The sequence below is a fragment of the Microbacterium sp. NPDC055357 genome, assembly GCF_053644835.1.
This window is the reverse complement of sequence record NZ_JBSHLZ010000001.1, coordinates 232,769-422,959: the sequence shown is the minus strand read 5'-3', so window position 1 is coordinate 422,959 and position 190,191 is coordinate 232,769. Positions and strand designations below refer to the sequence as shown.

Here is a 190,191-nt window from a genome sequence, read left to right as displayed (position 1 = left end):
CGAGCCGCACACCTGTGGAGCCGTTCCTTCGTCGACTTGCGCCCAATGCCGGCGACACGCCGCGCGCGAGCGACAAAGGCCGCAAGTCAACGAACAGGGTCGACCCCCGGCATCCGCCTCGCGCGTGACCGCCACCCCGCGCGCTGCGCGCCCATCGGCCTTCCCCCGCTCCACGAGCCGCACACCTGTGGAGCCGTTCCTTCGTCGACTTGCGCCCAATGCCGGCGACACGCCGAGCGCGAGCGACAAAGGCCGCAAGTCAACGAACGGGGTCGGGCCCCGACGAAACCCGGGCCCGACGAAACCACGGCCCGACGAAACCACGGCCCGGCGAAGCCCCAGAGCGGCGAAGAGCGGATGCCGGGAGGTCAGACCCCGTACACGGTGTGGTCGACGACGTGCATCGCGCGCGCGGCATCCGTGATGCTGCCCGACAGCGACGGGTACACCGTGAACACGCGCGAGACCTGGTCGATCGTCAGGCGGCGCTCGACGGCGATCGCGATCGGGTAGATGAGCTCGGATGCCCGGGGTCCGACGATCACGCCGCCCACCACGCTGCCCGACCCCTGGCGTGCGATGAGCTTGACGAAGCCGTCCTTGATGCCCATCATCTTCGCCCGCGGGTTCGCGGCGAGCGGCAGCTTGTGCACGACGGCGGCGATGCGTCCGTCGATGATGTCCTTCTCCTGCCACCCGACCGTCGCGATCTCGGGCGCGGTGAAGATGTTCGAGGCGATCCGGCGACGCTCCAACGGGATCACGACGTCGCCGAGGGCGTGGAAGACCGCCGTCCGGCCCTGCATCGAGGCGACCGAGGCGAGCGGCACGAACGTCGTGCAGTCCCCCGCGGCGTAGATGTTCGGCACCGAGGTGCGCGCGACGCGGTTGACCTGGATGTGCCCCGAATCGGTCATCTGCACGCCGGCCTGCTCGAGTCCGATGCCCGCGGTGTTGGGCACCGACCCGACCGCCATGAGGCAGTGGCTGCCCTCGACGGTGCGTCCGTCGCTGAGGGTCACGACGACGCGGTCGCCGAGGTTCTCGACCCGGTCGGCGCGGGACTTCGACAGCAGCGTCATTCCGCCCCGCTTGAACACGCGCTCGAGCACCGCCGCGGCATCCGTGTCCTCACCGGGAAGAACCTGGTCGCGACTCGAGACGAGCGTGACCTCGGCCCCGAGGTTCATGTACGCACCGGCGAACTCGGCGCCGGTGACCCCCGAGCCCACGACGATGAGGTGCTCGGGGAGCGCCTTCATGTCGTACAGCTGCGTCCACGTCAGGATGCGCTCGCCATCGGGCTTGGCGTTCGGCAGCTCGCGCGGCGATGCTCCCACCGAGACGACGAGCGTGTCGGCCTCGATGCGGTCGAAGTCGGTGCCGTCGCGATCGGTCGACACGATCACGGCGTTCTCGCCCTCGAGGCGGCCGTGCCCCGAGATGAGGCGCACGCCCGCTTCGACGAGCGCGGCGCGCATGTCGTCGGACTGTTGCCGTGCGAGTGACAGCAGCCGCTTGTTGACGGCGCGCATGTTGATCGCGATCTCGGGCTTGAGCGGTCTGCCGTCGCCGCCTTTGGCGAACAGCTGCACGCCGAGGTCGCTCGCTCCGGCGATCGCGACGGCGGCGTCGGCGGTCGCGATGAGCGACTTCGACGGCACGACGTCGGTGATGACGGCCGACCCGCCGATGCCCGCGCGTTCGACGAGGGTCACCTGGGCGCCGAGCTGCGCCGCGGCGAGCGCCGCCTCATATCCCCCGGGGCCGCCGCCGATGATCGCGACGGACTGGGTGCGCTCGAAGCTCAAGGACATGGCATCCATTCTTCCCGACGGATGCCGCCCCCACGACCGGGGCGACACTCCGGCCGCATTCGTGTATGGCGACCACGCGCTCGCGTTCCTAGAGTGGGGGCATGTCAGAGACCACCGCCAATCCCCTCGACGACCCGACGGCCGACCCGTTCGCCGTCGCCGCCGAGGCAGCCGCAGACATCGCCCGGATCACCGGCGTCGAGCGGCACGACATCGCCCTGACGCTCGGAAGCGGCTGGGGCAAGGCCGCCGAACTCATCGGCGAGACGACGGCCACCTTCCCCGCGACCGAGGTGACGGGCTTCAGCAGGCCGGCACTCGAAGGGCACGTGGGCACCCTCCGCAGCGTCCGCACCGCGAAGGGCCGCAACGTGCTCGTGATCGGCGCGCGCACCCATTTCTACGAGGGACACGGCGTGCGCCGCGTCGTGCACAGCGTGCGCACGGCGGCGGCGACGGGCGCGCACACGATGGTGCTCACCAACGGCGCGGGCGGCATCCGCCACACGTGGACCCCGGGCCAGCCCGTGCTCATCAGCGACCACATCAACCTCACGGGCGCCTCGCCGCTCGAGGGGGCGACCTTCATCGACCTGACCGACCTGTATTCGATGCGCCTGCGCGACCTCGCGCTCTCGGTCGACCCGACGCTCGACGAGGGCGTGTACTGCCAGTTCCGCGGGCCGCAGTACGAGACACCCGCCGAAGTGCGCATGGCCAAGACGATCGGCGGACACATCGTCGGCATGTCGACGGCGCTCGAGGCGATCGCGGCGCGGCAGGCGGGCATGGAGATCCTCGGCCTCTCGCTCATCACGAACATGGCGGCCGGCATCCAGACCACCCCGCTCAGCCATCAGGAGGTCATCGAGGCCGGCCGTGCGGCCGAACCCGTCATCTCGTCGCTGCTGGCCCGTATCGTCGGGGCGCTGTGAGCGGCGCGGAACCCGACCTGGTCGCCTCACAGGCGGCGGGGACGGATGCCGCACCCGGCCTCGACGACGCGCTGCGCGCGCGTGCCGCCTCCTGGCTCGCGCAGGATCCCGACGGCGAGACCCGCGGCGAGCTGCGGGCGCTCCTGGCCGCCGCGGACGAGGGTGACCCGGCCGCCGCGGCGTCGCTCACCGACCGGTTCTCGACGCGCCTGGCCTTCGGCACGGCGGGTCTGCGCGGCCGACTGGGCGCGGGCAGCAACCGCATGAACCGCGTGCTCGTGGGGCAGGCGGCCGCCGGGTTCGCGGCGTACCTGCGCGAGAAGGCCGGCGCCGACGACACGCCCACGGTCGTCATCGGCTACGACGGGCGGCGCAATTCCGATGTGTTCGCGCGCGATTCCGCCGAGATCTTCGCCGGCGCCGGTCTGCGGGTCATCCTGCTGCCCCGGCTGCTGCCGACCCCCGTGCTGGCCTTCGCCGTGCGGTACTTCGACGCGGCGGCGGGCGTCATGGTGACGGCATCCCACAACCCGCCCGATGACAACGGCTACAAGGTGTACCTCGGCGGTGCTGACGGCGGCTCGCAGATCGTCGCGCCCGCCGACGCCGAGATCGCGGCGCACATCCAGCGCGTCGCCGACGAGGGCGACCTCGCCGCGATCCCCCGCTCGCTCGCCTACGCGACGGCGCCCGAGGCGGTCATCGACGAGTACGTCGCCGCGACGGCGGCGGTCGCCCCCGCGGGGCCGGGCGCCGACGGGTTCTCGTGGGTGTACACCGCGATGCACGGCGTCGGATGGCAGACCTTCGCGCGCGTCCTCGGCGATGCCGGATACCCCCTGCCGACGCTCGTCGAGGCCCAGACCGAGCCCGACGGCGCGTTCCCGACCGTGTCGTTCCCCAACCCCGAAGAGCCCGGCGCGATGGACCTCGCGTTCGAGAGCGCCCGCGCTGCGGGTGCCGAGCTCGTGGTCGCGAACGACCCCGACGCCGACCGACTCGCGGTCGCGATCCCGGATGCTGCGGCCGAAGGCGGCTGGCGGCGCTTGAGCGGGAACCAGGTCGGACTGCTGCTGGGGTGGCGCGCCGCGCGGCTCGCGGCGGGCACCGACGGTGCATCCCTCGCCTGCTCGCTCGTGTCCTCGCCCGGGCTCGCGGCGGTCGCCGAGCATTACGGGCTCGACTTTCACGCGACCCTGACGGGGTTCAAGTGGATCTCGCGCGCGCCGGGCATGGTCTTCGGGTTCGAGGAGGCGCTCGGGTACCTCGTCAACCCCGAGACGGTGCGCGACAAGGACGGCATCTCGGCCGCCGTCGCGATCCTGGGGCTCGCGACCGACGCGCGCGAGGAGGGTCGCTCGCTCGTCGACCTGCTCGACGAGTTCGACGCGACCTTCGGGTCGTTCGCGAGCGACCAGATCGCGGTGCGCGTCGACGACGTGTCCACGATCGCGCGCATCATGGGGGCGCTGCGGACGGAGCATCCGGCCGCGATCGGCGACGTCGCCGTGGAGCGCATCGACGACCTGCTCGCGGGCGTGGACGGACTGCCCCCGGGCGACGTGCTGCGCCTGTGGCTGACCGACGGCTCGCGCGTGCTCGTGCGCCCGAGCGGCACCGAGCCCAAGCTCAAGCTCTACCTCGACGTGCGCGGCGATTCGCCCGACGACGCGCGGGCCCGCATCGCGGCCCTCGCCGCGGGCGCGCGCGCCCTGCTCGACGCCCTCGACTGATCGCGCGGGCGCTGCGCGCTGCGCGCTGCGCGCCCGTCGGCGTCAGCGCGGGCTCCGGCGCGCCCCTCGGCGTCAGCGCGGGCTCCGGCGCGCCCGTCGGCGTTCGCGCGGGCTCCGGCGCGCCCGTCGGCACACTCCCCTTCGTCGACTTGCGCCCAATGCCGACGACACGCCGGGCGCGAGCGACAAACGCCGCAAGTCAACGGAGGGGGTCGGGCCGCGACGACCTTGGATCGGCGAAGAGCGGATGCCGGCACGGCCCGCCCCGGCACGGCCCACTTTGACCGCGAGACCGCAACGGCGCGCCGAGACTGCGGGGTTCAACCGCAGTCTCGGCGGTCGGGTGCAGTCTCGCGGCCAAAAGCGGATGCTGCGTGTCCGGAGTGCGTGTTATCGTGCCACCCGGTCTGCACGCGAGGCTGCGACGAGGAGGCACCGGATGAGCGACGACATGACGACGTCGGACGCGCCCGCGGCATCCGATCATCCACGCTGGCTGCGCAACGTCATCCTGTTCCTCGGCGGGCAGACCTTCAGCCTGTTCGGCTCGATGCTCGTGCAGTACACCGTCTTCTGGTACCTGACGATCACATACCAGTCCGGGCTCATCATGACCCTCGCGGCGGTGTTCGGCTTTCTGCCGCAGGCGGTCGTGTCGATCTTCGGCGGCGTCTGGGCCGACCGTCACAACCGCAAGTTCCTCATCATGGGCGCCGACGGCGCCATCGCCCTGTCGACGCTCGCGCTCGCCCTCATCATGTTGAGCGGCTACGACGCGGTGTGGCTGATCTTCCTCACGATGGCGATCCGTTCGGCGGGCGCCGGCATCCAGACGCCGGCCGTGTCGGCGCTGATCCCCCAGATCGTGCCGATGCGCAACCTGATGCGGGTGAACGGCATCAACGGGTCGATCCAGTCGGCGATGGCGCTGCTCGCCCCGGCGGTCGGCGGCGCGCTGTACGCGTGGGCGTCGGTCGTCTACGGAGGCACGGCGGCATCGCTCATCCCGATCTTCTTCATCGACGTCGTGACGGCCGCCCTCGGCATCGGGCTGCTCGCGTTCATCCCGGTGAAGGCCGTGCGCCGCGCCGCCGACGCGAACACCGGATACTTCGCCGATCTCGCAGACGGCGTGCGCTACATCGCCCATCACGCCTTCGTGCGCTGGCTGCTCATCGTCTTCGCGATCATCTTCCTGCTCACCGTCGCTCCCTCCAACCTCACGCCGCTCATGCTCGTGCGCTCGTTCCCCGCGGGCGAAGCGCAGGACGTCGTCAACCTCGCGATCCTCGAAGTGTCGTTCAGCGTGGGGATGGTGCTGGGCGGCATCGTCGTCGCCTCGTTCTTCGCCCACCGCAGTCGGATCGGGATGATCGTCGTCTCGTCGCTCGTCTTCGGGGCGCTGTCGATCGGACTCGGCCTGTCGTTCAACATCTGGCTGTTCTTCGGCTTCATGTTCCTCGTCGGACTCGCCGTGCCGTTCTTCTCGACCCCGTCCATGACGCTGCTGCAAGAGACCGTCGAGCCGGAGCGTCAAGGCCGCGTGTTCGGGTTCGTCGGCATCGTCATGGCCGTGGCGATGCCGCTCGGCATGGTCGTGTTCGGTCCGCTCGCCGACATCATGCCGATCGAGACGCTGCTCGTCGTCGCGGGCGTACTGACCTTCATCGTGATCGGGCTCGCGATCGGCCTGCCGGCGGGGCAGCGGGCCATCCAGGCCGCACGCCAAGCGGCCGGCGCCGGCTCTCCCGCCGCGGGGGCCGCTGCCGTCGACGCCGCCATGCACGACGACGAGGGCTGAGCTCGTCCCGTTCCACCCCGGGGTTCGGGGCGGATTCTCTCCGCGACATGCCGACGACGGCGGCGCGTCACGACCGGGATGCGCCCCACACCGGGGAGCGCCGCCGCGGTGCGGCATCCGGTTATCCACAGGGGATCAGAGACGGACGCGAGTTCGCGCATGCTGATGCGGTGGACGAAGACATCGCACTGATGCGATCCGACGAACTCGCCGCCCAAGGATTCGGGCCCGCGCGGCGCCGAGACCTGCTGCAGGACGACATCATCATGCGCGTGCGCAGCGGCGTCTTCACTTTTACTGAGCAATGGGATGCCGCGTGGCCCGAGCAACGGATCCTGATGCGAGCCCGTGCTCTCGCGCTGACCTCGAAGCGTCCGCCCGTCTTTTCGCATGAGACGGCTGCGGCGATGCACGGTCTTCCGCTGTACTCACCGGATGCAACGCGCGTGCACGTGATCGCGCCGTCCGAGCGACCGGGTGCGGCCCGCGATGTCGTGCGCCATCGCGGTGATCTGCGCGACGACGAGATCGTCGAGGTCGGAGAGTTGCGATGTACTTCGCTGGTGCGGACCGTGGCGGACGTGGCACGCACCGCATCGTTCGAAGCCGCGGTGACCGTCACGGACGCCGCGCTGCGACTGGCGGTCGCCGAGGACCCACTCGCTGAAGCCGAGGCCCGCACGCTCATCCGCGAAACGTTCCGCCGCAGCGCGCACGGGCAATCGCGCGCCGAACGCGTTCTGCGCTTCGCTGATCCGCGCGCTCAGCGCCCCGGCGAGAGCGTCAGCCGCATTCGACTCGTCGAACTCGGATTCGCCGTTCCCGATCTGCAGGTGGCGATACCTGGACCGCACAGCGACAGCACCTACTACGTCGACTTCGGTCTCGATGATGTGAATGCCCTCGGAGAGTTCGACGGGCGGATCAAGTATGTCGATGGGCGTTTCACTCTCGGCCGGAACCCCGCCGAGGTCCTCGAAGAGGAGAAGCAACGCGAGGACTGGATCCGCGGCATCCGGCAGTGTCCCTTCGTGCGCTGGGGCTGGCCACACATCGGCTCGGCCCCGAAGCTCGGGTCGCGGCTCGCTTCGTTCGGCGTTCATCCTCCGCGCTGAGCTCGAGTCGCGGCATCCGTCGGCGCGCTGTCGGGGACAGTGCGGCGGACGCGAGCAGGCGAGGCCTCCGCTGCCCGGCGATCGCCCGCGCCGCCGGGCGCGGGTTTGGGGCGCATTCCCACCGCGACACGCCGGACACCCCGGCGTGTCGACACCACAACCCGCCCCAAACCCGACCGACAACGCCGCTGCCGACCGCCCCCGCACCCGGCCCCACCCCGCACCACCACCGGGCACGGGTTTGGGGCGCATTCCCACCGCGACACGCCGGACGCCCCGGCGTGTCGACACCACAACCCGCCCCAAACCCGACCGACAACGCCGCTGCCGGCCGCCCCCAGTCCCACCCCGCACCACCACCGGGCACGGGTTTGGGGCGCATTCCCACCGCGACACGCCGGACGCCCCGGCGTGTCGTCACCACAACCCGCCCCAAACCCGAAGTGGCCACGCAAAGGAGCGGGCGCGGGCCCTCACAGCCCGAAGCACGCGCGGGTCACCCGCACACGACGGCGACCAGCTCGTCGAAGAAGGGCCACCCACCCACGACGGCGACCGGCTCGTCGAGGAAGGGTCACCCACCCACGACCGCGAGCAACCCGACGAACCCACCCTCACCCGTCGACGACGGCGACCAGCTCGTCGAGGAACGCGGCGAAGTCGGTGCTGCGGCGCACGATGCGCTGCACCGACTCGCGCTCGCTGAACACCTCGACGAACTGCTCGAACACCGTCTGGAACGCCTCGCGGTCGGTCTCGGAGAACGCCACGAGGGCGACGACCTGCACGCGGCCTTCGCCCCACGGGATCGACGGGTCGGCGATGCCGATCGCGATCGCCGTGCGCGTCGCGGTCATCCCCAGCGCGTGGGGTACCGCGAGTGCGTCGGTGAACGCCGTCGACGAGAGCTCCTCGCGCTGGATCGCCCGCTCGACGTAGTCGTCGTCGATGACGCCCTGGTGCACGAGCAGTGACCCCAGCCGCCGGATCACCGAGTCCGAGGACCCGCCCTCGAGCCCGTGCACGAACGCCTCGGGCGAGAAGTACCGCGACAGCTCCTCCCGCAGCCGGGCGAGCCGGCGCCCCCGCCGGATCCGCCCCGCGGCCGCCTGCACGCGCTCGACGTCGGCGCCCGTGAGGAAGGGCTGGATCCGTACGACGCGGTCCCCCAGGGCCGGCGAGTCGATCGTCGTGAGCACGAGGTCGGTGTCGATCGAGGCCCAATCCGGGTCGACGCGCGTCTCGACGCCGACGACCTCGATCGCCTGCCCCAGGGAGCGGTCCACCGACGAGCGCAGCAGTTCGTGCAGCTCGTAATAGCCGGGGCACACGATCGTCGCCGTCAGCAGCTGATCGGCACGGCGGCTGCGCTCGAGGCGCCCGCCGACGTGCATCGCGATGTAGGCGATCTCGTCGTCGAGCAGCGGGATGTCCAGGCGCTCGTGCAGCCCCGACGCGATGTAGACGGCGACCTCGAAGATCATCGGATACGTCGACTTCAGCGACCGCGTGAGCGGATTGCGCGACCACGCCTGCTCGCGCGCGCGGTGTCGCAGGTTCTGCACGTGCAGCGCGAGCCGCAGGATGAAGTCCTCGTGCGCGATGTCGACGAGGAATTCGGATGCCGCGGCCTCGACCACCGCCCGCACGGCTTCCTCGACCTCGGGCTCGAGGCGCGAGCGCGCCTCCGCACCCGGCTCACCCGCACCGGGCGCGACGACGCGCGTGAGCACGAGGGTCGCGAGGTGCTGCACGTCGCCCGCGCCGAGCGTCACGCCGAGGTGCTGTTCGGACAGCGCCGCCAGGATGTCCGCGACCTCCTGCTGCGCGGGGCGCTCCCCCACCCCGCCCTCGAGTCCGCGGTCGCGCGAGACGCGGTCGGCGGCGATCGCGATGTGCATGACGACGTCGGCGATGCCGAACTCGTTGACGAAGTAGCCCAGCGCGCCGAGCCGCGTGACGAGCTCGGTCTTGAACGGGCCGAACGCGCGCGCGCCGACGGAGCCCTCGCCGAGGGTGCGCCGCAGGGCTTCGAGGTCGAACGACCCCGCCTCCATCTCATCGTGCGCGAGCCGCGACAGCAGGCGCCGCTGCGCCATCTCGGTGCCCCGCAGTCGCGCCTGCGACGCCGAGCGCTCGAGCGTCAGCTCGGTGCCGCCGAGCAGTCCGCGCACGCGCGCGAGGTCGGCATCGAGGGTCGCGGGGCTCACGTGCAGCGCGTCGGCGGTCGCGAAGACCTCGATCCCGTCCGATGAATCCAGCAGCGCCCGCACGAGCGTGTGCAGCCGGTCGCGGGGCGCGTCGACGCCACCCGTCGCGCGCAGTGCGGTTGCGGCATCCGGTCCCGCGCGATACCCGTGCGGCCCCGATTCGACGGCGGCGCCCACGGGCACGCGCGCGTTGAGCGCCGTGACGTACGAACGGATGCTGCGCGGGGTGACCCCGAGCGCATCGGCGAGGCTCGCGGCGGTCGCCCACTCGCCGTCGCGCGCGAGCAGACCGAGCAGGCGATCCTGTCGCGCTCTGGTCACGGTGCTCCTTCGATGGGCGGTCCGCGCCCAGTCAACCACGCGCCCCGTGGCTCGTTTCCGCCCCCGCGGAAGAACGAGTGGTTGTCGCTTCCCAGCGTTTTCACAAGAATGGCGTCAGGGAGGGCGGGTCGATGAGGATCCTCGTGGTCTGCGGTGCGGGTGCGTCGAGCACCTTCGTCGCGCAACGGCTGAGGCACGCCGCACACGACCGCGGCTTCGATTTCACCGCCTTCGCGGGCACCGAGCAATCGCTGCCGATCGATCTCGACGCCGCCGACGTCGTGCTCGTGGGCCCGCACCTCGAGCACGACCTCGATCGCATCGAGATGGATGCCGCCTACCGCGGAACCACCGTCGTGCTGCTGCCGTCGGACATCTTCACCGATCTCGACGGCACACGCACGCTGCAGATCGTCCGTGCCGCGGTCGGAGACTCCGGGGGGAACGTCTCCGACCGCGGGCAGCTGCCCGCACCCATCGCACCGCACGAGAGAGAAGAGAGACAGACCATGCCATCCATCACCAGGACGGTCCGAATCGGGTCGTCGCACGGACTTCACGCTCGTCCGGCGAAGATGTTCGCGCAAGCGGCGAAGGACGCGGGGATCCCCATCACGATCGCGAAGGATGCCGGGGGCCCGGTCAACGCCGCGAGCATCCTCGGCGTCATCGCCCTGGGCATCGAACAGGGCGACTACATCACCCTCACCGCCGACGGCGACAACGCCGAATCCACCCTCGATCGGCTCGCCGAGCTGCTCGCGACCGACCACGACGCGGAGTAGGACCATGGCAGAACTTCGCGGAGTGGGAATCGGGCTGGGCGTCGCCCAGGGGATCGTCGCGCGCATGGCGGAGCCGTCACCCGCGCCGAGCGACGCCCCCAGCGAGCGCAGCACCGAAGAAGAGACGACACGCGTACGAGAAGCCGTCGCGGCCGTCGCGCGCGAGCTCGAGGCACGCGGCGCGCAGGCGGGCGGCGCGGCGCAGGACGTGCTCGAGGCGCAGGCGATGATGGCGGAGGACCCGACGCTCGAGTCCGAGATCGACGCGCGGATCGCCGACGGCAAGACGAGCGAATTCGCCGTGCACGACGCGTTCGCGTCGTTCCGCGACCAGCTCGTCGCGATGGGCGGCTACCTCGGCGAGCGTGCCGCCGACCTCGACGACGTCGCGCAGCGCGTCATCGCGCGGCTGCGCGGCGTGCCCGCGCCGGGTGTGCCCGACCCGGGGCATCCGTTCGTGCTCGTGGCGAAAGACCTCGCGCCGGCCGACACGGCCCTGCTCGACCTCGACAAGGTGCTCGCCCTCATCACGACCGAGGGCGGACCGACCTCGCACACCGCGATCCTCGCCCGCGAGAAGTCGATCGTCGCGATCGTCGGCGCCGTGGGCGCGAAGGACCTCGCCGACGGCGAGACGGTGATCGTGGATGCCGCCGCCGGCGTCGTCACGACGGATCCGACCGGCGACGAGCTCGTGCGGGCGCAGCATCGAGCTGACGCGCGTGCCGCGGCGGCATCCGCCCCCATCACCGACGGAGCCCTCGCCGACGGCACCGCGATCCCACTCCTCGCGAACCTCGGCAACCCCGAGGGCGCGGCCGAGGCCGTCGCGCTCGGCGCCGAGGGCGTGGGACTCTTCCGCACCGAGTTCCTGTTCCTGAGCTCGAACCAGGCGCCGACGGTCGGGCAGCAGCGCGAGGCGTACACGAAGCTCCTGGCGGGCTTCCCGGGCAAGAAGGTCGTCGTCCGCGTGCTCGACGCGGGCGCCGACAAGCCGCTCGCGTTCCTCAACGACGCGCACGAAGACAACCCCGCCCTCGGCCTGCGCGGCATCCGCGCGCTCCGCGCGAGCGAGGACATCCTGCGCGAGCAGCTGACCGCCCTGGCCGAAGCGGATGCCGCCACCGACGCCGACCTGTGGGTCATGGCGCCCATGATCGCGACCGTCGAGGAGACGCGGTACTTCGTCGACGTCGCCCGCGACTACGGCATCAAGACGGCGGGCGTCATGGTCGAGGTGCCGTCGTCGGCGCTGCTGGCCGACCGGGTGCTCGCCCACGCCGACTTCGCCTCGATCGGCACGAACGACCTGACGCAGTACACCCTGGCGGCCGACCGCCTGCTCGGCTCGGTCGCGGCGTTCCAGGACCCGTGGCATCCGGCTGTGCTGCGGCTCATCCGCGAGGTCGGCGACGCCGGCCGGATGACCGGCAAGCCCGTCGGGATCTGCGGCGAGGCCGCCGCCGACCCGCTGCTGGCCGTCGTGCTCGTCGGTCTCGGCGCGACATCGCTGTCGATGGCTCCGACCGCGCTCGCGGATGTGCGCGCGGCGCTGCTGCAGTACACGTCGGACGATGCCCGCGACATCGCCGAATCCGCCCTCGCCGCAAGCGACGCGGCATCCGCACGAACCGCGGCCCAGACGGCCGCGACCCGGAAGAAGGAGACACAGTCATGACAACGGCGTCGACGCCTGCAAAGGCTGCCGGGGGCGCACGCGTAGGCGTGCAGCGCTTCGGCACGTTCCTGTCCGGCATGATCATGCCGAACATCCCGGCCCTGATCGCGTGGGGCATCTTCACGATGTTCTTCATCGAGAAGGGATTCACCCCCAATGCCGACCTGGCGACGATCGTCGGGCCGTTCATCCACTACCTGCTGCCGCTGGTCATCGGCTACACGGGCGGCTACATCGTCTACAAGCAGCGCGGCGGCGTCGTCGGCATCATTGCGACGATGGGTGCGATCGCCGGCTCCGACCTGCTGATCGCCCAGATCAACGCCGACCTTCCCGCCGACAACCAGCTCGGCCAGGTGCACATGTTCATCGGCGCGATGATCATGGGGCCGCTCGCCGCCTTCACGATGCGCTGGCTGGACAGCCTGTGGGACGGCAAGATCCGCTCGGGCTTCGAGATGCTCGTCAACATGTTCTCCGCGGGCATCTGGGGCTTCGTCATGGCCATCGTCGGGTTCTACCCGATCGCGTGGATGGTCAACGGCCTCATGACGGTGCTGAGCAATGCGGTCAACTGGCTCGTCGAACTGAACCTGCTGCCGCTCACGAGCATCCTGATCGAACCGGCGAAGGTGCTGTTCCTCAACAACGCCATCAACCACGGCGTGCTCACCCCGCTCGGCATCACCGAGTCCGAAGCCGACGGCAAGTCGATCCTGTTCCTGCTCGAGGCCAATCCCGGTCCGGGACTCGGACTGCTGCTGGCCTTCGCGTTCTTCGGCCTGGGCGCGGCTCGTGCCTCGGCGCCCGGTGCGGCGATCATCCAGTTCGCCGGTGGCATCCACGAGGTGTACTTCCCGTACGCCCTGATGAAGCCGACCCTCATCCTGGCGCTCATCGCCGGCGGTGCCACGGGTGTCACGACGAACATGCTCCTCGGCGGCGGGTTGGTCTTCCCAGCCGCACCGGGCAGCATCTTCGCCGTCAGCGCGGCCGCCGTCGGTGCGGGCGTGCCGAACCTGCTCGTCGTGCTGCTGTCCGTGCTGCTGGCAGCGACGGTCACCTTCCTCGTGGCATCCGTCATCCTGCGGGCGTCGCGCAAGCGGGACCTGCTCGCCGAGGCGGACCAGTTCTCGACGGCGGTGTCCAAGACGGCGGCGAACAAGGGCAAGTCCTCCGCCGCACTCGATGCCCTGCGCGCATCGGACGGCAAGGACCCCGAGACGATCCGCGACGCGCAGGAAGCCGTGGACAAGCTCGAGACCGAGGCCGAGACGGGCGGACAGCTCGATGGCGGCGTCGTCGCGACGAAGCCGGTCACGAGCATCGTCTTCGCATGCGACGCGGGCATGGGCTCGTCGGCGATGGGCGCGAGCGTACTGCGCAACAAGATGAAGAAGGCCGGGGTCGAGGGCATCACCGTCGTCAACAAGGCGATCGCGAACCTCGACGACAGCGCCGACCTCGTCATCACGCAGAACCAGCTGACCGAGCGTGCGCGCAAGCAGGTGCCGGACGCGATGCACGTGTCGGTCGACAACTTCATGAACTCCCCCAAGTACGACGAAGTCGTGGACCTGGTGCGCGACCAGCATCAGGATGGGGAGTAACCGCTGAGACCGCTGCAGGATCGGGCCGGCGCGATGCCCCCGGTCCTGCAGCCTCGGCGCGCGGCATCCGTCAATCGAAGAAGGGCAAGCGAAATGGCACGTGACGTACTGAGCCTCGGCCAGGTCAGGATCCACACCGGCAGCGCGACGCGCGAAGAGGCGATGAAGGAAGCCGCCGACATCCTCGAGTCGGCGGGTGCCGTCACCGGCGCCTACTTCGACGCGATGCAGCAGCGCGAGCAGACGGTGTCGACCTACATGGGCAACGAGCTCGCGATCCCGCACGGCACGAACGAGACGAAGGACGAGATCCTCGATTCGGCCCTGTCGGTCGTGCGCTACGACGGTGGCGTCGACTGGGGCGGCGAGCCCGTGACGTTCGTCGTGGGCATCGCCGGCAAGGGCGACGAGCACCTCGAGATCCTGTCGCAGATCGCGATCCTGTTCTCCGAAGAGGACGACGTCGCCAAGCTCCGGGCCGCGCAGACACCCGAGGAGCTCTACGCCCTCGTGTCGGCGGCGGGCGTGTGATGAAGGCCGTCCACTTCGGAGCGGGCAACATCGGGCGCGGCTTCATCGGCCTGCTGATGCACGAGGCGGGGTACGAGCTGGTGTTCTCCGACGTCGCCGCGCCGCTCGTCGACGCGATCAACGCCGTCTCGGAGTACACCGTGCACGAGGCCGGCGACGGCGGGCGGGACACCGTCGTGACGGGGTTCCGTGCGGTCAACAGCGCGGAGCACGCCGACGAGGTCATCGAGGAGATCGCCGGTGCGAACATCGTCACGACGGCCGTCGGGCCGAACGTGCTGAAATTCGTCGCGCCGCTCGTGCTGTCCGGACTCGCGCTGCGCGATCCGTCGTCGCCGCCGCTGCAGATCATGGCGTGCGAGAACGCGATCAACGCGACCGACATCCTGCGCGACGAGATCCGCGAGCAGGCGGGCGACGCGTGGGATGCCATCTCCGGCCGCGCCGTGTTCGCCAACACGGCGGTCGACCGCATCGTCCCCGGACAGGCCGCGGGCACCGGCGTCAACGTGACGGTCGAGCCGTTCTTCGAGTGGGCGATCGAGCGTCCGCCGTTCGGTGACGCCGTGCCGGACATCCCGGGGGCGCATTTCGTCGACGACCTCACGCCGTACATCGAGCGCAAGCTGTTCACGGTCAACACCGGGCACGCCACGACGGCGTACTTCGGCGCGCAGGCCGGGGTCGAGAAGATCTCGGACGCCCTGGCCGACCCCGGGATCGCCGCGAAGGTCGAAGCGGCGCTCGAAGAGACGTCGGCGCTCCTGGTCGACAAGCACGGCCTCGATCCGGCGGTGCAGGCCCAGTACCGTGCGACGATCCTCGGGCGGTTCCGCAACCCCGCCCTGCCCGACACCGTGTGGCGCGTCGGCCGCCAGCCGCTGCGCAAGCTGTCCCGGCACGAGCGGTTCGTGGGACCGGCGGCCGAGGCCGCCGAGCGCGGTCTCGCCGTCGACGCGCTGGTCGCCGCGATGGGGGCGGCGCTCGAGTTCGACGATGCCGAAGACGCGCAGTCGGTCGATCTGCAGCGCCGGCTGCGCGAGCAGGATGCCGCGACCGTCACCGCGTCGGTCACGGGCCTCGAGCCGCAGCATCCGCTCTTCGCGCGCGTGCAGGAGGTCGTCGCGGCGCGCCAGGCCGACCTCACCTGACCCGCTCTCTCCTCGCGCGGGCCCGCACGGTCCCCCCGCGCGCGCTGTCGCGCGCCCTCCCCCGCTTCCGTTTCCCGTTTCCGTTTCCCGTTGACGTTTCCCGTTGACTTTTCCCGTTGACTTTTCCCGTTGACGTTTCCCGTTGACTTGCGCCCTCTGCGCGCGGCACGCCGCGCGCTTCGCGCACAAGGCGCAAGTCGGCGGGAAGACGCACGCCACCACCGCGCACGCCACAAGGCGCTAGCGACAACGGCGGACGCCACAGGGCGCTACCACCTCGGCGCACCCCACAGGGCGCCACTTGCGGCCTGTGCACGCGACACGCCGGGCGTTTCGCGCACAAGGCGCAAGTCGGCGAGAGGAGGGCCGAGGCACCGGCGGGAGGAGGGCCGAGGTACCGGCGGGACGACGGCCGAGGGACGGGCGCGGAGCGGCGCGAAGCGGTCACCCGCGGAACGTAGACTTCTCCGCCGTGACCTTCGTCCTCGCGTGCGCCGCGGCATTCGTCGCCGCCGTCATCCAACGCATCACGGGGCTGGGGTTCGTCCTCGTGCTCATCGGTCCCATCGTGCTCGTCTACGGCCCGGTCGAAGGCGTCACGATCGGCGTGCTGCTCGCGCTCGTGGCATCCCTCAGCGCCGTGCCGATCGTGTGGCGGCAGGTGCAGTGGCGACGCACGTGGTGGCTCATCTGGCCGGGCCTTCTCATGGCCCCGCTCGGGGCCTTCCTCGTCCTGGCGCTCCCTGAGCCGGCTCTGCTCCTGCTCATCGCGGCGATGGCGTACTTCGCCCTCATCGCGGGATGGATCCCCGCGCTGTCGGCATCGCTGCGCGGCCGCAGCGGCGCCGCCGTCGCAGGAGCCGCGGGCGGTTTCATGCACGTCGCGAGCGGGCTGTCCGGTCCCGCCCTGGCCGCCTACGCCGTCGGCGACAAATGGCCCCAGCGCAGCTTCTCGGCGAGCGTGCAGGTCGTCTTCGTCGCGTTCAGCGCTGTTTCCGTCATGCTCCGCGGCATCCCGGTCTCTCCTCTTTCCGAGGTCGGGCTGCTCGTCGTGGCGACGGTCGCCGGCATCCTGGCGGGCACCGTGCTCACGCGCTTCGTGCCGCCGCGCCCCGCGCGGATCGCGATGCTCGCGATCGCCTGGGCGGGCGCGACGGTCGTACTGGTTCGCGGGGTGCTGTCGCTCATGAGCGGGATGCCCGGCTGACAGCACCCACCCTTCCTCGCGCGACTTGCGCCCAATGCGCGACGCGCCAGGCGTGTCGCGCGCACAGGGCGCAAGTCAACAGGAGGACGGACGAGCGCGGCGAGAGCGGCGAGAGCGAGAGCGGCGAGAGCGAGAGCGGCGAGAGCGAGAGCGGCGAGAGCGAGAGCGGCGAGCGCGGCGAGCGCGGCGAGCGCGGCGAGCGCGGCGAGAGCGCGGCCTCCTCGCGCGACTTGCGCCCAATGCGCGACGCGCCAGGCGTGTCCCGCGCACAGGGCGCAAGTCAACGGGCGGACGGCGAGCGCGGCGAGAGCACGGGCGGACGGCAAGCGCGGCGAGAGCACGGGCGGACGGATAAGCGCGGGCGGACGGACGAGCCCGACGAGCCCGACGCGACGACCGAGCCCCGTCAGAGGCCCTGCCAGGCGGGCTTGTTCGCCCACGCGGAGCGGTAGTACTCGGCGAAGCGCAACCCGGCCGCGGCGGCCTCGTCGACGATGATCGTCGTGTGACCGTGCACCTGCACGGCAGAGGCGGGGTTGCTCGCCGACACGGGGCCCTCGACGGCACCGGCGACCGCCTCGGCCTTCGCCTCGCCGAACGCGAGCAGGAACAGGTGCCGCGCATCGAGGATCGTGCCGATGCCCTGCGTGATGCAATGAAGGGGCACGTCGTCGGGCGAGTCGAAGAAGCGCGCATTGTCGGCGCGCGTCGCCGCTGTCAGCGTCTTGATGCGGGTGCGGGATGCCAGCGAGCTGCCCGGCTCGTTGAAGCCGATGTGCCCCGTGCGCCCGATGCCGAGGATCTGCACGTCGACGCCCCCGGCCGCCGCGATCGCGGCGTCGTACTCGTGCCCCGCCGCCTGGATGCTGGACGCACCGTCCCCCGGCACGACGACGAGCTCGGGAGTCAGGCCGAGCGGCCCGACGACCTCGCGCGTGATGACGGCGCGGTAGCTCTCGGGATGCCCTGGCGGCAATCCGACGTACTCGTCCAGCGCGAAACCGCGCACCCGGGTGACGTCGATGCCCTCCTCGGCGATGATCCGTGCCAGCGCCCCGTAGACGGCCAGCGGCGTGGAGCCCGTCGCGAGCCCCAGCACGGCGTCGGGCTTCGACGCGATCAGGTCCGCGATCGCGCGCGCGACGATCTCGCCCGCGTGCTGCTGCGACGGGACGATGAGTACCTCAGCCATGTCAAATCTCCATGTGAGGGCGCGCCACACGCCCGGTCGTCCTCTCGGGCCGAAGCCCGCACCATCCGCGACAGACCGCCTCGAAACCCGAAGAGCGGATGCCGCGGGCCGGTCAGCGGCTGAAGCCCTCGCCGATGATCTCGATGAGCTCCTCGCGCTCTTCGACGGCGAGGAAGGCCGCCGCGGCGGCGTTCAGCTGGAAAGCCTCGACGTCTTCGAGGGAGTACTCGAAGGTCTCTACGAGGTGCGCGAGCTCGCGCGTGAGCGACGTGCCGCTCATCGTGCGGTTGTCGACGTTGACCGTCACGGCGAAGCCGAGCTGGTAGAGCAGATCGAACGGGTGGTCCTCGAGGCTGCGGCCCCACGCCGCGCTCGCCCCCGTCTGCAGGTTCGACGACGGGGACAGTTCGAGCGGGATCTCGCGATCGCGCACCCAGCGCGCGAGGTCGCCGAAGCGCACGAACACCTCGTCGCCCTCGCTCGAGACGAGCTCGAGGTCTTCGGCGATCCGCACGCCGTGACCGAGCCGCAGCGCCCGTCCGTCGAGCAGCGCACCGCGGATCGAGTCGAGACCTGCCGCTTCGCCCGCGTGCACCGTGACAGGGAAGAACTCCCCCGCGAGATAGTCGAACGCGGCGCGGTGGCCCGATGCCGGGTAGCCGTCTTCGGGGCCGGCCATGTCGAAACCGACGACTCCGCGCTCGCGCCAGCGCACCGCGAGTTCGGCGGTCTCGAGCGAACGGTCGTTCTGGCGCATCGCGCTGAGCAGCTGGCCGACGCGGATGTCGTGACCGCGGCCCTCGGCGGCATCCTCACCCTCTTCGATGCCCTCCTGCACGGCAGACACGGCCTCGTCGGGCGTGAGCCCACGGGCGAGGTGCTGCTCGGGCGCCCAGCGCATCTCGCCGTACACGACGCCGTCCGAGGCGAGGTCCTCGACGAACTCCCGCGCGACGCGGGTCAGCCCTTCGCGCGTCTGCATGACCGCGGTCGTCACCTCGAACATCTTGAGGTACTCCACGAGCGAACCGGCCTCACTGCGCGCGGCGAACCACTCCGCGAGATCGCCGGCGTCGGTCTCGGGCACGTCGATCCCGTGCTCATCGGCGAGGTCGACGATCGTCGCGGCCCGGACGCCCCCGTCGAGGTGGTCGTGCAGCGACACCTTCGGCAGGCGGCGGATCGAGACGCCCTGGACGACGGCGTCGCCGTTCTGGTCGATGGGCATGGCGTGGACTCCTCGGGTCGTGCGGCGGGTTCGGTTCGGATCGGGATGCCGGTGGCTCACGCCGTGATGCGCTCGAAGACGAGCGGCGTGCGCGCGGGGGGTTCGAGCGCGATCTGCCAGGCTCCGTCGACGGCTTCGAGCGCGCGGTCGAAGCGCGACGCGTCGTGGCCCAGCAGCGTGAAGAGGGGCTGGCCGGCGGCGACCTCATCGCCGGGCTTGACGTGCAGGTCGATGCCCGCCGCGTGCAGCACGGGGTCCTCGGCGCGCGCGCGACCGGCGCCGAGCCGCCACGCGGCGATCCCGAACGGCAGCGCCTCGATGCGCGCGACGAAGCCGGCCTCGGGAGCGGTGACGGTGTGCGTCTCGTTCGGCTGCGGCAGCGCGGCATCCGGATCGCCGTCCTGTGCGCGGATCATGGCGCGCCACGTGTCCATCGCACGGCCGTCCTGCAGCGCCCGCTCGACGTCGGCGTCGGGCTGTCCGGCGAGGGCGAGCATCTCGCGCGCGAGCGCCACCGTGAGCTCGACGACATCGGCGGGACCGCCGCCGGCGAGCACCTCGACCGATTCGCGCACTTCGTTGGCGTTGCCGATCGCGAGGCCGAGGGGCGTGTTCATGTCGGTCAGCAGCGCCGTCGTCGCAACGCCCGAGTCGGTGCCGAGCGCGACCATCGTGCGGGCGAGTTCGCGCGCCCGATCGACGTCGCGCATGAACGCGCCCGAGCCGAACTTGACGTCGAGCACGAGCGAATCGGTGCCCTCGGCGATCTTCTTCGACATGATGCTCGACGCGATGAGCGGGATCGCCTCGACCGTGCCGGTGACATCGCGGAGCGCGTAGAGCTTCTTGTCGGCGGGGGCGAGACCCGACCCGGCGGCGCAGATGACGGCGCCGACGTCGGCGAGCTGCGCGAGCATCTCTTCGTTCGAGAGCGCCGCACGCCATCCCGGAATGGACTCGAGCTTGTCGAGCGTGCCGCCCGTGTGGCCGAGGCCGCGGCCGGACAGCTGCGGGACGGCGACGCCGAACGACGCCACGAGCGGAGCGAGCGGCAGCGTGATCTTGTCGCCGACACCGCCCGTCGAGTGCTTGTCGACCGTGGGCTTTCCGAGGCCCGCGAAGCTCATGCGCTCACCGGAGTCGATCATGGCGTCGGTGAGCACGCGGATCTCGTCGCGCGTCATGCCGTTGAGCAGGATCGCCATCGCGAACGACGCCATCTGCGCATCGGCGACGTAGCCGCGCGTGTACGCGTCGACCATCCAGCGCAGCGCGTCTTCGGGCACAGCGCCGCCGTCGCGCTTGGCCCGGATGACGTCGACCGCGTCGTGCGCCTCGACTGCGGGGCGCGACCCTTCGACAGGCTCAGGGACCGAGGCGGCAGGCTCAGGGACCGAGGCGACAGCCTCAGGGACCGCGGGGGTGGGGGTCATCGGGCCACCGCCTCGAGGTCGCGGGGGCCGAACGCGTCGGGCAGCACTTCGTCGATCGTGCGGATGCCGGACACCGTCTCCAGCAGCATCCCGGGAAGGGCGAATTCGTACAGCAGCTGCCGGCAGCGTCCGCACGGCATGATCGTCTCGCCCTCGCCGTTGACGCACACGAAGGCGACGAGCTGGCCGCCGCCGGACATCTGCAAGTCGCTCACGAGTCCGCACTCGGCGCACAGGCCCACGCCGTACGACGCGTTCTCGACGTTGCATCCCTGCACGATGCGGCCGTCCGACACGAGCGCCGCCGCCCCCACCTTGTAGCGGGAGTAGGGCGCGTAAGCGCGCTGCATCGCCTCGGTCGCGACGGCGCGCAGTTCGTCCCAGTCGATATCGGTCACGTGTGTCTCATCCCTTGATGTACGGTTTGCCCGCCGCGGCGGGGCCTCGGATCTGTCCCGCGAACCCGGCGACCGCGAGGATCGTCACGAGGTAGGGCAGCATGAGCATGAACTCGCTCGGGATCGGGGTCTTCAGCACGGTCAGCAGGTTCTGCAGGTTCGTCGCGAATCCGAACAGCAGCGCGGCGAGCGTCGCGCGGATCGGATCCCACCGTCCGAAGATGACGGCCGCGAGGGCGATGAAGCCCAGGCCCGCCGTCATCTCCTTGCCGAACTGCGGCACCGAGACGAGCGTGAAATACGCGCCGCCGATGCCGGCGATCGCGCCCGCGAGCGTGAGGTTCCAGAACCGCGACGGGTTGACCTTGATGCCGACCGTGTCGGCCGCCTGCGGGTGCTCGCCGACCGCGCGCAGGCGCAGTCCCCACCGCGTGCGGTACATGGCCCACGCGACGAGGGCGACGACGACGTACATGAGGTAGACGATGAACGTCTGGTTGAACAGGACCGGTCCGATGATGGGGATCTCGCTGAGGAGCGGGATCTCGATGCGTGTGAACCGGATCGGCGTGTTGAGCGCGGCGGTGTTCGGCACGAGCAGGACGCCGTACAGGAACCCGGTCAGTCCCGTCACGAGCACGTTCAGCACGACGCCGACGATGACCTGCTCGACGAGGTACTTGATGGCGAAGGCGCCGAGCACGGCCGCGACGAGCATGCCGCCGATCATCGCGCCGATCAGGCCCACGAAGGGGTTGCCGGTCATACTCGACAGCAGAGCCGCGCTGAACGCGCCGAGCAGCAGCTGCGCCTCGATCGCGACGTTGACGACGCCGACGCGCTCTCCGATGACGCCGCCGAGGGCGCCGAAGACGAGCGGCACCGAGAGCGACACGGCGCCGAACAGCAGCCCGGTCACGGGCACGAGCCCGCCCGCCGACGCCCAGGTCAGGAAGGCGAACACGGCGAGCACGCCGTAGGCGATGGCCAGCCACACGCTCGAGCGCCGGTAGCCGTAGGCGTCCCAGATCGACCAGAGCGTCAACAGCACGAGCACGACGAACACGCCCCAGCACGTCGCCGCCGTCGGCACGCCCACGTTGGGCAGCGCGATCGACGAGCCCGGGTCGCCGAGGCGGAAGGTGCTCGTCCCGTCACGGGGAACGAGGAGGAACAGCAGACCGAGCAGCACCGTGACGGTCACGAGCGTGATGGCGAACTTCAGGTGCCGCACGCGCACACTGGTGAGCTCGATCGTGCCGCCGGCGAGATCCTGCGTCGTCGCGGTCATGCCGTCACCGCCTTCTTGGCCGCCTTGGCTCTCGCCTTCGCGGCCTTCTCGGCGTCGGTCTTGGGGAGGAAGAAGATCGTGCGGATCAGCGGCGGGGCCGCGATGAACAGCACGATGAGCGACTGCACGACCAGCACGATGTCGACGGGGATGCCCTGCGAGGCCTGCATCGTGAAGCTGCCCGCCTTCAGCGCTCCGAACAGGATGCCGGCGGCGAAGACCCCCCACGCACGGCTGCGGCCGAGGAGGGCGACCGTGATGGCGTCGAAGCCGATGCCCGCGTCGATCAGACCGTCGAAGCCGCTCGTCACGGCCCCCTGGATCTGGTTCATGCCGGCAAGGCCCGCGAGACCGCCCGCGAAGAGCATCGCGTAGATGTACATGCGCTGCACCGAGATGCCCGATGCGAGCGCCGCGTGCGGGTTCTCGCCGACGGCGCGCAGGCGGAAGCCGAGCGATGACCGCTCGACGAGCCACCACACGAACGCCGTCGCGGCGATCACGATGACGAAGCCCCAGTCCAGCAGCGGGAACCGCGGCCCGAGCAGTTCGGGGAACTGGGCCGTGACCGGCGTCGGGTCTGAGATCGGCTGATCTCCGGCCGCGCGCTGCAGCACGCCCGGCGTGCGGACCATCCACGTCACGAGATAGAACGCGACGTAGTTGAGCATGATCGTGAGGATGACCTCGTGCGCGCCCGTCTTGGCCTTCAGGATGCCGACGATGCCACCCCAGATCGCGCCACCGGCGATACCCGCCGCGAGTGTCAGCGGGATGTGCACGGCCGCCGGCAGGTCGAGGTGGAAGGTCAGCAGCGCCGCCGTCGCCGCACCGATGAGGATCTGACCGCGGCCGCCGATGTTGAACAGGCCGACCCGGAACGCCAGGGCGACCCCGAGCCCCGCCGCGATGAGCGGCGCGGCGAACCCGAGGGTGTTCGTGAGCGGCCGGATCGCGGTCAGGAAGTCGTCGGCGCGCGCGTTGTAGATCGATCCGCGGAAGAGCGCCTCGTACCCGCCGTACACGGAGTTCCACACCGCGGCGAGCATGTCACCGGGGCGGGCGAAGAAGTAGCCGGCCGTGGCCTGCACCTCGCGGTTCGTGACCGCCATGAGGATGCCGCCGACGATCATCGCGACGACGATCGCGAGGATCGTCGTGACGGCGCTGCCGCGCAGCAGCTCTTTGATGAAGACGTTCTGCCTCGGCGGCGGCTCGATCTCGGGGGTTCCCGTGAGAGGACCGGATGCCGCGGGCAGCTGTTCCGCCGGCATCCCCTTGAGCTGCTCGGGGCCCGATCCCGGGGTCTGACCGGTCATGCCGCCACCCCCTCGGGCATCTCGCCCGCCATCATGAGCCCCAGCACGTCGCGCGGTGTGTCACCGGGCACGATGCCGATGATGCGGCCGCGGTACATCACCGCGATGCGGTCGGCGAGGGCTGCGACCTCGTCGAGCTCGGTCGAGACGACGACGACCGGGATCCCGGCATCCCTCGTCTCGACGATGCGCCGGTGGATGAACTCGATCGAGCCGACGTCGACGCCGCGCGTGGGCTGTGCCGCGATCAGCAGCGACAGCTCGCGGCTCATCTCGCGCGCGATGACGACCTTCTGCTGATTGCCGCCCGAGAGCGTTCCGGCGGGAGTGTGGGTGCCCTGGGTGCGGATGTCGTACTCGGTGATGCGCGCGCGGGCGAAGTCGTCGAGCACCCCCCGGCGGATCGTGCCTGCCGAGACGAACTCGGGATCGCTCGACCGGTCGAGGATGAGGTTCTCGGCGACCGAGAACGTGCCGACGAGGCCGTCTTCCGTGCGATCCTCGGGTACGAATCCCACACCCTGATCGAGGATGCCGCGCACGCTCTTGCCCGCGAGTTCCGTGCCGTTCAGGGTGATCGAACCGGTCACGCCGGGAGCCAGGCCCACGAGGGCCTCGATCAGCTCGGTCTGGCCGTTGCCCTGCACACCGGCGATCGCGAGGATCTCGCCGGGCCGCGCGTGGAAGCTCACATCGTCGACGACGACGGTGCCGTCGGGCGTCACGACCCGCAGATCCCGCACGTTCAGGCCGCCGTCCCCGATCCGGGGCGGATCCTTCTGGACCGTGAGCTCGACGGCGCGGCCGACCATGAGCGAGGCGAGCTCGGCGTTGGTCGCCGTCGGCGACGCTTCGCCGACGACCTTGCCGAGGCGGATGACGGTGATGCGATCCGCGACGGCGCGCACTTCGCGCAGCTTGTGGGTGATGAACACGATCGACGTGCCCTCGTCGCGCAGCTGCCGCATGATCGCCATGAGCTCGTCGGTCTCCTGCGGCGTGAGCACGGCCGTGGGCTCGTCGAACACGAGTACGCGCGCGTCGCGCGAGAGAGCTTTGATGAGCTCGACACGCTGCTGGACGCCGACCGGCAGGTCGCCCACGAGCGCATCGGGATCGACGTCGAACCCGAAACGCGCGGCGACGTCGCGCACGTGCTGACGAGCCTTGTTCAGATCGAGCGCGCCGACCCTGTTGGTGTTCTCGTGTCCGAGCATGACGTTCTCGGCGACGGTGAAGACGGGGATGAGCATGAAGTGCTGGTGGACCATGCCGATGCCGGCCGCCATCGCGTCGCCCGGTCCCCGGAAGTGCTGCACGACGTCATCGAGCAGGATCTCGCCCTCGTCGGCCTGATAGAGGCCGTACAGCACGTTCATCAGGGTGGACTTGCCGGCCCCGTTCTCACCGAGGAGCGCGTGGATCTCGCCGGGCTCGACCACGAGATCGATGTGGTCGTTCGCGACGAGGCTGCCGAACCGCTTGGTGATGCCGCGGAGTTCGAGCTTCATACTGTGCACCTTATCTAGTCGTCCCGCCGGCCTGGAAGAAGCGCCCGGAAAGAACAGCGGCCGGGTGGACGAAGCATCCACCCGGCCGCTGTGCGGTACTGGCGTGCGCTCAGCCGCCGATGGGCGACGCGGGCGAGGTCACCTCGAGCTCACCCGAGATGATCTGCTCGCGCAGCGCGTCGAGCTCGTCGAGCAGGCCGTCGGGCAGCTGCGACTCGAACGAGCCGAAGCCGGACAGGCCCACGCCCTCGTTCTCGAGCGTTCCCACGTAGGGGGTGGCGTCGAAGTCGCCGGCTGCCGCCTGGATCGTGGCGTCGTACACCGACTGGTCGATGCGCTTGAGGATCGACACGAGCACCATGTCGGCGACGCTCGGGTCGGCGACCGCGAGGTCGGAGTCGACACCGAGCATGACGACGTCGCCGCCGCCGTCGCTGATGGCCGCTGCCGCGCTCTGATAGACGGGGCCGCCGACCGGCAGGATCACATCGACGCCCTGGTCGAGGATGCCCTGAGCGGTCTGCTTCGCGCCGTCGTTCGCGGCGAAGCCGCCCGTGAACGCGCCGTCCTGCGCTGCGACGTCCCACCCGAAGGTCGCGACATCGACGCTCTTGTCCTCGTTGTACTTCTCGACGCCGTCGACGAAGCCGTCCATGAAGATCGTGACGGGCGGGATCGGGATGCCGCCGAACGTGCCGACCTTGTCGACGCCCGCGGCGTTCGACCACGCCGCTGCGGCGTAGCCGCCGAGGTACGCGGCCTGGACCGTGTCGAACAGGAGGGGCTTGATGTTGGGGGCGTCGGTCGTGCCGTCGCCGTCCGCGTCGGCCCAGTCGTCGATGATGGCGTACTCGAGGTCGGGGTTCGCCGTCGCCGAGGCGATCGTGTCGGCCGACAGCTTGAAGCCCACGGACACGATGAAGGTGCAGCCTTCCGCGACGAGGTTCTCGAGGTTCGGGGCGTAGTCGTTGGCGGAGTTGGACTCGACCTCGATCGCCTCGACGCCGAGTTCGGCCGCGGCGCGGTCCATGCCCTCCTTGGCCGACTGGTTGAACGACTTGTCGTTCCAGCCGCCTTCGTCGGAGATGAGGCAGGGCGTGAAGCCCTCGGTGGCCTCGGGGGCTTCCGTGCCGTCTCCCCCGGCTTCGGGCGCGGCGCCGCAACCGGCGAGGACGAGGGCGATGCCGGCTGCTGCAGCGAGGCCGCCCAGCTTCTTGGTGCGTGAGATGGTCAACTCAGCCTCCACATCCTTAGCCCCGCGTCTCTCGCGGGGACGGTAAAGATTACCCACGCCGACGGCGTCGGAACATAGCCCTGAGGGCTCTCGACGCCGAAAGGTTATGAAGACGCAACCCGTCGGCGACGACGCAGGTCAGAGGACGTCGCCGCGGCCGGTCAGTTTCAGGGCGTCGACGACGCCCTTGACGCGCTGCGCGTGCTCGGTCGTCGTGACCAGGAGCGCGTCTTCGGTGTCGACGATGACGATGTCCTTCACGCCGATCACACTGATGACGCGGGGCGTCTGACTCACGACGATTCCGCTCGAGGTGTCCGACAGGATCCGCGCGTTCTCGCCGAGGATCGCGAGGTTGTCTTTGCGCCCGCCCGAGTTGAGCTTGGACAGGCTCGCGAAGTCGCCCACGTCGTCCCAGTCGAAATGGCCGGGGATGACGGCGAGCCGCCCCTTGGCGGCGGCGGGCTCGGCGACGGCGTAGTCGATCGCGATCTTCTCGAGGGTCGGCCACACGCGGTCGACGACCGGGCCGCGCGCATCGCGGTCGTCCCACGCCTCGGCGAGTTCGAGAAGTCCCGCGTGCAGGGCCGGGCGGTTCGCCTCGATCTCGGCCAGCAGGACATCGGCGCGCGTGATGAACATGCCCGCGTTCCACAGGTACGAGCGCTCGGCGAAGTACTGCTTGGCCGTCTCGAGATCGGGCTTCTCGACGAAGCTGTCCACGAGTGCAGCCTCGGGCGCGCCGTCGATGATGAGCCCGTCGCCCTTCTTTATATAGCCGAAGCCCACCGACGGCTCGCTGGGCTGGATGCCGATCGTCGCGATGTATCCCTCGCGTGCCGTCGCGACCGCCTGGCGCACCGCCCAGTCGAACAGGTGCGGCACGCGGATGACGTGATCGGCGGCGAACGATCCGATCAGCACATCGGGCTCACGGCGGGCCAGCACGGCGGCGGCCAGCCCGATCGCGGCGGTGGAATCGCGCGGCTCGGATTCGAGGAAGACGTTCCGATCCGGGATGCCGGGAAGGTCGGCCTCGACGGCCGCGCGGTGCGCGCGTCCTGTCACGACCGCGATCCGGTCGGCGCCGGCGATCGGCTCGAGCCGGTCCCACGTCGCCCGCAGCAGCGAGTGCCCCGCGCCGGTGAGGTCGTGCAGGAACTTCGGCGCCTCGGCACGAGACAGCGGCCACAGCCTGCTGCCGATGCCGCCGGCGGGGATCACGGCGTAGAAGTCGGCGATGGGCTCCGTCATGCGCTCCAGGCTATCCGGGTCGCGGGCTAAGGGTGTCCTACGTCGCCACCTCCTCTCGAGCGGCAATAGGATGGTCGGAGCGCCCGCGTGACGCCGGTGATCCGTTCGGCAGCGAAGGATCATCCGGGGCATCGATTCCGCCCCCACTCGAGATCGATCCAGGGAGGACGGCCGTGTCGGCACCAGCCCGCGAGACACCGTCGATATCAGAGACGACTTCTCGCGTCCCACGGGGGACGCTCTACCGAGGCAACGAAGGCATGTGGTCGTGGGTGCTTCACCGCATCACCGGCATCGCACTGTTCTTCTTCCTGCTCGTGCACGTGCTCGACACCGCGCTCATCCGCGTGTCGCCCGACGCGTACGACGCCGTCATCGGCACCTACAAGAACCCGGTCATGGCACTCGGCGAGGTCGCCCTCGTCGGCGCCGTCGCCTATCACGCCTACAACGGCCTGCGCATCATCCTCGTCGACTTCTGGTCGTGGGCGACGCGCCACCAGCGTCAGCTGTGGTGGGGCGTCCTCGGGCTCTGGCTCGTCACGATGCTCGGCTTCACACCGCGACACCTCATGCTCGCGTTCGGAGGGGGGCACTGATGACCACCGCAATCGCCGACCCTCGCGCACCGCGCGCCACCGTCCGCCGCAAGGGGCCGAACCTCGAGAAGGCCGGCTGGATCTACATGCGCGTCTCGGGCGTGCTGCTCGTCGTCCTGATCTTCGGGCACCTGTTCGTCAACCTCATGCTCGGCGAGGGCATCCACGGGCTCGACTTCGCGTTCATCGCGGGCAAGTTCGCCACGCCGTTCTGGCAGTGGTGGGACGTCCTGATGCTGTGGCTCGCGCTCATCCACGGCGCGAACGGCATGCGCACGATCGTCAACGACTACGTGACCCATCAGACGACCCGTCGCGTGCTCGTGTGGGCGCTGTGGCTGTCGGCGGGATTCCTCATCGTCCTCGGCACGCTCGTCGTGTTCACGTTCGACCCGTGCATCCCCAACCTGAGCGACGGAAGCGTGCTCGCAGAGTTCTGCAGCACCCAGCCCTGAGCCGGCTGCACCCGTTCTCCACGCATCCAGACAGCAGAGGCATCCATCACGTGAGTACCCAGACCACTGACAGCTACGTCAAGGACGGCGTCCACTACCACGAGTTCGACATCGTGATCGTGGGCGCGGGCGGCGCCGGCATGCGCGCCGCCATCGAAGCGGGCCCGGGTGCCCGCACGGCGGTCATCACGAAGCTGTACCCGACGCGTTCGCACACCGGCGCGGCGCAGGGCGGCATGGCCGCGGCGCTCGCGAACGTCGAAGAGGACTCGTGGGAGTGGCACACATTCGACACCGTCAAGGGCGGCGACTACCTCGTCGACCAGGACGCCGCCGAGATCCTCGCGAAAGAGGCCATCGACGCCGTCATCGACCTCGAGAACATGGGCCTGCCGTTCAACCGCACCCCCGAGGGCAAGATCGACCAGCGCCGATTCGGCGGTCACACGGCCGACCACGGCAAGACCCCCGTGCGCCGCGCGTGCTACGCCGCCGACCGCACGGGCCACATGATCCTGCAGACGCTCTTCCAGAACTGCGTCAGGCTCGGCATCAACTTCTTCAACGAGTTCTACGTCCTCGACCTGATCACGGTGAAGGATGCCGCCGGCGCGACGCAGATCGCCGGTGTCGTGGCATACGACCTCGCTACGGGTGAACTGCACGTCTTCCACACGAAGGCGGTCATCTTCGCGACGGGCGGCTTCGGCAAGATCTTCAAGACGACCTCCAACGCCCACACCCTCACGGGCGACGGCGTCGGGATCGTCTGGCGCAAGGGCCTCCCGCTGGAGGACATGGAGTTCTTCCAGTTCCACCCGACGGGCCTGGCCGGTCTCGGCATCCTGCTCACCGAGGGCGCGCGCGGCGAGGGCGCGATCCTGCGCAACGCGTCGGGCGAGCGGTTCATGGAGCGCTACGCCCCGACCATCAAGGACCTGGCCCCCCGCGACATCGTCAGCCGCTGCATGGTGCAAGAGGTCGCCGAAGGCCGCGGGGCAGGACCCGAGAAGGATTACGTGCTGCTGGACTGCACGCACCTGGGCGCCGAGGTCCTCGAGACGAAGCTTCCCGACATCACCGAGTTCGCCCGCACCTACCTCGGCGTCGATCCCGTCGTCGAGCCCGTGCCCGTCATGCCGACGGCGCACTACGCGATGGGCGGCATCCCGACGAACGTCGATGCCGAGGTGCTCAGCGACAACACGACGGTCGTCCCCGGCCTCTATGCCGCCGGCGAGTGCGCGTGCGTCTCGGTGCACGGCTCCAACCGTCTCGGGACGAACTCGCTGCTCGACATCAACGTCTTCGGCAAGCGCGCCGGCCGCAACGCCGTCGAGTACGTCAAGTCCGCTGAATTCGTGCCGATGCCCGAGGATCCGGCGAAGGAGGTCCGCGAGATGATCGAGGGCCTGCGCAACAACCCCGGAACCGAGCGCATCGCGGTGCTCCGCCGCACGCTGCAGGAGGAGATGGACCGCAAGGCCCAGGTCTTCCGCACCGAGGAGTCCCTCACCGAGGTTCTCGGCACGATCGAGGAACTGCGCGAGCGCTACCGGAACATCCACGTCGACGACAAGGGCAAGCGGTTCAACACCGACCTGCTCGAGGCCGTCGAGCTCGGCTTCCTCCTCGACATCGCCGAGGTCGTCGTCGTGACCGCGCGCAACCGCAAGGAGAGCCGCGGCGGACACATGCGCGACGACTACCCGAAGCGCGACGACGAGAACTACATGCAGCACACGATGTCGTACCTGACGGGCGACCCGCACTCGTCGAACGCCGACGACCACATCACGTTGGATTGGAAGCCGGTCGTGATCACCCGGTACCAGCCGATGGAGAGGAAGTACTGACGTGACCAGCGCCACTGACGTCATCGAACGCACCGATGCCGACGCGCAGGAGATCGCGCAGAACGCGGCCGAGGACACCGGCATCCAGTCGTTCCTGGTGACCTTCATCATCCGCCGCTTCGATCCCGAGGTCGACGAAGAGCCGCGCTGGGTGGATTACGACGTCGAGCTGTACTCGACCGACCGCGTGCTCGACGCCCTGCACAAGATCAAGTGGGAGGTCGACGGTTCGCTGACCTTCCGCCGCTCGTGCGCGCACGGGATCTGCGGGTCCGACGCGATGCGCATCAACGGGCGCAACCGGCTCGCGTGCAAGACCCTCATCAAGGACCTCGACATCTCGCAGCCGATCTATGTCGAGGCGATCAAGGGCCTGCCGCTCGAGAAGGACCTCATCGTCGACATGGAGCCGTTCTTCGCGTCGTACCGCGAAGTGCAGCCGTTCCTCATCCCGGGCACGAAGGCCGAGCCCGGCAAGGAGCGCATCCAGTCGATCGTGGACCGTGAAGTGTTCGACGACACCACCAAGTGCATCCTGTGCGCCGCGTGCACGTCCTCGTGCCCCGTCTTCTGGACCGACGGGCAGTACTTCGGGCCGGCTGCGATCGTCAACGCGCACCGCTTCATCTTCGACTCGCGCGACGACGCGGGCGACGTGCGCCTGGACATCCTCAACGACAAGGAGGGCGTGTGGCGGTGCCGCACGACCTTCAACTGCACCGAGGCGTGCCCTCGCGGCATCGAGGTCACCAAGGCGATCGCCGAGGTCAAGCAGGCCGTCCTGCGCGGCGGTTCCTGAGCAGATCCCGCGTGCGACCGCATCGAGAGCGAACCGTAGCCCGCGCATGCCCTCGCTAAGGTGATGAGGGTGTCTTCGAGTCACCCGCAGCCGTCCGCCGACGACGACGTGCGCGCCGCCGAGGAGTCGCTGCGCGAGCGGTGGGAGGCGACGCAGGAGAATCTGCGCGAGCGCTTCGACACGCCGATCAACAAGGCGACGGCGATCACGAGACGCACGCTCGGCTGGTTCCCCGTGCGGGTGTGGCGGCACTTCCTGCAGCACAACGGCTTCGTCCTCGCGGCGGGCGTGAGCTATCAGGCGCTGTTCGCGATCTTCGCCGCGATCTATGTCGCCTTCGCGATCACCGGACTGTGGCTCGGCGCGAGCGAAGCGGCCATCAACGGCCTCATCGCCGTCATCAACGGCTACATCCCCGGTCTCATCTCGGATACCCCGGACCGGGGCCTGTTCACGACCGCTCAGGTCACCGAGATCGCCAGGACGAGCGCGAGCGTGCTCGGCGTCACCGGACTCATCGCCCTCGGCGCCCTCATCTGGACCGCGATCGGCTTCGTCACGTTCGCCCGCCGCGCCGTGCGCGACATCTTCGGCATCCGCCCCGACAGCCGGAACTACGCGCTGCTGAAGGCCCGCGACCTGGTCGCGGCGGTCATCTTCGGGGTGGCGCTCCTGCTCGGATCCGCGGCGACGTCGATCGGCACCTGGGCGCTCAGCCTCGTCTTCGACCTGTTCGGGGTCGGCACCCACACGATCTGGTACCAGCTCGGCGTGCGGCTCGCCTCGATCGTCGTCTCGTTCGTGCTCTACACCGGTGCCCTCGCCGCACTCGTGAAGTTCCTCACGGGGACGTCGCTGCGCTGGCGGCAGATCTGGCCAGGTGCTCTGCTCGGCGGCGGCGCCGTGACGCTGCTCCAGGTGGGCGCCGGGCTGCTGCTCAGCTATACGCCGCGCAACCCGCTGCTGGCGACCTTCGCCATCTTCGTGGGTCTGCTGCTGTGGTTCCGCATCATCGGCGCGATCATCCTCGTCGCGTCGGCCTGGATGGCGGTCTCGGCGAAGGACGAGAACGAGCCGCTGCTGCACCAGACCGAGGCGGAGCGCCTCGTCGAGGAGCACCGCGCCCTCCTCATCGCCGCGCGGGTGCAGCTGCGCTCGGCGCGGGAGGCCCGGACGGGAGCTCCCTGGTACCGCGCCTGGATCGCGGACCGCGCCGTGCGCGAGGCGAAGACGAAGCTCGCGGAACTCGAAGCCTCGCCTCCCCCGGCACCGCGACGGGGCTCGCTGTTCGAGTGACGGGCGTGTCCGCGCCCGCGGATAGGCTGGCGGGCGTGCCTCGCCGAATCCGCATCGCCTCTGTCAACGTCAACGGGATCCGCGCGGCGGCGCGCAAGGGGATGCTCGAATGGCTCGATCGGGCCGATGTCGACATCATGGCGCTGCAAGAGGTCCGGGCGCCCCGCGAAGAGCTCGTGAAGGCCCTGCCCGGCTGGCGCATCGTCAACGACGAAGCGCTCGCGAAGGGTCGCGCCGGCGTCGCCGTGGCATCCCGCACCGACGCGGTCGATGTGCGCCGCGTGCTCGGCGACGACCCCTTGCTCGATTCGGCCGGCCGCTGGATCGAGGTCGACTTCGACGTCGACGGCGAGCGCCTCGCCGTCGTGAGCGCCTATGTGCCGACGGGTGAGGCCGAGACCCCGAAGCAGGATGCCAAGTGGGCGTTCCTCGACGCGATGGAACGCCGGCTGCCCCGTCTCGCCGCCGAGACCCCGCTCGCGCTCATCATGGGCGACCTGAACGTCGGCCACCGCGAGCTCGACATCCGCAACTGGCGCGGCAACGTCAAGAAGTCCGGCTTCCTGCCGCGCGAGCGCGCGTACTTCGACCGCTTCCTGGGCGAGGTCGGTGCCGATGTGACCGGCGTGGACGGGTCGGCGGGCCCGGGGCTCGGCTGGGTCGACATCGGCCGGCGCGCCGCCGGCGACGTCGACGGGCCGTACACGTGGTGGTCGAACCGCGGCAAGGCCTTCGACAACGACACCGGCTGGCGCATCGACTACCACCTCGCGACGCCGGGCCTCGCCGAACGCGTCAGCGACTATCACGTCGTGCGCGCCCCCTCCTGGGACACGCGCTGGAGCGACCACGCCCCCGTCGTCGCCGACTACGCGCTGGGGCGCTGACCCGCCAGGCGCATCCAGGTCTCGACGACCGTATCGGGATTGAGCGACATCGACTCGATCCCCTGGTCGAGCAGCCACTCCGCGAGGTCGGGGTGATCCGACGGCCCCTGCCCGCAGATGCCGATGTACTTGCCGCGGCGCGTGCACGCCTCGATCGCCATCGCGAGCATCTTGCGCACGGCCGGGTCGCGCTCGTCGAACGTGCTCGCGATGAGAGACGAGTCGCGGTCGAGCCCGAGCGTGAGCTGCGTCATGTCGTTGGAGCCGATCGAGAAGCCGTCGAAGACGTCGAGGAACTCATCGGCCAGCAGCGCGTTCGACGGAACTTCGCACATCATGACGACCTCGAGGCCGTTCTGCCCCCGCACGAGACCGTTCTCGGCGAGCAGGTCGACGACCGCCTGCCCTTCGGCGACGGTCCGCACGAACGGGATCATGAGCTTGACGTTCGTCAGCCCCATCTCGTCGCGCACGTAGCGCATCGCCTCGCACTCCATGTCGAAGCACTCCCGGAAGTCAGGCGAGACGTAGCGGGATGCCCCACGCCACCCGAGCATCGGGTTCTCCTCGTGCGGCTCGAAGCGCTCCCCGCCGATGAGGTTGGCGTACTCGTTCGATTTGAAGTCGCTCATCCGCACGATGACCGGTTCGGGAGCGAACGCCGCCGCGATCATCGCGACGCCCTCGGCGACGCGCTCGACGAAGAAGTCCCTCGGTGAGGGGTAGGCCGCGATGCGGTCGCCGATCTCGGTCTTGAGGTCGGCGGGAAGCGACTCGTACGCGAGCAGCGCGCGCGGGTGGATGCCGATCTGCCGGTTGATGATGAACTCGAGCCGGGCGAGCCCGACGCCCCGGTTCGGGAGCTTCGCGAACGAGAACGCCTGATCGGGCGTGCCCACGTTCATCATGATCTTGACGGGCAGCTCGGGCATCGCGTCGAGGTGGGTCTCCTCCTCATCGAACGCGAGAGCACCCTCGTACACGAAGCCGTCGTCGCCCTCGGCGCACGACACCGTGACGGATGCACCGTCGGCGAGCCGCCGTGTCGCATCGCCCGCGCCGACGACGGCGGGGATCCCCAGCTCGCGCGCGATGATCGCGGCGTGGCACGTGCGTCCGCCCCGGTCCGTCACGATCGCCGAGGCCTTCTTCATGATCGGCTCCCAGTCCGGGTCGGTCATGTCTGCCACGAGCACGTCGCCGGCCTGGAACTGCTCCATGTGCGCGATGTCGCGGAGCACTCGCACGGGGCCGGCGCCGATCTTCTGCCCGATCGCGCGACCGGTCACGATCACATCCGAGCGTTCGCGCAGCACGAATCGGCGCATGACGTTGCCGTCGGCGCGTGAGACGACCGTCTCAGGCCGCGCCTGCACGATGAACAGCTCACCGGTGATGCCGTCCTTGGCCCACTCGATGTCCATCGGACGGCCGTAGTGCTCTTCGATCGTGAGGGCCTGGCGGCCGAGCTCCTCGACCTCGGCGTCGGTGAGGCACAGGCGCCGGCGGTCGGCTTCGGGCACGTTCTCGAAAGCCGTCGTGCCGCCGACCTCGGTGCCCGAGGTGTAGCGCATCGCGATCGCCTTCTCGCCGACCTGTCGCTTGAGGATCGCGGGGCGCCCGGCCCGCAGGGCGGGCTTGTAGACGTAGAACTCGTCGGGGTTGACGGCCCCCTGCACGACGGCTTCACCGAGCCCGTAAGCGCCCGTGACGAAGACGGCACGGTCGAAGCCGGACTCGGTGTCGACCGTGAACATCACGCCCGACGCCGCGACGTCGGAGCGGACCATGCGCTGCACCCCGGCCGACAGGGCGACGTCGTGATGGTCGAAGCCGTGGTGCACGCGGTACGCGATCGCGCGGTCGTTGTACAGCGACGCGAACACGTGCGAGATGGCCGTGAGCACGTTGTCGATGCCCCCGATGTTGAGGAACGTCTCCTGCTGGCCCGCGAACGAGGCATCCGGAAGATCTTCGGCCGTCGCACTGGAGCGCACCGCCCAGGTGACGCGGTCGGGCTCGGGGTCGCCCGCGAGCAGCTGGTCGTAGGCGGCACGGATGTCGCGCTCGAGGTCGGCCGGGAACGGCTGCGCCTCGATCCAGCTGCGCACCTCGGATCCGACGCGGGAGAGCCCCGCGACATCGTCGACGTCGACCGCCTCGACGGCGGTGCGGATGCGGTCGGCCAGACCGTCGTGCGCGAGGAAGGCGCGATACGCGTCGGAGGTCGTCGCGAACCCGCCGGGAACCTTGACGCCCGCCTCGGACAGGTGCGACACCATCTCGCCGAGCGAGGCGTTCTTGCCGCCGACCTGCGGCAGGTCGGACATGCCGATGTCTTGGAACCAGAGGATGCTGCTCATTCGATGACCTCTCGGGGTTTGTCAGGCACCACGCAGTCTCATGGTCTGCATGATGACGGCGGACATCTCCTCGACGCTCTTCGTCGCGGAGTTGAGGAAGGGGACGCGATTGCGTCGGTACAGGTCTTCGGCGCGGCGCAGCTCGAGCGTGCACTGCTCGAGGCTCGCGTAGTGCGAGCCGGGACGACGCTCGTGCCGCACCTGGCTGAGCCGCAGCGGCGTCGTCGTGAGCCCGAAGCACCGCTCGGCGTACGGCGCGACGGTGCGCGGAAGGCCCTCGGTCGGGTAGTCGTCGTCGGTGATCGGGTAGTTCGCGACGAGCAGGCCGTACTGCAGCGCGAGGTACATCGTGGTGGGGGTCTTGCCGCACCGGCTGGGCGCGATGAGGATGACGTCGGCCAGATCGAGCGCCCGCATCGACTGCCCGTCGTCGTGCTCGATCGCGTATTCGACGGCGCGCATGCGCGCGAAGTACCGGTGCATGTCGCCGACCGCGTGGTACTGGCCGAGCTGCTCGGACGCCGTTGTTCCCAGGGCGCGCTCGAGCTCGGTCAGATGCCCCGCGAGCAGGTCGATCATGACGGCCCGGGCCTCGGCGAGCACGGCGCGCAGCGGCGCCTGCTTGACCGTCGTGAACAGCAGCGGCGAGGCGCCGCGTTCGGCCGCGGCGTCGATGTCGGCGGCGACGGCGCGAGCGCCCTCGAGGGTGTCGACGAACGGGATGGTGTGCCGCTCGAACTCGACGCCGGGGAAGTTGGCGAGCAGGGCGCTGCCGACCGTCTCGGCCGTGATGCCCGTCGAGTCCGAGACGAAGTAGACGGCGCGCCGCGCGAGCGGCACGGGGCCGGTCGTCGGCGCGACGGACGCGGCCGGGTCGATGATGTCGGGGTCGATCACGCTGCTCCTCTGCGCGCGGACAGGGCCGACGCGGGCGCCGACGGGCCCAGCGTAGGGGTCGGACCAGCGGATTCGGCGGACTTTCCGACATCCTCTCTGTCAAGAACCTCGCTTCTTTCCTCACCCTCAAGAACCGCTGCCGCTCCCCCACCACCCCCTGGGGTTTGGGGCGGATTCCCGCCGCGACGCGCCGAAGGGCGCGGCGTGTCTCCAGGGAAATCCGCCCCAAACCCTTCGAGAGCACGACGAGGTGCGGCGCCAGGGAGGGGGCGGCACCAGGGAGGGGGCGGCACCGGGGGTGCAGGGGGTCGGCACCAGGGAGGGGGCGGCGCCGGGCGTGCAGGGGGTCGGCACCAGGGAGAGGGCGGCACCGGGGAGAGCGGCGCCGGGCGTGCAGGGGGTGCCGCCGGGGGCCGCCGAGTGGGCCGGGGGGAGCGCCGAGCGTGCACGGGGGGCACCAGGGAGGGGGCGGCCCCCGGGGAGGGGGCGGCGCCGGGCGCCCGGGGGCCGCCGAGTGGGTCGGGGGGCACCGCCGCGGGGCCGGGGCGCGGCATCCGTTCGCCGTAGGATCGAGGGATGAGCAAACCGCGCCTGTATTCCGGCATGCAGCCCTCCGCCGACTCCCTGCAGATCGGCAACTACATCGGGGCCCTCATGCAATGGCGCGACCTGCAGGAGTCGTACGACGCGGTGTTCTCGGTCGTCGACCTGCACGCCCTGACGCAGCCCAACGATCCGGCCGAGCTGCGCGAGAAGACCCGGCGCACGGCCGCCCAGTACATCGCCGCCGGTATCGAGCCGTCCAAGTCGACGCTGTATGTGCAGTCGCAGGTCCCGGCGCACGCCGAGCTGCAGTGGGTGCTGTCGACGATCACGGGGTTCGGCGAGGCCGGACGCATGACGCAGTTCAAGGACAAGACCTCACGCTACGGCTCGGACGCGACCTCGGTCGGACTCTTCACCTACCCCGTGTTGATGGCCGCCGACATCCTGCTCTACCAGACCGACATCGTGCCCGTCGGCGACGACCAGAAGCAGCACGTCGAGCTCACCCGCGACCTCGCCGAGCGATTCAACGCGCGCTTCGGCGAGACCTTCCGCGTGCCGGTGCCGGTCATCCAGCGCGACACCGCGCGGATCTACGACCTGCAGAACCCGACCGCGAAGATGTCCAAGTCGGCCGAGTCGGATGCCGGTGTTCTGTGGCTGCTGGATGACCCGGCGGCATCCGCGAAGAAGATCATGCGGGCGGTGACCGACTCCGAAGGGTCGGTCCGCTACGACCGCGAGAACAAGCCGGGCGTGTCGAATCTGCTCGTCATCTACGCCGCGCTGACGGGCCGTCAGATCCCGGCGATCGAGGACGAGTACGCCGGCCGCGGCTACGGCGACTTCAAGAAAGGCCTCGCCGAGGTCGTCGTCGGTGAGTTCGGCCCCGTGCGGCAGCGTGCGCTCGACCTGCTCGCCGACCCCGCCGAACTCGACCGCGTGCTCGCCGCCAACGCCGCGAAGGCCGAGACCGTCGCGAACGCGACGCTCGACGCCGTGTACGACCGCGTGGGTCTGCTCCGCCGCCGCTGAGCGGTTTCGGGGCTGGGCCGCCGGTGTCTGGCGGCGTCTGACCGTGGGGTGGGCCGTGCACAACTCCTCATAGGAAGTGCCGCGAGGCCCCTGAAGCGGCCGAACCGGATTTCCGTGAGGAGTTGTGCACAGTCGGGCGTCCGCTGAGCGCGCCGCGAAGCGCGGACATGACCTCGTCGGGCCGGTACAAGATGTCCTCGGCCAGGAGTCGGAGCGTGACGAAGCCGGCCTGAGCCGCAGCGAAGTCGCGGCGGCGGTCATCGCGCTGCTGCTTCCAACTCGAGTGGAAGGCTTTGCTGTCGCACTCGACGATGAGCCATCCGTCGACGAGCAGATCGACGCGGCCGACGCGGTGGATCTCGACCTGCGCGACACACGAGCTGCCGAGCCGGCGCAGCATGAGCCGCACGAGTGTCTCCGGCCCCGACTCCGCCAGGGGGTCAAGGAACGGGCGGATCGCGCGATACCGCGCGGGCAGAAGACTGAGCACGTCGGCGATCTCCGCCTCCTCCACGAGGCCGAGGTGCCACGCGCTGTCGAGCGTCGCTATGGCGGCGGGGATGGGCTGGCACCGGCAGGCCTGTGCGAGCGCCCCGACGACGACCGGGTTGGCGACGACATCGTCGTCGAGCGACCGCCAGTGCCGGACAACCCCTTTCGGCACGGCGCCGAGCCGACTGGATCCCACCGGTACGACGATGTGCAGCGCAGGACGCTCGAGCACGAACACACCCAGATCGGCCAGGAGCGAGATGCAGTCGGGCTTGCCGCCCAGGCGTGCGGCGCGGACGACGTCGGATGCGGCGTGCGACTCGAGGTACCGCCCCTTGCGGACGCGGATCAGGTCACCGGCGCGCACAGCGCGGTCGATGCCGCGTCGACTCATGCCCGACGCGCGCAGTTCAGCGTAGGTGTGCTGTTGTGGATCCATGCCGACCACCGTCGTCCGTCCGCGGGCGGCCCCGAGGCCCGCACCCGGATTCTCTGGACAACCCGAGCGGCAGCGGGCCTGAGGAGGAAGCGTGCACAACTCCTCCTGAGCGAACGACCGCGCGGCCAAACCGAGCATGCCGACGCCGCCGTGAGGAGTTGTGCACGCGACCGCGCGCGTAGGAAGAACGTGCACGCGGCCGCACGCGTAGGAACAGCGCGCACGCGGCCGCGCGCGTCGGAAGAACGTGCACGCGGCCGCACGCGTAGGAAGAACGTGCACGCGACCGCGCGCGTCGGAAGAACGTGCACAACTCCTCCTGAGCGGACGACCAGGCAGTCAAACCGGGCAGACCGGCGCCGCCGTGAGGAGTTGTGCACGCGGCCGCGCGGGTAAGGTAACCGGGTGGAACCCGTCGTCCTTCACACCGCGCGGCTCGAGCTGTCGCTGCCGACGCCCGACGACGTCGACGCCATCTACGAGGCCTGCCAGGACCTGGACACGCAGCGGTACACCACGGTTCCCTCTCCGTACGAGCGCCGCCACGCCGAGGAGTTCGTCCCGCGCGTCGCCGCGGACTGGGCCGGCGGCGCGCACGTCACCTGGGCGATGCGCGAGGGTGCGACGCTCGCCGGCATGATCGGGCTCTACCGCCTCGACGGCAAGGGCAACGGTGAGCTCGGCTACTGGGTGTCGCCAGGGTCGCGCGGCCGGGGGCTCCTCACCGAAGCCGCCCGCGCCGTCATCGACTGGGGATTCGCGCCCGGCGGTGCCGGACTCGTGCGCATCGAATGGAACGCCGCCGTCGGCAACATCGGCTCCGCACGCGCGGCCCGCACGCTCGGCTTCCGCTACGAGGGCCTACGCCGACGCGCGCTGGTCAACTCCCTCGGCCGCGACGACGGGTGGATGGCCGGGCTCCTCGTCGACGACGACCGCGCTCCGCAGCCCTGGCGGATCCTCGACGGTGTCGGCGGTGCGTGACAGGATGTCGGCATGCCCGAGATGCCCGAGGTGCAGGGGCTCGTCGACTTTCTGCGCGACCGCCTGACCGGACGCACGATCACGAAGGCCACCGTCGCGAACATCGCGGCGCTCAAAACGTACGATCCGCCGATCACGGCGCTCGTCACCGGCGAAGTGACGGATGCCGCACGTCACGGCAAGTTCATCGATCTGTCGACGTCGGGCCCGCACCTGGTGTTCCATCTCGCGAAGGCCGGCTGGCTGCGCTGGTACGACGCACTGCCGGGCACCGTCGTCCGCCCGGGCAAGACGCCCATCGCGCTGCGCGTCGGGTTCGACGACGGGTCGGGCTTCGACCTCACCGAGGCGGGCACGAAGAAGTCCCTCGCCGTTTACGTCGTGCGCGACCCGGCCGACGTGCCGGGCATCGCACGGCTCGGCCCCGACCCGCTCGATCCCGGCTTCGATCGCGCGACGTTCGGCGCACTGCTCGAGGGGCGCCGCACGCAGATCAAGGGCCTGCTGCGCGACCAGTCGGTCATCGCCGGAGTCGGCAACGCGTACTCCGACGAGATTCTGCACGCGGCGCGCATGTCGCCGTACGCTCTCGCCTCGAACCTCACACCCGATGACATCGACCGTCTTTTCGGCGCGATGCAGTCAACCCTCGCCGACGCGCTGGCCGAAGCGTCGGGCAAGCCGCCCGCCGACCTGAAAGACGCCAAGCGACGCGGGATGCACGTGCACGGCCGCCGCGGAGAGCGCTGCCCCGTCTGCGGCGACGAGGTGCGCAGCGTCTTCTTCGCCGACAACTCGCTCGAATACTGCGCGACGTGTCAGACCGGCGGCAAGATCCTCGCCGACCGTCGGCTCTCCCGCTTGCTGAAGTAGACGCGACCCGGGTCAATGCTGCGCAGCAGCGTTGAGGCGGGTCGCGTCTAGGTCGAGTAGACCGCCGCAGGCGGTCGTATCGAGACCTCAGCCGCCCCGCGTCTCGATACGCCGCTCCGCGGCTACTCGACGAACGGAACGGCACGGCGCTCGCGTCTCGATACGCCGCTCAGCGATTCCTCGACGACCGGGAACGGCGCGGCGACCACGTCTCGATACGCCGCTGCGCGGCTACTCGACGACCGGAAAGCCACGCCGCTCCCCTCGAGATACGCCGCGTCGCGGCTCCTCCACGGCCGGGAAAGGCGGCGCCTCAGCCCGCGGTCGTGCCCATCAGCACGCGCGCGTCGTCGTCGACCCACTCGAGCGACTTCGTCACGGCCTTCTTCCATTGGCGGTAGCGACGGCGGCGTTCGTCCTCGCCCATGCGCGGCTCGAACCGGGCGTCCTCGCGCCAGTGTGCGCGCAGCTCGTCGCGCGACGACCACACGCCCGTCGCGAGGCCTGCCGCGTAGGCAGCGCCGAGCGCGGTCGTCTCGATGACCTCGGGCCTGACCACCGGCATCCCGAGGATGTCCGCCTGGAACTGCATGAGCATGTCGTTTCGGGTCATGCCTCCGTCCACGCGCAACTCCGTCAGCTGTCGCCCTGCGTCGGCCACGACCGCCTCGATCACGTCGCGCGACTGGAACGCCGTCGACTCGAGCGCCGCGCGGGCGATGTGGGCCTTGTCGACGTAGCGCGTGAGACCGACGAGGGCCCCGCGCGCATCGGGCCGCCAGTACGGGGCGAACAACCCCGAGAACGCCGGCACGAAATAGGCGCCGCCGTTGTCGTCGACCGTGCTCGCGAGCGTCTCGATCTCTTCGGAGCGGCGGATGATCCCGAGGTTGTCGCGCAGCCACTGCACGAGCGACCCGGTCACGGCGATCGATCCCTCGAGTGCGTAGCGCGCCGGCTCGTCGCCGCACCGGTAGGCGACCGTCGTGATCAGGCCATGGCGCGACCGCACGATGTCGGTGCCCGTGCTGACGAGCAGGAAGTTCCCCGTGCCGTACGTGTTCTTCGACTCGCCCGCGTCGAACGCGGTCTGCCCGAACGTCGCCGCCTGCTGGTCGCCGAGGATCCCCGCAATCGGGATGCCGCGGGCCACACCGGGAAGCCGCACCTCGCCGACGACCTCGGACGACGAGCGGATCTCGGGCATCATCGCCCGCGGAATCCCCCACACGGCGAGCATGTCGTCGGACCAGTCCAGGGTGCGCAGGTCCATGAGCAGCGTGCGGCTCGCGTTCGTGACGTCGGTCACGTGGATCGCACCGCCGTCGCTGCCGCCCGTGAGGTTCCAGATGACCCACGTATCGGGGGTGCCGAAGAGCAGATGCCCTGCCTCCGCTGCTTCGCGCGCTCCCGCGACGTTGTCGAGGATCCACGCGATCTTCGACGCCGAGAAGTAGGTCGCCAGCGGCAGTCCCGTGACATCGGAGAACCGGTCGATCCCGCCGTCGGCGGCGAAAGCGTCGACGCGCGGCTGCGTGCGGGTGTCCTGCCAGACGAGCGCGTTGTGCACGGGGCGGCCGGTGCGCCGATCCCACACGATCGCCGTCTCACGCTGGTTCGTGACCCCGACCCCCGCGACGTCGACCGCGGCTTCGGCGAGCGCGGCCGAGACGACCCACTCCGTGTTGGTCCAGATCTCCACGGGGTCGTGCTCGACGCGGCCCGCACGCGGCAGGATCTGCTCGTGCTCACGCTGCGCGGTCGAGACGATGCGGCCCTCATCGTCGAACACGATGGCACGCGTCGAGGTCGTGCCCTGATCGATCGCCAGGATGTGGCGGCTCACGTCGTCCTCCTCGTCACGTGCGTCCGCCCGCGGACGCACGGCTCAGGGTATCGCGGCACGCGATCAGGTCCGCGCGGTGGAAGAAGAGGGATGCCACGTCGGATCGGCCGCGTGCACGCGCGCGAGCGCGCGGTCGATCTCACCGCGTCGGGTCGCGGCATCCCACCCGAGAACAGGGGCGATGGCATCGGCGATCTCGGTCGCTGACGCCTCGGTCACCGCGCCCGTGAAGGCGAGGCTCGTGCGGCGCTGCAGCACGTCGTCGAGGTGCGTGACCTGCTCGCTGCGGACGAGGTGCCGCAGCTCGCCCGTGCTGTAGCCCGCGGCGGTCTCGAGGGGCCGGTCATCGGGGTCGGACACGATCGCCTCGATGACGTCGGCGGCGACCGTGCCGTAGCGGTCGAGCAGCACGGCGGCTCGGGCTGTGCCGAGCCCCGATTCGTTGAGCTCGATCCACTGGTGCCGCGCGCGTTCGGTCGTCGGGAAGTTGCGTCCGCCGCCGATCGGCCGCCCCTTCGTCGAGCGCCGGCGAGGGTGCGCGAGCAGTTCGAGCGCGCGGTCGGCGAGGTGCTCCGCCGAGGCGCGGAACGTCGTCCACTTTCCGCCGACGAGGCTGAGCACGCGCGGCCCGGCGTCGCCCGCGAGCGGGGCCGACTCGATGCGGTAGTCGCGCGACACGAAGCCGGGAGCGAGGTCGCCGTGCCCGGGCAGCGGTCGCACCCCCGAGAACCGGTACACAATGGCCGACCGGTCGACGGTGACGCCCGGAAGCACGTGTGCGATGAGGTCGAAGAAGTAGTCGACCTCCTCTTCCGTGCACACGATCGGGTCGGCCATGTCGTGCTCGAGGTCGGTCGTGCCGACGAGCACGCGCCCCTTGAGGGGGTAGATGAGCACGATCCGGCCGTCGCTGTGCTCGAAGAAGAGTTCGCGCCCACCGGTCGCGGCGAGCAGCTCCGGGTCGTCGATCACGATGTGCGAGCCCTTCGTGCCGCCCATGTAGGTCGTCGGGTCGCCCAGCGCGAGGTTGGTGATGTCGGTCCACGGTCCGGACGCGTTCACGATGACGGATGCCGCGAACGCGACCTCGTCGCCGGATTCGACGTCGCGCAACACGACCCGCTCACCGTCGGCGCCGACGGCCGCGGTGTAGTTCGCGGAGCGGGCCCGGTCGCCCCCGGCGTCGCGTCCGTCGCGGAGCAGGTCGAGGGCGAGCCGCTCGGGGTCGTGCAGCGACGCGTCCCAGTAGGTCGCCGTGTAGCGCACGTCGGGATTGAGCTGCGGCAGTTCGGCCAGCGAGCGCTTCCGGCCCCGGAAGGTGTGACGCGGGACGCGTCCGCCGCTGCGCGAGAACGAGTCGTAGATGACGAGTCCGATCTTGATGAGCACGGCTCCGCGCTCGCTCGCCTTGCCGGCGCCGTGCCGCAGGAATCGCAGCGGCGCGCTCAGGATGCCGGAGAACGTCGAGTAGATCGGGATCGTGGTCTGCAGCGGTCGGACGTAGTGCGGCGCAATGCGCAGGAGGGCGTTGCGCTCGGTGACGGCTTCGTGCACGAGCCGGAACTCGCCGTTCTCGAGGTACCGGATGCCGCCGTGGATCATGTGCGACGAGGCCGCGGAGGCGCCGCTGACGAAATCGCCGCGGTCGACGAGGGCGACATCGACCCCCTGCAGCGCGAGGTCTCGGAACGTCGCGATCCCGTTCACGCCGCCGCCGATGATGAGGACGTCGGCGTACGGCCGCTCGGCCAGCTCGTCGAATCCGCGCTGCTGCATGATCCCTCCCGTGCCCTGTGTGGCCTCCATCCTCCCACCGCTGAGCGTTGTTGCATCCGGATTGCACACACGTGCACAATCGGGGGATGGACGATCCCGCCGACTCCCGTACGGCGCAGCGCGCGCTCACCGCCGCGCACCTCTACTACGTGCAGCACCGCACCATGGAGGCCATCGCCACGGAGCTGGCGACCTCGCGCTCCACGGTGTCGCGTCTGCTCTCGCACGCGCGCGCGACGGGCATCGTCGACATCCGCATCCGCTCCCCCTTCGCCGCGCCGAGGCTGCTCGAAGAGCACCTCGCCGAGCGCTACGGCATCGTCGCCCACGTCGTGCCGGTTCCCGATGACGCGAGCGACGTCGAGCGGCTCGAGCGGGTCGCGGTCGCCGGCGCGCACCTGGTCGGCGAGCTCGTCCAGCCCGATATGACGATCGGGGTCGCGTGGGGTGCGACGACGGCGGCGATGAGCCGCCGGCTCGTGCGCAAGGGCGTGCACGGCACGACGTTCGTCCAGCTGAACGGGTCGGGCAACACCCACACGACCGGCCTGCTGTACGCGAGCGAGATCCTCAGCCGGTTCGCGGCGGCCTACGGCGGCAACGCCCAGCAGTTCCCCGTGCCGGCGTTCTTCGACGAAGCCGCGACGAAGCGCGCCATGTGGCGAGAGCGCAGCACCCGCCGCATCCTCGCGATCCAAGCCGCCATGGACCTCATCGTCTTCAGCACCGGGTCAGCCGACTCGCGCGTGCCGAGTCACGTGTACTCGGGCGGCTATCTCGAGCCCGACGATCTGACCGAGCTCGAGACGGAGCGGGTGGCCGGCGACGTCGCCACGGTGTTCTTCCGTGCCGACGGCTCGAGCGACCGCATCGCGCTCAACGACCGGGCGACGGGGCCGCCCCTCGACGTGCTGCGGCGCATCAAGCGGCGCCTGTGCGTCGCGTCGGGCGAGTCCAAGCTCGCCAGCATCCGTGGTGCGCTCGCCGCGCACCTCGTGACGGACCTCGTGATCGACGAGGCGACGGCACGGGCGCTCGCGGGCTGATGGAGGCACCGGGAATGGATGGGTGCCCGTGGCGTTGACTACACTCGTGAGCATCGACGTGCTCCGGGGTCGGTGAGAATCCGAACCGGCGGTGACAGTCCGCGAGTCGTGGCTCGCATCCGTGAGGATGCCGCGCCACGGCCGATCCGGTGGAAATCCGGAACCGACGGTGATGCGGGGAAACCCGCTAGTCCGGATGGGAGGCAGCACGTGAGGTGAACCGGTATCCGGTACGCCTCGCCTACCCGTCTATCTGGGACCCGTCGATCAGAAACCCTGACGAGCGGTGGGACGGATGACGGCGAACGACGCGGAGCGCGCGGCCATGAGGCGGGCCCTCGAGCTCGCGCTGCGCGGCCCCCGCGGGATCAACCCGCAGGTGGGGGCCGTGATCCTGTCGCCGGTGGGCGATGTGCTCTCGGAGGGATTCCACGACGGGGCCGGTACGCGTCACGCCGAAGTCGACGCGCTCGCCGCGCTCGCTCCCGGTGCCGCGAGCGGTGCGACCGCCGTCGTGACCCTCGAGCCGTGCAATCACACCGGACGCACCGGACCGTGCGCGCAGGCCCTCATCGACGCCGGTGTCTCACGCGTCGTCTACGCCGTCGCCGATCCGGGCGAGATGTCCGGGGGCGGCGCCGAACGGCTGCGCGCGGCGGGCGTCGACGTCGGCGCGGGGCTGCTCGCCGACGAGGCGACGCGGCTGCTCGAGTCGTGGCTGACGACGCAGCGTCTCGGCCGCCCGCACGTGACGGTGAAGTGGGCGCAGAGCCTCGACGGCCGCGCGGCGGCCGACGACGGCACGAGCCAGTGGATCACGGGCCCGGACGCACGCGCCGACGTGCACGCGCGCCGGTCCCACGCCGACGCGATCGTCGTCGGAACCGGCACGGCCCTCGCCGACGACCCCGCACTCACCGCCCGGCGGCGTGACGGTTCCCTCTACGAACACCAGCCGCGTCCCGTCGTGCTCGGCACGCGCGCCATCCCGGCGCAGGCGGCCGTGCACCGGCATCCGCTCCCGGTCCTGCAGCGCGACGGCCGCGACCTCGGCGACGTGCTCGCCGAACTGCGCGAACTCGGCGTGCACCGTGTCTTCGTCGAGGGCGGCCCCACACTCGCGAGCGCCTTCGTGCGGGCGGGCCTGGCCGACGAGATCCTCGCCTACATCGCGCCGGTGCTGCTGGGCGGCGGGCGACTCGCGCTCGGCGACATCGGCGTTGCGACGATCGCCGACGCGCGACGACTCACGGTCCACTCGGTCGAGACCCTCGGCGACGATCTGCTCGTCGTCGCGGCCCTCCGGCAGGTTCCGGGGCCCACCCCGACAGGAAAGCACGAGGAAGGAGACAGCTGATGTTCACGGGAATCGTCGAAGAGATCGGCGAGGTCACGGCGGTCACGCCCTCGGGAGACGGCGTGCGCCTCACGGTCCGCGGTCCCCAGAGCGTGTCGGATGCCGCACACGGCGACTCGATCGCGGTGAGCGGCGTATGCCTCACGGTCATCGACCAGGGCGAGGACTGGTTCACGGCGGACGTCATGAAGCAGACGCTCGACATGTCCACGCTCGACGGCGTCGCCCCGGGCAGGACCGTCAACCTCGAGCGCGCGACCGCCGCGGGCGGCCGACTGGGCGGCCACATCGTGCAGGGTCACATCGACGGCACGGGCGACGTGCTCGAGGTGTGGCCGGGCGAGCAGTGGCGCGTCGTGCGGATCGGGCTGCCTGCCCATCTCGCTGCGCTCGTCGTCGACAAGGGGTCGATCGCGGTCGACGGCATCTCGCTCACGGTGAGCGGGGCGTCCGACCCTTCGGCAGGCTCAGGGACCGGTGCGGGCTCAGGGACCGGGCACTGGTTCGAGGTGTCGCTCATTCCCGAGACGCTCGCGGCGACGACGCTCGGCGAGCGCGTCGCGGGCGACCGCGTCAACCTCGAGACCGACATCCTGGCCCGCCACGTGCAGCGCCTACTCGCTTTCGCCGCTCCGACTCCCGGCGCCGCTCCGACGGAAGGAGGCTCGCTGTGAGCCTGTCCACGATCCCCGACGCCCTCGCCGCTCTCGCGAAGGGCCGCCCAGTCATCGTCGCCGACGATGAGAATCGCGAGAACGAGGGCGACATCGTACTGTCGGCCGAACTGGCCACCCCCGAATGGCTCGCCTGGACGGTGCGCTGGTCGAGCGGGTTCATCTGCGCGCCGATGCCCACCGAGTGGGCCGACCGGCTCGACCTGCCGCCCATGGTCGCCGTGAACGAGGACTCGCGCTCCACGGCCTACACCGTGAGCGTCGACGCCGCCGATCGCGTATCCACCGGGATCAGCGCCACCGACCGCGCGCACACCCTCAATGTGCTCGCCGATCCGGAGTCTCAGCCCTCGAGCGTCATCCGGCCGGGGCACATCCTGCCGCTGCGCGCCGTGGACGGCGGAGTCCGCGAGCGCGCGGGACACACCGAAGCGGCCGTCGAGCTCATGCGGCTCGCCGGTCTGCAGCCGGTCGGAGCGATCGGCGAGGTCGTCGCCGAAGACGGCAGCATGATGCGCCTTCCGGAGCTCATCGAGCTCGGCGCGCGCGACGACGTGCCGGTCGTCACGATCGAGCAGCTCATCGACTATCTGAACGAGCACGAACCGCTCGATCCCGAGGCGCCGGTCGTCCACCGCCGCCGGGTCAGCCTGCGTGCCGAGTCGCACGTGCCGACCTCGCACGGCGACCTGCGCTTCCTCGCATACAAGGACCGGACGACCGGCACCGACCACATCGCGATCGTCTCGGGCGACCTGACCGAAGCCGCACCGCTCGTGCGCGTGCACTCCGAATGCCTGACCGGTGAGGCGTTCGGCTCGCTCAAGTGCGAATGCGGCCCCCAGCTGTCGGCCGCTCTCGGCATGATCGCGAAGGACGGCGGCGTCGTCGTCTACATGCGCGGGCATGAGGGTCGCGGCATCGGTCTCATCAACAAGCTGCGCGCCTACAGCCTGCAGGAGGGCGGCATGGACACCGTCGACGCCAATCTGGCGCTGGGTCTGCCCGCCGATGCGCGCGACTACGCCGCGGCCGCCGGCATCCTGGCCGACCTGGGGGTCGACAAGGTCCGCCTGCTGACGAACAACATCGACAAGACCGCGCAGCTGCGCGCGCTCGGCCTCGACGTCGTCGAGCAGGTGCCGCTCATCGTCGGCGTCGGACCGAACAACCACCAGTACCTCGAGACGAAACGAGACCGCATGGGTCACATCATCGACGACACCGAACTGCGAGAGGCGCTCGCCGACCTGCACGACGGGTCCGACCGATGAGCCGCGAGGGCGCCCCGCAGACGAGCGAGCCGATCGACGCGAGCGGGATCGAGGTCGTCGTCGTCGCGGGAACGTGGCATGAGGTCATCAGCGAGGGACTCATCGCCGGTGCGCAGCGTCTGCTCGAGGCATCCGGTGCGACGTGGCGACTCGTGCGGGTGCCGGGCTCGTTCGAACTGCCCGTCACGGCGAAGGCCGCTCTGGACGCCGGCGCCGACGCCGTCGTCGCGCTCGGTGTGATCATCCGCGGGGGCACGCCCCACTTCGAGTACGTCTCGGCTGCGGCGACCGACGGGCTGACGCGCGTCGCGCTGGACACGGGAAAGCCCGTCGGGTTCGGGCTGCTGACCCTCGACGACGAGCAGCAGGGCCTGGATCGCGCGGGGCTCGAGGGCTCGCGAGAGGACAAGGGCCACGAAGCGGCCGACGCGGCCCTGCGCACGGCGCTCGTGCTGCGCGCACTTCGACAGGCTCAGTGACCGGAAGCGGCACGGCGACCGACAGCCACGCAGTGACCGGAAGCGGCTCGGCGACCGCCACGAAGTGAGGCCGTCCTTGCTGGCGCGACACGCCCGGGAGCCCTAGCGTGTCGGCATGGAGACCCTCCGCCTCATCGTCTTGTTCCTGCACATCACCGGCTTCGCCCTGATTTTCGGAGGGTGGGCCGTCGAAGCGTTCTCACGACGTTTCCAGATCAACCGGGTCATGAACATCGGTCTGATCCTGGCCGCCCTCGCGGGCCTCGCCCTCGCCGCCCCGTGGGGCCTCTCGTATGACCTGAACTACACGAAGATCGGCATCAAGCTGGTCGTGCTCCTCGTCGTCGGGGCGCTCGTGGGCATCGGTGGCGCCCGGGCGCGCAAGGGCAAGGGCTCCGTTGCGCCCGGCCTGTTCTGGGCGATCGGCATCCTCACTCTCGCGAACGCCGCCATCGCCGTCATCTGGCGCTGACACACCGGACGATTTCGGATGCCGCGGGCTCGAGCCCGCGGCATCCGTCGTTTCCGGCGTGACGCACGGGGCAGAAGCGGCGCGAACCGGCCTCGGATGACCGGTCGATCCTGCACACCGCACACGCAGTGACCTGAACCGCCTCTCGCACGAAGTACGGTCGAAGGTGACCGCATCACGAACGAGGTAGACGCATGTCCTCCGACGCACCTTCACGCCGCGCGCGTCCGACGCGCCGCTCACTCCGCGTGAAAGACGACGGCCCGCGCGCCAGCTTCGGGCAGCTGCTCCCCTACCTCTTCGAGCACAAGCGCACCCTCATCGTCGTGTCGATCCTGAGCGTCTTCGGCTCGGTCACGATGCTCGTGCAGCCGCTGCTGGTCGGGCAGGTCATCGACCGCGTGCAGCGCAGCCTCGACCTCGGCGTGCTGCTGTGGGCGCTCGTCGGCTTCGTCGTCGTGTCGTCGCTCATCACGGCTTGGCAGCACTACCTGCTGCAGCGCACGGGCACCGCCGTCGTCTACTCCAGTCGACGCAAGCTCATCGCGCGCATCTTCCACCTGCCGATCAGCGAGTTCGACGCCCGTCGCACGGGCGATCTCGTCTCGCGCGTCGGCAGCGACACGACGCTGCTCTACGCCGCGCTCACCCAGGGCCTCGCCGATGCGATCGGCAACGCTCTGCTCTTCGCCGGCGCCCTCATCGCGATGGCCGTCATCGACGTCGTGCTGCTGGCGATCATCGTGGTCGTCATCGGCGTCTCGGTCATCGGCGTCGTGGCCCTCAGCGGCAAGATCCGCACGGCTTCGACCGAGCAGCAGGAGAAGGTCGGCGAGCTCGCATCGGGAGTCGAACGAGCCGTGGGTTCGATCCGCACGGTGCGTGCGTCGGGTGCGACCGACCGCGAGGTGGCATCCGTCTCGGAACGTGCGTCGGACGCCTACCGCGTCGGCGTCCGCATCGCGAAGATCTCCGCCCTCGTCGTGCCGATCGCCGGCATCGCCCTGCAGGTCTCGCTGCTCGTCGTGATCGGGTTCGGCGGGTTCCGCGTCGCGACGGGCGCGATCACCATCGCGAGCCTCGTGATGTTCATCATGTTCCTGTTCATGCTGATCGCTCCGCTCGGGTCGTTCTTCGGCGCGATCACCTCGGTCAACCAGGCCCTGGGCGCGCTCGGTCGCATCCAGGAGGTGCTCGAGCTGCCGATCGAATCGCAGCACGACGCCGAGATCGCGGCGCGAGTGCCCCACACAGCCGCACCCCGCACCTCGGCGGCGATCGAATTCCGCGACGTGCACTTCCGCTACCCCGAGGCCGTCGTCCAGGCCCGGCGCAAGGCCGAGTCCGAGGCCATCGCCGTGCTCGAGAGCGCGCACGTCGACACCTCGGTGCTCGCAGAGTCCGAGACGACGGATGCCGCGGGCGATGTGCTGCGCGGAGTCTCGTTCTCGGTGCCGCGCGGCGCGCGTGTCGCCCTCGTGGGGCCATCGGGTGCAGGCAAGAGCACGACGCTGGCGCTCATCGAGCGGTTCTACGACCCCACCGCCGGCGCCATCCTGCTCGACGGCGTCGACGTGCGCGAGATCGACCGCGACGCCCTGCGCGCGCAGCTCGGCTACGTCGAGCAGGATGCACCGACCCTCGCCGGCACGATCGGCGACAACCTGCGTCTGGCCTCACCCGACGCAACCGACGCGGCGTGCGAAGCGGTGCTGCGCGCCGTGAACCTCGGCGACGTGCTCGACCGCAATCCGCTCGGACTCGACGCGCCCGTTGGCGAAGCGGGCGTCATGCTCTCGGGCGGCGAGCGCCAGCGCCTCGCGATCGCGCGCGCGCTGCTCGCCGCTCCCCCCATCCTGCTGCTCGACGAGTCGACGTCCTCGCTCGACGGGCTCAACGAGCAGCGCATGCGCGAGGCGATCGACGCCGTCGCACAGGACCGCACGCTCATCGTCATCGCCCACCGTCTGTCGACGGTCGTGGACAGCGACCACATCGTCGTGCTCGAGCACGGTCGCGTGGTCGGCCAGGGCACGCACTCCGAGCTCGTCGCCTCGACACCGCTGTACCGCGACCTCGCGAAGCACCAGCTGCTCGTGTGACGCGACTTCATTAAAGTGCAGATACCTGCAGTAGAGTGAAGCCCGACGAGGACGTCCTCGTCCACCGATCGGTGTCAGCCGCCGGAAGGATCACCATGGCCATGCAGTTCTCCCCCGCGTGGGATTTCATCGTTGTGGGTGCCGGTTCTGCCGGCGCTGCATTCGCCGCCCGCCGCGCGGACAAGGGCGATCGTGTGCTGCTGCTCGAGGTGGGCCCCGACTACCGCTCCGGTGAGATGCACGAAGCGTGGCGTTCCCCGAACCCCCTGCAGTCCCTCATGCGCCCTGAGGTGAGCGAGTCCTTCGTCCACAAGGACCTGATGGCCACGCGCACCGCCACGCAAGAGCCGCGACTGTACTGGCGTGGGCGCGGACTCGGTGGCAGCTCCGCCATCAACGGCCAGATCGCGATCCGGCCGCCGATGCAGGACTTCGCCGATTGGTCGGCCGAGGGATGCACCGGCTGGTCGCCCGAGGACGTGCTCCCCTACTTCGCTCGCCTCGAAAACGATGCCCAGTACGGTGACGTCGACTACCACGGCGATTCGGGCCCCATCCCTGTCTACCGGATGCCTCGCGAACAGTGGGGCATGATCGACAACGCGCTCGCTGAATCTGCTCTCGCGATGGGCTTCCCCTGGACGGACGACATCAACGCCCCCGATGCCACCGGTGTCGCGCCGTATCCGATCAACTCCCGCGAGCAGCGACGCGTGACCACGAATGACGCCTATCTCGAGCCTCGGCGCGACAACCCGAACCTCGTCATCCGGGGCGGTGCTCTCGTGGATCGCGTGCTCTTCGATGGCGGGCGCGCGTACGGCGTCAGCATCGTCTCCGAGGACGGCGTCGGTCGTTACGAAGAGCATGCCGCACAGGTCGTGCTGTCGGCAGGAGCGATCCACACTCCGTCGATCCTCATCCGCTCCGGTGTGGGCCCCCAAGCCACGCTCGACAAGCTCGACATCGAACCGGTCTCGATCCTGCCGGTCGGCGAGAACCTCCAAGACCACGCCATGATCGGCGCTGGTCTCTTCCACGCCGATGTCCCCGAGCGTCCCGGCCCGCACGACCGCCATACGAACTGCGTCGTGCGGTACGACAGCGGCGATCCGGATGGCAAGCCGAACGACATGATCCTCGTCGCAACCAACCACGACGTGCTCGCGATGGAGCATTCGACCGTCGACACCGGTCATGGCGCGATCGGCGTCTGGTTGAACTCGTCGTATTCGCGGGGTTCTGTCGAGGTCGTCTCCACCGACCCGTTTGCGCAGCCCATCGTCAGCGAGAACATGCTGAGCGACGAGCGCGACCTCCGCCGCCTCCGCGAGGGGGCCCGCCTGCTGGTCCAACTCGTGCAGCATCCTTCGGTTCAGCGCATCTCGCGCGACGCCACCGAAGAGACCAACGCAGAGTTGTTCGCGGCAGCATCGGCTGACGACGCCACCCTCGACGCCTACCTCCTGGCCAATGCGGCTGACACGCAGCACGGGACGAGCACGTGTCGCATGGGATCGGACGACGATATGAACGCGGTCGTGGACACGTCGTGCCGAGTGCGCGGGGTGACGGGCCTGCGCGTCATCGACGCATCGATCTTTCCGTCCTGCCCGCGCTCGAACACCCATCTGGCCACGGTCATGGTGGGCGAGCTCATGGCAGACCGCATCGACAACGATTGAAGGAACGCGAACATGGACGATCTCCAGCACTTCATCGGCGGCGCATGGACGCCCTCCACGTCGGATGAGCGTCTGCGCGCCGTCGACCCGACCTCGGGCGAAGTCGTCGCCACCTTCCCCATCGGGAGCGAAGCCGATGTCGACCTGGCGGTGGCCGCGGCCCGCGCAGCACAGCCCGCTTGGGCTGCGCTCACGATGACGGAGCGCATCGCGCACCTCGAACGCTTCATCGACGCCGTTGCCGAGCGCGTCGACTCCATGGCCGAATGGGAGCGGCGCGAGATGGGCAAGCCTGTCGCCATCGGCGCCCAGTTCATCGCCGGCTCGATCGCCGGATTCCGCGCGGCGCTCGTCGCAGCGGCGGACTATCCGCTCGAGGAGAACATCTCCTCTCCGGCCGGTACCACCGTGATCCGGCGGGAAGCGCGCGGAGTGATCGCCGAGGTCACGCCGTGGAACTTCACGGTCGCTCAGATCCTGGGGGGCCTCGCTCCCCTCTTGGTGGCCGGGAACACGGTGATCGTGAAGCCGTCCGAGAAGTCGACCCCTTCCGCGGTAGACCTCTTCCTCGCCAACAACCTCCCGGCCGGCGTGCTGAATCTCCTCTTGGGCGACGGTCGCGTCGGTGGGCCGCTGACGGCACACGCGGGCATCGACGGGGTGCTGTTCACCGGATCGGTCGCGACGGGACGCAAGGTCGCCACGGCTGCGGGCGCCAACCTCAACCCCGTGACTCTGGAGCTGGGCGGCAAGGACGCGGCGGTCGTCGATGCCGGCGTCGACATCGTTCAGGTAGCGCAGGATGTCGCGCTCGGCGCGTTCCTCAACACCGGCCAGATCTGCGCCTCCATCGAGCGCCTGTACGTGCACGACGAGATCGCCGACGATTTCCTCGAGGCGTTCCTCGCCGCGTCCGACGCGTTCGCGCCGGGTGGGGCGATGGAGATGGGGCCGATGATCGACGATGAGCAGCGCGGTATCGTGCACAGCCACGTCCAGGATGCCGTCAGCCGCGGTGCACGCATCGTGCGCGGCGGCGAGCTGCCGGATGGTCCCGGGACGTTCTACCCGGTCACCGTCGTCGAGGATGTCACGCGCGACATGCTCCTCGAGTCGTCCGAGACCTTCGGACCCGTCGTGGCGCTCACGCGCGTCGCTTCGTTCGAGGAGGGTCTGCGTCGCGCCGCCGACTCGGACTACGGACTGGCAGCCACCGTGTACTCCCGCGACGATGCGCACATCCGCGCAGCACACGCCCTGCCGGTCGGCTACGTCTGGATCAACGGATGGCAGGGCAGTGCCGGCATTCGGCTTGCCGAGCCGCACGGCGTCAGCGGAATGGGCGTCTCCGGGAACACCCGTTCCTTCGACAACTCCACGCGTGTGCGCACGGTGTTCATCCCGGCGTCCACTCCACGCGCATGAGCACGGTGCTGCTGCGCGGGGGCCGACTTTTCGTCGACGAGACCATCGTCACCGGTGACCTGCTCGTCGAGAACGGTCTCATCACGGCGATCGGCGACGTCGACGCGCCCGACGACGTCGCCGAGATCGTCGACCTCGCGGGGCGCACGGTGCTTCCGGGTCTCATCGACTGCCACGTGCACTCGCTGTTCGACGGGATGGACGAAACAGCTCGGCTCAACGAGCCGTATTCCCTGCCCTATGTCCGGGCGGCGCGGGTTCTGCACGACACCCTGTCCCGCGGGATCACTACCGTCCGTGACGCGGGCGGTGCGGACCTCGGCATCAAGCGCGCCGTCCAGAGCGGGCTGATCGACGGTCCGGACATGCAGATCGCCGTCACGATCCTCGGTGAGACCGGCGGGCACTCCGACGGCACCACACCCGCGGGCCTGTGCAACCATCTCCTGCCCGCGACTCCGGGCCGCCCCCGGGGCGTCGTCGACGGCAAGCGCGAGATGCGCAAGCGGGTACGAGAACTCGTGCGCTCCGGCGCCGACGTCATCAAGATCTGCACGACCGGCGGGGTTCTCTCCCCTTCGGACAGCCCGAAGCACAGCCAGTTCACTCCCGGCGAGATCCGCGCGTGCGTCTCGGAAGCGGCGTCGACGGAGCGGTTCGTGATGGCGCACGCTCAGGGTCGAGAAGGCATCCTCAACGCGCTGCGCGCCGGCGTGCGCTCGATCGAGCACGGCATCTATGCCGACGACGAGTGCTTCGACGAGATGAAGGCGGCAGGAGCATGGCTCGTGCCCACCCTCATCGCACCTGTCGGCCTGCTCCGCGCGATCGACCGCGGTGCGCAGGTCTCCCCCGCGGTCAAGGCCAAGGCCGAATCCGTCGTAGCGGTGCACGAGGCGATGTTGACCGCTGCTGTCAGGGCGGGCGTGCGCATCGCGTTCGGCTCGGACGCCGGTGTCTTTCCGCACGCCGAGAGCCTGGATGAGCTCGCGCTCATGGAGCGTTCGGGGATGACCCCCGGTCAGGTGCTGGATGCCGCGACCCGATCGAGCGCAGAACTGCTCGGCCTGTCCGACCGCGGACGCCTCGCTCCGGGCCTGCGTGCAGACTTGACCATCGTCGAGGGCGACCCTCTCGACTTCGACGACTACGGGACACGCATGTACGCCGTGTATACCGAGGGCCGTCGACGCCGCTGAGCGCGCACGAAGCGAGGGCCTCTGCCGATATGCATCGGTGGAGGCCCTCGTTCTGGAATCAGGCTTCCGTGAGCGGAAGGTGCTCTGCCCACCAGTCCAGGATCGCTTGGAACCGCTGCACGCGGTGCCGCGGACGGCCGTTACGACTGAGTCCGTGGTTCTCTCCGGGGAACACCAGGAACGATGTCGGCACACCGTTCCGACGCAGACGGTCGTGATAGCGCTCCGCCGCCTCGATGGGGCACCGGAGGTCCTTTTCGGAGTGGATCACCAGCGTCGGGGTGCGAACGTCGTCGACGCGCGCCATCGGGCTCTGCGCGCGCAGCTCGGACGCATCCGTCCCGAGGTACTCGTGCCCGAAGAACCAGCCGATGTCGCTCGTACCGGCGAACGAGAGCGGATCCAGGAAGCCGCGCTCCACGATCGCCCCGCGGAAACGATGGTCGTGCGCGACGATCCATGCCGTCATGTAGCCGCCGTACGAGCCGCCCATGATCCCTGTGCGCCCGGCATCCAGTTCGTCGAACTCGTCGAGCGCCCCGTCGAAGAACGCCAGGATGTCATCGCGGTCGACCGTGCCGAATCCGCCGATCACGGCACGGGCGTGCGCCTCTCCGTAGCTCGACGACCCGCGGGGGTTGCACATCACGACGGCGTATCCGGCCGCGGCATACACCTGCGCTTCGTCGAAGTAGGCCCCGGTGTACTGGGCGAACGGACCACCGTGGATCATGAGCAGTGCCGGATGCGGACCATCGCCCTCGGGAAGCAGGACCCAGCCGTGCACCGGCGTGCCATCGGGCGAGGTGTAGACGCGCTCCTGCGGAACGACGACGCCGCACTGCCGAAGCGCCGCCGAAACGTCCGTTCGCCGCACGAGGGTTCCGTCGTGCAGTGTCGCGACTTCCTCGAGCGAGTCCGGACCCGCCACGGCGACAGCGATCGTCTCGCCGCCTGCGGAGATTCCCTTCACGTCGTGAGCGCCCGCGGTCAGCACCGTCAGAGCCCCGTCGTCCGCGACGCGCACCGCCTGGATGCTGCCGCGCGCCCGCGTGAGAGTGAGCACCCCGTCACCGACCGGATCCGCGATCAGGGGCGTGCCCGGCTCACCCGCGTCGATCGCATCGACATCGACGAGGCGTGTGAGACCGGATCCGTCCTGCTTCCCGCGGTACACGCTCGCCTGGCGACCGACGAAGTCCGTCCCGCTCTCACCGAGTTCGGCGCCCAGGAGCCAGATCGCACCCGCGTGCGGGAGCAGACCCGTGACCTGCAGATGACGGTCCTCGGGAACGATGACGACCGGCCGTGCCGGTGAGTCGCCGGCGGGCACCGACTCGACAGCCGTGGCGAGGGACGCGCCATCGACGACGACATACAGCACCGAGGTCCCGTCCTCGGCGAAGACGGGCAGATCGTGATGGCGAGCGCCCTCGGTCAGCCTGCACGCGTCGGGCACGAGGGGAGCGGCGAGCTCACCATGTCCGTCGATGTCGTACCCGTCGGCGGGCAGTTCTTCCACCCGGGGCGCCGGCCCGTCGGAATCGACCGCGACGACGAACACGTGAGCGGGTCTGTCGAAGTCGTACCCCACTCCGTCGGCGCGGTACTTGAGCGATTCGATGCGGCGCGCGGGCTCGGAGTCCGGCGAAACTCCGTCCGCGGTGCCGTAGCGTCCGGTGGCGGGCACGCGCGCAGTGAACACGACACGGCGCGAGTCCGGCGCCCAGGAGAACCGCTCGACGCCCAAGGGCTGATCGGTGACAGCGAAGGACTCTCCCCCCTGCAGCGGCATGACGTGCAGCTGCGGCCGCCCACCCGCGGAGCGCAGGAACGCGAGGAGTGTGCCGTCCGGAGAAACCGCCGGCACCAGATCACGGGTTCCTCGTGTGAGGCGTCGAGCTGCGCCCCCGGCGGCGGACACCACCCATAGCTGGGAGGTGTACGCGTCGGCGAGCAGGCTCGGGCGCTCGCGCGCGTAGATGATCTGAGCACCATCCGGCGTCACGCTGAGAGCCGCGACGCGGTGGGCATCGACGAGATCGAGAGGCTTCATCCTGCTCCTGATGTCTGCGGCGGTCTGCCGCGTCAGACGTCACCGAGGAACGCACCGTAGGGGTCGGGCACGCTGGCGACGAGGTTCCTGGTGTACTCGGACTTCGGGTTGTCCAGCAGGTCGATGCCACCGGACTCGACGACGCGTCCGCTCTGCAGGACGACGATCGAATCGCACATGTACCGAGCGATCTCGAGATCGTGCGTCACGAACACGAACGTCCTGCCCTGCGCGTGAAGGCTCCGCATGAGGTCGAGGACCTCAGCCTGCACGGATGCATCCAGCGCGGACGTGACCTCGTCGGCGACGATGACGGACGGGTCGACGGCAAGTGCGCGTGCGATCGCGATGCGCTGGCGCTGTCCGCCGGAGAATTCGTGCGGATATCGCCCCGCGGCGTCTGCCGGCAATGACACGAGCGCGAGCAGCTCGGCGATCCGCGCTTCGCTCCCCCGCGTGTTGAGCTGACCGGGCCGCAGCGCTTCGGCGATCGTGTCGCCGATTCGGCGGCGCGGATTGAGTGAGCCGTAGGGATCCTGGGGCACCATCTGCACGTCGCGCCGCAGACGCCTGCGCTCCGCCCCCCGGGCATGCGTCCGATCGACACCGCGTACCAGCACGTGGCCGCTCTGCGCCACGAGCTGGCCCGTGATCACTTTCGCCAGCGTGGACTTTCCCGAGCCGGACTCTCCGACGAGCGCCAGGCTGCCTCCTTCGGGAAGCGTCAGCGAGACGCCGTGAAGGATCGCCGGTCCGCGCCTTCCGCTGTACCCCGCGACGAGGTCGTCGACAACGATCAGCCCGTCACTCATCCTCGGCCCCCACACTCGCGCGTCGTTCACGCAGTGACGCATCCAGCAGTTGACGCGTATACGGATGCGCCGTGCGCCCCGCGCGCAGATCTGCCACGGTGATCTCCTCGACCACCTCGCCGTCCCGCATGACCAGCACCCGGTCGCACATCGCGGCGACCACGTCGATGTCGTGAGAGATGAGCAGGATCGCGGTGCCGTGCGTGCGGTTGACCTGACGGAGGATCCGCAGGACCTCGGCTTGCACGGTGACATCGAGGGCAGTGGTCGGCTCATCCGCGATGAGCAGGCGCGGCTCCGTGAGGATGCTCATCGCGATCATCGCGCGCTGCCGCATCCCACCGGACAGCTCGTGCGGATACTGCCGCAAGCGCTTCTCGGGTTCGCTGATGCGCACTTCGCGAAGCCGTTCGACGGCGATGCGGCGCGCTTCTGCCCGCGAGAGCCCCTGATGGAACCTGATGGATTCGATGAGCTGCGGACCGAGCTTGCGCGCGGGATTGAAGCAACTCGTCGGGTCTTGGAAGACGACCCCGACCTTCAGCGCGAGATCTGTCGGAGCGATGACGTCCGGGCCCAGTTCGTGTCCCGCGATGGCGAGGCGATCCGCGGTCCAGCCGAGTCCGTCCGGCGTCAGCTGTGCCGCCGTCATCGCGGTGAGGCTCTTACCCGAACCGGACTCGCCGACGATGCCGACGATCTCGCCCTGTGCGACCGAGAACGAAACGCCGTGCACGAGCTCCTTGGCGGGAACCGAGGTCGTCGCGATGCGCAGTCCTTCGATCACTGCCACATCGTCGCCGGGCATGTGCGCCGGCTGCGCGGTCAGTCGCGGGCGCGTTCGGGCGACGCGGCGACCCGTGCCTCGAAGGCGCGGGTCGTTCAACCGGGCGAGACCGTCGCCGACGAGTCCTGCGGCAAGACCCGTGAGCACGATTCCCAGCGCCGGACCGACGAACTCGGCCGGACTCGAATAGATGCTCTTGAGACCTGCCGCGAGCATCGTGCCCCAGTCGTACTCGGGCGCTTGCACGCCGAGTCCGATGAAGCTGAGCCCGGACATCGACACGAGAGAGCTGGCGAGCGCTGAAGACATGAGCACCAGCAGCGCCGAGCCGATGCCGGGCAGGACATGCCGGATGAGCAGCAGCGGTGCGGGGACACCGAGCATCCGCGCCGTCACCGTGTAGTCACGCGCGGTCACCGAGTTGGCGAGGGTGAACGTCAGGCGCGCGAACTGCGGGCTGAAGGCGAGTCCCACGGCCAGAACGACGGCTGTGGTTCCCGGCCGCATGATCGCCGTCACCGCGAGCGCGATGATGATCGGAGGCCACGCGATCAGCAGTTCGATGAGCCGAGTGCCCCACCACGTCAGGCGCGGACCGGAGAGGGCGACTGCAGCACCCAGGAGCCCGCCGATGAGAACGGCGATAGCGGTCGCCGCGATCGCCATGAGGAGCGACAGGCGCGCAGCGACGAGGGTGCGCAGCAGAACGTCCCTGCCGTGCGCGTCGGTTCCCAACCAGTGCTCGGCCGACGGTCCCGCGCGCAGCGGCCCGGTCGTGTCCGCCGCAGCGTCTGCCCAGATCATCGGTGCGACGACGGCGAGGACGGCCATCGCCGCGAGGATGACGAGACCGATCGTCAGGCCCGCGCCGAGGGTGCGGCCGCGTATGCGCATCACAGACCCCGCTTCTGCATGACGCGTGGATCGAGGATTCCGAGAATCACATCGATCACGAGTGTGGTCAGCACCGCGAGCACGCCGAGCGTGAGGATGATGCCCTGGATGGTCGGGTAGTCGCTCTTGGAGATCGCCTGGACGACCTCTGTGCCGAGCCCGGGCAGGTTGAAGACGTTCTCGGTGATCACCGCGCCGCCGAGGAGCGAGATGATCAGGAGTCCGCCGAGAGTGAGCGAGCTGGTCACGACGTTGGGGAGCACGTGGAAGAGCACAAGTCGCCGTTGCGGCAGGCGCTTGGCACGCGCGGCCATCATGTATTCCTGTGTCATGACCGACCGTGTCTCGTTGCGCACGATGCGGGCCATCACCGCCGCCGCCGCGAGACCGACCGCGAGCGAAGGCATGATGTAGCCGGCGATGCCCCCGCCGCCCTGGATCGGGAGGACCCGCAACCACAGCCCCAGAACGAGGATGAGCGCGGTGCCCATGATGTACTCGGGGATCGCGCCGACGAAGCTCATCGCCGCACTGAAAACCCCGCCTTCGCGTGAGCGGCGCGCCTGTGCCATCCCCACAGCCAGACCGAGCGGGATGCCGAACACGAGGACGACGATGACACCGCCGAACGTCAGTGCGGCCGTGACAGGCAGGCGCTGACCGATCATGTCGGCGACCGGCATGTTCGTGCGGAACGACTGTCCGAGGTCGCCGGTGAGAAGTCCGCCGAAGTAGTCCAGCAGCTGGCTGTACCAGGGCAGGTTCAGGCCCAGTTGCTCACGCACACGCTCGAGCTGATCGGGAGTCGCGTTGAGTCCGAGGACCGCCACCGCGGGGTCACCCGGCACGAGCCGGACGACCAGGAATGCGAGGAGGGCCAGTGCCACCAGCACCATCACCGAGGACAGCAGCCGTCCGGCGATGTAACGAGGCCAGGCGCCGGATCCGCGGCGCACCCGGGTCCGGACCGCGACCGTCGATTCTCCGGCCCCCGCACCCGCGGGGACCGGAGCGATGTCGAGCGTCACGCTGGGGTCACCCGGCGCTGACCATGATCGTCGCGGGAAGCACGGCGCCGAGGTTGGTCAGTGCGCTGACTCCCGGTGCGGTGACCACCGTGGTGGGAATCGTTGCAATCGGCAGCACGCTGTGGTCGGCGAAGAGGCTCTCCTGGAACTGCGTGACGGCAGCGCACTGAGCGTCCCCTTCGAGCGTGTGGGATTCGGCCAGCAGCGCATCGGCCGTGGGGTTCACGATCGACGAGAGATTCTGACCGTCCGGCACGGGCGGGCCGGAGAAGTATGCCCCGGTGTACGCGACCGAGCCGGCGATGTTCAGGAACTTCAGGACGGAGACGTCCCAGGTGTCGGGCTTGGTGAACAGCGTGGTCGCCCAGTCTCCGGGAGCCTGGTTGTCGAGGGTCACCTCGGCGCCCGCCTCGGTGAGGGCGTTGAGCAGGTAGTCGCCCGCGGGAGAGTCGGTCGTACCGAGAATGCGGATCGCGACGCCGTCGAGTGTCTCAGCGGCAGCCGCAGCATCCGTCTCGGGAAGGAGCGATCCGACGCTCGCGTCGTAGCAGCGGTAGTCCGGCGAGCCGAGGTTGTCCAGAATCTCGCCCTGGCCGTAGCTCTGGATCTCATTGAAGCGGTCGCGGTCGATCGTCTGCATGATCGCCTTGCGAACAGCGGAGTCCTCGGTGCTCGATCCCCCGAGGTGGTTGAGCATCAGGAAGCTGTGCGCCTGCGCGGTGGGCGTGAGCGTGTAGTCACCATTTTCGAACCGCTTCCATTCCTCACCCGGGAAGTCGGCGATCTGCAGGTCGCCGGTGTCGAGGAGGTTCGCTGCGGTGCTGGGGTCGGTGACGACCTGGACCTCGAGGGTCGTCGGGCGCTCTCCCTCACCGACACCGCTGTATGCCGGCATCCACTCGTAGTCATCGCGCGCCGTGAACGTGTAGCTGGACCCGGCGACCTGGTCGCTGACGACGAAGGGTCCGGTTCCGAAGGTCTCGGTTGCGAGCTTCGCGGGATCTTCGAGACCCGCCGCGCACACGATGCCCGTCGAGGACAGCGTGAACCCGGCGAGGAGGTCCGCGTAGTCCTTCGTGCTCTCCACCGTCACGACGTCGCCGTCGGCGGTGATCGTCAGCTCGCCCCCCCCGGAGACCGCGCCGGCGAGCGGCGCGGCGGTTTCCGGCGCGAAGAAGCGCGTGATCGAATCGGCGACCTGCTGAGCCGTCAGGTCGGAGCCGTCCGAGCACATGACGCCGGATCGGATCGTGAAAGCGACCGAGCGCGGCGTGACCTCCCACTCGTCGGCGAGGCCGCCGATGATCCCGTCGCCGTCGCGGACGACGAGCGTGTCGTAGGCGGCGGTGTGGACGACGCTGTCATAGACCGTGCTGCCGGCCGCAGGGTCGAGGTTGACGGGTGCGCCGCTGATCTGGACCGCGACCTCGTCTCGCACCTGGCCGGCGTCACCGGGCGTCGACCCGGCGCAACTCGTCAGCGCCAGACCCATCACGGTCGCCATCCCGGCGACCAACGCGACTTTGCCTCTCATCACGGCACCACTCTCTTCGTCGAGATGATGGACCGCGACGGGCCCATCAATCTACTGGCAGTCCGTTCAATATAGTGCAGATCACCAGTGGTGTGGTACGCGACCGCTCGGGTCTCAGAAATTCGGCGGTGCGATCGCTTGCACGAGGTGCACCTCGAGGTCTCCTGTGTTCTCGTACCAGTGTTCCTCGGAAGAGGGAAAAGTGATGGCGTCGCCGTCTTCCAGCGTGTAGCGGACCCCACTCACATGCACATCGAGCCGACCGCGCAGCACCAGGAGGCATTCTTCGCCGTCTCCTTCGTGCTGGTACGGCGAATCACGGTTCGTCCAGCCCGGCGCCACGAGCCCCGTGACCATGGCCAGCTTGCCATGCAGGTCGGGCGTCAACACCTCGAAGGTGATGTCCGCGTCGAAGTTGAGGAAGACCCGCCGAGAGTGCTTGCGCACGACGCGCTCGCGGGCACCATCCGTGCGCGTGAAGAAGTCGGAGATGGGAACGTCCAGTGCGCGGGAGAGCTTGAGGAGCGTGATGTACGAAGGGTTGCCGTTGCCGCGTTCGATCTGGCTGAGCAGCCCACTGCTGACCTCGGCGGCCGCCGAAAGCGCGGCTATCGTGGTGCCCCTGCTGCGACGCAGAGCGCCGATGCGACGGCCGAGCTCCTTCGTCGAGGACTTCTCCCTCGGACTTTCCCCGATGATCTCCCGCACTGGACGCCCTTCCCACTTCGCTGTGGGACGAGTGTAGCCATCGCCGTCTCCCCGCTCGCCCCGACCAGACATAGACAGACGGATGCCCCGACCCCCGCGGCGCGGGCGTGTCGGGGCATCCGTCAGGTTGGTCAGGCGCGCTGCAGGCGGTAGCGCAGCGCGGCGAGCTCTGCCCACAGCGGCGCGGGCACCCGGCCCTCGAAGGTCTGGTAGAACTCCTCGGTGAGGTCGGCCTCCTTCGCCCACGACGCGCGGTCGATCGCGAAGAGCTCGTCGAGGTCTTCCTGCGGCACGTCGATGCCGTCGAGGTTGAGATCCGACGTGCGCGGAAGGCGCCCGATCGGGCTGTCGACGGCGGGGACGTCGCCTTCGATGCGGCGGATGATCCAGTCGATGACGCGGGAGTTGTCGCCGAAACCGGGCCACAGGAAGCGCCCGTCCGAGCCCTTGCGGAACCAGTTCACCTGGAAGATCCGCGGCGCGCGGTCGAAGCGCAGCTTCTGCCCGACCTTGAGCCAGTGTCCGAAGTAGTCGGCCATGTTGTAGCCGCAGAACGGCAGCATGGCGAACGGGTCGCGGCGCAGCTCGCCGACCGTGCCCTCGGCGGCCGCCGTGCGCTCGGACGACACGTTCGAGCCCATGAAGACGCCGTGCGTCCAGTCGGTCGCCTCGACGACGAGCGGCACGTTCGTCGCGCGGCGCCCGCCGAACAGGATCGCATCCAGCGGCACACCCTCGGGTGCATCCCAGTCCGAGGCGATCTGCGGGCACTGGGCCGCCGCCACGGTGAAGCGCGAGTTGGGGTGGGCGGCGGGACGACCGGATGCCGGTGTCCAGGGCTCGCCCTGCCAGTCGGTCAGCTCGGCGGGAGCCTCGTCGGTCAGACCCTCCCACCAGACGTCGCCGTCGGGCCGCAGCGCGACGTTCGTGAAGATCGTGTTGCCCCACAGCGTCTCGACGGCGGTGACGTTGGTCGACTCGCCCGTGCCCGGTGCGACGCCGAAGAAGCCGGCCTCGGGGTTGATCGCCCACAGACGCCCGTCCTCACCGGGACGCAGCCATGCGATGTCGTCGCCGAGAGTCTCGACGCGCCAGCCCGGGATCGTGGGGCGCAGCATCGCGAGGTTGGTCTTGCCGCACGCCGACGGGAACGCCGCCGCGACGTGGTACGCCTTGCCCTCGGGCGAGATGACGCGGATGAGCAGCATGTGCTCGGCGAGCCAGCCCTCGTCGCGGCCGATGACCGAGGCGATGCGCAGCGCGAAGCACTTCTTCGCCAGGATCGCGTTGCCGCCGTATCCCGAGCCGAACGACCACACCTCGAGCGTGTCGGGGAAGTGCACGATGTACTTCTCGTCGTTGCAGGGCCACGCGACGTCCTGCTCACCCTCCGCGAGCGGGGCGCCGACCGTGTGTACGGTCTTGACCCACGGCGCGCCGTTCGCGATCTCGCGCAGCACGTCGTCGCCGACGCGGGTCATGATCTCGATGGATGCCACGGCATAGGCGCTGTCGGTGACCTGAACGCCGATGTGCGACAGCGGACCGCCGACCGCGCCCATCGAGAACGGCACGACGTACATCGTGCGACCGGTCATCGAGCCGTCGAAGAGGGGGGTGATCGTCGCGCGGATCTCGTCGGGGGCGGCCCAGTTGTTGGTCGGGCCGGCGTCTTCCTCGCGCTCGGAGGCGATGAAGGTGCGCCCCTCGGTGCGGGCGACGTCGCTCGGGTGCGACCGGGCGAGGTACGATCCGGGACGCCATTCCGGGTTGAGCTTGATGAGCTGACCGTCGTCGACCATCTTCCGCAGCAGCGCGTCGTTCTCGGACCGCGAGCCGTCGACCCAGTGGATGCGGTCGGGCTTCGTCAGAGCCGCGATCTCGTCGACCCACGCCTCGAGGTCGGCCATACCCGGTCCGGACACCGCCGGGCGAGCGCCGGAGCCCGATTCGGGGGCGGCGACGGTGCGGATGCTGCCGGTGGCGGGTCGCGTGGAGATGTCGGCCAGAGCCATGGGGAGGTCCTCTCGGTCGGCGGCACGGGAAAACGCGTGCACGACCACTCTCGTCGTATTCGCGCGCACTTTCCGCGTTCCAGGCTGACAAATTCTGCGATTCTTTCGATACCATCAAGGAATGGCGCCCTCCCCTCTCGAACTGTCCACCCTCGGTCATCGCATCCGCCACCAGCGGGTGAGCGAGGGACTCACGCTCGACGAACTGGGCGAGATCGTCGGGATCGCCGGGAGCCAGCTCAGCCTCATCGAGAACGGCAAACGCGAGCCGAAGCTGTCCGTGCTGCAGGCCATCGCATCCGCGACCCAGGTCGAGGTCGCCGACCTGCTCTCGAACGAGCCGCCCAACCGGCGTGCGGCCCTCGAGATCGAGCTCGACCGCGCTCAGTCCAGTTCGGTGTTCCGCCAGCTCGGCGTCGCCCCCGTCAAAGTGACGAAGGGCATGGCCGACGAGACGATCGAATCGGTCCTCGGCCTCCACCGCGAACTGCAGCGTCGTGAGAGCGAGGCGATCGCGACACCCGAAGAGGCCCGACGCGCCAACACCGAACTGCGCTTGAAGATGCGGCGGATCGACAACTACCTGCCCGACATCGAGAAGCTCGCCGAGAAGCAGCTGCGGGCCGCGGGGCACGTCTCCGGCGCCCTGACACACCGCACGGTCAGCCTCATGGCCGAAAGGCTCGGTTTCGAGCTCATCTACGTCAACGATCTGCCGCACTCCGCGCGCTCGGTCACCGATCTCGAGAACGGGCGCATCTACCTGCCGCCCGCATCGATCCCCGGCGGGCACGGCCTGCGCTCGATGGCGCTGCAGGCGATGGCGCATCGACTGCTCGGTCACGTGCGCCCCACCGACTACGCCGACTTCCTGCAGCAGCGACTCGAGATCAACTACTACGCGGCCTGCTGCCTCATGCCCGAAACGGCATCGGTCGCGTTCCTGCAGCAGGCCAAGAAAGACCGAAACCTCGCCGTCGAGGACTTCCGCGACGCGTTCGGTGTGACCCACGAAGCGGCCGGGATGCGGCTCACCAACCTCGCGACCCACCATCTGGGCATCAAGCTGCATTTCCTGCGCGTCGACGGGGTGGGCACGATCTCGCGCGTCTACGAGAACGACGATCTGCCGCTGCCCATGGACGTCACCGGCGCCGTCGACGGCCAGATCGCGTGCCGCAAGTTCTCGGCGCGCGCCGCCTTCTCGGAGCAGAACCGCACGACCGAGCACTACCAGTACACCGACACCCCCGCCGGCACCTACTGGTGCTCGACTCAGATCGGCTCGACGTCCGACGGCGAGTTCTCGATCACGGTCGGCGTGCCCTTCGACGACGCGCGCTGGTTCCGGGGGCGTGAGACCCAGAAGCGTGGTGTGTCGACGTGCCCGGGCGAGTCCTGCTGCCGCCGCGCGCCGGCGGATGTCGCCGAGCGGTGGGCGGGCAAGGCCTGGCCGAGCGCGCGCGTGCACATGCAGATGTTCTCGCCGCTCCCCCGCGGAGCCTTCCCCGGAGTCGACGACAACGAGGTGTACGCCTTCCTCGATCGGCACGCCTGAGCCGCGGCATCCGGCACCGCGCCGCGGCGCGTGCGACGGTGCTCGGATGCGCGGGCGCGCTCAGCTCTCGACGGTGACCTCGACGCGGGGCGGGAGCACCGTGGGGTGGGTTCCGGCCATCTGCTCGACGACGCGCACGACCTGCGTCGAGTAGCCGAACTCGTTGTCGTACCAGACATAGAGGATGAGGTTCGTCTCGTCGGCGATCGTCGCGAGCCCGTCGACGATGCCCGCACGGTGCGACCCGACGAAGTCGGTCGACACGACCTCGGGCGACTCGACGTAGTCGATCTGCTGGCGCAGCTTGGAGTGCAGCGACGCGCGGCGCAGGTAGTCGTTGACCTCGTCCTTGTTCGTGGGGCGCTCGAGCGTCAGGTTGAGCACGGCGAGCGAGACGTTGGGGGTGGGCACGCGGATCGCCGAGCCGGTGAGCTTGCCCTCGAGCTGCGGCAGCGCCTTCGCGACGGCCTTGGCTGCGCCGGTCTCGGTGATGACCATGTTGAGCACGGCCGAGCGTCCGCGGCGGTCGCCCTTGTGGAAGTTGTCGATGAGGTTCTGGTCGTTCGTGAACGAGTGCACCGTCTCGACGTGTCCGCGCACGACGCCGTAGGCCTCATCGATCGCCTTGAGGACGGGGGTGATCGCGTTCGTCGTGCACGACGCGGCCGACAGGATGCGGTCCTCGGCGGTCATCGTGTCGTTGTTGATGCCGTAGACGATGTTCTTGATCGGGGTCTTACCCGGTGCCGTCAGCAGGACGCGCGCGACGCCGGTCGAGCGCAGGTGCTGCGAGAGGCCCTCTTCGTCGCGCCAGCGTCCGGTGTTGTCGACGACGATCGCGTCACGGATGCCGTACGAGGTGTAGTCGATCGCGGCGGGGTCATCGGCGTAGATGACCTGGATGCGCGTGCCGTTCGCGATGATCTGCTGCGCGTCTTCGTCGACCGTGACGGTGCCGTCGAACGGCCCGTGCACGGAGTCGCGCAGCAGCAGGCTCGCGCGCTTGACGAGGTCATTCGAGCCGCCCTTGCGCACGACGACGGCGCGCAGGCGCAGGCCCCGTCCGCCGCCCTGGTGCGCGACGAGGATGCGCGCGAGCAGGCGCCCGATACGGCCGAACCCGTACAGGACGACGTCGGTGCCGCCGGCCGGGTAGGCATCGGCGTCGAGCACGTCGGCGAGCTCACCGGCCAGGTACTCCTCGAGGTCGACGCCCGATTCGTCGTGTCCGACGATGAGGCGCGCGACGTCGAGCGACGCGGGGCCAGGCGCGACCGCGCGCAGGCCCTCGAGCACGCGCAGCGTCTCGTCGAGGGGGATGGCGGCGTGGCCCAGCTGCTCGACACGCTCGTGCGCCTCGATGATGCCGGTGACCGACAGGTTGATGAGACGGTGTCCGTGCAGAGACGTCACGACGCCTCGATCGCGGTAGAGCGCGCCGATGTGCGGGATCATCCGCTCGGCGACCTGCTCGAGCGCGACCCAGGCCGCGCGGTCTTCGTCGTACGTGGGCATGCGTGCTCCTCTGCGCGCCGGGGCTGTGGCGCCCCGCGGCGCTGCGTCTGGGGGAAGTGGGCGGTCGAGTCGACCGCGACCATTCTAGGAGGCCGCCGTGAAGGAATCCCGGGGCTCGAGCCGTTGCGGCGCGTCAAGATCTGCCCTTCTTTCCGCGCCGTCAACGTCGCGGGATCAGAACGAGCCGACCACCAACGCCACGACGTCAGAACGGGTTGGGCGTCAGCGTGTACTTCGTCTGCAGGTACTCGTGGATGCCCTCGGCACCGCCCTCGCGCCCCAGGCCCGACATCTTCCAGCCTCCGAACGGCGCCGCGGCATTCGACACGACACCGACGTTGAGCCCCATCATGCCGGTCTCCAGACGCTCGATCATGCGCTGGCCGCGGGCGAGATTCTCGGTGAAGACGTACGAGACGAGTCCGTATTCGGTGTCGTTCGCGAGCCGCACGGCGTCGTCCTCCGTGTCGAACGGGATGATCGCGAGCACAGGTCCGAAGATCTCCTCACGCAGGATCTCGCTGCCCGCCTGCACGTCGCTGATGACGGTCGGCTGGTAGAAGGTTCCGTCGCCGTCGATCCGCGCGCCGCCGGTACGCAGCGTCGCTCCTCGGCCGACGGCATCCGTCACGAGCTCTTCCGCCTTCGCGACAGCCTTGTCGTCGATGAGCGGACCGATCTGGACGCCCTCCTCGGTGCCGCGCCCGATCGTCATGCCCTGCACGCGCTCGGTGACCCGCGCGGCGAACTCGTCGGCGATCGAGCGGTGCACGATGAAGCGGTTCGCGGCCGTGCAGGCCTGGCCGATGTTGCGGAACTTCGCCAGGAGCGCTCCTTCGACCGCCTTGTCGAGGTCGGCGTCGTCGAACACGACGAAGGGGGCGTTGCCGCCGAGCTCCATCGACGTGCGCAGCACGCCTTCGGCCGCCTGCTCGAGCAGGCGCTGGCCGACCGGGGTCGATCCCGTGAACGACAGCTTGCGCAAGCGCGGGTCGCGGATGATGGGTTCCGAGACAGCCCCGGACGACGCCGTCGCAATGACGTTGACCACTCCCGCGGGCACGCCGGCGTCTTCGAGCAGCTGCGCGAAGTAGAGGGTCGTGAGCGGCGTGAGCGCGGCGGGCTTGATGACGACGGTGCAGCCGGCGGCGAGCGCGGGCGCGATCTTGCGCGTCGCCATCGCGAGAGGGAAGTTCCACGGCGTGATGAGGTAGCAGGGGCCGACGGGATGCTGCGACACGATCATGCGGCCCGTGCCCTCGGGGTTCGCCCCGTAACGGCCCTGCACGCGCACGGTCTCCTCGCTGAACCAGCGCAGGAACTCACCGCCGTATGCGACCTCTCCGCGGGCCTCGGCGAGCGGCTTGCCCATCTCGATCGTCATGAGCAGCGCGAACTCTTCCTTGCGCTCCTGCAGCAGGTCGAACGCGCGCCGCAGGATCTCGGCGCGTTCCCGCGACGGGGTCGCCGCCCAGGCGGGGAACGCATCGACCGCTGCGTCGAGCGCGGCCATGCCGTCGGCGGCTCCCGCACTCGCGATCGTCTTGACGACGTCGCCGGTCGCGGGGTCGAACACGTCGAGCGTGCGCCCGTCCGCAGCCGCACGCCACTCTCCCCCGATGAACAGTCCGTCCTCGACGGATGCCAGCAGCTCGGTCTCGCGGTTCTCGCTCACGGGGACTCCCTCGTCATGTCCGGGATGCCGCAGCACGCAGCATCCTCAAATCGTATACGATCCTGGGGTTTGCTGTCCTATTGTCACCCGGACGGGTGGGTGAGGGCGATGTCCTGCGTGTACAGAACCCGGAGGAGACCCTCCGCCGGGGCGAATCCGTCAGAAGCTCTCGACGAAGCGCACATCCATGCCGGTGAGCCGGTCGGGGACGCCGTCGAAGGCGGCCGCGCGGGCATCGGAGGCACGGTACTCCGTCTCGAGCGCGAGGAAGGCCGCTTCGTCGCCCTCGGCGCTGACCGCCCAGATGAACTCGTTCGTCTCGCGGATGCCGTAGGCGAACTCGATCGTGAACCCCGCCGCGGGGCGCACGACCTTCATCGTCGCCTGCCACCACGCGACGAAGTCGTCGTACTGTCCGTCGACAAGGGAGTACCGGCGCAACTGGGTCGTCTTCATCCCTCCATCATGCCCGCGCCATGACCGCGAGACTGCCGCCATGCCCGGCGCCCTCCCCGCGCGACTGCCGCGATGCCCGCGCCATGACCGCGAGACTGCAACGGGGCGCCGAAACAGCGGGGTGACCCCGCAGTCTCGGCAGGCCGTTGCAGTCTCGCGGTCGAAGGGTGCGTCGCGCGGTCGAAGGGTGCGTCGCGCGGTCGAAGGGTGCGTCGCGCGGTCGAAGGGTGCGTCGCGCGGGCGAAGGGTGCGTCGAGCGGGCGGAGGGAGCCGGCGGGAGCGACCTATACTCGAACCGTCCGGCGGCGTCGCAGCCGCCCGGTGCTCGAAAAATGAGCACGCAGCCGTCCCGGCAGGGTCTGGGCGCGCGAGACACATACGGCCTCGATCCGTCGTCCCTGCTCTCGGGAGTTCTCATGCCCACCGTCTCCGCCCATGTCGCCGTGACCCTCGCCCGCCACATCGATCACGTCTTCGGTGTCATGGGCAATGGAAACGCCTGGTTCCTCGACGCCCTCGTGTGCGACACCCCCGCCGGATATACGGCCGTCCGCCACGAAGCGGGTGCGGTCGTCGCCGCGGATGCATTCCACCGCGCGTCCGGTCGCCTCGCCGCCGCGACCGCGACGTACGGCGCCGGCTTCACCAACACGCTGACGGCGCTCGCCGAAGCCGTGCAGGCCCACGTGCCGCTCGTGCTCGTGGTCGGCGACGAGCCGACGTCGGGCCCGCGCCCGTGGGACGTCGACCAGATCGCCCTCGCCTCGGCGGTCGGCGCGCGCACGTACACGGTCGGCAGAGCGGATGCCGCCGCCACGACCGTCATCGCGATCGAGCACGCCCTCACCTATCGCGTGCCGACCGTGCTCGCGATCCCCTACGACGTCGCGACTCTCGACGCGGGGCCTGTGCCCGACACCCTCGATCCGCGCCTGCCCGAGCCCCTGCAGCCGAGCCCTTTCGCGCGCGAGAGCGTCATCGAGCTCGCGCGCGCTCTCGCCGCTGCGCGCCGACCGTTCCTGCTCGCCGGGCGCGGGGCGTGGGTCTCGGGAGCGGGCGACGCCCTCGGCGCGCTCGCCGAGGCCACGGGAGCGATCACGGCCGGCACGGCGCTCGGACGCGGAGTGTTCCCCGCCACGGAGTTCGACCTCGGCGTGACGGGCGGCTTCGGCGCCGAGGGGGCCATGGAGCTCATCCGCGATGCCGACGTCGCCGTCGTGTTCGGTGCATCCCTCAATCAGTTCACGATGCGCTTCGGCGAGCTCTTCTCACCCGCCACGCGCGTCGTGCAGGTCGACGTCGCGCCCACCGCGACGCATCCGCACGTCGGCGGATACATCCGAGGAGACGCCCGCGTCGTCGCCGAGGCGCTCAACACCGAGCTCGCCGCGCTCGCTGCGACGTCGTCGGGGTGGCGCGAATCGGTCGACATCGCCCGGCTGCGCACGCAGGAGCCCGGCGACGGCGTCGCGGCGGACGGCCGCCTCGACCCGCGCAGCGTCGCGGCCCGTATCGGCGAGCTGCTGCCCGAGGATCGGGTCGTCGTCTCGGACGGCGGGCACTTCATCGGGTGGGCGAACATGTACTGGCCCGTCGCCTCACCCGACCGGATGATGATGGTCGGCACGGCGTACCAGTCGATCGGCCTCGGCTTCCCCTCGGTTCCGGGGGCGGCGCTGGCCCGGCCCGAGGCGACCGTCGTGCTCACGACGGGCGACGGAGGCGGGCTCATGGCACTCGCCGACCTCGAGTCGGCCGTGCGCGTCGCGGGCGGGCGCGGCCTCACGGTCGTGTGGAACGACGCCGCGTACGGCGCCGAGGTGAATCTGTACGGCCTCAAGGGGGTCGCGACGGGTCCCATGATGATCCCCGACGTCGACTTCGCCGGTCTGGCCCGCGCCGTCGGCGCCGAGGGCGTCGTGGTGCGCGAACTCGCGGATCTCGACCGCCTCGCCTCGTGGACCGCCGAGGACCCCGCGACCCGCCCCCACCTGCTGCTGGACGTGCGCATCTCGGGCGCCGTCGTCGCCCCGTACCAGCAGGAGATCATCCGCGTGAACTCCTGACCCCCGCGCCGACTCCTGACCCGCGCCGACTCCTGACCCCCGCGTGAACTTGACGCCGCACGGTCATGACCCCCGCGCGGCCATGACCGCGAGACTGCAACGGCACGCCGAGACCGTGGGGTTCACCCGCTCTCTCGACCTCCCGTTGCAGTCTCGCGGTCAGAGGGAGAGTGAGGCGGATGCCGCGGCGCGGCGCAGATCGCGGATGGCCGAGCGGGTGTCGGTGCGGCGCGTGCAGAGGTACACGTGGCACTCGCCCGCGTCGACGATGGGACGGTACACGACCCCCGGATGCTGCAGGCGAGTCGCCACGGACGCGGCGGTCATCAGCAGGTGCCCCTCGAAAGCGACCTGGTTGAGTGCTTCCTCCATCGTCTCGACCCAGGCGCCGTAGCGCACCGGCACGCCGCTCGGCCGAGGATCGACGACCCAGAACCGCGTCCACTCGCGCGCCGCGCCGGAGGCGCCGAGAAGGGAATAGCCGTCGAGATCGGCGAGGGTGACCTGGGCGAGGTGCGCCAGCGGCGAATCGACGGGAACCCCCACGACGCGCGGCTCGACGTGCACGGGGATCATGTCGAGCCCGTCCGTGCCGGCATACGGCGGACGGGCGAGTGAGGCATCGAGATCGCCCGCGACGAGGCGACTCACCTGCTCGCCCCACCCGACCTGCAGGAGGCGGATGCGGATGTCCGGGCGTGCCCGGCGATACGTCCCGAGGAACCCCGCGTCGGGCCCTGCGGGGTAGCCGTTGATGAAGCCGATGCGCAGCTCGGGATCCACCGTCTCGCCCATCGCGAGGCGAGCATGGGTGAGCGAGACGGAGGCATGCTCCATGAACCGCTCCCCCGCCGCCGTGAGCCGCACAGGCTTCGTGCCGCGCTCGACGAGTACGAGACCGACGGCGCTCTCCAGTCGCTGGATCTGCTGGGTCATCGCGGGCGGCGTGATGTGCAGGCGTTCCGCGGCGCGCGTGAACGTCCCCTCCTCCATCAGCACGGAGAGAGAGTGCACGAGGTTGAGATTCAAGAACTCCGTCATTGCAGCCTTCCGGACCCACGGCATGAAGGTCGGGCTTAATCCGGGGTCGGACTCACCAATGTACAGCTCGGCGCACCTCTGAAAAGGTCGGATTCACGGCGACGATGCCGGGATCTCCCTCGTCGCTTCGTCCAGCGAAAGGGATCAGATGATTTCGTCCACCACGAGGCCTGCAGCGGCTGTCGTCACCGGCGCCGCCTCGGGAATCGGCCGCGCGATCGCCGACCTCGTCATCGAGCGCGGCGGCCGCGTACTCGGCTTCGACACCGATGCGGCCGGGCTCGACGCGGCGGCCGCCGCCCACGGCGACTCCTTCGTGCCGTTCACTGGCAGCGTCGCCTCGGCGGCCGACAGCGAGGCGGCGATCGAGCGGGCCGAAGCCGCCTTCGGCGAGATCGACAGCCTCTTCAACGTCGCCGGCACGATCCGCGCGGCAGCGATCGTCGACCTCGCCGAGCCCGAATGGGACATGACCGTCGACGTCGTCCTGCGCGGCACGTTCCTGTGCACGAAGTTCGCCGCGCGCAGCATGATCAGGGCGGAGCGCGGCGGGGCCATCGTCAACATCTCGTCTGTCAACGCGCACCTGCCGATCTGGGGCGGCAGCGCCTATGCCGCCGCGAAGTCGGGGGTCGAGATGTTCGGGCGCAACGCGGCGCTCGAACTGGGACGTTACGGCATCCGAGTCAACACGATCCTTCCTGGCCTCGTCGATACGCCGATGGCGGCGTTCATCATCCAGAACGAGGGCATCATGACCGAGTTCGATGCGAACGCAATCCTCAAGCGACCCGCCCAGCCGCGCGAGCTCGCCGAGCCCGCCGTCTTCCTCGCGAGCGATGCCGCGAGCTATGTCACCGGTGCGACCCTGACGGTCGACGGCGGCTACGAGATCGGCGGCTATCCCGACCTCAGCGCACACCTGGGCTGAACTTCACCACCCACCCGAAAGGAAACGCAATGACGATCACCACCCCACCCGCCGCCGAACCGCGCACCTCGTACGAATTCGAATTCGCACACCAGATGGATGACATCGACGCGCTCATCGACACCGAGACGAACCCCGCCCGCCGCCGCATCCTCATCAACTACCGCCGTCACGGGATGCTGGAGGTCTCCGGCCGCTACGACGAGCTGCTCGCCGAGAACATGACCGTCCGCCACCCGAAGTACCGCATCTTCGAAGGCGGTGCGGGCGTCATCCTGGACGGGATGCAGCAGGTGCGCGACTTCTACGCGATGCTCGCCGACATGGACATGCTCGTCATGTGGACCGGCCGGCAGAAGATGGCCGTGGCCGAGTGGGGCTTCGCGGGCGAAGCGGAGTTCAGCCAGTTCGTGCCGGGCAAGCTGCTCGGCGACAACGTGTTCGCCTCGGCCGGCGACGAGTCGGCCGCGAGCTCGGAGTACGACCCCGACGGCTGGTATCTCGTGCGCCGAACGCTCGCATTCGCGTGGATGTACGACGAGAATCAGCTCATGATCGGCGAGCACGTCTACGAGGACACGGAGTCGAAGGTCGTCACCCAGGTGTCGGCCGACGAGGTCATCACGGCCGCGCGCGCCGCCGAACTGCTGGCCGGGATCATCGACAAGTACCCGCTGGGCGGATGACCTCGAACCGGTGGACCCCGCGGATGACCGGGGTCCACCGGTTTCCTCTGAGAAACGGAACCCGATGTCGACGACGACAACGATGCATCCCGAGACCGACGCCCTCGACCCCGAGGAGCGGATGTCACGGGAGGAGATCCAGGAGCTGCAGCTCGCACGGCTGCAGGAGACCGTGCGCCACGCCTACGCGAACGTCCCCCTCTACACCCGCAAGCTCGACGGAGTGGGGGTGAGCCCCGACGACATCCGGTCGCTCGACGACCTCGCGCGCCTGCCCTTCACGACGAAGGAGGATCTGCGGGAAACCTACCCCTTCGGCATGTTCGCCGTTCCGATGGCCGAGGTGCGCCGCATCCATGCATCATCGGGAACGACGGGGCGGCCGACGGTCGTCGGATACACGCAGCGCGACCTCGACCACTGGGCGACCCTCGTCGCGCGCTCGCTGCGGGCGAGCGGTGTGCGGGCCGGGATGAAGGTGCACAACGCGTACGGGTACGGCCTGTTCACGGGCGGGCTCGGTGCGCACGCCGGCATCGAGCGGCTCGGGGCGACGGTCATCCCGATGTCGGGCGGTCAGACGGCGCGTCAGGTGCAGCTCATCCGCGACTTCGAGCCCGACGCGATCATGTGCACACCGAGCTATCTGCTCACGATCGCCGACGCGATGGAGGCGGCGGGCATCGATCCGCGCGCGACGAGCCTGCGCGTGGCGATCCTCGGCGCCGAGCCGTGGACGAACGAGATGCGTGTCGAGCTCGAACGTCGCCTCGACCTCGACGCGGTCGACATCTACGGACTCAGCGAGGTCATGGGACCGGGTGTCGGCAACGAATGCGTCGAGACGAAGGACGGCCCACACCTGTGGGAGGACCACTTCATCCCCGAGATCATCGACCCGGACGGTGCGCCGCTCGCCGACGGCGAACGGGGCGAGCTCGTCTTCACGTCGCTCACGAAAGAGGCCTTCCCCGTGCTGCGCTACCGCACGCGCGACCTGACACGCCTGCTTCCCGGGACGGCCCGGCCCGGAATGCGCCGGATGGAGAAGATCACCGGGCGCAACGACGACATGATCATCCTGCGCGGCGTCAACATCTTCCCGACGCAGATCGAGGAGCTCGTGCTCGGCATCGAGACGCTCACGCCGCACTTCATCATCGAACTGACGCGAGAAGGGCGGCTCGATGCCATGACGGTGCGCATCGAGCGATCGCCGCACCTGGACCGGACCGTCTGCGAAGCGGCGACGGAAGTTCTCGCGGAGCGCATCAAGATCCACATCGGGTCGAGCGTCGCCGTCCGGCTCGAAGAGCCCGGCGCGTTGCCGCGCAGCGAGGGCAAGTACCAGCGCGTCTACGACAACCGCTGACGCGCCGCCCGCCGGCCGACCCGCGGGTCACGCGCACGGACCGGCGAGACTGCAACGGGAGGCCGAGACAGCGGGGTTTACCCACGGTCTCGGCCTCCCGTTGCAGTCTCGCGGTCAAGCGCGGTCAGGAGCGGTCAGGCGCGGTCAGGACATCGAGCGGGCGAAGAACGCGGCGAGCTCGGAGGTCGCGGTGAGCGGAAGCACGGCGGCGACGTACTGGTCGGGGCGCACCACGACCACGACGCCGTCGCGCGAGAGACCGCGCTCGGCGAAGATGTCGACGGTGTTCCACCGGGCGGGCCCGGCGGCGAACACCTTCTCCCAGTCGGTCAGCGCGAGCGGACCCGACTGCGGACGGAAGATCCCCGGCACGGTCGACAGGTCGACCTCGTCGTAGGACTGCGGGTAGATCGCCTTGACGTCGAAGACCGCGTCGAGGTCGGCACCCTCGGGCGTGTGCCGCCGCACGGGCGAGTCCTCAGCACTGGCCATCCACTCACCCCATTCGGCGAGCGCCGTGCCCGCGGCATCCGCGAAGGCGTACACGCGCCAGCGACCGTCGGCCGTCGCGTGGTGCCCGAGGTGCACGGCGTTGCCGTCGCACACGAGCGTCACGGGAGCGGACTTGAAGCGCTTGCCGAGCGGGAAACCCGTCGCGAGCCCCTGGTGCGCGGCATCCCCGACGATCGAGGACTCGTCGTACTGCGTCATGAACCCCGACGGGAACTCCGCCGTCGCGAGGTAGTGGGTCGCCAGGTCCTGAGGGTCGGAGATCTCCTCGGGCTTGCGCGCCATGAGCGCCGACCACTCGCGGTCGAAGTCGATGAGCTGCTGGGCGACGGGCTGACGCTCGGCCGAGTACGTCGACAGCAGATCGACGCCGCTGCGGCCCGTGAGCACCGAGCCGAGCTTCCAGCCGAGGTTGAAGCCGTCCTGCATCGAGACGTTCATGCCCTGGCCGGCCTTCGCGCTGTGCGTGTGGCACGCGTCGCCCGTGAGGAAGACCCGGGGTGCGCGATCGGAGCCCACCTCGACGTCGTCGAACTTGTCGGTCACGCGGTGCCCGACCTCGTAGACGCTCGACCAGGCGACCTCTTTCACGTCGAGCGTGTAGGGGTGCAGGATGTCGTTCGCCCGTTGGATGACCTCTTCGACGGGTGTCTGGCGCACGCGGTGGTTGTCGTCTTCGGCGACCTCACCGAGGTCGACGTAGATGCGGCTCAGGTAGCCGCCCTCGCGCGGGATGTGCAGGATGTTGCCGGCGGCCGAGTTGATCGCGCACTTCGTGCGCCAGTCGGGGAAGTCGGTGTTCACGAGCACATCCATGACACCCCACGCGTGGGCGGAGATGCCGCCGATGTGCTTGCGCCCGATCGCCTCGCGCACCCCGCTGCGCGCGCCGTCGCTGCCGACGACGTATTTCGCACGGATCGTGCGCTCCTGCCCCGCGCGCTCACCCCCGACGAACTTCACGCGCACCTCGACGGGGTACTCCCCCTCGTCGTGCACCGTGAGACCGAGGAACTCGACGCCGTAGTCGGGCACGATGCGCCCTGGACCGTGCGCCGCCGCTTCGGCGAAGTAGTCCAGCACGCGCGCCTGGTTGACGATGAGGTGCGGGAACTCGCTGATGTCGTACGCGTAGTCCTCGGTCCGCGACGTGCGGATGATGTTCTTCGGGTTCTCGGGATCGGCGTTCCAGAAGTTCATGTAGCCGATGTTGTACGCCTCGGCGATGATCCGCTCGGCGAAGCCGAACGCCTGGAACGTCTCGACGCTCCGCGGCTGGATGCCGTCGGCCTGACCGAGCGGCAGCCTCCCTTCGCGGCGCTCGATGATGCGCGTCGCGACGTCGGGGAACTGCGACATCTGCGCCGCCAGGAGCATTCCGGCCGGGCCCGACCCGACGATGAGCACATCCATCTCGTCGGGAAGGTCGGCCGGTCGGTCGAGGCCGATCCCGGCGGCCGGCTGCACGCGCGGATCCTTCGAGACATAGCCGTGGTGATGGAACTGCATGGGTCCTCCTCGCTGTCGTCAGGCTACGGGTCGGCTCACGCCTTGGACAGCCCGTAGATCGGGCTGACCGACTGCTCTTCCTCGTGGTCGGGTCCGAGCGGAATGCCCGAGCGGTCGCGCAGCAGCAGCGTCGCGATGAGCCCGATGACCGTCATGCCGGCCAGGTACCAGGTGACCGAGTCTGTCGTGCCGGTCGTCTGCACGAGCCACTGGGCGATCGTCGGTGCGAAGGCGCCACCGGCGATCGCGCCGATCGCGTACGAGATCGACACACCCGAGAAGCGGATGCTGGCGGGGAAGAGCTCGGAGTAGAGAGCCGCCTGCGGGCCATAGGTGAAGCCGAGGCCGATCGTGAGGATCGCCAGGCCCGCGAAGAGCAGTCCGACGTTGCCCGTGTTGACGAGCGGGAAGAGCGCGAACACGCCGCCCAGCTGCAGGACCCAGCCGATGAGGTACGTCGTGCGGCGGCCGATCTTGTCGGCGATCCAGCCGGCGAACAGCGTCGAGAGCAGCCACGTGACGGCCGAGCCGGTGACAGCCCACAGCACGGGACCGCGCTCGAGCTGCAGCGGACCCTCGGGGTTCGTCGCGTAGCCCTGGATGTAGCCGCCGGTCGTCATGTAGCCGACGGCGTTGTTGCCCGCGAAGACGAGTGCGGCGATGATCACGAGCAGCAGGTGGCGCTTGAACAGCTGCACGATCGGCATCTGCGCCTTCTCCTTGCGCTCGGCGAGCTCGGTGAACACCGGGCTCTCCTCGACCTTGCGACGCACGTAGTAGCCGATGACGATCAGCACGATGCTGAGCAGGAACGGGATGCGCCATCCCCACTCGAGGAACGCGTCACCGGGCGCGATGATCGCCATGAGCGCCATGATGCCCGAGGCCAGCAGGAGGCCGAGCGGCACGCCGATCTGCGGAGCGGCGCCGAAGATGCCACGACGGGTCCGGGGTGCGTGCTCGACCGCCATGAGCACGGCACCGCCCCACTCGCCACCGGCCGAGATTCCCTGCAGGATGCGCAGCAGGATGAGCAGGATCGGAGCGGCGATGCCGATCATCTCGAACGTGGGAAGGACACCGATCAGGGTCGTCGCCGCGCCCATCAGGATGAGGGTGACCATCAGCACGAACTTGCGGCCGTACTTGTCGCCGAAGTGTCCCGCGAGGAACGCGCCGAGCGGGCGGAACAAGAAGCTCACGCCGACGGTCGCGAACGAGATCAGCAGGCTGTTCGCACCGAGGCCCTCGAAGAAGAGCTGGCCGAAGACGAGGCCCGCCGCCGAGGCGTAGACGAAGAAGTCGTACCACTCGACGGTCGTGCCGACGACCGTCGCGAAGACGACGCGTCGGCGGTCTTTGTGTGACGCGATGGTGCCGGTGGGGGTGAAGCCCCCGGCGCGGTCCTGTTCTGGTGTGCTCATCGTCGATGCTCCCGTGTGACGTCGATGTCGGGCAAGGATCCTCGCTTGCCCCTTTCCGACGAATCATATACGATTTCGGATACGACGCAAGAGCGAGGGAGCTCATGACTGACAACATCGCACGCGGAACCCGGAACGAAGACCCCCGGTTCGCCGCGTTGCCCGTCCGCCCGGGCAAGATCATCGCCATTCACCTCAGCTACGCCTCACGCGCGGATCAGCGGGGTCGGCGCCCCGCGCACCCGTCCTATTTCTTCAAGGCGTCCAGCTCGGTCGCCGCGAGCGGCGGCACGGTCGAGCGCCCCGCGGGCACGGAGCTGCTCGCGTTCGAGGCTGAGATCGCGCTCGTGATCGGCGCCCCCGCGCGTCGCGTCTCGATCGACGAGGCCTGGGACCACGTCGCCTTCGTCACGGCGGCCAACGACCTCGGCGTCTACGACCTGCGCGCGAACGACAAGGGCTCCAACGTCCGCTCGAAGGGCGGCGACGGCTTCACGCCCATCGGTCCCGACCGGATCGACGCGCGCGCCGTGACGCCCGATGCCCTCCGTGTCCGCGCGTGGGTCAACGGCGAGATCGCGCAGGATGACACGAGCGCCGGGATGATCTTCCCCCTGACGCAGCTCGTCGCCGACCTGTCGCAGCACTTCACGCTCGAAACGGGCGATGTCATCCTGACCGGAACGCCGGCCGGATCTTCCGTCATCGAGCCCGGCGACGTCGTCGAGATCGAGGTGGACGCGCCCGACGCGGGGCTCACGACCGGTCGCCTGGTCACGACGGTCGTCGCGGGTGACATGCCGTTCGACGCCGAGCTCGGTTCGCTGCCGGCCGTCGACGACACGCAGCGCGCCGAGGCGTGGGGTTCGCGCGAAGCCGCGGGCCTGCCGCCCGCCGATGCCCCCACCCTCTCGCCCGAACTCCGCGCCAAGCTCGAGCGCGTGCCCGTCGCGGGCCTCTCGCAGCAGCTGCGCAAGCGTGGGCTCAACAACGTCACGATCGACGGCGTGCGGCCCCTGCATCCCGAGGCCAAGATCGTCGGCACGGCCAAGACCCTGCGGTTCGTCCCGAGCCGCGAAGACCTCTTCAAGAGCCACGGCGGCGGATACAACGCGCAGAAGCGCACGTTCGACGCCGTCCGTGACGGCGAGGTCATCGTCATCGAGGCGCGCGGCGAGAGCGGCTCGGGCACACTCGGCGACATCCTCGCGATCCGCGCCCATGCCCAAGGGGCAGCCGGCATCGTGACCGACGGCGGCGTGCGCGACATCGACGCCGTCACGGCGGTCGGCATCCCCGTCTACACGACCGGCGCGCACCCGGCCGTGCTCGGCCGCAAGCACGTGCCGTGGGACCACGACATCACGATCGGATGCGGCGGCACGACCGTGCAGCCGGGCGATGTCATCGTCGGCGACGCGGACGGAGTCATCGTGATCCCTCCCGCCCTGGCCGAAGAGGTCGCCGACGCGGCGCTCGCGCAGGAGGACGAAGATGCGTGGGTCGCCGCGCGCGTCGCGGAGGGACACCCCATTGAGGGCCTCTTCCCGATGAACGCCGAGTGGCGCGCACGGTACGACGCGGCGGTGAGCGGATCGTGACGCTCCGAGAGGCGTCGGCGAGCCGTCAGGAGACGACGGGGCTGCAGGAAGCGCAGCCCAGCAAGTCGCAGCTGGCGTACCGGTGGATCAAGGAGCGCATCGCCAGCCAGGAGTTCACGCCCGGCTACCGCCTCGTGCTCAGCACGATCGCCGGTGAGCTGGACATGAGCGTCGTGCCCGTGCGCGAGGCGATCCGCCACCTCGAGGCCGAGGGCCTCGTGATGTTCGAGCGCAACGTCGGCGCACGCGTCTCGATGGTCGACGACTCGCAGTACCGGTACAGCATGCACGCGCTGTCGATCCTCGAGGGTGCGGCGACGGCGTTGTCGGCGCGCAGCCTGAGTGTCCAGGACATCCGCCAGGCACGGTCGATCAACGAGCTCATGATCGAGACGCTCGACCATTTCGATCCGCGCGCCTTCACGCGACTCAACCAGGATTTCCACACCGTCCTGTTCTCGACGTGCCCCAATCCGCGCATGACCGATCTCGTGCGCGGCGAATGGGCGCGCCTGGGCCACCTGCGCGATTCGACGTTCAGCTTCGTCCCCGGCCGCGCGGCGCAATCCGTCCGCGAGCACGAGGACATCCTCCACCTCATCGAGACGGGTGCCCCGCTCGACGAGATCGAGAAGACCGCGCGGCGCCACCGCTCGGCCACCCTCGACGCATACATGACACACGAACACCCCGACGAGAGCCTCGGGCTCCCGGCATTCTGACCCCCTCCCGCGAAGGAGCAATCCCATGACCGACACCGTCACGCGCCACGTCCCCACCGACCTGCCCGACCGCATCCAGCACTACATCGACGGCGAGTTCGTCGACTCGGGAGACGGCGACACCTTCGATGTGCTCGACCCCGTCTCGAACGAGGTCTACGTGCAGGCCGCCTCGGGCAAGAAGGCCGACATCGACCGCGCCGTCGCCGCCGCCGACCGCGCATTCCGCGAAGGACCCTGGCCGCGGATGCTGCCGCGCGAGCGGTCGCGGATCCTGCACCGCATCGCCGACCTGGTCGAGTCCCGCGATGCGCGACTCGCCGAGCTGGAATCGTTCGACTCCGGGCTGCCGATCACGCAGGCCCTCGGACAGGCGAGGCGGGCGGCCGAGAACTTCCGGTTCTTCGCCGACCTGATCGTCGCGCAGGCCGACGACACCTACAAAATGCCGGGCCGCCAGATCAACTACGTCAACCGCAAGCCGATCGGCGTCGCGGGGCTCATCACCCCCTGGAACACGCCGTTCATGCTCGAGTCCTGGAAGCTGGGACCCGCTCTCGCCACCGGCAACACCGTCGTGCTGAAGCCCGCGGAGTTCACGCCCCTGTCGGCATCACTGTGGGCCGGAATCTTCGAAGAGGCCGGACTCCCGAAGGGCGTGTTCAACCTCGTCAACGGGCTCGGCGAAGAGGCCGGCGACGCGCTGGTGAAGCACCCCGACGTGCCGCTCATCTCGTTCACGGGCGAGAGCAGCACGGGGCAGCTGATCTTCGGCAACGCCGCGCCGTACCTCAAGGGGCTGTCGATGGAGCTGGGCGGCAAATCCCCCGCCGTGGTCTTCGCCGATGCCGACCTCGACGCCGCGATCGACGCGACGATCTTCGGTGTGTTCTCGCTCAACGGCGAGCGCTGCACGGCAGGCAGCCGCATCCTCGTGCAGCGCGAGGTGTACGACGAGTTCGTCGAGCGGTACGCCGCGCAGGCGAAGCGCGTCGTCGTGGGCTACCCGCACGAGCCCGAGACCGAGGTGGGGGCGCTCGTGCACCCCGAGCACTTCGACAAGGTCATGTCCTACATCGAGATCGGCAAGTCCGAGGGCCGGCTCGTCGCCGGCGGCGGCCGCCCCGAGGGCTTCGACACGGGCAACTTCGTCGCTCCGACGGTGTTCGCCGACGTGGCATCCGATGCCCGCATCTTCCAGGAGGAGATCTTCGGGCCGGTCGTCGCGATCACGCCGTTCGACACCGACGAGGAGGCGCTCGAACTCGCGAACGGTGTGAGGTACGGCCTCGCGGCCTACGTCTGGACGAACGACCTCAAGCGCGCACACAACTTCGCGCAGGCGATCGAGGCCGGCATGGTCTGGCTCAATTCCAACAATGTGCGGGATCTGCGCACGCCGTTCGGCGGCGTCAAGGCCTCGGGCCTCGGCCATGAAGGCGGCTACCGCTCGATCGATTTCTACACCGACCAGCAGGCCGTGCACATCACGCTCGGCAAGGTGCACAACCCGACGTTCGGCAAGCAGTCGCCGAAAGCCGAGATCACCGAGGCGTCCGAAGACGCCGAGTCCTGACATCCGACACGACAAGCAAGGAAGCTGACATGACCCACCGTGACGACATGACCCTGACCTCCTCGGGCTTCTTCGTGAGCCAGGAGGCGCCGATCCACTCCGACGATCCCGTCCCGACCCCCTCCGCGCCGGCGCCCGACATCCTGCGGTGCGCCTACATGGAGCTCGTCGTGACCGACCTCGCCGCTTCGCGCGACTTCTATGTCGACGTGCTCGGCCTCACCGTGACGGCCGAGGACGACGACGCCGTCTACCTGCGCTCGCTCGAGGAGTTCATCCACCACAACCTCGTGCTGCGCCAGGGCCCCGTCGCCGCCGTCGCCGCGTTCTCGTACCGCGTGCGCACGCCGGAGGACCTCGACAAGGCGGTCGCGTTCTACGAAGAGCTCGGCTGCGACGTGCGCCGCAATCCCGAGGGCTTCACGAAGGGCATCGGCGACTCCGTGCGGGTCACCGATCCGCTGGGCTTCCCGTACGAGTTCTTCCACGACGTCGAGCACGTCGAGCGGCTCGCCTGGCGCTACGACCTGTACACGCCCGGTGCGCTCGTGCGGCTGGACCACTTCAACCAGGTGACCCCCGACGTGCCGCGTGCCGTGAAGTTCATGCAGGACCTCGGCTTCCGCGTCACGGAGGACATCCAGGACGAAGAGGGCACGGTCTACGCGGCATGGATGCGTCGCAAGCCGACCGTGCACGACACCGCCATGACCGGCGGAGACGGCCCTCGCATGCACCACGTCGCCTTCTCGACGCACGAGAAGCACAACATCCTCGCCATCTGCGACAAGCTCGGCGCCCTGCGGCAGTCGGATCGCATCGAACGCGGACCGGGCCGGCACGGAGTCTCGAACGCGTTCTACCTCTACCTGCGCGACCCCGACGGGCACCGCGTCGAGATCTACACGCAGGACTACTACACCGGCGACCCCGACAACCCCGTCGTGACGTGGGACGTGCACGACAACCAGCGCCGCGACTTCTGGGGCAACCCCGTCGTTCCGTCGTGGTACACCGAGGCGTCGCTCGTGCTCGACCTCGACGGCAATCCGCAGCCGCTGGTCGCGCGCGAGGAAGAGAGCGAGATGGCAGCGACGATCGGCGCCGACGGGTTCTCCTACACGCGACGCGACGAGGGCGAGGAGTCGATGCCCGATTACAAGAAGGGCGAGTTCAAGCTGGGCAACCAGCTCTGAGCCCCACCAGTCCGGTCGCTGAGCCTTGCCGAAGCGTCGACCCTTCGGCAAGCTCAGGGACCACCAAGCTCAGGGACCACCCTTCGGCAAGCTCAGGGACCACCAAGCCCAGGGACCACCCTTCGGCAAGCTCAGGGACCACCAAGCCCAGGGACCACCAAGCTCAGGGACCACCAAGCTCAGGGACCGGTGGAGAGACCAGTGGACGCGATGAACACCAAGGAGGACGGATGCTGGACCCAGAAGTGATCGCCGCGATCGCGGACGAACTCGCCGAAGCAGATCGCACGCACGGCGTGATCCCGCGGATCACGGCGCGCTACCCCGACGCGACGATCGAGGATTCCTACGCGATCCAGGGCGTGTGGCGTGACAAGAGCATCGCGGCCGGGCGCCGCCTCGTGGGCCGCAAGATCGGACTGACGTCGAAGGCCATGCAGGATGCCACCGGCATCACCGAGCCCGATTACGGCGTCATGTTCGACGACACCGTGTATGCGACGGGCGCGGACATCCCCGCTGACCACTTCTCGAACATCCGCATCGAGGTCGAGCTCGCGTTCGTGCTGAAAGAGCCGCTCGCGGGCCCGGACTGCACGCTCGAGGACGCGCTCGCCGCGATCGACTACGCCGTGCCCGCGCTCGAAGTGCTGAACTCGCACATCGAGATGGAGGGGCGCACGATCGTCGATACGATCGCCGACAACGCCGCGTACGGCGCCATGGTGCTCGGCGACGTGCACAAGCGCCCCGACGAGATCGACCTGCGCTGGGTGCCGGGCGTGCTCGCGCGCAACGGCGAGATCATCGAGACGGGTGTCGCGATGGGCGTGCTCGGGCACCCCGCGACGGGCGTCGCGTGGCTCGCGAACAAGTTCCACCAGCACGGCGCGCGTCTCGAGGCGGGCGAGATCATCCTCGCGGGATCGTTCACGCGCCCGATGTGGGTGTCGCGCGGCGACGAGGTGCGCTGCGACTACGGACCGATGGGAGTCATCGAATGCCGCTTCGTCTGACACCGACCTTCCGCGACCGGCTCGGCGAAGCCACGCGCCCGCTCGCGGGCATGTGGATCTGCTCGGGCTCGCCGCTGGTCGCCGAGATCGGCGCCGGCTCTGGCCTGGACTGGCTGCTGATCGACATGGAGCATTCCCCCAACGGGCTCGAATCCGTACTCGCGCAGCTGCATGCCGTGTCGGCGTACCCGGCGACTCCCGTCGTGCGGGTGCCGATCGGCGACGTCGTGACGATCAAGCAGGTGCTCGACCTCGGTGCGCAGAACCTTCTGGTGCCGATGATCTCGTCGGCCGACGAAGCCCGCGAGGTCGTCGAGGCCGTGCGGTATCCGCCACGCGGCCGACGGGGCGTCGGGTCGGCGCTCGCGCGCTCGGCCCGCTGGAACCGCATCGACGACTACCTCGCGAACGCTGACGACCACGTCTCGCTGTACGTGCAGATCGAGACGGCGGCCGGTGTCGACGCCGCTGCCGGGATCGCGGCGGTCGACGGGGTGGACGGCGTCTTCGTGGGCCCGAGCGACCTCGCGGCATCCATGGGTCTTCTCGGACAGCAGACGCATCCCGACGTCGTCGCCGGTGTGCACCGCGCGTTCGAGGCGGTGAACGCCGCCGGAAAGCCCGTCGGCGTCAACGCCTTCGACCCGGGCGCCGCCCAGTCCTACCTCGATGCGGGCGCCGCTTTCGTGTTGGTCGGCGCCGACGTGGCGCTGCTCGCTCGCGGATCCGAAGCCCTCGCCGCACGGTGGAGCGCGGGCGGCGAAGGGGAGCGCGCCTCGTACTGAAGCCTCTTCCACTGACCCCACGGTTCCGATATCGTCCGGGGCATGACGCCCGCCATCGGTGTTGACGGTCCGGCTTCCGACGCTCTGCTGAAGGTCGGCAGGTTCTTCACGCGGTGGGAGGAGACATCCGACGGGCGTGCCGTGTTCCGTGAGGGCGGGCGCGAAGGAGACGCGTTCTACCGCGAGCGCTGGAGCCACGACAAGGTCGTCCGTTCGACGCACGGCGTCAACTGCACGGGCTCGTGCTCGTGGAAGGTCTACGTCAAAGACGGCATCATCACGTGGGAGGCGCAGCAGACCGACTACCCGTCGGTCGGCCCCGATCGCCCTGAATACGAGCCCCGCGGTTGCCCCCGCGGGGCTGCTTTTTCGTGGTACACCTACTCGCCGACGCGCGTGCGCTACCCGTACGTGCGCGGTGTTCTGCTCGAGGAGTACCGCAGAGCGAAGGCGCGCACGGGCGATCCCGTCCTCGCCTTCGGCGAAGTGACGAAAGATCCCGAGACCCGGCAGAAGTACCAGCGCGCGCGGGGCAAGGGCGGTCTCGTACGGGCATCGTGGCGCGAGGCGGTCGAGCTCGTGGCGGCCGGTTACGTCCACACGATCAAGGAGTACGGTCCCGACCGGGTCGCCGGGTTCTCGCCGATCCCCGCCATGTCGATGGTGTCGCACTGCATCGGCACGCGATTCACCCAGCTCGTCGGCGGCGTCATGACGTCGTTCTACGACTGGTACGCCGATCTGCCGGTCGCCAGCCCCCAGGTGTTCGGCGACCAGACCGACGTGCCCGAGTCGGGTGACTGGTGGGATGCCACCTACCTCATGATGTGGGGCTCGAACGTGCCCGTCACGCGCACCCCCGACGCGCACTGGATGGCCGAAGTGCGCTACCGCGGCACGAAGGTCGTGACGGTCTCGCCCGACTACGCCGACAACACGAAGTTCGCCGACGAGTGGCTGCCCTGCCAGGCGGGCACCGACGCGGCGCTGGCGATGGCGATGGGGCACGTGATCCTCAAGGAGCGCTACGTCGACCAGCGCGTGCCGTTCTTCGTCGACTTCGCCCGCACCTACACCGACCTGCCGCACCTCATCACGCTCGTGCCGCACGCGAGCGGCGGTCTCGTGCCCGGCAAGTTCCTCACGGCCGCCGACCTCGGCGAGACGGCGCCCGAGGACGCCTGGAAGACGGTCGTGCTGGATGCCGCGTTGGGCGAGCCGCGCGTGCCGAACGGCTCGCTGGGGTTCCGCTATGCCGAGTCGGGCGAAGGCCGGTGGAACCTCGACCTCGGCGACGTGCTGCCGGCGCTGTCGGTGCGCGACGCGAAGGTCGCGGAAGAGCCCACCGAGGTGCTCTTCCCCCGGTTCGACGCCCCCGACGGCTCGGGCGACGTGCTGCGCCGCGGAGTGCCGGCGACCCGGGTGAACGGCGTGCTCGTGACGACGGTGCTCGACCTCATGCTCGGGCAGTACGGCGTCGGCCGCGACGGGCTGCCGGGCGACTGGCCGACGGGCTACGACGACGCCTCGACCCCCTACACCCCCGCGTGGCAGGAGGACATCACGGGCGTTCCCGCCGAGGCGTGCACGCGCATCGCGCGCGAGCTCGCGCAGAACTCGGCCGAGTCCAACGGCCGCACGATGATCATCATGGGCGCCGGGATCTGCCAGTGGTTCCACGGCGACGCGACGTATCGGTCGATCCTCGCGCTGCTGATCCTCACCGGCGCGATGGGGCGCAACGGCGGCGGCTGGGCCCACTACGTCGGCCAGGAGAAGTGCCGCCCCATCACGGGCTGGCTGTCGCTCGCGAACGCCCTGGACTGGGCGCGCCCGCCGCGCACGATGATCGGCACGGCCTACTGGTACATGCACACCGACCAGTGGCGCTTCGACGGATACGCCGCGGATGCGCTGGCCTCACCGCTGCACGAGGGCAACCTCACCGGCATGCACACCGCGGACACGATCGCGCAGTCCGCGCGCCTGGGGTGGATGCCGTTCTATCCGCAGTACGACGCGAACCCGCTCGATCTGGCCGATGAGGCCGCTGCCGCCGTCGATGCGGGCGAAGCGAAGGATGCCGCATCCTATGTCTCGTCGCGGCTCGTCGACGGCACCCTCAAGACCGCGATCTCCGACATCGACGCGCCCTCGTCATGGCCCCGTCTGCTCACCCTGTGGCGGTCGAACCTGATGGGCTCATCGGCCAAGGGCAACGAGTACTTCCTCAAGCACCTGCTCGGCACCCACCACAACGTGATGGGCGCCGAAGAGGCGACCATCCGGCCGCAAGAGGTGGCCTGGCGCGACGAGGCCCCCGAGGGCAAGCTCGATCTGCTCGTCTCGGCCGACTTCCGCATGACGTCGACGACGCTGCTCTCCGACGTCGTCTTTCCCGCCGCCACCTGGTACGAGAAGCACGACCTGTCGTCGACCGACATGCACCCCTTCGTGCACGCCTTCACCCCCGCGATCGACCCGCCCTGGGAGGCGCGCAGCGACTTCGACCTGTTCCACGCGGTCGCGCGCGAATTCTCCGAGATGGCCAAGACGCACCTCGGTGTGCGCCGCGACATCGTGTCGGTGCCCGTCCAGCACGACACCCCCGGAGAGACGGCGCAGCCCGGTGGCGTCGTGCGCGATTGGGCGCGCGGTGAGGTTCCGCCGATCCCGGGCAAGACGATGCCGGCGCTGGCTGTCGTCGAGCGCGACTACACGGCGGTCGCCGACAAGCTCGCGACGGTCGGACCGCTCGCCGACAGCGCCGGGTTCACGATCAAGAACGTCACCTACGACGTGTCGGCCGAGGTCGGACTCCTGGCGCAGAAGAACGGGGTCATGCTCGGCGGCGCGGGCGACGGGCGGCCCGCGATCGACACCGACGTCAAGATGGCCGAGGCGATCCTGGCATTCTCGGGCACGACCAACGGCGAACTCGCGGTGCAGGGCTTCACGACGCTCGAGAAGCGGGTCGGCAAGAAGCTGCACGATCTCGCCGAGGGGTCGGAGGAGAAGCGCATCACCTTCGCGATGACGCAGGCCGCTCCCATGCCCGTCATCACCTCACCGGAATGGTCGGGGTCCGAGACCGGCGGCCGGCGCTACGCCCCCTTCACCGTCAACATCGAGCGGCTCAAGCCCTTCCACACCCTGACGGGACGCATGCACTTCTACCTCGACCACGACTGGATGCGCGATCTCGGCGAAGCCCTGCCGATCTACCGACCACCGCTGGACATGCACCGCCTGTTCGGCGAGCCCAAGCTCGGGCCCGACGGACGTCAGCAGGTGGTCGTGCGCTATCTCACGCCGCACTCGAAGTGGTCGATCCATTCGGAGTACCAGGACAACCTGTTCATGCTGTCGCTCTCGCGCGGCGGGCCGACCGTGTGGATGAGCCCCGCGGATGCCGCGGCGATCGGCGCCGCCGACAACGAATGGGTCGAGTGCGTCAACTCCAACGGCGTTCTCGTCGCCCGCGCGATCGTCTCGCACCGAATGCCCGAAGGCGTCGTCTACGTGCATCACGCGCAGGAGCGCACGATCGACGTGCCGAAATCCGAGGCGACGGGCCGGCGCGGCGGCATCCACAATTCGGTGACGCGTTTGCTCGTGAAGCCGACGCACCTCATCGGCGCATACGCGCAGCTCTCGTACGCGTTCAACTACCTGGGCCCGACGGGCAACCAGCGCGACATGACGGCGACGATCCGCCGTCGCAGCCAGGAGGTGACCTACTGATGCGTGTCATGGCCCAGATGGGCATGGTGATGAACCTCGACAAGTGCATCGGATGCCACACCTGCTCGGTCACGTGCAAACAGGCCTGGACCAACCGGGCCGGCACCGAGTACGTGTGGTTCAACAACGTCGAGACCCGACCGGGGCAGGGGTATCCGCGACGGTACGAGGACCAGGAGACCTGGCGCGGCGGGTGGACCGTCACCAAGCGCGGACGCCTCAAGCTGCGCACGGGTTCCCGGCTCAGCCGGCTGCTCACGATCTTCTCGTCGCCCGTGCAGCCCAAGCTCGAGGACTACTACGAACCCTGGACGTACGACTACCGCACCCTCATCGATGCGCCGCTCGGCGACGATTTTCCCGTCGCGCGGCCGAAGTCTCTCATCACGGGCGAAGACACCCAGATAACGTGGTCGGCCAACTGGGACGACGACCTCGGCGGCGCGACCGAGATGGGCCATCTCGATCCGATGGTCGAGAAGGTGCGGCGCGAGTCCGAGGACAAGATCAAGTTCCAGTTCGAGCAGACGTTCATGTTCTACCTGCCGCGAATCTGCGAGCACTGTCTCAACCCGTCGTGCATGGCGTCGTGCCCGTCGGGGGCGATCTACAAGCGCAGCGAAGACGGCATCGTGCTCGTCGATCAGGACCGCTGCCGCGGCTGGCGCATGTGCATCACGGGCTGCCCGTACAAGAAGATCTACTTCAACCACAAGACCGGCAAAGCCGAGAAGTGCACCCTGTGCTATCCGCGGCTCGAGGTGGGCCTGCCGACGGTGTGCTCCGAGACGTGCGTGGGGCGCCTGCGATACCTCGGGCTCTTCCTCTACGACGCCGACCGGGTCACCGCCGCCGCCGCGACCCCCGACGAACGCGACCTGTACGAAGCGCAGCTCGATCTCATACTCGACCCCGACGACCCCGAGGTCATCGCGCAGGCTCGCGCAGACGGGATCCCCGACGACTGGATGGATGCCGCGCGCCGATCCCCCGTCTACATCCTCGCCAAGAAGCACAAGGTCGCGCTGCCCCTTCACCCCGAGTACCGCACGATGCCGATGGTCTGGTACATCCCGCCGCTGTCGCCCATCGTCGACCTGCTGAGCGAGCAGGGCCACGACGCCGAGTCGGCCGGCACCCTGTTCGGCGCGATCGAGGCGCTGCGGATCCCGGTCGAATACCTCGCCGAGATGTTCACCGCCGGCGACACCGCCGTCGTGACGGAGGTGCTGCGCAAGCTCGCCGCGATGCGCGCGTACCTGCGCGACATGACGCTCGAGCGCGAACTCGACGAGTCGATCCCCGCGTCGGTCGGCATGGACGGCGAATCGATCTACGCGATGTACCGGCTGCTGGCGATCGCGAAATACGAGGACCGGTACGTCATTCCCACGGCCCACTACGAGCAGGCGCACGAGCTCGAGGAGCTCGGCTGCTCGCTCGACTTCGACGGCGGCCCGTACGAGAGCGCGTCGGGACCGTTCGGCGAGGCGAGCGGCCTGCCGACCCCCGTCGCGGTCGAGACCTTCCAGGCGCTGCAGGAGCGACAGACCTCCGGCGCGATGGCCAGCGGCGAACAGCTGCGCGGTCGCGTCAACCTGCTCAACTGGGACGGCAACGGCAGCCCCGACGGGCTGTTCCCCGAGCGCGGCGCCGACGGCGGGACGCCGACATGAATCGCGCCGTCGTCTATCAGGCCGCCTCGATCGTGCTGAGCTATCCCGACGACGACATCCTCGCCCTGCGGGAGGTCGTGCGCCGCGCGCTCGACGAGTCGGCGCGGGGTGCATCCGCCTCCTTCGCTCCCCTGCTGGAGTGGTGGGATGCCTCGACGCCCGAGGCCGTGCAGACCTCCTATGTCGACACGTTCGACATGTCCAAGCGGCACGCGCTGTACCTGTCGTACTGGACCGACGGCGACACGCGTCGGCGCGGACAGGTTCTCGCCGACCTCAAGCGCCGCTTCCGTGAGCAGGGCCTGGAGATCTCGGGCACGGGCGAGCTGCCCGATCACGTGCCCCTCGTGCTGGAATTCGCCGGCAGCAGGCCCGAAGCGGGGGCAGCGGTTCTGCAGGAGTACCGCGCGAGCCTCGAGCTCATCCGCCTCGCCCTCGCCGAGCGCGCATCACCGTATGCGGGCGTCGTCGCGGCGGTCTGCGCGACGCTGCCCGGACGGTCGCCGCAGGACCGGCAGCAGGCGATGGCGATGGCCGCCCAGGGCCCGCCGACGGAGACCGTGGGCTTGGACGCGTACGACCCGAGACTCCTGCCGATGGCGAGCGGAGGGCGCTGATGGATCTGTTCCTGTGGGGCATCCTGCCGTACATCATGGTGGCGATCCTCGTCGGCGGCCTGATCTGGCGCTACCGCTACGACCAGTTCGGCTGGACGACCCGCTCCTCGGAGCTGTACGAATCGCGGCTGCTGCGAATCGGGTCGCCGCTGTTCCACTTCGGCATCCTCGTCGTCGTGATCGGCCACGTGATCGGGCTGGTCATCCCCGAGTCCTGGACAGCGGCGGCCGGCGTGACCGAGGACACGTACCACGTCGTCGCCCTCAGTCTGGGCGGCGTCGCGGGCTTCGCGACGTTCGTGGGCATCGGCATCCTCATCTACCGGCGCCGCACGACGGGGCCCGTCTTCATGGCCACGACGAAGAACGACAAGCTGATGTACGTCGTGCTCCTCGCGGCGATCGTCGCCGGGCTCGCGACGACCGTCATCAGCGTCTTCGACCCGCATCCCGACCAGAACTACCGCGAGACGGTGTCGCCCTGGTTCCGGTCGCTGTTCGTCTTCCAACCGCAGATCGAGGCGATGGCGGCTGCGCCCTTCGCGTTCCACCTGCACACGCTCATCGGCATGGCGCTGTTCATCATCTGGCCCTTCACGCGGCTCGTGCACGCCTTCACCGCACCCGTGCACTATCTCTTCCGCCCCTACATCGTCTACCGCTCCCGAGATGCACGCCCGACGACCGCGGGCGCGACGAAACGCGCCTGGGCGCCCATCGGGACCCCCGATCGCGGCGAGCGCCGACCGAGCCGACGGAGACGTCGATGAGCGCCCCGGCGCCCGCCGCCGACGCGCTGCCCGGCCGCGGGCGCAACCTGGGACTGGCGCTGCTGGCCTTCACGATGACCTTCTGGGCCTGGAACATCATCGGCCCGCTCGGGGTGAGGTACGCCGACGAGCTCGACCTCACCCCGACGCAGCTGTCGGTCCTCATCGCGACCCCCGTGCTCGTCGGGTCGCTGGGGCGCATCGTCACGGGTGCTCTGACCGATCGCTTCGGCGGCCGCGCCATGTTCACGATCTTCACCGCGATCTCGGCCGTCCCCGTGCTGCTGGTGCTGTGGGCGGGCGAGTCCGGCTCGTACGCCCTGCTCATCGTCGTCGGCTTCGTGCTCGGCATCGCCGGGACCACGTTCGCGATCGGCATCCCGTTCGTCAACGCGTGGTATCCGCCCGCCAAACGCGGCTTCGCGACGGGCCTGTTCGGCGCGGGAATGGGCGGCACGGCCCTGTCGGCGTTCTTCACACCGCGGATGGTGCAGTGGTGGGGATACACCGCGACGCACATCGCGATCGCGGGCGCGCTGCTCGTCGTCGCCGTCATCGTGTGGTTCGGGATGAAGGACTCCCCCGCGTGGAAACCCAATCGCGACCGCGTCGTGCCCAAGCTCGCGGGTGCCGGCAAGCTCGCCGTCACCTGGCAGATGGCCTTCCTGTACGCCGTGACGTTCGGCGGCTTCGTCGCCTTCTCGACCTATCTGCCGACCTACCTCAAAGAGGTGTACGGCTTCGACCTCGCCGACGCGGGTGCGCGCACGGCGGGATTCGCGATCGCCGCCGTCGTCGCGCGTCCCATCGGCGGATGGCTCTCGGACCGGATCGGTCCCGCCACGATCCTGGGCATCTCGCTCGGCGGCGCGGCCGTCATGGCGGTCGTCATCTCGCTCAAACCTCCTCCCGAGCTGCTCGCCGGGGCGACCTTCGTCGGGATGGCGGTCTTCCTGGGGCTGGGGACCGGAGCCGTGTTCACGTGGGTCGCGCAGCGGGCTCCCGCCGAGCGCGTCGGATCCGTGACCGGCATCGTCGGGGCGGCGGGCGGCCTCGGCGGCTACTTCCCGCCGCTGGTGATGGGTGCGACGTACGACACGGCGACGCACAGCTATACGACGGGACTCCTGCTGCTGTGCGCGACGGCGATCGTGGCGCTCGCCTTCACGATCTTCCTCGGAGCCCGCTCGCGGCAGCGTCGTCCCTGAGCGATCGGCGTCAACGGCCGAGCATGCGCAGTTGCAGCATCGCGGTGAACCGCGCATCAGCGTCGCCGAGGTCGAGCCGGCCGACCTCGGCAGCCTTGCGCAGCCGGTAGCGGAACGTGTTGGGATGCACGAACATCGTCGCCGCCGCACGCCCGACGTCACCGAAGTGGTCCAGCCACGCACTCAGGGTCGCGACGAGGTGGCCGCCCGCGCGATCATCGTGCTCGACCAGGCGCGCGACGGCGCCCGTCACGACGTCACCGCGCGCCGCGACGAGATCCCTCAACTCCAAGAGCAGCGATTCGGTCAGCACATCCGCCATGCGCGCGACGAGGCGCACGGGGCGGTCATCGGACGGCGGATGCTGCTCGCGGAGCACCCGCAGCACGCGCTGTGCCGCGGCGCGCGACCGCGCGACACCGGCGATGTCGTCGGCGCACGGGCCGACGGCGATGACGGCCGGCATGCGCGTGCCCACGCGCTCGAGGAAATCCCGGGCGATCCGCACGGCGCGCACCTGGTCGTCATCGCCCGCGACGGGGAGCAGACCGTAGACGGTGTCGCCCACGAGCGCCGCGGCCGAGCCCGGCCGCACCGCCGACAGGTGCACGGCGAGCGCATCGGCGAAGCGCTCCCGGTCGGCGAGGAGCTGCTGGTCATCCCGTGACGCCCCGTTCGGCGTCGCCGCCGTGAGGGATGCCGCCACGACGCTGACCGGCTCGCCCGCCAGACTCAAGCGCTCGAGGGCGTCACGCGCACCGGCGCCGCCCTCGAGCGCCGTGCTCACGAGCTCGGCGCGCAGGCGCCGCTGCACGTCGGCGCCCGCGCGCACGCGCAGCAGATGGAGCGCCACGAGCTTCGCCGCATCGCGCAGGGTCGCGACGCGCTCGTCGGTGAGCGGCCCGTCCATCGCCGCCCAGATCGAGCCGAGCATCTCATCGCCCGCGCGCACGGCGATCGCGACGCGCTGCGTCGTGACGCCCTCTCCGAGCTGGATCGGATCGATCACGACGGGATGGTCGTGACGGTACAGCTCGCGGAACACCCCGAGCTCGGTCAGCGTCCGGGCGTAGCGCTCGGGCACCTGGCGCCCGATGATCGTCTCGGCGCGCGAGGGGTCGGCCTCGTCCTGTCGTCCCGAGAAGGCGAGCACACGCGATGAGCGGTCTTCGATCGTGATGGGGGCGTCGAGCAGTGCCGCGATGGCGTTCGCGACCGCGAAGAGGTCCCCTGAAGGAAGCCCGCCAAGCGATTCGATCTGCTCTTCGCCGACGTCGTCTTCGGCCAGGAGCGACCGCAGCAGGGCCGCGAGCTGCGTCCAGGTCGCACCGCGCGCCAATCCGAGCAGCGTGACGCCCCGTCGATCCGCCGCGGCGCGCACGGCGTCGGTCACCGGAACGGGTGAACGCACGACGACGGCCGCGATCGAGCGCGGCGCGAGGTCGTCGAGCAGCGCCGTCAGGCCCGCGGCATCCTGGATACCGATCCCCAGAACGATCGCGTGCTCGGGGTAGACGGGTTCGTCGGCGGGGTCATGGATGACGACACCTCCGACGAGCCGCGCCGCGTCGATGCCGCCGTGCGCGATCTCGAGCAGCGTGATGCCGAGGTCGTCGTAGATGCGGCCGAGACTGGACCGCGCGAAGCCGTGCTCCGGAGCGGATGTCATGAGCGGGAGCATATCCGTCTCAGAGGGGAAGCCACTCCGTGTGGGTCGTGAGCTCGTCGAGCACGTCGGTCAGCGGGGCGACGCCGAGACCCGGCCCGTCGGGCACCGCGAGGTGCCCATCCTGCATGACGAACGGCTCGGTGATGTCGGTCCGGTAGAACCGGTCGCTCGCCGAGACATCACCGGGAAGCGTGAAGCCCGGCAGCGACGCGAGCGCGATGTTCGCTGCGCGCCCGAGACCCGATTCGACCATGCCGCCGCACCAGACCGGCACGCCGTGAGCCGCCGCCAGATCGTGGATGCGGCGCGCCTCGAGGTAGCCTCCAACACGGCCGGGCTTGATGTTGATGATGCTCGTCGCGCCGAGCCGGATCGCCGCCGCCGCGGTCTGCGCCGACGTGATCGACTCGTCGAGACAGATCGGGGTGCGCACGATCTTCGCGAGGTCGGCGTGGCCCAGCACGTCTTCCTCTTCGAGCGGCTGCTCGATCAGCAGCAGGTCGAAGTCGTCGAGCTTCGCGAGGTGGCGTGCGTCGCGCAGGGTGTACGCCGTGTTGGCGTCGACCTGCAGCAGCACGTCGTCGCCGAACCTCTCGCGCACGGCACGCACGACGTCGACGTCCCACCCCGGCTCGATCTTGAGCTTGATCCGCACGTACCCCTCGTCGAGGTACCCGCCGACCGCTTCGAGCAACTCGGGAGTGGAGTCCATGATCCCCACCGACACCCCGCACGGCACCGTGTCGGTGATCGAGCCGAGCTCGCGGGCGAAGGACCGACCCTCGCCGCGCAGCTCGGCATCGAGCACGGCCATCTCGATCGCGGCCTTCGCCATGCGGTGACCCTTGAAGCGGTGCAGCGCCGCCGCGACGCCGTTCGCATCGCGGACGCGCGCGACAGCGGGCAGGAAGAACCGCTTCATGACGTCGACGGCACCCTCGGTGTACTCGGGCGAGTACACGGGGTCGGGAAGCGTGACGCATTCGCCCCATCCCTCGGCGGCATCCGTCACGGCCCGCACGAGCAGGATGTCGCGCTCGGTCTGCGTTCCGAAGGACGTGCGGAACGGCGAGACGAGCGGCATCGCGACGCGTCTCAGCTCGAAGCCCTCGATCTTCATCGGCTGTCTCCTTCTTTCACGATGTAGCCCGCCGCCCGGTCGTAGCCGACGATGCGTCCTCCTGCGGCGAGCAGCCCGGACAGCTGCTCCCGCACGTCTCGGCGCCACACGCGGGCCCGCGCCGGGTCGCTCGATCGCAGCTGCTCGATCCGCTCCGGCAGCGCCACGCTGACGTGCCCCGGTGCGCGCGGATCGATGCGCCGAGCGGATCCGGATGCCGCGGCCCGCACGACGTCGTCGTTCAGCTCCCACCGCACGAGCAGACGGTCGGTCTCGTCGTCGCCGTTGATGGCATCGGACATCGCCCCGTAGAAGTTCGGAAGGTACTCGAGGGGTCGCGCGCGCAGCTTCTCGACGTTGAAGTACGCGTTGCGCGAGATGAGCGGATCGAAGGTCCACTCGATCGCCTCGATGTCGCGCTCGAGCGCCCAGCCGCGCTGATGCAGTTTGAGCGCGAACCCGACCGAGCGACCGCCGTGCGGATCCCGCACGCCCGCGATGTGACTGTGCATCGCGTGCCGGTCGGGCGAGGCATGGAAGGCGACGGCCGCACCGATCAGCTCGTCGCCGTCGAACGCCCCGCCGATGTAGTTCCCCGCCTTCGCGAAGGCGCGCAGCAGCTCGGGCGCCATCGGCGGATTCTCGGCGCTTCGACCCCAGATGCCGCAGAGCAGTTCGACCACGGCGTGCTCCTCGGCGATGTTCGAGATCTCGCGCACCGTGACCCCCGCCGCCCGGGCGGCGGTGTGTGCCGCCGCGCGGGCGTCGCCCACGGTGTCATCGGCGTGCAGCAGATCGGTCACGATGGGCCCTCTTCCGTGTCCGAACGCAGCTCCTCGACGAGCTCGGCGAGCAGCAGGGTGCGCGGCACGAGGTCGGCGATCTGCACGTGCTCGTGCTCGGCGTGCGCTCCGCCGCCGACGGCGCCCAGACCGTCGAGGGTCGGCACGCCGACACCCGCGGTGAAGTTGCCGTCGCTGGCCCCTCCCACGGCGACCCCTTCGAGGGGCGCCAGGCCGAGGCGCTCGGCGGTCGCCTGCGCGAGCGCGAACAGACGAGCGGATGCCGCAGCCTCGAGCGGCGGACGGTTGATGCCGCCGTGCACCTGGACGTGCGCGCCCGGGACCGTCGGCACGAGCGCGCGCAGCGCAGCATCCACCCGTTCCTGCTCGAGAGCCGTCTGCGCACGGACATCGATCCAGAACGAGGCCCGGGCGGGCACCGTGTTGGTGGTCGTGCCGGAACCCGCGACCGTCGGGGTCACCGAGGTGCCGGCGGTCGCGTCGCCGAGGGCGGCGACGGCGAGCACCTGATGGGCGAGCTCGATCGTGGCGTTGACGCCCTTCTCGGGCTCGAGGCCCGCGTGGGCGCCGAGCCCGTCGACGGCGATCTCGTAGAGCGAGACGCCCTTGCGTGCGATCTTGAGGGCGCCGCCGTCGGCGGAGGCCTCGAGAACGAGCGCGGCGTGCGCACCGGCGGCGGATTCCTCGATGAGGCCGCGCGAGGTCGGCGAACCGAGCTCTTCGTCGCCCGTCACGAGCAGCGTCACGCCATCGCGATCGTCGAGGGCGGCCAGGGCGTGCAGTGCCATCGCGAGGCCCGTCTTCATGTCGAAGCATCCGGGTCCGCGCATCACTCCGTCGATCACCGAGAACGGCAGGCGTTCGAGCGTGCCGATCGGCCAGACCGTGTCGTGGTGCGCGACGACGAGCACGCGGGTCGAGTCGCCGAAGCGCCAGCGCACGTGCGTCACACCGTCGATCACGATCCGCTCCGCGGGAACGCCGAGGAGCTCCTCACCCACGGCGGCGACGACGTCGGCCGAGCGGGCGACGGCGGCGAGGTCGGCCGAGGGCGACTCGCACTCGACGAGTCGGCGGATCGAGGCGACGAGCGTGTCGACGTCGGCGGGGGCGGTGATCATGCCTGTGTCCCGACCTTCTCACGGACCTCGGCGGACGCGGCCGGGGCGACGTCGCTCGAGACCTTCGGCGTCGCGCGCGCGCCGAAGTGCACGTACTCCTCACCCGTGGGCAGGGCATAGAAGGTCAGCGTCATCCAGGTCTGCGTCCCGGGTGCCCGCACGGCCCACAGTCGGTCGTCGAGTCCGACGAGGTCGTATTCCTCGACGGGGTCGGGCATCATCTCGGCGAGCGGACCGAGGGTCGTCGTGCGCAGCTTGGCACCGCCGTCGGCCTCGAGGATCTCCATGCGCACCGACGCCCGCTCGTACGTGCCGACGAGCGGGGTGATGTCGATGTCGAGCGGCTCGTCGGGCACCGACACGGGCGCCTTCATCTGCAGCCCCGAGAGTTCGGCGAAGATCTCGCGGTAGAGGTCCTCATAGAGGTCTCGCGTGTTGCCGCCGTTCGTGAGCAGCGTCACGGCGACGCCGGACTCGGGATGGATGCGCAGGAACGCCGCCTGCCCGAGCGTGTTGCCGTCGTGGCCGTAGAGACGCTCGCCGTTCCACTCGAAGCGGATCCAGCCGAGGCCCCACGAATCGCCGAGCACATGCTTGTCGGGCACCTCGGCGTGGAACTCGTTCATCGCGGCGACCGTGCGCTCGTCGAGCAGCCGCGTGCCGTCGGCGGCGAGGCCGCCCGCGAGGTGCAGGCGCGCGAAGGCGAGGACGTCCTCAGCACGTGCCGTGATGAGTCCGGCGGGGCCGACCGAACGCGGCAGCAGGAAGGCGGGCGTCACGATCTGCTCGCCGCCCGCGTCGACGTGGCCGACGGCGGCGCCGTAGAGGATCGCATCCTCGGGCAGCGTCACCGTGTGGGTGAGGCCGAGGGGCTCGTAGAGCAGCTCGCTGAGGGCCGCATCCCACGTCTTGCCCGTCACGACCTCGATGATCCGGCCGAGGATCGAGTACCCCGAGTTGCAGTACGACCAGGTCACGCCGAGGGGGTGGTTGCGGCCGGCCGTGTCGAGCGAGTCGACATACTTCTCGACGGCGTCGTCGCCGCGACCGGTGTCGGTGAAGATGTCGCCGTCGATGCCGCTCGTGTGGGTGAGCAGATGCCGGACGGTGACGCCGTCGGTCGTCTCGTCGTCGACGAGACGCACACCGGGAAGGATGTCGGCGACCTTCGTGTCGAGGTCGATCTTGCCCTCGTCGACGAGGCGCATGACGACGGTCGCCGTCCACACCTTCGAGATCGAGCCGATCTGGAAGATCGAGTCCTTCGTGACGGGTGCGACCTCGAGGTTCTTGTTGAGCGTGCCGTGCACGGCCGTGACGACCTCGTCGGCCCGGCCCTCGTGCATCCGCAGAATGCCCAGCTGCGCGCCGGGCACGTTGTGGCGCTTCGCGAGGGCTGTCAGCCGTCGTTCCCAGTGCCCCGCGTCGATCGCCGCGGGGCGGGGACCTGCGGCATCGCCGGCGTAGCGCTCGACCCAGTCGACGACACGCTCGTTGTAGTCGATGCGGTGGCTCGGACGCCCGAGGATCGGGAAGATGTGGCTGCCGCCGGGATAGAGCACGAGACGGGTCGGGATGCCGCGCTCGCGCAGCGCCGTGTGCCACTGGCGCGCCTGGCCGACGGGGCAGCGCAGGTCGTCATCGCCGTGCAGCACGAGCGTCGGCGTCGTGACGTTCTCGACCTGCGAGTAGGGCGACATCTCGGCGAGACGTTCGCGATCCGCGCTGCTCCACGGCATCGCCCCGATCTCGAAGACGTTGAGCAGGTGCGCGTCGTCGCTCGTTCCCCCCATACTCACGAGGTCGCTCACGACACCGCCCGCGACGGCGGCGGCGAAGCGGTCGTCGCGGCTCGTGAGATAGCACGTCATGAAGCCGCCGTAGCTGTAGCCGGTCACCGCGAGCCGCGCCGCGTCGACGACGCCCTCGGCGACGAGCTCGTCGATCGGCTCGAGGAAGTCGTTCGCGTCGCTCACGCCCCACGCGTCGTTGACGGCCGTGAAGAACTCCTCGCCGTACCCGTCGCTGCCGCGCGGATTGAGCATCAGGATGGTCCAGCCGCGTGCGGCGAGCACCTGGTGATACAGGTGCATGTCGTCGACCGCACCGTTCCACGCGTTGTGGGGGCCACCGTGCACGTCGACGAGGAGCGGCGTGGCACCGGACACCTCGGGGTCGCGCAGGATCCACCCCTGCACCCTCACGCCGTCGCCGATCTCGAACTCGCGCGACTCCCGCACGAACAGCTCGACGCCCTCGGGTGCCGAGCCCTGCGCCGTCACGACCTCGTGCGTGCCGGTGGTGACCTCGAGCCGCACGATCTCGCCGAACGAGGCGGGCCCCGAGGCGGCGAAGGCCGCGACATCGCCGGCGACCGACAGACCCGCCACGACGATGCCGTCGCCGCCGTGGACGAGTCGGGGCTCACCACCCGTGAGCGCAACGGCATACAGGTGCGAGCATCCGCGGTCGCGCACGGCGAAGAGCACATCGCCCGATGCGGTCACCTGCGGAATCGCGCCGGGATACGCGGGGGCACCGGGCATGACGTTGCGATCGAGGGATGCCGCGAGTTCGACGGCATCGCCCGTGACGGCGTCCACGCGGTACAGCCGCGCGATGCCGACGGGCTCGGCCGCCCAGCCCACGACGACGAACTGCTCGCCGTCCGGCGTGTAGGAGACCGTCATGGCGCAGCCCTCGGCGAACCCGACGATCTTCGGCGCGGCGGCGGGGTCGGCCGGGTCGATGACGTGCACCGCCGCGCGGAAGACGAGGTCGCCCGCCCCTTCGGACGCCGCCGTGTACGCGATCCGCGAGCCGTCGGGCGACCACGCGGGGCTCATCGCCTGGGCGTCGGCCGACGTGAGCTGCTGCACATCGCCCGAGGCGAGGTCGAGAACGTGCACCTGCATCCGCATGCCGCGGAGGAATCCGGTGCCGTCGACCTCGTAGCCGACGCCGTCCGTCACGATGGGACTCGTCGAGCGCTCAGCGCGGTCGTCATCGGTCTCATCGCCGTGCGCCTCGAGCTCGACCGGCGCCACGAAAGCGATGCGGGTGCTGTCGGGCGAGAACACCGCGGAGCCGGCGCCGAGCGGCAGGTGCGTGCGCTGCTGCCCCTCTCCGCCGGCGACCGGCAGCGTCCACAGCTGGCCGTCGCGCAGGAAGGCGAGGGTCTGTCCGTCGGGCGAGAACACCGGCGCCGAGTCGGACGAGCCCTGCGTGAGGCGGCGGGCCGCGCCCGCGGCATCCGTCATCCACAGCGTCGTCGTCGGCCGGTCGGTGTCGCCGTCGACACCGGCGAGGACATAGGCGATGCGGTCGCCGCCGGGTGCGAGAGCGGGCTGGCTCGGGATGGTGAGGTCGAGCAAGTCGTCGATGCGGAGTCTGCGGGTCACGGGGTGCTCCTCGAAGGGTCGGGATGGGAACGGACTCGGCCGGGGATGGCGGCCAGAAGCTCGCGCGTGTACTCGTCGCGGGGGTGGGAGAGGACCTCAGCGGCCGGCCCCTCTTCGACGATACGGCCGCCGTGCATGACCGCGACGCGCGAGGCGACGTAGCGGACGACCGCGAGGTTGTGCGAGATGAACAGCATCGACAGCCCGAGCTCGGCCTGCAGTTCGCGGACGAGGTTCAGGATGGCGCCCTGGATCGAGACGTCCAGGGCCGAGGTGATCTCGTCGGCGATCAGCACGTCGGGTCGCCCCGCGAGGGCGCGCCCGATCGCGACGCGCTGCCGCTGGCCGCCGGACAGCTGCGACGGATAGGCACCGGCACGGGCGGGGTCGAGGTGCACGAGCTCGAGCAGTCGCTCCACCTCGAGGCGCTGCGCGGCACGGGTCAGACCCCTCGGCAGGGTCTCGGCGATGCTCGCGCCGATCGTCATGCGAGGATCGAGCGACGAATAGGGATCTTGGAACACCATCTGCAGGGGCCGGCGGCCGCGGCGGACGTCGATCGGCCGTCCGTCGAGCAGGATGCGCCCCGCGTGCAGCGGGGTGAGACCCACCGACGCACGGGCGAGCGTGGATTTGCCCGAACCGGATTCGCCCACGAGGCCGAGCACTTCGCCGTCGGGCACCGTGAGGCTGACGTCGTCGACGGCGGTCGTCGCACCGCGGCCCGACCCGAAGCGCACCGAGACGGCGTCGAAGCGCAGCTCGCTCATACGACCGCCTCCTCGGCGTCGCGCACGGGATCCGTCACGACCGGCAGCGGCTCCCCGGCATGCCAGCACGCGACGCGGCGACCCGCCGCATCCGTCACGAGGTCGGGGTCGACCTCGCGACAGTGGTCGTCGGCCAAGGGGCACCGGGCGGCGAAGGCGCAGCCGGCAGGCACGAGCGCGGGGTCGACGGGTCGGCCGGCGACCGTCGCGAGAGGGCGATCGAGGTCGGTCTGCATGTCGGGGACGGCCACGAGGAGGGCCCGCGTGTAGGGATGCTGCGCGTGCGACAGCTGCGCGGCGGGCAGGTCCTCGACGATGCGGCCGGCGTACATGACCAGCACGCGATCGCAGATCTCGGCGACGACCGACACGTCGTGGCTGATGAGCAGGATCGCGACGTCGTCGTCGTCCCGGATCGCGCGGAGCAGATCGAGCACCTGCCGCTGCACCGTCACGTCGAGGGCCGTGGTCGGCTCGTCCGCGATGATGAGCCTCGGACTGCCCATGAGCCCCATGCCGATCATCGCGCGCTGACGCATGCCACCGGAGAACTCATGAGGGTACTGGCGGGCGCGGTGCTCCGGGTCGGCGATCCGCACGGCACCCAGGCGGTCGACGGCGCGAGCGTGCGCTTCGCGTCGCGTCATGCCGTGGTGCTGCGTCGACAGTTCGGCGAGCTGACCGCCCATGCGCTTGGTCGGGTTGAAGCTCGTCATGGGGTCTTGGAAGACCATCGCGAGCGACGTGCCGAGCAGGCGTCGGTGATCGGCCGGTGCGCCGTCAAGCAGGTCCGCTCCGATGAACCGCAGAACGTCGGCGTCGACGACTCCGGGCGACTCGACGAGCTGCGCGATCGACAGCGCCGTCAGCGACTTGCCCGATCCGGATTCGCCGACGATGCCGACGACCTCGCCCGCGCGCAGCGAGAAAGTGATGCCGCGCACGGGTCGGACGAGCCCGTGCTCGCCCGGGAACGTCACCGTGAGGTCGCGGACGGTGAGCACGTCGTCGGCCGGGACGGAGGCGGACGTCGCGGGCTTCGCGCGCCGCGGCTGCACGCTCGCGAGTTGCGCGACGATCCCCGAGGACTGGATGCCGAGTGCACGCGCCGCCGCCTCACCCACGAGGTTGAACGCGAGGCCCGCGATCACGACAGCGAGGCCGGGCGCGAGCGCCGCGAGCGGATTGATGTAGATGCCCGACAAGCCCTCCATCATGAGCCGGCCCCAGTCGTACTCGGGCGGCTGGACGCCGAGGCCGAGGAAGGAGAGCCCGGCGAAGGCCAGCAGGCTTCCGCCGGCGCCGATCGTCGCGTTGACGATGAGCGGCTCGCCGATGTTGGGGAGTATGTGGCGGAAGAGCACGCGCATGCGACCGACCCCGCCGATGCGCGCCGCCGCGACGAAGTCGCGCGCCGCGATGCCCGCGACGAGCGTGTGGCACAGGCGCGCGAACGCCGGCGCCCCGGCCAGACCGATCGCGAGCGTGGCCCCGAACCATCCGGTGCCGAAGATGACGGCGAAGAAGAGCGCGAGGAGAAGACCCGGGAAGGCCACCGCGATGCCGACGAACCACGTCACGGCGCGCCCCGCACGGCCGAGGAGGAACGGCGCGACGCCCAGCAGAACGCCCGCCGTGACCGCGACGACGGTCGCCGTCAGGGCGAGCAGCACCGACAGCTGCGTCGCGACGAGCACGCGCAGCAGCAGGTCGCGACCGAGTCCGTCGGTTCCGATGGGATGCTGCGCCGACGGCCCCGCGAGGATGTTGTCGGTGTTCGTCACGTCGGCCTGCGCACCCCACAGCACGGGTGCGAGCACGGCGGTGAGCAGCACGACCGCGAGGAGGATCGCGGCCGTGAGGCCGAGGGGCGTGCCGAGCGTGCGGCGGACGGCGCGCATCAGTGCTCCGCCACCGTCGTGCGCGGGTCGAGCACCGCGAGGATCGCGTCGACGACCGTGTTGATGATGAGGACCCCCGCGCCGTAGACGAGCACCGTCGCCTGCACGACGGGGTAGTCCTTCATCTGGATGGACGACACGATCGTCGAGCCGAGACCCGGCCATGCGAAGACGTTCTCGACGAGAACCGTGCCGACGACGAGCGTGCCGAGCAGGAGGCCCGCGAGCGTGAGGGCAGCCGTCACGGCGTTCGGCAGCGCGTGACTGAGATAGATCCGCCACGCCGGCAGGCGCTTCGCCCGCGCCGTGCGGACGAAGTCCGCCTCGAGCACGCCGAGCATCTCGACGCGCACGATGCGCGCGAGCACGGCGGCGGGTCCGAGAGCCAGTGCGATGACGGGCAGGATGTAGGACTCGGGGCCCGTGCGGCCCGCGATCGGCAGCCAGCCGAGCGACACGCCGAAGACCGCGACGAGAGCGACGCCCAGGAGGAAGTCGGGGATCGCCGAGACGAAGACGCTCCCGGACGCGAAGCCCAGCTCGAGCTTGCGTCCGCGCCCGCGACGCGTCGCGACGGCCACCGCGACGCCGATCGGGATCGAAATGACGAGGGCGAAGAGGAACGCGAGGACGGCGAGGCTCGCGGTCGCCGGCAGACGCTGCGCGATGACGTCGACGACGGGGACGTTCGTCTGGATCGAGGTGCCGAAGTCGCCCGTGAAGACACCGCGGAAGTAGTTGACGTATTGCACGAGGAGCGGGTCGTTGAGCCCGAGGGCCTCACGACGGGCGGCGACGAGCTCGGCCGAGGCCGTCGGGCCGAGCGCAGCGCGCACCGGATCGCCGGGGATGAGGTGCACCATGAGGAACGCCGCCGTCATGAGCACCCAGAGCGAGACGACCAGTCGCCCCGTCCGGCGCAGGATGAACCGGAGCCAGCGATGATCGCGGGCTGGGCGCACCTCTGCGGCGGGCGGGGCGACGGCGGTGGTCATGCGGAGGGGTCCTTTCCGCGCCCGACCGGGTCCGACGCGTTCACGGGTTGATGTCAGCCGGCCAGCATCCGGATGCTGGTGGGGATGATCGTGTCGAGCTGATCGAACTGCACGCCCTTCCCGAAGGTCTTCACGACACTGTTCGCGAACGGCACGACATCGGCCGCACGATAGAGCTCGGCCTCGGCCTCGGCCCATGTGTCGCACCCGTCGATGCCCGGGATCGTCATCGCCTCGGCGACGCCCGCTTCGTACGCGTCGTTCTGGATGCCGGCGAAGTTGGTGCCCTCGGGAGCAGCCGGGCCCGACACGAAGCCGACGACCTGGTCGGGGTTGTTGACGTTGAGCGGCACCCACGCGATGTCCCACGCGCCCGTGCCGAAGATCGCGTTCGTGAGGGTCGTCGAGTCGTTCTGGGTCGGGCTGGCCTTGACGCCGATCTCTTCCCACGCCTTCGCCGCGAGCTCAGCGGCCGACGTGCCGCCCGTGCCCAGCGTGTTGGCGTAGAGGAAGGTGAACTCGAGTCGCTGACCATCCTTCTCACGCACGCCGTCGGACCCGAGTGTCCAGCCCGCGTCGTCGAGCATCGCGTTCGCCGCATCGACGTCGGTCTCGGGCAGGTTCCCCGTCACGGCGTCATATGTGCACGCCGAGGGAGCGACGATCGTGAGGCGCTTCGCGGGAGCGCCGGTGCCCCCGGTCAACACCTTCTGCAGTTCAGCGAGATCGAGCGCCTGCGTGAGGGCCATCCGCACGGCGGGGTCGCTCGTCGCGTGCGCCTCGCCCTGGTTGTACCACTGCTCGCCGGTCAGGGCTTCGATGCTCGTCGAGAACAGGTCTGCCGCCTCGAGGCGCTGCATGTCGGGGCCGACGATCTGCGCGGCGTTGATCTCGCCGGACATCACGAGGTTCGCCGCCGTCGTCTCGTTGGGGATGATGCGCGAGGTCACCGTCGCGGGCATCCCCAGCTCGGCTGTCGTCGCGCCCCCGGGACCCCACGTGTACCCCTCGCGGAGCTCATACGTGTAGTGATCGTTCGGCACCGCCTCGGTGAGCACGTATGGCCCGGTGCCGAACGTCTGCGTCGCGAGCTGACTGCGATCGGCCATGCCGGCATCGCAGACCATCGGCACGTTCGACAGCCCCTGCAGCACGAAGGGCGTCGATCCCGCCAGCGTCAGGGTCACGGTGCTGCCCTCGGCTTCGGCCGTCGACCCCGGAGGGTAGAACGACCCGAGGAACGGGCTCTGGTTCTCGGGGTCCGAGATCCAGTCCAGGTTCGCCACGACGGTGTCCGCGGTGAAGTCCGCGCCGTCCGCGCAGGTGATGCCGTCGTTCATGACGAAGGTCACCGTCTGGCCGTCGACGTTCCATTCCTTCGCGAGCTGGCTGCCCACCGTGCCATCGGCGTCGACCGAGACCAGACTGTCGTAGGCGAAGACGCTCAGCTGGAACAGCGAGCTGACGGCGGATGCCTGCGGGTCGAGCGCGCCGGGATCGGCGACCTGCGCGAGGGTGAACGATGCTCCGTCGACGTACTCGCCTCCGTCGCTGGGCTGTCCCCCGCCCCCGCCCCCGCCCGAGCAGGCGGTGAGGGCGGCGACGGCGAGTAGTGCTGTGGCGGCGGTCAGCGCCGGCCTGGTGAAGGCGGTCATGCGGTTCTCCTGGAGTGTCGGGCGGTGTCGTGCTTTCGGTGTCAGTCCGCGCGGCTCATCGCGCGGCCGTAGTGCAGGTACTTCCGGCGACCTGAGCCGTCATCGCCGAGGAACGTGTAGACCATGTGCATGTCCTTCATCGCGGGCTCGAGCGCGATGAGCGAATCGGCGGCGAGCCCGACGATCTCGACGCGCTGGGGCTTCTCACCCATCTCGGCGGCGAGCCCCTTGGGCGTCGTGTCCATCCACAGGCGGCCGTCGTCGTCGACGCTCACGCTCATGTCGAACGTCGAGTTCGAGAAGGCGCCGACGAACGGGGCGGGATCGACGGCCAGCGGCTCGGCGGGCGGCAGCGGGAACCCGTGCAGCTCAGCGCCCGCGGCATCCTTCACGATGCGTCCCACGACCGCGTTGAACAGTCCCATCACGTCGCCGCCGTTGGTGAGCAGCGCCACGGCGATCCCCGCCTCGGGCAAGACGCGCAGGAACGATGATTGGCCGATCGTGCCACCGTCGTGGCCGACGATGCGCGGTGCCCTGTCGGCGAAGATCTCCCAGCCGAGCCCCCACGCGTCGCCCATGCCGGTGACGAGCGGAAGGTCGACGTGCGTGTCCTGCATGGCGCGGACGGATGCCTCGGCCAGCACGCGCGTGCCGTCTGCGGCGGCCCCGCCCTCGATGTGCATACGCGCGAACGCCACGAGGTCGCGCGCCCGCATCGCGAGCATCGATCCCGCCGGCTCGTTCGACTTCGCGAGGGCCCACACCGGCGCGGGCGTCTCGACGCCGTCCTCGCCCGGGCCGACGTGACCGACGGCGACGCGGTGCAGGATCGCCTCGTACGCGCTCGGCGTCGTGTGAGTGAGACCCAGCGGCGCCACGAGGTGCTGCATGAGCGCGGCCTCCCAGGTCGTCTCGCGCAGCACCTCGATGAGGCGGCCGAGCACGATGTAGCCGGCGTTGTTGTAGGCGAAGAGCTCCCCGGGGGCGAAGACCTGCGGCAGCTCGGCGAGCGTCGCGACGTACTTCTCGATCGCGTCGTCTCCGCGGCCGGTGTCGGTGAAGACGTCACCCTCGAAGCCCGCCTGATGGCTCAGAAGCTGCCGCGTCGTGATCGCCGAGGCCGCGCCCTCGTCAGCGATCCGGAAGTCGGGCAGATAGTCGCGCACCGGGGCGTCGAGGTCGACAAGCCCCTCGTCCACGAGTTGCATGACGAGCGTCGCCGTCCACACCTTCGTGATCGATCCGATCTGGAAGACGGAGTCGGGCGTCGCTTCGACACCCGTCGCCGTGCTCAGCACGCCGGCTGCGGCATCGATCACCTCGCCGTCCTTCAGTACGGCGACGGCGGCACCGGGCACTCCGTGCTCTGCCACGAGGCGAGCGAAGTCGGTGCGAAGGAAATCGGCGACATCGGCGATGTTCTGCATCCCCTCACCATAAGAACCGAAGCCGTCGCAGTTTTTGTTCAACCGGATGAAACTGACACGGAGGATTGGTCCATATCACCCAAAGTCACGCAGCGCGTCGACGGCCAGACGCGCAGCGACGCCGATCGCACGATCCACCTCGGGGCGATGACCGTCGAGCGAGTCCGCGCGGGTGAACACCGCCACGGCGTAGACCCGGCCATCGGGGTACGTCACGGCCCCCACCTCGTTGCGGATCGCCGGAAGCGTGCCGGTCTTGCCCGCGACGCGCACGCCCGCCGGAAAGCCCGACGACAGTCGGTGGGGCCAGACCTGCTGCGCCATCGCGGCGCGCACGCGGGCGCACGCGTCGGGAGGTGCGGCGCGGTCAGTCCAGAGGGCGTCGATGAGCGTCGTCATCTCGCGCGGGGTCGACGATGTCGATCGCGTGGGATCGAGCGCCGAGAGGGTCCAGAGTCGCTCGGCGGGCTGCCGGCCCAGCGCCGCGTCGATGTCGGGGACGTCGCGCGGGATGCCCAGCTCGTCGACCATCGAGTCGATGATGTCCTCGCAGCATCCGTCGATCCGCGTGCCGGCCAGGCCGAGATCGGCGAGCACCCGATCGACGGCGGCCTGGCCGACACGATGGAAGAGAGCATCGGTGGCGGCGTTGTCGCTGAGGGTCAGCATGAGATGCGCCAGGTCGCGCCAGGTCAGTACGGCGTCGTCGCGGAGCCCGGCGAGCCCGACACCGCCACGGCGATAACGTGCGGTGATCGTCGTCTGCTCGTGCGGCAACAGCTCGCCCGCCGACACCGCGCGTTCGACCGCGACGGCGACGGGGATCTTGAACACCGACGCCAGCACGACTCGCGCGTCGGCCGAAACGTCGACCTCGGATCCCGCACGGCTGCCCACGGGACGCGCGTGGAGGAAGCCCGAGACCCCCGCTTCGTCGAAAACGGTCCGGATGTCATCCTCGACGGTCATCGCTGCGCACCCGCGGGCGACTCCGTCCGCCGCAGCGTGCGGCCCTGCGTCTTCAGGCGGACGACGGCACCGTCCGCGCCGCGCTCGAACCGCCCGAAGACCGTCTGCGGCGCTTCGGGACGCACCACTTCGTCGCGCAGCCCCGTGAACGCCAGGCGCAGCGGCGGCGGGAGCACCCGCTGCTCGTCGTCGGACGGCGAGGTGAAGAAGAACGTCGCGCGCAGCATCCCCTCGTCGGCGATGAGGTCGATCCCCCAGGTGCCTGCATCGAACCGTCCGCAGTAGGGCGCCAGCTCGCGCGGCTCTTGCGAGACCGCGGCCCGGGGCTCATCGGGCACGCGCCCGAGCAACGTGCGGAAGCACCATTCATCGACCGCGGCACCGAGCGCGCCGCCCGCCCCCGAGTTCGCGAGCACCGTGACGCCCAGCCCCTCGTCGGGAACGAGCGTCATCGTGGAGCGCTGGATGCCCGCGACGTTGCCGCCGTGGGTGACGGCGGTCGTGCCGTACTCCCGCACGAGGAGCCACGGGAGCCCGACCGCGTCGAACGGCACGGCGGCATCGGCCTGCGCCGTCTGCATCAAGCGACGCCGTTCCGGCGAGACGGGCGCCGACACCGCAGCGGTGCCATCGAGGTGGAACCGGAGGTATCGCGCCTGGTCGGCGATCGATGAGACGAGGCCACCCTCGGGGAGCGCGGACCGGCCGAGACCCCACGTGTGCACGACGGTCGAGGCGCCGTCGGGTCCCACCTCGTGTCCGACGACGTGGGGCCGGGAAAAGACATCCCACGGCAGGAACAGGCTCGATCCCATGCCGAGGGGCTCGAGCACGCGGCGGCGCACCACGATGTCGTAGTCGTCGCCGTCGACCACCTCGAGCAGACGACCGAGCAGCCGGAACCCGGCGTTGCTGTACGAGAAACTCTCCCCCGGCGGCGCGTACTGCGGCAGTTCCCCGTACTGGGCGATGCTGCGCTCGAGAGCCGCACGCGACCAGTCGGACTCGTCGTCGGCGATGTCACCCTCGAAGCCGCCCGTGTGGGTGAGGAGGTGCCGCGGCGTCAGTGCCGCGAGTGCGCGCGAGCTGCTGAGCCGCAGCTCGGGCAGAAGGTCGGCGACGGGCCGGTCGAGGTCGAGACGCCCTTCCTCGACGAGAGCGAGCACCGTCGTCGCCGTCACCGTCTTGGTGGTCGAACCCGTCATGAAGAGCGTGTCGATCGTGACCGGAGCGGGGGCCGCGACGCTGGCGACCCCGGTCGTGAACAGTCGTTCGACACCGTCGTGCACCACCGCGACCGCCGCGCCGGGGATTCCGGCATCCTCGGCCGTGCGATCGATGAGCTCCTGGAGCGCCGCGAACGTGGCATCCATTGCATACACCTCGTATCCATTATTGGAATCTGCCTCTTGATCAAGGCTTGATCATGTCGATACAGTCTGTATCGAGGAGGCAAACCTTGGCAAGAGATCCCCGCGATGTGACTCGCGCACGAATACTCGAAGCGGCACGGCGCCTGTTTCTGGCACGCGGGTTCACCCGTGTGGCCATAGAGGATGTCGCGGCGAAGGCCGGCTACACGCGAGGAGCGGTCTACTCGAACTTCGCGAACAAGGGCGAGCTCTTCCTCGCGCTCGTGGACGAGCGGTTCGACAGGCAGCAGGACCGCTCGTCTTTCGTCGCACCCGCCACCGCGACGGCCGCACAGCGCGTGGACCTGCTGGCGCGCTGGCTCGCGGCGGAAGCATCGCAGACGCGCGAATGGCTGTCGGCCGAGGTCGAGTTCACCGCCTTCGCGTCCACCGATCCGGCGCTCAGCGTCCGGGTGATGCAGGCCCAGCGGGCGGGTCGCAGCGCTCTGGCCGAGCTGCTTGCCGAGCAGTGTCGCCTGATCGGCGTGACGCCGCCCCTCGCGGCCGACGATCTCGCCGCCGTCGTCACGAGCCTCATCCGAGGACTCACGATCGAATACCTCGTCGACCTGCACACCGACGTCGGGGGCCTGCTGGCAGCGACACTGCGCCGACTGCTGGGGGTGCCCGACGATTCCCCTGCCCCACCGAGAAAGGACTCCCCCGATGACCATCGACCGTGACGCCTGGCAGGCCAGGCTCGACGATCTCGCCTCCCCCGATTCCTTGCCCGGCCTGTCGCTCGGCATCCTGAGCGACGGCGAGGTGCACACGTTCGCCTCCGGGGTGCTCAACCTCGCGACCGCCGTCGACGCGACGCCCGACTCGGTCTTCCAGATCGGCTCGGTCACGAAGGCGTACACGGCGACGCTGCTGCTGATGCTCGCCGACGACGGCCTGCTGGACCTCGACGCACCGCTCGTGTCGGTCATGCCCGAGCTCGCCTGGGGCGATGCCGCCGCGCGAGAAGCGGTGACCGCCCGACACCTGCTCACGCATACGAGCGGCATCGACGGCGATCACTTCCTCGACCTCGGACGCGGCGAAGACGTGCTCGAGCGCTACGTCGCCACCTGCGGCGAACTCGCCCAGGTCTTCGCGCCGGGCGCGGCCTGGTCGTACAGCAACACCGGGTTCGCGATCGCGGGCCGACTCATCGAGAGGGTGACCGGCCTCACGTACGACGAGGCACTCGCCCAACGACTGCTGCGCCCTCTGGGGATGACGCACTCGTGCACGCTGCCCGAAGAGGCGCTGCGGCATCGAGCGGCGTTCGGCCACGTTCCGGGTGCCGACGGCCTCGAGCTGGCTCCCCTGGTCGCGACACCGCGGACCATGGGCTCGGCCGGAGGCCTCGCTGCATCCGCGGCCGACGTGCTCGCGTTCGCGCGCCTCTACCTCGACGGCGGCACGGGACCGGGCGGCGGGCGGCTGTTGTCCGAGAGCGCTGTCGCGGCGGCGTTCGCGCCCGCGGTGCGCGTGCCGGACCCGTCGCTCGCCGACGACTGGGGGCTCGGGTTCATGCTGCGCACGTGGGACGGCACCCGGATCACTGGCCACGACGGTGGCACGGTCGGACAGGGCGCGTCGCTGCGGATCCTGCCCGACCACGGCACCGCCGTCGTCGTGCTCGGAAACGGTCCGGGCCTCGGCGCCGCGATGGAGTCGCTGACCGCCACGGCGATCGAGGAGATCTGCGGCATCCGCCCTCCGGCACCGCTCGAGCCGAGCACCGGCGCGGCTGATGTGAGCGAATGGGCAGGTGTCTACGAGCGGGTCAACATGCGCATCGCCGTGTCGGATGCCCCATCGGGCGCCCCCGCGGTGCAGATCGACATCGGCGGGCTCGCGGCGGAGAGCCTCGGGCGCGACAGCTTCTCGGGCACGATCCGGCAGGCGGCCGACGGCACCTTCCTGACCGACGCCCTCGGCGCCTTCATGCCTATCGTGCCGTTCTCGCTCTCCGACGGCACACGCTGCCTGCACTTCGCGGGACGCGCGCAGCCCGAGGTGCGCTGACAACGACGACTCGACATGCCACGCTGGGGCCATGAAGGCCTGGCTCGTGCGTTTCGTGTCGCTCTACGTGTTCAACGTCGTCGTGCTGCTCATCGTCGGCATGCTGCTGTCCTCGGTGCGCGTCGGGTGGGCGGCCCTGTGGGCGGGCGTCGTGCTGACGGCCGCGACGATCTGGCTCAAACCCCTCGTCGGTCGGATGTTCCGCGGCGCCGCGGCGAAGTCGGCCGGTCAGCGCACGCGGCTCGGCGAGAAGCTCGTGCAGTTCGGGCTCGTGTTCGTCGTCGAGCTCATCGTGTGGATCCTCGTCGTCGTCCTCTCGGGCGTCAACGTGTCGGGCTGGTTCTGGGGCTGGGTCATCCCGCCCCTCGCCCTGCTGCTCGCCTGGGTCATCTACGACGCCGTCGACGACAAGATCGAGGCGCGCGCGGGGGCTCTCTACGACCGTGCGACCGGGGGTCGGGTCCGGTCAGCGGACGCGACCCCCGAAACGCCCGCCTCGGCGGCAGGCCGCCGCGAACTGAACGACGGCCTCACCGACGAGCAGCGGAAGATGCTCGACGGGCTCTGAATCGCCGCGGCGCCGCGGGGTGCGGCCACAGGGTGGCGGCATCCACTGGACTACTCTCGCGCCGTGGGCGGCTGGTGGCGGCCACGGGGTGCGGCATCCGCTGGTCTGCTCTCGCGCCGTGGGCGGCGGGTGGCGGCATCCGCTCGTGTCGACCTCGGAGAACCGCGCCAAGCTCGGACCCGCAAGCCCGTCCAGCCCGAACCCCGCGCGAGCCTCCGAACCCCGCGCGAACCTCCGAACTTCGCGAAGCCCCCACCCGACTCCACATCCCAGCCCCGGAGAACCGCGTCGCGGGCGGCGGGTGGCGGCATCCGCTCGTGTCGACCTCGGAGAACCGTGCCAAGCTCGGACCCGCAAGCCCGTCCAGCCCGAACCCCGCGCGAGCCTCCGAACCCCGCGCGAACCTCCGAACCCCGCGCCAATCTCCGAACTTCGCGTGACGCGCGACGCCTGACGCGCACGGTTGCGCATCTCGACCTCGGAGGTCGGCGCGAAGCTCGGACTCGCGCGGCCATCCCATCCGGACTCCGCGCGAAAGTCCGAACTTCGCGCGAAGCTCCGAACTTCGCGACCCGCCCGCCGTGCGGTCAGGCCAGGGAGCGTTCGGCGGCCTCGACGACGTTCGTCATGAGCAGGGCGACCGTCATGGGCCCCACGCCCCCGGGGTTGGGCGAGAGGTAGCCGGCGACCTCGGCGACATCGGGATGCACATCGCCGTGGACCGTGCTCTTGCCCGTCTCGGGGTCGGTCTCCCGCGTCACGCCGACATCGAGCACGGCGGCCCCGGGCCTGACGTGCTCGGGCCGCACGATGTGCTTGACGCCTGCTGCCGCGACGATGACGTCGGCCTCGCGCAGGTGGCGGTCGAGGTCGGTCGTGCCGGTGTGGGTCAGGGTCACGGTCGCGTTGATGTCCCGGCGCGTCAGCAGCAGGCCGATCGAACGGCCGATCGTGACGCCGCGTCCGACGACGACGACGTGCTTGCCGTTCAGGTCGTAGTCGTTGCGCAGCAGCAGCTCGATGACGCCGCGGGGCGTGCACGGCAGGGGGGTCGTGATGGGCTTGTTGACGTTCAAGACGAGGCGCCCGAGGTTGGTCGGGTGCAGTCCGTCGGCGTCCTTCGCGGGGTCGATCCGCTCGAGGATCGCGTCGGTGTCGATGTGCTTCGGCAGCGGCAGCTGCACGATGTAGCCGTGGCACGCGGCATCCGCATTGAGGTCGTCGATGACGGCTTCGACGTCGGCCTGCGACGCGTCGGCGGGAAGCTCGATCTGGATCGAGTTCATGCCGATCGCCTCGGACTGACGGTGCTTCATGCCGACATACAGCTGCGACGCGGGGTCGGCGCCGACGAGCACGGTCGCGATGCCGGGCACGACGCCGCGCTCGCGCAACGCGTTGACGCGGCCCTTCAGCTCGTCCTTGATCGCCGCCGCCGCGGCCTTCCCGTCGAGTGTGTTCGCGGTCACTTCTGCGTCTCCATCAGGTCGAATTCGGCTCGCCCGCTCCGAGGATCGCCTCGAACCGTACCTTTCGCGGCGAACCCGACGCCCTCGACGTCTGCCTCGACGGAAAGGGTACGGTTCGGCGAAAGGCGCGGCGCGGGGCGGCTCCGGGCTACTGCTGCAGGTCGGGGTAGAGCGGGAACGCGGCCGTGAGTGCGGCGACGCGGGCGCGCAGCGCCTCGGTGTCGGCGTCCGGCAGCAGCGCGAGCGCGATGATGTCGGCGACCTCGGTGAACTCCGCATCGCCGAACCCGCGCGTCGCGAGCGCGGGCGTGCCGATGCGCAGACCCGACGTCACCATCGGCGGGCGCGGGTCGTTCGGGACGGCGTTGCGGTTCACCGTGATGTGGATGTCGTGGAGCAGGTCTTCGGCCTGCTTGCCGTCGATCGCGGCGTCGCGCAGGTCGACGAGGACGAGGTGCACGTCGGTGCCGTCCGAGCGCAGCGTGATGCCGGCATCGGCGACATCCTTCTGCATAAGCCGGTCGGCGAGGATCGCGGCCCCGCGCAGCACGCGCTCCTGACGCTCGGCGAACTCGGGGGTGCGGGCGAGCTTGAACGCCGTCGCCTTCGCGGCGATGACGTGCATGAGCGGACCGCCCTGCTGACCGGGGAAGACCGCCGAGTTGATCTTCTTCGCGATGTCGGCGTCGTTCGTGAGGATGAAGCCCGAGCGCGGACCGCCGATCGTCTTGTGCACGGTCGACGAGACGACGTGCGCGTGCGGCACGGGGTTCGGGTGAAGGCCCGCCGCGACGAGCCCCGCGAAGTGCGCCATGTCGACCCACAGGAGCGCCCCGACCTCGTCGGCGATCGCGCGGAACGCGGCGAAGTCGAGCTGGCGGGGGTAGGCGGACCAGCCCGCGATGATGACCTTGGGCTTGTGCTCGAGGGCGAGACGGCGCACCTCGTCCATGTCGACGACGGACGTCTCGGGGTCGACGCCGTACGCGACGATGTTGTAGAGCCGGCCCGAGAAGTTGATCTTCATCCCGTGCGTCAGATGACCGCCGTGATCGAGCGACAGCCCGAGCAGCGTGTCGCCGGGGCGCGCGATCGCGTGCAGCACGGCGGCGTTCGCCGACGCGCCCGAGTGCGGCTGGACGTTGGCGAACTCCGAGCCGAACAGCTCCTTCGCCCGCTGGATCGCGAGCTCTTCGGCGACGTCGACCTCTTCGCATCCGCCGTAGTAGCGCCGGCCGGGGTACCCCTCGGCGTACTTGTTGGTGAGCACGGACCCCTGCGACTGGAGCACCGAGACGGGAACGAAGTTCTCGGATGCGATCATCTCGAGGTACCCGCGCTGTCGCTCGAGTTCGCGCTCGAGCACCTGCGCGATCTCGGGATCGACCTCGGCGAGCGGGGCGTTGAAGAACTGGTCGGTCATGACGGTCTCCTTGACTGCGGCAATCGGAGGGTTCGAAAGGTCACACATCGGCCCAGGCGTGCGGTCGAATGCCGTCGTCAGCCGCTCCCCGGTGGTGACCCACCTCAACGCCAGTCGCGACGCTCCGAGCATAACGGATGCCGCCGCCCGGCACCCCGACGCAGGTAAGGTCGCGACCGTGAACACGCTTCGCCTCGACCGCGCCCCGGCATCGGCCGCCGCGCCGAGAGCCGGCGGGAGGGCGCACCCGTGACGACCGTCATCCATTCGGCCCGCCTCGTCGACGGCGGCGTCATCCTCGAGGACGCCTGGGTCACGTTCACCGGTGACCGCGTCTCGGGCGTCGGAACGGGCGACACGTGGCAGCCGCTCGCCGGTCCGCGAGACGACGTCGTCGATGCGACCGAGGTCGCGGGTCCGGGTGCCGTGCTCACGCCCGGCTTCATCGATCTGCACACGCACGGCGGCGGGGGCGCCGCGCACGAGGACGGGCCCGAGGCGATCCGTGCCGCACGCCGGTTCCATCTCGGCCACGGCACGACGCGCGCCGTCGTCTCGCTCGTGACGGCTCCGCTCGATCGGATCGCCGAGCGGGCGGCCGTCGTCGCCGACCTGACCGGCTCGGAGCCGACCGTGCTGGGTGCGCACCTCGAGGGGCCGTTCCTCGCCCCCGACCACAAGGGCGCGCACGACGGGGCGCAGCTGCGGCATCCCGATGCGGACTCGGTCGCGCGCCTGCTCGATGCGGGGCGCGGCACGGTGCGCCAGGTGACGCTCGCCCCCGAGCTGCCGGGCGGTCTCGACGCCGTGCGCGCCGTCGTCGCCGCGGGCGCCGTGGCCGCCGTCGGGCACACGGGCGCCGATCTCGATCGCACCGCAGCGGCCTTCGCCGCGGGGGCGACGCTCCTCACCCACGCCTTCAACGCGATGCCGGGCCTGCACCACCGCGCGCCCGGTCCGGTCGGCGCCGCGACCCTCGATCCCCGCGTGACCCTCGAGCTGGTCGTCGACGGCCTGCACGTGCATGCCGAGGTCGTGCGCATCGCGTTCGCCGCGGCGCCGGGGCGCATCGCTCTCGTGACGGACGCCATGGCGGCGGCAGGGCAGCCCGATGGGCGCTACGAGATCGGCTCTCTCGCCGTCGACGTCGTCGGCGGCGCGGCCCGGCTCACCCGCGGCGGAGCGATCGCGGGTTCGACGCTCACCCAGGATGCCGCCTTGCGGCGCACGGTCGCCGCGGGCGTGCGCCTCGGAGACGCCGTCGCGGCTCTCACCACGACACCCGCACGCGTGCTCGGCCGCGACGACCTCGGTGCGCTCGAACCCGACCGGCTCGCCGATGCCGTGCTGCTCACGGGCGACTTCGAGGTCCGTGGCGTGTGGCTCGGCGGCCAGCGCGTCGAGACCGAGGAATGAGGCGGCCGCTGCATCCCCATGTGCAGCGGCCGCGACTCCCCCTGGCGAGACATCCGGCGGACTCGGAACCCCTCCCCCGAGCGGTTCTCCGAGTCCGCCTCCGGCTGCTCCGGACGGTTCGCCCATCGCGCCGTGCCCGGCTCCTGCCCCCCGACGGGAGTGCGGGCAATGTCTCTCACACCATGAGACGGGGGTCATGCCGATCTATTACGCGGGTTCCGGGAAATTCTTCTCCGCACCCGTCAGAAGGCTCATCCGGCGGCCGGAGAACAGGAGACAAACGGCCGTAGGGCGAGCAGAATGGGAAAGTCGCGTGATGATTCCCGTCTTCGCGCGTCTCATGAGTGGAAGGTGCTCGACCTTCCCTCAGCCACGTGGAGTCCGCATGACGATGAACGACACGCCCGGCGCCACCGAGCTCGGCGACGCCGACCTCGTGCTGCGCGCACGCTCGGGCGATGCGTCCGCGTTCGGCGAGCTGTGGCGGCGCCACTACCGGTCCGGTGTGACGGTCGCGCGTTCGGTCTCGTCGTCGCTCGATGCCGACGACCTCGTGCAAGAGGCCTACACGCGGATCTATCAGTCGATCCAGAAGGGCGGCGGACCGACCGGCTCGTTCCGCGCCTACCTGTTCACGAGCATCCGCAACACGGCGGCCGGTTGGGGACGCGCCCGCAAGGACACCGCCGTCGACGTCCTCGACACGGTCGAGGATCCGGCGACGACCGAGCAGGCGACGGATGAGGCCCTCGATCGCGGGCTCACGCACCAGGCATTCCGGAGCCTGCCGACGCGCTGGCAGGAGGTGCTCTGGTACTCCGAGATCGAGGGCATGAAACCCGCCGAGATCGCGCCGCTGCTCGGGTTGAAGGCGACCGCCGTCGCACAGCTGACGTTCCGTGCGCGCGAAGGCCTGCGCGAAGCCTGGATCCAAGCTCACCTGCGCTCGGTCACCGACGGCTCCCCCTGCCAGTGGACGATCGAGCGTCTCGGCGCGTACGCCCGCAGCAATCTGGGGCGCCGCGACCACGGCAAGCTCGAGTCGCACCTGGCGGAGTGCACGCGCTGCACGATCGTCGCGAGCGAGGCGAAAGAGGTGGGCAGTCGCCTGGCGCTCGTCCTGCTGCCGCTCACGATCGGCACCGCGGGTGCGGCCGGATACCTCGCCTCGCTGCAGGGCGGCGGTGCACCTCTCGTCGCCCTCGCCGCCATGCCCTCCACCGTCGTCGAAGGAGCCGTGACGATCGGCGGCTCGGGTGCCGCGACCCTCGCCCCCGCGGGATCGGCCGCCGGCAGCGGCGGGGCGCAGTCCCTGCTCGTGCCCGTCGGGCCGGCGAGCTCGGCAGCTTCGCTCGGCGGCTCGGCGTCGACGACGGCGGCAGTGACCTCGGGTGGCGCGGCAGCGGGAGTCGCCGGCGCGACGGTCACGGGCGGCGCCCTGTCCGGCATCGGCGCGATCACGGGGATCGCCGCCGCGAGCCTGCTCGTCGCAGGGTCGGTCGTGACGGCAGCCGTCATCGTGCCCGCCCTCACCTCGTCGCCCGTCTCGGCGCAGAATGCGATCGTGGAGACCGTCGCCGAAGCACCCGTCGACACCGACGAGCCCCTCGTGATCTCCACGCCCGCCCCCACTCCGTCCGCGCCGCTCACCGAGCCGACACCGCCCGCCGCGACCGTGCCGTCGCCGGATCCGCGCGAGACGGCACCGCGTCCGAGCGCTCCGCCCGTCCCGGCTCCGACGCCGCCCGCCGCGGACCCCGCGACGCCCACGCCGACACCGGCGCCGGATCCCGACCCCACCCCGACCCCGGATCCCGAACCGACCCCGACGCCGGATCCCGAGCCCACGCCCGATCCCGATCCCACGCCCGATCCCGAGCCGACCGACCCGCCCGAGCCCGTCCTTCCCGAGGGAACACCCGCGATCGACGACGTCTCGACGTGGTTCGAGGGCACGCGTCTGACGATCGGGTTCGACGTCACAGGAGACCCGGGCACGCAGGTGCACGTCACCTACAGCGGTGCGGATCGCGGCATCCTGACCCTCGACGGGGCCGGCGCCGCGCCCATGATCCTCCGCCCGACGGTCCTCGACCTGCTCATCGGTGCACGGCTCCAGCTCCAGTACATCGCGGGAGATCAGACCGGCCTCGTGCAGTCGTACAACGTGCAGGATCTCGTGTCGCTCGGCGACGGGCTCTGACCCGGCGAAGACAGCGCGGAGGACACCCGAGCGTAGACTGGAGCCCATGGCCGAGACCCCGTACGTGACGCCTCAGACGCCCGCCGCACCGGCGGCCGGAATGCGCACCCCGCTCTCCGGAATCGACGTGCTCGCGTTCCTCTGCCAGATCCTCGCGTTCGGCTCGCTCGCGTTCTGGGGCTTCGTCGCGTGGCCCTTCCCGTGGAACATCGTCGCCGGCATCGGCGCCCCCGCCCTCGCGATCCTCGTCTGGGCGTTGTTCGTCTCACCGCGCGCCGTCTTCGCCGTGCATCCCTTCGTGCGCGCCGTCGTCGAACTGCTCGTCTATGTCGCCGCGACGATCGCCTGGTGGAGCATGGACATGGCCTGGGTCGGCCTCGCCTTCGGCGTCGTCGCCGTCACGGTGGGCGTCTTCGCGGGCCGGCGGCGCTTGGCGTGACCGACCGCGCCGGTGTGCTCGCGCAGTTGCGCGCGGTGCTCGGCGATCGAGTCGACACGACGGATGCCGCGCGCGAAGCCGCGCGCGCCGACAAGTCCGGCCACGTGGCATCCGGAACGCCCCTCGCGGTCGTCCACGCGCGCAGCGTCGACGATGTGCAGCAGACCATGCGGATCGCGAACGCGACGGGCACGCCCGTCGTGACGCGCGGGGCCGGCACGGGACTCGCGGGCGCCGCGAACACGGGCGACGGTGAGATCGCGCTGTCCGTGCGCGGCATGGGACGCATCCTCGAAGTGCGCCCCGACGACCTCGTCGCCGTCGTCGAGCCGGGCATCCTCAACGCCGACCTCAACGACGCCCTCGCCGTCGAGGGACTGTGGTGGGCACCGGATCCGGCGAGCCGCGCGATCTCGACGGTCGGCGGCAACATCGCCACCGGCGCGGGCGGGCTTCTCTGCGCGAAGTACGGCGTCGTGCGCGATGCGGTCCTCGGTGTCGACGTCGTCCTCGCCGATGGGCGCTTCCTGCGGCTCGGACGACGCACCGTCAAGGGCGTCACGGGCCTCGACCTGACCTCGCTCATGATCGGGTCCGAGGGCACGCTCGGCGTCATCGTCGGTGCGACGCTCAAGCTGCGCCGTCTCGTGCCCGGCGAGGTGCGCACGATCGCCGCGACCTTCCCCGACGTGCGCGCCGCCGCGACGGCGTCGTCCGCCGTGACGGCCGCGGGACTGCAGCCTTCGATCATGGAGCTGATGGATGCCGCATCCCTCGCCGCCGTCCACGCGCTGCTGGCCCTCGCCGCGCCGACCCCCGGCGCCGCGCAGCTGACGATCCAGACCGACGGACCCGCGAGCGGCGATGAAGCCGCCGCCATCGCCGACGTACTGCGCGCCGCGGGCGGAGCCGTCGTGGTCTCCCGCGACCCCGAAGAGGGCGAGCGGCTGCTCGCGATCCGCCGCTCGATGCACCCCGCCATGGAGACGCTGGGCACGACGCTCATCGAGGACATCGCGGTTCCGCGCAGCGCCATGCCGGCGATGTTCGACGAGATCGCCCGTGTCGAGCGCGAGCACGGCGTCTCGATCCCGACGGTCGCCCACGCGGGCGACGGCAACCTGCACCCGAACTTCGTGTTCGACGGCCGACCCGACGAACACGGCATCGTCGAAGCCCCGCCCTCTATCTGGGATGCCGCCGACGACCTGTTCCGCGCGGCTCTGCGGCTCGGGGGCACGCTGACCGGCGAACACGGGGTGGGGGTGCTCAAGCGCCGCTGGCTCGCCGACGAACTCGGCGATGACCAGTGGCAGCTGCAGCGCGAGATCGCCCGCGTGTTCGATCCGCACGGCATCCTCAACCCCGGAAAGGTGTTCGACAGCTGAGCCGTCCACGGGCGTTTACCGAAACGTTAACGTCGTGGCGATCGGACCGCGCCCCGCGCGCCTGACACGCTCGGATACGATAGGGGGATATATCCGTTCAAGCCGGGGGGTTTCTGCGTGACGGATCTCGCGATCAAGCCTGGAGCCGAAGAGCCGACCAGCGCCGACGGCACGTCCGTCGATCCAGCTGAGTCGACGACCGCGGCGATTCCGCGCGCCGATGCCTCCGACCAGCCCGAGTGGGCTCCGCGCGACCCCGCGCCCAAGAAGAAGCACACGGGCATCTGGATCGGCGCCGGAGCCGGCACCCTCGCGGTCGCCCTCGTCGCGACGTCGCTCGTGCTCATCGCCCCGGGCACCTCCGTCGCGGGTGTGCCCGTCGGACTGCTCACATCGGGCGCGGCGACGGATGCCATCAACGAACGACTGGCCGAGACCGACGTGGTCCTGACCGGGGCCGGCGGCGACGTCGCGGTCAACGCACTGGATCTGGGCGCCACGGTCGAGGCCCGCGCTCTCGCCGACACGGCGTTCGCGGCGAGCCCGATGTGGAACGTCACGCAGTGGTTCCCCGAACCGATCGAGGCGTCGATCAGCATCGACCCCGAGATCGCGACGGCTGCGCTGCGCGCTGCGGCACCCGACCTCTACGTCGACCCGGTCGACGCGACACTCGCCTATGACGCCGAGAGCGTCAGCTTCATCACGACTCCCGCCGTCGAGGGCACCGGCGTCGACCTCGTCGAGCTCGGCGCGAGCCTCAACGCCGCGTTCGCCGAGGGTGAGACGACGGTCGCATTCGACCCGGTCGCCGCCCCCGTCGTCGCCGGCACCCCGACGTTCGTCGCCGAATCCGCCGCCGTCAAGCTCAACGGCGTCCTCGACACGGCCGGCTTCTACATCGGCGACGAGCGCACCGTGCCGATCACCCGCGAGCAGGTCGCCTCATGGCTCACCGTGACTCCGGGGCCGCGCGGCACGTTCGAGGTCGGTGTCGACGAGGCCGCCATCCAGGCCGTCGTCGATACGCTCCCCGCCGCGGTCAACCGCGAGGCGGCGAACGCGACGGTCGTCACCGATTCGGGGGGCGGCGTGCTCAATGAGCTGGCCACGGGCGTCGTGGGCCGCGAACTGGGCGATACGTCCGGCATCGCGGCGGCGTACGCCGAGCAGCTCGCGGCCGGCGAAGCCGCATTCGCCCTGCCGGTCACCGAGGTGCCGTTCGCGACGACGACACTCGCCCGCAACGTCGTGGTCGATCTCGGCGATCTGCGCACCTACCTCTACGAGAACGGCAACCTCGTCAACTCGTATCCCATCTCGGCCGGCAAGTCCTCGACGCCGACGTTCACCGGGTCGTTCCGCATCAACTGGAAGCGCAATATCCAGGACATGGGATGCTTCCCCGGAGCGCCGTACTGCACCGAGAACGTTCCGTGGGTGGCGTACTTCAACGGCGACCAGGCGTTCCACGGCGCCTACTGGCACAACAGCTTCGGTGCCGCGCACATCAGCAGCGGCTGCGTGAACATGCCCGTCGGCGCTGCCAAGTTCCTCTTCGACTGGGCGCCCGTGGGCACCGAGGTGCAGGTCCGCGCCTGACCGCCCCCGCATACGCCCCTGCCACGCGGCATCCGGTGTGAACGACGAAGGCCCTGCCCGCTGAGCGGACAGGGCCTTCGTGATCGGGCGGGTCAGATCCCGTCGATGATCGCGTTGAGCGTCGCAGACGGCCGCATGATGGCGGTCACGAGCTCGGTGTCGGGGCGGTAGTAGCCGCCGATCTCGGCGGGCGCGCCCTGCACGGCGAGCAGCTCCGCGACGATATCGTCTTCGGCCGACGCGAGTGCGTCGGCGACGGGTGCGAAGGCCGCGGCGAGCTCAGGGTCCGCCTGCTGGTTCGCGAGCTCCTGTGCCCAGTACAGCGCGAGGTAGAAGTGGCTGCCCCGGTTGTCGGTCGTGCCGAGCGCACGGCCCGGCGACTTGTCGTTCTCGAGGAAGGTCCCCGTCGCGGCGTCGAGCGTATCGGCGAGGACCTGCGCCTTGACGTTGCCCGTCACGGTCGCGAGGTGCTCGAGCGAGGCCGCGAGAGCGAAGAACTCGCCCAGCGAATCCCAGCGCAGGTAGTTCTCGGCCAGCAGCTGCTGCACGTGCTTGGGCGCCGATCCGCCGGCACCGGTCTCGAAGAGGCCGCCGCCCGCGAGGAGCGGCACGATCGAGAGCATCTTGGCGCTCGTGCCGACCTCCAGGATCGGGAAGAGGTCGGTGAGGTAGTCGCGCAGCACGTTGCCGGTCACCGAGATGGTGTCCTCGCCCTTGCGCAGCCGGTCCAGCGAATACCGGGTCGCCTCGGCGGGCGCGAGGACCTCGATCGTGAGGCCCGTCGTGTCGTGATCGGCGAGGTAGGTCTTCACCTTCTCGATGAGCGCGGCGTCGTGTGCGCGGTTCTCATCGAGCCAGAACACGGCCGGCGAGCCGGTCGCCCGCGCGCGCGTGACGGCGAGCTTGACCCAGTCGCGGATCGCGATGTCCTTCGTCTGCGTCGCGCGCCAGATGTCGCCCGCCTCGACCTCGTGCGAGAGCAGCACCTCGCCGGTGCCGCTGAGCACCTGGACCACGCCGGGCGCCTCGATCTCGAACGTCTTGTCGTGGCTGCCGTACTCCTCGGCCGCCTGGGCCATGAGACCGACGTTGGGCACCGTGCCGATCGTCGCGGGGTCGAGCGGGCCGCGCGCGATGACGTCTTCGATGACGGTCTGGTAGACCCCCGCGTAGGACGAGTCGGGGATGACCGCGAGCGTGTCCGCCTCGCCGCCGTCGGCGCCCCACAGCTTTCCTCCGTTGCGCACGAGCGCCGGCATCGACGCGTCGACGATGACGTCGGAGGGCACGTGCAGGTTCGTGATGCCCTTGTCGGAGTTGACGTAGGACAGCCGGGGGCCGTTCTCGAGGTCGGCCTTGACGGCGGCGGCGATCTCCTCGCCGCGCTCGAGCGCCGGCAGACCCGCCAGGATCGCACCGAGGCCGTCGTTCGGACTCAACCCCGCCTGGGCGAGCTCGGCACCGTAGCGCTCGAAGACGTCGTCGAAGTAGGCCTTCACGACGTGGCCGAAGATGATCGGGTCGCTGACCTTCATCATCGTGGCCTTCAGGTGCACCGAGTAGAGCACGTCGTCGGCCTTGGCCGTCTCGAGCGTCTCGGCGAGGAAGGCGTCGAGCGCCTTGGCCGACAGGAAGGTCGCGTCGACGATCTCGCCGGGGAGCACCTTCAGGCCGGTCTTGAGCGGGGTCACGCTGCCGTCGGCGGCGACGTGCTGGATCGACAGCACATCGTCGGCCTCGATGAGCACCGACGTCTCGTTCGCCTTGAAGTCGTCGTGGCCGAGCGTCGCGACGCGCGTCTTGGATCCCTCGGCGAACGGCTTGTTGCGGTGCGGGTGCTTGCGCGCGTAGTTCTTCACCGACAGCGGCGCACGACGGTCGCTGTTGCCCTCGCGAAGCACGGGGTTCACCGCCGAGCCCTTGATGCGGTCGTACCGCGCGCGGACGTCCTTCTCTTCGAGCGTCGTGGCCTCGTCGGGGTAATCGGGGACGTCGTAGCCCTGGGCCTGGAGCTCGGCGATCGCGGCCTTCAGCTGCGGGATGGACGCCGAGATGTTCGGAAGCTTGATGATGTTGGCCTCGGGCAGCGTCGCGAGGCCACCGAGCTCGGCCAGGGCGTCACCGACCTGCTGCTCGGGCGCGAGCGCCTGCGGGAACGCCGCCAGGACACGGCCTGCCAGAGAGATGTCGCGCGTTTCGACGTCGACGCCCGCCCGGCCGGTGACGGCCTTGACGATCGGCAGGAACGATGCCGTCGCGAGCGCCGGAGCCTCGTCGGTGTAGGTGTAGATGATGGTCGAATCTGTCACCGGTCACGTCTTTCGTTCAGTCGGGATTCAGGTCTTCAGTCAAGATTCCAGGCTACCTCAAACCATCGAGATATCTCGATATCAAGATAGTCTGCGCCGTCTTCGCACGGATGTGACGACGGATGCGTGACCCGCGACCGAGAATGCGGTTAGCCTGTCGTCTATGGGTGATCTGCGATTGGTCGAACTGTCAGCGGCGACGATCGTCGCCGTCAACAACATGTCCCTCAAGCCCGGCCAGGAGCAGTTCCTCGCGCCGGTGAGCTACGGGATCGCAGCGACCGTCGTGAATCCGCAGACGACGTGGCAGCGCGTCGTCCTCGACGGCGACGACGACGAGGTCGTCGGCTTCGTCAGCGCGAGCTTCGACCCCGAGGCGCCCATCGAGCACTTCCAGTCGATCCTGTGGCGCATCAACGTCGACGCCGATGACCAGGGCCGCGGCGTCGGCCGGTTCGCCGTCGAGCAGCTCCTCGAAGAGGCGCGCTCCCGCGGCATGGGCCGCGTCACGGTGATCTACGAAGCCGGCGAGGGCGGCCCCGAGGCGTTCTTCCGCCGCGTCGGCTTCACGCCCGTGGGCGAGACGGAGTACGGCGAGGTCATCGCCGAGTTCGGCCTCTAGACCCGGCATCCCCCGCTTCGCGAGACGGTCGTCGTCCGCGCGCCTTTCGAGGACCCTTTCGGATGCCGGCACCCGGCCGCATCCGCCCGCCTCGGCGTGCCCCGACGTCCGCGCATATAAGACGAGGACGGGCCCCGGAGCATGTGCTCCGGGGCCCGTCCGTTGGGGGGATCCGCTCAGATGAGCGTGAGCGTCAGCACACCGGCGTAGGTGCCGGCACGCGTCGACCCGGGGACGCCGAGGGTGAGGTCGGCGCCACAGACGAACGCACCTGCACTGTTGCCCGCGGGCGACTCGCAGAGCGTGGAGGGAACGCCGATGCCCGAACCGGGGACGGCGACGTTTCCGGGCGTGACCTTGCTCGACTGGCCGGGGGCCTGCGGCAGGTCGCCTTCGACGGCCTCCGCGCGCGGCGCCCAGCCGAGGTTCTCCGCCACGATGAGGCCGGAGCCGCTCGTGAAGTCCGAGACCTCGCCGGTCAGGTCCCAGCCCGCAGCGGTACCGCGCGAGTCGCGGACTGCGACGTCGTGCAGAGCACCCGTCGCCGTCTGGTCCGCACCGTTCAGCGCGACACCGTCGAGCACGACGGGCTCGTCGCTCGCGATCGCGAGCGACAGGGCGCCGCCGGTGACCTCGGTCGTGATGACCTGACGGTTGTCGGCGTCATCGCCACCGAGAACCGTGACGGTGAACGCCTTCACGGGGCCGATGTTGCCCGACGCGTCCGTCGCGCGGTACTCGACACGGTGCGTGCCGTAGCCCGGCTCGGTCTCCTGGAACGGCGAGTGCGACATGCCGGCCGAACCGAGGCTGCCGTAGATGAGGTCGTCGACGTTCGTGCCGGTGGGCGTGAAGACGAACGGGTCCTCGGGGTTGGTCGGCGAACCGTAGTAGTTGTGCCAGCCGTCGCCGTTCAGGCGGAACTCCGAGATGAGCGCACCCTCGCGGTCGTCGGTCGCGACGAGCTTCATCCCGAACGACTCGTTCACGATGTAGTGCGGCTCGCCGTTGGCGCCGGTCGTGGTCGAGATCGGAGCCGTCACGGTCGCCTCGACCGTCGGGCCCGATGCGTCGACGTCCCACTCCTGCACGACGCGTCCGGCACCGGAGTTGCCCGGGTCGGAGACGGTCGCCGAGACCTCGTGCGCACCGCTCAGGTTGAGCGCGCCCAGGTCGAACGTGTTCTTGCCGGCGGGCGTCGCGACGACCTCGCCGTCGACGCGCCACGTGATGTCGAACGCGCGGTCGGTGCGGTGCGTCGTGTTGACATACAGGATGTCGTCCGCACCGGCGGGCTTGAACGTCGGGAACGCCTCGGTGATGCCGGGGCGGACCGTGCCGCCGTTGGCGGTGCCCGAGCCCACGGTCCAGGTGCGCGTCTGCGTCATCGACGACTTGGCGCGGATCGCGGGGTCGCGGATGAACTCGGTGTTGTCGACGACGGTCGCCGTCACGGTGTCGCCGGCCTTCACGCCGAGCTTGCCGAGGTCGAGCGTGCGCAGGTTCGCGGGGTTGTCGACCGCTTCGCCGTTGACCGCCCAGGTGACGTCGTTCTCGTGGTAGACCGGGTGCGACGTCTCGACATACAGCACCTGGTTGGGCGCGACGGCGGCGTCGGTGGAGGTGGACGCGGGCACGAGCGGCGCGCGGCCGGCGACCTTCTCGGTCATGATCTCGCGGCTGACCTGGTCCATCTGGTAGCCCAGCGACTTCATCATCGAGTGCTGGCTGGGACGGTAGATGCCCGTCGAGTAGTACATGCCGCCCTCGTAGACGTCGATGATGCCACCCGACTCGCTCTCCTCGCCGAGCCAGCGCCACCACTTCGTCTTCTGCTCGGCCATCTGCTCGGCCGTCTGGAGCGTGTGGTGCGCCGAGCTCGGCTCGCGGCCGGTGTAGTCACCGGTCGTGATGCCGCGCGTGTAGTAGTCGTACTCGTCCTGCAGACCACCGAGCGAGTGGGCGATCTCGTGGGGCGAGATGAGCGCCGACAGCGGGTTCCCACCGCTGGCCGTCGCGTAGGCGCCGCCCGCGCCGCCGTAGGTGTCGCTGTTGGCGAGCGCGAGGATCTGGTCGACCTTCGGCGCCTGCGCGGCGTACCGCTGTGCCGCCGAGTTGTTCATCGTGATGAGGCGCTCGACGCTCGAGGCGCGGCATCCGCCCCAGAACGACATGCCGAGCGGCGTGTTGCGGCGCGGGGCGTCGAGGGTGCGGTCGCAGCTGATGCCCGACTCGCCCGAGACGATGCCGATCGCGTAGACGTTGAAGTGGTTGCGGTAGCTCTTGAAGGGCTCGATGCTCCACATCGTCTCGAGGTGCACCTCGACCTCGTCGTAGAACTTCTGCTGCTCGTCGGCGGTGTAGCCGTCACCCATGATCACCAGGGAGAAGCGCTCTGCATCATCACCGGTGATCTGCATGGGCACGACGGTCGATGAGCCCACCTCGGACTCGGCCGCCAGGGCGACGGCGGGGGGTGCGAGGGCCACGAGGGACGCCGCCAGGGTCGATGCGGTGAGCATCGCCCCCCAGCGCCGCCTCGGAGCGACCGCAGTTCGGGTACTGGTCATGGTCTCCACTTTCGGCTCGAATGGGCTGTGACCCGCACGCGCCATGGCATGACACCTTCGTCGGAGCGGTCGACTCACGGGTGAGAGCCTAGGGAGCAGGTCCAGCCGAATCACGGTGCGCGCGTCTCGCGTCTGACAGCACCCGCGCGACGTTTGTCGGATGCCGCGGCTCACGCGCGACGGCCGGGTCGCGGCATCCGCTCTCAGACGAGGGATTCGCGCCACGCGGCGTGCAGCTGCGCGAACTTGCCCGTGCCCGCGATGAGGTCATCGGGGGTGCCGTCTTCGATGATGCGGCCGTGCTCCATGACGAGCACGCGGTCGGCGATCGCGACGGTCGACAAGCGGTGCGCGATGATGATCGCGGTGCGATCGGCGAGGAGCGTCTGCAGGGCGTCCTGGATCATCCGCTCCGAGGGGATGTCGAGCGACGCGGTGGCCTCGTCGAGGATCAGCACGGCGGGGTCGGCGAGGAACGCGCGGGCGAACGAGATGAGCTGGCGCTGTCCGGCCGACACCCGTCCCCCGCGCTTGTTGACGTCGGTCGCATAGCCGTCGGGCAGCTTCTCGATGAAGGCGTCCGCGCCGACCGTGCGGGCCGCCGCCCGGATCTCGTCGAGCGTCGCGTCGGGCTTTCCGAGTGCGATGTTGTCGGCGACGGTGCCGCTGAAGAGGTACGCCTCCTGCGTGACCATGACGATCGCCCGGCGCAGGTCCTTCGGATGCAGCGAGCGCAGGTCCACCCCGTCGAGCGTGACGCGTCCGCGCGTCGGATCGTAGAACCGCGAGACGAGCTTGGCGAGCGTGGACTTGCCCGCGCCCGTCGTGCCGACCAGGGCGACCGTCTGCCCGCCCGGGATGTCGAGCGAGAAGCCGGGGAGGATGGTGCGCTCACCGGAATACCCGAACACGACGTCGTCGAACCGCACGTGGCCGCGCGACTCCCACAGGTCGACCGGCTGCGTCGGGTCGGGGACCGTCGGCTCCTCTTCGAGCACGCCGGAGACCTTCTCGAGGGCCGCCGTGGCCGACTGGTAGGAGTTGAGGAAGAACGCCACCTCCTGCAGCGGCGCGAAGAAGTTGCGCACGTACAGCACGGCTGCCAGCAGCGTGCCGACGAGGAGGGTGCCGTCGACGATGCGGAACCCGCCCCACGCGACGACGACGGCGAGCGTGACGGATGCCACCGCCATGAGCGCCGGCTCGAAGGTGCCGAAGAGGCGGATCGAGCGCATGTTGATCTCGCGATAGTCGCCGGACAGCTCGCCGAACTCGTCGTCGTTGCGCACCTCTTTGCGGAACGCCTTGACGGCGCGGATGCCGGTCATCGTCTCGACGAACTTCACGATGACCTTCGCGCTGATGACGCGCGACTGGCGATAGACCCGCTGCGAGCGCAGGTAGAACCAGCGCATCAGGAGATACAGCGGAATGCCCATGACGACCAGGATCAGCCCGGACTGCCAGTCCCAGATGAGCAGCATGACGAGTGTGAAGGCACCGTACAGAATGCCCGAGACGAGCTCGTTGAGCCCGCCGTCGAGCAGTTCGCGGATCGTGTCGAGGTCGCTCGTCTGCCGGGAGATGATGCGGCCCGACGTGTACGACTCGTGGAACTCGAGGCTGAGCTTCTGCGTGTGCAGGAAGATCCGCTTGCGCAGATCCAGCATGATCGCCTGCGTCAGCCGTGCCGTCACGACGACGTACCAGCCGATGAGCGCCGCACCGCCGATCGCGGTGACGAGGTACACGAGCACGACGAGGACCGTCGGCATCCAGTCCATCCGGTCGACGGCGGCGGGCAGGGCGCTGTCGATCCCGACCGCGATGAGCGCGGGACCCGCGACGCGCAGCGCGGTCGAGATGACCAGCACGACCGCCGCGAGCACGAGCTGTCCGCGCACGGGCAGCACGAGCGAACCGAGCAGGCGCAGCGAGCGGCGGCGCACAGCGCGGCTCTCTTCGCGCGTGTAATCGGAGCGGTCTTCGCCGCTCGTTCCGACGACGGTGCTCACGCGTTCGCCTCCGGTTCCTGGCCCGAGCCGTACGGTTCGAACCTGAGCTCGCGCAGCTGCGTCTGTTCGTCTTCGAGGCTCGAGATGACGTGGCGGTAATGGTCGTTCGCACGCAGCAGGTCGGAGTGCGTCCCGACGGCGGTAATGCGGCCCGCCTCGAGCAGGGCGACCCGGTCGGCGAGCATGACGGTCGAGGGGCGGTGTGCGACGACGAGAGTCGTCGTGTCGTGCATGATCTCGCGCAGCGCGTCTTCGACGAGCGCCTCGGTGTCGACATCGAGCGCCGAGAGGGGATCGTCCAGAACCAGCACGGCGGGCCGTGCCGCGACGGCACGCGCGAGCGCGAGTCGCTGACGCTGCCCGCCCGAGAGGGACAGCCCCTCTTCGCCGATGACCGTGTCGACGCCGTCGGGAAGGTCCTCGACGAAGCCGGCCTGCGCCACCCCGAGCGCTTCGCGCAGGACGCGCTCGGCCTCGGGAGACCCGGGTGCGAGGTCTTCGCGTCCGAGCAGCACGTTGTCGCGCACCGACTGCGAGAACAGCGTCGCGTCTTCGAAGGCCATGCCGATGCTCCGCCGCAGGTCGACCAGGCTGAGGTCGCGCACGTCGATCCCGTCGAGGGTCACGCGCCCCGCCGTCACGTCATACAGGCGCGCGGGCAGGGTCGTAAGGGTCGTCTTGCCTGACCCCGTGAGCCCGACGAGGGCCATCGTCTCGCCGGGGCGCAGCACGAGATCGATGCCGTCGAGCAGGTCGCGCTCATGGGCTGCGGCATCCTGATACCGGAAGTGCGCACCCTCGAAGGCGAGCTCGCCCCGCGGCTCGGCGATCGCGACGGGCGCAGCCGGATCGACGATCGGATTCGGCTCGTCGAACACCTCGAAGATGCGATCGGTGGCGGTGCGCGCGTCGAGCAGGAACGAGAAGAGGAAGCCGACGGACTCCATCGGCCAGCGCAGCACGGTCGCCATCGCGAAGAACGCGAAGAGCTCGGCGACCTGCAGCTCGCCGAGCTGCGTCAGGTAGATGCCCGCCCCCAGGCACAGGGCGAACGCGATATCGGGCAGCAGCACGAGCCAGAACCAGATCCAGCCGACGGACCGCGCCTTGCTCATCTCAGTCTCGCGCAGGCTCTCGGCCTGCCGCGTGAATTTCACGAGCGCGTGCTTTCCCCGGCCGAAGGCCTTCAGCACGCGGATGCCGTGCACGCTCTCTTCGACCGAGGTCGCGAGATCTCCGGCCTGGTCTTGGCTCTGCCGCGTGAGCGTGCCGTAGGTCTTCTCGAACCGGTACCCGGCGTACCAGAGCGGGGCCGAGCAGACGATGAAGATGACGCCGAGGATCCAGTGCCAGCGGAACAGCAGCACGATGCCCACGACGATCGTGATGGCGTTGACGACGAGCAGCACGAGGCCGAACGCGAGCCAGCGTCGGAGCATGCTGATGTCCTGCATCATGCGGCTCAGCAGCTGGCCGGACTGCCAGCGGTCGTGGAACGAGACCGGCAGACGCTGCAGACGCTCGTAGAAGCCCGTGCGCAGGTCGTACTCGACCTGCGTCGCGGGCGCCAGCACGAACCAGCGTCGCGCCCAGACCATGAGGGCTTCGAACAGACCGAGCGCGAGGATGGCCGCGGCGCCCCAGATGATCTGGGTGATGTCGCCTGTCGAGATGGGACCCTCGACGACGACCTCGAGCACGAGCGGGATCGCGAGGGCCAGCAGGCTCGCGATGAGCGCGCTGACGGCGCCCAGCACGAGGCGAGGGAGCACGGGCCGGGCGAACGGCACGAGCCGCGCGAGCGCCTTCGCGGTGGACAGGTCCGACCGTCGGGGATCAGCGGTGATGGTCATGTTCCTCAGGGGTGGTGCCGCGAACGAGACAGCCCACCAGCTTAGAACGGGGTGTTCACTGCTGCAAGCTCGCTTCGCGGTCGAGCAGCGCCCGCTTGACGTCGACGCCCCACGCGAACCCGCCCATGGCGCCGCCCGTGCGCAGCACGCGGTGACAGGGCACGAACAGCGCCGGTGCGTTTCGGGCGCAGATGGATGCCGCGGCGCGGACGGCGCCTGCAGAGCCGAGCACGCGGGCGAATTCCGCGTAGGTGAGCGGACGACCGGGCGCGATGGCGCGCAGCGCCTTCCATCCCGCCTGCTGCATCGGCGTGCCGTGCTGCCGCACCTCGACGGTGTCCACGGCGGCGAGGTCGCCGTCGTAGTAGGCGACGACGGCTTCCCCCGCCGCTGTGCGGCCCGTGCCGAACGACGCGGGGCGGGCGGACGGGCGCAGTCGGTCGAGGATCTGCGCGGACACGGCCGTCCATCCGGAGGCGAGCACCCGGCCGTCGTCGTCGGCGAGCAGCGTGAAGGGGCCGTCGGGGGTCTCCAGGGTCTGCATCGTCGTCATGAGCGGGGTCCTTCCGTGCGATGTGCAGGATCGGGTGTGACGGATGTCGTCTCGATCGGCCCTGTCGCCCTGTTCCGGCTCGTGCGTCCTGCAGATCGCACGGGGCGGGGTGGAACAGCACGCCACAGGTGCGCCGTGAGGTAGCTGCGCCACGGCGCGGCGCGGGCGGCCCAGGCCGTGAGCGCCGGCGCATCGGAGGGGAGGCCGGTCGCGGCGGCGCCCGCTCGCACGGCGACGTCGCCCGGCAGGAAGACGTCGGGGTCGCCGAGCACCCTCATGCGCACGTAGTCGGCGGTCCACGGCCCGATGCCCGGCATGGCGAGCAGCGCGGCGCGCTGTTCGCCGGCGTCGTCACCCGCCGTGAGTGTGAGCGATCCGTCGGCGAGGGCGGCCGCCGCGGTCGTCACGGCCCGGATGCGCGACGCCGGTCCGCGCAGCACATCGGCCCCGTGCTCGGCGATCGCGGCCATCGTGGGGAACAGACGCGTCGCCGGCCCGACGCCGTCGATCGGGTCGCCGATCTCGGCGGTCAGCCGCGACAGCACGGTACGGGCCGCGGCGACCGAGATCTGCTGGCCGATCATGGCGCGCACGAGCATCTCGTGCGGGTCGGCGGCACCGGGCACGCGGATGCCGGGAAGACCCGCGACCAGCGATGACAGTTCCGGATGCCGCGCGAGCGCCTCGTCGACGGCGACCGGGTCGGCGTCGAGGTCGAACAGCCGACGCGCGCGGGCCACGAGCGACGGCAGATCGGACAGCTGCGTCAGCCGCGCGCGCAGCCGCACACGCCCCGCACCGTCGATGTCCAGCTCGAACCACGCCGGCCCGCCCGCGAGGCGCACCGCGCGGCCGAACGACGTCGCCGTCGCCACCTCGACGCCGTCGACGGCACGGGCGGCCATCCAGGAGAAGAGCCCCGGCGCGTCGAGTTCCCCGCGGTGCGGCAGCACGAGCTCGATGACCCCGAGCACGTCCGAAGCGGAACCCTCGTCCGTCCCCATCCCCTCGGGCCGCGCCCCCGCTCCCTGAGCTCGTCCCCGCGCTCCCTGAGCTTGTCCCACCGCTCCCTGAGCTTGTCGAAGGGAGCGCCGCCGCGCACGCAGAGCGAGCGGCGGCATCCCGAACACTTCGCGGATCGTGTCGTTGAACTGCCGCACGCTCGCAAAGCCCGCGGAGAGGGCGACATCGGATGCCGGCATATCGGTGCCGACGAGGAGCATCCGCGCCGTCTGCGCGCGATGCGCGCGACTGAGGGCGAGGGGTCCGGCGCCGAGCTCGGCCGCCAGGAGCCGGGTCAGGTGGCGCGGCGAATAGCCGAGCCGATGCGCGAGGCCCGGCACGCCCTCGCGTTCCACGACGCCGTCGGCGATGAGCCGCATCGCGCGGCCCGCAACGTCGCCGCGCAGATCCCATCGCGGCGAGCCCGGCGCCGCCTCGGGAAGGCACCGCTTGCACGCCCGATATCCCGCTTCGTGCGCGGCCGCGCTGGTCGGGTAGAACGTCACGTTCTCGGGTTTCGGTGTGCGCGCGGGACAGCTCGGCCGGCAGTAGATCCCGGTCGAGCGCACGGCCGTGACGAACTGGCCGTCGAACCGCGCATCGCGCGAATCGATCGCGCGATACCGTTCGTCGAACGTCATGGCCGGGATGCTCACACCCCTAGCCTGACACGCTCCCGGACACCCGGCTCGCGGAAATCGGACACGATGGTCCGGTCCGCGACTCAGTGGAAGAAGTGGCGCTCCCCCGTGAAGAACATCGTGACTCCGGCTGCCCGTGCCGCGTCGACGACCTCTTCATCGCGCACCGATCCCCCGGGCTGCACGATCGTGCTGATCCCGGCGTCGATGAGAACCTGGGGCCCGTCGGCGAACGGGAAGAAGGCATCGGATGCCGCCACCGAACCGGCTGCGCGGTCGCCAGCGCGTTCGACCGCGAGACGGCACGAGTCGACACGGTTCACCTGGCCCATCCCGATGCCCACCGTCGCGGAGTTCTTCGCCAGCACGATGGCGTTCGACTTCACGGCGCGGCACGCCTTCCAGGCGAAGATGAGGTTGGTCATCTCCTCGTCGTCGGGCCGCTCGCCCGAGACGAGCTCCCAGTTCGCGGCGACCGAGTCGATGTCGTCGGGGAACCGGTCGGCGTCCTGCAGCAGCAATCCTCCCGAGACGAGCCGCACATCCATGCGCTCCTGCTGCCAGTCGGCGGGCAGCTGCAGCACGCGCAGGTTCTTCTTGAGCCGGAACACCTCGAGCGCCTCGGGCTCGAAGTCGGGCGCGATGATGACCTCGGTGAAGATGTCGCGCAGGTTCTCGGCCATCTTCAGCGTGACCGTGCGGTTGGCCGCGATGACCCCGCCGAACGCGGACACGGGGTCGCATTCATGCGCACGCAGGTGGGCGCTCGCGATGGGGTCGAGCGCCTGGGGCGCCGCGATCGCGATTCCGCACGGGTTCGCGTGCTTGATGATCGCGACGGCCGGCTTGACCATGTCGAACGCGGCCCGCAGGGCGGCATCCGCGTCGACATAGTTGTTGTAGGACATCTCCTTGCCCTGCAGCTGCGTCGCCTGCGCGATCCCGTGCCCGCCGACACGCGTGTAGATCGCGGCGCGCTGGTGCGAGTTCTCGCCGTAGCGCAGCGACGCGAGGCGTTCGGCCTTGATCGTGAGGTGCTGCGGCAGGGTCTCCTCGTCGGCGAGGGTCGCCTCGGCGAACCACTGCGCGACGGCGCGGTCATAGGCGGCGGTGTGCGCGAAGGCGCGCGCCGCGAGGTCGCGGCGATGCGCGAGGGTGGTCCCCGCCGCCCCGGCGGCCTCGATGACCGCGGGGTACGACTCGGGTGAGACGACGATGGCGACATTGGCGAAGTTCTTGGCGGATGCCCGCACCATGGCGGGGCCTCCGATGTCGATCTGCTCGACCACGTCGACCGCCGACGCACCCGAGGCGACGGTCTCGACGAACGGGTACAGATTGACCACGACGAGCTCGAACGGGGCGATGTCGAGCTCGTCGAGCTGGCGCTCGTGGTCCTCGAGGCGCATGTCGGCGAGGAGGCCCGCGTGCACGCCGGGGTGGAGGGTCTTCACCCGGCCGTCGAGCGACTCGGGGAACCCCGTGATGGCCGACACGTCGGTCACGGCGTAGCCCGCGTCGCGGATGAGCGAGGCGGAGCCGCCCGTCGAGACCATCTCGACTCCCGCCGACGAGAGCGCCTCGGCGAGTTCGAGCAGCCCCGTCTTGTCGCTCACGGAGATGAGGGCGCGACGGATCGGCACGACGTCGCGTTCGCGGTAGAGAGCGGGATCGTGGCTCGGGCCGGCCATGGGGACTCCTCGGTGGTCGTCAGGGGGTGGATTCGGCGGTGCGCCGCACGGCGGCGAGATCGAGGTCGCCCGCAGCGATGCGGCGCACGACGTCGATGAGCAGCCGCCGTTCGACGGGCTTGATGCGTTCGTGGAGCGCGTGCTCATCGTCGCCGTCGAGGACGGGAACGCGCTCCTGCGCGAGGATCGGTCCGGTGTCGATGCCCGTGTCGACGACGATGACGCTCGCGCCGGTCTGCGCGACTCCGGCGGCCAGCGCATCGCGCACGCCGTGCGCACCGGGGAACTCGGGCAGGTGCGCGGGGTGGGTGTTGAGGATGCGCGGCTCCCACGCGTCGACGAGCGAGGCGGGCAGCAGCCGCATGAGACCGCTCAGCACGATGAGATCGGGCTTCCAGATCGACAGCTGCTCGCCGAGCGCTGCTCCCCACGCTTCGCGTGTGTCGTAGCTCTCCCAGGGCACGAGGAAGGTCGGGATGCCGTACTGCTCGGCATGTGCGAACCCCGCTGCTTCGCGATCGGCGCCGACGGCGACGATCGAGGCGGGGAAACCGGGTTCGGCGGCGGCATCGAGCAGCGCACGCAGGTTGGACCCCGTGCCCGAGATGAGGACGGCGACCGTGAGCACGCCGTCAGTCTACCGGCGGTCGTTCGGGCAGCCGGTCCAGCGGCTCGGTCACGGATTCCTCCGCACCCCGCCCCCTGCCTCACCTTCGGCCCCTGAGCCTGCCGCGGCCCCTGAGCCGCTCGCGGTCCCTGAGCCGCCCCCGGTCCCTGAGCCCGCCGAAGGGTCGCCCCCGGTCCCTGAGCCCGCCGAAGGGTCGTCGGCGAACATCGCCTCGCGATACGCCTGATCCTCCGCACGCGCGGGTCCACGAACGGTGTCGGGTTCGCCGGTTCGGCTCCGCGGCAGACGGGGTCGGGGCGAGAGCAGCAGGATGCCGGCGCCCAGCGCCGTCTCGAGCCCGATCGCCAGCGCGAGCGGACCCGGTTCGGGACCGGCGTACGCGAGTGTGCCGGGGCCGATCGAGCCCGATGCCAGCGTGGCGAGCAGTGCGGCGATCGCGGCCGCGCCGACCGCGATGCCCGCCGCGACGACGAGTCTCGCCCCGAGCGGGTCGTGTGCGTCGTCGGGTCGCCGGGCTGCCCCTGCCGCCGCGAGCCGGGAGCGGGCGATCCAGCCCGCGAACGCACCGAGGCCGACCGGCAGCAGCGCGAGCAGCAGCAGCCACGTCGTCGTGGATTCGGGAACGGCGCCGAGCACGGGGATGCCGGGCAGGATTCCGGCCTGCGTGCCGGCGGGGCCCACGACGGTGTCCATCCCGACCGAGAAACCGGGACCGGCCACGAACGACATCGCCCACACGATGAGAGTGGGCAGGTACGCCAGCTGGGCGAGCATCATGACGGTCGCGCCGAACGCGTCGACGTGCGACGCCTCGAAGAGCGCGACGATCTCGCCCCCGCCCAGCGCCACGGCGACGGCCGTGGCGAGGGCGCCGAGCCCGACCAGGCCCGTGCACACGATCGCCGTGCCGCGCGCGATCGAGCCGGGCACCTCGCTCCAGCCGTCCGAGAGCATCTCGACGCGGTCGCGCAGCCGCGCCACGACGCCGTCGCCGGCTTCGCTCCACTCCGTCACGAGGGCGCCGAGAAGCGCGGGCACGATGAAGACGAGCGAGGGGAAGAGCACGGCCTGCCACGTCTCGACCTCGGCGAGCGCGAGATGACCCGTCAGGGCGATGAGCACGGCGGCGGCGACGAAGACGATGATCCCCGTCGCGACACCGGTGATCCACGCGCCCGCCTGCGAGGCCCGGCGCCCTGAGCGCGCGGCGAAGATGGCGGTGAACGCCGTGAAGGCGAGCGGGGCGAGCGAGATCGTGAACGCGGCGGCCGCGGCGTCGATGCCCGTCTCGGCGAGGTAGTCGTCGGCCAGGAGCACGTCGACGGGCACGGCGTGACCGAGCTGCCAGATCGTCGCGCTCGCGGGCCAGAGCGCGCCCCAGTCGGCCCCCGTCCCGATTCCGACGGCCCACAGGAGGGTCAGCGAAGCAAGGACGACGGCGAGGCCGACGGCGACCGCGATGAGGGCGTCGACGGCGGCGAGGATGACGACGATGAGGCGATGCATGCGCTGTCGACCCTACCTACGGCAGCCCTGTGCGTTCGGTCGGCACGCCCGCCGCGGCATCCGGATATGCGGTTGTCGTGCGAGTGCCGATATCTTGTCCGAGGAGGTCCCCGACATGACATCAGCCCCCTCGTCCGCGCCCGAAATCACGGACTCGACTCCGAAGAACGGTTTCGACCGGTTCTTCGAGATCACGAAGCGTCGCTCGACGCTCGGAGCCGAGATCCGCGGCGGCGTCGTGACGTTCGTCGCGATGGCGTACATCGTGATCCTGAACCCGATCATCCTGTCCGGTTCGCCGGACGTCGTGGGGGACGAACTCGGATTCACGCAGGTCGCCGCGACGACGGCCCTGACGGCGGGCGTCATGACGATCCTGTTCGGTCTCGTCACGCGTCTGCCGTTCGCGTTCGCGGCCGGGCTCGGCATCAACTCGTTCCTCGCGGTGTCGGTCGTCGGGCAGGTGACATGGGCCGAGGCGATGGGACTCGTCGTCATCAACGGCCTGATCATCGTGCTGCTGGCGGCGACGGGACTGCGCCGCATGATCTTCGATGCCGTGCCGATCCAGCTGAAGCTCGCGATCACGGTCGGGATCGGCCTGTTCATCGCCTTCATCGGCTTCGTCAACGCCGGATTCGTCACGGCGACCGGCACGTCGTCGCCGCCTGTCGGCCTGGGTGTCGACGGGTCGGTCACGACCGTGCCGACGCTCATCTTCGTCATCACACTGCTGCTGACCGGCATCCTCGTCGCACGCAGGGTGAAGGGCGGCATCCTGATCGGGCTCGTCACGGGCACCGTCGTCGCCGTCATCGTCGAGGCGATCTGGAAGATCGGCCCCATGTTCGGCGACGACGGCGTCAACCCGGGCGGCTGGAGCCTGTCGGTCCCCGAGCTGCCGGGGGCCATCGTCAGCATGCCCGACCTGTCGCTGCTCGGACAGGTCGGGTTCGACGCGTTCGCCGGCTCGTTCGAGCGCATCGGCGTGCTCGCGGCCCTCATGCTCGTCTTCACCCTCGTGTTCACGAACTTCTTCGACGCCATGGGCACGATGACGGGGCTGTCCAAAGAGGCGAACCTCGCCGATGCGAAGGGCGACTTCCCGCGCATCAAGTCGGCGCTCGTCGTCGAGGGCATCGGCGCCGTCGCGGGTGGCCTCACGTCGAGTTCGTCGAACACGGTGTTCATCGAATCCGGTGCCGGCATCGGCGAAGGTGCCCGCACGGGCTTCGCGAACGTCGTCACGGGCGTGCTCTTCCTCGTCGCGATGTTCCTGACCCCGCTCGTGTCGATCGTGCCGACCGAGGTCGCCTCGGCCGCGCTCGTCATCGTCGGCGCGCTGATGATGTCGCAGATCCGCTTCATCGACTTCTCGGAGTTCTCGGTGCTCCTGCCGGTTTTCCTCGCCGTGACCGTCATGCCGCTGACCTACTCGATCGCGAACGGCATCGGCGCGGGCTTCGTCGGCTGGGTCATCGTGCGATCGCTCTCGGGCAAGGCCAAGCAGATCAGCCCGCTGCTGTGGATCGTCGCGGCCGGCTTCCTGGTGTACTTCGCACGCGGCCCCGTCGAGGCGATCCTCGGCGGCTGATCCCCCGCTGACGCGACGCGCGTGGCGCCGGGTGCGGCCCGAACTTCGGAGAGTCGCGCGAAGTACGGAGGCCAGGCGGCATCGGGTCCGAACCCCGCGCGAAACCCCGAACCCCGCGCCAAATTCCGAACCTCGGAAGGCAGCGCGACGCGCGTGGCGCTGGGTGGCCTCTCGGTGCGACGCGCGACGCACGTGGCGCTGAGTGCGGGCCCGAACTTCGGAGAGTCGCGCGAGGTACGGAGGCTTGGCCGCATCGAGTCCGAACCCCGCGCGTAACCCCGAACCCCGCGCCAAACTCCGAACCTCGGAAGGCAGCGCAAAGTACGGAAGGCAGTGCGAGGTACGGAGACTCGGCCGCATCGGGTCCGAGCATCGCGCGAAGCTCCGAGTTACGCGCGAAGCTCCGAGTTACGCGCGAAGCTCCGAGTTACGCACGTAGCTCCGAGTTACGCGCGAACCTCCGAGTTCGGCGCGAAGTCCGACGCACATAGCCGACGAGAGCAGCTGGCGGCAGTCGCAGCGGGTCAGCCGGCGCGGCTCCACGCACCGGAGGCGGGAAGAGTCCCACCGAACAGCTGAGAGACGGTGACGAGCGAGAACCCGCGGTCGAGCAGTCCCGCGACGACGGCCGGGGCGACCCGCACGGACCGCTCGTGGATGTCGTGGAAGAGGATGATCCCGCCCGGCGACGCACCGTCGACCGCCGTCGCCTCGAGCACGTCGTCGGCGGGGCCCGCCCAGTCGCGCGTGTCGACGCTCCACAGGATCGCGGGCTGCTGTGCCACGTCGAGCACCCGCTGGTCGTATTCGCCGTAGGGCGGGCGGAAGCTCGCGACGGCCTGCCCGCTGATCCCGCGCAGCAGATCCCCCGTGCGGACGATCTGAGCGGCGACCTGTTCGTCGTCGAGCTCGGGCAGCTGCGGGTGGCTCCACGTGTGGTTGCCGATCAGATGACCCTCGGATGCCACGCGCCGGACGGTGTCCTCGCGCGAGGCCGCAGACGGGCCGAGCATGTAGAAGCTCGCCGCGACGCGCGCCTCGGCGAGAACGTCGAGCAGCGTCGGTGTGAGGCTCGAGGGCCCGTCGTCGTAGGTGAGGGCGATGCACGGGACGAGCGTGCAGTCGACGCGATCGAACCCCGCGGGACCCGACGGGCCGGTGTAGGGCTCGCCGGCGGACCCGAGCAGACGCGCGCCGAACGGCGTCACGAGATCGGCGACGATCGCGGCGGGTACGCCGATCGTGAGCGGCTCGGCCGTCGCGTCGACGCCGAGGGCGCGCAGCGCGGGCGCTTCGAAGCCCGCCGCGATCGTGAAGACGAGGCCGCCGTCCCCCGCGGGCACGGTCGTCGAGAGGGCGGCTTCGATCGCCGCGAGCTGCGCGTCGTCGCCGGCCGCGGCCGGGGCGAGGGTGAGGGCGCCGGCGTCGCGGCGCAGCGCATCGACGACGTCGGCGCTGAGGCGCGCGGCGGCGTCATCGGCCCACAGCTGCGCCGCTGTCACGACCTCGCCCGACGCCGTGTCGGCATAGAACGTCGTCGTGGCATCGGAGCGGGGTGCGTCGGGCCCACCCGCGACGACCCGCACCCGCTCGCCGAAGAAGGGGCCCGCCGCGGCGACGATGTCGCACACGACGGCGGAGCCGCTCGCGCCCACCTCGGCGAGGATCTCGTCCGCCGTCCACGCCGTCGAGCCCGTGATGCACGCGCGGTCGGCGAGTCCCGCGCCCGTCGCCGGCGCGTAGGCGACGCCCGAGGCGGCGGACTGCGTCGCGACGGCATCGCGCACGAGGTCGCCGATCACGGCGTTGAACGCGTCGACGCCCCCGCCCGTCCCGGGCAGCAGGGCGAAGCGCGCCTCGACGCCCACGGCGGCGTTGTGCAGCCGGTACGACGTGACGGATGCCGCGAGCGCGGTCTGCGCCGCGAGGTCGAGGGCCGCGGGCGGGCGGGCGACCGTGATCTCCTCCTCCGCCCAGGACGGCGGTTCCCACGCGGCATCCGTCACGGGCGCACACGCGCCGAGCACGAGCGCCGCCCCGAGCACGACAGCTGCCGCCGCGACTCGCCTCACGGTGCGATCCCTTCGAGCAGCTCGGCCAGGGCCGGCCGGTAGGCCGCCATCGTCCGCCCTTCGGCCGCGGTCGCCGTCACCCGCACGCTGCCGCCGTCCGCGCCGAGGCCCACCGCCGCGACGACGCCGTCGGGCGCCACGTCGACGTGCACGACATCGCGGCCCGTCGTCAGCTGTTCGCCGCGCACGGGCGACGCGATGTCCGGCGTGGCTCGGATCGCGGCATCCGCGGTCTGATCGATCAGCTCGAGCTGCGCCGTCATGCCGCCGTCGGGCGTGCGCACCGTGACGGCCGCGGACGATTCCCGCACGATCGTCCAGCCATCCGGCACGATGATCCCGGCGTCGACGCGATCGGTCTCGAGGGGCGTGGGCGTCACGCCGTCGGACGACGAGCTCGCGAGGTTGGCGATCGACGGCGGGACGGCGGTGAGCAGCGCGAACGCGACGACGGCGATCGCGGCGAAAGCGGCGACGATCGAGAGCAGGACGGCGGTGCGCTGAGACGGGCGGACCCCGCCCGGGGACGCCTTCATCGAGCCGCGAGGGCTCGGGGAGGAACGGGGGGCATGGGCGGATGCCGCCGAATCAGGCCGTCATCGGGTCGAGGACGAAGACGGCGATCACGCGATCGGTCTTCTCCTGGTAGTCGGCATACGCGGGGAACGCCGCGACGGCCCGCTCCCACCACTGGGCGCGCTCGTCGCCGCTGAGCTCGCGGGCGCGGTAGTCGCGCGTGACGGCGCCGTCCTGCAGTTCGACGTGATCGTGGGCGCGCATGTTGCCCGCCCACGCCGGCTCCTTCGGCGCACCGCCCATCGAGGCGACGGCGAGGTAACGGCCCTCGTGCTCGACGCGCATGAGCGCGGTCTTGCGCAGGGCCCCCGTCTTACGGCCGACCGTCGTCAGCACGATGATGGGCATGCCGCGGAGCTCGTTCGCTTCGGTGCCCCCGCTCGCTTCGAACGCCTCGGCCTGTTCACGTGCCCACTCCGAGGTGGACGGCTTGTATTCTCCGGTCAGTGGCATGCCTTCAGGGTATCTGCGTTCCCCTCCCAGGAGCCGTCGCTGTCACGCCCGGCGGCGGAGATTGAGCAGCGCGCCGCCGGCCAGCAACAGCAGACCCAGGAGCAGCCACCCCGTGAGGTCGGCGCCGCCCGTCTTGGGGAGGCGGTCGCCCGCGCTCGCGGCCGCGGGGCCGCCGTCGGTGTCGCCGCCGTCGCCACCCGGGTCGACCGGGTCGACCGGGTCGACGGGATCGACGGGATCGACCGGATCGACGGGGTCGACGCCGCGGATGGCATTGATGTAGACGTTGCGCGCGGTCGCATGGTCGTAGAGGGGGTCGTCGCTCGAGACGGCGTGGCTCACGGTCTCGACGATCATGCCGGGGCCGGGCTCGGCCGACGGCACGGCCGCGAGGGTCTGGAACGGATGCGGGTCGATCGTCGGCACGAGCCGCACGATGACCGTCTTCGGCCCGGTCTCGCCGATCTCGAAGATGAGGATGACCTGGTCGTGGAACGTCAGGCCGCCGTCGATCGAGATCTGCGCGTACGGGATGCCGCCGGCGTACGCCGCCGAGATCGTGATGTACACGCGTGAGGTGGGCGGAGTGCCGAGCTCGATCGTGTAGCTGTCGGTCTCCTTGACGCCGGTCTGCAGCGTCGTGGAGCCGTCCGTCTCGACGATGATGATCTCGCCCGCGCCGCCGTCACGCGGTGGGATCGGAACGACGATCGACACCGGCACCGCAGCATCCTCGCCGGGGATCCCGAGCGGCGCGGAAACGGCGAGCGCTCCCGCGAGCGTCGGCTCGGCGACCGAGTACAGGTCGACGTCGAGTCCGCCTCCCACGACGTCGAGCGGGTCGATGACGATGTCCTCCGCAGCGCCTGTCGTGTGGACCGTCACGGTCGACGCGTCGGCCCCGCCGTCGAGCGAGAGCAGACCGTGCGCGAGGTAGGTCCCGTCGAGCAGGCGCACCGCGAGGACGTCGAACACGTCGTCGCCCGTCGTCGCCTCGACGCGCAGTTCGGCGGTGTGTGCGGAGATGACGAACGTGTCGTCGCCCGCGCCGCCGTAGAGCACGGCGGGGAAGGTGAGTCCGCGGCTCACATGCCCGAACTCGGTCTCGATCGTCTCGAACGCGTCGCCGGGCTGCACGTCGGGCTCGACGCGCGGTGTCGCGAAGAACTGGCCGACGATGAACGTGTCGTCGCCGTCGCCGCCGTAGACGGTCGTGATGGCGCTGTTGTCGTCGAAGACGAACAGATCGTCGCCGCCGAGTCCGTCGACCGTGACCCGCTGGTTCACACCCTGGTCGTACGAGATGCGCTCGTGCGTGCCGGCCGCGGTGTTGACGTGGGCGACGAACGCCGGCCGCGTCGCGTCGGGGTGCTCGGCGATCGCCGACAGGCCGCGGAAGAGGAACACGTCCGCCGCATCGGTGCCGTCGATCCAAAGGGTGTTGAGACCGCCCTGCGCTCCCCCGCCCCGCACGATGATGCGGTAGTCGTGGCCGAGGAGCGCGTCGTCCTCGCCGCCCCACGTCAGCACACGGAACGCGTTGTCGCCCGAGAGGCCGAAGAGCACGAGTGCGTCGCGCACCTCGGTGCCCGCGAAGTCGTCGCCGACAGCGGCGAGGTGGGTGCCCGTCATGGACTGCAGTCGCACGACGAAGAACGTGTCGTCGCCGTCGTCGCCGGATGCCGTGCGCGCGGCCCCGCCGTAGACGATCGTGTGTCCGCCGAGCAGCGTCGAGTCGAAGGAGAAGACATCGTCTCCGCGGCCGCCGTAGATCTCGGTCGCGTGCCCCGTCACTTCGCCCGCGAAGTACAGCAGCGATCCACCCTGGCTCGCGAGCGTCTTGCCGAACGACGCGCGGATCGTGACGGTCTGTCCCGCGATGATCGTGCCGAGCGGCGCGATGACGTCCTGCCCGACGAGGAGCGTGACATGGCCGCCCGCGACGACACGACCCTCGGTCATGTCGATGAGGCCGTCGATCGTGCGTCCCTCGGTGAGGAGGAAGAGGCTCTCGTCGACGCCGCCGTCGACGAACGGCACGGTGACGCGGACATCTCCCTGGTCGGCTTCCGCGCGCAGGACCAGGAGCGATCCCGTCGCCTCCGTGACGAAAACGCCCGCGACACGGCCCTCGTACGAGTGCGCATACAGGCGTCCGCCGATCGCCGTGTCGATGACGAGGTCGAGCGACCGGTCGGGGCTGTCGGCACCGACCGTGCCGCCGACCGCGATGAGGTCGATGTCGCGCGCGATGACCCGCGCCGTCGTGCCGGCGGCATCCGAGAGGATGCTGCCGTCGCGGGTGCGCAGCGCGGCATCCCCGTTCAGAGACGTGACGAGCCGCACGAACAGGGATCCGTCGACCTGGTCGAGCAGGATGTCGCCGCCCGCCAACGCCGTGACGCGACCGCGCTCGGCCAGCGAGGAGCGGATCTCGAGGAAGTCGGGCACGTCCGCAGCCGGACCGCCGATGCGACCCGCGAGGAGCCCCGCGACCAGTGTGATGTCACGGCCGGCGACGCGCGGCGTGCCGTCGTCGATCGTGCCGTCGTCGAGGATCGACGCGTCCTGCGCCGTCTGCAGCCAGACGTCGCTGGCTGTGGAGGTGATCGTGCCGACGCGCAGGTCGCCGATCGTCTCGAGGTCCGAGATGTCGCCGTTCGTGAGCAGCGAGATCTCGCCGTCGCCGTCGCTCACCGAGTACGAGATCTCCGCGAAGCGCATGCTGACGAGCGTCGCATCGACGTCGGAGTAGACCTCGAACGAGATCGAGGTGGCCGTCGACGGATGCCGCACGACGATGTCGTTTCCGGCACTCAGGTCGCCGAACGTGTAGGCGCTGTCCTGCAGCGTGTTCACGGTGCCCCACGCGACCAGGACGGGGTCGCCGAAGCCCGCCCACGGCCCCGGGTCGGGATGGAAGTACGTGTGGTAGAGCCCCGAGGGCGGCACGTTCGTCGTGCTCGGCGGGACCGTGACGTCGACCTGCACGAGGTAGGACGTGAACGGGGGCACGTCGGATCCGAACGTGCTGTCGTGCACCAGGATGTCGATGTTGCGGCCCGCGTGGATGGGACCGAGGAGAGGCTGGAACATCGTTTCGGCGTAGGGCGAGCCCACCGGCATCCGTGCACTGTAGGTCACGTCGAGCACGACGTCGTCCCGCGCATCGGCGACGAGCTCGACCAGGCGCGTCGGGTCGACGTCGTCGATGAGGTAATCGCTCTGGACGAGCGTGATGCGGATGGGCTCGCGGAACGGAACGCCCACCAGTGTTCCGGCGGCCCCGATCGTGCCGCGCTCGGCGTACAGCTGGGCGATGTTCGTGCGGATCGAGCCGGCTTGCGACGCGCTGATGTCGCCGTTCTCGGCGATGATCCGGGTCGCGCCGATCGGGTTGTCGATGTGCCCGTGCAACTGCAGGTCGGCCGATCCCGGGTTCTGCCAGTTGGCGATGTCGACGAAGGTCGGGATGAAGATGGGTCGCCCGATGTGGAAGCGGAATGCCGTGCTGTTCTCGGCCGCGACATCGACCGTCGCGCCGACGTCGTCGAGGTTCGCGACGCTGATGTCCTGGATCCGCATGTCGCGGTTCGAGTGGTTGTGCAGCCGCACGAAGTCGAACGTGTTCTGCACCTGCAGGGTGCCCCGGTCCCCCGCCAGGATGCCGATCGGGGTGCCGGTGGTGTTGTTGATCTCGTAGCGGGCCGTGCCTCCGCCGGTGTTCTCGATCGGGTCGACGACGATCGTCTGGCCCGCGGGGATCACGCTGCCGACGTTGTAGACGACGCCGTTCAGATCGCGGACGGTGACCGCGTACTTCTTCACGATGCGGCCCGACGCGTCGATGATGAGCGTCGGATTCGGCGCGTGCAGCACGACATCGGCGTTCCACTCGATCGTGCGGTAGCGGAAGTTGTCGAGCTTGTTGTCCGAGCCGCCGAAGTCGATGAATCCGCCGCCGGTGGAGGCCTGCGGCGTCGTCGAGACGAGCTGGTGGAGCGCCTGGACGAGCAGCGCCGCGGTGCGGATCCGCACGCCCTCCTGCCCGACGACGCTCGAGCGTGCGTCGTAGAGGACGTAGGCGTACGCGTCGCTGTCGCCGCCGAAGCAGCCGCATGTGGCGCGCGCGTAGGCGCGGACCTCGACGCTGCGATGCTGCGCCGTGATCGTCACGCTCTGCCAGCCGACGATCTTCGCGGGGGCGTTGAGCTGCACGTGGACGACCGACGTCAAGCGGCTCTCGGACCGCGCGTCGGAGTCTTCGAACGCGCCCTTGCCGCTCGCGCGGTTCTCGACGTTGAGTCGGCTCGAGATCATCTCGGCGACGAGCCGCACGTTGTCGGCCTCGAGGTACGCACCGCCGCCCACCGTGAGGCTCGTCTCGTGGTTGTGCGCCTCGAGGTGGCAGTCCGTCGGACCGCATTCACCCGACGACGTGCTGCCCGCGAACGACGCTCCGGACGCGGAGGCGATCAGGTCGGCCTGCATCGCGCTCGTCGACCTCGCCTCGATGTCGTTCCACGCGACGATGCGCCCATCGAGGATCGTCTTGGCCGTGAGGTCGAGCGTGCCGCGCGTCTGGGAGTCGACGCCGTGTCCGAAGCCACCCGACTGCGACCGTGCGACCGCGCGCACGCTCGCGACGGTCATGGGCGCGACGCGCACGCTGCCTCTCGTCGACTGCACATCGGTGCCCTCTTGCAGCCAGACGGTCGTGTTCGCCGTCGCGTCGACGACGGCGCGCGATGCGCCGATCCCGACGAACCCGAGGCCTGCCGATGACGCATCGACGAAGGCGGATGCCGTCGATGCGGCGCCGATCGCGATGTCACCGGCGGCGTGGATGCGGGCGTTGCGCCCCAGGGTGAGCGCGAGGTTCGCTGTGAAGCTCGCCGTGGGCAGGCTGCTCGTCGACGAGATGAACCCGACGCCCGAGCCGTACACCTTAGCCTCGGTGAAGACACCGCCGCCGGGAAGCACCGGCGTGAGCGGCTGCGAGTGCAGCTGCTGCGGCCCCGCCCCCGTCGACGTCAGGTCGATCACGAGACCGTGCGACAGCAGGTCGGCGATGCTGTCGCGACCGAGGTCGACGACAGCCGGCACGAACCGGCTCGTGCCGACGCTGCCGCCGCCCGAGATCGCCACGGCGAACAGGCCCGAGAAGGGCCCCGGGACCGTCGACAGACGGAACGACGTCGCCGTGCGGTCGTAGATGTAGTAGCGCTCACCGTGTCGCAGGCCGTTGATGGGCTGCTGACCCGGCGCGTAGAGACCGTGCACGATGCTCATCGCCGCGGCATCGAAGCTGCCGGCGAGTCCGAGAGCCGACACCGGGATGAGCTGATCGGGGTCGTCGGGGTCGACGCACGTTCCCACCGCCTGGCACTGCGACGCGGCGAGCTGGATCTCGTGCGGGCCGACGACGATGACCCAGTAGGTCGCGCCGTTCACGAGTCCGCCGAGGGCTCCGCCGTTCGAGCGGTAGACGATCTGCTGTCCCGTCGTCAGTTCGTGGGCGCGCAGCGCGATGCGGTTGTTGTCCTCCGTCATGTAGGCGCTGCCGGGTCCGCTGACGTTGAGGGGCACGCCGTTCGCGTCGACGATGATGTCGACGCGGTTGCTGCCGAAGCTCGCGAGGGCGTCGGGCGCGAGGTACTGCACGGCCTGACCGTTGACGTAGTCGTTCACCGCCCAGATGCGGTCGTCGATCACGGCGCCGCCGGTGAACTCGACGAGTGTCTGCGAGGTCGCGGCGTCGATCAGCTGGATCCGGAACTCGTCGACCACCCGCACGAGGTAGGCACGCCCGTTCGTGAGGCCGACGGCGTCCACCCCCGGCGACGAGTAGATGACCCGCTGACCGTCGATGAAGTTGTGCGGCATCTCGGTGAACTCGCCGTCGATCGTGCGTCCGAAGGTGATGACATCGGATGCTGCGTCGATGAGCGCGCCCTGGAAGATCGACCCGAGCTGGATCGTATTCGGCGAGACGACGATGACGTTGTAGCGCGATCCCGGCTGCAGCCCGCCGACGGGAGTGCTCGTGCCCGGCGTGTAGGTCACGCTGCCGCCGGTCTGCAGACCGTGGGCGCCCGTGATCGTGATCGTCTCGTTCGCCGTGTCGACGCCCGTCACGGCATCGAAGACGAGTCCCGGCGGCACGACGGGGGTGAGCGAGTTCTGCAGCGCGTTGAGCGTCACGGTGCCACCGGCCCGCAGGTAGGTGCCGTCGGCGACGGTGAGTCGGACGGTCGGAGTCGTTTCGGCGCGTGCGTAGTTTTTCGAGATCGAGAGGGCACCCGCGGCGAACGTCTGCGCGTACGAACGCGACACCGGCTGCTCGGCGACGCCGATCGTGACGCTGCCCCCGACGACGATCGGCTGGGCGTTGCCGACGAGGGTCTCGGTCACGGGCGTGACGCGTGCCGTGGCGCGGCCCGTCGAGATCGAGATGGCGCTGCCGGTGCGGTTGACGAGCGATGCATCGGCCTGATTCGTCGCCGACGCGTCGACCGTCAGCGACGCGGCACCCGCACCGTCGGCACCCGATCCGCCGATCCAGGCCTGCATGTGCGCGTAGGTGCGCGTGTCGACCCACGCGAGGGGCTCGGCGTTCGTCGCGGCGAGGATGAGTCCCACGTTGATCCCGCCCGCTTCGGCCGTCGCAGAGTTCGCAGCCTTCGCCGTCACCGAGACTCCCGCCGCGGGCGCGGTGATCGTCGCGCCGGGGCGGATTCGGGCCTGCGTGACCGCGCCGCTCGTGATGAGCGCCTCACCCGACGAATGGGCGACCCCGATGAGCGAGAAGCCGATCGAGCCGGACGTCGTGGTGACGGCGCGGGTCGCGTCGGCGCGCACCGTGATCCCGGTGCCGCCGACCTGGCGAGCAGAGTAGTCGGCGGTGAGAGCGTTCGCGATGCGCGAGGTCGGCACCGAGACGGCGACGACGACCAGGCCGCCCGAAGCGAGGTCGGTGCTGGCGGTGGCGCGGTCGATGGTCGTCGCCGTGACGGCGACGGTTCCCGTCGTCATGAGAGCACCGGTGCCGAATCGAGCGGTGATCGCGGCCTGTTCGTAGATATCGGCCGAGACGACGCTTCCCGTGATGCTGCCGAGGCCGATCGATCCCGCCTGAATGGTCGCCGTCACGGTCGTTCCGCCCGCCGCGGTGACGACGACGCCGGTCGACGCCGCGAGCGTGCCGTCGAACGCCGCCGTGACGGCGGCGCGCGTCGAGGCGAATGCGGCGAAGATGCCCGCGTCGATGAGCCCGCCACCCCCGCTGACGATGGACGAGAGGGCGTGCGTCCCCGTGCGGTTGTCGGCGCGCACGGTGACGATGCCCGACGCGCGCAGCACAACGGTGGATGCGACGGTCGCCGATGTCAGCGCGGTCTGCTCGATCGTCGCCGACGCGACCGTACCGCGGACGCCGATGATCGCGAGCGAGCGCATGCGTGCCGTCGCGTCGACGGCGTTGGCCGATGACGCGCTCACGGTGAAGGATCCGGACTGCGCCGACGGTGTCGTGACCGTTGCTCGCGTCGACGCCTCGATGCGGGCGACGGGCAGCAGACCGCCGATCGTGAAGGCCCCCGCGGTCGACTTGCGCATGTCCGCCGATGCCGTGTGCGCCGACCACGCGGTCACCGCGACGGCGCCTGTGCCGGCGAGCACGGCCGCCGACCCCGTGTCGACGCGCGCCGTCACGGCCGCCGCTTCACGCACGACTGCCGTCGCCCCGCCGAGACCGCCGTCGATGAAGCCGATCGAGACGTAGTCGACGTCGGCGCGCGCCGTGTTGGTGCCGCGGGCGTCGACCGTGAGTCCGTTGCCGACGAGACCCGCGAGCAGCTCGGCGATCGTCGCGGCCGAGATCTCGGCCGTCGGGATCGTGATGCCCACGTTGATGAAGCCGATGCTGGCCGCATCCGTCTCGGCGGTCGCCGTGTTCGCGGCGACCGCGACGATCGTCGTCGCGCCGGTCGACCACACGGGCGAGAGGATCGCGGCGTGCGTGAGCGCGGACTGCCGCACGTCGGCGTTCACGACCGAGCCCGACACCTGGTAGTAGCCGATGCCCGCGGTCCAGGTCGCGGCGGCAGCATCCGCCTTCGAGTCGGCGCGCGCTTCGACGGCACCCGAGGCACCGACGACACTCGACAGGATCGCGGTCGTCGCGCCTTCGAGCACGGCACTCGCGACGTACACGCCGAGGGAGATGAGTCCGCCGGAGACACCGGTGGCGCCGGCGGTCGCGACGTTGCCCGCGCCGCCGTCCTGCAGGATCCGCGCGCGCACCGCGACGAGACCCGAGCTGAAGACGGTGCCCGTGTCGATCGTGGCGCGCACCGACGCGCTCTCGGTGACGATCGCGTCGACCGAGACGCCCTGCCCGCTGCCGAGGATGCCGATGCTCGCGACGAAGGCGTTCGCGCGCGCCTGGTTCTGTCCCTGCGCCTCGACGACGAGCGATCCGGATGCCGCGAGGTCGGCGGCGAATCGTGCGGTGGTGCCGCCCGTCACGCGGGCGACGGGGTTCATGAAGAGTGCCGCGACGCCCGCGGCGCTGCCCCCGCCCATGTCGGCGCTCGTGTGGCTGCGGCTCGTGGCGCGCAGGGCGACGGCGCCGCCCGCGGACAGCCAGGACCCGGGGGCGGCGAGCGCCGTCGTCGTGCGGGACACGGTCGCGCGGGCGAACGTGATGCCGACCGTGACGGCGCCGGTCTGGACGTTGAGGGTTTCGGTGTCGACCGTGTTGCGCGCGTCGGCGACGATCTGCACGGCCCCCGACACACGTGCCACACCGGCGAACTCGGCCGCCGTGCGACCCGAGATCGTGCCGGTCGCGCCGACACCGGTGAGGCTTCCGAGCACACCCCCCGAGACCGAGAAGGCCAGGACGGGAACATCGATGACGGACGTCGAGGTGACGGTCAGTCCGCCGACGGCGGCGGCGTCGCCGAGCCGCACGAGGCCGACGCGTGCGACCGTGTCGCCGTGCACGTCCGCGAGGGCGACGGCGGCGCCCGCCGCGCCGAGCGCGAGGGCGACGCCGATGACGGTCGGGGCGACCCGGCGGTCGGCCGAGGCCGTCACGGCGACCGTGCCGCCGGCCGTCGGGATCGCAGCGCCGTCGTCGATGTGCGCCGTCTGGCGGGCGTCGCTGTCGATGACGACGATCTGCCCCGCGATCGAGACGCCCGCGAGCTGCCCCGAGAAGGCGATCGCCTCGGTGCGCTCGCGCGCCTCGGCGCGCACCGCGATGCCGCCGCCGGCGCGGACGACGGCGTTGCGCTCGATGCCGGCGTCGACGATCGAGGTGAGGTTCGCGACGACGAGCGAGAGCCCGACGGCACCGATGCCACCCGAGGCGGATCCGGCGACGGCGAAGAAGCTGTCGCGGGCGACGGCGGTCACGGCGACCGATCCACCCGCCTCGACGATCGCGCCCACGCCGATGCGGCTCGCCGTGCCACGGGTCGTGGGGACGCTCGAGAAGCGCGTCGTGACGATGCCGGCACCGGGCGTCGCTGCGGTGACGCCTGCCTGTGCGTCCGCGAGACCCTTCTGCTTGCGGTCCGCGGTGCTCGTGCCCGACGAGTCCTGCGCACCGTTCAGGATCGACCCGTAGCCGTTGGCGCCGGTGCCCGACGCGTACTGGTCGGCCTGGCCCTGTGGCGTGCCCTCCGACGACGAGAGCCCGTCCTGCGAGCCGCCACCGTCGTCGTACGAGCCCGACGGCGTCACGCCGGCACCCCACACCGACACCGAGCCGGCGACGCCGACGGCGCCCGCCCCGAAGCTCAGGGCGAAGGTCTGGATGCTGCGGATCGACATCGCCTGGATCCGGATGTCGCCGCGAGCGTAGACGACGGCGAAGTCGCCGATGCCGGCGCCCGCCGAGACGTCGACGGCGCCGATGTCGACACCGCCCGCGACGCCGACGAAGCCCGCGCCGAGACCGCCGCCGAGCGTGAAGGTGTCGGTGCGGTCCGCGGCCGACACCGAGACGCCCTGGCCTGCACCCGCACCCGCACGGTCGGCGTTGATGATGCTGCGCGTGTCGATGAGGGCGACCGTCGTACCCGAGATGAGCGTGACGTTGACGGCGCCCGCGACGCCGACGAAGCCGCCGCCCGCCGCGAGGGCCATGCCGAACACGTCCTGCTCACTCGTCGCGACGACCGCGAGGCCCTGCTGCATCGACGTCGGGAAGCCGGCGTCCGTCGCCGTGCCGAGCGGGATCGCGCTCATGCTCCATCCGCCGCGTGCACGGGCGTCGATCACGTTGAACGCGCCGATCGAGGCGCGCGTGTCCTTCGTGAAGACGACGACCGCGATACCGGCGCCCCCTCCGACGAAGCCCACACCGACGCCGCCGGAGGCGATCGTGAGCGATGTCGCATCATCGGCGCGCACGAGCACGTTGTTGCCGGCGTCGATGATGACGCCCTGTCCTGTCCGCGCGTACGTGTGGCTGTCGACGACGATCGTCGCGACGGCGACGGCGATGCCCGCGACGCCGGCACCCGCCGATGCGGCGACCGCCACGACGTCCTGACCGCTGCGCGCAGTGAGCGAGACGTCACCGACCGCGCGCACGATCGCGCCGTCGCCGATCGTCGCGTCGACGTCGAGGTTCACGATGTCGACAGCCGCGTTGACGGCGATGCCCGCCATGCCTCCGCCGAGGCCGGCCGCGACCATGAGCTGACGGAAGTCGCCGGAGGCGGCGACCGTGACCGACTGCCACGGCGATGCACCCGTGTTGTCGTCGTTGATGCGCGCCTGACGGCCGATGAAGGCGTCGGTGTCGGCCGTCACGACGTTGACGTTGCCCGCCGCCCCGACACCGACCGTCGCCGCGACGGCGGCGCTGGCACCGACGGCGAGGATCTCGTCGCTGTTGTTGGCGATGACGGCGACGCCGAAGACGGCGCCGGGGCTCTGCGTGATGACGCGCTTGCCTGTGATGCGCGCGGGGTCACCGGGGGGCTGCATCCCCTGGCGGACGAAGCTGTGCGCCCGTCCCGTTGCGGCGGCCGGGGCGAGGTCGATCGTCGTGACGGCACCGCCGCTGCATCCGTCCGACGTGGGCAGCGCGCCGCACTTCGTGGCGGCGAGCCGGAAGCTGTCCGGACCCATCATGACGACGTAGTAGACGCGGCCGTCGACGAGACCGCCGATGGGGGTGCCGCCGTTCGCCGTGTAGACGACGGCATCGCCCGTCTGCAGGGGCGTTCCACCGCCGCTCGACGTCGAATCGGCATCGCCGTCGGGCATGTCGTACGGCAGGTGCACGATGTTCGCGCCGCCGTCGACGTCGATCGAGGGGGTGAAGTACGGAGCGAAGCGGCCGGGCACGGTCGCCTCGTCGGTCGCGAAGATGCGGTGCGACTGACCCGGGCGGGCGGGCGATGCCAGCGCGATCGGAGCCCCGCCCGACGTCGCCGCGAGACGCAGGCGCGTCGGGAACGCCGCATCGACGATCGCGACGTACGTGGCGCCGGGGGTGAGTCCGACGATGGGCTGTCCGCCGCCCGCGTCGTACGAGACGCGCTCGCCGTCGCGGATGCCGTGTGCATAGCCGAGGTCGATCTGGTTGCCGCCCGTGATCGCCGTCTGCGGGCTGAACCGTGTGTCGATGTAGTCGATCTGGAACGCCCCCGCGGCCGCGAGGCCTCCCCCGCCGCCGAGCGCCGTGACGCGCGACAGGTCGCCGATGAACGCGGTCGTCGTCTTCTTCAGCACGGGCACGGCGGCCGTCAGCCCGACCGACGCAGTGCCGGAGGCGGCGACCGACCCCGACACGATGTCCATCGTGAGGATCTCGTTCGCGGCGACCCGGGCGCTGCCACCCGCGAGGACGATCGCGCGCGACGAACCGCACGCGGCCTCCGTGACGGTCGCGGCGCCACACACCTCACCGATGAAGGCCTTCGTCGTGACCGTGTAGACCGACACGGTCGCGTTGGCCGAGACGGCAGCTGTGCCGCCGACGCTCGCACCGGCGGCGACGCTCGTGACGTCTTCGCCCGAGGTCGCATCGACGGTGACGTCGCCGTCGACCGTGACGAGCGTCTCGGGTGCGATCCAGGCTTCGGTCGACTTCGTGACGACCTGCACGTCGGCGCCGAGGCCGACACCGGCCGTGCCGCCGATCGCGAGCTGACCCGCGATGCCGCGCAGCGTCGTGTCGTCGGTCGCGGCGATGCGGGCGCCCGCCGATCCGCCACCGGCCGCGACGGCGTCGAGGGTGACGCCACGATCGAGGTGCGCATGGGTGCGGTTGTTCTGCACGCCGACGGTCGCCGCCCCCGCCACACCGGCCGTGCCGCCGACCGCACCACCGACGGCGACGAGCCACAGATCTTCGCTCTGCGTCGCCGTGAGGATGAGTCCCGTGCCGCCGCGCGCCCACAGGGTGGCATCGCGTCCCGCGTAGGCGTCGACGATGCCGTCGCGCACGAAGACGACCGACGACAACCCGACGCCCGCTGTGCTCGCCGCTCCCACCGCGCCCGCGAAGAGCATCGCGTCGACGGGGTCCGCGGCCATGATCGTCATGGCGCCGCGCGCCCGCACCGCGGTGGGCGTCTGCGCTGAGCTGTCGATGTAGGCGCGCGTTCCCGGGTCATCGCTGCCCTGGTTGACCACGAGCACGACGAACGATCCCGCGATGCCGGCATCCGATGCCGCGGCACCGCCCGCGACGATCTCGGTGAAGCTCTCCCCCGCCGTCGCGACGAGCCACACCGAGCCGCCGACGTCGGCCTGCACACCACGGCCGATGTACGCGCGGACGTCCTTGTTGTGCACGCCGACGACGAGTGCGAATCCGATGCCCGCACTGCCCGTCGACAGACCCAGAGCACCCGCGAGGTCGACGAACGTCGTCTGGTCCGAGGCCGTGAACGACAGGTCCTGGCCCGGCAGTGCGCCGATGGTCTGATTGAGGGATGCCGCGTCGCCGAGCCATGCGCGGGTCTCGCGGTTCACGACGTTGACGACGAGCGATCCGCCGACGCCCGCGTCGCCGCCGCCGAGCGCGGCGCCGAGCGCGACGCCCGTGAACGCGGGGAGCTCGATGAGCGGCACCTCGGGTGCGGCGAGCGGAGCGAGGGATGCCGCGGCGCGGCCGATGACGGCACCACCGGCGTCGATCGTGGTGGGCGCCGCGAAAGTCGAGTCGATGTGGGCGAGGGTCGACGTCGTGACGATCTGCACGACGATGCCGGCGCCGACGCCGCTGCCGTCGGTCGTGACGGCCCCGGATGCCGCGAGCGCCTGCAGCCCCATGGGGTTGCTCGCGTCGAGCGAGATGCCGCCCGCGACGACGAGCGTGGACCCCGCGCCGATGACGGCGTCGTTGACGAGGTCGATGATCTGCACGGCGACCGATCCTGCGACGGCCGCGTCGCCCTGGCCTGCCGCGGCGGCGATCGCCCACGCCTGCACGTCGTTCCGTGCGTTCGCGGGCGTGCGGCCCGCGACGGCGACGGAGCCCGCCGTGATCGTGGCGCCCGCGCCGACGGATCCGCGGTTCACGACATCGATGACGTTGAGGGCGACCGCGACGCCGACCGTGTTCGTGTCGCTCTCGATGCTCCACGATGTGCCGAGGGCCTTCGCCGCGGCATCCGTCTCGTTCGTCGCGAGCACCGCGAATACGCCGTCGACGGTGACCGTGAGTCCGGGTGCGAGGAGCGCCTGGCTGTCGACGAGGATCCAGTCCACCGCGACCGCCGCGCCGACCCCGACGCCGTCGCTCTGCTGGCCGCCCTCGCTCTGCGCCTGCCCGTTGCCCCGCGCGACACCGTCGCTCGACGACGGCAGCGTGCCGCCTCTGCCGCTCGTCGCGGGGGTGCTGTCGAGCTGCTGCTGCGCCTGCGCGTCGGCGTTCTCGGCGTCGTCCTCGCTCTCGGACCCGCCGAGCGTGCCGCGCGCACTCGCCTTCGCCGTCGCACTCGCGTGCAGCTCGGTCGTCGCGATGATCCACAGGGCCCCCGCCGTGACGTCCCGCTGCACTTCGGCGAGCACGTCGACGTCGACGACGTTCACGACGATGATCGCGCCGATCGCGACGCTCGAGCCCGCGGCATCCGCGTCGCCGGTCAGGGTGACGGTTCCCGTGTGCGTCGCGCGCACCGTGACGGGACCGCTCGCGACGAAGGCACGCGGACCGGGTGCGCCGAGGCGCGCGATGATCGTCGGCAGCATGAGGTTGATGCCGACGCCGGGGCTGACCGCCGTGCCGCCCTCGGATCCCGCGGTCACTTCGTTGACCACGGTGTCGGTGTGGTCCGCGCGCACCGTGACGTTCGCGCCGCCTGTGACATCGGCGCCGTCCATGATCTCGGCGCGCGTCGTGTCGTCGGCGATGACGTTGACGGCGACCGATGCGCCCACGCCCGTGCCGGAGCTGCCGCCGACGGCATCCGCCTTCGCCTTCGCCGTGTCGGTGCGGCGGTTCTCTGCGGCGATCGTGACGTCGCCCGTGCCGAAGTCGACGCGGGCGCTCGACGGGATCCACGCCTCGGTCGAGTTCGTGACGAGGTTGAGGGCGACGGCGCCGGCGACGCCGACGTCCTTCGAGCCCGCGCCTGCCTCCGCGACAGCCGAGAAGTCGTGCGCCCCGTGGTCGCCGATCGTGGTCATCGTGGCGGATGCGGCGAAGCCGTTCGCCGCGATGACGGTGTTCTCGCCGATCCACGCGCGGTTTTCGACGAAGGCGAGCGTGAGGGCGACCGCGACGCCGACACCGGCGTCTTCCGCGTCGAGGGCCGTGCCCGAGGCCGAGGTGACGGCGTCGACCTGAGCCGCCGTCAGGAGCCACACGTGTCCGCCCGCCGTGACGGACAGGTCATCGGGCAGCCACGCCGTGAACGATGCGTCGGCGAGCGTGAGGCCGACGGCGCCCGCGACGGATACACCGCCGTCGCTCGTCGAGGCCGAGGGGCTGTCGGTGTTCTGCACGCCGTCGCCGCCCTGCGCGATGCTCGCACCGTTCGCGTAGGCGCGCTGATCCTGCACTTGCGCGTCGACGTCACCCGAGGGCGCATCGGCGCTGTCCTCGCCCGGTGCGCCGCTCGCGGATGCGGCCGCGGTCGCGCCGTTGCGCGACGAGCCCGTCGCCGACAGGGTCGTCCAGCCGCCCGACACGATGCTGCGCCGGGTCGTCGCGTGGGTCTCGTCGAAGGCGAAGGTCAGGGCGATCGCGATGCCGATCGCGGCGTCGCCGCCCTCGGTCGCGACGGCACCGGCCGTCGTGTGCGCCGACGTGTGCTGCGTCGCCGAGAGCTGCACGTCGCCCGTCGCCCGGATGGGCGTCGTGCCGAGAGCACCGATGACGGCGCTCGTGCGGGCGTTCGAGATCGTGATCGCGATCGACGGCGTCACGGTGACGTTGCCGCCCTTCGCGCCCATCGAGGCTTCCGTCACGGTCGCGCTGGTCGTCGAGCCGACGAGGGCGATCCCGTTCGCGCCGGTCAGTGCCACTCCGTCGTCGAGTCGCGCGTGCGTGTCGACCGTGACGAGGGCGAGCGCGAAGGATGCACCGACGCCGGCGTCTCCCGTCGAGACGACGCCCTCGCCCGCCGCGAGCGCCTTGACGGTCGTCGCGAGCGCGCTGCCGGCGGCGAGCACGGCGTCTCCACCGGTCAGCTCGACGGTGCCCGACACGGCAGCGAGAGTGTCGATCGTCACGATGCCGATCGCGACGGATCCTGCGACCGACACGTTGCCGCCGCCCGCGCCCGACGAGGCGATCGCGCTCATCGTCGAGACGGCGTCGGCACCGTCGACCGTCATGGTCGCGAAGACCGTGAGGGCCTGAGCGCGCACGATCAGCGTGGCGGGCACCACCGAGCGGTTGACGACGTCGGCGTAGGTGATCGCGACGCCCGCACCGATCGCCGCGTCGCCGCCGCGCGCAGCGGTTCCATCGGCGCCGGAGGCGGCATCCGTGTTCTGCGACGACGACAGCGTCAGAGTGCCGCTCGCCGTGATCGTGCCGACCTCGGGCGCGACGATCGAGAGCGCGCGCACGGTCGAGATGACGATGCCGACCGCGGCGGCGACCGTGACGGGCCCGGCACTCGTCTCGGCGTTCGGGGTGTCCGCGCTGCCGGAGTCACCGACGCCGTTCGCGGCAGCGACCGAATCGAGGTGGCCGCGCTGGCCGCCGACCTGATCGTCGACGCTCGAGCCGGCCGTTCCGTCGGTGCCCGAGCCGTCGTCGGGCGCACCGGACGCCGACGCCGACGCGACGGCACCCGACCGCGACCAGCTGAACGCCTGCATCGTGACGTGGCGACCGGCCGTGACGACCCGGGCGAGCTCGGAGGTCACGGAGTGGTTGGCGATCGTGAGCGCGAGACCGACACCGACGGCCGCATCTTCCGTCGCGATCGCGGCAGCGCTCGCGGTGCCCGTCGCCGACGCGTGCTGCGTCGCACGGATGAGCACATCGCGCGTGGCGGACAGGGTTCCCGTGCCGATGCGCGCACGCGTCGTGATGTTCGAGAGCACGATCGCGACGGCGGGGGCGACGGCGACGCCGCCGCCTGCCGCGCCCATGCGGGCTTCCGTCGTCGTCGCATCGCGCGCATCGGCCGTGAGCGACACGTCGCGGGCGCCCGTCACCGAGACCAGGTCGTCGATGAGCGCCGTCGTCTCGTGCGTGTCGAGGGTGAGGGCGAACGCCGCGCCGATGCCGGCGTCGCCCGCCCCGGTCGTGCCCTCGCCCGTCGGAAGGGCCGTCGTGCTGCCCGCGACGGCGCTCTGCGCCGTGAGGCTCACATCGCCGCCGGTCAGCACGAGCGTGCCGTGCGTGGCCGCCGTCGTGCGGGTCGTCACGATCGCGATCGCGACCGAGCCCGCGACCGACACGTTGCCGCCCGCGGCCCCCGCGGATGCGGCCGCACCGAAGGTCGAGGTGACGTCGCCCGCATCGGCGGTCATGGTCGCCGACAGCGTGACGTCGCGTGCCGTGATCGTGAGGGTCGCGGGCACCGTCGCACGGTTGACGGTCGTCGCGAGGGTCAGGGCGACACCGGCGCCGATCGTCGCATCGCCGTCGCCCGCAGCGGAACCGTCGCCGCCCGAGCGCGCGTCGGTGTTGACGCTCGAGGCGAACGTCACCGTTCCTCCCGCGGTGATGCGGGTGACGACGGGATCGATGACCGTCTCGGCGCGCACGTTCACGACGACGATGCCGACCGCGGCGGCGACGCTCACGGGGCCGTCGCTCGTCTCGGCGCTCGGTGTGGCCTGTGTGCCGGAGTCCGCACCACCGTTGGCGGTCGCGACCCCGTCGGCGTGGGTGCGCTCGCGCTGCGCGAGTTGGTCGACGCCCGTTCCCGCGGCGCCGCCGGGGTTCTCGGGGTCGCCGGAGTCCTCGTTCGCGGGGGCACCGGCGGCGGAAGCCGTCGCGAGGCCGCTCGATGCCGAGATGCTCGACGCGCGCAGCGTCACCGAGACGCCGGCCGTGACGTTGCGGGCGAGCGTCGTGAGAGCGCCGTGGTTGGCGATCGTGAGGGCGAGCGCGACACCGATCGCGGCATCCGTCGCATCGAGCACGGCAGAGGACGCCGTCGTGGCGGCGGTCGCCTTCTCGATCGCCGCCATCTCGAGGGTGCCCGTGATCACGAGCACGCCCGTGCCGATGCGCGTCGTCGTCGTGACATTGGACAGGGTGACCGCGACGGCGGGGGCGATCGCGACGGATCCGCCCGCGGCGCCCATGCGGGCCTCGGTGACCGCCGTGTCGTGTGCCGTCGCGGTGAGGGTCACGTGGCGCGCACCCGTGAGGCTGACGCCGTCGGCGATGTCGGCCGTCGTGCTGTCGGTGATCAGGTTGAGGGCCACCGAGGCGCCGACGCCCGCGTCTCCCGTCGAGACGACGCCGGCTCCGTGCGGCAGGGCGGTCACGGTCGTGGCCACCCGGCTCGCGGCGGTGAGGGTCGCGTCGCCGCCCGTCAGCACGACGGTGCCGTCGATGCCCGCGCGGGTCGTGTGGTTGACGACGGCGAGGGCGAACGAGCCCGCGACCGAGATCTTGCCGCCACCCGCGCCCGAGACCGCTGCCGCACCCATCGTCGCGGTCGTGTCGGCGCCGTCCGCCGTGACCGTCGCCCTCACCGCGAGGTTCTGCGCGCGCACCGTGAGGTGTGCGGGCACCTCGGCGCTGTTGCGCACGTTCGCGAGGGTCAGAGCGACAGCGGCGCCGATCGTCGCATCGCCGTCGCCGGCGGCCGATCCGTCTGCCGACGACGCGGCGTCGGTGTTGGCGCTCGAGGCGAAGCGCACGCTGCCGCCCGCCGTGATGCTCGTCGACTCGACGATGGTCTGCGCGCGCACAGTGGCGAGGGTGATCGCGATGGCCGCGGCGACGTTGACCGAGCCGTCGCTGGACTCCGCCGTCGGGGCCGCCTGGTCGCCCGAGGTCTGTCCGCCGTTCGCCCCCGCGACGCCGTCGGCGTGCGCGCGCTCCCCCGCCGCGAGGTCATTGACGCCCGTACCGGCGCCGCCGCCCGGGTTCTCGGCGTCGCCCGAGTCGGCGTCGTTCTCGGGGGCTCCTGCCGCCGACGCGACGGCGTTCGACGTCGTCGACGAGATGCTCGATGCACCGAGCACGACATCGACGCCCGCCGTGACGGATCGGGCGAGAACGGATGTCACGGTGTGATTGGCGATCGTAAGCGCAAGGCTCACTCCGACGGCGGCGGTCGCGGCATCCTCGGTCGATGACGATGCCGTGGTCGACGCGGTCGCCTTCTGCGCCGCTGTCGCCGAGAGCGAGCCGGTCACGTTGAGCGTTCCGGTTCCGATGCGCGTCGTCGTCGTGACGTTCGACAGCGTGATCGCGACGGCGGGAGCGAGGGAGACGTCGCCGCCCGCAGCACCCATGCGGGCCTCGGTCACGGCGGTGTCCGTCGCCGTCGCCGTCAGGGTCACGTGGCGGGCGCCGGTCAGGGTCGAGCCGTCGGCGATCTCGCTCAGCGTGCGGTCGGTGATGATGGCGAGGGCGACGGATGCGCCGAAGCCGAAGTCACCGGCATCCGTCACGCCCGCGCCCGCGGGGAGCGCCGAGACCGTCGTCGATACCGAGCTCGCCGTCGTCAGCGTCGCATCGCCGCCCGTGAGGACGACACCCCCATCGATCGCTGCCCGCGTCGTGTGGTTCACGACGGCGAGGGCGAACGACCCGGCGACCGAGACGCTGCCGCCACCGGCACCCGCGACGGACCGCGCCGAGAACGTCGACGTCGTATCCGCGGCATCCGTCGTCGTCGTCGACACGATCAGGTTCTGGGCACGGACCGTCACGCCGGCCGGGACCGAAGCCCGGTTGTTCACGTTCGCGAGGGTGATCGCGACCGCCGCGCCGATCGTCGCGTCGGCACCCTGCGACGCGGATCCATCAGCGCCGGCTTCGGCGTCGGTGTTCGCGCCCGTTGCGAGGGTCACCGTGCCGCCCGCCGTGATGGTGACGCCCGACGAGATCGCGGTCTCCGCGGTGACGGTCGCGAGCGTCACCGCGACGGCGGCCGCCGCATTGACGCCGCCCTGCGACGACTCCGCCGCGGGGGCGGCACCGCCGGCCGCACCCGCGCCGCCGTTCGCACTCGACGTCGACGACGCGAAGCCGCGCTCGGACTCGATGGCCTGATCGACGCCGGTGCCCGATCCTCCGCCGCTCGAGTCTCCGGGAGCGCCCGCCGCGGAGGCCGACGCCGTCGAGGACGATGACGAGACACCGCTCGCGCGCAGAGCGACATCGACGCCCGCGGTCACCGACCGGCCCAGTCGCGAAGCGACCGTGTGACCGGCGATCGTCAGGCCGAGACCGATGCCGATGCCCGCGTCGCCGGCACCCGTGACAGCAGCCGACGCGATCGACGACGCCGACGCCTTCTGCATCGCCGAGGCCGACAGCGAACCGGTCAGAGCGAGCACACCGCCCGTGCCGACACGGGTCGTCGTCTCAACGGTCGAGAGTGTCACCGCGACGGCGGGCGAGAGCGCGACGCCGCCACCCGCGGCACCCATCCGGGCTTCCGTCACAGCGGTGTCCGTCGCGGTCGCGGTGAGCGTCGCGTGACGAGCGCCGCCAAGACTCGCGCCGTCGCCGATCTCGGCGAGAGTGCGGTCGGTGATGAGGTTGAGAGCAACGGATGCACCGAAGCCGAAGTCACCGGCATCCGTCACCCCCGCTCCGGCGGGCAGAGCTCGCACGGTGCTGGCGATGGCGCTTGCCGCCGTGATCGTCGCATCGCCGCCCGTGAGGACGACGGTGCCGTCGACACCCGCCCGCGTCGTGTGATTGACGACGGCCAGGGCGAACGACCCGGCGATCGAGACGCTTCCGCCGCCGGCACCGGCGACGGACTGCGCCGAGAACGTCGATGTCGTATCGGCGGCATCCGTCGTCGTGGTCGAGGACACGATCAGGTTCTGGGCACGGACCGTCACGCCGGCGGGGACCGAGGCACGGTTCTGAACGTTCGCGAGGGTGATCGCGACCGCCGCGCCGATCGTCGCGTCGGTACCCTGCGACGCGGATCCATCAGCGCCGGCTTCGGCGTCGGTGTTCGCGCTCGTCGCGAGGGTCACCGTGCCGCCGGCCGTGATGGTGACGCCCGGCGAGATCGCGGTCTCCGCTGTGACGGTCGCGAGCGTCACTGCGACGGCGGCCGCCGCATTGACGCCGCCCTGCGACGACTCCGCCGCAGGGGCGGCACCGCCGGCCGCACCCGCGCCGCCGTTCGCGCTCGACGTCGACGACGCGTGACCGCGCTCCGCTTCGATGGCCTGGTCCACGCCCGTGCCGCCGGCCCCGCCACCCGAGTTCTCGGGAGCGCCGGCCGCGGAGGCCGACGCCGTCGACGCCGACGACGAGACACCGCTCGCGCGCAGGCTCACATCGACACCGGCCGTCACCGATCGGGCCAGCCGCGACGCGACCGTGTGACCGGCGATCGTCAGTCCGAGACCGACACCGACGCCCGCGTCGCCGGCACCCGTGACAGCAGCCGACGCGATCGACGACGCCGATGCCTTCTGCGTCGCCGACGCCGTCAGCGAACCGGACAGCGCAAGAACCCCGCCCGTGCCGATGCGGGTCGTGGTCTCGACCGTCGACAGCGTGACCGCGACGGCGGGCGAGAGCGCGACGCCGCCACCCGCGGCACCCATCCGGGCCTCGGTCGTCGCGGTGTCCGTGCTCGTGGCGGTGAGTGTGAAGTGGCGCGCACCCGTGACCGACCCGCCGTTCGTCAGGCGCGCGATCGTGCGGTCGGTGACGAGATTGAGAGCGACGGATGCACCGAAGCCGAAGTCACCGGCATCCGTCACGCCCGCCCCCGCGGGAAGAGCCGAGACGGTCGAGGTTGTGGCGCTTGTCGCTCCGATGGTCGCGTCACCGCCCGTGAGGGCGAGCGTGCCGTCGACGGCAGCGAGCGTCGTGGGGGTGACGACGGCGAGCGCGAACGATCCCGCGATCGAGACGTTGCCGCCGCCGGCGCCCGCGACGGAGCGAGCCGAGACGTCCGAGGCGCTGTCGTCATCGACGACGTGCACGCCCGCGACGACCGTCGCGTGCTGCGCCGCGATGCGGGCTCCCGTCGGAACGACGGCGCGGTTGACGAGGTCGGCGAAGGTGATGGCGACGGCGGCGCCGATCGTCGCGTCCGTCCCCTGAGATGCGGAGCCGTCGGCCGCGGACGCCGCGTCGGCGTTCGCAAGGCTGTCCAGGGCGACGCGGCCCGCGCTCGTCACGACGATGCCGCCCGTGAGCACCGACTCGGCCTGCACGGTCGACAGTGTGACGGCGACGGCCGCGGCCGCGTTGACGCCACCCTGCGACGACGACGCGCTCGGCGTCGCGGCGTCACCGCTCGTACCGCCGCCGTGCGCCGTCGCGACGCCGTCGGCGTGCGAGCGCTCGGCCGCGATCGCGCCGTCGACACCGGATCCGGCCGCGCCGCCCGTGTCGTCGCCGGGCGCGCCGGCGGCAGAGGCCGATGCGGTCGAGGTCGCGGTCGAGCGCACGAACGTCGAGAGCGTGATGTCGCCGGCCGCCGTGAGACTGCGGGCGAGCTCCGTGCGAGCGGTGTGGTTCGCGATGGCGAGTGCGACACCGATGCCGATGCCGGCGTCACCGGCGCCGAGAGTCGAGGACGACGCCGTCGAGGACGCCGACGAATCGAGCACGGCGTCGAGATCGATGACGCCCGTCGTCGAGATCAGTGCGCCCGTGCCGACACGAGCCGTCGCCGTGTCGGTCGACAGCGCGACAGCGACGGCGGGAGACAGAGCGACACCGCCGCCGGCTGCGCCCATCCGGGCTTCGACGGTCGTCACGGTGCGTCCCGTCGCGTGCAGCACGAGCGAGCCCGCACCCGCCACCGAGGCGCCGTTCCCGATCTCGGCGGTCGTGCGGTTCGTCACGATCGCGAGGGCGACGGATGCACCGAGGCCGAGGTCACCGGCATCCGTCACGCCGACTCCCGCGGGGAGCGCGCGGACCGTCGTCGTCGAGCGCGACACGGCGGTCGATGTCAGGGCGCCGCCCGTCAGCACGACGGTGCCGTCGACACCGGCGCGGGCCGTGCCGTCGACGATCGCGAGCGCGAACGAGCCGGCGACCGACACGCTGCCGCCGCCCGCGCCCGCGACGGAGGTCGCGGCGACCGTGGAGACCTCGTCCGCCCCGTCGAGCACGAAGGTCGCCGTGGCGGTGAGTGCCCGCGCGCGAACGGTCGCACCGACCGGCACGACGGCGCGGTTGACGGTGTCGGCGAGGGTGATCGCGACGGCGGCGCCGATCGTCGCGTCCGTTCCCTGCGATGCGGAGCCGTCGGCTGCCGACGTCGCATCGGCGTTGACGCCCGTCGCGAGCTGCACGGTGCCGGTCGCGACGAGCACGACGCCCGCTTCGATGACGGTCTCGGCGCGCACGGTCGAGATCGTGACGGCGACCGCCGCGGCGGCGTTGACACCGCCCTGCGACGATGTCGCGCTCGGCGCCGCCGACGTCGCGGCCGCGCCGCCGTGCGCCGCCGACGTGTCGGAGGCGTGCGCGCGCTCGGCTTCGACGGCGGCATCGACGCCGGGACCGGAGCCTCCGCCGTCGTCGTTGCCCGGTGCCCCGGCTGCCGACGCGGATGCCGTCGAGATCGCGGTGGAGATGTTCGTCGCCTGCAGCAGCACGTCGCCCGACGTCGTCAGACTGCGACCGAGCACCGCCGTGGACACGTGCGTCGCGAGAACGAGGGCGACGCCGAGCCCGAGGCCCGCGTCGGTCGCGGCGAGGGTCTGCGACGACGCGGTGGCCGTCGCCGTCACACGCTGGGCTGCGGTCACGGTGAGCGAACCGGCGAGGGTCGTCGCCGCGCCCGCGCCGATGCGGGCCGTCGTGGAGACATCCGAGAGGGTCACCGCGACAGCGGGCGACAGGGCCACCCCGCCGCCGCTCGCGCCCATGCGCGCTTCGCTGGCTGCCGCGCTCGTGCCGTCGGCGGTGAGGGTCAGTCCGTCGACGCCGGTCAGCATCGCGCCGTTCGCGATCTCTGCCGACGTCATCGCCGTCACGAGGGCGAGCGCGACGGACGCGCCGAAGCCGAGGTCGCCCGCGTCGGTCACGCCGATGCCCGCGGGAAGCGCGGCGACCGTCGTGCGGATCGACGACAGGGCGACGAGGGCGACGTCTCCGCCCGTGACGGTGCCGGCGATCGTCGCGCGCACGGCGTGGCCGACGATCGCCAGCGCGAACGAGCCCGCGACCGACACGGAGCCGCCACCGGCACCGGCGACGGAGCGCGCCTCGGCCGTCGAGACGCCGTCTCCTGTGGGCACGGTCTGGTCGGCGCGGACGGTGAGCGACGCGGCGCGCACCGTGGCGCCCGCCGCGAGTTCGGCGTCGGTCGCTCCTGTCGCGAGGGCCAGGGCGACAGCGGCGCCGATCGTGGCGTCCGCGCCCTGCGATGCCGAGCCGTCGGCGCGCGACGACGAGTCGGCGTCCGAGCGGGCCAACACCGTAACGATTCCGGATGCCACGACCGCGGCACCGGGCAGGATCGATGCCCGCGTCGCGATGTCGGTCATGGTCACGGCGACCGCGGCGGCCGCGTTGACTCCGCCCTGCGACGACGTCGCGCTCGGGGTCGCTGCGGTGCCCGATCCGGCGGCGCCGTGCGCCGCGGCGGTCTGATCGGCGTGGTCGCGCTCGGCACCGATCGCGGCGTCGACGCCGCCACCGGAACCCGGGTTCTCGGGAGCCCCTGACGTCGACGCCGTCGAGGTCGACGTGCTGTTCGCCAGCGTCCGCGCCTCGAGCGTGAGCGACGCGGCGGTGAGCGAACGGCCGAGGCCCGCCGTCGTGAGCACGTTCGCGATCGTGAGGGCGAGGGCGACGCCGATGCCCGCGTCACCGGCGCCGACGACGAGCGCGCCGGCGGTCGCGGTGGCCGTCGCCTGCTGGTCGGCGAGCACGGTCGCCCCGCCGTCGACCGAGAGGGCGCTGCCCGCACCGATCGTCGCGGCGACATCCGTCGTCTGCATGACGACCGCGACGGCGGGCGCGATCGCGACGCCGCCTCCCGAGGCCCCCATGCGCGCGTCGGCGGTCACGGTCGATGCACCGACCGCCGTGAGCGACAGTCCCGTCGCGCCCGTGACGGCGCCGTCGAGGGCGGCCGCGGTCGAGGCGGTGACGAGAGCGAGCGCGAAGGATGCTCCGATGCCGAGGTCACCGGCATCCGTCACGCCCGCACCCGAAGGAAGAGCCGACACCGTGATGACGTGAGCGGTGGATGCCGCGACGGCGAGCGCGCCGGTGAGCGATGCCGTTCCGGCGAGCGCGGCCGTCGTCTCGAGCGTCGCGATGACGATCGCGACCGACCCGGCGACCGAGACGTTGCCGCCGCCGGCGCCCGCGACGGAGTGCGCGTCGATGCGCGAGACGCCGTCGTCGGATCCGGTGACGGTGCGCGCCGTGAGCTCGAGCCCGGGTGCCGTGATGCTGACGAGCGCGGGAACGGTCGCGGTGTTCACGACGTCGGCGAGGACGAGGGCGACGGCGGCGCCGATCGTGGCGTCGGGGCCCTGTGAGGCCGAGCCGTCGGCGCGCGCGACGACATCGGTGTCCGCCGCACTGTCGAGGTGCACGACACCCGTCGAGACGATCGCGATGCCGGGCGCGAGATCGATCGACGATCGGATCGTCGCGAGCACGACCGCGACGGCTGCTGCCGCGTTGACCCCGCCCTGTGATGTCTCGGCGGCCGGCGTCGCGGCGGAGCCCGTTCCCGCGCCGCCGTGCGCCGTCGAGACGTCGTCGGCGTGACCGCGCTCGGCGGCGACCGCGGCGTCGACACCCGAGCCGGCACCACCGCCGGGGGCTGCGGGATCGGCGCCGGGGGCGTTCTCGGGGGCACCGGATGCGGAGGCGGTCGAGGTGGCCGTCGCGTCCGACGTATCGTGCGCCGCGAGGTGGACGCCCGTGGAGGTGACGCTGCGGGCGAGCGCGGCACGCGTCGTGTGGTCGGCGATCGTGAGCGCGACGGCGATGCCGACACCGGCATCGCCCGCACCGACGACGACGGCACCGGCCGTCGTCGAGGCGGACGCGGTCTGTCGCGCCGCGATCTGCAGGGCGCCGACGAGTGTCGAGGCGGCGCCCGATCCGACGCGCGCGCGGGTCGACACGGTCGAGAGGGCGAGCGCGACGACGGGCGTGATCGCGACGCCTCCGCCCGATGCGCCCATGCGAGCCTCGACCGTCGTCGTCACGGTCGTGTCGGCCGTGATCGTGACCTGGGTCGCGTCTGGCAGCGTCGCGCCGTCGGCGACCTCGGCGAGAACGCGGACCGTGACGAGCGACAGCGCAACCGACGCGCCGAGGCCGAGGTCACCGGCATCCGTCACGCCCTCGCCGGCGGGAAGAGCGGTCGTCGATGTCGTGACCGTCGCACCCGACCCGATCACGAGCGTGCCGCCGCCGGCGGAGCCCGCGAGCGTCGCCGCCGTCTCGACGTCGACGATCGTGAGCGCGAAGCTGCCGGCGACCGAAACGGCACCGCCGCCCGCACCGGAGGTCGCGTGCGCGCCGATCGATGAGCTCGTGTCGGCGCCGTCTGCGATCGTGCGCGCGACGAGGACGACAGCGGGCGCCGTGACGACAGCGCCCGTGTCGATGCGCGCACGGTGGGTGACCGTCGCGAGTGTGATCGCGACGGCCGCACCGATCGTCGCGTCCGTGCCCTGCGATGCGGATCCGTCGGCGGTCGCGGTCGCGGCGGTGTTCTCGCCGGAGTTCAGTGAGACGGACGTTCCCGCCGAGACGACGACGCCGTCGAGGAGGAGCGCCTGCACGTCGACGGTCACGATCGTGAGGGCGATCGCGGCGGCGGCGTTGATCTGACCCTGCGACGTCGACGCGCTCGGTGCCGCAGCCGACGAGCCGGCGGATCCGCCCGCCGCGGTCGACACCGCGGTCGCGTGGTCACGTGTCTGGGCGATCGTCTCGTCGACGCCGGGGCCCGCGCCACCCCCGGGGTTGGCGGGGTCGCCCGAATCGGCGGGGTTGTCGGGAGCCCCGCCGGCCGACGCGGCGGCGGTCGCCGTGGAGCGCGAGACGGACCCCGTGCTGAGCGATACGGTGCCGGCGACGGTCGCGCTGCGTCCGAGCTCGGCGCGCACCGTGTGCGTCGTGAGGGTGAGGGCGATCCCTGCTCCGACCGCGGTGCCCGTGTCGCTGCCGGTCGCGGCTCGGGCTTCGCTCGACGCGATCGCGCGCTGCCCCGACGTCAGTGACAGGCTGCCCGACAGCACGAGCGTCGCACCCGTGCCGATCGCGGCGCGCGTCGTGACGGTCGAGAGCGTGACGGCGGCGAACGGCGCGATCGCGGTGTCCCCGCCGCGCGCCGAGCCCTGCGCGACGGCGGTGGCAGCATCCGCCCCCGCCGCGGTGATCGCGATGTCGGTCGCGCCCGTCACGGTCGCGCCGGCGCCGATCGACGCGATCGTCACGTGGTCGACGCTCGTGAGGGCGAACGCCGCGCCGATGCCGGTCGTCGGCGCGCCGGCTCCCGCGTCGGAGAGGAGTGCGCGCGTCGTGGTCTGCGACGTCGACGTCGCCGAGATCGACAGGGCGCCGCCGCCCAGCACGACGATGGTGCCGGGGGCGAGTCCCGCTGTCGCGCGGAGGACGACGACCGAGATGGCGACGGATCCGGCGACCCCGAGGTCGCCTCCGGATCCCTGTCCGCCGGTGGCTGTCGTGGTGAAGCGGTGCGAGGCGTCGGGGATGCCTGCCGCGTTCTGCGGGGCGATGCCCGCGATGAGCTGGAACGAGTCTGCGGTGATGCGTGTGGAGGGGCCGGCCTCGGCGCGGACGGTGACGTCCGCCAGGGTGATCGCAACGGCCGCGGCGATCGTTGTGCCGCTCGGGGGGCCGCGCGTGGACGGAGCCCCGGTCGCGGTCGTCGTGACCGAGAGGTTGCCGAGCGACTCGAAGCGCACGGTCGGCGCGATGAGCGCGACGCCCGAGACCGACGTGTCGGCGGTGAGCTGGTGGATCGTGAGGGCGAAGGCGGCCGTCACGGTGACATCGCCCTGCGGCGTGCTCGGTGTCGGGATCGGCGTCGACCCGCTGCCGCCCGTGCCGCCGACCGCGGCTCCCTCTGCCGGTGCCGCCTGGTCGGCCCAGCCGCGCGCGTCGCCGGCTGCGGCCGCGGGCGTCTGCGCGGAGGGCGCTCCCTCGCCGGGTGCGCCGGTCGCCGAAGCGGATGCCGTCGTGGTCGACGACGCCATCCCGGTGGCGCGGAGCGTGATCGCGACGGCAGCGGTGAGATCGCGAGCGAGCTCGGAGCGCACGACGTGGTCGGCGAACGTGAGGGCGATGACGGCGGAGACGGCGGCGCCGCCCTCGGCGGACACATCACCGGCGGCGGTCGTCGTGACGGGTGCCATCTGGGTCGCGCTCGACGAATAGGCACCGGTCAGCACGAGAGGCGCGCCCGCTCCGAGACGTGCCCGCGTCCAGACGTTCGAGATCGTGACGGCGAGCACCGTCGAGATCGCGGCATCCGATGCGACACCGCCGCGCGCTTCGGCGAGTGCGGGTGCTGTCGTCTCGGCCACGAGAGTCAGGTCGCGCGCACCGGTCAGGACGGAACCGTCGGCGACCTCGGCGATCGCCGTGTCGTTCACGACGGTCAGCGCGATGCTCGCGCCGATTCCGGTGGTCGCTCCGGCCTGCGCACCCGGCAGGGCCTGCGCGACCGTGGCGTTGTCGGCGCGTGCCGTGAAGATGAGATTCGTCCCGGGAGCGGAGACGGTGACGCCGGGCTCGATCGCAGCGCGCGTGTGGAACGTCGCGACCGTGATCGCAAGAGCCCCGGCCGCCCCGACCGACGAGGCGCCGCCGGCGCCCGACGTCGACTGCGCGCGATACTCGTTCGCTTCGGCGGCCGTGCGAGGCGCGGCGACGGCGCTGACCGTGACGGTCGGCGCGACGATCGCGGTATTGCCGATGTGCGCGCGGGTGCGGGTGTGGGCGACCGTGATCGAGACGGCGACGCCGACGCCCGTCGCCGACGAGGCGACGGCGGACGCGTCCGCGTCGCTCGTCGCCGACCCCGACGCGGTCGCCGAGACGGTGACGCCACCGGGGGCGGTCACGGCGAGCGGTGCCGCACCGCCGAGCACGGCGGTCGCCTGCGCGTCGAGCTCGGTGAAGGCGAGTGCTCCCGCGACGCCGATCGTGCCGCCCGGCGCCGATGCGTATCCGTCGGGCTGCGTCGCGGTCGCGGTCGCGTCGCTCGGCGACGTGCCGTTGGCCGTCGCGCCGCCGGGGCTCGCGAGCGCGGCGGTCGTGAGCGTGTGCGTCGCGTCCGCCGCGACGGTGAGGATGCCGCCCGTGACGACGCCCTGCGCGGCGGTGGAGTCGATCGTCGCCGACGTACGGATCGTCGCGCGGGTCGTCGCGATGGCGGCACCGGCGCTCGCGCCCGTGGCATCCGCCGTCGTCGCCGCCGTCGTCACGGTCGTCGCGGTGAGACGCGCCGCGCCGCCCGCGAGGATCGACGAGGTGCCGCCGACGTGCGTCGTGGCCGCGTTGTCGATCGTCGCGACGGCGAGAGCGGCGTCGCTGTCGCTGCCGTCGCCCGTGCCGGTCGAGGTCGTCGTGAGGGCGACGGTCGACGTGCTCGCGAGCACGACGTCGACCGCGGCCTCGATGCGCGATGCGCCGTCGAGGCGGACGGTCGCCGCTGCTGCGCTCGAGCCGAGCGCGATGCCGTCGGTCGCCGTCGCGTCGACCGTGCTCGTCGCCGTCGCGGACGCGGTGACGGTTCCGCCGCGGACGATCGCGTCGGTGAGCAGCACCTCGGCGATCGCGGCCGTCGCATCGGCCGAGGCGGCGATCGCCGCGAGGGTCACGTCGGCGGTTCCCGCGTCGAGCGTCGCGCCGTCGAGCACGATGCGCGTCGCCTCGAAGCGGAACGTCACGCCGTGGAAGACGATGACGCCCGTGATCCGGATGACGGCGCCGGCGCCGGTCGTCGTGACCGTGAACGATCCGGTCGGCAGGACCGACTGCGCCGCGAACGCGTTCGTGAGGCTGCGCACGAGGATGTACCCGAGGTTGTCGGCGTCGGGTGCGACCTCGATCGTGTCGCCGTCGGTCGCGTCGTTGAGCGTGAAGTCGACGACGGGGTCCGCGGCCTGCGCGGCCGTGACGTCGGTGTGCGTCGCGTCGGTCTCGGTCGCGTCGGTGGATGCGGCATCCGCGGCGCCCGTCCCGGCATCGGCGTCGACCTCACCGGTCTCGCTGTGCGTCGCGTCCGTCGTGTCCGTCGCGACGGCCTGGGACGCAGCATCCGTCGCGTCCGTCTCGGACGCAGCATCCGTCGTGTTCATGTCCGCGGCGGCGTCCGTCGTCTCGGCGGCGTCCGTCGTCTCGGCGTCGCCCGGGATCGTCGCCGTCTCGGTGTCGTGCTCCGCGACCTCGGCATCGCCGATCACGATCTCGCCGTCGACGACCTCGAGCGAGCGCACCGACAGCATGGCGGGCGCGCCCTCGACGTCATCGGTCGGGGTGGGGTCGGGGGTCGGGGCCGGGTCGGGCGTCGGCACCGGATCCGGTGTCGGCACGGGGTCGGGCGTCGGGATCGGCGGCACGGGCGGGGTCGGCGGCTCGGGCGGCGTCGGCGGTGTCGGAAGGCCCGGGATCTCCGGCAGCGGCGGCGGCGTCGGGGCCGATCCGATCGTGCCGGGCCCGACCGTCCCGGGACCGCAGGTGAGGCTCGTGCTGCTCGTGCTCGTCGACGATTCGGAGGTGCCTGCGCCCGTCGGAGATCCCGTCGAGACCTGTCGGCAGTTGGGGCCGAACGGCGAGACGGGAGGGGCGGGGGCGGGGGCGGGGGCGATTGGCACGACATCGACGTAGACCAGCGTGCGAGCGCCGGAACGCGGCGCGGGAGCAGGTATCGGGGCGGGCTCTTCCGGCGCGGGCACGTCGACGACGACGGGTTCCGACGCCGGTTCGGCCTGCCGCTCGATGAGCGGAAGCGGGGGCGTCCAGGTCGAACGAGGCGTCTCGGCGACGGGCGTTTCGACAGCGGCGACGAGCGAGGCCCCGGCCACCTGGCCGAACGCGAGACCGACGCAGAGCGCGCCGACGAGGGCCGTGCGCCACGCCGACACACCGACCGACGCCACGCGCGCGCGGCGTCCCCTGCGTTCCCCTGTGAAAGGGGGTCTCTGACTCATGGGGCCCTTTCTGCCCAATCGTCCTGCTGAGATCCCCGTCCCCCATGCGAGCGTCGATCACCCACTCGCAGTCCGATTCGAACTGTAGGGGTCGGGGATGACCCTCCACAAGACCCAGAGTCCGATTCCTGTCCTGGAATACATCCGAACCTCGAAAAGGCGAACGAAAAAGCAGATGCCGGGACTCAGAGTCCCGGCATCCGCTTTCGTTCAGACGCTTACAGCGAATTGATGATGTCGCGCATGAGTGCGGCGGCTTCGGACGGCGTCTTGCCGACCTTGACGCCGGCGGCCTCGAGCGCTTCCTTCTTGGCCTGTGCCGTGCCCGCCGAGCCCGAGACGATCGCACCGGCGTGGCCCATCGTCTTGCCCTCGGGTGCCGTGAATCCCGCGACGTAGCCGACGACGGGCTTGGTGACGTTGGCCTTGATGAAGTCGGCCGCGCGCTCTTCGGCGTCGCCGCCGATCTCGCCGATCATGACGATCGCCTTCGTCTCGGGGTCGGCCTCGAAGGCCTCGAGCGCATCGATGTGCGTCGTGCCGATGATCGGGTCGCCGCCGATGCCGATGGCCGTCGAGAAGCCGATCTCGCGCAGCTCGTACATCATCTGGTAGGTCAGGGTGCCCGACTTCGACACGAGGCCGATCGGGCCCTTGCCCGTGATGTTGGCCGGCGTGATGCCGACGAGCGATTCGTCGGGCGTGATGATGCCGGGACAGTTCGGGCCGATGATGCGCGTCGTGTTGCCCTTGGACTGCGCGTACGCCCACGCTTCGGCGGTGTCGCCGACGGGCACGCCCTCGGTGATCACGACGAGGAGCGGGATCTCGGCATCGATGGCCTCGACCATCGCGTCCTTCGTGAAGGCGGGCGGCACGAACGCGATCGACACGTCGGCGCCGGTCTTCTCGATCGCCTCGGCGACGGAGCCGAAGACGGGCAGCTCGACGTCGGAGCCGTCCTTCGCCTTGTGCAGCACCGTCGTGCCGGCCTTACGGGCGTTGACGCCACCGACGACCTGCGTGCCGGCCTTGAGCATGAGGGCGGTGTGCTTCGTGCCCTCGCCGCCCGTGATGCCCTGGACGATGACCTTGGAGTCCTTGTTCAGAAAGATCGACATAGTAGTTCCTTTGGTTCCTGAGCTCGTCGAAGGGGTTACGCGTTCGCGAGCTCGGCGGCCTTGTCGGCGCCTTCGTCCATGGTTTCGGCGAGGGTCACGAGGGGGTGGTTCGCGTCGCGGAGGATCGCGCGTCCCTCGTCGACCTTGTTGCCGTCCAGGCGCACGACGAGCGGCTTCGAGGCGCTCGCGCCGAGCTCGGCGAGGGCACCGACGATGCCCTTGGCGACGGCGTCGCACGCCGTGATGCCGCCGAAGACGTTGACGAAGACGGACTTGACCTGCGGGTCGCCGAGGATGACGTCCAGGCCCGCGGCCATGACCTCGGCCGAGGCGCCGCCGCCGATGTCGAGGAAGTTCGCCGGCTTCACGCCGCCGTGGTTCTCACCGGCGTACGCGACGACGTCGAGCGTCGACATGACCAGGCCCGCGCCGTTGCCGATGACGCCCACGGCGCCGTCGAGCTTGACGTAGTTGAGGTCGTTCTCCTTCGCCTTGGCCTCGAGCGGGTCCGCGGCATCCTTGTCTTCGAGGAGCGCGTGACCGGGGTGACGGAACTCGGCGTTCTCGTCGAGCGAGACCTTGCCGTCGAGCGCGATGATGTCGCCCTCTTCGGAGAGGATCAGCGGGTTGACCTCGACGAGTGTCGCGTCCTCACCCGTGTAGACGTTGTAGAGCTTGACGAAGACGTCGCTGACCTTGTCGACGAGCTCGGGGGCGAAACCCGCCGCCTCGGCGATCTCGACGGCCTTCTGCTTGTCGATGCCCTGCTGCGGGTCGACCGCGATGCGCGCGAGCGCTTCGGGGCGCTCGACAGCGAGCTCTTCGATCTCCATGCCGCCCTCGACGCTCGCGAGCGACAGGTACGAGCGGTTCGCCCGGTCGAGCAGCACCGAGAAGTAGTACTCCTTGTCGATGCGCGCACCCTCGGCGACCATGACGCGCTTGACGACGTGGCCCTTGATGTCCAGGCCCAGGATCGCCTGCGCGGCCTCGAACGCCTCATCGGGGTTCTTGGCGACCTTGACGCCGCCGGCCTTGCCGCGGCCCCCGGTCTTGACCTGCGCCTTCACGACGACGACGCCGCCGATCTTCTCGGCCGCTGCGCGCACCTCCTCCGGAGTGTCCGCGACGATGCCGGCGAGCACCGGCACCTCGTACTTCTCGAAAAGGTCTCGTGCCTGGTACTCGTATAGATCCACAGTGCATTCCTTCGCAGGTGGCGAATGGGGAGGGGCGCGCTGGAAAAGCGCCTCGACGTCGAGAGAGATCGACCGACCCAGCGTACTACTGCGCGGCCGCGGCCTCGGACCCCGCCGGTTCGGACGGGACCCGCGGCAGGTGTTCGAGGTCGCGCACCGCGGGGCCCTCGAGCCGCGTGCCGTCGGGTCCGAAGCGCGAGGCGTGCAGCGGGCAGTCCCACGTGCATTCGGCTTCGTTCCACGACACGACTCCGCCGAGATGCGTGCACACGGCGCTCACGGCACGTGTGACGCCGTCCACCGTCGAGACGCCGATCGGCTTCCCGCCGCGGTGCGCGACGACGCCCTCGCCCTCCGCGGGACGCGGGACGGGCACCGCGGTGCGCTGCGCGTCGATCCAGCCGGATGCCGCCTCCCATCCGACCTTCACCGTCTCGACGCCGCCGCGGGCGAGGTCGGCGGGCACCGTGATCCGCCGCGCGATCGTGTTCATCCAGTCGGGGCGCTCGCGCCACGGTGTCCGTCGCACTTCGGCGGCGAGCCGCAGCGCCGCGGCGGGAGCGTTCGTGAGCCCCCACTTGGCGTACCCCGTCGCGAAGCGGATGCGCCCGAGACTGCGCGGCATCGCGCCGACGAAGGGGACGAGGTTGTGCGACTCGTAGTCCTGCGCAGACCACGCGTCGACCGGGCGCGCACCGGGGAAATGCCGCTGCGTCCAGTCGATGAGATCGTCGATCCGCTCCTGTTCGGCGCCCCCGCGCCCCACGGGATGGCCGTTCCCTCCGACGACGAGCTGCGCGCGTCCGGCAGGTCCGTCATCCACCGTCACGGACCGCAGCGATCGCGTCGGACCGTCGACCGACAGGAACAGTCCGTCGGGCACGTCGCCGTCGACCTCGAACGCGACGCAGTACGAGCGGAGGCCGTGGGTCTTCGCGAAGTAGAGTCCGCGATCCACGATCGGCGTGCCCGTCGCGAGCACGACGTGACCGGCCCGCATCGCGCCCGCGTCGGTCTCGACGACGGCCTCCGGCACGACGTGCGCGTGCCGGACGCGGGTGCCCAGGTGCAGTGCTCCGCCCGCGGCGACGAACGCCTCGGCGAGCGCGACGGTGAGCGCCTGCGGATCGATCGCCACCTGGCCCTCGAGGGCGACGGCGTCGACGATCGGGAACCCCCATTCGACCGCGTCCGCCGCGATCCGGTGAACGGCGAGCCCGGCTTCGGAGGCAGCTGCCGCCTCGGCGGCGACCGTCTCCACGCCCTCCTGCGTCTGCGCGTACGAATAGGCGGTGCGCCGCGAGAACGGCACCCCCGCCTCGGTGGCGAAGGCGGTGATCCACTCGGCGCCCGCGCGGTTGGCATCGACGTACGCGCGCGCGAGCGACGCAGGGTGATGCCGCCGCAGCGTCGACAGGACGCTGCCCTGCAGGAGCGACAGCTTGCCCGTGTTCCCGCCCGTCGTGAGCTCCCCCACGCCGCCCGACTCGACGACCGCGACGTCGAGCCCGTCGCGTGCGAGCAGAAGCGCCGTGCTGAGGCCGGTGATGCCGGCGCCGACCACGACGACGTCGCGGCGCGCACCCGATTCGAACGCGGTGCCCGTCGGCTCCGCCCGGTCGTGTTTCCACAGGGTGGTCATCACTTCAGTGAACGCCACGGTGCCCGCCGGGTCGACGGGCTTGACACGGGGGCCCGTGGCACCGAGAGGGTTAGGCTCGCTGCGAGATGTCCGACACCGCCACCACCCCCGCCGCTTCCCGCGCCGCCGTCGTCGCGGCGGCCCTCGAACTGTTCGCCGAGCAGGGTTTCGACCAGACATCCGTCGAGCAGATCGCCAAGGCCGCGGGCGTCTCCCGGTCCACCTTCTTCCGTCAGTTCGGGGGCAAGGACGATGTCGTCTTCGCCGATCACGAGCTGCTGCTCGACGAGTTGCGCCACGACCTCGCGCGGCCCCACGCGAACCCCTGGCGGGCGGTGTGCGAGGCATCCGTCCGCGTCTTCACCCATTTCGCCGCCGATCCCGAGCTCGCGCGGCGCCGATACGCGATCGTCCGCGGAGTGCCGGCTCTGCGCGACCGCGAGATCGTCACGGTCTTCCGTTATGAGCGGCTCTTCGACGAGTATCTCCGCGAGGCGCTTCCGGGGCTCGACCCGCTCGACGCGGTCGGCTTCTCGGCGCTCGTGACAGCCGTGCACAATCATGTGCTGCGCCAGCTGCTGCGCGGCCCCAAGCGCGTGCCCGTCTCGGTGCTGCGGCGCGCGCTGGACGGTGCGATGCGTCGCTTCGGAGTCCTCCCCGAGCGCGACGGGCAGGGTCCCGCCGACGACGATGTGGTCGTGGCGGTGTTCCCGCGCTCCATGCCGACCGTCGAGGTCGCCCGCCGGCTCCGGGAGCAGCTCGACGACTGACATCTGCGCCCGTATCGGCGAGCGGCACGAACCAATATTCTGTGCATGACGCAGGGGTCACGCTGCGCGGGACGGGGGTCGTTCGTGAGCGCACCGAAGACGACATCGGTGGAGGCACCGACCGCGTGGTGGTCGCTCGCGCCGGATGCCGTGGCGTCCGAGCTCGACACCGACGTCGTGACGGGGCTCGGTTCGGCGACCGCTGCGCAGCGACTCGCGGCGACCGGACCCAACGCGCTCGTGAGCGCCCCGCCGCCCAGCGCGATCAAGATCGCCCTCACGCAGCTCGTCGAGCTCATGACCCTCATGCTCATCGCCGTCGCCGTCGTGTCCCTGCTGATCGGTCAGATCAGCACGGCGATCATCGTCGGACTGCTCGTGGCGTTCAACGTGCTGCAGGGCACGCGGCAGGAGCTCAAGGCCCGCCGCAGCGTCGACGCGCTCGCGAAGCTCCAGAGTCCGCAGGCCCGCGTCGTGCGCGACGGATCGATCGAACTCGTGGATGCCACCGCGCTCGTTCCCGGCGACATCGTCGACCTCGAAGCGGGCGATCTCGTACCGGCGGACGGGCGCATCGTGCGCTCCGCGACCCTCGAGACGCAAGAGTCCGCGCTGACGGGCGAGTCCCTCCCGATCGAGAAGGGTCCCTCCGCGAACGAGCACGACGCGGCGCTCGCCGACCGCACGTCGATGCTGTTCCAGAACACGTCGGTCACGCGCGGCACGGCGCGGATGATCGTCGTGGAGACGGGGATGCGCACCGAGGTCGGGCGGATCGCGACGCTGCTGTCGACCGTCTCGAGTTCACGGTCTCCGCTGCAGCGAGAACTCGACGGACTGACCCGCGTCATCGGCATCGTCGCGTGGGTGGCCGTGGCGATCATCATCGTGATCGGCGCCCTGCGCGGTCAGGAGATCAGCGAGCTGCTGTTCCTGGGCACCGCCGTCGCGATCTCGGCGATCCCGACGGGGCTGCCCACCTTCGTGCAGAGCCTGCTGTCGTGGGGTGCGACGCATCTCGCCCAGGAGAAGGCGATCGTCGCGAGCCTCGCCGACGTCGAGACGCTCGGTGCGACCAGCGCCATCTGCTCGGACAAAACGGGCACCCTGACCCTCAACGAGATGACCGTACGCACCGTCTGGTTCGGCGGCGCGCACTACCAGGTGACCGGCGGCGGGTACTCGTTCGACGGCAAGCTCCTGCGCGCGGCAGGCGATGCCGTCGAGGCGACGCGTCTCGGGCTGGCCCTCTCGCTCCCGAACGACGCGACCGTGTCGGTCGACGGCGCCGTCGTGGGCGACCCGACAGAGGCGGCGCTCATCGTCCTCGCCGCCAAGCTCGGCGTCGACGCCGACGCGACCCGACGCGACCACCCGCGCATCGCGGAGGTGCCGTTCGACTCCGAGTACAAGTTCATGGCGACCTTCCACCGCCTCACGTGGAACGGGCAGGAGCGGATCGTCGAATTCGTCAAGGGCGCTCCCGACATCATCGTCGGCCGCTGCGCGAGGATGTACGACGAGGACGGCGGAACGGTCCCGATCGACCCGTCCGAGGTCACCGAGGAGCTCGAGTCGATGAGCCGGAGCGGTCTGCGCACGCTCGCGATCGGCGCACGTTTCCTGGATCCGCCCGACGAGACGGCGGTGGCCGCCGACCCGATGTCGTACGTCGGGGATCTCGATCTCATCGGCATCGTCGGAATCGTGGATCCCCTGCGCCCCTCCTCGAAGATCGCCGTCGAGATCGCGCAGCGCGCCGGCATCGAAGTGCGCATGATCACGGGCGACCACGCCGTGACGGCGGGCGCGATCGGCGCGGAACTGGGGCTCGGCGCGGGGGCCATCAGCGGAGCCGACCTGCACAAGCTCGACGACGCGGAGCTTCTGACCGACCTGCCCGACCTGCATGTGTTCGGCCGCGTCACACCGCAGGACAAGCTGCGCCTCGTGCAGCTGCTCCAGTCACAGGGCGAGATCGTCGCGATGACCGGCGATGCGGTGAACGATGCGGCCGCGATCAAACAGGCCGACGTCGGCGTCGCGATGGGCTCGGGTTCGGAGGTCACCAAGCAGGCGGCCAAGCTCGTCCTCACCGACGACAACTTCGCGACCCTCGTGCGCGCGGTCGAACTCGGCCGGATCGTCTACGACAAGATCACGTCGTACCTGCGCTTCCAGATGTCGCAGCTGGTGTCGCTGCTGCTGCTCTTCCTCGCGGCATCCGTCTTCGCCGTCGCGGACGGCGTCGCGCTCTTTCCCGGCATGGTGCTGTTCCTGAACTTCTTCGTGACGTTGTTCGCGGTCCTGGCGATCGCCGCGGACGCCCAGCCGCCCGGCATCATGGACCGTCCACCGCGCAACCCGAAGCTCGGGGTCGCCAACGGCGGCGCCCTCGCTGAGTGGGGGCTCTACGGCGCCGCGATCTTCCTCGCCTCGTGGGTGCCGCTCGTGTGGGGGCCCGACGAACCGAGCGCGACGGAGCCGTCCCATGCCATGACGATGGCCTACGTCGTGGTGGGCCTGGGTACGGTCATCAGCGCCGTGCTCATGCGACGCTCCCCCGAGACCGGTCTCACCGCACCGATCGCCGCGGTCGCGAAGCTCCTCGTCTGGCCCGTCGTCGTCATCGTGGCCTCGACCGAGATCTCGTTCCTGCAGAACATCGTCGGCGCGACCGCGCTCACCGGTTCGGAGTGGCTCGTGTGCCTGGGACTGCTCGTCCTCGTCACGGCGTTCGTCGAGGGACACAAGTGGATCCTCCGCCGCGTCCACCCGGCACGGAAGGTCACGGCCCCCTGATCCGGCGGGCGCTGTCGCACCGCAGACGCCCCGGGCAGGATGGGGGCATGCCGTACGACATCCCCGCGCCCATGCTCGCGAAGTCCGTCCCGGCCGTGCCCGACCCGGCGAAGACGCCCGGCGGGCTGAGCTTCGAGCCGAAGTGGGACGGCTTCCGCGCCCTCGTGTCGTGGGACGGCCACGACGTCGAGATCGGCTCGCGCGGCGCGAAGCCGCTCACCCGCTACTTCCCCGAACTGGTCGACGCGTTCCGGATGCTGCTTCCCGAGCCATGCCTCATCGACGGCGAGATCGTGGTCCCGACGGGGGCGCCGGGCGCGCAGCGGCTGGACTGGGAAGCCCTTTCGCAGCGCATCCACCCCGCCCAGTCGCGTGTCACGATGCTCGCGGCCGAAACGCCCGCCATGTTCATCGGGTTCGACCTGCTCGCGCGCGGCGATCAGGACCTGCAGCCCGAGCCGTTCGCGCTGCGGCGCGTCGCGCTCGAGAGCCTGCTGGGCGACGTGCCGCACCCCGTACACGTGACCCGGGCGACCCTCGACCGCGACGTCGCCGAGCGCTGGCTCGCCGAGTTCGAGGGCGCCGGTCTCGACGGCGTCGTGGCGAAGCCGCTCGCACAGCCGTACGCGCCGAACAAGCGGGCCATGTTCAAGATCAAGCATTCGCGCACCGCCGACGTCGTCGCGCTGGGCTATCGCGTGCACAAGTCGGGCAGCGGCGTCGGCTCGCTCCTGGTCGGGCTGTATACGGACGCCGGAACGCTCGTGTCGGTCGGCGGCGTCGCCGCGTGGAGCAACGCGCGCCGCCTCGAGCTCATCGACGAGCTCGCGCCGCTCGTCGAGCGCGACGACGACGGCTCCGCCGTGAAGGGAGAGACCGACCGGTCGCGCTTCTCGGCCTCGAAGGACGTGTCGTTCGTGCGGCTGCGTCCCGAGCTCGTGCTCGAGGTGCGCTACGACCAGCTCGAGGGGCAGCGGTTCCGCCACACGGTGCAGTTCGAGCGCTGGCGGCCCGACCGCGAACCGCGATCCTGCACGTACGACCAGCTCGAACACGTCTCGGCGTACGATCTCGGCGACGTCCTGGACTGACACGGGGCCCGGAGGAGCCCGGACGACATCGGGCTCGACGTGGCGTCGCTCAGTCCGTCTTCTTGGCCCGGCTCGGCTGCACGCGCGCCGGCTCACCCGGCATCTTGGGGAACTCCGGCGGGAACGGCAGCTCGCCGAGCCCGTCGGCGAGGTCGCGCTGCCACCACTGAAGCAGCGTGTCGATGCGCCCCGGGCTCTCCTGGATGCCCGCCCACGGATCGCCCACGTCGGCGAGCCGCTGCGGCATCGAGCGCACCGTGAACGCCGCGGGATCGGCATCGGCCAGCTCGTCCCACGTCAGCGGCGCCGAGACGGTCGCTCCCGGCAGCGCACGCGGACTGTAGGCCCCCGCCATCGTGCGGTCGCGATTGGCCTGGTTGAAGTCGAGGAAGATGCGCTCGCCGCGCTCCTCCTTCCACCAGTTCATCGTCACCGCGTCCGGCATCCGCCGTTCGAGTTCGCGCCCCGCCGCGATCACGGCATGCCGCACATCGAGGAACTCCCACTCCGGCTGGATGGGGCTGAAGACATGGATGCCGCGGTTTCCGCTCGTCTTGATGAACGCTTCGAGGCCCGCCTCGGCGAGCACCTCGCGCAGCACCGGCGCGACGGCGGCGGCGTCGGCGAAATCGGTGCCCGGCTGCGGGTCGAGGTCGATGCGCAGTTCGACGGGGTGGTCCGGATCCGAGGCGAGCGAGGCCCACGGGTGGAAGACGACGGTGTTCATCTGCGCCGCCCACACGATCGCGGCGGGTTCGGTGAGCACGATCTGAGGATGCCGCCGGCCGCTGTTGTACGTGACGGTGACGGTGTCGACGAAGTCGGGCGCCCCCTTGGGCGGGTTCTTGGAATAGAACCGCTCGCCGTCGACGCCCTCGGGAAAGCGCTCGAGCGACACGGGCCGATCGCCGTTCGCCGAGAGGAACGGCAGCGCGACGGCCAGGAGATAGTCGACGAGCTCGTGCTTCGTGATGCCCAGCTCGGGCCACAGCACACGGTGGGGGCTCGAGAGTCCTACTTCGTGGTCGCCGTCGGGGCCGGGGATCATGAGTGCGATGCGTTCGGACGCCATGCCTCGACGATAGGCCGGGACGCGGCATCCGTCACCCGGTTGCGTTACGGGGCGAGCGCGAGCACGGGCGCCAGGTCGCCGCGCGAGAGGCGGATCCACGGTCCGCGCGGGTCGATGATCGCGCCGGCGAGAGACTCGTCGGCGGCGAGCATCGCCGCCAGCTGCGGTGCCGTGAGCGGCGCCGCCTGGTCTCCGCGTCCGGTGGCGACGACTTCGAGCGGGTGCGAGTAGACCTCGACGTAGCGTGATCCGTCGGGCGCGCGACCCTCGGCGATGCCGACCGGCGCACCGTCTTCGGAGCGGTTGACCGCGACCCACATCGGCGCACGGGTCATCGCATCGGCGACGGCTGCGGGCGTGGCATCCGTGCGCTCGTCGGCGAGCAGCGTCTTGATCGCGAGCTTCTCGTCGACGGCGGCGAGCATGCGCTCGATGAGCGGACGCGGCAGCACGATACGGGCGGGCGCCGAAGCGGGATCGATCACGAGTCCCGCCGTGGTGCTCGCCAGCACATGACGCAGCACGACCATCGCGGGCTGTCCCATCGCCGACGTGTCGGCATCGCCGTCGGCGCGCACGCTCGCGGCCAGCCCCGCGCCACTCGAATACGCGATCGCGTACTGCCGGTCGCCGGCGTTGGCGATCGCGAGCGGCAGCTCCTTGCCTTCGGCGATGAGCGCGCGGGCATCGCCCTTGACGCGCAGGAAGAGGTGGCCCTGCAGCACCTGGCGGGCCAGGTCGAGCACCTGCTCGGGCGTCGGCTTCTCGGGCAGTCGCGCGAGGCTCTCGCGCAGCAGCACGTTGTCGCGCAGACCCGGGATCGTCTCGGCAGGACGCTGCGTCGCGGCGGCGGCGTCGGGCCCGGTCGGTCGCGCAGCGGCAGCCGGGGCGGGGGCCGGGTCGGGTGTGCCGAGGCCGCGGAACGCCGAGACCGAGATGCCGACGGATGCTGCGGCGTCGGTGCCCTCGGGCGTGACGTCGGCAGTCGTGCCCGGCGTCTCGACCTGGGGGGTCTCGGCGGGTTCGTCGGGCTGGCGCTTCGGGCGGCGCGAGAAGAGGGCCATGCGATCGAGCCTAGCCCGCGGGGCCGTCGCTACAGCTTCTCGATCGGGGCGATCTTGATGAGCAGCTTCTTGGCTCCGGCCGTGTCGAACCGCACGTGCGCGACGCGCTTGGCGCCCTCGCCCGTCACGAGATCGACCTTGCCGTCGCCGAAGTCCTCGTGGCGGATGCGGTCGCCGGGCGCGAGCTGCATGTCGCCGTTGTCGCGAACCTTCGCCGGGATGCGATTGGCGAACCGCTTGATCGACTCACCATCGCGGGCGGGCGCGTCACGCCGCGGCAGCGGCACGAGGTCGTCGCCGTACCGCTTCGAGCCGGCCGGTGCGCGCCCGTTGAGCGCGCGCGTGCGCGTGCCGCCGCGTGAATTGACGTCACCCGGCGACTGCCGCCAGTGCACGAGATCGGCGGGGATCTCCTGCAGGAACCGGCTCGGCATCGCGACGGTGACCTCACCGAACTGCGCGCGCGTCATGGCGAGCGACAGGTAGAGGCGCTTTCGGGCCCGCGTCACCCCCACGTAGAAGAGGCGACGCTCTTCCTGCGGGCCGCCGGGCTCTCCCGCCGAGATGCGGTGCGGGATGAGGTCCTCTTCGACACCGGTGAGGAAGACGGCGTCGAACTCGAGTCCCTTCGCGGTGTGCAGCGTCATGAGCGAGACCGAGCCCGCCGTGTCGTCGAGGTCGTCGGCGTCGGCGACGAGGGCGACCTCGCCGAGGAAGTCGATGACGGTGCCCTCGGGGTTGTTGCGCGCGAACTCGCGGGCGACGGCGACGAGCTCGTCGAGGTTCTCGAGGCGCGCCTCATCCTGCGGGTCGCGGCTTGCGCGCAGGGCATCCTGATAGCCGCTCTTCGCGAGCAAGAGCTGCAGCCCCGCGGCGACGGCCGTCGGCGGGGCGAGTTCGCCGCTCGCGGGCAGCATGAGAGCGGTCGCCTCGGCCAGCACGGCATCGAGCTGCGTGATCGCCGCCTGGATCTTGGGTCCGACGCCCAGCGCCGAGGCGTTGGCGAGCGCGTCGCGGAACGTGATGCCCTCGTCGGCGGCGTAGCGGCCGATCGCCGTCTCGGTCACGTCGCCGATCCCGCGGCGCGGACGGTTCAGGATGCGACGCACCGCCATCTCGTCGGCGGGGTTCGCGACGGCCACGAGATAGGCGAGGGCGTCCTTGATCTCCGCACGCTCGTAGAACTTCGTTCCGCCCATGATCTTGTAGGGCACGGCCGAGCGGATGAGGATCTCTTCCAGCGCACGGGACTGCGAGTTCGTACGGTAGAACACCGCCATCTGCGAGTAGTCCATGCCGCCGCGGCGCAGCACCTCGACCTCGTCGGCGACGAACTGCGCTTCATCGTGCTGCGAGTAGCCGGTGAATCCGACGATCTTCTCGCCCGCACCGGTGTCGGTCCACAGCTTCTTGTCCTTGCGGTCGAAGTTGTGGCCGATGACGGCGTTCGCCGCGCTCAGGATGTTCTGCGTCGACCGGTAGTTCTGCTCGAGGAGCACGACCTTGGCGCCCGGGAAGTCGCGTTCGAACTCGCTGATGTTGCGGATGTCGGCACCGCGGAACGCGTAGATCGACTGGTCGGAGTCGCCGACGACGGTGAGTGACGCGCCCTCGTCGTCGCGGCCTCCGGCCCCTGAGCTTGCACCGGCCCCTGAGCTTGTACCGGCCCCTGAGCTTGTCGAAGGGTCGAAGATCATCATCCCGTTCGACGCTTCGAATCCCCCGCCCCCGGTCCCTGAGCCTGTCGAAGGGTCGCCGCTCGGCGGCCGGGTCAGCTCGTGGATGAGTGAGTACTGCGCGTGGTTGGTGTCCTGGTACTCGTCGACGAGGATGTGGCGGAAGCGCCGCCGGTAGACGTCGGCGACGTGCGGGAACGCGCGGAAGAGGTAGACGACCTGCCCGATGAGGTCGTCGAAGTCGAACGCGTTCGCCTTCTGCAGGGCGCGCTGGTAGTCGGAGAAGAGCTCGACGAAGATGCGCTCCGCCGGGTCGCTGAGGTTCGCGGAGCGCGCGTAGGACTCGGCATCGGACAGCTCGTTCTTGAGTTTCGAGATGCGACTCTGCACCGCTGCCGGGGTCAGGCCGAAGGCATCCGCTTCGTGCTCTTTCACGAGCCGCTTGATGAGCGCTCGGGAGTCACCCGAGTCGTAGATCGTGAAGGCCTTGGTGAACCCGAACTGCTCGGCCTCGCGTCGGAGGATCCGCACGCACGCCGAGTGGAACGTCGAGATCCACATGCCCTGGGCGCGGTCGCCGATGAGCTGGCCGACGCGCTCGCGCATCTCGCCTGCGGCTTTGTTCGTGAACGTGATCGCGAGGATCTGGCTGGGCCACGCCTCGCGCCCGCGCAGGAGCGATGCGATGCGGCGCGTGAGCACGCTCGTCTTTCCGGAGCCGGCGCCCGCGACGATGAGCAGCGCGGGCCCGCGGTAGATCACCGCTTCGCGCTGCTGCGGGTTGAGACCGTGAAGGAGGTCTTCGTCGGGGCGGGCGTCGGGCGTCGCGGGTCCGCGATCGTCGCCGACGATGAGGGGCTGGAGGGGGTCAGACATTGCCAGCTAAGCCTAAACGTCCCCACCGACACCCACCCCCTGACCGCGAGAATGTCAACGGCCGCCGGAGAGTTGGGGGTTTCCCCCCCTCTCCGCTTTCCCTTTTCGTCTCTTTCGGGGGGGCGGGGGGTTCTTTGGG

At 70.5% G+C, this 190,191-nt stretch carries 120 protein-coding genes, 1 pseudogene and 2 riboswitches; of the genes and pseudogenes, 59 read left to right on the top strand and 62 right to left on the bottom strand.

Annotation, left to right across the window (positions count from 1 at the left end; all coding sequences use genetic code 11):
• Nucleotides 1–368: 368 nt before the first annotated feature.
• Entirely contained in the window at nt 369–1,817 is a 1,449-nt protein-coding gene (locus tag ACWICD_RS01680; RefSeq protein WP_376126626.1) for an NAD(P)H-quinone dehydrogenase, read from the bottom strand.
• A 101-nt stretch (nt 1,818–1,918) separates the two neighbouring features.
• Between ACWICD_RS01680 and ACWICD_RS01675 the strand changes: the two genes are divergently transcribed.
• The 4 genes from ACWICD_RS01675 (at nt 1,919) to ACWICD_RS01660 (ending at nt 7,401) form a co-directional block, all read left to right on the top strand.
• Nucleotides 1,919–2,752 carry a purine-nucleoside phosphorylase gene (locus tag ACWICD_RS01675; protein WP_454139072.1) on the top strand — a complete coding sequence of 278 codons (834 nt, stop codon included), beginning with the start codon at nt 1,919–1,921 and terminating at the stop codon, nt 2,750–2,752.
• A 71-nt stretch (nt 2,753–2,823) separates the two neighbouring features.
• The gene (locus ACWICD_RS01670; RefSeq protein ID WP_454139232.1) at nt 2,824–4,485 is read left to right on the top strand and encodes a phospho-sugar mutase; all 1,662 of its coding nucleotides are present in this window, start codon (nt 2,824–2,826) and stop codon (nt 4,483–4,485) included.
• 439 nt (nt 4,486–4,924) lie between these two features.
• On the top strand, nt 4,925–6,286 hold the full coding sequence (locus ACWICD_RS01665; RefSeq protein WP_376126620.1) for an MFS transporter: 1,362 nt from the start codon (nt 4,925–4,927) through the stop codon (nt 6,284–6,286).
• Between the two features lie 170 nt (nt 6,287–6,456).
• A complete protein-coding gene (locus tag ACWICD_RS01660; RefSeq protein ID WP_376126618.1) occupies nt 6,457–7,401 on the top strand; it encodes a hypothetical protein in 945 nt (314 codons plus the stop codon).
• 614 nt (nt 7,402–8,015) lie between these two features.
• On the opposite strand, the gene ACWICD_RS01655 is transcribed toward ACWICD_RS01660, so the two are convergent.
• Nucleotides 8,016–9,932, bottom strand: a complete 1,917-nt coding sequence (locus tag ACWICD_RS01655) for a BglG family transcription antiterminator (RefSeq protein WP_376126616.1) — start codon at nt 9,930–9,932, stop codon at nt 8,016–8,018.
• 131 nt (nt 9,933–10,063) lie between these two features.
• Between ACWICD_RS01655 and ACWICD_RS01650 the strand changes: the two are divergent.
• From ACWICD_RS01650 to ACWICD_RS01620, 7 genes and pseudogenes are all read left to right on the top strand, one after another.
• Nucleotides 10,064–10,246 (top strand): annotated as a pseudogene (locus ACWICD_RS01650) (PTS sugar transporter); the annotation flags it as partial.
• A gap of 195 nt (nt 10,247–10,441) precedes the next feature.
• Entirely contained in the window at nt 10,442–10,717 is a 276-nt protein-coding gene (locus ACWICD_RS01645; RefSeq protein ID WP_376126824.1) for an HPr family phosphocarrier protein, read from the top strand.
• Nucleotides 10,718–10,721: 4 nt separating this feature from the next.
• The gene (gene ptsP, locus ACWICD_RS01640) at nt 10,722–12,395 is read left to right on the top strand and encodes a phosphoenolpyruvate--protein phosphotransferase (RefSeq protein ID WP_376126613.1); all 1,674 of its coding nucleotides are present in this window, start codon (nt 10,722–10,724) and stop codon (nt 12,393–12,395) included.
• Nucleotides 12,392–14,005 carry a PTS mannitol transporter subunit IICB gene (locus ACWICD_RS01635; protein WP_376126610.1) on the top strand — a complete coding sequence of 538 codons (1,614 nt, stop codon included), beginning with the start codon at nt 12,392–12,394 and terminating at the stop codon, nt 14,003–14,005. Before ptsP ends, ACWICD_RS01635 begins: the two co-directional genes overlap by 4 nt.
• Before the next feature lie 93 nt (nt 14,006–14,098).
• Nucleotides 14,099–14,536 carry a PTS sugar transporter subunit IIA gene (locus ACWICD_RS01630; protein WP_376126608.1) on the top strand — a complete coding sequence of 146 codons (438 nt, stop codon included), beginning with the start codon at nt 14,099–14,101 and terminating at the stop codon, nt 14,534–14,536.
• On the top strand, nt 14,536–15,687 hold the full coding sequence (locus ACWICD_RS01625) for a mannitol-1-phosphate 5-dehydrogenase (RefSeq protein WP_376126821.1): 1,152 nt from the start codon (nt 14,536–14,538) through the stop codon (nt 15,685–15,687). The genes ACWICD_RS01630 and ACWICD_RS01625 overlap by 1 nt, the downstream gene beginning before the upstream one ends.
• Before the next feature lie 472 nt (nt 15,688–16,159).
• Nucleotides 16,160–16,894, top strand: a complete 735-nt coding sequence (locus tag ACWICD_RS01620; RefSeq protein ID WP_376126606.1) for a TSUP family transporter — start codon at nt 16,160–16,162, stop codon at nt 16,892–16,894.
• A gap of 406 nt (nt 16,895–17,300) precedes the next feature.
• Here the strand turns inward: ACWICD_RS01620 and ACWICD_RS01615 are convergent, their stop codons facing one another.
• From ACWICD_RS01615 to ACWICD_RS01575, 9 genes are all read right to left on the bottom strand, one after another.
• Nucleotides 17,301–18,086 carry a glucosamine-6-phosphate deaminase gene (locus tag ACWICD_RS01615; protein ID WP_454139071.1) on the bottom strand — a complete coding sequence of 262 codons (786 nt, stop codon included), beginning with the start codon at nt 18,084–18,086 and terminating at the stop codon, nt 17,301–17,303.
• Nucleotides 18,087–18,198: 112 nt separating this feature from the next.
• Nucleotides 18,199–19,314 (bottom strand): adenosine deaminase, encoded by a 1,116-nt coding sequence (locus ACWICD_RS01610; protein WP_376126600.1) that lies wholly within the window; start codon nt 19,312–19,314, stop codon nt 18,199–18,201.
• Nucleotides 19,315–19,370: 56 nt separating this feature from the next.
• Complete coding sequence (locus ACWICD_RS01605) at nt 19,371–20,747, bottom strand: thymidine phosphorylase (protein ID WP_376126598.1); 1,377 nt, start codon at nt 20,745–20,747, stop codon at nt 19,371–19,373.
• Entirely contained in the window at nt 20,744–21,145 is a 402-nt protein-coding gene (locus ACWICD_RS01600; RefSeq protein WP_376126596.1) for a cytidine deaminase, read from the bottom strand. Before ACWICD_RS01600 ends, ACWICD_RS01605 begins: the two co-directional genes overlap by 4 nt.
• A gap of 7 nt (nt 21,146–21,152) precedes the next feature.
• Nucleotides 21,153–22,436, bottom strand: a complete 1,284-nt coding sequence (locus tag ACWICD_RS01595; RefSeq protein WP_454139070.1) for an ABC transporter permease — start codon at nt 22,434–22,436, stop codon at nt 21,153–21,155.
• The gene (locus ACWICD_RS01590) at nt 22,433–23,755 is read right to left on the bottom strand and encodes an ABC transporter permease (RefSeq protein WP_376126591.1); all 1,323 of its coding nucleotides are present in this window, start codon (nt 23,753–23,755) and stop codon (nt 22,433–22,435) included. Before ACWICD_RS01590 ends, ACWICD_RS01595 begins: the two co-directional genes overlap by 4 nt.
• Nucleotides 23,752–25,266: an ABC transporter ATP-binding protein gene (locus ACWICD_RS01585; protein WP_376126588.1), complete on the bottom strand. Its 1,515-nt coding sequence runs from the start codon at nt 25,264–25,266 to the stop codon at nt 23,752–23,754. Before ACWICD_RS01585 ends, ACWICD_RS01590 begins: the two co-directional genes overlap by 4 nt.
• Nucleotides 25,267–25,375: 109 nt before the next feature.
• On the bottom strand, nt 25,376–26,500 hold the full coding sequence (locus tag ACWICD_RS01580) for a BMP family lipoprotein (RefSeq protein ID WP_376126585.1): 1,125 nt from the start codon (nt 26,498–26,500) through the stop codon (nt 25,376–25,378).
• Nucleotides 26,501–26,638: 138 nt separating this feature from the next.
• Nucleotides 26,639–27,754: a mannose-1-phosphate guanylyltransferase gene (locus ACWICD_RS01575; protein WP_376126582.1), complete on the bottom strand. Its 1,116-nt coding sequence runs from the start codon at nt 27,752–27,754 to the stop codon at nt 26,639–26,641.
• A gap of 173 nt (nt 27,755–27,927) precedes the next feature.
• Here ACWICD_RS01575 and sdhC point away from each other — a divergent pair, with 173 nt between their 5' ends.
• From sdhC to ACWICD_RS01545, 6 genes are all read left to right on the top strand, one after another.
• Nucleotides 27,928–28,353, top strand: a complete 426-nt coding sequence (sdhC, locus tag ACWICD_RS01570; protein ID WP_376126579.1) for a succinate dehydrogenase, cytochrome b556 subunit — start codon at nt 27,928–27,930, stop codon at nt 28,351–28,353.
• Complete coding sequence (locus tag ACWICD_RS01565; RefSeq protein ID WP_454139069.1) at nt 28,353–28,808, top strand: succinate dehydrogenase hydrophobic membrane anchor subunit; 456 nt, start codon at nt 28,353–28,355, stop codon at nt 28,806–28,808. The genes sdhC and ACWICD_RS01565 overlap by 1 nt, the downstream gene beginning before the upstream one ends.
• A 50-nt stretch (nt 28,809–28,858) precedes the next feature.
• A complete protein-coding gene (gene sdhA / locus ACWICD_RS01560; RefSeq protein ID WP_376126573.1) occupies nt 28,859–30,664 on the top strand; it encodes a succinate dehydrogenase flavoprotein subunit in 1,806 nt (601 codons plus the stop codon).
• A gap of 52 nt (nt 30,665–30,716) precedes the next feature.
• Nucleotides 30,717–31,463, top strand: a complete 747-nt coding sequence (locus ACWICD_RS01555; protein WP_376126819.1) for a succinate dehydrogenase iron-sulfur subunit — start codon at nt 30,717–30,719, stop codon at nt 31,461–31,463.
• A 69-nt stretch (nt 31,464–31,532) separates the two neighbouring features.
• Entirely contained in the window at nt 31,533–32,759 is a 1,227-nt protein-coding gene (locus tag ACWICD_RS01550) for a YihY/virulence factor BrkB family protein (RefSeq protein ID WP_376126571.1), read from the top strand.
• A 35-nt stretch (nt 32,760–32,794) separates the two neighbouring features.
• Nucleotides 32,795–33,646 carry an exodeoxyribonuclease III gene (locus ACWICD_RS01545; RefSeq protein ID WP_454139068.1) on the top strand — a complete coding sequence of 284 codons (852 nt, stop codon included), beginning with the start codon at nt 32,795–32,797 and terminating at the stop codon, nt 33,644–33,646.
• On the opposite strand, the gene ppsA is transcribed toward ACWICD_RS01545, so the two are convergent.
• Both ppsA and ACWICD_RS01535 read right to left on the bottom strand, forming a co-directional pair.
• Nucleotides 33,628–36,009 (bottom strand): phosphoenolpyruvate synthase, encoded by a 2,382-nt coding sequence (gene ppsA, locus ACWICD_RS01540; RefSeq protein ID WP_454139067.1) that lies wholly within the window; start codon nt 36,007–36,009, stop codon nt 33,628–33,630. The genes ACWICD_RS01545 and ppsA overlap by 19 nt on opposite strands.
• Before the next feature lie 21 nt (nt 36,010–36,030).
• The gene (locus ACWICD_RS01535; RefSeq protein WP_454139066.1) at nt 36,031–36,906 is read right to left on the bottom strand and encodes a pyruvate, water dikinase regulatory protein; all 876 of its coding nucleotides are present in this window, start codon (nt 36,904–36,906) and stop codon (nt 36,031–36,033) included.
• Between the two features lie 576 nt (nt 36,907–37,482).
• Between ACWICD_RS01535 and trpS the strand changes: the two genes are divergently transcribed.
• Nucleotides 37,483–38,487, top strand: coding sequence for a tryptophan--tRNA ligase (trpS, locus tag ACWICD_RS01530; protein ID WP_454139065.1), 1,005 nt, complete (start codon nt 37,483–37,485; stop codon nt 38,485–38,487).
• Between the two features lie 67 nt (nt 38,488–38,554).
• Here trpS and ACWICD_RS01525 read toward each other — a convergent pair whose 3' ends face one another.
• The gene (locus ACWICD_RS01525) at nt 38,555–39,418 is read right to left on the bottom strand and encodes a type IV toxin-antitoxin system AbiEi family antitoxin domain-containing protein (protein WP_454139064.1); all 864 of its coding nucleotides are present in this window, start codon (nt 39,416–39,418) and stop codon (nt 38,555–38,557) included.
• A 405-nt stretch (nt 39,419–39,823) separates the two neighbouring features.
• Between ACWICD_RS01525 and ACWICD_RS01520 the strand changes: the two genes are divergently transcribed.
• Both ACWICD_RS01520 and ACWICD_RS01515 read left to right on the top strand, forming a co-directional pair.
• Nucleotides 39,824–40,402, top strand: a complete 579-nt coding sequence (locus tag ACWICD_RS01520; RefSeq protein ID WP_376126556.1) for a GNAT family N-acetyltransferase — start codon at nt 39,824–39,826, stop codon at nt 40,400–40,402.
• A 12-nt stretch (nt 40,403–40,414) separates the two neighbouring features.
• A complete protein-coding gene (locus tag ACWICD_RS01515; RefSeq protein ID WP_376126553.1) occupies nt 40,415–41,275 on the top strand; it encodes an Fpg/Nei family DNA glycosylase in 861 nt (286 codons plus the stop codon).
• Between the two features lie 313 nt (nt 41,276–41,588).
• Here the strand turns inward: ACWICD_RS01515 and glpK are convergent, their stop codons facing one another.
• Nucleotides 41,589–43,121, bottom strand: a complete 1,533-nt coding sequence (gene glpK / locus ACWICD_RS01510) for a glycerol kinase GlpK (RefSeq protein WP_454139063.1) — start codon at nt 43,119–43,121, stop codon at nt 41,589–41,591.
• Nucleotides 43,122–43,184: 63 nt separating this feature from the next.
• On the bottom strand, nt 43,185–44,927 hold the full coding sequence (locus ACWICD_RS01505) for a glycerol-3-phosphate dehydrogenase/oxidase (RefSeq protein WP_454139062.1): 1,743 nt from the start codon (nt 44,925–44,927) through the stop codon (nt 43,185–43,187).
• Nucleotides 44,928–44,983: 56 nt separating this feature from the next.
• Between ACWICD_RS01505 and ACWICD_RS01500 the strand changes: the two genes are divergently transcribed.
• The 10 genes from ACWICD_RS01500 (at nt 44,984) to ACWICD_RS01455 (ending at nt 56,610) form a co-directional block, all read left to right on the top strand.
• Nucleotides 44,984–45,943 carry a sugar-binding transcriptional regulator gene (locus ACWICD_RS01500; RefSeq protein WP_376126544.1) on the top strand — a complete coding sequence of 320 codons (960 nt, stop codon included), beginning with the start codon at nt 44,984–44,986 and terminating at the stop codon, nt 45,941–45,943.
• A 54-nt stretch (nt 45,944–45,997) separates the two neighbouring features.
• Nucleotides 45,998–46,157: riboswitch (FMN riboswitch) on the top strand.
• Nucleotides 46,158–46,238: 81 nt separating this feature from the next.
• Nucleotides 46,239–47,300: a bifunctional diaminohydroxyphosphoribosylaminopyrimidine deaminase/5-amino-6-(5-phosphoribosylamino)uracil reductase RibD gene (ribD, locus tag ACWICD_RS01495; RefSeq protein ID WP_376126542.1), complete on the top strand. Its 1,062-nt coding sequence runs from the start codon at nt 46,239–46,241 to the stop codon at nt 47,298–47,300.
• Nucleotides 47,300–47,974, top strand: a complete 675-nt coding sequence (locus tag ACWICD_RS01490) for a riboflavin synthase (protein WP_454139061.1) — start codon at nt 47,300–47,302, stop codon at nt 47,972–47,974. Before ribD ends, ACWICD_RS01490 begins: the two co-directional genes overlap by 1 nt.
• Nucleotides 47,971–49,248: a GTP cyclohydrolase II gene (gene ribA, locus ACWICD_RS01485; protein WP_454139060.1), complete on the top strand. Its 1,278-nt coding sequence runs from the start codon at nt 47,971–47,973 to the stop codon at nt 49,246–49,248. The genes ACWICD_RS01490 and ribA overlap by 4 nt, the downstream gene beginning before the upstream one ends.
• Nucleotides 49,245–49,727, top strand: a complete 483-nt coding sequence (ribH, locus tag ACWICD_RS01480; protein WP_454139059.1) for a 6,7-dimethyl-8-ribityllumazine synthase — start codon at nt 49,245–49,247, stop codon at nt 49,725–49,727. The genes ribA and ribH overlap by 4 nt, the downstream gene beginning before the upstream one ends.
• Nucleotides 49,728–49,842: 115 nt before the next feature.
• The gene (locus tag ACWICD_RS01475; protein WP_454139058.1) at nt 49,843–50,199 is read left to right on the top strand and encodes a Fe-S protein; all 357 of its coding nucleotides are present in this window, start codon (nt 49,843–49,845) and stop codon (nt 50,197–50,199) included.
• A gap of 194 nt (nt 50,200–50,393) precedes the next feature.
• A complete protein-coding gene (locus ACWICD_RS01470) occupies nt 50,394–52,301 on the top strand; it encodes an ABC transporter ATP-binding protein (RefSeq protein WP_454139057.1) in 1,908 nt (635 codons plus the stop codon).
• Nucleotides 52,302–52,396: 95 nt separating this feature from the next.
• Nucleotides 52,397–53,986 (top strand): GMC family oxidoreductase, encoded by a 1,590-nt coding sequence (locus tag ACWICD_RS01465; protein WP_454139056.1) that lies wholly within the window; start codon nt 52,397–52,399, stop codon nt 53,984–53,986.
• A gap of 12 nt (nt 53,987–53,998) precedes the next feature.
• Entirely contained in the window at nt 53,999–55,411 is a 1,413-nt protein-coding gene (locus ACWICD_RS01460) for an aldehyde dehydrogenase family protein (RefSeq protein ID WP_454139055.1), read from the top strand.
• Nucleotides 55,408–56,610 (top strand): amidohydrolase family protein, encoded by a 1,203-nt coding sequence (locus tag ACWICD_RS01455; RefSeq protein ID WP_454139054.1) that lies wholly within the window; start codon nt 55,408–55,410, stop codon nt 56,608–56,610. The genes ACWICD_RS01460 and ACWICD_RS01455 overlap by 4 nt, the downstream gene beginning before the upstream one ends.
• A gap of 58 nt (nt 56,611–56,668) precedes the next feature.
• Here ACWICD_RS01455 and ACWICD_RS01450 read toward each other — a convergent pair whose 3' ends face one another.
• From ACWICD_RS01450 to ACWICD_RS01420, 7 genes are all read right to left on the bottom strand, one after another.
• Nucleotides 56,669–58,666, bottom strand: a complete 1,998-nt coding sequence (locus ACWICD_RS01450) for a S9 family peptidase (RefSeq protein ID WP_454139053.1) — start codon at nt 58,664–58,666, stop codon at nt 56,669–56,671.
• A gap of 32 nt (nt 58,667–58,698) precedes the next feature.
• Nucleotides 58,699–59,478 (bottom strand): ABC transporter ATP-binding protein, encoded by a 780-nt coding sequence (locus ACWICD_RS01445; protein ID WP_454139052.1) that lies wholly within the window; start codon nt 59,476–59,478, stop codon nt 58,699–58,701.
• Nucleotides 59,471–61,159, bottom strand: a complete 1,689-nt coding sequence (locus ACWICD_RS01440) for an ATP-binding cassette domain-containing protein (protein WP_454139231.1) — start codon at nt 61,157–61,159, stop codon at nt 59,471–59,473. Before ACWICD_RS01440 ends, ACWICD_RS01445 begins: the two co-directional genes overlap by 8 nt.
• The gene (locus ACWICD_RS01435) at nt 61,159–62,187 is read right to left on the bottom strand and encodes an ABC transporter permease (protein ID WP_454139051.1); all 1,029 of its coding nucleotides are present in this window, start codon (nt 62,185–62,187) and stop codon (nt 61,159–61,161) included. The genes ACWICD_RS01440 and ACWICD_RS01435 overlap by 1 nt, the downstream gene beginning before the upstream one ends.
• A gap of 7 nt (nt 62,188–62,194) precedes the next feature.
• Nucleotides 62,195–63,721, bottom strand: a complete 1,527-nt coding sequence (locus ACWICD_RS01430) for an ABC transporter substrate-binding protein (protein ID WP_454139230.1) — start codon at nt 63,719–63,721, stop codon at nt 62,195–62,197.
• Between the two features lie 114 nt (nt 63,722–63,835).
• Nucleotides 63,836–64,429 carry a helix-turn-helix domain-containing protein gene (locus ACWICD_RS01425; protein ID WP_454139050.1) on the bottom strand — a complete coding sequence of 198 codons (594 nt, stop codon included), beginning with the start codon at nt 64,427–64,429 and terminating at the stop codon, nt 63,836–63,838.
• Between the two features lie 131 nt (nt 64,430–64,560).
• Nucleotides 64,561–66,444, bottom strand: coding sequence for a phosphoenolpyruvate carboxykinase (GTP) (locus ACWICD_RS01420; protein WP_376131113.1), 1,884 nt, complete (start codon nt 66,442–66,444; stop codon nt 64,561–64,563).
• Nucleotides 66,445–66,565: 121 nt separating this feature from the next.
• Between ACWICD_RS01420 and ACWICD_RS01415 the strand changes: the two genes are divergently transcribed.
• Complete coding sequence (locus ACWICD_RS01415; RefSeq protein ID WP_376131116.1) at nt 66,566–68,002, top strand: helix-turn-helix domain-containing protein; 1,437 nt, start codon at nt 66,566–66,568, stop codon at nt 68,000–68,002.
• 60 nt (nt 68,003–68,062) lie between these two features.
• Here ACWICD_RS01415 and ACWICD_RS01410 read toward each other — a convergent pair whose 3' ends face one another.
• The 3 genes from ACWICD_RS01410 to ACWICD_RS01400 form a co-directional block, all read right to left on the bottom strand.
• Nucleotides 68,063–69,517 (bottom strand): glyceraldehyde-3-phosphate dehydrogenase, encoded by a 1,455-nt coding sequence (locus ACWICD_RS01410; protein ID WP_376131118.1) that lies wholly within the window; start codon nt 69,515–69,517, stop codon nt 68,063–68,065.
• A gap of 205 nt (nt 69,518–69,722) precedes the next feature.
• Nucleotides 69,723–71,192 (bottom strand): NAD-dependent succinate-semialdehyde dehydrogenase, encoded by a 1,470-nt coding sequence (locus ACWICD_RS01405; protein ID WP_376131121.1) that lies wholly within the window; start codon nt 71,190–71,192, stop codon nt 69,723–69,725.
• Nucleotides 71,193–71,351: 159 nt separating this feature from the next.
• Nucleotides 71,352–71,648: a hypothetical protein gene (locus tag ACWICD_RS01400; RefSeq protein WP_376131123.1), complete on the bottom strand. Its 297-nt coding sequence runs from the start codon at nt 71,646–71,648 to the stop codon at nt 71,352–71,354.
• Between the two features lie 416 nt (nt 71,649–72,064).
• Between ACWICD_RS01400 and ACWICD_RS01395 the strand changes: the two genes are divergently transcribed.
• Nucleotides 72,065–73,714 (top strand): thiamine pyrophosphate-binding protein, encoded by a 1,650-nt coding sequence (locus ACWICD_RS01395; protein ID WP_376131126.1) that lies wholly within the window; start codon nt 72,065–72,067, stop codon nt 73,712–73,714.
• 159 nt (nt 73,715–73,873) lie between these two features.
• Here ACWICD_RS01395 and ACWICD_RS01390 read toward each other — a convergent pair whose 3' ends face one another.
• On the bottom strand, nt 73,874–74,755 hold the full coding sequence (locus ACWICD_RS01390) for a LysR family transcriptional regulator (RefSeq protein WP_376131129.1): 882 nt from the start codon (nt 74,753–74,755) through the stop codon (nt 73,874–73,876).
• Between the two features lie 148 nt (nt 74,756–74,903).
• Here ACWICD_RS01390 and ACWICD_RS01385 point away from each other — a divergent pair, with 148 nt between their 5' ends.
• The 3 genes from ACWICD_RS01385 (at nt 74,904) to paaK (ending at nt 77,744) form a co-directional block, all read left to right on the top strand.
• Nucleotides 74,904–75,686: an SDR family NAD(P)-dependent oxidoreductase gene (locus ACWICD_RS01385; protein WP_454139049.1), complete on the top strand. Its 783-nt coding sequence runs from the start codon at nt 74,904–74,906 to the stop codon at nt 75,684–75,686.
• Between the two features lie 29 nt (nt 75,687–75,715).
• Complete coding sequence (locus tag ACWICD_RS01380) at nt 75,716–76,372, top strand: hypothetical protein (protein ID WP_454139048.1); 657 nt, start codon at nt 75,716–75,718, stop codon at nt 76,370–76,372.
• A 64-nt stretch (nt 76,373–76,436) separates the two neighbouring features.
• On the top strand, nt 76,437–77,744 hold the full coding sequence (gene paaK, locus ACWICD_RS01375; protein ID WP_454139047.1) for a phenylacetate--CoA ligase PaaK: 1,308 nt from the start codon (nt 76,437–76,439) through the stop codon (nt 77,742–77,744).
• Nucleotides 77,745–77,888: 144 nt separating this feature from the next.
• On the opposite strand, the gene ACWICD_RS01370 is transcribed toward paaK, so the two are convergent.
• Together ACWICD_RS01370 and ACWICD_RS01365 are read right to left on the bottom strand one after the other, a co-directional pair.
• On the bottom strand, nt 77,889–79,763 hold the full coding sequence (locus tag ACWICD_RS01370; protein WP_454139046.1) for an FAD-dependent monooxygenase: 1,875 nt from the start codon (nt 79,761–79,763) through the stop codon (nt 77,889–77,891).
• A 35-nt stretch (nt 79,764–79,798) separates the two neighbouring features.
• Nucleotides 79,799–81,187 (bottom strand): MFS transporter, encoded by a 1,389-nt coding sequence (locus tag ACWICD_RS01365; protein ID WP_376129209.1) that lies wholly within the window; start codon nt 81,185–81,187, stop codon nt 79,799–79,801.
• Between the two features lie 104 nt (nt 81,188–81,291).
• On the opposite strand from ACWICD_RS01365, the gene ACWICD_RS01360 reads away from it, so the two are divergent.
• The 11 genes from ACWICD_RS01360 to ACWICD_RS01310 all read left to right on the top strand — a co-directional run bounded on the left by ACWICD_RS01360 (nt 81,292) and on the right by ACWICD_RS01310 (nt 96,098).
• On the top strand, nt 81,292–82,788 hold the full coding sequence (locus tag ACWICD_RS01360) for a fumarylacetoacetate hydrolase family protein (RefSeq protein ID WP_376129207.1): 1,497 nt from the start codon (nt 81,292–81,294) through the stop codon (nt 82,786–82,788).
• 41 nt (nt 82,789–82,829) lie between these two features.
• Complete coding sequence (locus tag ACWICD_RS01355) at nt 82,830–83,510, top strand: GntR family transcriptional regulator (protein WP_376129212.1); 681 nt, start codon at nt 82,830–82,832, stop codon at nt 83,508–83,510.
• A gap of 25 nt (nt 83,511–83,535) precedes the next feature.
• Nucleotides 83,536–85,086 carry a 5-carboxymethyl-2-hydroxymuconate semialdehyde dehydrogenase gene (gene hpaE / locus ACWICD_RS01350; protein WP_376129205.1) on the top strand — a complete coding sequence of 517 codons (1,551 nt, stop codon included), beginning with the start codon at nt 83,536–83,538 and terminating at the stop codon, nt 85,084–85,086.
• A gap of 29 nt (nt 85,087–85,115) precedes the next feature.
• The gene (gene hpaD / locus ACWICD_RS01345) at nt 85,116–86,282 is read left to right on the top strand and encodes a 3,4-dihydroxyphenylacetate 2,3-dioxygenase (RefSeq protein ID WP_454139045.1); all 1,167 of its coding nucleotides are present in this window, start codon (nt 85,116–85,118) and stop codon (nt 86,280–86,282) included.
• 230 nt (nt 86,283–86,512) lie between these two features.
• Nucleotides 86,513–87,298 carry a 2-keto-4-pentenoate hydratase gene (locus tag ACWICD_RS01340; RefSeq protein WP_454139044.1) on the top strand — a complete coding sequence of 262 codons (786 nt, stop codon included), beginning with the start codon at nt 86,513–86,515 and terminating at the stop codon, nt 87,296–87,298.
• The gene (locus ACWICD_RS01335; RefSeq protein ID WP_454139043.1) at nt 87,283–88,083 is read left to right on the top strand and encodes an HpcH/HpaI aldolase family protein; all 801 of its coding nucleotides are present in this window, start codon (nt 87,283–87,285) and stop codon (nt 88,081–88,083) included. Before ACWICD_RS01340 ends, ACWICD_RS01335 begins: the two co-directional genes overlap by 16 nt.
• Before the next feature lie 42 nt (nt 88,084–88,125).
• On the top strand, nt 88,126–91,827 hold the full coding sequence (locus tag ACWICD_RS01330; RefSeq protein WP_454139042.1) for a nitrate reductase subunit alpha: 3,702 nt from the start codon (nt 88,126–88,128) through the stop codon (nt 91,825–91,827).
• Nucleotides 91,827–93,503, top strand: coding sequence for a nitrate reductase subunit beta (gene narH / locus ACWICD_RS01325; protein WP_376129198.1), 1,677 nt, complete (start codon nt 91,827–91,829; stop codon nt 93,501–93,503). Before ACWICD_RS01330 ends, narH begins: the two co-directional genes overlap by 1 nt.
• Nucleotides 93,500–94,120 (top strand): nitrate reductase molybdenum cofactor assembly chaperone, encoded by a 621-nt coding sequence (gene narJ / locus ACWICD_RS01320; RefSeq protein WP_454139041.1) that lies wholly within the window; start codon nt 93,500–93,502, stop codon nt 94,118–94,120. Before narH ends, narJ begins: the two co-directional genes overlap by 4 nt.
• Nucleotides 94,120–94,890 carry a respiratory nitrate reductase subunit gamma gene (gene narI, locus ACWICD_RS01315; protein WP_376129195.1) on the top strand — a complete coding sequence of 257 codons (771 nt, stop codon included), beginning with the start codon at nt 94,120–94,122 and terminating at the stop codon, nt 94,888–94,890. Before narJ ends, narI begins: the two co-directional genes overlap by 1 nt.
• Entirely contained in the window at nt 94,887–96,098 is a 1,212-nt protein-coding gene (locus ACWICD_RS01310) for a nitrate/nitrite transporter (RefSeq protein WP_454139040.1), read from the top strand. The genes narI and ACWICD_RS01310 overlap by 4 nt, the downstream gene beginning before the upstream one ends.
• A gap of 10 nt (nt 96,099–96,108) precedes the next feature.
• Here ACWICD_RS01310 and ACWICD_RS01305 read toward each other — a convergent pair whose 3' ends face one another.
• The 12 genes from ACWICD_RS01305 to ACWICD_RS01250 all read right to left on the bottom strand — a co-directional run bounded on the left by ACWICD_RS01305 (nt 96,109) and on the right by ACWICD_RS01250 (nt 113,305).
• The gene (locus ACWICD_RS01305; protein WP_454139039.1) at nt 96,109–97,767 is read right to left on the bottom strand and encodes a PucR family transcriptional regulator; all 1,659 of its coding nucleotides are present in this window, start codon (nt 97,765–97,767) and stop codon (nt 96,109–96,111) included.
• Nucleotides 97,768–97,786: 19 nt separating this feature from the next.
• Entirely contained in the window at nt 97,787–98,887 is a 1,101-nt protein-coding gene (gene menC, locus ACWICD_RS01300; protein WP_376129190.1) for an o-succinylbenzoate synthase, read from the bottom strand.
• Nucleotides 98,884–99,690, bottom strand: a complete 807-nt coding sequence (locus tag ACWICD_RS01295) for a GNAT family N-acetyltransferase (RefSeq protein WP_376129189.1) — start codon at nt 99,688–99,690, stop codon at nt 98,884–98,886. Before ACWICD_RS01295 ends, menC begins: the two co-directional genes overlap by 4 nt.
• Nucleotides 99,687–100,811: a M20 family metallopeptidase gene (locus ACWICD_RS01290; protein WP_454139038.1), complete on the bottom strand. Its 1,125-nt coding sequence runs from the start codon at nt 100,809–100,811 to the stop codon at nt 99,687–99,689. The genes ACWICD_RS01295 and ACWICD_RS01290 overlap by 4 nt, the downstream gene beginning before the upstream one ends.
• A complete protein-coding gene (locus ACWICD_RS01285; RefSeq protein ID WP_454139037.1) occupies nt 100,808–104,212 on the bottom strand; it encodes a serine hydrolase in 3,405 nt (1,134 codons plus the stop codon). The genes ACWICD_RS01290 and ACWICD_RS01285 overlap by 4 nt, the downstream gene beginning before the upstream one ends.
• Complete coding sequence (locus tag ACWICD_RS01280) at nt 104,209–104,982, bottom strand: ABC transporter ATP-binding protein (RefSeq protein WP_376129183.1); 774 nt, start codon at nt 104,980–104,982, stop codon at nt 104,209–104,211. The genes ACWICD_RS01285 and ACWICD_RS01280 overlap by 4 nt, the downstream gene beginning before the upstream one ends.
• Nucleotides 104,979–106,883, bottom strand: coding sequence for a dipeptide/oligopeptide/nickel ABC transporter permease/ATP-binding protein (locus tag ACWICD_RS01275; protein ID WP_454139036.1), 1,905 nt, complete (start codon nt 106,881–106,883; stop codon nt 104,979–104,981). Before ACWICD_RS01275 ends, ACWICD_RS01280 begins: the two co-directional genes overlap by 4 nt.
• Nucleotides 106,883–107,878: an ABC transporter permease gene (locus ACWICD_RS01270; protein ID WP_376129180.1), complete on the bottom strand. Its 996-nt coding sequence runs from the start codon at nt 107,876–107,878 to the stop codon at nt 106,883–106,885. Before ACWICD_RS01270 ends, ACWICD_RS01275 begins: the two co-directional genes overlap by 1 nt.
• A 53-nt stretch (nt 107,879–107,931) precedes the next feature.
• Nucleotides 107,932–109,533 (bottom strand): ABC transporter substrate-binding protein, encoded by a 1,602-nt coding sequence (locus tag ACWICD_RS01265; protein WP_454139035.1) that lies wholly within the window; start codon nt 109,531–109,533, stop codon nt 107,932–107,934.
• Between the two features lie 41 nt (nt 109,534–109,574).
• Nucleotides 109,575–110,963 (bottom strand): serine hydrolase domain-containing protein, encoded by a 1,389-nt coding sequence (locus ACWICD_RS01260; RefSeq protein ID WP_454139034.1) that lies wholly within the window; start codon nt 110,961–110,963, stop codon nt 109,575–109,577.
• Between the two features lie 75 nt (nt 110,964–111,038).
• On the bottom strand, nt 111,039–111,932 hold the full coding sequence (locus tag ACWICD_RS01255; RefSeq protein WP_454139033.1) for a serine hydrolase: 894 nt from the start codon (nt 111,930–111,932) through the stop codon (nt 111,039–111,041).
• Entirely contained in the window at nt 111,929–113,305 is a 1,377-nt protein-coding gene (locus ACWICD_RS01250; protein ID WP_454139032.1) for a serine hydrolase domain-containing protein, read from the bottom strand. Before ACWICD_RS01250 ends, ACWICD_RS01255 begins: the two co-directional genes overlap by 4 nt.
• Before the next feature lie 53 nt (nt 113,306–113,358).
• On the opposite strand from ACWICD_RS01250, the gene ACWICD_RS01245 reads away from it, so the two are divergent.
• Genes ACWICD_RS01245 through ACWICD_RS01235 form a run of 3 tightly spaced genes read left to right on the top strand, consistent with a single transcriptional unit; the run spans nt 113,359 to nt 115,931 of the window.
• Nucleotides 113,359–114,027 (top strand): TetR/AcrR family transcriptional regulator, encoded by a 669-nt coding sequence (locus ACWICD_RS01245; RefSeq protein WP_376129171.1) that lies wholly within the window; start codon nt 113,359–113,361, stop codon nt 114,025–114,027.
• Complete coding sequence (locus ACWICD_RS01240) at nt 114,011–115,363, top strand: serine hydrolase domain-containing protein (RefSeq protein WP_376129169.1); 1,353 nt, start codon at nt 114,011–114,013, stop codon at nt 115,361–115,363. The genes ACWICD_RS01245 and ACWICD_RS01240 overlap by 17 nt, the downstream gene beginning before the upstream one ends.
• Nucleotides 115,364–115,394: 31 nt before the next feature.
• The gene (locus ACWICD_RS01235; RefSeq protein WP_376129168.1) at nt 115,395–115,931 is read left to right on the top strand and encodes a hypothetical protein; all 537 of its coding nucleotides are present in this window, start codon (nt 115,395–115,397) and stop codon (nt 115,929–115,931) included.
• Between the two features lie 587 nt (nt 115,932–116,518).
• On the opposite strand, the gene ACWICD_RS01230 is transcribed toward ACWICD_RS01235, so the two are convergent.
• Together ACWICD_RS01230 and glyA are read right to left on the bottom strand one after the other, a co-directional pair.
• Nucleotides 116,519–117,400, bottom strand: a complete 882-nt coding sequence (locus tag ACWICD_RS01230) for a bifunctional methylenetetrahydrofolate dehydrogenase/methenyltetrahydrofolate cyclohydrolase (protein WP_454139031.1) — start codon at nt 117,398–117,400, stop codon at nt 116,519–116,521.
• Nucleotides 117,401–117,548: 148 nt separating this feature from the next.
• A complete protein-coding gene (gene glyA / locus ACWICD_RS01225) occupies nt 117,549–118,823 on the bottom strand; it encodes a serine hydroxymethyltransferase (protein WP_454139030.1) in 1,275 nt (424 codons plus the stop codon).
• Nucleotides 118,824–118,866: 43 nt separating this feature from the next.
• Nucleotides 118,867–118,951, bottom strand: a riboswitch (ZMP/ZTP riboswitch).
• A 121-nt stretch (nt 118,952–119,072) separates the two neighbouring features.
• Between glyA and nagA the strand changes: the two genes are divergently transcribed.
• From nagA to ACWICD_RS01200, 5 genes are all read left to right on the top strand, one after another.
• Nucleotides 119,073–120,239: an N-acetylglucosamine-6-phosphate deacetylase gene (nagA, locus tag ACWICD_RS01220; protein WP_454139029.1), complete on the top strand. Its 1,167-nt coding sequence runs from the start codon at nt 119,073–119,075 to the stop codon at nt 120,237–120,239.
• 385 nt (nt 120,240–120,624) lie between these two features.
• Nucleotides 120,625–122,442 carry a sigma-70 family RNA polymerase sigma factor gene (locus ACWICD_RS01215; protein ID WP_376129160.1) on the top strand — a complete coding sequence of 606 codons (1,818 nt, stop codon included), beginning with the start codon at nt 120,625–120,627 and terminating at the stop codon, nt 122,440–122,442.
• A 46-nt stretch (nt 122,443–122,488) separates the two neighbouring features.
• Nucleotides 122,489–122,881, top strand: coding sequence for a YrdB family protein (locus tag ACWICD_RS01210; RefSeq protein ID WP_376129158.1), 393 nt, complete (start codon nt 122,489–122,491; stop codon nt 122,879–122,881).
• On the top strand, nt 122,878–124,269 hold the full coding sequence (locus ACWICD_RS01205; RefSeq protein ID WP_376129157.1) for an FAD-binding oxidoreductase: 1,392 nt from the start codon (nt 122,878–122,880) through the stop codon (nt 124,267–124,269). The genes ACWICD_RS01210 and ACWICD_RS01205 overlap by 4 nt, the downstream gene beginning before the upstream one ends.
• Before the next feature lie 117 nt (nt 124,270–124,386).
• Complete coding sequence (locus tag ACWICD_RS01200; RefSeq protein WP_376129155.1) at nt 124,387–125,871, top strand: L,D-transpeptidase family protein; 1,485 nt, start codon at nt 124,387–124,389, stop codon at nt 125,869–125,871.
• A gap of 92 nt (nt 125,872–125,963) precedes the next feature.
• Here ACWICD_RS01200 and ACWICD_RS01195 read toward each other — a convergent pair whose 3' ends face one another.
• On the bottom strand, nt 125,964–128,180 hold the full coding sequence (locus ACWICD_RS01195; protein ID WP_454139028.1) for an NADP-dependent isocitrate dehydrogenase: 2,217 nt from the start codon (nt 128,178–128,180) through the stop codon (nt 125,964–125,966).
• 163 nt (nt 128,181–128,343) lie between these two features.
• Between ACWICD_RS01195 and ACWICD_RS01190 the strand changes: the two genes are divergently transcribed.
• Nucleotides 128,344–128,802 (top strand): GNAT family N-acetyltransferase, encoded by a 459-nt coding sequence (locus ACWICD_RS01190; protein WP_376129151.1) that lies wholly within the window; start codon nt 128,344–128,346, stop codon nt 128,800–128,802.
• Nucleotides 128,803–128,978: 176 nt separating this feature from the next.
• Here ACWICD_RS01190 and ACWICD_RS01185 read toward each other — a convergent pair whose 3' ends face one another.
• The 8 genes from ACWICD_RS01185 to ACWICD_RS01150 form a co-directional block, all read right to left on the bottom strand.
• Entirely contained in the window at nt 128,979–131,372 is a 2,394-nt protein-coding gene (locus ACWICD_RS01185) for a M64 family metallopeptidase (RefSeq protein WP_376128756.1), read from the bottom strand.
• Between the two features lie 203 nt (nt 131,373–131,575).
• Nucleotides 131,576–133,387: an ABC transporter ATP-binding protein gene (locus ACWICD_RS01180; RefSeq protein ID WP_454139027.1), complete on the bottom strand. Its 1,812-nt coding sequence runs from the start codon at nt 133,385–133,387 to the stop codon at nt 131,576–131,578.
• Nucleotides 133,384–135,240, bottom strand: coding sequence for an ABC transporter ATP-binding protein (locus ACWICD_RS01175; RefSeq protein WP_454139026.1), 1,857 nt, complete (start codon nt 135,238–135,240; stop codon nt 133,384–133,386). The genes ACWICD_RS01180 and ACWICD_RS01175 overlap by 4 nt, the downstream gene beginning before the upstream one ends.
• 55 nt (nt 135,241–135,295) lie before the next feature.
• Nucleotides 135,296–135,793, bottom strand: a complete 498-nt coding sequence (locus tag ACWICD_RS01170) for a methylated-DNA--[protein]-cysteine S-methyltransferase (RefSeq protein WP_376128761.1) — start codon at nt 135,791–135,793, stop codon at nt 135,296–135,298.
• The gene (locus ACWICD_RS01165) at nt 135,790–137,436 is read right to left on the bottom strand and encodes an Ada metal-binding domain-containing protein (RefSeq protein ID WP_376128763.1); all 1,647 of its coding nucleotides are present in this window, start codon (nt 137,434–137,436) and stop codon (nt 135,790–135,792) included. The genes ACWICD_RS01170 and ACWICD_RS01165 overlap by 4 nt, the downstream gene beginning before the upstream one ends.
• 83 nt (nt 137,437–137,519) lie before the next feature.
• Nucleotides 137,520–139,127: a bifunctional phosphoribosylaminoimidazolecarboxamide formyltransferase/IMP cyclohydrolase gene (gene purH / locus ACWICD_RS01160; protein ID WP_376128765.1), complete on the bottom strand. Its 1,608-nt coding sequence runs from the start codon at nt 139,125–139,127 to the stop codon at nt 137,520–137,522.
• A 19-nt stretch (nt 139,128–139,146) separates the two neighbouring features.
• Nucleotides 139,147–139,755, bottom strand: a complete 609-nt coding sequence (gene purN, locus ACWICD_RS01155) for a phosphoribosylglycinamide formyltransferase (protein ID WP_376128767.1) — start codon at nt 139,753–139,755, stop codon at nt 139,147–139,149.
• A 48-nt stretch (nt 139,756–139,803) separates the two neighbouring features.
• Nucleotides 139,804–141,261: a cell division protein PerM gene (locus ACWICD_RS01150; RefSeq protein ID WP_454139025.1), complete on the bottom strand. Its 1,458-nt coding sequence runs from the start codon at nt 141,259–141,261 to the stop codon at nt 139,804–139,806.
• A gap of 115 nt (nt 141,262–141,376) precedes the next feature.
• Here ACWICD_RS01150 and ACWICD_RS01145 point away from each other — a divergent pair, with 115 nt between their 5' ends.
• On the top strand, nt 141,377–142,855 hold the full coding sequence (locus ACWICD_RS01145) for an NCS2 family permease (protein ID WP_376128770.1): 1,479 nt from the start codon (nt 141,377–141,379) through the stop codon (nt 142,853–142,855).
• Nucleotides 142,856–143,379: 524 nt separating this feature from the next.
• Here the strand turns inward: ACWICD_RS01145 and ACWICD_RS01140 are convergent.
• From ACWICD_RS01140 to ACWICD_RS01110, 7 genes are all read right to left on the bottom strand, one after another.
• Nucleotides 143,380–144,927 (bottom strand): polysaccharide deacetylase family protein, encoded by a 1,548-nt coding sequence (locus ACWICD_RS01140; protein WP_376128772.1) that lies wholly within the window; start codon nt 144,925–144,927, stop codon nt 143,380–143,382.
• The gene (locus ACWICD_RS01135) at nt 144,924–145,463 is read right to left on the bottom strand and encodes a hypothetical protein (RefSeq protein WP_376128774.1); all 540 of its coding nucleotides are present in this window, start codon (nt 145,461–145,463) and stop codon (nt 144,924–144,926) included. The genes ACWICD_RS01140 and ACWICD_RS01135 overlap by 4 nt, the downstream gene beginning before the upstream one ends.
• Nucleotides 145,464–145,515: 52 nt before the next feature.
• Nucleotides 145,516–145,956, bottom strand: a complete 441-nt coding sequence (locus ACWICD_RS01130; protein ID WP_376128776.1) for a nitroreductase family deazaflavin-dependent oxidoreductase — start codon at nt 145,954–145,956, stop codon at nt 145,516–145,518.
• A 42-nt stretch (nt 145,957–145,998) separates the two neighbouring features.
• Nucleotides 145,999–176,739 (bottom strand): LPXTG cell wall anchor domain-containing protein, encoded by a 30,741-nt coding sequence (locus ACWICD_RS01125; RefSeq protein ID WP_454139024.1) that lies wholly within the window; start codon nt 176,737–176,739, stop codon nt 145,999–146,001.
• 218 nt (nt 176,740–176,957) lie between these two features.
• Nucleotides 176,958–177,860, bottom strand: coding sequence for a succinate--CoA ligase subunit alpha (gene sucD / locus ACWICD_RS01120; RefSeq protein ID WP_376128780.1), 903 nt, complete (start codon nt 177,858–177,860; stop codon nt 176,958–176,960).
• Between the two features lie 35 nt (nt 177,861–177,895).
• Nucleotides 177,896–179,059 (bottom strand): ADP-forming succinate--CoA ligase subunit beta, encoded by a 1,164-nt coding sequence (sucC, locus tag ACWICD_RS01115; RefSeq protein WP_376128781.1) that lies wholly within the window; start codon nt 179,057–179,059, stop codon nt 177,896–177,898.
• A gap of 85 nt (nt 179,060–179,144) precedes the next feature.
• Nucleotides 179,145–180,701 carry an FAD-dependent oxidoreductase gene (locus ACWICD_RS01110; RefSeq protein ID WP_376128783.1) on the bottom strand — a complete coding sequence of 519 codons (1,557 nt, stop codon included), beginning with the start codon at nt 180,699–180,701 and terminating at the stop codon, nt 179,145–179,147.
• Between the two features lie 86 nt (nt 180,702–180,787).
• On the opposite strand from ACWICD_RS01110, the gene ACWICD_RS01105 reads away from it, so the two are divergent.
• From ACWICD_RS01105 to ACWICD_RS01095, 3 genes are all read left to right on the top strand, one after another.
• A complete protein-coding gene (locus ACWICD_RS01105; protein WP_376128785.1) occupies nt 180,788–181,471 on the top strand; it encodes a TetR family transcriptional regulator in 684 nt (227 codons plus the stop codon).
• An 84-nt stretch (nt 181,472–181,555) separates the two neighbouring features.
• Nucleotides 181,556–184,273 (top strand): cation-translocating P-type ATPase, encoded by a 2,718-nt coding sequence (locus ACWICD_RS01100; RefSeq protein ID WP_376128787.1) that lies wholly within the window; start codon nt 181,556–181,558, stop codon nt 184,271–184,273.
• A gap of 47 nt (nt 184,274–184,320) precedes the next feature.
• Entirely contained in the window at nt 184,321–185,364 is a 1,044-nt protein-coding gene (locus ACWICD_RS01095) for an ATP-dependent DNA ligase (protein WP_376128789.1), read from the top strand.
• 49 nt (nt 185,365–185,413) lie between these two features.
• Here ACWICD_RS01095 and ligD read toward each other — a convergent pair whose 3' ends face one another.
• The 3 genes from ligD to ACWICD_RS01080 are packed head-to-tail and all read right to left on the bottom strand — an operon-like array spanning nt 185,414 to nt 190,052.
• Entirely contained in the window at nt 185,414–186,436 is a 1,023-nt protein-coding gene (ligD, locus tag ACWICD_RS01090; RefSeq protein ID WP_376128790.1) for a non-homologous end-joining DNA ligase, read from the bottom strand.
• A gap of 44 nt (nt 186,437–186,480) precedes the next feature.
• On the bottom strand, nt 186,481–187,500 hold the full coding sequence (locus ACWICD_RS01085) for an SseB family protein (RefSeq protein WP_376128792.1): 1,020 nt from the start codon (nt 187,498–187,500) through the stop codon (nt 186,481–186,483).
• A 29-nt stretch (nt 187,501–187,529) separates the two neighbouring features.
• Nucleotides 187,530–190,052 (bottom strand): ATP-dependent helicase, encoded by a 2,523-nt coding sequence (locus tag ACWICD_RS01080; protein ID WP_376128793.1) that lies wholly within the window; start codon nt 190,050–190,052, stop codon nt 187,530–187,532.
• Nucleotides 190,053–190,191 lie beyond the last annotated feature (139 nt).

Excerpts from the sequence above, each read along its gene's own strand:
- ACWICD_RS01680 (WP_376126626.1), bottom strand. The coding sequence starts at position 1,817 with ATGTCCTTGAGCTTCGAGCGCACCCAGTCCGTCGCGATCATCGGCGGC.
- ACWICD_RS01675 (WP_454139072.1), top strand. The coding sequence starts at position 1,919 with ATGTCAGAGACCACCGCCAATCCCCTCGACGACCCGACGGCCGACCCG.
- ACWICD_RS01665 (WP_376126620.1), top strand. The coding sequence starts at position 4,925 with ATGAGCGACGACATGACGACGTCGGACGCGCCCGCGGCATCCGATCAT.
- ACWICD_RS01645 (WP_376126824.1), top strand. The coding sequence starts at position 10,442 with ATGCCATCCATCACCAGGACGGTCCGAATCGGGTCGTCGCACGGACTT.
- ptsP (WP_376126613.1), top strand. The coding sequence starts at position 10,722 with ATGGCAGAACTTCGCGGAGTGGGAATCGGGCTGGGCGTCGCCCAGGGG.
- ACWICD_RS01635 (WP_376126610.1), top strand. The coding sequence starts at position 12,392 with ATGACAACGGCGTCGACGCCTGCAAAGGCTGCCGGGGGCGCACGCGTA.
- ACWICD_RS01630 (WP_376126608.1), top strand. The coding sequence starts at position 14,099 with ATGGCACGTGACGTACTGAGCCTCGGCCAGGTCAGGATCCACACCGGC.
- ACWICD_RS01625 (WP_376126821.1), top strand. The coding sequence starts at position 14,536 with ATGAAGGCCGTCCACTTCGGAGCGGGCAACATCGGGCGCGGCTTCATC.
- ACWICD_RS01615 (WP_454139071.1), bottom strand. The coding sequence starts at position 18,086 with ATGGCTGAGGTACTCATCGTCCCGTCGCAGCAGCACGCGGGCGAGATC.
- ACWICD_RS01610 (WP_376126600.1), bottom strand. The coding sequence starts at position 19,314 with ATGCCCATCGACCAGAACGGCGACGCCGTCGTCCAGGGCGTCTCGATC.
- ACWICD_RS01605 (WP_376126598.1), bottom strand. The coding sequence starts at position 20,747 with ATGACCCCCACCCCCGCGGTCCCTGAGGCTGTCGCCTCGGTCCCTGAG.
- ACWICD_RS01595 (WP_454139070.1), bottom strand. The coding sequence starts at position 22,436 with ATGACCGCGACGACGCAGGATCTCGCCGGCGGCACGATCGAGCTCACC.
- ACWICD_RS01590 (WP_376126591.1), bottom strand. The coding sequence starts at position 23,755 with ATGACCGGTCAGACCCCGGGATCGGGCCCCGAGCAGCTCAAGGGGATG.
- ACWICD_RS01585 (WP_376126588.1), bottom strand. The coding sequence starts at position 25,266 with ATGAAGCTCGAACTCCGCGGCATCACCAAGCGGTTCGGCAGCCTCGTC.
- ACWICD_RS01575 (WP_376126582.1), bottom strand. The coding sequence starts at position 27,754 with ATGACGGAGCCCATCGCCGACTTCTACGCCGTGATCCCCGCCGGCGGC.
- ACWICD_RS01565 (WP_454139069.1), top strand. The coding sequence starts at position 28,353 with ATGACCACCGCAATCGCCGACCCTCGCGCACCGCGCGCCACCGTCCGC.
- ppsA (WP_454139067.1), bottom strand. The coding sequence starts at position 36,009 with ATGAGCAGCATCCTCTGGTTCCAAGACATCGGCATGTCCGACCTGCCG.
- trpS (WP_454139065.1), top strand. The coding sequence starts at position 37,483 with ATGAGCAAACCGCGCCTGTATTCCGGCATGCAGCCCTCCGCCGACTCC.
- ACWICD_RS01525 (WP_454139064.1), bottom strand. The coding sequence starts at position 39,418 with ATGGATCCACAACAGCACACCTACGCTGAACTGCGCGCGTCGGGCATG.
- ACWICD_RS01515 (WP_376126553.1), top strand. The coding sequence starts at position 40,415 with ATGCCCGAGATGCCCGAGGTGCAGGGGCTCGTCGACTTTCTGCGCGAC.
- ACWICD_RS01505 (WP_454139062.1), bottom strand. The coding sequence starts at position 44,927 with ATGGAGGCCACACAGGGCACGGGAGGGATCATGCAGCAGCGCGGATTC.
- ACWICD_RS01500 (WP_376126544.1), top strand. The coding sequence starts at position 44,984 with ATGGACGATCCCGCCGACTCCCGTACGGCGCAGCGCGCGCTCACCGCC.
- ribD (WP_376126542.1), top strand. The coding sequence starts at position 46,239 with ATGACGGCGAACGACGCGGAGCGCGCGGCCATGAGGCGGGCCCTCGAG.
- ACWICD_RS01490 (WP_454139061.1), top strand. The coding sequence starts at position 47,300 with ATGTTCACGGGAATCGTCGAAGAGATCGGCGAGGTCACGGCGGTCACG.
- ribH (WP_454139059.1), top strand. The coding sequence starts at position 49,245 with ATGAGCCGCGAGGGCGCCCCGCAGACGAGCGAGCCGATCGACGCGAGC.
- ACWICD_RS01475 (WP_454139058.1), top strand. The coding sequence starts at position 49,843 with ATGGAGACCCTCCGCCTCATCGTCTTGTTCCTGCACATCACCGGCTTC.
- ACWICD_RS01470 (WP_454139057.1), top strand. The coding sequence starts at position 50,394 with ATGTCCTCCGACGCACCTTCACGCCGCGCGCGTCCGACGCGCCGCTCA.
- ACWICD_RS01465 (WP_454139056.1), top strand. The coding sequence starts at position 52,397 with ATGGCCATGCAGTTCTCCCCCGCGTGGGATTTCATCGTTGTGGGTGCC.
- ACWICD_RS01460 (WP_454139055.1), top strand. The coding sequence starts at position 53,999 with ATGGACGATCTCCAGCACTTCATCGGCGGCGCATGGACGCCCTCCACG.
- ACWICD_RS01455 (WP_454139054.1), top strand. The coding sequence starts at position 55,408 with ATGAGCACGGTGCTGCTGCGCGGGGGCCGACTTTTCGTCGACGAGACC.
- ACWICD_RS01450 (WP_454139053.1), bottom strand. The coding sequence starts at position 58,666 with ATGAAGCCTCTCGATCTCGTCGATGCCCACCGCGTCGCGGCTCTCAGC.
- ACWICD_RS01445 (WP_454139052.1), bottom strand. The coding sequence starts at position 59,478 with ATGAGTGACGGGCTGATCGTTGTCGACGACCTCGTCGCGGGGTACAGC.
- ACWICD_RS01440 (WP_454139231.1), bottom strand. The coding sequence starts at position 61,159 with ATGCGCATACGCGGCCGCACCCTCGGCGCGGGCCTGACGATCGGTCTC.
- ACWICD_RS01430 (WP_454139230.1), bottom strand. The coding sequence starts at position 63,721 with ATGAGAGGCAAAGTCGCGTTGGTCGCCGGGATGGCGACCGTGATGGGT.
- ACWICD_RS01420 (WP_376131113.1), bottom strand. The coding sequence starts at position 66,444 with ATGGCTCTGGCCGACATCTCCACGCGACCCGCCACCGGCAGCATCCGC.
- ACWICD_RS01415 (WP_376131116.1), top strand. The coding sequence starts at position 66,566 with ATGGCGCCCTCCCCTCTCGAACTGTCCACCCTCGGTCATCGCATCCGC.
- ACWICD_RS01410 (WP_376131118.1), bottom strand. The coding sequence starts at position 69,517 with ATGCCCACGTACGACGAAGACCGCGCGGCCTGGGTCGCGCTCGAGCAG.
- ACWICD_RS01400 (WP_376131123.1), bottom strand. The coding sequence starts at position 71,648 with ATGAAGACGACCCAGTTGCGCCGGTACTCCCTTGTCGACGGACAGTAC.
- ACWICD_RS01395 (WP_376131126.1), top strand. The coding sequence starts at position 72,065 with ATGCCCACCGTCTCCGCCCATGTCGCCGTGACCCTCGCCCGCCACATC.
- ACWICD_RS01390 (WP_376131129.1), bottom strand. The coding sequence starts at position 74,755 with ATGACGGAGTTCTTGAATCTCAACCTCGTGCACTCTCTCTCCGTGCTG.
- ACWICD_RS01385 (WP_454139049.1), top strand. The coding sequence starts at position 74,904 with ATGATTTCGTCCACCACGAGGCCTGCAGCGGCTGTCGTCACCGGCGCC.
- ACWICD_RS01380 (WP_454139048.1), top strand. The coding sequence starts at position 75,716 with ATGACGATCACCACCCCACCCGCCGCCGAACCGCGCACCTCGTACGAA.
- paaK (WP_454139047.1), top strand. The coding sequence starts at position 76,437 with ATGTCGACGACGACAACGATGCATCCCGAGACCGACGCCCTCGACCCC.
- ACWICD_RS01370 (WP_454139046.1), bottom strand. The coding sequence starts at position 79,763 with ATGCAGTTCCATCACCACGGCTATGTCTCGAAGGATCCGCGCGTGCAG.
- ACWICD_RS01365 (WP_376129209.1), bottom strand. The coding sequence starts at position 81,187 with ATGAGCACACCAGAACAGGACCGCGCCGGGGGCTTCACCCCCACCGGC.
- ACWICD_RS01360 (WP_376129207.1), top strand. The coding sequence starts at position 81,292 with ATGACTGACAACATCGCACGCGGAACCCGGAACGAAGACCCCCGGTTC.
- hpaE (WP_376129205.1), top strand. The coding sequence starts at position 83,536 with ATGACCGACACCGTCACGCGCCACGTCCCCACCGACCTGCCCGACCGC.
- hpaD (WP_454139045.1), top strand. The coding sequence starts at position 85,116 with ATGACCCACCGTGACGACATGACCCTGACCTCCTCGGGCTTCTTCGTG.
- ACWICD_RS01340 (WP_454139044.1), top strand. The coding sequence starts at position 86,513 with ATGCTGGACCCAGAAGTGATCGCCGCGATCGCGGACGAACTCGCCGAA.
- ACWICD_RS01335 (WP_454139043.1), top strand. The coding sequence starts at position 87,283 with ATGCCGCTTCGTCTGACACCGACCTTCCGCGACCGGCTCGGCGAAGCC.
- ACWICD_RS01330 (WP_454139042.1), top strand. The coding sequence starts at position 88,126 with ATGACGCCCGCCATCGGTGTTGACGGTCCGGCTTCCGACGCTCTGCTG.
- narH (WP_376129198.1), top strand. The coding sequence starts at position 91,827 with ATGCGTGTCATGGCCCAGATGGGCATGGTGATGAACCTCGACAAGTGC.
- narJ (WP_454139041.1), top strand. The coding sequence starts at position 93,500 with ATGAATCGCGCCGTCGTCTATCAGGCCGCCTCGATCGTGCTGAGCTAT.
- narI (WP_376129195.1), top strand. The coding sequence starts at position 94,120 with ATGGATCTGTTCCTGTGGGGCATCCTGCCGTACATCATGGTGGCGATC.
- ACWICD_RS01310 (WP_454139040.1), top strand. The coding sequence starts at position 94,887 with ATGAGCGCCCCGGCGCCCGCCGCCGACGCGCTGCCCGGCCGCGGGCGC.
- ACWICD_RS01305 (WP_454139039.1), bottom strand. The coding sequence starts at position 97,767 with ATGACATCCGCTCCGGAGCACGGCTTCGCGCGGTCCAGTCTCGGCCGC.
- menC (WP_376129190.1), bottom strand. The coding sequence starts at position 98,887 with ATGAAGATCGAGGGCTTCGAGCTGAGACGCGTCGCGATGCCGCTCGTC.
- ACWICD_RS01290 (WP_454139038.1), bottom strand. The coding sequence starts at position 100,811 with ATGATCACCGCCCCCGCCGACGTCGACACGCTCGTCGCCTCGATCCGC.
- ACWICD_RS01280 (WP_376129183.1), bottom strand. The coding sequence starts at position 104,982 with ATGAGCGAGCTGCGCTTCGACGCCGTCTCGGTGCGCTTCGGGTCGGGC.
- ACWICD_RS01275 (WP_454139036.1), bottom strand. The coding sequence starts at position 106,883 with ATGCGCGCCGTCCGCCGCACGCTCGGCACGCCCCTCGGCCTCACGGCC.
- ACWICD_RS01270 (WP_376129180.1), bottom strand. The coding sequence starts at position 107,878 with ATGACCACCGCCGTCGCCCCGCCCGCCGCAGAGGTGCGCCCAGCCCGC.
- ACWICD_RS01265 (WP_454139035.1), bottom strand. The coding sequence starts at position 109,533 with ATGACCGCCTTCACCAGGCCGGCGCTGACCGCCGCCACAGCACTACTC.
- ACWICD_RS01260 (WP_454139034.1), bottom strand. The coding sequence starts at position 110,963 with ATGCAGAACATCGCCGATGTCGCCGATTTCCTTCGCACCGACTTCGCT.
- ACWICD_RS01255 (WP_454139033.1), bottom strand. The coding sequence starts at position 111,932 with ATGACCGTCGAGGATGACATCCGGACCGTTTTCGACGAAGCGGGGGTC.
- ACWICD_RS01250 (WP_454139032.1), bottom strand. The coding sequence starts at position 113,305 with ATGGATGCCACGTTCGCGGCGCTCCAGGAGCTCATCGATCGCACGGCC.
- ACWICD_RS01245 (WP_376129171.1), top strand. The coding sequence starts at position 113,359 with ATGTCGATACAGTCTGTATCGAGGAGGCAAACCTTGGCAAGAGATCCC.
- ACWICD_RS01240 (WP_376129169.1), top strand. The coding sequence starts at position 114,011 with ATGACCATCGACCGTGACGCCTGGCAGGCCAGGCTCGACGATCTCGCC.
- ACWICD_RS01235 (WP_376129168.1), top strand. The coding sequence starts at position 115,395 with ATGAAGGCCTGGCTCGTGCGTTTCGTGTCGCTCTACGTGTTCAACGTC.
- glyA (WP_454139030.1), bottom strand. The coding sequence starts at position 118,823 with ATGACCGACCAGTTCTTCAACGCCCCGCTCGCCGAGGTCGATCCCGAG.
- ACWICD_RS01215 (WP_376129160.1), top strand. The coding sequence starts at position 120,625 with ATGACGATGAACGACACGCCCGGCGCCACCGAGCTCGGCGACGCCGAC.
- ACWICD_RS01210 (WP_376129158.1), top strand. The coding sequence starts at position 122,489 with ATGGCCGAGACCCCGTACGTGACGCCTCAGACGCCCGCCGCACCGGCG.
- ACWICD_RS01190 (WP_376129151.1), top strand. The coding sequence starts at position 128,344 with ATGGGTGATCTGCGATTGGTCGAACTGTCAGCGGCGACGATCGTCGCC.
- ACWICD_RS01185 (WP_376128756.1), bottom strand. The coding sequence starts at position 131,372 with ATGACCAGTACCCGAACTGCGGTCGCTCCGAGGCGGCGCTGGGGGGCG.
- ACWICD_RS01175 (WP_454139026.1), bottom strand. The coding sequence starts at position 135,240 with ATGACCATCACCGCTGATCCCCGACGGTCGGACCTGTCCACCGCGAAG.
- ACWICD_RS01170 (WP_376128761.1), bottom strand. The coding sequence starts at position 135,793 with ATGACGACGATGCAGACCCTGGAGACCCCCGACGGCCCCTTCACGCTG.
- ACWICD_RS01165 (WP_376128763.1), bottom strand. The coding sequence starts at position 137,436 with ATGACGTTCGACGAACGGTATCGCGCGATCGATTCGCGCGATGCGCGG.
- purH (WP_376128765.1), bottom strand. The coding sequence starts at position 139,127 with ATGGCCGGCCCGAGCCACGATCCCGCTCTCTACCGCGAACGCGACGTC.
- ACWICD_RS01150 (WP_454139025.1), bottom strand. The coding sequence starts at position 141,261 with ATGCATCGCCTCATCGTCGTCATCCTCGCCGCCGTCGACGCCCTCATC.
- ACWICD_RS01145 (WP_376128770.1), top strand. The coding sequence starts at position 141,377 with ATGACATCAGCCCCCTCGTCCGCGCCCGAAATCACGGACTCGACTCCG.
- ACWICD_RS01135 (WP_376128774.1), bottom strand. The coding sequence starts at position 145,463 with ATGAAGGCGTCCCCGGGCGGGGTCCGCCCGTCTCAGCGCACCGCCGTC.
- ACWICD_RS01130 (WP_376128776.1), bottom strand. The coding sequence starts at position 145,956 with ATGCCACTGACCGGAGAATACAAGCCGTCCACCTCGGAGTGGGCACGT.
- ACWICD_RS01125 (WP_454139024.1), bottom strand. The coding sequence starts at position 176,739 with ATGAGTCAGAGACCCCCTTTCACAGGGGAACGCAGGGGACGCCGCGCG.
- sucD (WP_376128780.1), bottom strand. The coding sequence starts at position 177,860 with ATGTCGATCTTTCTGAACAAGGACTCCAAGGTCATCGTCCAGGGCATC.
- ACWICD_RS01110 (WP_376128783.1), bottom strand. The coding sequence starts at position 180,701 with ATGACCACCCTGTGGAAACACGACCGGGCGGAGCCGACGGGCACCGCG.
- ACWICD_RS01105 (WP_376128785.1), top strand. The coding sequence starts at position 180,788 with ATGTCCGACACCGCCACCACCCCCGCCGCTTCCCGCGCCGCCGTCGTC.
- ACWICD_RS01095 (WP_376128789.1), top strand. The coding sequence starts at position 184,321 with ATGCCGTACGACATCCCCGCGCCCATGCTCGCGAAGTCCGTCCCGGCC.
- ligD (WP_376128790.1), bottom strand. The coding sequence starts at position 186,436 with ATGGCGTCCGAACGCATCGCACTCATGATCCCCGGCCCCGACGGCGAC.
- ACWICD_RS01085 (WP_376128792.1), bottom strand. The coding sequence starts at position 187,500 with ATGGCCCTCTTCTCGCGCCGCCCGAAGCGCCAGCCCGACGAACCCGCC.
- ACWICD_RS01080 (WP_376128793.1), bottom strand. The coding sequence starts at position 190,052 with ATGTCTGACCCCCTCCAGCCCCTCATCGTCGGCGACGATCGCGGACCC.